Genomic DNA, 230,686 nt, shown 5'->3' on the forward strand with positions numbered 1-230,686 from the left:
TGCTGAATTAGGATTGAACGTGAAATTAGCTAAAAGAGCAGGTCTATTGCACGATATTGGTAAAGTTCCTGAGCAGGAGTCTGAACTTCCTCACGCTCTATTAGGAATGCAGTGGGCTGAAAAATATGGTGAAAATGCAGAAGTTGTTAATGCAATCGGAGCGCACCATGACGAAATTGAAATGAAGTCATTATTATCACCGATCATCCAGGTTGCCGATGCGATCTCAGGAGCAAGACCGGGAGCAAGAAGACAGGTACTTGAATCTTATATTCAGAGACTGAAAGATCTTGAATCTGCTGCATTAAGTTTCGATGGCGTATCAAGCGCTTATGCGATCCAGGCAGGTAGAGAACTGAGAGTAATGGTAGAAAGTGGAAAAGTGAATGACGAAGTTGCTAATCAGCTTTCTTACGATATCTCTGAAAAAATTCAGAATGAACTGACCTATCCGGGACAGGTAAAAGTAACAGTAATCAGAGAGACGAGAGCTGTGAATATTGCCAGATAATAACAGAATAAAGATATTTTATAAAAACCTTTCAAGAAATTGAAAGGTTTTTTATTTTTATCAAAACTTAAAAATGCAAGAACTGTCTTTGTCTTCAAAACTCAAGTACATCTTTTCGATCCCTGTTATTATTTCAGCTCTGGGCTATTTTGTAGATATCTATGACCTCCTTTTATTCGGAATCGTCAGAATTCCCAGTTTAAAAGCGTTAGGTTTGAATCCTGATGCTGACGGAACCTTTATCCTCAACTGTCAGATGGTTGGACTTCTGATTGGTGGAGTGTTCTGGGGAATCTTTGGAGACAAAAAAGGAAGACTTTCCGTACTTTTTGGTTCCATCTTAGTCTATTCGTTAGCCAATATCGCCTGTGGATTTTTACCTTATTTTCCCAAAGAGCATTTGGTGTATCAATATGCCGGTTTAAGGTTTATCGCAGGAATAGGACTCGCCGGAGAGCTTGGAGCAGGAATTACCCTCGTTTCTGAAAGTCTGCCGAAGAATTTAAGAGCTATCGGAACTTCTGTTGTAGCCGGATTTGGGCTGATGGGTGCTGTTGTAGCTCAGCTTACTGTGGAACTCGCCGGTGGCTGGAATATTTCTTACATCATCGGAGGAATCATGGGAATTATGCTGCTGTTACTGAGAATCAGTGTTTCAGAATCCGGTATTTATAAGAATATTGTTCATAAAAGTGTTTCCAAAGGAAATTTTCTCTCCTTCTTTACCAATAAAGACCGTTTGACCAGATATCTTAAATGTATTGCGGTAGGATTACCTACCTGGTACTGTATAGGGATTCTTGCCGTTTTAGCCAATCAGTTTGCCCCTGAATTAGGAATAAAGGATCTTAATCCGGGAAAAGCCATTATGTGGGCTTATGTGGGGATTTCTGTCGGTGACCTCATGAGCGGCTTTATTTCCCATGCATTGAAATCCCGGAAAATGGCTATTTTTTATATGTTACTGTTCACAATATTAGGAGTTGCGGTCATGTTGTTCGGGAATACCAATACAGAAACAAAATACTATATGTTCTGTGTTTGGCTGGGCTTGGGCACAGGCTATTGGGCGATGTTTGTCACTCTGGCAGCAGAACAGTTTGGAACTAACATCAGAAATACGGCAACAACAACCGTCCCCAATATGGTAAGAGGCCTGGTACCTTTGATGATTCTTGCCTTTGATCTCTTGAAAAATAATTTTACGGTCATCATTAGTGCAGCCATTGTAGGTATTGTTGTGTTTGGACTTGCTTTCTATTCATCCCTCACCATTTCGGAAACCCACAACAAAGACCTGGAATTTACCGAGTAATATAGCTGTTTGGCTGTAATGGGTGGACTTATAAGTGTAAGAAAATGAATAAATTAACATTTTGTTATGTCTTAAATAATCAGTAATTGTTTACTTTTGAAAGTAAAGGAACTTAATTCTATTGTTTAATTAAAATCAAAACATCATGTCACAGGAAATTTTAAAAAGAGCAAAAAAGTTGAAAAAGGATGACCTTAAAAACATTATTGGGGGAGTCGGAGGAGCAATCATCCCGGATCTTTCAAAATGTGGCTGCAGCTGTACAGGAGCAGTGACAGGCCCGTCATATTGTGTGAAATATAAAAAATGCCTGCAGGTAATGACCTGTTAATAAAAAGAATCAGTAAAACCTTTCAAGTAATTGAAAGGTTTTTTTAGCAGGGCTTAAGAGTCTTTGGAACAAATCACAACTTCTTTCAAAAAAACCTGTTGCCATTCTTCTGGACAGTTGGACATCAAAGCTGTTTGAAATAGCAGAATCACATAACTGTTTAAGAAATGTTAACGATCATGATTTCGTTTATAATGTAATAAAGACAATGGTATCAGGGAATTATTTAAATTTTATTTAAATTATGTTGCGAATAATTAATATTTGTTTAACTTTGAAAAGTAACAAAACTATAATTTTTAATCTCAAACCAAATCATTTATCACTATGAAAAACGCTAAGAAATTAAGAAAAGCAGATCTTAAGAACATTATCGGAGGAATCAGCGGAAAGCCTGATTTATCACTTTGCGGATGCAGTTGTTCAGGTTCTGTAACCGGACCTTGGTACTGTGTACAGCATATTGCTTGTCCACAAGTGTATACTTGTGACCAATCAGCAATTTAAGAAAGTATCTCAGTCAGAAAAATAAACATTTCCACATTTAATACGCAAAAGCCCTTTGGACCTTCCAAAGGGTTTTTGTCTTTTAGCTGATGATATAAAGAAGACTCCCAACGCTTATGGTAATCCATAAAATCACAGCCACCGCAAGCGGTTTGATACCAATCGTTTTTAAAGTCTGGATCGAAAGAGTAGAACCAATAAAAAATAAAGTAAGATTAAGTCCTGATTTGGCGATACTGGTCACAGATGTACTGAAATAGTCAAAGACCGGGAAATAGGTATTTAGAAGAATAGCCAGAATAAACCATCCTATAAACCAAGGTATCCTGATCTTAGATTGCTTATTTTTAAAAATAAACATAGTGATCACCGAAACCGGAATGATCCATAAAGCACGGGCCAGTTTTACTGTTGTTGCTATTTTTAAAGCTTCGTTTCCATATTTTCCCGCTGCACCTACCACAGAACTGGTATCATGAATCCCCACAGCACACCATAACCCAAACTGCTCCTGAGAAAGATGCAAAAGATGCCCAATAGCAGGATAAATAAACAGTGCCACGGAATTTAGCGTGAAAATAATAGCCAGTCCTAAAGAAATTTCTTTTGTACTGGGTTTTATAATAGGAGAGACTGCTGCAATGGCACTTCCCCCACAGATAGCTGTTCCCGCAGAGATCAGATAAGACAGCTTTTTGTCAAGCTTAAATACCTTTCCTAAAATATAGCCCAGGATCATTACTGTAAAAATACTGACAACCGTTAATAGGAAGCCTGTTTTTCCCGCATCAAGCGCTTCATTCAGTTTAAGTCCGAAGCCTAATCCTACAATAGAGATCTGAAGTAACAGGTGAATGTATTTGTGAAGGTGTTTTTCAAAAGGATTGCCGATGAGTACTGCCAAGCCAAAACCCAGAGCCAGTGCAATCGGTGAGGAAACCAATGGAGTCAGGCATACAAGAGCCAATATAATAAAAATAGTTTTTCGCGTCGTTTCATTTTGGAAGAAGTCTTTCATACGATAAGTTTAGACTCCAAAATTCCGAAATATAGTATTACAAAGTAAATTGTATTTTGTTATGTTGGATAACTTTTGGTTATGGACTTCAGCTTTTGAGATCGGGGAGTTGCCAGTTGCTTGTTAACAGTAATTAAGTGAATCAGTGATCCGTTCATATCTGGCATTTGTTTTCTGAAATTTTGATGTCTACTCAAAAAATGTACTATTCATTTGCGAAGCAAAATTCAGTATGGACATTTATTCCGTTTAAAATCCAAACGGATAGCCTTAGTTTTAAATTGCTACTAATCCCTTTCCTTTATACTTAATTCCTGAGAAATCTCAGAAAAAGCTTAATCATTTCAGACTGTTCCCCTTTCGGAAGAATAAAATGAAAATTTCGTTCGATACTGAAGTTTTTGATATCTATGATGGTAAGGGTATTGTTCTTTAATTCATTTAAAATGGTGCTGATAGAAAGAAAGGCCATACAATCAGAGTGTAAAAGATAGTTTTTAATGCTTTCACTGCTTCCCAGCTGCATGACCGTGTGGAGTTCTGAGGTGTCAATTCCCTTCTCCTTTAGGCGGTTTTGAATAAACTCCAAAGTACCGGAGCCCTGCTCCCGGAAGATCAGATTTAATTCATAAAGATCTTTTAAGCTTAAAGTTTTATGAGCCAATGGATGATTGGCCTTGGCTGTCAGAACAATTTCATCCGCTTTAAAAATTTTATAATCAAAAAAAGAAGACTGTGATTCTCCTTCAATAATCCCCAGATCGATCTTCCCTTCCTTTAAAAGTTCGGAAATAATTTCTGTATTATGTGCAATCAGCTCAATCTTAATATCTTTATAATAGGTATTAAATTTTGCAAGTATTTCAGGTAAAACATATTGGGCAACACTGGTACTGGCCCCGATGATCAGTTTTCCTTTATGCTGTTCATTGACCTGACTGATCTCAAATTCAAGATCACGGTACAGATTGCGTATTTTTTCTGCGTATTCATATAAAATTCTTCCACTTTGGGTAAGATATACCGAAGTTCCTTTACGGTCAAAAAGTTTCGTACCCAGCTGGCTTTCAATTTCTTTAATGTGCTTGGTCACTGCCGGCTGTGAAATATGGAGTTCCTCGGAAGCTTTCGTAAAACTGAGTCTTGAGGCAGCGGCATGAAAAACTTTTAATCTGTAATCGAACATGATAGGGGCTTAAAGATTAACAAATTTAATGAAATAATACGGATAGACCCTTCTGGTTGTCTAATCGGTCTGCGGCAAAATAGTTATACATCTATTTTAAACGTTCAACCAGACATCACTTCATTCGTAACCCATCACAAATCGGAAATAGATCTATCCCGGTCATTGTCATACCTCCTGTTTTTTGCTTCACCAATCTTTTGTTTTGTGTAAATACTGTTATGCCCTGAAAGTAGATAGGATATCACACAGGCAATAGCAATATAAACGCCAGATTCTACTCCAAAGAGTTCGATACCCATAAGCATACAGGCAAGCGGGGTATTGGTAGCTCCGGCAAATACAGCTACAAAGCCCATTCCCGCAAGCAGCCCAAACGGTAGAGGAATAAATAAAGATAATGCACTTCCGAGTGTAGCTCCGATAAAAAATAAAGGAGTGACTTCTCCACCTTTAAATCCTGCAGAAAGTGTCACTAAGGTAAAGATCATTTTCAACGCAAAATCATACATTGGAAGTGGCCTTTCAAAGGATTCCAAAATAACAGGAATTCCTAATCCTATATACCTTGTAGTTCCCATCGCAAAAACTGCCAGAGCCACCATAATCCCGCCGATCACAGGACGAAATGGAGGGTATTTAATTTTAGATTTAAAAACCGAACCCATCCAGTGAATGCTCCTGCTGAATCCTGCAGCACAGATCCCAAAAGCAATTCCAGCCAAGACACTGTATAAAACAGGTAGAAATTCAAGCTTAGGAATATAATCTATATGGTAGTGTGTATGTTTGACGTTCCATAAATCGGTAACCCAGTCTGCAAGAATTGCTGAGGCAAAAGCAGGGAAAAGGGCATTATAGCGTATTCTTCCGATCAGAAAAACTTCAAGCCCAAAAACAGCACCGGCTAAAGGTGTTCCGAAAACAGATCCAAAACCTGCAGCAATTGCTGCAATAAGAAGGATTCTTCTCTCATTTCTGTCAAGTTTAAAAGGTTTGCTAAGCTGATCCGCAATAGCTCCCGCCATCTGAAGGGCTGTCCCTTCACGACCGGCAGAACCTCCAAAAAAATGCGTAGCCATAGTTCCAAGATAAACGAAAGGTGCCATTTTAAAAGGGATGATCTCTTTTGGATCATGAATACTGTCAATGAGCAAATTATTTCCTGCCTCTGCTTCCTTTCCGTAATAATTGTATAAGAGCCCAATGATAAAACCAGCTACAGGAAGCAGTGCAATCATCCAGATATGATTTTCCCTGAAATCAGTTGCCCAATTCAAAGACTGTAGAAACCCTGCAGAAGCCGTTCCTACCAAAGTGCCAATGATCATACTGATACAAAGCCATTTTAAAATATAGGGAAGGGCAGGAAAATTTCTGAAAAATAATTGAATTCGAAAAATTAACTTTCTGTGTAGCGTTCGCTGTTTTTTTGACATAATAATCCTGATTAGTTATCGGTTAATAATCTATTAATCAGGCGTCATCAGCTTCTGTAAAGCGGTTGGGTAAGGAAGAGCACCATTTCCTTTTGTTATGCAAATATAGAAATAAGAATTTATTTTCAAAAATACTTATTCTTTGTAATGAATAGCTTTGTTTATTTCTATTGGATTGTTGTATTTCCTGATCACCTCCTGCATATTTTTCGTCTGGGTATTCAGTTCATCAACGGTATGGATCTCTTTTCCATTGATATTGATCTTTAAGTCATGGTTCGCTTTACTGAAATTGTTTCGTTCAAATGCAAAAGGATCATTGTAAAAATCCATCATCAGTTTATTTTTCTGCGACTCATTAATGGGGATTGCTTTATTTCCAAAATTGGATTCTAAAAAATCATCAGTAGGATAAGTAGCAGACAGTTTCTGGCTTTTTACAAGATGGTAAACAAAATTTTTCTTTGAATCCATTAGCTCGAAAATGATTCCCGGAAGTCCACGAAATTTGTAAGGACCTTCATTAAAAGGGATATCTTTACAGAACCATGCAATCCAATCTCTTCCTCCAAATCTGGTAGAGGCCTTTTGAAGGCTGTAATTTTCAACCTTTTTTGTCTCATCAGAAATAACCCAGCCGATCTTGTCTGTAGTTTTAAAAGAATAATAACCCTCTTTAATGGAAATGAAATTCTCATTATCAAAAGTATTAATTTTTCTCTTCACAACCTGTCCCGACATATCAGTATGACTATTATCTGTGCCAAATTTTTTATTCAGAGAATCGGTTACTGCTAAATTCTGTCCATAAAATTTTACCTCTTTCGGATTGATGTCCAGAAGCATATTCAGTTTTTCATAACCAGTTTCTGTCGAATCTATCTTATATTGCAAAAGATAAGTGAATTGATGGGTCTGTGATTGAATCGATACAATAAAAAGCAGGGTAGATAGTACATAAATTCTTTTCATGGATACAGGTTTATAAAAAGAGAAGAACAGTTGGTTTTGATCTATAAGAACGGTTTCATCTCGTCCTCAATCTGCGTTCTCAGATCCATAAGACGTTTTGCATACCGTTCCTGTTGCTTTTCTTCTTCAGTTTCAGGGACCCAGGCAGGAACAGGAAGTTTTTTACCATTCTCATCTACAGCTACAAAAACAATGATACAATGGGTCTTTTTGTCAAAAGTTGGCTGCTTTAGATTTCGTGAAAAAACGTTGATCGAAATATGCATACTTGATTTTCCTGTATAAATCACCTGAGCATCTACTCTTACCACTTCCCCGATTTTGATCGGTTCATAGAATCGGATACCTCCTACATAAACTGTTACAGAATAATTCCCGCTCCATGTGGTCGCACATGCATAACCAGCCTGGTCAATCCATTTCATGACACTTCCTCCATGTACATTTCCTCCGTAATTCACATCTGAAGGCTCCGAAATAAACTGAAAAGTGATTGGTTTGTTCTCCATCTTTATAAAATTTTAATAAAGTTATTTAATAATTTCCAGAATTTTGGATTAAATCCTACTTTTGAAAGACCAAACTTCAATGAAGAAGGAAATTTAACCCATAACAGATTTAAAATAACAATGAAGAAAGTATTCTATCTTAATACATGCGATACATGCAGAAAAATTTTAGCACAGTTTGATCTTACAGACTGGGAACTTCGTGAGATCAAAAAGGAGCCCATGACAAAAGAAGAGCTGGAAGCGATGTATGAAAAAACAAAATCTTATGAAGCTCTGTTCAGTAAAAAATCTACGCAGATCAAGTTAAGAGGCCTGGATGTAAAATCTTTGAAAGAAAAAGATTTTAAAGACCTGCTTCTGGATCATTATACTTTTTTGAAACGTCCTGTTTTTATGACCGATAAGGAAATATTTGTCGGAAATGACAAAAATAATGTAGAAGCTTTGAGAGAGTTCTTCGGAGTCAGTGAATGATATACCTGATTTCCATACTGCTCTTTACTTCAGTCAGTCTCTTTGGACAGACGGTCTACAGAACACCGTCAGGTGCAAAATATCATGTGTCATCATGCAGAATGGTGAAAAATGTATCTTCCGGTCTTGAGGTAAATAAAGCTGTGGAAATTGGCCTTCTACCATGTAAAATATGCAATCCACCCCAATCTTCAGGGTATAGAATTGCTTCCAGCCCAAAAAAGGTAAATGGGGTAAATAAAGGAAACCAGTGCCTGGGAAGAACAAAAGCAGGAACAAGATGTAAACACTACACCCGGATTGGGAATGACTATTGTTTTCAACATGTTCCTAAATAATAATTGTTTTTGTCAATATTTTGTGATTTATTTTTAATGAGTTCATTATTATATACTTATATTTATAATAACTAAAAAATATAATCATGACTAAAAACTTTTTAAAATCAAAAAATCTTAACAGATCAGCTTTGAAACAGATTAGCGGAGGAGGGAAGGTTCCTGTTGTAAACTGTAACTCGCTTTGCGGACCGGGTGGTGGAGTAATTTCCAACAGACCGGGAGTAGGTGATGCGTGTAATCCGGACAGATCGATCTGCTGTATTTGTTATTAACCACAAAAAAGAGACTGTAATTTTTTACAGTCTCTTTTTATATATGTTCAGAACGGTTATACGAAAGGAGCTTTCACAACTTTTGCAGGAATGTTCTTGTTTCTAACCTGAATAAAGATCTCAGAACCCAGCTTAAAGTGAGGTTTGTCTACGTAAGCAAGACCTAAACCAATTTTCTTCATTGGAGATTGCGTTCCAGAGGTTACCTTTCCAATTACATTTCCTTCTGCATCTACTACCGGATAATCATGTCTTGGAACACCCTTGTCCTGAAGTTCAAAAGCTACAAGTTTTCTGGTAACACTTTCTTCTTTCTGCTTTGCAAAAGTATCTTTAGAAACAAAATCTTTATCAAATTTTGTAATCCATCCTAATCCTGCTTCAATAGGAGAAGTGGTATCGTCGATATCATTTCCGTAAAGACAGAACCCTTTTTCCAGTCTTAAAGTATCTCTTGCAGCAAGTCCAGCCGGAACAATTCCTTCTGTTTCACCAGCATTGATAATCGCATCCCAAAGTTGTTCAGCATTATCATTGTTGAAATAGATCTCAAATCCACCGCTTCCAGTATATCCGGTGTTTGAAATAATGACATTATTGACTCCCGCAACACTTCCTACTGCAAAATGATAATAAGGAATGTCTGAAAGAGCAGTTTCTGTAAGCTTCTGAAGAATCTCAGTAGCTCTGGGACCCTGGATTGCCAGTAGAGACATATCATCAGATGCGTTGATCATGGTAGCACCGAATGTGTTATATTTTGAGATATGATTCCAGTCTTTTTCGATATTTGACGCGTTCACTACGACGAAATATTTGTCGTCTTCCATCTTGTAAACAATAAGGTCATCCACGATTCCTCCGTTCTCATTTGGAAGGCAAGAATATTGAGCTTTTCCGTTTTCCAGTGCATCTACATTGTTTGTCGTAACAAACTGTAAAAGATCTTTAGATCCCGGTCCTTCAATAAAAAACTGTCCCATGTGTGATACATCGAACAAACCTGCTTTTTCTCTTACTGCAAAATGCTCCTCCGTTACACCAGAATACTGTACAGGCATTTCAAAACCTGCAAAAGGTACGATTTTAGCGCCCAAAGAAACGTGTTTATCGTATAAGGCTGTTTTCTTCATATTTAATTTTTATTTCTTTATTTTAAAGCTGTTGAAAGTTTCGTTAAATAGGCTCATATAGTTTCCGTTCCAGAACTTCTGCCCGCAATTGATAGAAACAAGATAAAGATCTTTATCTTTCTGAAAGGCCTTGGTGATCCAGAACAGTTTTTCCTTCTCATCAAAATACTCGTAAAAATATTCCGAATATCCTTTTTTGCCTCTGTTTTCTTTTATTTTACTCTCGGGCTCTTCTGATTTGTAAAGGGCCAGAATAAACTTTTTCATCTCTCCCCTGGGAAGATCCAGATCGTGATATTCTGAAATAGTAATAGCTCCGATCTCATTGGCCGGAAAAATGTTGACGATATCATTGTCATTGGTTGACCGCCAGCCTTCAGGTACATTGATGGAGTAGCCTGGACTGTCATACACTTTTGCTTTTTGGGCAAAAAATAAACTTGCCGATAAAAAAGCAGATATAAGCAGTATTCTTTTCATCAATTAAAAATTGTCTTTATATTCTTGAAGGATAATTTTAAACCACTCGGTAAAATTTTCGGGATTTTGAGCAATTTCATGATCAAGGTTTTCCATTGAAACAAATCTGACTTCCTGTACTTCCTCCTTATTCAAATTGAAATCTGATTCGTAATTTCCTACAAAAACATAATCGAGTTCGTGCTCCCAAAGGCCGCCTCCAACGTCTGCTTTATAGATAAAATTAAATTTTTCAGAAAGTTCAGCTTCAATTCCAAGCTCTTCGTTGAGCCTGCGTTTTGCGCCATCAAGATAAGTTTCCCCTTCTTTTGGATGAGAGCATACTGCATTGGTCCATTGATTGGGAGAATGGTATTTTCCGGATGCCCTTTTCTGAAGAAGCATCTCACCTTTACTGTTAAACAAAAACACGGAAAATGCACGGTGGAGAACACCATTGATGTGAGCCTGCTGCTTTTCCATAAGGCCTAAAACATCATCTTCAGGATTTACTAAAACTACAAATTCTTCCATTTCTACAAATGTAAGCCTAATAAATGTATTTTGAAAATTTTTGGAGAAACATCATATAGTGAAATTATGAATGCACAAAAGGAACACAATAAGCCACCCCGATATTTACGGCATCTTCAGAATATAGGAAAGACTAAGGAATGATCAGTTGGATTAGACCATACGTTATAGGATGATTTTTTTTAATCAACTGTGAAAATGAAATTATAAAAGAGAAAAATTTTAACCAGAATGATTATAAAAGCGAATAAAATATTTAAATTATTCATTAAATAGTAGTTTTTGTAGTATAATTTTAACTTAAACTAAGTTTAATGCTTCCTTTACCTATAAAAGCCTTAACTTTACATCTTAATAATTACTGATGGAATTAGAATATAAAGAGCATATAAGTCCAATTCTTAAGGACGGGGTGAAAAATTATTTAATAGACATTGATGGAACCATTACCGATGACGTTCCCAATGAAGAACCGGAAAGAATGGTTACCTGTGAGCCTTACCCTGATGCACTTGAAACAGTGAACAAATGGTATGACGAAGGACATCAGATCTGTTTCTTCACTTCAAGAACAGAAAATCTGAAACAGATTACCATCGACTGGCTGGATAAACACGGCTTCAAATATCACAGTGTACTCTGCGGAAAACCAAGGGGAGGTAATTATCACTGGATAGACAATCACCTGGTAAGAGCTACAAGATACAAAGGCAGATTTACAGACCTTGTAGAAAAGCAGGTTACCATTGAAGTTTTCAAAGAAGATTAAGAAAACATATACAAAGATTTAAAAATTGAATGACGAAAGTGTACGCACTGAAAATTATTTAATTTTTAAATCTTTTCACTTTTTAATATCAATTGTATTTATGAAAGTTTTAGCAAATGACGGTCTGGATCAATCTGGAATTGATGCACTGACTGAGAAAGGTTTTGAAGTGATCACGAAAAAAGTTCCGCAGGAGCTTTTGGTAGATTACATCAACGAGCACAAGATCCGTACCCTTTTGGTAAGGAGTGCTACGCAGGTAAGGAAAGATATTATTGATGGATGTCCATCGCTCGGTATCATTGGACGGGGTGGTGTAGGAATGGATAATATTGATGTAGACTATGCCAGAGAAAAAGGAATCCATGTGATCAATACTCCCTCTGCTTCTTCAGAATCGGTTGCTGAGCTTGTTTTCGCACACTTATTTTCTGGAGCAAGATTTCTCCAGGATTCAAATAGAAAAATGCCTTTGGTAGGAGATACAGAATTTGCAGGTCTCAAAAAAGCGTATACTGCAGGGATTGAATTAAGAGGAAAGACCATCGGAATCGTTGGGATGGGAAGAATAGGACAGGAGGTTGCAAGAATAGCGTTGGGACTGGGGATGAGAGTGATCGCTGCGGATAATAACGTAGGAAAAGCAAGCATCAAAGTGAAGTTCTATAACAACCAGTTTATTAACGTTGATATAGAAACTGAGCCGCTTCAGGATGTGTTGAAGCATTCAGATTTTATTACCCTACATGTTCCGGCTCAGAAAGACGGATATATGATCGGGAAAAATGAGTTTGATATAATGAAAGACGGTGTGGCAGTTGTGAATTGCTCAAGAGGCGGTGTTATCGACGAATCTGCTTTGATTGCAGCATTAGATTCAGGAAAAGTAAAATTTGCAGGATTAGATGTTTTCATCAATGAACCTACACCTTCCAAAGAAATACTGAATCATTCAAAAATCTCTCTGACTCCTCACACCGGCGCTTCTACTTTGGAAGCTCAGGACAGAATAGGACTTTCTCTGGCAGAACAGATCTCAAGCATTTTACAGATCCAGTAATAACTGATTTAAAATTTTGTTCAGAACAAAAAAAATCGACTGCCCTTTGAGGCAGTCGATTCTGTTTTATATGTTATTCTTACTTTTAAGAAGATCTCTGATTTCTGTCAACAGTTGTTGGTCTGCAGTAGGTCCTGCAGCAGCTGGTTCATCCTTTTTAATAATCTTGTTGGCACTCTTTATGATCCAGAAAAGTACCATGGCAATACATAGAAAGCTAATGACAGCAGACAGGAAATTACCGTAAGTAACTCCGTTCCATGAAAGTTTTGAAATGTTTTCTGCACCTGCAGCTTTTAATGCCGGATTCAGTAAAAGTGGAGTGATTACATCTTCTACCAGTGAGGAAACGATTTTTCCGAACGCTCCACCGATGATGACACCGACAGCAAGGTCAAGTACATTGCCCTTAAAAGCAAACGATTTAAATTCTGTAACAAATCCCATAATTTATATTTTTTTAATTAGTATACACACAAAAATATAATTAAAAAATGTAAAAATCATTACTTTTTAAAGTTTTTTTATTCCATAATTATTGAATTATGCACTGCATTCAAAGGCTTTTTTCCTCATAAATAATAGTGTTCAGCTAAATTTTTACAGGATAATATTCTAACCGTATTTTTATTGTTTTCCTCAACCGTAAAGGAAAACTTTCGTAATTTGGTTAAAAATTTGACAGAATATTATGAAAGTTTTTACAGCAGAACAAATACGGAAATGGGATCGGTTTACCATTTCGCAAGAACCGGTTTCCTCCATACAGCTTATGGAAAGAGCTTCAGAGGCATTGGCAGGATGGATCTCAGAAAACTGTAAAAATCACAAAAAAATAGCTGTATTCTGTGGTACCGGAAATAATGGTGGTGACGGATTAGCTGTTGCAAGAATCCTTTACATGAAGGGGTTTGATGTAGATATTTTCATGAAGAACATAAAAGGAAAAGTGTCAGACCAAGCTTCAGTAAATTTAAAAAGACTGCGGGATCTGTCGGGAATTTCTGTCAGGGAGTTCAAAGAGGCCGATCAGTATAATTTTGACAGTAAAACGATTATTGTTGATGCCCTGTTCGGGACCGGCTTGTCGAGACCTTTGGAGGGGATCTATGAAGAGTTGGTAGAGGTGTTGAATGAGAAAAACGCTCTCAGGATTTCTGTAGATATTCCTTCGGGTTTACCTGCTGATACTATGTTTGAAGAAAATGCAGTTATTTTTAAAGCCGATTACACCCTAAGCTTTCAATGTTGGAAGAAAAGCTTTCTCCATCCGGAAACAGGTCAATACGCAGGGAAAGTAATCATTCTTGATATTGGACTGCATGCCGAATATTTGGAATCAGAAAACAGTGACTATTTTACGGTAGATGAAAAAATTATTGACCGCATTTTTAAACCCAGAAAGGATTTTTCACATAAAGGTACCTACGGTAAAGTGATTATTGCCGGTGGAAGTTATGGTAAAATAGGAGCAGTAGTACTGGCGACTAGATCGAGCTTAAAGACCGGAGCTGGCCTTACCTTCACATTGGCACCAAGATGTGGATATGAAGTTTTACAGATCTCATGTCCTGAAGCAATGTTTATAGAAGGTGGTGCCGAATATATAGAACATTTTAAAGCGGAAGACAATACGGTTTATGGCATTGGACCAGGTCTTGGCACTCATGCAGAAACAGAGAAAGGGTTACTTGAGTTTTTAAAAGAATATGACGCTCCTTTGGTTTTAGATGCTGATGCACTTAATATAATATCAAAAAACCATAACAATCTGAAACTAATTCCTGAGAGATCTGTGATTACCCCGCATCCCAAAGAATTTGAACGCTTATTCGGGAGTACAGAAAATTCATTTGACAGACTGAATCTTGCCCGTGAAAAAGCTTCAGAGCTAAATATTTATATTGTATTAAAAGATCATCATACTCAGATTATTACCCCCGAAGGAATTGTATTTTATAATATAACAGGAAATGCAGGGCTTGCTAAAGGAGGGAGTGGAGATATTCTTACCGGTATTCTGACTTCACTGCTTGCTCAGGAATATTCTGAAGAAGAGGCTGGTATTTTGGGCGTATGGCTTCATGGCAGAGCAGCTGACCTTGCCTCAGAAAAATACTCTAAAGAATCAATGCTTCCTACAGGCGTGATTAATACATTCGGAAGTGTTTTCGAAGAATTAAACAGAAGGGGCGGAGTCAAACTATGATAATAGTATAAAACGAGCTGAACTTTGGTTGTAAATTTTAAATAAATTAGATCTGTTTAAAAAGGAAAAGGGCAAATTCGCTTATATGCAAATTTGCCCTTTTCCTTTTTATTGTATCACCTCTTATTATTCAGGTTTTTCATTTTCTGCCTGAGTGATTTTGAATTTTTTAGAAATAATCATGATAACAACACCGGCGATCATAAAAGGTATCGATAGTACCTGCCCGGTATTCAGTCCACCAATCTGGATGAACTCGTCTCCTTGAGGTTCCTTCAGGAATTCAACAAAGAATCTGACAGCCCAAAGAATAATAAAAAACAGTCCGAATAACCACCCTTGCTGATATTTTTTGTCTGTCTTTCTGTATAAGAACCATAGTAAAATAAACAGAGCTACGTAGCCTGCAGCTTCAAAAAGCTGGCTCGGATATCGTGGAACTGTAAGGCCGTATTCGCTGCTCTGTTGAGGAAAAAGAATAGCAAAAGGAGAATCAGGAGAAACCGGTTTCCCAACAATCTCCGAATTGAAAAAATTACCTATTCTTACAAATGCACCTCCTAAAGCAACCACAATTCCAATTCTGTCATATACCCAGAATGGATTTTTCTTAATAATCTTAAATGAATAATATAAGGTTGTAAAGATAAGAGCTATCGTAGCACCGTGACTTGCCAGTCCTGAAAATCCTGTAAATTGAAATCCATTTTTAGTGCTTATCGGTAAAAATACACTCCAAAAATCTTCCTTAAAAAGTTCCGGCTGGTAGAAGATCACATGGCCTAGTCTTGCTCCTAAAATAGTTCCGATCAACGTCCACGTGAAAAGAGGTTCAAGATATTTTTGGTTTACATTGTCAATTTTGAAAATTCTTAGCATTAAGATATAACCCAGACCAAATGCAAGAACAAACATTAAACTGTAGAAATGTAACGTAACAGGTCCCAGTTTGATGCCTTTTGAAGGATCCCAGATTTTGAAAGAGGTCTCAAGTGTTACATTGTCTGATTCTGTAATAGGTTTTGCAGCCTTTACAGCATATTTGAAATGAGTGATATTGTCTTTTGTTGCAGGAGTATCGATCAGTTTAAAGTTTTTATCAAAAAATTGATAGTGTGAACTCTTGTATTTTTCCAGAATCAAATTGCCCGAATCAAAATGAGCGGGCTCTAAATTTGAATCGTTCAGGATGACCAGAACATTTTTATCTGTAGTATTTCCGGGAAAAGCATTAAGAGCAATGATCTCTGTCGTAGAATAGATTTTTACAGGGATATTGCTTTCATTTACTTTTAGAGTTCCTTCGGATAATCCTCCAGGATATTCCTGAGCAAATGCAAACTGTGTGATAAATGCAAACAAGACGATATAAATTCTGAAAAATAGGTTACTCATTTCTATTGATTTAATAGTTTGTTACTGACTTAATAATTGGTTACAGATTTATTTTTTGGGTGGAACAGGATCATAGCCGCTGCCTCCCCATGGATGACATTTTGAAATTCTTTTTACACCCATCCACAATCCTTTGAATATGCCATGTACCTGAAGTGCTTCTACCATATAATGAGAACAGGTAGGTTCATAACGGCAGTTTTTTGGAAGTAAAGGCGAAATAAACCACTGGTAAAATTTGATCAAAATTACCAAAGGAAAACTAATGATTTTATTGAATGTAAGTTTCAAAACAATGCAAAAATAGGGTAAAAAAATTAAAATTAGTTTAATTTTGTTAGAAGTTTAAGGGAGGTAAACCTTAATCCGCTGATCAAAAAAAATAAATTATCTTGAGTCAAAATATTCCATTAGCTGAAAAACTAAGACCCAAAACCCTGGATGAAGTACTTGGGCAGGAACATCTTACAGGCGAAAAAGGGACGGTCAGGAAGATGATCGAAAATAATGCACTGAATTCATTGATTCTTTGGGGGCCTCCGGGAACAGGGAAAACGACACTGGCCGAAATCATTTCTGAAAAATCAGGGAGGAAGTTCTATAAACTTTCCGCAGTTTCTTCGGGAGTAAAAGACGTACGTGACGTTATCGACGATGCCAAAAAACAAAACCTGTTTTCAGGAAAACCACCTATTTTATTCATTGATGAGATCCACCGGTTCAATAAATCCCAACAGGATTCGCTTTTGCATGCTGTTGAAAAAGGATGGATCGTTTTAATTGGTGCTACTACCGAAAACCCCAGCTTTGAAGTTGTGTCCGCACTTTTATCGAGAAGTCAGGTCTATATTTTGAAGGCGCTGAGTTACGAAAAGCTTGAAGAATTAATTGATACAGCATCACAGAGTTATAATAAAAATGAAGGGACCCACTTTAAAATTGCAGAGAAGGAAGCTTTCATTCAGTATTCCGGGGGAGATGCCAGAAAATTGATCAATTCTGTAGAACTTGTCTTTAATCAGTACAGGAATTCAGATAAAGAGGAGATCAGTAACGCAGATGTTCTCGAGATCCTTCAGGAAACAATGGCGCTTTATGACAAAAACGGGGAGCAGCATTACGATATTATTTCCGCTTTTATAAAATCTATGCGGGGAGGTGACCCGAACGGTGCTGTGTATTGGTTGGCCAGAATGATTGCAGGGGGAGAAGATATTAAATTTATTGCACGGAGAATGCTTATTCTTGCCGCTGAGGATATTGGGTTAGCCAATCCTAACGCTTTAGTTATCGCAAATAACTGTTTTCAGGCCGTCAATGTCATTGGAAATCCGGAGTCACGAATCATTTTAAGTGAAACAGCTGTATATCTTGCTGTTTCTCCTAAAAGCAACTCTACCTATATGGCAATCAATGATGCGCTGGCTCTTGTAAAAAAGACTGGAAATTTACCTGTACCGCTGCATCTGAGAAATGCACCCACCAAACTGATGAAAGACCTGGATTATGGTAAGGAATATAAATATGCCCATTCATATGAAGGTAATTTTGTAGATCAGGAATTTCTACCGGAGGAAATTAAAGATGTAAAACTTTACCAACCCGGTAACAATGCTACAGAAAAGAAAATTTACGAAGAGCTTAAGAAGAAATGGAATAACAGATACTAAATAAAAAAGGATACTTTCAAGGTATCCTTTTACTGTTATAAAGTTATGGGTGATTTATTTTGTAGTACCTGTACTAAGAAATAATGTTTTTTTACCATTATGATCTTTAACTTCTGTAGATCCAATGACTTCAGCATAAATCTTAGTAGTGCTGTCTGAAAACTCATATCCTTCGAAAAAAACAGGATTGTTTTCTGGCAGTCCATTTTGTGCATTCAGTTGAGCAAGAGAAAATCTGTCCAGTGCCTCATAACCGTTTTTAATTTTGAATTCCGTAATCCCTTTTTCTGCAAGGAAGCTATATTTTTTTAAGGCTTGTGGTAATCCTGCAGGGCTTTTATAGATGTTTGAACTCTGAACGATTGCTTTTTTTGCATTGAACATGCCTACCGTTCCAACAATATCATTGGCGACAGCAAACTTTACAGAAGGATTCTTCTGGGCAGATAGGACTGCAGATGATAATATTAAAAAAGAATAGAGTATTTTTTTCATAACCGGAATATGTAACTGTTAAAAACTGGATAAATATAATTATTTTTTATAAAATGTGAATGAAATTTTGCAATATTTTAAATATTGCTTAGAAATAAAAGCATTTATTAAGAATTTTTGAGTTTGAAGTATAAGACATTTAATAATTGGTTTTAAAATTAACACTGCAGGGAAAGCTATATTGGATGGCACAATAAAATTCAGATTTAAATGCTTTTTAATCTTTATTATTTCTTGAGCTTTCTTTATTCCTCTTTTTTATCTACTATATTTTTAATAAGATTTTTTATTCTCTGGAAAGTAAATGAACTCAGTAATAAAATGATTCCCAGAATAATAAAGGCTGTAATTCTCGAAATGTTATCCATTTGCCATACATCATAGCTGTAAAGTTTAAGGACCATAATTCCGATAAGAACAAAACCTATCCTGCTGTATTCCGGAATTGTTTTTTTTAGACTTATATAAATAAAAATACTCGCCAAAACGGTCCAGATAATAGGGAGGTATAGAATTGTAAAATGTTCTTTTACTTTATAGATAGGTGATAGCTCATTTACAGAGCCTAAAACATAGGTATTGTAAAATCCACAGCTTATTGAAATGACAAGTGTTATTGAAATAGCCCAGTACGAGATGTTTGTTTTATAAAAATGCGATATTGAAGAAGGTTTCCATAATATATAGATGAAAGGAACCCAATACAGAAGATGAATCATATAAAAACCAAACGTAAGTTCCTTCTGTAAAACAGAAGTGACTACTTCTGACGCAGCAAACGAAGCATTGAATGCAGCCAGAATAAGGAACAGGTAAATAAGTCCCGTATGAATAAATCCGTCAATATCGAGCTTTTTCCTGAGCAGTAGTAAGATAAAGATGTAATAGATGCTAAAAAGAAGCCCAATGCTCATTATCGCCGGACCTGGCATATCTGAAATATGATAGATGATCTCCAGAAGGAAGGCCAGATATATTACTCCATAGCTTACAACAGCGAAAGTATTTTCGAAAAAACGATCTTCCGTCTTCTGGGTATTGTTAATTCTTTTTAATAAAAATAGATTAAAGATAGTGGTTGCAATAGTAACAAGACTCGTTAAGAATACCGGATTAAATACAATGTTCATATTCTTGGCATTGAAATATTCTGCCCATGTGATGATCTGTGCAATAATGACGAGTGGAAAGAGAACATAAAAGCATTTTTTGAAAATATGGTGTCCGCTTTTTTTCCATATATAAAGTAGAAGTGTTGATTCCACGGCCCAGACGCTTGTAATGAGATGAGCTTTAAACTGAAGGGCTACTGCTACAGTAAAAAGGCTAATGGTCAATGCTGCGAAAATTGAATAACTGAAGCCAAAATTTTTCTTTCCATATTCTCTTACCAGAAGCAGCCCATTAGCAACGGCAAAAAGAAGGGGGAAGATAATTACAGGTTCGTAGTTTAATGTTTTAAACGTATAAATCAAACCGATTATGCTTGAAAAATTGATCAACACAAGCATTAAAGTATTCCATTGGGAGAGTGTGTTTTTTTTAACATAATCCTGAAGGGCAAATACATAGAAAATAAAGTAGCTGATCATATAAAAAACAATACTGAGAAGTTCAGTCTTTTCCGAGGTCCAGTAGAAAAGATAAATACTTGTAAAAGTATACGCAGTCCATCCTACGCTTTTCCAGTTTTTGAGGAATGCGGCGGCGAGCATACCAATATTCAGTAGGGTGAGATAAGTGAAAAGGAAAAGATAGTTGCTCTGTCCGGTACTGATCATCAATGGAGCAGAGAATCCGCCCAGCATGGCGAAAATAATTAATATCTCACTTTTATAATAATAAGCAAGGGCGATGGACACGATAGTGATTAAAGTAGTGATCACAAAAGCGGTGTTCTGAGTAAACAAATGATATTCCCTGAAAGCAATAGTCGTTGTAAAATACAAAACAGCAATGCCGCCGCCGGTAATAATAGATGCGAAAACAGCGTAGTTTTTTCGTAGGAAATGACCAGCCAGCATAATTCCTGCCCCGGCAGCCAAACCTATTCCGGCTCTTGCTGTTTCCCCGATCCAGTTTTTGTCTATAGCATATTTTACAAAATAGCCGATTCCAAGAACAAGAGTGAAAATTCCGATGATTGTCAAAACGTTTTGTTTTAAAAAATCAAAAACAGGTGCCAGCCAGTCTTTTTCAGGTACAGAAGGAATTGTTTCACGATGGCTGTCTTGGTGAATACTGATTGACTCTGTCGGATTTGAAGTGCTTACATGATCGGGTAATTCCTCTTTCGGTTCTTCTTGTATCGATGTATTTTGTTGAGGTTGAGTTATTTTTAAATTTAAATCAGAAATTTGTTTCTCCAGTCTTCGAATCTTACTGTTAAGATTGTTGAAGATAAGAAAAAGAACGACTATGATTAATATGACCAGAAGAAACTCACTCATACTTTAGTTTTTATCAAATATAAAGTAAATGTTTTTAACGTTATAAAATTAATCCATCACATATTCTGTGATGGATTAACTGTGCAGAGTGATTAAATTGTGTTATTGATTAATTTGAAACTTTGTAGATGTAGAATGATGTAAGACTGGTTGATAACAGCCCCAGGTTAATTCCCGGGTCTAGAAATCCAAAAGCAATTCTATCACCGGCCTGGAAAGAATATAATGCATTGATATTCGTGTCCGCTATAGTTAAACTGGCCACTACAAGATTGATACCACTGAAGGTGCGGGTGTCTATTAGTGTGGTAGTTCCAGCTCCTGCTCCTGTTGTTTTGGTAATTCCAATACCCGTACCACTGCTTAATAAAGAAGCTTGTATTCCCGTTCCAAAGCGGAAGGAATATGATATAGCATACACACCATCAGATGGTACTGTATAAGATGAAGTAGCGTCATTAAATAAAGCAGCATTCCCTATCGTTCTTTCTGCTGATAAAAAATTGACAGGTTTGAAATTTCCGAAAATACCCACCGAAAGAAGGCTTATGCCTGTGGCTTTTTTTGCAGCAAATACACTGCTGTTCACGGAAGAATTTAAAAGCAGCTGAGGGTCAACTTTAGAAACCTGTGCTGTTGTATTGTTCAGTGCTAAAATTTCATAGCCTGGGAGGGTTGCAGAAAGGGGGATATCCCTAACTTTCATAGTTCCATTGACGTCCAATGTGGCACTAGGCGCAGATGTATTAATTCCAACTTGGGAAAAAACGGGAATCGCCGATAAAGCTAAAAGTAAGCTGTAGATTTTGGTTTTCATGAGTAAGTTTTTTAATTAGTTTTCAGTTTAAACAATGCAAAAATTATGCCTTTTTGCGATATGTTTATTTATATAACAAATATAGTACAAAAAATTTAAACAAATGTTTGTTTTTACTGATATGTCGCTTCGTAATCAAGTTATGTATCATTATTTTTAAAAGGTATAATAGGGTAAAATTAAATAATTTATTTTAATAAATCACTATATTTTGATTTAACAAAAATGTCAAAATGATTAATTCTGTCACATAAAGTGACAAAATTGAATGGTCTTTTTGTCAGTAATTTTCAATATATAAGGGTGTTACATAAAAAAACACTGCTCGTAAGGGCAGTGTTAATTTTTTAATAAGTTTGTTTTTTTTAACTTTCCAAAAGGAATTCTTTGTAGTTTCCTAAGAAATCAACTTCGGCATTGATGGACTGAAGTTCCAAAAGGGCATTACCGTGCAGAATATCTTCCCAGGGTCCTTCCACATTAATAAAGAAGAAATAATTGCCAAGACCTGTTTTCAACGTTCTTGATTCAATTTTGCTGAGGTTCATTTTTCTCCATGCAAACACCGAAAGAACCTGATGAAGACCTCCTGGGTGATCCTCAGGAAGGTTAATAAGCATGCCTGACTTTTCTCCCAGTATTTCGAGACGGTCATTAGAATAGATACTCTTCTTTTTTGAAATCACAATAAAACGGGTATGGTTCTGTTCGAAATCCTGAATGTTTCTGTGAACAATATTTAATCCATAAAGATTGGCTGCAAACTGATTGGCTACTGCCGCTATTTTCAAATCCCTGTTTTCAGAAACATATTTTGCAGCAGCAGCAGTCGATGAAAAATCCTGTCTCATAATTTCTTTGTAACGGGTATCAAGAAAATGGAAGCTTTGTGCTAAAGCCTGCGGATGTGAATATATTCTTTCAATATCCTCCATCTTATGGTCGGGGTGAATCATCAGGTGATGGGCAATTGGCATGACTCCTTCTGCTTCTATTTTAATTGACGGTGTTTTATATAAATAATCCAGTGTCATAGAAACCGTTCCCTCAATCGAATTTTCCAGAGGGACCACCGCTTTTTCAGCCTCTCCACTTTCAACGGCATTAAAACAGTCTAAAATATTAGCCTGAGGTACAAGTTCATCATTCGGAAACAGCTGGGTGGCCGCGAGTTGTGTAAAACTCGCATGAGGTCCCAAAAATGCAATCTTCATAGTGTATATATATAAATGTAAATTAGAATGGTATTTTAATGCAAAGATGCAAATTAGTTTAAAACCAACCATCTTTCATTGATTATATCATGCCTCTTTTAGATAATCTGCTACCTGTTCCAGTTCTCTTCAATAAGCTTCATCAAAAAATCCGGACACCTGATAATCTTATTGGTTTTTGCATCTAAAAAGAAAAGAGTAGTGGATGCTTCGGTGATTTTAACCTTCTCTTCATTGAAAATTTCGTACTCAAATTCAATTCTAACTCCCGGAATCTTTTTAACATAGGTATGAATTTCTAATTTTTGGTCATAGAGCGCCGGACGGATATACTTAATTTTATAGTCCGAAACAGGGAGCCAAATTCCTTGGTTTTCAATTTCATCGTATGAGATTCCTATGTTTCTGAAGAGCTCAACTCTACCAATTTCGAAGTACTGCGCATAGTTCCCGTAGTACACATATTTCATAGGGTCTGTTTCTGCGTAACGTACTCGTATTGAGTGTGTTGTATGTATCATTTTTAGTCTGTATTTATGCATACAAATATATTTTTAAATAATCAATACCCGCAATATTTTTTTTTGAAAAGAAAAAATTGGACCTTTGTCTTCCTTCTAAAAAAAGTACTAACAAAGAATTAATCGGGGCATAAATATGGATGAAAATTTAATGATGATATGGCAGAAGTGCCTTCAGTTCATGCGTGATAATTTGAACGCAGCTGAAGACAATTCTGATCTTAAGAAGCTTGAAAAATCCTTCGACATGCTATTCGATAAGGTACAGCCACTTTCGTTGGTTGCCAATAACCTTACGCTTATAGTGCCGAGCGATTTTTACAAGGAATATATTGAGGATAACTACCTATCCCTGCTTTCTGCTGCCCTGAAGAAAAATCTTGGAAAAGGAGTGAAATTATGGTACTCAGTAATGGAAAACAGGCCTACCGGAGAGGAAAAGCCAGTGACAATGAATATGAAGGGGAAAAGCGTTCCTACACCAAAAATGCAGGAAACAATGCCGCAGGGATTCTCTGCTAATATCGTAAACCCTTTTGTAGTTCCGGGAATTAGAAAAGTAAATATAGATTCTAACCTGAAATCAGACTACTCTTTTGATAATTATATCGAAGGAGAGAGTAATAAATTTGCTGCCACAGTAGCGCGTTCAATTGCTAAAAGACCAGGTGCAACCGCTTTCAACCCATTGTTTCTTCACGGAGGATATGGAGTAGGAAAAACCCACTTGGGACAGGCTGTAGGTCTTGAAGTAAAAAGTCAGTTTCCGGATAAAGTAGTTCTTTATCTGTCTTCTGAAAAATTCATCCAGCAGTTTATTTCTGCAGCGAAAGCACACAAACAGACAGAGTTTGCCAACTTCTATCAGATGGTAGATGTTTTGATCATCGATGATATTCAGTTCCTGTCCGGTAAATCTGCAACACAAGATAGTTTCTTCCATATTTTTGATCATCTTCACCAGAATGGAAAGCAGATCATCCTTACTTCGGATAAGGCTCCTGCAGATATTATGGATATTCAGGAAAGAATTGTTTCCCGTTTCAAATGGGGACTTTCTGCTGAGATCAAATCTCCGGATCTTTCTACCAGAAGACAGATTATTGTCGATAAATTAAGCAGAGACGGAATTGTACTTCCAGGGGATATGCTGGATTTCCTTGCTGCCGAAGCTAAGACCAATGTAAGAGAGCTTATTGGTGTAATCAACTCTGTAATCGCTTATTCTACGGTGTATAAGACAGATTTAAGCCTTGAATTGCTGAAAGATACAATCAATAAGATTGCTGCTAATCAGAAAAAGGTCATCAATATTCCTTACATCCAGGAAGTGGTATGCGATTATTTCGGAATCAAGAAAGAACAGCTTCTTTCTAAAACCAGAAAAAGAGAAATTGCACTTCCGAGACAGTTGGCTATGTATTTTTCAAAAGAACTAACGAATGCTACCTTTAGTAAAATTGGTGAAGAAATGGGAGGAAAAGACCATTCAACAGTAATGTACGCTTGTGACACCATTAAAGATGTATCCAAAATTGACAAAGAGGTAAAGAAATACGTAAAAGATCTTGCTGAGAAAATCAAGAAATAAAAGATAATTTAATCTGAATAAATTAAAATGGAGAATAGTTTTATTCTTCATTTTTTATTTAGTTTTGTTGATGAAAGGAAATAAAAATACTTAATCCTTCAATTAGAAAAAGTATATGAAAATATTGATGGTCTGTCTTGGTAATATTTGCAGAAGTCCTTTAGCAGAAGGAATTATGAAGACAAAAGTCCCTGAAAGTTTTTTAGTGGATTCCGCTGGAACAATCTCTATGCATGAAGGAAAACATCCGGATAAAAGAGCAGTAAAAACAGCAGCAAATCACAGTGTCGATATTTCAAAACAGAAGTCAAGACCGATTACAAAGGCTGATTTTGAGATGTTTGACAAGATCTACTGTATGGATATTGATATCTACGAGGATGTGATCTCAAAGTCAGCTAACGAAGATCAACGCCGGAAAGTATCATTGTTTCTTGAGACTTTAGGTGATCATAAAAACGCCGAAGTTCCGGATCCTTACTGGGGTGATATGACAGATTTTGAAGAGGTATTTCAGTTGATTGACCGAGGTTGTGAGGCTATTAAGAAACATATCCTTGATTAAATAAATTTACTCAGGTAAGTGGTATTTTTACACGGAAAAAGAAATTCTTACCTTTGTTAAAATAAACGAAGAATGGAAAATTTCATGCATTACATTCTCAGTTGAACCAGCTCATCATTTCAAACAATCTTCTTTACAAGAAAGAACTAAAAATCAATAAAATGCTTTTTTTACTCCCAGCCTATTTATCTGAAAATACTTCTATCACTCATTTTTCACCTGTTCTGAAAGATTACATCATGCAGACCGATTACTTCTTTGTAGAAAATGAAAAAACAGCCAGAAAGGTGGTCAAATTCTTTGCTCCTGAAAAGAAGCAGTCTGATCTCAAACTGTTTTTATTAGACAAATACACGGAAAATGCTGATATCAAAGAAGCGCAGAATCTGATGCTTCAGGGACAGGATTTTGGACTTCTTTCTGAGGCCGGTCTTCCATGTATTGCGGATCCTGGAAACTTAATTGTAAAATGGTGTCATGAGAAAAATATCAGAGTAATTCCTGTTTCCGGACCTTCATCAATTATTCTTGCTTTGATCTCCAGTGGATTTAATGGGCAGGAATTTACCTTTCATGGTTATCTTCCTATAGACAAAGCCGAAAAGAAAAAACAGATCCAGCGTTTAGAAAGCATGGTTCAGCAAACGGGATATTCTCAGATCTTTATGGAGACTCCTTACAGGAATAATCCACTTTTTGAAGACCTTACCAAATTCCTTTCTCCTAACACAAAGCTCTGTATTGCTGCCAATATCAACGATCCGGAGCATGAATTTATTCAGACAAAAACCATCAGTGACTGGAAGAAAGCGAAACCTGAACTTCATAAGATTCCAGCTGTATTTGTGCTGGGAAAGTAAATAGATAATTTACATCCCTCTTTACACTTTAATCTAAAACTCTTTCCGAAGATTTTATCTTGAGAGCTAATAGTCAAATTTGCGAATAAGCGGATTTGACTTTATGTTTTTCGCTTTTTTGTTGGATTTATAGGAATAATGACAGGGTAATCGCGTACAAAACGACAGAGCATTTGCATTTTATTACGAAAAATATTCTCACAAAAACAATCTATTATTGATATTTTAATGTTTTGTATTTATGTTAGTTAATATTAAACATAATTTTATTTATTTTATAGAATTTTTTATTTAAATCATAATATTTAAGTTGTTTTTTTAAATTTAGGTACTGCTTTTACGAGTCCCGTTTGCCATACTTAAATCATTAATCTCACGAATCCGGGGTTTTTGATTTGGAAAACTTCAGCTGTAAATTCGTTAAGATATTCACTGGGATTATTTGATCATGCATAGATTTATATAGATGAAAATAGGGAATGGAGCCATTATTTCTTTAGTAACTCTGGTCATGGGAAAAGAAAGTGAATATCGGATGAGCAGACCAACACCAGACACCTTAAATAATTAAATATGATTAAACTTAGAATTCTTTTCTCAGCAGTACTCGTTTTATGTACTCTGATATTTTCTTCAACACACCTGTCAGCGCATGGATATGTAATGAGTCCGGCCTCTAGGGGCTATCAGGGAAGTCTGGATAAAACGTCACTCGGTTATAACACTGCATTGAGCTTATATGGCAGCGTTATTAATGAGCCGGGATCTCTGGAAGCCAAAAAAGGATTTCCGGCACTTGGCCCGGCTGATGGAATGATTGCTTCTGCCAATGGAAGTATAGGAGGCAATACTGTTCTGGATCTTCAAACTGCCGACCGATGGAAGAAAACCAATATCACAACCGGTGTGAATACTTTCATCTGGAAGTATCTGGCTTATCACGCCACTGCAAAATGGCATTATTATATGACGAAACCAGGATGGAATCCTAATCAGCCGCTTTCACGTCAGAGCCTGGAGCTTATCGGTGAAGTGATTCATAATGGAACACCACCACAGGATAATACACCGCATCATATTACGATTCCCGCTAATCGTCAGGGGTATCATATTATTCTGGCAGTTTGGGATGTTGCAGATACCGCCAATGCATTTTATAATGTAATCGATGTCAACGTACAGTCAACAGTAACGCCTACAACTCCAGCTGTACCAACTGGATTAACTAAGATTGGAGTAACAGGTTCTTCTGCTAAAATCAGCTGGACATCACAGACAGATGCTGCATCTTACACGGTTTTCCGCAATGGACAGGAAGTGCAGAGTGTAAATGTTCCTGAATTTGAAGATCAGGGTTTATCTCCAAGTACCAATTATACTTACGAAGTGCAGGCGAAAGGTTCTACAGGATTGACTTCACAGAAAAGTGCACCGCTCATTGTAAAGACCAATGACCAAAATGCTCCTGAGAAACCTGTAGCACCATCAAATCTCCACTCGATGGGAGTCACTGAAAATTCTGTTTCACTGATGTGGACTGCTTCAAGTCATACACAGGGCATTAAAAATTATCAGGTTTTTGAAAATGGGACTAAAGTGGCAGAAACGGTTCAAACCAGTTTCTTACGGACAGGTTTATCGCAAGATACCGAATACCGCTACACCGTGAAAGCTGTTGCACAGAACGACCAAATATCTGATGCAAGTAATGAATTAAAGATCAGAACGAAGAAAATGGAAGGAGGAAATGGGCAAATATACTGCGGAGCTGAGCAGTATATTCCTGCCAATGCGTATCCAACAGCTCAGACCGCAGTATTCTATAATTGCAAAATCTGGAAAAACAAATGGTATGCTAATCCTAACGAACTTCCCGGAACCAATATGGTTTGGGAGGAGATAAGTGCATATACCGAAGGTCCAGATTGTCAGTCAGGTGGTCCGGTTACTTATTGTGGATCACAGGCCTATAATTCTGCAAAGGCTTATTCGGCTGCTGGTACAAAAGTATTTTATGCCTGCAAAATTTGGGAAAACAAATGGTACGCAAATCCAGGGGAAGTACCCGGAAGCAATTCGGTATGGAAAGTAGTAAGTGACTGCAGCGAAAGCCAGGAATGCACTGGTTCAGCGCTTAAAGGTCAGGAAGATGGACTTTCAGTAATTGTATCAGATAACCAACTGAATTTTGCGCCGGAAAGTTACTATGGAAAAATCAGTGAAGTGAATGTATTTAATACCCAGGGGCTTCAAATGGTTTCTTCAAGAAATCCTGTAAAGAACAGTATTAATATCAGTGCCCTTCAACCGGGAATCTATTTTGTGAAGATTCTTTATAAAGGTGGGGGAAGTGTAACCAAAACAATCAAAAAATAGTCTGGTGTAGAAACTCGACAAAAGAAAAATTTAACAAAAGCCGTCCTTGTATTAAGGGCGGCTTTACGGTGTTAATAGCTTTAAATAAAATAGCCGTTAAATTTGCTTTTTCGTTACTTTTCAACATTTAACAACCCTTAACAACCCCTTTGCACCATTATTGTTTTATAGAGTATATAACACCAAAAAAAATAAATTATGTCAGAAAAGAAATTAGCCGGACTTTGGATTGATACAGAAAAAGCAGTAGTTGTAAAGAATCATGATGCACAGAATGCATTTAAATTTTTCCTTTGCAGCCCCGTGAAAGCAGAAATTCAACATGGAAACTCAAGTGAAAATGCAGCGAATAATGCTGAACGTACCAATAGAGTAAAGTTCTTTAAAGAAGTAGAACATCTTCTGACCAATTCACAGGAAGTGTATATTACAGGCCCCGGAACGATTCAGGAAGAGCTTAAAAATTACCTTCACGACACGGCTCAGTTTAAAAATCTTACCATAACATTAGATACAGCACAGAAAATGTCGGACGAGCAGGTGCTGGAGACGGTTAAAGATTATTTCAATGCTTAAATCATTGATTATGCAGTAAAAATCCGGATATCATAGATATCCGGATTTTTATTTTAAATGAAAATATCTTTTGTTACTTTACTTTTCCTGACTTCCATTTTCTCCACAGAAAAACAAGAAGTGGAATCAGTAAAAAGAATGGCCAAAATGAAATGATTCCCAATAGAAAACTTACAAAACTGTTCCAACCCTCTGTTACAGAATCACCGAAACGGCTTCCGAAACCTATTTTTGAAGTGGCTGAGCTTCTTACTTTTTCTTTATATAAACCCAGATTAAGCGTACTGTAATTTACCCGGTCATCTATGAATCTGAGCCTGCCCTCTGCCACGTCTATTTCATCTTCCAGTTCGCGGATGGTTTCCTGAATCTCAAGCATGTCCTTTGTCGTAGAAGCACTTCTTAGCATATCCCGATACTTTTCCAGATAGATCTTTTTATTGGCTAGCTTGATGGAAACATCAGTATATTCTTCAGTAACATCATCAGATGAAATATTTTTGGACAAAACAGATCCAATTCCATTAGAGAATGAGTTGACTAATGCATCAAAGTTTTTATGAGGTACACGGATAACAAGATCAAGATTGTCGTCTATATCTGTATTTTGGAACTGTTCATTTTGAATATACGCGTTGTTTTTCTTCAAAATATCTTCAACCTGGTTCTGAGTTTTTTTAATATCTCCCACCTGGAGTTTCATGGTACCGTTTTTAATAATCTTTTTGGCGATGGTATCCATCTTTTTAGGTGCTGCAGAAGGTTGAATAGATTTATTTTCGTCCGGCAGAAGTTTCTCACTAATAGTATTTGGAGGAGCAACCTCATATTCAGCAACAGCGATTGGCGGGGAGGCATTTGCAGGAGCCTGCTCGGATTTCTTGCATCCGGTTATTGCGAGGATTATGAATAAAGGTAAAAAAAGTTTTATCATGAATATTTTTATTGAAACTTATCAAAAATTATGCTTAAGTGTTTGTTTTGTTTAAAATCCATATTTATTTTAAAAATTATTTGTGATTTGTTTATTTAATCTGATTTAAAAGATAATTTGAAATCTAAATTATTTTCTATTTTTAATGAATGAAAAAAAGTCTTTTAGCATTCGTATTTTCTCCATTCTTGCTGTATGCCCAGGAAGTTCCCAAACTTACCGATGAAATGGCAGGTAAATTATTAGAAAAACCCCTTCATTGCATCAATCAGGAATATCCAAATAAAACAGCCCATATCATCAATAATGCCGGCGAAGTTAGTCTGACTCCAAAAGACCTTCATCCGAGTTTTTACGGCTGTTTCGACTGGCACAGCTCCGTTCACGGACACTGGATGCTTGTGAGATTGCTGAAGACAAAACCTAATCTGGCCAATGCCAAAGACATTGAAAAAATTCTTGACCATTCATTAAATAGAGAAAACCTACAGGCCGAAGCCGAGTATTTCACAAAATATCAATTGACCACCACGTTTGAAAGAACATATGGCTGGGCCTGGCTGTTGAAACTGGATGAAGAACTGACAACCTGGAACCATCCTAAAGCTAAGATCTGGCATGAGAATTTAAAACCACTGACAGATCAGATCTTAAAGTCCTGGAAAGCCTATCTTCCTAAGCAAACCTATCCAAACAGAACGGGTGTTCATCCTAATACTGCATTTGGTCTGGCTTTCGCGATCGACTGGGCGGTTGCCAATAAGGATAAAGAGTTCGAAAATCAATTGAAAGAAAAAGCAAAGTATTTTTACGGAAAAGATCAGAAAACACCGGCTTATCTCGAACCGGACGGATCAGACTTCTTTTCGCCAAGCCTTGAAATTGCAGATTTGATGAGAAGAGTACTGCCACAAAAAGAATTCGTGCAGTGGCTGAACAGTTTCTATGATAAAAAAAGCCTTGAAAATATTGAAAAAATACCAGTTGTAAGCGATCTGAGTGATTATCAGACTGTACATCTTGTTGGACTTTCTTTTTCTAAAGCATGGTGTATGAAGGGGATATCGAAAGCGCTTCCTGAAGAACACCCTTTGAAAAAAGATTTTAAGAAAACTGCTGATGTGTTTTTAGCGAATGGACTTCCGTTATTATTTCAGGGAAATTATGGTGGAGATCACTGGCTGGCGAGCTTTGCGGTTTATTCCCTGGAAGATTAAATGGTTGTAAGCACCGAATATATTGGCTACATTTGTCTTATGTCAGCCTTAGAAAAATTCGGTGTTGAAATATTTACTCAACATAATATTTTCGAGAGAATTTCTGCGGATAAGCCTTTCCGTCCGGAAAACCCTGCCTTTATTTTTATCAAATCGGGTACTATAAAGCTCCGTCAGCATTTCAGTGATTTGGAGCTCTCTGCCAATATGTTTATGGTAACTGACCCTCAGACCATTTATGAAATGGTTTCTGTAAGCGGTGATTTCCAGTCTAGAATGGTTTCGTACAAAAGAGATTTTATTTCAGCGTTGTCATTGAAATTCAATAGATTGATTACCTACCGTTATTTCAGGCAGCAGATGAACAGGGGAGTTCCCTTTGCGGAAAATGAAATGGATGTGGTCTGGAAAAGTGTTAATTTCCTAAAGTATATCCTTGATTCAGAAACAGAAATGCTGTATAAAAAGGAAATGGTAGAACATCTTTTCTCCGTTTTCTGTTATCAGATGGCAGGAATTATTTCTAAGGAAGATAATAATTCTATGAACCAGATGTCCAGACAGGAGGAAATTGTTTTTGTATTTCTCACTGATCTTGCAGAACATCATCTCACAGAGAGAACCGTTGAGTTTTATGCCGAACGGCAGTCGATTACAACCAGACATCTTTCTTCGGTAGTAAAATCCATTACAGGAAAGTCCGCCAGCCAGATTATTGCTCTGATAGTTATGAATGAGGCAAAAGTGCTTTTGAACTCCTCCAATAAACCTGTTTCAGAGGTTTCTTCAATCCTTGGTTTCAGTGATCAATATTCGTTTTCCCACTTTTTTAAAAAACATCTTGAAGTAAGCCCCAGTCAGTACAGACATCAGTTTGAAAATTGAAAATATTACATTTGAACATCTTTTTCCAAAATTCAAACATTTGATTGAATTTGCTGCTGCCGTAACTTTGCCTTCGTAAAACAAGGTAAAATGACAAATAATATAAAAACAGCACTATCACTCGTGATAGCTCTATTTCCTGCGCTGTTTTTTTCTCAACAGATGAAACAGATGACCGCAGGTGAAGCTGCCGATATGGCTGTGAAAAATCACCAGCAGTTAAAAGTAGCTGCTCAGAATATCGATATCGCAAAACAAAATACAAACATTGTAAAACTTCAAAAGCTCCCTAATATCACGGCCTCTACAAGTCAGTTTTATTTAGGCGATGCGGTAGCAATCGATAAAGATTTTTCCAATTCAACCAATATCCCGATGCCTCACTATGGAAGCTCATATGCAGTGCAGGCAACCCAGTTGATTTTTAAAGGAGGTTTAGTGACCAAATCTATTGAAATGGCTGGTCTACGTGAGCAGCTTTCCGAGTTGGATCTGGAAAAAAATAAGCTTGATGTGAAATTTTTGGTGATTTCCAATTATCTGGATGTGTATAAAATGGTGAATCAGGAATCTGTTTTTCAGAATAACAAAAAACTGGCTCAGGAACGTCTGAAAAATATCCAGAAATTTTATCAGCAGGGAATGGTGACCCGTAATGAGGTGATCCGTGGAGAGCTTGCTATCAAAAATCTGGATCAGGGAATTCTGACTCTGACCAATAATAAAAAGATCCTTAATTATAATTTGATTATCGCCTTAGGACTGCCTTCCGAAACGGAGATTGTTCCGGTTGAAAGTTTAACGGATAAAGAATCGGTGATCGGCATGGATTATTATATGGATCTTGCCCATGACAGCAATCCTCAACTTAGATCTGCAAAGAAAAATATTGATGTTGCTGATAAGAACATCGAAATCATCAAAACAGATCAGCTACCGACGCTTTCCGGGTTTGGCGGCTATACACTGCAGCGTCCCGTTACCACAAGGAATCCTGTTCTGGATATGTATTCAGGAGGATGGCAGGCAGGTGTTTCATTGAGTTATAATATTGATAATTTATACAGAACAAAAGAAAAAGTGAAGCTTGGTGAACTGCAGAAAACACAGGCAGGTGATGCAGTAACGCTGGTTCAGCAGAATGTTGATATGGCTGTCAATGCAGCTTACGTAAAATACCAGGAGTCGATTCAGCAGGCTGATATTTTAAATGATTCAAAAAGACTGGCAGAAGAAAACTACAAGATCACGGAAGCTAAATATTTAAACCAACTGGCAGTACAGGCTGAAATGATTGATGCGCAGAATCAGAAACTCCAATCGGAACTGGATTATGCAAATGCTGAGATCAATGTACTGTATCAATATTACAACCTGCTGAAGGCTGCAGGAACGCTTTAATTTAAAACTGAAAATCAAGGACAATGGAAAACAAGGAACAAACTACTCAAAATACTCAGGCAGCTCCGGCACAGTCAGGGGCAGCAGTTAAAAAGAAACAGAACAAAAATAATAAGATCAGAGCTATAATTTCTAACGTTATTGTATTTCTGATAATCGGATTCGGGCTTTTCTGGCTGGTCCGGGAATATTTTCATATCGGAGACAAGACATATACAGAAGCTGCTCAGGTTGAAGAATTCATCAACCCCATCAATACAAGGGTTTCTGCTTATATTAAAGACATAAAATTTATTGAGCATCAGAAAGTTAAAAAAGGAGATACTCTCGTAATTCTGGACAAAAATGAATTACTCACTCAGGTAGGCCAGGCAGAAGCTGCTTATCAGAACGCAATGGCGCAGAGATCTGCAACAAGTTCATCTGTAAATACAGTTTCCAACAATGTAAGTGTGATGGAATCCAATATTGCAGGAGCAAAAGCAAGACTATGGAATGCCGAACAGAATTTAAACCGATATAAAAATCTTCTTGCAGCAGAAGCGGTAACCAGACAACAATATGATCAGATCAAAACGGAATATGATGCACAAAAAGCAGCGTATGAAACATTGGTGAATCAGAAACAGTCTGCTAATCTTACCACAACTGAAGTGAAAAGCAAGTTAGGGATCAATGATGCAGAGATCAAAAGAACAAAATCCGCATTGGACATGGCAAAGATCAATCTTTCTTATACTGTGATCACGGCACCTTATGACGGAATCATGGGACGGAGAATAATCTCTGAAGGGCAGCTGATCCAGCCGGGACAACAAGTGGCTACTATCGTTCTGAATGGTCAGAAATGGGTGACAGCTAACTTCTTAGAAAGCCAGATGCCGAATATTAAGATCGGCGAAAAGATGACAATGACGGCTGATGCATTGGGCGGAAAGAAATTTGAAGGGGTTGTAACTGCTGTTTCAGCGGCAACTGGTTCAAGATATTCCAGTGTTCCTACAGATAACTCTACCGGTAACTTTATCAAAGTACAACAGAGAATTCCCGTGAGAATAGAATTTACCTCTTCCAATAAAAAAGAAGACCTGGAAAAGCTGAGCGCGGGAATGAATATGAATGTCAATATTAATTAAGACTGAAAGACATCAGACATCAGATTTCAGACCTTGAATGCTGAAGATTATAGACAAAATAACAAGGTCTGTTGTCTGTAATCTGTCAAAGCCATTATTTGCTGAGGACACGAATAAATATTAATTAAGACTGAAAGACATCACATATCAGATTTCAGACTTTAAATGCTGATTTGTAAAGAATTAATGTATTTCATATGTCATCTGAACAAAAAGGAACTTAAAATAAGTTTTGCAAAATTAAGAATAAAAGATATCAGGTTTCAGGCTTTTTAGTGAAGGAGAAATTAAAGATGGAATAGTAAAGTCTGTTATCTGAAATCTGACATCTAGTATCTAAAAAACATGTACAACAAAGGACTATATAACGACTGGGTGCCAAAACCCGTACAGCTGCTGCTCATCGTACTGCTATTGGCCGTAGTAATGCCACTTGGCGGGGTATATACCGGAAATATCAGTTATCTGGTAAGCGGTACCGGAGCGATGACAGAATATTTTATGTGGGCAAACTATGCGACCACAATCGGAATGGGGGCTTGTATGCCGGTCGTTCTCAGAATGAAAATGAGATTCAAGGTCAGAGATAAAATGACCGTATTGCTTGTTCTTTTAGGACTGCTGAGCTATATTAACGGAACCACGATGCAGCCGATGGTCTTTGTATTTACAGCCCTGTTTATAGGATTTTTAAAAATGATGGTGACCATAGAACTGTTTCTTCCGTTAATGATGATGATTGGAAACAGAGGTATGTTTTACGGACTGTTTTACACCTTTGTGTTGGTAATGAATCAGGTGGCGGCTTATTATGCAGTGGTTGTTTCCATTAATTATAACTGGCAGCATTTTTATCTTATTGCGGCTGTATTGTGTTTTATGCTTGCACTGATACACTGGATCTTTATGCACAATAAATATTTTGCCCTGAAAGTTCCACTTCATTATATCGACTGGATGAGTATCATGTTGTTCGCATCAACATTTATGTTTTCAGCCTATGTTTTTTCTTTCGGGAAACAGCAGGACTGGTGGAATTCCAGAAATATCATCAATGCAAGTATGGCTGCATTTATAAGTTTTGCTTTGCTGGTCATTCGTCAGTTCACCTTGAAAAGACCTTATCTATCATTCAAAATATTTACGAAAAATAATGTACAGCATGGGCTCTTTATGCTTTTGTGGTTGGGAATGTTTTTAGGAACTACTTCACTTCAGAATACCTTTGCAGTAGGAGTTTTGGGATACGATCAGCGTACCAATGCAGGACTTAGCATGCTTATGATTCCAGGGATTATTCTGGCTGGCGTTATTGCTGTATTCTGGTTTAAAAAAGAAATACCATTGAAAATGTATATCTTCTCGGGGTTTTCGGCGATGATGGGATATGCATTGATCATGTACTTTTCGATGGTTTTAGAATTCAATTATGAGAACTGGTATCTTCCAATGTTTCTGAAAGGCTATGGAATGTGTTCCCTGTTTATTTCTGTGTGGTTCTATACGCTGGATAAACTTGAAATAGATGATATGCTGGCAGCCATAGGACTGGTATTGGTATGGAGAACTTTCCTTGCAGTAGGATTCTTTTCGGCATTGTATTCATGGTTTCAGTACCGTTTTCAGATTATGGCGGTAGGTGATCTGGCTGTATATATCGATGGGATGACGGTTACTCCTCAGACTTTAGCGGGGAATATGAAAACCCTTCAGCTCAATGCAGTCATTGTGTCCGGTAAGAAGATTTTCGGATATATTATTTTGACCGGTTTTGGGGTGTTGCTTTACGTGATGACGCATCATTTCGGAAGAGAAAGATTTCAGTATTTAAGATTCATCAGAGTTTTGGGTGGTAAATCTGTGATTGCCAGAAGAAGGCTCCGTGAAAGAAAGAAATTATTAGAAGAAATAAAAGACGCGGCAGGGCCTGCGGTTTAAAGATACCTTGTTTTTCATGAGTAGGATCCTGGGCTTTGCGAAGTCTGGGATCCTGCGTTTTTATAAGTGAAAAATAGTACGCTCTTTTTGATAAAATATGAAAAATTTCATATCCTGTTGTTTTTATTTAGAAGCAATAAAAATTAAATTTGACAGATTATAAAAACTTGAGTAGAAAGAATGAAAAAGCAGTATGCATTCATAGGTCTATTGGCGTCGGGAATCGTATTTTCTCAGACAGCTAATGATTCTGTAGCCTCTAAAGGTATTGATGATGTAGTGATCGTAGCATCCAGAAAACCCACTAAAATCTCCGACATTCCGGGGACGGTTTGGGTGGTTCAGAAAGAAAAAATTCAGGAGCAGGCAAAAAGCGGTGTTCCTCTTAAAGAAATGCTTTCTATTCTGATTCCAGGTATGGATATCGGGCCGCAGGGAAGAACCAATTACGGACAGAATATGAGAGGACGCTCCGCGTTGGTAATGATAGACGGAGTTTCGCTGAACAGTATCCGTACTATCAGCCGTCAGCTCGACGCTATTGATCCTTTTAATATCGAAAGAATTGAAGTGCTTTCAGGTGCCAGTTCTATTTACGGAGGAAATGCAACCGGAGGTATCATTAATATCATCACTAAAACTCCTTCCAGGAAAGGGATTAGTGGAGAAACTGAATTAGGGGTAAGAACCGGATTTATGGGAAAAGATGACCACGATTTCCGTGCTGCCCAGGCCATTGCTGTAAAAGGCGAAAAGGTTTTCGGGAGATTAGGTGTTGCTTATCAGCAGAATGGAGGAGTTTACGGTGCCGATGAAAATCAGGTTTTAACAGATATTACACAAACAGACCTTCAGTACAACCAGTCGATTGATATCCTGGCAACAGGAGGTTATAAATTTAATAATAAACATAAGATTACCGCATCTCTTCAGTATTACAATTCTAAATTCAATGGAGACAGAAGCCTTTATTTAGGGCAGAATCTAAGTGCTTTTACAACGAAGAATGCAGGGTTGCTGGAAATGCGTGACGGTTTTTCATCCGATAAAAATGTAGGGACGGAACGTTTTATGGGGACAGTTGCGTACAACGGAAACAATATTTTAGGAGGTCAGGATCTGTATGTACAGTTTGCAGCGAGAGGAGAGAAGTTAGGATTTTATCCTTTCCCCGGAAATGTTAATTTAAATAGCGTAAACACGGCTTATATGTCTTCTTCACAGCAGGACACCTATTATTCCGGGGTAAAAGCACTACTGTCCAAATCATGGAGAGGTCTGAACGTAACTTACGGAGTAGACGTCGACCTGGAGAAATTTGAAGGGGCCCAATCCGTTTATGATATCGCCAAAACGATGTCAAGCGGAGGCTTAGTCAATGAGACACAATATAGCCTTGGAAGATACCCAACGAACCATTCTCAGAGTTATGCAGGATATGCTCAGGTTAAATATGACATCTTTCCCAAACTTCAGATCAATGGAGGTATCCGTTATCAGAGTATGAATGTAAAAGTAGATGATTTCGTAGGTTCTGTACAACAGACACAGGTTGCCATGGGGTGGGGAAGTTCAGCTTCTGCTATTCCAGGCAGAAAAAGCTCATACAATGTAACATTAGCCAATGCCGGAGTATTGTATAAATTCAACGAACAGCATCAGGCTTGGGGGACATTCTCGCAGGGAGTAAGCTTGGCTGACCCCTCAAAATATTACGGAATCGGCGTCTATAGTCTGAAAGGAGGAAACTGGGATGTCATTTCCAGCATCAATGTCAAAGAACAGCCATTACAGGCTGTCAAAACCAACCAGTTTGAAGTAGGTTACCGTATCAATAAGGGAGGATTGAGAGGACAGATTGCAGGTTTCTTAAGTAATTCGGATAAGAATATTACTGTAGATAAAAAAACATTACAGATCCTTGTCAATGACTTGAAGCTGAGAAATATGGGAATTGAAGCTGAGATTTCATACTCTATGAACAATGGAGTTTATTTCGGTGCCAGCGGACTTTTGATCAAATCAGAGGTTGAGAATAATGACGAATGGAAAAAGCAGGAAATCTACAATGCTTCCCCTTCAAAATTGGTGACCTATATCGGGTATAATGTTAAAAACTGGTCTTTCAGATTCCAGTCACTACAGAATTTCAAGCTGACGGATGATCTTAAAAATGAGATAGACGGTTATAATACTTCGGATGTTATGGTAGGATACCGTTTCGACTGGGGTAAATTTAATTTAGGAATTCAGAATGTTTTCAATACAGATTATCAAACGATCTGGAGCAAGCGTTCTCAGGTTTTATATTCAAGTTACGGTCTTCCTGAGCTGTTCAGTTATAAAGGAAGAGGACGAACATTTAACCTGTCTTATACCTTTGACTTTTAGAAATTTAAATGAAAGCATTTAGCCTTGATTTAAATTCAATATTATAATAACATATCCGGCTTCTGTCAATCCATTGAGGCCGGATTTTAATTAAAAAAATTCAGTTATGGCTAAAATTCAAACAGGCCGCATTGTTGCGGAAATGACGAGAAAAGAGTATATCACTGATCATTATATCAGAGTATATCTGTATTCTCCGGAAGCACATTTTTTTAAAAATACCACCATCGGTGATAACAATAAAATTGCCGTACCTCCGGCAGGTTTGGATGAAATCCATTTTCCAACGCTGGATGAAAACCGCCAATGGGTGTATCCGCCAAAAGAAGTGGCTCCAGCTGTGAGAACATATACCCACAGAGGGATTGATCTGGAAAACAATGAGCTGATCATCGATTTTGTAGACCATGGAGACGGAGGACCTGCATCACAATGGGCGAGAGAATCTGGACCCGGAGCGAAATTGGGAATCATGATGCGAACTGAAGCAAAAGAGATGTATCCGGAAGTTGAATTTTATCTGTTCGTGGGAGATGCCACAGCAATTCCTGTTTTGAGTGCTATGCTGGAAACCCTGCCGGAAAAAGCAAAAGGAGTCTGTATCATTGAAGTTCACGGAAAAGAAGATGAACAGAACCTTGAAACAAAAGCTGATATTGAATTTAAATGGCTTCATAATGCAACCCCGCATATCAGCAGTGAAATGGCTGATACCGTAAAAAGCATCACTATTCCTGAAACCTCCAGATTCGGATATGTTGCTGCAGAATTTTCAAGCGTTAAAGAAATCCGTACCTATCTCAGAAAGGAAAAAAACTGGACTTCACAAGAGCTTAATGCCTATTCGTATTGGAAAGCAGGTGTAGCAGAAAACGAATCGGAGAAAGACAGACATAAGGAAAAGGATTCAATGGGGTAGGTGTTCTGGGGTTTCGGGATATGATTTTCTGAGTTTGATCGCAGTTGTAATGGTTGTTCGTTATTTTGGCTTCAAGTCGGAGTAGTAAGGTTAATAGTGCATTTTGCTTCGCAAGTGAATGATGGATTACTAACCACGCTGCCTGTAGCAACAGGAAAGCCAGCAACCGCAGCTAAAAACTCTCTGACCTCAAACCCACATCCCGAAACTTGCAATCAGAAACCGAAACCCCTATCTTTGCACTTTAAAGACAGCAATGAAAGATTTAATGGGTAAGGCAATCTGGGATTATTTTCACAACGAAAACCCTGAAGATTTGCAGACAGAAACTTCAATTTCGGAATTGGATGAACTTCCGGTAGACTACCTTTTCAGGGAATTTGAGGAGATGAATGATATTGAGCAGAAAGCTTTGGAGCTTGCTCAGGGAAAAGTATTGGATATCGGTTCTGCTGCAGGTTCTCATGCTTTATATCTTCAGAATGAAAGGAACCTTGATGTTTCAGCTCTGGATATTTCACCAAAATCTATTGAAGTCTGCAAGCTGAGAGGAATAAGGAAAGCAATAGTTGAAAATATGCTGGATTTTTCAGGAGAAACTTTTGATACTGTTCTGCTTCTGATGAATGGAACCGGAATTTTTGAAAGCCTGAAGAAAATTGATACTTACCTCCAGAAACTGCATACTTTGGTAAGTGATAACGGTCAAATTTTGATTGACAGTACAGATATATTATATATGTTTGACCGCGATGAAGATGGCGGTGTTTATATTCCGGCTGGTGGATATTATGGCGAACTGGATTATATCGTTCATTACAAAGGAGAATCTGAAAATCCGATCAAATGGCTTTATCTTGATTTTGAAACGTTGAAAAACGCAGCAGAAAATAATGGATTTACTATAGAAAAAATAATGAAGGATGAAGATTCCTACCTGGCAAGACTGACTAAGAAATGACTTGAAAATAAATTTTGATTTGTATAGATTATCATGATCATTACAAGTGAAATAAGAATTGGAAAAATATAGGAAGCTGCTCTGTAGGGCAGCTTTTTGGGTATATAGGATGCCCATAGCAAAAGCAGAAAGAGCATTCCTAATGCGGCTGCAAAAACTTCGGGGCTCTTTCTAAAAGAAGAAACGTTTTGAGAATTTATTTTGTGCATGAAAGCGACCAGAAAATACTGAACAGGCAGATAAATAAATCCAAAAATAAAAGTGAAAACAGCAGGAGTGTATTTTTTTAATTTAATAAAATTTATTCCCAATAATATGGACCCCGGAACGGTTCCCACAATAAAACTGATCAGTAAAATGATATTCCTTGGAAATAGTTTTATAGCCTGTGGATCTTCAGTGATATTATCTTCCCACATTTCCTGTTCTTCCTGAAGCTTTAATTCTTCCTGATTTTTTTTATACTGAATGAGCTGACAAATCTGTGTTTTTTCCTCTTCACTGAAAGTTCGTCCTCTTTCTTTAAGTATTTCAAAAGCCATTAGAACAGCTTCCGGAGTAAAGCGGTTTCCTGCCTTTAGATAGCTTTCCAGTTCCGTAGAGGATAATTTTCCCAGAACACTCTTTTTAACCATAGCGATAAAATAAAATGGGCATAAAAAATGCCCATTTTGTATAATTGTTAGTTAGAAATTATCCTATCTCAATACCATTTTCTACATTGCTGTCATCCGGTGTTACGAAAGACAGTTTTCCGTCTGGTTTTGTCGTTAATAAGAACATTCCCTGAGACTCAATTCCTCTGATCTTTCTTGGAGCAAGATTTAATAAAATCATCACTTGTTTGCCGATCAGTTCTTCCGGTGTGAAGCTTTCTGCAACACCTGAAACTACAGTTCTGATATCAACACCTGTATCCACTTTAAACTTCAGTAATTTATCAGCTTTTTCAACCTTTTCAGCTTCTAAAATGGTTGCTGTTCTAAGGTCTATTTTAGTAAAATCATCAAAGGTGATCTCTTCTTTCATAGGGTTGGCGTTAGGGTTTGTTTTTTTATTGTTTTGTTTGGTCTGTTCCAGTTTTTCAATCTGAGCTTCGATGACACTGTCTTCAATTTTTGAGAAAAGAAGAGAGGCTTCATTGATCTTGTGGCCAGTTTCTATTAAAACAGATTTGTTTTCAACATCGTTCCATTTCACTTGTTCGGCATTAAACATATTCAGTAATTTTTCAGAACTGAAAGGCATGAATGGTTCACATAACTGAGCTAATGCAACAGCCAGTTGAGCTCCCACAAATAGAGATTGAGCTGCTTTTTCAGGACTGTCTTTGATGGTCTTCCATGGTTCTTCAGCCTGAAGATACTGATTTCCAAAACGGGCAAGATTCATTAATGCAGTCAATGCATTTCTGAATTCATAGTTTTCCAGAAATCCTGAAATTTCTTTAGCTGCTTTGTTGATTTCTTCTAATTCAGGACTGTTTACATCTCCCTGAGGAACAATACCGTCATAATATTTATGGATCAGAACAGCAACTCTATTGATAAAGTTCCCGAAAATCCCAACCAATTCAGAATTATTTTTAGTCTGAAAATCTTTCCAGGTAAAATTATTATCCTTGGTTTCCGGAGCAGATGAAAGAAGAGCGTATCTTAAAACATCCTGCTGTCCGGGGAATTCTTCTACATATTCATGAGCCCATACCGCCCAGTTTCTGGATGTGGAAATTTTGTCGTTCTCAAGGTTCAGGAATTCGAAAGCAGGAACATTTGTCGGCATGATATAATCACCGTGAGCCTTCATCATAGCAGGGAAAATAATACAGTGGAATACAATATTATCCTTTCCGATGAAATGAACAAGGTCGCTGTTTTCACTCTGCCAGTAGTCTTTCCAGTCTTTCCCGTTTTTCTCCGCCCATTCCTGAGTGAAAGAAATATATCCGATAGGTGCATCAAACCAAACGTAAAGTACTTTCCCCTCCGCATTCGGAAGAGGAACAGGAACTCCCCAGTTCAGGTCTCTGGTCATGGCACGAGGTTTAAGACCGTCGTTTAACCATGATTTTACCTGACCGTAAACATTCGGTTTCCAGTCGTCTTTATGACCTTCAATGATCCACTCATTTAAGAAATTTTCATATTCATTTAATGGGAGGTACCAGTTTTTGGTTTCCTTAAGAATCGGAACATTTCCGCTCAGCATCGACTTCGGATTGATCAGCTCTGAAGGGGATAGCGTAGAGCCACACTTTTCACACTGATCTCCGTAAGCATTTTCGTTGCCACAGTTTGGACAGGTCCCTACAATATAACGGTCGGCCAGAAATTCTCCGGCCTGTTCATCAAAATACTGCTCAGAAACCTCTTCTGTGAATTTCCCTTTTTCATAAAGAACTTTAAAGAAATCCTGACTGGTTTCGTGATGCTTTTTAGATGTTGTTCTGGAATATTCATCAAATGAAATTCCCAGATCCGAAAAAGATTTTTTGATGATCTCGTGGTACTTATCCACGATATCCTGAGGGGTTACCCCTTCTTTTTTTGCTCTTATGGTAATAGGAATTCCATGCTCATCCGATCCGCAGATAAACGCTACATCTTTTCCTAGTCTTCTTTGGAATCTTGCGTAGACATCCGCAGGAATATATACACCTGCCAAATGTCCTATATGAACCGGTCCGTTTGCATAAGGCAAAGCTGCCGTAATCATCTTTCTGTTTGACATTTTATAGTAAAATTTTATCTGCAAAGATAAGGATTATCTCCCTAAAATCATGTAATCTTCCCTCATAATAAGTTTTTGCTCATCCGGAAAAGCGTAATGTCTGTTTTAATTAAAAAAGAATAGCTAAAAATTGATGTCCATAGATTAATATTCCAAAGATAAATAAACAGATTTCATGCGGTTGTTCTAATCAGTTTACTGGATGGTAAATTTGAATATATAATTGGTAATTATAAAATTTCTGTTGATCATAATTGATGAATGCAAAATTCGGACATTATAATAATTCAATGAATTATCCTGTAAAATGTTGTTTTACCGCAGTACTTTATCTATTTTTAGGGTTATAAATAGTCATTATGAAGAAAATTACAGTTGGAGCCATGTTGCTCTCAATGATGTTCATGGAAGTGAAGGCGCAGTCTTTGAAATCACCGGATGGTAAGTTTGAAATGAACTTCCAGCTGAAACAGGGGGTGCCTTATTACAACCTGAAGTATAATGGGGCAGTGGTCGTGGAAGATTCTAGATTGGGATTAAGATTATTTAAAGATTCAGCCATTAAATTTGCATCTGAAATTGCCAAAGCTGACGATGCAAAATTTGACCTTAATAATGGGTTTACAAAAACAGATGAAAAACGGGATTCTAAAAATGAAACCTGGCAGCCGGTTCTGGGAGAAAAGAAAGACTACATCAACCATTACAACGAACTTGCAGTTACTTTGGATCAGACCTCTACAAGCAGGAGTATGGTCGTGAAATTCAGATTGTTTAATGACGGTCTGGGATTCAGATATGAATTTCCACAGCAGAAAAACCTGAACTATTTCGTGATCAGAGAAGAAGATTCCGAAATCGATTTTCCAACCGATATGAAAGCATGGTGGATGGTGGCTGATTACGATTCACAGGAATATCAGTATCAGGAAACAAAGATTTCCGAAATTCCAGGACAGTGGGATAAGGCATTCGATGCCAACGCTTCACAAATGTTGGTGAAAAATGCAGTTCAGTCCCCATTAATGCTTAAAAAAGAAGGTAAAGACCCTTTGTACGTGAATGTTGCAGAAGCAGCCGTTTTAGATTATCCAGCTTCCCATCTGGAAGTGGATGCTCAAAATTTTAAATTCAAAACTCATCTTACCGCGGACAGACAAGGTGCAAAAGGCTATATCCAGACCCCTTCTGTAACCCCATGGAGAACGATTATTGTTTCCCCGAAAGCAGAAGAAGTAATGGATTCCAAATTGATCTTCAATCTCAATGAACCTACAAAATATACCGATACATCCTATATTCACCCTACAAAATATATGGGCGTTTGGTGGGAAATGATCATCGGAAAATCACAGTGGGCTTATTCTACCGAAGAGAATGTACATCTGGATAAGACCGATTTTTCAAAACTTACACCGAATGGAAAACATGCTGCAAACAATACTAAAGTTAAAGAATATATTGATTTTGCTGCTGAAAACGGATTCCAGGGTCTTTTAATTGAAGGCTGGAATATTGGTTGGGAAGACTGGTTCGGCCATTCCAAAGAATTTGTTTTCGATTTCATTACCCCATATCCGGATTTTGACATCAAAATGCTGAACGATTATGCTCATTCAAAGGGCATTAAGCTAATTATGCATCACGAAACTTCAGGTTCTGCCACCAACTATGAAAGATGGTCAGACAAAGCCTTCCAATTGATGAACAAATATGGCTATGATGCAGTTAAAACAGGATATGTAGGAGATATTATTCCCAGAGGAGAACATCATTATTCCCAGTGGACCATCAATCACTTTTATAGGATTGCCGAAAAAGCAAACCAATATAAAATCATGATCAATTCCCATGAATCTGTACGTCCTACAGGAGAAAGCCGTACCTACCCGAATTATATTTCCGCGGAAGCAGCCAGAGGAACTGAATATGAAGCATTCGGAGGAAACAAACCAGATCACCAGACTGTGCTTCCTTTCACAAGATGGATGGGAGGATCTATGGATTATACGCCCGGGATTTTCCAGACCAAACTGGATTATTATTTCCCAGGTGATAAACGTTTCGTTAAAACCACACTGGCTAAGCAGCTGGCCTTATACGTAACCATGTATATGCCTCTCCAAATGGCGGCTGATCTCCCGGAGAACTATAAAAAACATATGGATGCCTTCCAGTTTATCAAAGACGTTGCAGCAGACTGGGATGATACCAAAATCCTTTCTGCGGAACCAGGAGATTACGTAATCACTGCCAGAAAAGCAAAAGGAACAGAAAATTGGTTTATAGGTGGAATTACCGATGAAAATAAACGGGAGTATACCGTCGATTTTTCTTTTCTGGATAAAGGAAAAAAATATGAGGTAACCGTTTATGAAGATGGAAAAGATGCCGATTATATAGATAATCCTCAAAGCTATAACATCTACAAAAAACAGATTACCAGCAAATCTAAATTAAATTTCAAAATGGCAAGAAGCGGTGGTTTCGCAGTTTCTGTTAAACCTGTGAATTAAAATTCATATGTTTGTTATGTTCTGGCTCGTTATATAGTAGTAAATGGACCGGGACATCAATTTTTTATCTCATAACCACCATGAAAAACTTTAGTATACTGATCTGTCTGTTTTCGGTTTGTATCATCAACGCACAGAAAAAACTTCCGGTTATAAAGGCAAATTCCGGTCAAATGACCATTCGCGAAGAAGATAATGGATTTACAACAGATTGGAATGCCGATCCAAAAATTAAACTTGATGTCTACACCACATCCAAACTTGATACCCGAAAAAAGACCATTACAATAAAAACCGATATAGATTCTGCAAGTTTCACCATTAAAAAAGGAGAAAATAAAGACTTTATAGTTCTGTTGAAAGGAAAAGATTCCTGCATGACCAGAATTGAAAGTCTTCCTCCGAAAAATTTCAGCAATATCAGACCTGTTTTTCATGATACAATAAAGCTTTCTATCAATGAACAGAATACCATGTCTGTAAAAGCAATATTAAATAAAACAGATACTTTAATCCTTAATTTTGATACCGGTTCAAGCGACCTGACGCTGACAAGAGAAACGTTAAAAAATAAAATTAAAAGTTCCCTGAAGCCGGGTCCCAATAATCTGCAGATTGGAAACAAAACCTATCAGGATTTTAGGATTTATCCGGCTGATCTTTCAGGACACGGTACGGAAGGTCGTTTCGGATGGGATCTTTTTGACGGGATGGTCGTAGAACTTGATTATGATAAAGGAGTCATGGTTGTCCATTCACAGCTTCCAAAAAAAGTAAAAAAAGATAAAAGCTATTCAAAACTGGCAATAAAATATTTCAATAACGTTTTCTTCGTGGAAAGCCAGATAAAACAAGGAAATAATACCAATACGGACTGGTACCTTTTTGATACAGGATACCAGAGAACAGTAATGCTGGATGGACCCATGCTGAAAGAAAAGGAATTCCCTGTTGATGACCTGAAAGAGATAAAAAGGGTAATAATGAAAGGTGCCCAGGGAAATGAAGTGCCTGTAATCACATCAGGACTCGAAGCATTCACTTTAGGAAAATACACCCTTAAAAACATTCCTGTTCAGGTAATGTCTCAAAGCAGGTTGGTAAGCAGATCAAGAATGCATATTCTGGGAAATGAAATTTTAAAAAGATTCAACGTTTTTTTTGATTTTCAAAACAATCTGATCTACTTAAAGCCCAATAAACTGATCAATGAAAAATATATAGAACAGAGTTGATCCTCTTGGAAAGAAGTATTCATAACGAAAAAACTAAAAATCACGTTCTTCAGAATGGAGTTTTTGCGTATTTTAGATCCGGCAATATGGGATATGTATCAATAAGTATGATAATTCCCGCAGTACCTCCAATAATTGTCCGGATCGAAAATTAAATTAATTATACAATGAAAAAAATAGCAATGATCTGCACCATGGTGCTTTTTATGTTGGGTTTCACAGGAATCAATGCACAGTCAAAAAGTGCAAAATTTGAAAAAGACAAAACAGAAATAGGAAACATGCTTGATGGTTTCAATGCCGCAGCGGCAAAGGCAGATTTCAATGCTTATTTCAACTATTTCGCAGATGAATCTACATTTATCGGAACAGATGCTACCGAAGTTTGGGACAAAAAAGCATTTATGGTTTGGGCAAAACCTCATTTCGATAAAAAGAAAACCTGGAATTTTACATCCCTTAAAAGAAACATCTATTTCAGTAAAGATGGAAAATTAGCATGGTTTGATGAATTGCTCGATACACAAATGAAAATTTGTAGAGGTTCAGGTGTTGTCGAAAAAATAAACGGAAGCTGGAAAGTAAAACAGTATGTACTTTCTGTAACCGTTCCTAATGACGTTGTAGACAAAGTGGTTGCAGAAAAAACAGCCATTGAAGATGTACTGATACAACAATTAAAAAAATAATAAAGACGTGATAATTACTAGTAACAACTAATAGTTCACAATGGATATTCAATAGAAGCGGGCGTTAGCCCGCTTTTAAATTTAACGGCATCAACAAAGGCTTTAGACAAAACTTAGTGATCCCGGTGATTTTAAAATAAGCGGCCAATGATAAATTCTAAAAATTCACTATTGACAATTCATTTATGCCAGAGCAGTCTCAATTTCTGCAACGGTCCTGGAGAGATTCTCATCTTTTAATTGGGGAACCATCAGGCCCTGAGATTTAAAAACTTCTATATCAGTAATTCCTATGAAACCAAATAAAGTGCGAAGATAATGTTCCATATTCTCAATAAGTCCGTTTTCATAGACACCGCCAATTGCAAAATTTAAATATAGCTTTTTGTTGTTTAAAAGCCCTTTTGGAGTTCCGTCAGCATAAGAGAATGTCTTTCCTGCGACCGCAATACTGTCTATCCATGATTTTAAAGTCGAAGGAAAAGTGAAGTTATAGAACGGAACACCAATAACAATAACATCTGCTTCCTGAATTTCTTTAAGTGCTTCTTCAGAATGTTTTGAGGCTTCCCTCTGCTCATCATTCTTCTCTTCATCAGGAATTCTTGACGCACTGAAATGCTGAATTTCCAAATGAGGAATCGGATGCAAAGCCAGGTTACGCACAATAACCCTGCTGTCAGGATTTTTGTCTGTTAACCGAGCAATCACAATCTCAGAAAGTTTGTTGCTTACAGAATCCTCACCACTGATGCTGGTTTGGATATTTAAAATATTTGCCATTTTGTTATGAATTTTTTTGTTTTTATTAATGACAAAATTATTGTAAATTTACTTTCCAAAGTATAGCAGTTACCTAAAGGAAAGTGAAAAAAATGGAAAAACAACATAATCACAAAGATTGTATGCAGGCATTAAAACCTGTAAGAGATACCTTAGATGTCATTAACGGTAAATGGAAGTTGCAGATTATTATTTCTTTAAACGCTGGAAATAAACGTTTTACAGAAATCGAAAGAAGTATTCCGAAACTGACATCAAAAGTGTTGGCTAAAGAACTGAAAGAGCTCGAACAAAATGGTTTGGTCGAAAGAATCGTTAAAGATACCTACCCTGTAAGTATAGAATACTGTCCGACCGAATACACAAACACATTACACCCCGTTGTAGAATCTTTAAAAGACTGGGGAGAAAATCATCGAAAACATATTTTTGGTACTGCCGTAGAAACTGGTAAGGAGTAAAATAGTATTCACCATCGGGTAATGATCGTGTTTTTGAAGCTGTTTCCCGCTTTTCGTTGCAATCTTTTTTTTCAAAAAAGGATTTCCACTGCAATCGGGGCTAGGGATTTCCCGCAATATAAACCTGTTGCAGGGCGATTAAAAAAAACGGTTAATCCAACCTTAATTCGTAGGATTACATTCCCCTCCTGCGGAGGGGTGTCAAAAATTCAAAGAATTTTTGACGGGGTGGTTTAAAAACATCAAGTACAGCGCTCTAACATTCTAGGAAACAAAAAACCTTTCGCCGTCTTACATTTTCGCCCTTATCAAAGCTCAAATTCCTTTCTTAACCTACATCAACATTTTCAAACACCCATATCCCCTACATTTGTACCATAAAATAATCACATAATGAAAACAGTATATCATAAAGCAGATTCAAGAGGCCACGCAGATCACGGCTGGCTAAACAGCTACCACACATTCAGTTTTGCCAACTATCAAAACAAAGACAGAATGAATTTTGGAGCACTGAGAGTATTGAACGACGATACCGTTTCACAGGGTATGGGATTCGGGACGCATCCGCACAGAGACATGGAAATTATTTCAATTCCTCTGGAAGGTGACCTGGAACATAAGGATTCAATGGGGACTACCGCTGTTATCAAAAAAGGAGAAATCCAGGTATTGAGCGCAGGAACCGGAATAATGCACAGCGAATACAATAAAAATAAAGATGAAGCGGTGAAATTTCTTCAGATCTGGGTTTTCCCCAAAGAAGTCAACGTGGAACCTAGATATGACCAGAAAAGCATCAAAGAAGGTGAAAAAATCAATGGATTTCAGCAGATTTTATCTCCCAATAAAAATGATGACGGAGTTTGGATCCATCAGGATGCATGGTTTAATATAGCTAATTTCAAAGCGGGAAACGGCAAAAACTATATGCTTAATAAAAAAGGAAACGGAGTTTATGCCTTTGTATTAAAAGGAAGTGCTAAAGTAGGAGACAGAGTTTTGAATGAGAGAGATGGTTTGGGAATCTGGGATACCCAGAGCTTTAATATTGAAGCAGTAGAAGACGCAGAGATCCTTTTAATGGAAGTACCAATGGAACTGCCTTCTTATTTAAAATAATAAATAAAGTGCCGCATCAATGATCTTTTGATGAGAATGAAGAAATGCGGGAATCATTAAAAAAAACTTCGCGATATTTGCGATAAGAATAATACAAAACATTAAAAAAAGACAATAATGAAAGTTTTAGCAATAGCAGGAAGCAATTCAGAGGTTTCAATGAACAGACAGTTAGTAGCGTATGCGTCATCGCTGTTTGACAATGCGGAAGTAGAAGTAATAGATCTTAATCCTTTTGAAATGCCCATCTATAAACATGAAAGAGAATTAGCAGGTGGAGTTCCTCAGGAAGCGCGCGATTTTGCTTCAAAAATTGACGGGGCAAATCTTCTTTTGGTATCATTGGGCGAGCACAACGGAACATACTCTACAGCATTCAAAAATGTATTCGACTGGGTATCGAGAATCAAAGACAGAACGGTATGGAATGAAGTGCCTATGTTGTTGATGTCTGCATCTCCTGGAGGAAGAGGCGGGGCTGGTGTTTTAGAAGCTGCATCCAACCGTTTCCCTTTCCATGGTGGAAATATTGTAGAAACTTTCTCACTTCCTTTCTTTAATGACAACTTTGATAAAGCTGCACAGAAAATTTCCAATGAAGAGAAAGACAGCGAATTAAAAGAGAAAATCAAGAAGATTGCAGCCATTGAAATTATACTTGAAAAATAGAATTTGAATATTAATTTAAAATTACTATTTTTGCAAAAAGAAATAAGATGAAAATTCAGACCACTTTTAAAGAATGTTTCTCAGAGAAAGGGAAAACTGTGGGCTCTGAAATTCTGAGATAAAATAACGGCCGATAATCTACCAAGATTGTCGGCTTTTTTATTTTCCAAATCTGAATAAAAAGTAATTATAAAAATAAAAATGTACCAATATACCGATGTATCAATATCTCAATTTTTTGTTTCCCCAAACAAGATGATTGTAACATCGTTAAACTGATACATGGCTACATTAATAAATTATTAAACATGAGCAACACTTACAAATCAGCAGGCGTAGACAAAGAAGAAGGGTACAAAACAGTTGACAAGATCAAAAAAGCAGTTGGAGAAACCCACAACTCAAATGTATTGAATCATTTGGGAAGTTTTGGAGCTTTCTATGAGATCGGAGGATATAAAAATCCTGTGCTGGTTTCAGGGACAGACGGTGTAGGAACAAAGCTTAAAGTAGCTTTGGATACCAAACAATACGATTCCATCGGTATCGACTGTTTCGCAATGTGTGCCAATGACATCCTTTGCCACGGTGCAAAACCATTATTCTTCTTAGATTATCTGGCTTGCGGAAAGCTTGATTCAGAGGTAGCTGCTGAGATCGTTCTTGGAATGGTGAAAGCATGTAAGGACAACAACTGTGCATTGATCGGTGGAGAAACTGCTGAAATGCCTGGAATGTATAAGCCCGGAGATTATGATGTTGCAGGATTCTGTGTTGGAATCGTTGAAAAAGATCAAATCATTGACGGTTCTACCATCAAAGCAGGAAATAAAATCATCGCTCTTCCAAGCTCTGGATTCCACTCCAACGGATTTTCACTGGTAAGAAAAGTATTTCCAAACTTCGAAGAAGAATTCGAAGGAAAACCTTTATTTGAGACCCTTTTAGTACCTACAAGACTATATTATAAAGACATCCACAAAGTATTGGAAGAAGTAAAAGTTTCCGGTATTGCTCATATTACAGGAGGTGGTCTTTATGAAAATGTTCCAAGAATCATTCCTGAAGGACTATGTGCTTCTATTGATGCTGCGAAAGTAAAAATTCCTAGCATTATGCTTGAATTGGAGAAAAGAGGAGGAGTATCTCGTGAAGAAATGTACGGAACCTTCAATATGGGAGTTGGAATGATCATCGTTGCAGACGCTGACCACGCAGAGAAAGTATTGCACCTTTTAGATGATGCTTACGAAATCGGTGAGATCACGGAGGGAAGCGAGAAAATTGATTTGAAATTTTAAATGACATCAGATCTCAGACATCAGACATCTGAAATCTAACATCTGAATTAATGAAAAACATCGTTATACTCGTTTCAGGTTCCGGCACCAATCTGCAGAGAATCATAGATACCATTGCCAATGGAGAGATCCAGAATGCACAAGTATCTTTGGTAGTGGCAGACAGAGAATGCTACGGACTTGAAAGAGCAAAAAATCATCATATAGAAAGCATTCTGATTCCGAGAGGAAAGAATTTCAGCAGTGAATTGGCCAATGTGATTCCGAAAGATACCGATTTGATCGTATTGGCAGGGTTCTTATCCATCCTGAAACCTGAGTTCTGTGAAACCTGGAACGGGAAGATTATCAATATCCATCCCGCATTGCTTCCAAAATTCGGAGGAAAAGGAATGTGGGGAATGAACGTCCATAATGCGGTTATTGAAGCCAAAGAAAAAGAAAGCGGAGCTACCGTACATTTTGTGACTTCCGGAATTGATGAAGGAGAAGCAATCCTGCAGAAATCATTTGAAGTGACAGCAGACGATACCCCCGAAACGATAGCAGGTAAAGTACATCATATTGAATATGAAATATTTCCAAAAGCGATCAGTAAAGTTTTGGAAAATCAATAGAACCAATTTAACAATGTACCAATTATAACCATTATTATATTGCTGGACTGTTACATTGATTCATGGTTACATTAAAAAAAATCTAAGTAAATAAAAAGTAAGACCGGGGGTGAAAGACCGGGCTACAGTTTGAAATAGCTGTGAAAAGTAAAAAATTGAAAGTAAAATGAGTAAAAAGAGAGTTTTAATCAGTGTTTCTGACAAAAGCGGATTGATCGAATTCGCCCAGTTCTTGGAAGCCCAGAATTATGAGTTGATTTCTACGGGAGGAACGTTCAAACACTTGAAAGACGCTGGCTTAAATCCGATTCAAATCGATGAGGTGACCAATTTCCCTGAAATGCTGGACGGAAGAGTGAAAACCCTTCACCCGAAAGTACATGGAGGTCTTTTAGCAGTTCGTTCCAATGAAGAACACATGAAAACCGTTCAGGAACATGGAATTGATCTGATAGACATGGTTATCGTAAACCTTTATCCTTTCTTTGAAAATGTAAACAAAGACATTTCTTTACATGAGAAAGTAGAATTTATCGATATCGGAGGTCCTTCAATGCTGCGTTCTGCAGCCAAGAACTTCGATTCTGTTACTGTAATTACCGATGTGGAAGATTACGCAACGGTAAGACTTGAAATGGAACAGAACGGCGATACATATATCGAAACACGTAAAAAGCTTGCCGGTAAAGTATTCAACCTTACTTCAGCTTATGACGGTGCTATTTCAAGAATGCTTTTAGATGAAGAATATCCTACATATCTTAATGCTTCATACAAAAAAGCATCTGACTTAAGATATGGAGAAAACCCTCACCAGACTGCCGCTTACTACGTTTCTACTTTTGAGAACGGCGCGATGAAAGATTTCGAACAGCTTGGTGGTAAAGAACTTTCTTTCAACAACCTTCGTGATATGGACCTTTGCTGGAAAGTAGTAACGGAATTTAAAGAAGAAATGGCATGCTGCGCAGTGAAACACTCTACGCCTTGTGGGGTAGCAATCGGAACTTCAGCACTGGAAACGTATCAAAAAACTTTCGAATGTGATCCGGTTTCTATTTTTGGCGGAATTGTTGCAATGAACTACAAGATTGATGCGGCAACAGCTGAAGAATTAAACAAAACGTTCCTTGAGATCGTAATGGCTCCGGACTTTGATGATGCAGCTCTTGAAGTTTTAAGAAAAAAGAAAAACCTGAGAATTATAAAAATCGTTAACCCGGTTTCTGACAAACAGACTTGGGTGAAGATCGATGGAGGCATCCTGGTTCAGGACAATGATACTCACTTCTCGGACGATATCAAAGTAGTAACTGATGTGCAGCCTTCAGACGAACAGAAAAAAGCACTTCTTTTCTCTCAGAGAGTCGTGAAGTATGTAAAATCAAATGCTATCGTTGTTTCCAATGGTATTCAGGCTTTCGGAATAGGTGGCGGACAGGTCAACAGAATCTGGGCTACTCAGCAGGCTATTGAAAGAGCAAAAGAAAAATTCTCAGGAGATCTTGTACTGGCTTCAGACGCATTTTTCCCTTTCCGTGATGTCGTAGATTTCTGTGCTGCGGAAGGTATTAAAGCAATCATCCAGCCGGGTGGAAGTGTAAAAGATCAGGACAGTATTGAAGCTGCCAATGAGCACGGTATTCCAATGATGTTTACTGGTGTTAGACATTTTTTACACTAATTAAAATAGAATTAAAAAATAATTTGGGATTGTATTTATAGCATTCAAAATTATATATTTGTAAAATAGACTAGATAATAAATAAAGTATGAGAATATTAATCATAGGTGAAGGCGGTAGAGAATCTGCTTTAGCGGCAAAGCTTCAGAATGACTCAAGAATTTCTAAAATGTTTTTTGCTAACGGTAATGCTACCACCGATGTAATAGGGAAAAATGTTCATTTATCAGAGATCAAAGAACTGAGAGATTTCGCCATTAAAGAAAAGGTAGATCTTACGATTGTTGGTCCCGAAGCCCCTCTTGTAGCCGGGTTGAAGGATGAATTCAAAAAACACGATCTTAAAGTTTTCGGTCCGAACCAAAAAGTAGCAAGTCTGGAAGGAAGTAAAGCTTTCTCTAAGAAATTTATGCAGACCTATGATATCAAAACGGCTAAAGCTGTTGTATTTGATTCATATAATGATGCTAAAGAATATGTGCAGACGCAGCAGTATCCTTTAGTGGTAAAGGCAAGTGGTCTGGCTGGCGGAAAAGGTGTTGTCATCTGCGACAACCTTGAAGAAGCTGAGGCGACAATCCATGACTTCATGATCAGAAGAATTTATGGTGATGCAGGAATCCGTCTGGTTATTGAAGAATATTTAGAAGGTTTTGAAGCTTCAATCATTGCATTCTCAAACGGTGAAAAACTTTTCCCTTGTGTAGCTGCAAAAGATTACAAAAAAGCTGGAAACGGTGATACGGGACCTAATACCGGAGGTATGGGATCGGTAGCTCCAAGCCCTGAGTTTACTCAGGAGCACTACGCTGATTTTGAGAAAAATATCCTGGAACCTACGATCAATGGTCTTAAAGGAGAAGGATTCAGCTTTAAAGGAATCATTTTCTTTGGATTGATGGTAACTAAAAACGGAACTTACCTTCTTGAGTACAATATGAGATTCGGAGATCCTGAAACTCAGGTGCTGATGGCATTAATGGAAAACAATCTTCTGGATGTGATCCAGGACTGTATGGAAGGAAAAGATATCGAACTTAAATTCAAGGACGAAAAAGCAGTATGTCTTGTAATGTGTTCAGGAGGTTACCCTAGAAATATCGAAACAGGTTTCGAAATTGTAGGTGAAGACAAACTGAAACATTCTAAACTTCTTTATGCAGGAGCAATAAAAAAAGCCGACAAAGTAGTTTCAAACGGTGGAAGAGTACTGAATATCGTTGCTACTGGCGCTACTTACGATGATGCCCGCAAAAAGGTGTACGAAGATGCAAGCCACATTCATTTCGATTACGGATTCTACAGAGAAGACATCGGAAAGTTTTAAAATAAATCACGAAAAAAGATTTGGAACGTTTCCAAGTCTTTTTTTGTAAAGCAGTCAATATTTAGATACCAGACACAAGATCTAAGATACCAGACACTCAAGTCTGAAATCTGATGTCTGAAATCTGATATCACTTAAAACAAATCAATCAGTTATAAAGTAAAATGAACAACGGTATTATCATATTAGATTTCGGATCACAGTACAATCAGCTTATCGGAAGAAGAATCCGTGAGATGGGTGTATACTCTGAAATTCTTCCTTTCAATACACCTTTACAGGATATCTTAGCAAAACAGCCAAAAGGAATTATTCTTTCCGGAGGACCAAGTTCTGTAAATGCAGAAAATGCTCACCTGGTAGAAAAAGAACTTTACGAACAGGGAATTCCTGTTTTGGGAATCTGCTACGGAATGCAGCTTACAGCTCATCTTTTGGGAGGAAAAGTAAACAAAGGTGAAAAAGGAGAATACGGAAAAGCGCATTTGGATATCATCAAAGAAAATGCTTTACTGAAAGGAGTTACTCAGAATTCAATTGTTTGGATGAGTCACTTTGACGAAGTAGGGGAATTACCTTCAGGTTTTGAGTTAAACGCAAAATCAGGAGTAATTGCTTCCATTTCCAATGAAGATAAAAAGATCTACTGTGTGCAGTTTCACCCTGAAGTTTCCCATACAGAAGAAGGCGGTAAAATGCTTGAAAACTTTGTTTTCGCGATCTGTGATGCTGAGAAAAACTGGAAACTGACCAATTATATTGAAAAAACAGTTGAGGAAATCCGTGAAAAAGTAGGAGACAGCAGAGTTATTCTTGGACTTTCAGGGGGTGTTGATTCTTCTGTAGCAGCGGTTTTAATTCACAAGGCAATCGGTGATCAGTTGACGTGTATCTTTGTTGATACGGGGCTGTTGAGAAAAGATGAAGGCCAAAAAGTAATGGACAACTATGGAGAACATTTCCATATGAACATTAAAATGGTTGATGCCAGAGAAAGATTCCTGACAAAACTGGCAGGAGTAGATGATCCGGAACAGAAAAGAAAAATCATCGGAAACGAATTTATTCATGTTTTTGATGAGGAATCCCATAAAATTGAAGGCGCTAAATTCTTGGCACAGGGTACTATTTATCCTGACGTTATCGAAAGCCAGTCTGTTAATGGACCATCTGCAGTGATCAAGTCTCACCACAATGTAGGTGGACTTCCTGAAGATATGGAATTCAAATTATTGGAACCATTGAGAGAACTTTTCAAAGATGAGGTTAGAAAAGTAGGTGAGGAATTAGGTATTCCACATCACCTGGTACACAGACATCCTTTTCCCGGTCCTGGATTAGGGATCAGAATATTGGGTGCTGTAGATGCTGAAAAAGTAAAGATCCTTCAGGAAGCGGATGATATTTTCATCGAAGAATTATACAAAAACGACCTTTACGAAAAAGTATCTCAGGCTTTCGTAGTACTTCTTCCTGTGAAATCAGTAGGAGTAATGGGAGATGAGAGAACTTACGAATACACCGCTGTAGTTCGTTCTGCCAACACCATCGACTTTATGACGGCAACGTGGAGCAGGCTTCCTTATGAGTTCTTAGATACTGTATCCAGCAGAATTATCAACGAAGTAAGAGGAATCAACAGGGTAGCTTATGATATTTCAAGCAAACCACCTGCAACCATTGAGTGGGAATAATCTTACACAACGTGTTTACAATAAAAAAATCCTGTTTATATCTTTATAAACGGGATTTTTTGTTTTAATCTGTATAAAATCTCAGTTTCCAGACTTTTATACGATATTGTTTGTTTTCATTATTTAAAGCAAAAATAGATCAGGGTTGTTTATTTTTAAAATTATCATACATTTAACAATGTAATTCTGTTAAAAATTAATTTTAAAGTTAGTATTCCGTAAAATGAAAATAAAACATTTGCTAATCATGATCGGTCTAGGGTCAATACTCACCGGCTGTATGGCTTCACATAAAAACACTTCTTCTTCTGAAAACTATCCCTGGTTTCCTTTTTCATGGTATTCAGCGAAAATTTCAGGAAAGAACTTTGATAAAGTAGCCATGCTGGTTCCTGTAAAAGTAAATGATTTGAATGCCGATTTTACTTTGCAATTTGATCTGGGAAGCGATGCAACTCTGGTGTACGGAAATACAATAAGCAGCTATTATACGGAAAGCGAAATAAAAAGTTTCCTGATAGAAAACTCCAGATCTACAGATAACGGAGGAAAGTTAGTATACAAAACCAAAGGGCTTATTTATCATTTAGGAAAGCTGTCCAAAGATAACCTCGTATACAAAGAGAATTATGGAGATAAAATCGCCAAAGATTCATTATTTACAAGGAAACCCAAGCATATCGGAACGTTAGGGGCTGATGTTTTTAATGATAAAATCCTGATTATTGATTATCCTAACAAAAGAATGTGTGTTCTTGATTCACTGGACGAATATTGGAGAAATGCGACCACTTTTGTTGATGCCAGATCTAATAATGGCAGATTACAGATTCCATTAACGATTGCAAATAAAACCCATTGGTTCCTGTTTGATACCGGAGCCAGCTTGTTTCCTATTAATACCAATAAAGAACTTTGGACTTCATTAGTAGATCAAACGATTAAAACAGATACGATTATTGCCAATTCTTGGGGAGAGAAAGTTAAATTTTATGGAAGACCGATCAAAGAAAAAGTATATCTGGGAAAAAGAAAATTAGAAAATGATTATGCCTGGTATAACGATAACAAAAGGCTTCAGGAGTTCAATACAACCGAAAAGATTGACGGTCTTACCGGGAATGCTTTTTTTGTCAATAACATCATTATACTGGATTTTAAAAATAAAAAATTCGGGGTAGTAAACTAATAATGCGTCCACTTATTCAAATAACAGAATATTTTACTGATCAATAAAAAACTCCTTTATGAATCATTCATAAAGGAGTTTCTCGTATGACTATTCTATCCTTAGATTGATGAAAGCATGGGGCTAAAAGAATGGTAATAGGTATTGTCTTTCCAGGAAAATTTCATCCTTACTTCGTCAAGATCAAGGAAATCTCTCAGCGAATAATCATCATCCTGAAAATAAACTTCTTTGATAGAATCGTCCTGCCCATATTTAAATTGAATATTAGGAATTGTTTCATTTTGGAATTCATAATCAAATACAGATGGATCACCATAAAAATTTTTAAATTTATCGGTTTGAAGTCCTGTTATTAAATCTATGACGCATCCGGTTAATTTTCTGTTTCTATCATCCAATACGAGAATACCTTTCCCAAAGAGACTGCCATTACGATAGAATATGTATTCCCACTGAGTCTCTCCCTTATTGTTTTCTTCCTTATTATAATAAAATGTCCAGGGCTTGCCAAATGATCCGATATCTACGTGATTAATAATTGCTTCTGATAATTGTTTTTCCGAAGAAAGATAAATTTCACCTCCTGACTGTTCAATTTGCTGTGTTTTATAATTTTTTAAAAATCTTTCTATTTTTTTCAGATCGTTAGTGTGATCATCATACATTAAACAGTTAAATTCTGAAAGCTTATGAAGTTGTTCCTGTAGTATTTCAATATTGTTTTCATCAGTGTATTTTATGTAAGTACCCACGTATATTATATTTTCTAAATTAATTTTTCTTAAATTTAAGTAAAATTACTTCAAATGCAAATAGAAACAAGAGCCCTGAGCCTTCAGGATTATGATGAATTGGTTATAACGATGAAACGTGCATATCCGCAGATGTCCGAATCTATTTGGTCTAAAAAAAGTATCGAAAAACTTACAAGAATATTCCCTAAAGGTCAGATCTGCATCACGGTAGATGGAAAACTGGCTGCTGTAGCACTTTCCATTATTGTGAATTATGACGAATTTGGAGACGATCATACCTATGTGGATATTACAGGAAATTATACCTTTAATACCCATCTTTCTACAGGAAACGTATTGTATGGAATCGAGGTTTTTGTAGACCCTGAGTTTCGTGAGCTGCGTTTGGGGAGAAGATTGTATGACGCCAGAAAAGAATTGTGTGAACTGCTTAATCTGAAATCAATCATTCTGGGAGGAAGAATCCCGAACTATCATAAATACAGTGACGAACTTTCTCCAAGAGAATATATCCGCAGAGTTAGAGACAAGGAAATTTACGATCCTGTGTTGTCTTTTCAGCTTTCCAATAACTTCCTTCCCATAAAGATTCTCAAAAAATACCTTCCTGAGGATGAATCATCACTGGAAAATGCTGTTTTGCTGCAGTGGAACAACATCTATTACAGCAAAAAGCCGAATACCATGCAGGACAGCATCATACGATTGGGACTGGTACAGTGGCAGATGAGGCATTTTAAAAATATCGATGCTTTTTACGAGCAGGTAGAATTTTTTGTTAATGTAATGGGCGACTACAAATCAGACTTCGTTCTTTTCCCGGAGCTTTTCAATACGCCGCTGCTGGCACCGTTCAACAAGCTTTCTGAAAGGGACAGTATGATAGAATTGGCTAAATTGAGTGAGGAAATAAAAAATAAAATTTCTGAACTGGCCATCAGTTATAACGTCAATATCATTTCAGGAAGTATGCCTGTTTTTGATAATGAAAGTAATGATCTCTACAATGTAAGCTACCTGCTGCATCGTGACGGTCGTATTGATGAATACCGTAAAGTTCACATCACACCAAATGAAAGAAAATATTACGGAATGAAAGGCGGAAATGAGATCAGAGTTTTTGATACCGACTGTGGAAAAATTGGTCTTGTCATCTGCTATGACGTAGAATTTCCCGAATTGCCGAGAATTCTTGCAGATCAGGGAATGAAAATTCTTTTTGTACCTTATCTTACCGACACCCAGAATGCCTATATCAGAGTACGTCATTGCGCGGCAGCAAGAGCTATAGAAAATGAATGTTATGTAGCAATAGCAGGCTGTGTAGGTAACCTTCCGGGAGTTAATAATATGGATATCCAGTTTGGACAGGCAGCTGTATTTACCCCTTCAGATTTTGCATTTCCATCCAATGCCGTGAAAGGGGAAGCAACGCCAAATACAGAAATGACTCTTATCGTGGATGTGGACCTTAATCTGTTAAAAGATCTTCATCACAATGGCTCTGTTCAGGTAATGAATGACCGTAGAAAAGATCTGTACGAAACGTACCTTAAATAAAATAGAATTCAAATTTCATATCAAATCCTGCTCTTGTTAAGAGGCAGGATTTTTTAATTTAAAAAACTTATATCTTTATTGGTAAAGAATATACCCAAACCTGCTCCCGATCCCGGTTGCTTTCAAAGTTTTGTAGCATAAACTTCCGGTCATATTTTACTTTTTCGTTGAAATACAGTTTTCCATTGATAAAGACTTTAACTTTTTTGCTAATATCCACCATTTCCGGAGAAATATTGATTGAAAAAGACTGGATTCGGGACGTTTCAATTTTAAAGACATTCTTAGAATATTCAGCCTTAATTTTTCCAGATTTTCTTGGGAAGTCAAATGCATTCTTATTCACGTGTTCAACGGTCAGGCTATCATTCTTATCATATTTCAGCCATTTTGTTATTTTAAAATTTAAGACCCTGTGCCACGGAGCTTTGGGTTGTAGAGTGTCAAGTTTCATATCCGAAATCCAGGCCATATTCCCATACTTTTCGTCATCATATTCCCAGGAAATCTCTTTTGGAAAGGGATTTCTTTTTCGGGTTTTTATATCATTGAAAATAATTGGATAGGCAGGTTCAGACGCATCAAACTGAGGAAACCAATGGGGAAATCCATTGTAACGATGCTCATGATAATCAGCTTTTATTCCGGCCGTCAGCTGAGTGAAACGATCATTGGCGTTAGGTGGATAATAGTAATCCTGATCTGTAGAAAAGTTAATGAAAGAACGGTTTTTTATATTTTCAATAAAAGTGCCGCCTGTAAAAACTTTAGGGTAAGTATTAAACCCGTAAAAACCGGCAAATGGGGTAGGCTGTTTCATAAGATATGAAAACGACCCTGTTGCTCCATTGGAATGCCCGGAGATAAAGACTTTATTATCATCAACGTTGATAGCCTTTTTGATTTGTTTCAGCATCTCGGGAATCATAAAAAATCCATCATCTGGTGTCATCCAGTTATATTTCCGGCCACCCTTCGGGAAAACCAGAATAACGTTATTTAAATCTGCATACTTCGTGTAGAATCTGTTCCACCCACCAAGATTTTCAGCTACCATCTGATAATCTGAAAGAACGTTATGGCGTACCGCACCATGCAGAAAAAAGAGAACCGGATATTGAGTTTCGGGGTGATAGTTTTTGGGAAGATGAACAAGATAGGAGGTGGTAATGGAATCGTTCACATTGAATAAAACCGAATAATTCTGCTGCTTTTTTGCTAAGTAAGGGGCATCATTCTTTATTTTGGAATACAGCACATCCGTATTTTCCTTTTCATCAAAAGAATTGTTCTTTACCGCGAAAAATTCATCCTGGATTTCCTTCAGTTTTTTATAAAACTGTTCCTTGTCAAGTAGGGCATTTTGTTTCAGAGCATTCCATCTAGGATCATCCAGTAAATTTTTATATTCGCTTTTTGAAGATTCTCCAATAACATAGGTCCAGCCGGGATAGCCGTCTTCATCTGCTTTCATTTTTACAAGTGGTGTAAGGTATTGGAAAGCTTTGTCATAGTTTTTCAGTTCTGAAGCCAGAACGGAAGCTTTATACAATCCTGTTCCGTCTATGCTGTCCGGATAAATCCTAAAAGCCTCTTCATACATATTCAATGCCTTTTGATAACCTGTATCATCTTTGGCTTTCCACATCGTTTCCAATGCCTTTTTTGTTTGTGTTGAATAATTTTCCTGTCCGCTGACAAGAAAACAGATCAGGGCTAAAGCCAATGCTAAATAATATCTCATATAATTTAAAACTCAATGAGACAAACCTACGAATAGAACACCGTAAAAAATTGTAAAAATGGAACATTGGAAACTAGGGCTCCAATCGCCAGAATGTATCTTCTGTACCTAATACCGTACCCTTATCAAAAAAGCTTTTAGGTGAATTGTCAGTGAAATTTTTATAGGTTTTATTAAAATGAGACTGGTCATTATAATTGAATTCATATGCCAGTTCCGTGAAATTTCTGTTTGGGTTTTCGAACAGCTTTTCATTTACGGTCTTTCTAAAAAGAACAATTTCATGAAATTTTTTAATAGAAACTCCCAGATGAGATTGAAAATTCCTGTTCAGGTGTTGTCTGCTTATTCCTATAATGGCAGCAAGTTCTGTAACCGTAAAATGGTCACAATGATCAAATATATATTGAATTGATTTTTCCACAGTAGAATGTTCAAAACTAGTGAATCTCGTTTCTAAAAAAGCATCCAGAAGGGTGGTGAAGGTTTCCGTATCATCCGCTGAAAAAATTCTGCTCAATTCTTTTTGACTGAAGAATTCAAAATCTGTAATATAATCTGAAAAGTTCAGATGTCTGTAAAACTGCTGTACTCCCAAAGGGTTAAATACAATCACTATTCTATGTACTTTTCCTGATTGTACTATATGCAGTACTTTTTCGCGGATTGGAGTGAAAATCTGTAAAGCCTGTGCCTCTTTATCAAATTTTACGTGCCCTTTTTCCACCTGGATATGGGATTTGTAAAGAGAAATAGTATTGTTGAAATGAGGAAAACACCGGAATTCATTGATCTCATTATCAGGTTTTATATCCAGATAATAATAATCAATGTACTTTCTGATCAATGAATTTTTAGGTTTAAAAGTTTCAAATCTTTCCCACATATCATTCTTTTGGTGTCTGTACTCTGAAGGGTATGCAATGTACAGAAATTTTCTCCTCTTGTATAAATAAAAAGAGCAGATAAATTTCTGCTCTCTACTTCAATATCTGGTCAAATTTTTATGCTAGCTGAGGACATACCACGGCCGGGCAGATCAGTCTTGGACATCTTGGTCTTCCATCATCCGGGCAGCATTTGTTTGAGCAGTTGCCGATAATGATACCACTTCCTGAAATTCCTTTTAATTGTTCTCTTGAAAGTTTGCTGTTGCGTAAATTTTTCATTTTCTAAAATTTTATAGGTTAGCTTGTAATTTGTTAAGGATAAAGATAAAAAAAACCTTTTAATTATAGCATTGGTAATTTTTTTTCAATTTTATTTGTTTTATTTTGTGGACATTACGAAAAAAAATCGAAGAAGAATGGTATTTTTTTTTCAAGATATTCATGAAATTACTATCTTCACTGATCAATTTAAATATAATATAATGACAGGAACAGTAAAATGGTTTAACGAAACAAAAGGTTTTGGTTTTATTACACCAGACGGAGGCGGAAACGATATTTTTTGCCATCATTCAGCCATTCAGTCTTCAGGCCTTAGAACTTTGAAAGAAGGACAGGCAGTAGAATTTGATATTAAAGAAGGTAAAAAAGGACCTGAAGCAGACAATGTTAAAGTAGTAGGATAATAACTTATTAAGATATTGTTTAAAAAAAGCTGCCATATTATGGTGGCTTTTTTTGTGAGTGTATTCAGGGATGATTCGTCGGCTTTCTTCCTTTGTATTCAAATAAAAATTACAATAGGAACAATTTTTGGAGTAATTTGCGCCAACTATCTACAAATATATGTTTGACAAGCAGCAACGAAAACTGAAAAGATCAGCCAGACTTATTTCCGTACTCAGCAAGTATGGATTTAAAGATATGCTGGCGAGAATGAATACCGGAAATAAACAGGAACAAATTTCAGATGATCCTGACGAAGTGATTTCTAAAGGTACGGTTTATGAAAGAATCAGGTTGGTTTTAGAAGAGCTCGGTCCTACATTTGTGAAACTCGGCCAGACATTCAGCAACAGGGAAGACCTTCTTCCTCCCGAACTGATCCAGGAGTTACAAAGACTTCAGGATAAGGTTGATACGGTGGATATGGATGTGGAAGAAATTCTGGAAAATGAATTCAATATATCTGTCAAAGATCATTTTCTGGAGATCCATAAAGAACCTTTGGCCACTGCATCCATTGCGCAGGTGTATAAAGCGGTTTTGTTGGATGGAAGCCCGGTGATTCTAAAACTTAAAAAATCCGATGTACAGACCGTTATTGAAGATGATCTGCTTCTCATCAAAGATCTGGAAAAACTAGTCTCTGCTTATTCTGAAATAGGAGAAAAGCTGAACCTTAAACAGGCGATTTCTACTTTTGAAAAATCATTATTAGAAGAGGTTTCGCTGATCAACGAAAAAGAAAATATTCTTCATTTTGCCAGAAACTTCAAGAACAACAAGGAAACCTATGTTCCGAAAATTTATGAAGAATTTTCGAATAACAATATTCTCTGTATGGAGTTCATCGACGGGATCAAGGTGACCGATAAAGCAGCACTTTTAGCCCATAATATTGATCCTGTAAAAGTATCCGAAGTAGGACTGAGACTCTTTGTATCACAGATTCTGGACTACGGATTTTTTCACGCAGACCCGCATGCAGGAAATATCCTGGTGAAAAAGAATGGAAAAATTGTTTTCATTGATTTTGGTGCCGTAGGAAAAATTCAGCCAAACGATAAGGAAATCCTGGAAAATCTGATCGTGAGCTTTGTGGCGAAAAATCCACATAAAATTGTTCGCTATCTCAAAAAAATGGCTGTCAGCTATGAGATTCCTGACGAGAGACGGTTTGAGAGCGATGTAGAAGATATTCTGAATTTCGTTCACAGCTCCTCACTGCAGGATATCAACGTTCAGGTCATCATCAATAAAATGAAGGATATTCTGAAAGATAACAGGCTGTATATGCCGGATTATTTTTATCTTTTGTTTAAAGGAATCAGCCTGATAGAAGGAGTAGGGAGAACAATCAATCCGGATCTTGATATTGTAAAAAGCCTTCATCCGTATACCAGAAAAATATTAACAAAAAAAATAAGTCCAAAAAACCTTTTAAAAACAGGAATGGACAGAATGCTGAATTTCACCGATAATGTAGATGAAATTCCTAAAGAGCTCAGATCTGTTCTCCAGAAATTGGACGATAATAAATTCACGGTATCCAGCGAGATTAAAAATATCGAAAAAACCAACCAGCTAATTAAGTCCAGCATTGTCAATTTAATTTTGGCGATGATTTTAGGCGCAAATATTATTGCTACTGCTATTGTTTTTGTTTCAGAATCCGGACCAAGAATAGGAGAGTTGTCTTTGGTAGCAGTTTTAGGCTTTGCCTTTTCTGTTATATTGGTTTTGGTCCTTTTGCTTAGAGTAACCAGAAAATAAATGATAAGTTAGAAGAGAGGACAGAAGTTAGTTTTATATTGTACAAATCTTCGTCTTCAAAAAGAATAGACCTGCTTGAATCTTTTCATACGCAAAAAAAGAAAAAACCATGAAAAAACTAATAGTAATGACGGTGATGTTCTGCAGTTCACTGTTTATCGCTCAACAAACTTCTGAAGAGGGTGTTTTGGGTGATTTTGATGGAAATGGAACCAAAGAATATGCCTATACCAAAGTCAGTGACTGTACTGATGAATGTGATGGGAAATGTGAAACAACAATTTATTTCAGTGATAAAAAAATAAAACCTTTCATGATTTCTCCTGCGCATAATGGAACAATTTACAATTTGGGAGATCTTAATGAAGACGGTAAAGATGATATCGGTTTTTATCCCGGCTGGTGTACAAGCTGCTGGCATGGTTTCCTCGTATATACCTTAAATAATGCTGGTTGGAAAACCTTAGTTCCTTCAATTTCCACGCATTGTTCTCAATGGGAAGAGGAAAAGTTTCCCATCAGAAAAGATCCTAAAAAGAAAGGATATGTCATCATTACATCAAGTATATGGGAAGACGATGATATCAAAATTAAAAGTACAAGTGTAAAGGTGAATTGATTTTCTGGTTTTGGGTATAAGAGTGTGAAGTTAATAATTTGCTGTTTAAGAATAATTGAAAAAGGCGGCATCTGAAATAGAATATCTTAAACACTGATTCTTAAAAAATTGACCATTCACCTGCGAAGTAAAGTGACAGATGATATGATTGCAGCTTGTTTTAAGTTTCGAAGTTTGATTAATGATGTCTCATATCTTGTATCTCATCATCTAATATCTACCATCTAATTTCTAACCTCTAAATTTAAATACCTATCTTTGCACCATGGAAAAACTCACTTTTGCGGATTTTGACCTGCCGGTTAAAATCCTTGATGTTTTAGCGGATCTGGAATTATTCGAACCAACACCTATTCAGGAAAAGAGCATAGGCCCTATACTTTCCGGAAGAGATGTAATGGGGATCGCACAGACCGGAACCGGGAAAACATTAGCTTATCTTCTGCCAGTTCTTAAAACATGGAAATACAACAAAGCAGGAAATCCTACTGTTTTGATCCTTGTACCTACAAGAGAATTGGTTGTGCAGGTAGCCGAAATTGTTGAGAAACTGACAGAAAATATTACCGCAAGGGTAATCGGAATATACGGAGGAAAGAATATCAATACACAGAAGCTTTTGTTTAATAACGGATGTGATATATTGGTTGGAACTCCGGGAAGGGTTATGGATCTTGCTATAGATAATGCAATTTCACTGAGAGAAGTTCAGAAGCTCATCATTGATGAATTTGATGAAATGCTTAATTTAGGTTTCAGACCACAGCTTACCCATATTTTCGAAATGATGAAGCCGAAAAGGCAAAACATTCTTTTCTCAGCAACGATGACAGAAGCTGTAGATGAAATGCTATATCAGTACTTTGCTAGTCCAATAGAAATCTCATTGGCAAAATCCGGGACACCTCTTGAGAAAATCGAACAGACAGGGTATAAAGTTGAAAACTTTAATACCAAGATCAATCTTCTTGAACATTTGTTGAAGAATACTGAAGATATGTCTAAAGTATTGATTTTTACTAATAATAAGAAGAATTCTGATCTCCTTTTCGCTAAAATCGATGAGCTTTTCCCTGAAGAGTTTGATGTGATTCACTCAAACAAATCTCAAAATTACAGGCTTAAAGCCATGAAGAGTTTTGAAAATGAAGAAGTGAGAGGTTTGATTACCACCGATGTAATGGCCAGAGGTCTTGATATTTCAAATATCACCCATGTTATCAATTTTGAAACACCTGAAATTCCTGAGCAGTATATTCATAGAATAGGACGAACAGGTAGAGCAGACAAGGACGGTAAAGCAATTACTTTTGTAACTAAAAAAGAGGAAGCTTCCATTCTGGATATTGAACTTTTAATGGATAAAGACCTTAAGTTTAATGACTTCCCTGCGGAAGTTAAAATTAATCCTAAAAAGATTGCTTCTGAAGAAGATGTGATCATCATGAAAAATCCGGCACAGGTAAAACTGTATGAAGGAGGAGGAGCATTTCATGAGAAAAAGGATAAAAATAAAAAAGAAAACTGGGGTGGACCTTCCAAAAGAAAAGCGCCGAAAAAATTCGGAGCTAACAGAGCCCAGCAGAAATCAATATCTGTATCGAAATCTAAGAAAAAGAAATAAAAAAAATCCCGTTAAGGGATTTTTTTGTTAGATTTAGTGGGTAAATAATAGGTAAAAATGATGAAGAATCTATTTTTGATTATTTCTCTACTTGTATCGGGTTGTACAGTTTTTGGGCAGGATGACAAACTGAAACTGAATCATATTTACTTTGTTCTGGATTCAACTTCTTTTGAACAAATCAAAGCCAGTCAGTCACTTAAGGATTGGGCAAATATGGATAAAGGTTTGCCAAACTTCGATCCTGTTGATAAGAAGAGCACAACGGTCTATTTACGCGGAAGGACTACCTATCTTGAAATAATGGGCCCACAGAATAAATTTGGTGAAAAGGAGGGTTCCATAGGAATTGGTTTTTCCTGGGATGTCAATGGTGTGTTTTCTGATAATATTGATGCTAAGCTGAAGAAAAAAGGATTGAAATTTGAAAGATCAGAATCTAAATGGGATTTCGGGAATGAAAAAATACTTTGGTATTCTTCATATTATGCCACAGGGAAGGGCAGTATTGGAACCTGGTATGCCTTTTATAATCCGGTATTTCTGACCCACTTGTATCAGAGGCCCTATACCTCCTTCAGAAGAGAAGATTTTTTGGAGAGTAAAATAGATACAAGTAAAGAAATTAAAGACCTTGGAGCCATTACCCTTGATTGTAGTATTGAGGATTACAGGAAAATCTCTGAAGAACTGACATCTTTCGGGGTAAAGGTAAAGGCTTCTGATAAACATTTCATAATATTCGATGTAGATTCTGTTGAAATAAAACTCAACCTGACAAGGAGAAAGATAAGTGTGATCAAAGAGCTGAGGTTAAAAACCCAAAGTAAGCTGACAGAAAATCTAAAAATAGGAAAGCTAGAACTTGAAAGCAGTGCTAAGGAGCTTTTGATTAAATTGAATTAAATAAAGTTGGGGACCTAACCAGGTCCCTCAATATTTTATACAGGCAAGGGTCTCACAGTTTGGTGTATACAATACCTGACCTTTCTGGACACATAAAAATAATAAAAGCTCTCAATTGAGAGCTTTTATACTATTTCATATAAGGTTTCATCACTTTCGTCCATACCTCATATCCTTCCGGAGTCAGGTGGAGCATATCTTCCACGAAAAGATCTCTTCTTACATTTCCATTGGAATCCTCCATAGCTTTTGTAATGTCGATGAACTCAGCGTTAGGTTCTTTTTTCATGAAAGCAGCAATCTTCTTATTTGTTTCTTTCATCTGTGGCCATAGAATTTCGCGGCTCGGAGAATATTTGATGGAGATAAAATCTACTTCAATATTGGGAAACTTTTCACGGATCTTTTTATAAAAAGTTTTAAACCTGTTGACAACCACCTTGGCTTTAAGATCATGATGGTCTGCAAAATCGTTATCACCACAGTAGATAATAATCTGCTTAGGTTGATAAGGGCTTAAAAGGTCCTCCGCAAAATCATTAAGGTCCGTCATTCTAGAACCGCCAAAACCTCTGTTGATAATCGTCTTATCAGGGAAGTAGCTGGAAACATCTGTCCATTTTGTAAAAGAGGAGCTTCCTATCAGAAGAATGGCATCTTTGGGTGGCGCATTTTCCAGATCAGCTTTTTTGAAATTTTGAATGTCCTGCCAGAACATTGGCTTTTTTTCCTGAGAAAAGGCAACGGTAAAATACAGCAATAGAAATGCTGAAAGAATCTTCTTCATTGTAATCAATTTTAAAATGTCTGATAAAAATAATAAAAAACTCCCGATAAAATCGAGAGTCTGTGTTTATCTTTTATAGGTAATGTAGATCAGATCGTCGGTACCGTCACTGTTGGCGTCGTATGCCCCGAAGAGTTGTGCCACTTTCAGATCCTGGCTTGTCAGAATTTCAATCCTGTACAATTTCTCTGAATCGTTGGTGTTTTTGATGCTTAACAGCTTAGATTCTTCGTTATACGTAAACTTACCTTCATTTTTTCCGCTCACCTGGCAATCAAGACCAGTTCCGGTGTAATAGGTATAGCTGGTATAATAATCACTTCTGAAGTGCAGTATATTTTTAGCATCACAGTCTGAAGGTATTTCAGTTGAAATTACTGTTTTATTGTCTTTTCCCGAAATAGTTTCTCTTTTGCTCACTTTCCAGTCTCCGCTCATCATCTCTAAATCATAAGCTTCGAGATTGTCATCTTTACAGGAAGTTAGTGCCAGAGCTGAAAAGGCAAATAAAAGTAGCTGTTTTTTCATTATCACAAATTTTAGAATATGCTAAAATATAAATAAATTTGAAATATTTGTAATGAAATAATGCTTTTTTAAACGAATGTTTATAAATAACTGAATTTTGTATGATGAAGCTGGGAAAGAAATGTAAAAATTGAAAATTTTTGGTTGCAGATAATAAATAGGGGATATGATCATTGAGTTGCAGCCTGTAGGATTGAATTGGATACCAGCATTGACTGATGAATACAGAAAACAAGAAATGAGTTGTCAGTTTCTGAATTATTGACTCAATTGTTATGAATTAATAATGTTAAGCTAAAAACTGACAACTCATTTTTTGAATTGTTAAATGCCAATGGTGACTTTAACTTTCCTAGTAGCTCATCTCTACAATCTTGTAAGCATCCTGAGGAGTCAGTTTTTTGTACTCACCCAGGCCAGACCAGTTTCTGTCTGTAAAGGCTTTTTCAACTCTTTCTGCAGTACCTTTGTAGTCTTCTGTATATTCTGAAAGTTTGGTTTTGATATTCAGGCTATGGAAGAATTCCTCCATTTTTTTGATTCCCAGTTCCGCTTTTTCTTCCAGCGTTCCTTCTTTGATTCCCCATACTCTTTCAGCATACTGAGCCAGTTTACCTTTTTTGGTTTCAAAATTATAACGGTAATGAGAAGGAGCAATAACTGCTAAAGTTCTTGCATGATCAATTCCGAAATAGGCAGTCAGTTCGTGACCCATCGCATGTACAGCCCAGTCTGTGATCACCCCTTTCTGTATAAGTCCGTTCAGAGCCATTGTACAGCACCACATAAAGTTTCCGGCAGCGTTATAATCAAAATCATCAGCTAAAACTTTAGGAGCTGTTTCCTGAAGACTGATCAGAATACTTTCAGCAATTCTTTCCTGAAGGTCAGCAGAAGATGGAGCGGTCATATATTGCTCTAATACATGCGTGTAAGCATCTGTAATTCCGTTGACAATCTGATTTTTAGGAATTGTTCTGATGACTTCAGGATCTAAAACAGAAAATTGCGGGAAAAGTCCGGGGCCTCCCGATGATAATTTTTCATTGGTTTCTCTTCTCGAGATTACATACCCTGAATTCATTTCAGAACCTGTTGCAGGTAAGGTCAAAATACTTCCGAAAGGCATTCCTTCCCCTTCAAAAGTTCTTACTGAATTTCTAAGGATATCCCATGGTTCCCCGTCATAATTAGCCGCTGCAGAAAGAAACTTTGTACCGTCAATGACAGATCCTCCGCCTACTGCCAACAGATAATTAATATTTTTTTCTTTGATAAAGCTTAAGGCATTGATCAGTACTTCATATTCAGGATTTGCAGGAACACCTCCGAATTCGTACAGATCATGATCTTTAAGAGCTTCTTTTACCTGATCGTAAACACCGTTGTTCTTGATGCTTCCGCCTCCGTAGATCATTAATATTTTGGCGTCTTTTGGAACCTCACGGGAAATCCTGGCGATTTCACCTTTTCCGAAAAGTATTTTTGTTGGATTTTTAAATTCGAAATTAAGCATTGTTCTAAATTTATTTGATTCAAATTTACGGAAAGCATCACGAAAACTCAGTTAAGGAAATTTTAAAATTACTATCGCAGAGTTTTATAATAACGATTTTGATTGAGAGACAATAGGCAAGATGTTAGACATCAGATTTCAAATTTCAGACATCAGACTTTTATGTAGCTCACATACTTTCAAACTTCCAGCCTTCTAATCACTCTCAGAAAGATAGACCTTAGCCTCCCGGATAAACTTTTCCTTGTCTTTCTTGATCTTTTCAACCAGCTTTTTCCTTTCCTCCGGAATGCTTAGATATTTTTCGCCCCACAGATTAATTTCTACAATCAGCGGGATTAGATCGATACCCTTTTCTGTAAGATGATAAAGAGCCTTTAATTTGCTGTCCGGATGATCTTTTTTAGCAATAATTCCGGTTTTTACCAAGTGCTGAAGTCTGGAAGCGAGAATGTTAGTTGCAATTTTTTCATCTGCCTTCAGAAAATCTCCGTAGGTACATTCTCTCTTTAACATCAGATCGCGTATAATCAACAGCGACCATTTATCACCCCATATTTCAAGGGATGAACTGATCGGGCAGTCTGATCTTTTTCTGCTCATAACAATAGATTTTAAAATAATACTTGCAAAATGAAAGTATTTGTTTTAATTTTACTTTTATTTTGCAAGTAAATTTAAACATAAAAATCATAAATCAAATGGAAAATTTTGATGTTGCCGTGATTGGATCCGGCCCCGGCGGGTATGTTGCCGCTATCAGAAGTGCACAGCTGGGCTATAAAACAGTGATTATAGAAAAATATGATACTCTGGGAGGTACCTGTACCAATGTGGGATGTATTCCTACGAAGGCTCTATTGGACAGCAGTCATCACTATGCAGAAGCTTATCATCAGTTAAAAGAACATGGGATACAATTGGAAAATCTAAAGCTTGATTTTAATCAGATGTACAAAAGGAAATCTGAAGTTATATCAAAAAACACGGCTGGTCTTGATTTTTTGATGAGTAAAAATAAGATCACCCGATTAAAAGGAACCGCCGGATTCATCAGTGATTCTGTGATCAAAGTTTCAGAAGGGGATCAAAGTGTTGAGATGACAGCTAAAAATTACATTATTGCTACAGGTTCAAAACCTTCCTCACTACCGGGAGTAAAGATTGACAAGCAAAGAATCATTACTTCGACTGAAGCTTTGTCTTTGAAAGAACTTCCAAAATCGATGGTAATCATAGGAGGAGGAGTTATAGGTGTGGAAATGGCATCGATATTTAACCGACTGGGGACACAGGTAACCATTCTTGAATATGCAGAGCATCTGATCGCCGGAATGGATCATGAGTTGGGAAAAAGCCTTCAAAGGATTCTTAAAAAAGAAGGTATTGATATCCGTTTGGGCCAATCTGTTTACAAAGCAGAAAATACAGGTTCTTCTGCTAAAGTCTTTTTCAGAGATAAAAATAATACAGATAACGAACTCGAAACAGAATATGTTTTGGTAGCCGTTGGCCGGAGTCCTTATACAAAAGGACTGGGATTGGAGAATACAGGTGTACATATTGATGACCGGGGATTTATAAAGGTCAATGAAAACGGCAGAACTTCAGTTGCCCATATTTATGCGATTGGTGATGTGGTTGGAGGGGCAATGCTTGCTCATAAAGCTGAGGAAGAGGGAGTGCTTGTTGCAGAAACAATGAATGGACAAAAGCGGAATATCCATTACAACCGCATTCCGTCCGTTGTATATACCTGGCCTGAAGTCGCTTCTGTGGGATTTTCTGAGGAGTATTTAAAGAAAAATAATATTCATTATCAGGCAGGGAAATTTCCGTTTTCCGCCAGTGCACGGGCACGGGCTTCAATGGATACAGAAGGTTTCGCAAAAGTTCTGGTAGATCCGAAATACGGTGAAGTACTGGGTGTTCATATCATTGGAGCCAGAGCTGCAGATTTAATTGCTCAGGCAGTCATTGCTCAGGAATTTGAGGTGACCGCAGAAGATATGTTCCGTATATCCTATGCGCATCCTACTTATTCTGAAGCATTGAAAGAAGCTTACCTCATAGCTTCCGGGCAGGGGGCAATTAATATTTAAAAGGGTCTGTTTTGAAATGAAGAAACTTTTTTAAACGACTAAATAAAAATCTTCCCATGGAATTTGGGTGAAAAAAAGGCAGAGCTGTCTACTGAATCTGTGGGAGTTTTTTATTGCAATGATGAATAGGTTTTTATCTTCAGGGTGATACATTTGATGAGGAATGATCACAATTTTCACTTTTGAAATAAACCCCGTTATTTTTTGATTCCAGTCTTCCTGTTTTTCTATTGATCTTTACAAAATAGGATTCCTTAATTTCCGGACAACCTTTAGATTTTGAAATGTACAGAGATATATTTTTGTCTTCAAATTTATAAGAAGCACCTAGTTTGTGGCTGGTATCTACTGAAAAGCCATAAGTTTGAGCGATTAAAATAGCTTCCGGAAGGTTATCCACCGTTCCAATAAAATCTCGCAGCTGCTGTTCACTGGAAAAATAAACAGATCTTTCTTTTTTACAGGCAAGAATGTATGAAAAACATCGGTTACCGATACATTTCTGAAAGAAGCCTTTTTCAGGAATAGGCTCATTAATAGTCATGAACTCCGGCATCTGACTATCATAGATCACCGCTTTTTCAGGATCAGTGTCATTGGTAAGCACTCTCCAGTAGCCATATTCTTTATCCGGAACAATAAACGGATACAAATATTCCGTAGTATCCAGAATATCCGGAATCTTCCTGTAATCATCGGGAACCGTGGTCTGTGCAAAAAACAGATTCGATAAGATCAGGGAAACGAAGAAGATGATTTTCATAGAGGAAGTGCTTTGAGGCAAATTTACGAAAATGGATGAAGATTTATTTTTTATCCTTTAAATAATTAGCAGCATTGGTATTATCTGGGTTGAGCAATAGTGATTTTTTATAATTCGAAATGGCTTCTTCTTTACGTCCCAATACATCTAATATTTCACCATAACTGTCAAAAACATTGGAGCTGTTGGGAAATAATTCAGTATTCAATTTGAAAACAGCTAATGCTTCATTTTTAAGATGGCGCCCCACCATGTGATAGCCCCATGAATTGATTTCATCCTCAGACACTTTGAAGCTTTTGTTTTTCTTTTTGATTTTCTGATAAACCGAACCTACATTTTGATAACCGTCTGCATTGGTTTGTAAGTACAGCATTCTCATATCAGGGCTGAGTCCAAAACCATTTTCAGCTTTCATATCAGGAATGTAGTATCCTGCAATTTCATCAATGAACCATTCAGGATTTGAACCTTGCAGATTGGTTAAAACAATAATAGACAAATGATCCTGAGGATACACAAATAGGGCGGAACGCATACCACCCACAGGAGCAGCGGCAGGATGTTCCGCTCTTACAACGGTAGGCCATCCGAGGGCATAACCATTAGTGAGCTTATTGAAACCACCAACAGTGCCGTTATTGAGTTTTATGGTCGAGAAAAGTTCTGTGATGCTTTTTTTATCTTTAAGGAGTTTTCCTTCCTGTAAAGCAAGGAGCCATTGACTTAAATCCTCAGCTGAAGATAGAATTCCTGTAGCCGTTCGGAAAAAGAGTGGGAAAGTGGCAAAAGCATTGTGAAGCTTTCCGTCGTTGATCCATTGCCCGTTATTGTTGATAATCGTAGAATAGGCTCCTGCACTATTCTCAATGATATCGTTGGAATCCCCAAATTGAGTGGCAGGCATTTTTGAGGGCTTGAATTGATGGTCTTCAATGAATTTTGTGAAATGCACTCCGCTCAGTTGAGTAATTATTTTTCCTAAGATGAAGTATCCGGTTTGGTTATAACTGAATTTTTCACCAGGTGAAAATTCCATGGGAAGTGTTGTAACAATTTCCCAGTTTTTACTTTCAATGCCTTCTCCCAAAACCTGCTCCTTTTGATCGATATTATTGGGAAGACCCGATGTGTTGCTTAAAAGCTGTCTGAAGGTTATGTTCTTCCAACTATCTGGAATATCAGTGAGGTATTTGGAAATAGCATCCTCTGTCTTTAATTTTCCCTGTTCCTGCAACTGCATAATGGCAACGCCCACAAATGCTTTTGTCATTGAATTGATTGAAAATACAGTATTGTTTTTTGTGGAAACCTGATGTTCAATATTAGCGAGCCCATAACTGCTGAGCTTATCAATTTTGTCATTTCTGATGATGGCTAATTGAAGTCCCGGGATTTTCAGCTCCTTCATTTTACGGCTGATGAAAGTATCGATGCTGTCGGAACGCTTTTGCGCTGTATAGTCTTTGGGGAAAATAACAACGGCAATAAGTAGAAATGATTTGAATAAGATTTTCATGGGACTGTTTGTGATAAGACATGGAAAGATAGTTTTTTATTACATGCATTACTCAGTCTTTTCTTATTTTAGCTGATGTTTGAAAGATTGATGAGTTTTAAATGATGAGTTATTAGTTTCGTAATTCGGGGTGAGAGAGTGAGAGCAAATGTATTGAAGGATTGTCAGTTACTGGTTGATTGTTTGGAGTTATTGTCTGACATCTGATGTCTTACATCTTGTTTCTTGTTTCTTGTTTCTTTCAATCTCATCCTTGACCCAAAAGTCTCATATCTTGTGTCTGACATCTGATATCTAAATCTTTATTAACTATTGCAGTACAATTTTATAATATCCTTTTTCGTCCGTGACATCAATATTTACCCCTGTAAATGTTAATTTATTGATCTGATAACCATCGCAGCCTCCTTTAAATTCTGAGGACTGTATCGAAAAATTAAAAACTTTAATATTGGAAGAGAAAGAATAATTTTTGGTACCATTATAAGCACCCACATTTTCTAAAATGATCATGTCGTCGGAGGTTTTTGTTAATTGTATCCCCACCTGATTTTCATCTTTAATTGAATACGCAGTAAGAGTTCCGTTTGTTATCAGATTTTCATCATCCGCATTAACGAATTTAAAGGCTACTGTTTGAGGAGCATTATAACAATCTTCACCACAGGCTGTTAAAATAAAAGCCATTAAAAGAAATATGAATATGTTTTTCATTGGATTAATTTCTGTGAAAAGTAAAATTAATCATTAAAAGGCTGTATTCAAAATTATAATAAACCTGAATTGTTATGACGCGTCCTAAATATTTTTAGAACTTGTGCCAGCTGATAATCCGTAATATCAAAATCATCGATGTTAATTTCTATTTTTTCGTTGTTATGGAAAAAATATAAATAATTAACTTCAGGTTTGTAATCATGTTTGGATTCACGGCTTACTAAACGTTTTACAATAATCTTTTCAAGCTGAATGTCATTCCACACATATATTGGGTTATCTTTTATTTGAATTCCTTTTCCATTGATGGAAATCATGGCTTTAGATATTTTCTTAATTTCTAAAATAACTTTGACAATGAGATACATAGTAAGCGCTGCTAACAAGGTCACTATAAGCATTGTTATAAAGTTGAACTTTATAATGATGCAAGAAAGAAAAAATAGCCCCAGAATTATAAAGATGCTATAGACAGAAATGACAATGATTCTTCCTGAACGAGAATACTTAATAACAACTTCATCTAAAAGCATATTTTCATCATACTCAATTTTATCATTTTTGTGAATATTATATTCTTTATAAATAAAAACTCCATTGATAAATGAGCCGATAAAAAATATAATGGAAAGGATGAAAAAATATTGAAGTAAATATACTCCTACTGATAAAGCTAAAATTCCTAAAATTGAATAGAAGATAATTCCAAATTTCATTTGTATTATAAGTTTTTTTTGCAAAGATATAGTTTAAACTCATTTTACATCAAGCTCATGAGAAATATTGATTTTTATTCAGGGTTGCTCCGTTTTTTTGTCATTTGTCAATTAATTTAATACCAAAATCCATTACATTTGTTATATGATACACGACCAACGAGCAGAAAAATTCAGGCAGATCGTGGAGAATAAATTCCAGATCTACAATTCATTATTTATGAGCCTGCCTTATGATAAAATGACCAATATCGGAATGCTTCTTCCATTTCTCTATGAGGAAAGCCGAAACGGATATGAAGCAGGGAAAACTCCTGAGGAAATTGTCGAAGAATTTTTTAAAAACCATACCGATCTTCAAACAGAAGAGCAGAAACTGGAACTGCTTTTTAAAATCATACAATACATCGAAAGACAGGTGGTCTTATTCGACAGTATTGAAGATGCCGCATTTCCGAATCTTCACTCTGAAAGTGACAGCGGAACGGTGACCAATCTTTTTGAACGTTCATATCAGGATCATAAGCTTGAAAAAGTAAGAGAAAAGCTTGAAGATTTTACAGTGAAAGTTGTGTTTACAGCTCACCCCACTCAGTTTTATCCAAGTTCGGTACAGAGAATTATTCAGGACTTAAGAGGTGCTATTACCAGTGATTCAGTTACGCAGATCGATATGCTTCTGCAGCAGCTGGGTAAAACTCCTTTCGTGAATAAAGAAAAACCAACTCCAATTGATGAAGCATTGAGCATTATCTCCTATCTGAGATATGTATACTACGACACGATAGGAGAACTGTTTACGAAGATCAGAAAGACTTTTGGAAACGGGCATTTCCACCTGCATGAAGATATTATTCAGCTTGGTTTCTGGCCGGGCGGAGATAGAGACGGAAATCCTTTTGTGACGGCTGATGTAACGAAAAGAGTAGCTGAAGAGCTGCGTTCTGCAATTCTGAAATCCTATTACAGCCATTTAAAATTTATCAGAAGAAGACTAAGTTTCAGAGGTGTTTCCGAAGTACTGACCCAATTGAGTGATGAACTTTACGGAGCTATCTTTAACGGAAATGTGATCACTGCAGAAGATATTCTTAAAAAAACCGATGAAGCCGAAAAAATACTGATAAGTGAGCACAACTCTCTGTTTTTAGATCTTCTGGCTAACTTCAGAGACCGGGTGAAAATTTTCGGAACTCACTTTGCCACGCTGGATATACGCCAGGATAGCAGAGTCCATCAGAAAGTTATTGATGAGGTTTTTGCAAAAATAAATGGAAATACTGAAGCTTCTGAAGAAGAAAAATTCAATAAACTGATTCAGTTTGGTGATAAGGTAGATGCAAACCAGTTTGAAGATATTGTTAAAGATACTTTATTGACCGTTTCACAGGTTTCCGAAATTCAGCATTTGAATGGGCAGAGAGGAATGAACCGATACATTATCTCAAATTCCGATGCTGTAAAAGATGTGATGAATGTATACGCTTTTTTCAAGATCTGTGGCTATCAGGATCAGGAAATCAACATGGATATCGTTCCGCTTTTTGAAACGATGGAGGGACTTGCCAATTCTGAAAATGTAATGAACGAGCTTTATCAGAATCCGGTATATAAAAAGCATCTTGAAAGAAGAGGAAACCAACAGACCATTATGCTCGGCTTTTCAGACGGCACGAAAGATGGTGGATATTTGAAAGCCAACTGGGAGATTTATAAAGCGAAAGAACTCCTGACTAAACTTTCCGTTCAGAATGGAATCAAAGTGGTATTTTTTGATGGCAGAGGCGGTCCACCCGCAAGAGGAGGAGGGAAAACTCACGATTTCTATGCTTCACAGGGAAATACAATTGCCAATAATAAAATTGAGTTGACCATTCAGGGACAAACGATCACCAGTATTTTTGGAAATAAAGAACAGGCCAAATACAATTTTGAACAGCTTCTGACTGCCGGAGTTGAAAATGATGTCTTTAAAAATTCAAAAAAAGACCTGACCGACAAAGAAAGAAAACTGATCACCGAACTGGCAGATATCAGTTATAAAAAATATTCAGATCTGAAAGCTCACCCTATGTTTGTGCCTTATCTTCAGGAAATGAGCACGCTGGAATATTATGGTAAAACCAATATCGGAAGTCGACCGTCCAAAAGAGGAAATGGCAGCGAACTGAAATTTGAAGATCTTAGAGCGATCCCTTTTGTAGGATCATGGTCACAGCTAAAGCAGAATGTTCCGGGATTCTTCGGATTCGGATTTGCAATGCAGCAGATGAAAGAACAGGGAAGACTGGAAGAGGTAAGAGAACTGTATAAAGGTTCCGATTTCTTTAAAACATTGGTGCTGAATTCGATGATGAGCATGAACAAATCTTATTTTCCACTAACATATTACATTAAAAAGAATCCAAAATTCGGAGAATTCTGGAATGTACTTTTTGACGAATATACGCTGTCAAGAGATATTATGTTGGAACTTACGGGTTTCAAAATGCTGCAGGAAGAAGATCCTCTTTCCAGGAAATCGGTGAAAATCCGTGAGAAGATTGTACTTCCGCTGTTGAGTATCCAGCAGTATGCGTTGATGAAAATTCAGAAAGGAGAGGGAAATAAGGATGCTTACGAAAAGCTGGTCACCAGATCATTATTCGGAAATATTAATGCAAGCAGAAACTCAGCTTAATAATAAATACTACGCCTCTCCATTGAGAGGCGTTTTCTTTTGTTGGATTTAGATTGGACAAAAACCTGTTTCTATCGAATAGATTTGACAGACTTACTGAAAAAGTCCTTATTATTCCTTCAGGAACTTCTCATAAAAAGTTTGGTTTTTCGCCTGAATTTTCAGATAGTAAGTTCCTTTAGGGAAATCTTCCACTTGTATGGATTTCTGACCGTAGCTGTTTCTGATTAGTTTTCCTAAGTTATCATATACTTCCAATGAGATAATTTCAATTTCAGAGGCTACATTCAGAATACTTTTGACAGGATTCGGGAAGATTGCAAATTTTTGTTTTTTTACCATTTCAGAGGTATTCAGTACCTGATTATAAACGTTTCCGAAATTCAGAATGCCATATCCCATCTGGTCCGTATGACCCGGATACAGTGAAGCGGTTTGTCTCAGTTTCGTTCTCATCAGTTCTCTGTTCATTGATGGAAAGGCCTGCATGAAACAGGCGACACCACCGGCAGCGATAGGTGTTGCAATAGATGTCCCGTTTACAGATGTTAAAGTGCTGTTTGTAACTGTTGCAGAAGCGGTTCCTCTCGAACTTCCATCAGGTTTTACCACCCCAAGGGAATTGGGGCCGTACGAAGAAAATCCTGAAGAATTCCCTGCCGAATCTACAGAACCTATGCTGAATACCTTGGGATTATCTGCCGGGGTCATAATATAATGCCAGGTCTGCAATCCTGCATTTCCGGCGGCGGCGAGCACAAAAATTCCTTTGTCAGCTGCTATTCCGGCAGCTTTTGTAATGAAAGAAGTATTTCCGTTCATATCTGCATAGGTATAACTATATCTTGGGTCATCAAAAACGTTATATCCGAGAGATGCAGTAATTATATCGACTCCTTTTCTGTCTGCTTCTTCTGCGGCTTCTATCCAGTACAGTTCTTCTTCAGGAACTTCTCCTACAGAATTTTCGCTTCGGTAGAGATAAAAATCAGCATCCGGAGCAGACCCTACAAAAATATCTTTGATATAGCCTCCGATGGCCCCTAATACCGCAGATCCGTGATTGCTGATAGAAGTACTGTAAACATTATTGGTTTTGGTGACAAAATCATAGACACCTTTGATCTGGTTGTTGGTTCTGAGCCTTTCAAAAGCTGTTCCGGTATCTACGTAAGGAAAACCGGCATCAATGACCGCAATGGATATTCCGGTGCCTGTATATCCGGCAAGATGCAATGGTCTTATATTGATCTGGTCGATCTGTGCTGAACCTGAACCGTAGTCAAAAACAGTTAGGGTCTTTTGAGTATCAGATGAGGTGTTCCATTTGTTTGAAGCCGCTGCTTTAGGAACAGATGGATTATTCTTAGCAAAACGCCCTACCGATAATACGTAGGGTTGCGACTGAAGAGTAGTTATTTGTACTGGAGTGGCATTTACAGCTGCTCCATTGAGCCATTTTGAATAATCTGTAACGGTAAAACCAAGATTCTGAAGATTCTGAATGTATGATTGTTCAATAGGAGCATCCTGATCGTTCAGAGGAATGCCTAGTGAAGTACGTCTGTTGAGGGATTTTTGAGTTAATTCCGAAAGTGGATTAGCGTAAAAAGCTGCTTTGTTCGGTTTGTCTGTAAAATAGACAAAAACAAGCTCTGTCTGTGCATTTACGGTAAAGTAACCCGCTAGAAAACAAAAGAGTAAAAGTTTTTTCATGAAGTTATTTTTTATAAAGATAAAACAAAATGAATAAAATTTTTGAAAGGATTTTAAATTCCTTATTTTTACACAAATATTTATTTATGAAAAAAATTCAGATGGTTGACTTGCAAAGTCAGTATTACAAAATAAAGAATGATGTAGATAATGCAGTTTTAAATGTAATGGATTCTGCGGCTTTTATTAACGGCCCTGAGGTAAAGTCTTTCCAGAATGAATTGGAATCTTATTTAGATGTAAAGCATGTGATCCCGTGTGCTAACGGAACGGATGCTTTACAGATCGCGCTGATGGCTTTGGACCTGAAAGAGGGAGACGAAGTGATCACTGCTGATTTTACTTTTGCTGCTACAGTAGAAGTGATTCATCTGCTTAAACTGAAATCAGTATTGGTAGATGTAGATTACGATACATTCACAATCTCTACAGAAGAGATCAGAAAAGCAATCACACCAAAAACAAAAGCAATTATTCCGGTTCATATTTTCGGACAGTGTGCCAATATGGAAGAGATTCTTAAAATTGCAGAAGAACACAATCTTTTTGTAATTGAAGATAATGCTCAGGCGATAGGAGCAGAGTATACATTTTCGGATGGAACTCAGAAATATGCAGGAACAATGGCAACGGTAGGAACTACTTCATTTTTTCCTTCTAAAAACTTAGGTTGCTATGGTGACGGGGGTGCAATTACGACCAACAATGATGAACTGGCACACCGTTTAAGAGGAATCGTAAACCACGGAATGTACGAAAGATACTATCATGATGAGGTAGGAGTAAATTCAAGACTTGACAGTATTCAGGCTGCCGTGTTAAGAAAAAAACTTCCTCACCTGGATTCTTACAATGAAGCGAGAAGAAAAGCAGCAGATTATTATGACGAAGCATTTGCAGATCTTAAAGATATCCTTACGCCGGAAAGAGCTGAGAATTCTACCCACGTATTCCACCAGTATACATTGAGAGTTTTGAACGGAAAACGTAATGAACTTCAAAAATTCCTTACAGAAAAAGAAATTCCTGCAATGATTTATTATCCTGTGGCATTAAGAAAGCAGAAAGCATATTATCAGGAAAGCAATGATGCTGATTTTGTAAATACAGATAAACTTCTTGATCAGGTGATTTCCCTGCCGATGCATACGGAATTAGACGAAGAGCAGCTGAAGTATATTACAGATGCGGTGATTGAGTTTATGAAATAGAATGAAAAATAAGATATTTAAGTATAGGCTGGTTTATTATTTAGCTATAATGACTAGCCTTGTATTCTTTTTAATATCATCATATAGAATTTTTGGATTATTCGAAAATTTTAATTTAATAAGCTTTGCAATCATTATAACTTCCGTTATTATTAATTTATTTGCATTTATTAATTTAATTGAAAAATATGCTAAAGCTATTTTATTTCTAAACCTTAGTTTGTTTTTGTTTATAGGAGTTACTTTACTATATCTTCATTTTAAATTTTTAATTTTATTAATACTAATTTTAATTATTGTAAATGTTTTTAAAGTGGATAAGCATACAAAGGTTGAGGAAATAGACAACATAGGAAAACACGAAGATTAAATAATTTATTACAAAAAAATGGCAGTACTTGTTACAGGCGGACTTGGATACATCGGTTCACACACAGTGGTAGAACTTCTTAATGACGGTTTTGAAGTGGTTATTGTAGACGATTTATCAAACTCGGAGAGGTTTATTTTAAAGAATATTGAAGAAATTACAGGTAAAAAACCATTTTTTTACCCTTTTGATTTAAGACGCAGAGAACTCCTTACTCAGGTTTTTGATGCCCATAAGATTGAAGGATGTATTAATTTTGCAGCTTCCAAGGCAGTGGGAGAGAGCCAGCTAAAACCAGTGGATTATTATGAAAACAATTTATTCACGCTGATCAATATCCTTCAGGAATTCAAGGAAAGAGGTATTTCTAATTTTATATTCAGTTCTTCCTGTACGGTGTATGGACAGGCTGAAAAAATGCCGATTGATGAAAACGCACCACTGAAAATTCCGGAAAGTGTGTATGGTAAGACCAAACAGATGGGAGAGGAAATTATAACTGACTTTGCAAAAGCTTATGGTAGAAAAATTTCTTTGCTTAGATATTTTAACCCGATTGGTGCTCATCCATCTGGGAAATTAGGTGAACTTCCAATGGGCATTCCTAATAATTTGGTTCCTTACGTGATGCAGACCGCAGCAGGAATCCGTGAGAGACTTAACATTTGGGGTGATGACTATGATACCGAAGATGGAACACCAGTACGTGATTATATCTACGTAGTTGATCTTGCCAAAGCTCACGTAAGTGCCTTGAAAAAGCTGATGCAAATTGGTGATGAAACAATAATTGATATCTTTAATCTGGGAACAGGAAAAGGAGTATCGGTACTTGAAGTGGTGAAAGCTTTTGAAATCGCTAATGATGTCAAGGTTCCTTACCAGATCTGTGCAAGAAGAGAAGGGGATATTACTGTGGCTTACGCGAATGTAGATAAGGCCGAAAAAGAACTTCACTGGAAATCAGAAACATCATTGGAAGAATCATTGAAAACAGTCTGGAAATGGCAGCTTTATCTGGATTCTCAGACCGTTTAAAATAAGAGAACTTAAAAAACAAATTACAAAATCATTTTCTTCAGTCTTCACTTTTTTATTAAAGTAAAGAAATGCTGACTGTCACGAAATATTAATTGAAATAGTATGAAAACACAGAAAATAGGTATTACATTTTCCTCATTTGACCTGCTTCATGCGGGACACATCAAAATGCTTGAAGAAGCTAAAACAGTGTGCGATTATTTAATTGTAGGGCTTCAGATCGATCCGTCTCATGACCGTCCGAATAAAAATAGACCGAGCCAGACTATTGTAGAAAGATATATCCAGTTAAAGGCTGTGAATGCCGTTGATGAGATTATCCCTTATTATACAGAAGAAGATCTGCAGGATATTTTAAAGTCCTTTGTGATCGACGTAAGAATCATAGGTGATGATTATATGGACAGAGATTTTACAGGAAAGAGGTATTGCGAAGAAAAAGGAATTGAGATCTTTTACAACAAAAGAGATCACAGGTTTTCCACGAGCGACCTGAGAAGAAGGATATATGAAGCAGAAAAAGAAAAATTTGAACAGACAGAGACTGTAAAATAAAAAAAATCCCGAAAAATATTTTTCGGGATTTTTTGTGTATTCATATTACATTGGAACTTGTTGGTCGTCGCCAGTTGCATTAGAGTTAATATCTTTTTTCCTTTTAGGCTGTTCTACCTTCTCACCTTGTTTGAATCTATAGGTCAGAGAAACTGAAAACTGTCTCGGTTGCCATTGCATATAAGAATCTCTTACACTGTTCGCTGTATATGTCGTAGATCTCATGGATCTGGTATTGAAAATATCCTGAACATTAAATGCTAAAGTTCCATCGCCTTTCCAAATTGTTTTGGAGGCACCGAAGTTGATCGCATACATATCTTTTCTATCCTGATAAGCCGTGTTCTGGGCCCCTCTGTAGAATCCCTGTACCTGGAAACTGAATGTTTTATCAACTTTAATTGTTGAAGAAAGTCTTGCTCTTGTTGAAAAACCTTTACCATTAAAATCAGCAACAGCCTGAATGGGTTTACCATCTTTATCAAAGGTGTCATATAGAGTGCTTCCTTTTGTATTGTAACCAAAAAGATCTACATTTCCTAAGAATTTCAACCAACTTGTTGCATCCCAGTTGAAATTTAAATCTAAACCGAAACGGTCATCGGTACCGAGATTAATTGGTTTTGTATGAGATACAATACGCTCGCGTTCAACCAGATTAGCATCAAGATATGTTTCTTTCAGATTGAATACCAGCATTTTTGTGTCATCAGTCTGATGTCTGTAGTACAAGGTCGGGTTGATTGTAAATTTCTTTTTTGAAATGCTATACCCAAATTCGAAGGAGTCTACGTACGATGGATTAAGATTAATATTTCCATCAAAAATATTTTGATTATCATTATAGTTCGGGTTAGGAATCATAAAGAATGATCTTGGGCGGTCAATTCTTCTTGTATAGTTCACCAACAACTGATTATCCTTTGCAAATTCATAACTTAAATAAACGCTTGGAAATAAATTATTATAGTTTTTGGTTGTAGCAAGGAGCGGCTTCGTAGGATCAAGGTTTTGGTAATTAATATCTACTCTGGATAATTCATCCCTTACGCCTAACTGATATCCTAATTTACCTATTTTGCTTTTGAACTGTAAATAAAAAGCATTGAAAGTCTCCTTATAGGTGGCATCATAAGTATATGGCTTAAGGAAGCTTAAGGTTGGAGCCTGAACGGTACTCTGAAAAACTTCATTACTATAATCATTCGTATTGATGTCTATTCTGTAACCTGCCTCTAACTTTGAATTGTCACCAATCGGCAATTCATAATCAGCTTTACCTATAACCGATTTGTTAATTGTGTTTTGGTTAACAATATTGTTTAGTAAAAATGCGCCATTTTGAGTTTCATTAATGTTTGTATCATTGTATGATCTGCTCCTTTGTAAGCTTAATGATAACGATAGATTCTGACCTTTGTCATCAAATTTATGATCTAAACCAAAATCTCCCTGGAAGGCTAAATTATTATTGGTTCCAAAAGTTGATCTGTTAGAAACACTATTCGGATCTGTGAAATAAGAATATTTATAATCAATGTTTCCAATATTCTCACTGTCAAAAGTTCTTACAGTTCCTGAAGCATTTACCGATGTCTTTTCAGAAATATCATAAACTATACCTGCAGAAGCATTATAGTTATTGTTTTTACTCTTCGTTTCAGAATCCTGATTTCTGGTAACTAAATCACTGCTTTTCGCTGCATTCGTGAAAAAATCATCTGTCCTGGTTGTATTTTTAGACTCTCTGTAGCCTCCACCGCCATTTAGAAACCATGTAAAGTTTCCTTTTCTCCAGTTTAGGTTAGCATTCAGATTGGTTTGAGGAAGATATCCTAAAGTTCCGATCACACTTCCATTGAACCCCGTCTTCTTACTTTTCTTTAAAATAATATTTAGAATACCTGCTGTTCCGCTTGCTTCAAATTTAGAAGAAGGATTGGTGATCACTTCAATTCTATCGATCTGATCTGCAGGAATACTTTGAAGAGCATTGGCACCATCATCTATTCCCAGTAAAGCAGACGGTTTTCCGTTAATCAGGAATCTTACATTGGAGCTACCTCTCATCGAAACGGTGCCGTCCGTATCCACAGAAACAGAAGGGACATTAGAAAGGACATCCTGAAGATTTCCCCCTTTACTTACAATATCCTGAGAAGGGTCGTAAGTTCTTTTATCAAGTTCTACTTTATAAGGTTTCGTGGCTGCCGCTGTGATAACGACACCCTGTATTTCCTGTGTTTTACCGTCTATACTGGTTGTTGCTTCGGGTTGTATAGATAAAGCTCCGATATTTCCTGCTCCGGCAATATTTTTGTTAACGATGCTCTTCTTGTAGTCAATAGCTTCTACTGTAATGTCGTAATTTCCGGGAGCTAATTCCAGTTTATACTGTCCTTTTTCGTCGGTGAGCACAGCATCGCTTAATGACTTGTTCGCTTTATTGCTAAACGTCACAGAAGCATAGGGAACCGGTTGGTTTTGTTTGTTGACAATCATTCCCGTAATGCCTGCTTTCTCCTGAGCAAATGCCATAGCAGCTGCAGAAAGTACAAAAGTAAGCGCCAGCGTTTTTTTTGTGAAAATGTTGACAATTTCCGTCTGATTCATAAGGTATTTTTTGTGTAAAATCGTAAGATTATAACCCGAAATATTGTGAAATCATTAATTGGGTTGATTTTCAAAATATTGCGATTTATGTATTATTTATAGATGTATAAGTCGTGCTTAAGTGTTAAAAGTTAATTGTAGTATTGTTAAAAAAAAGTTAAATTAGTTTTTTATTTTATATTTTTTGAATTCAGCCAGTCCTGATAGGCTTTTGCATTGATTGCATGCTCTTCTGCGCTGGCGGTAAACTTGTGAAAACCAAATCTTGCCGGGTCAGCACACATAAATATATAGTTATTGCTTTCTGCATTTAAAACAGCATCCACTGAGTTCTTATCAACTACACAGATCGGTCCAGGAGGGATTCCTGCATTGGCGTAGGTGTTATAAGGTGAAGGTGTGGACAGATGTTTATATAGAACCCTTTTTATAGGTTCCTTAAAATTAGTTTGCTTGTTGATCGCATAAATTACTGTTGGATCAGATTGGAGCTTCATTCCTTTTCTGAAACGGTTCAGGTATAATCCTGCAATGGTCTTCATTTCATCTTTTTTACCTCCCGATTCCTTATAAACGATAGATGCCAATGCGTAGATCTGATCCCTGGTAAGACCGGACTGCTGTTCCTGATTCTTTCTTTCGCTGGTCCAGAAAGCAGTGTACTGTTCGTCAAATTTTTTGAAAAACTCTCTTGGGCTTACGGTCCAGAAAAAATTATAGGTATCAATAAAAAAGTATTTTTTTAAATCTTCTGCATTTTTATATCCCTTTTCTACTGCTACCTGATTAAGGTCATTGACAAAATGTAAAGAATCAAGCTCTGTTTTTTTTGTCACTTTGCTTATCATCTGATACATATCTCCGAAATCTCCTATTCTGAAGCTGTTCTCCGACTGGTTTCCGGCCTTGATCATATTCACAAGGTTGGTGTTTCCAGCTCCCGATTGAAAATGGTAACGGCCGGGTTTAAAATATTGTTGCAGGTCTTTATCTCTGGCCACAGCTTCAAAAGCTTCCTTATCTTTTACATATGGACCTACGGAGTCAAGGATTTGCTTGAAATCCGCCTTGTGAGGAATCAGGACATAGCCATCCTTTTCCACATTATTGCCATAATATTTGTTATAAAATCTCAAACCAAAAAATCCTGCCGCTCCAAAAATTACAAGAGCGATGACGAGAACAGTTTTTTTCATTCTTAAAAAATTGATTAAAAGTTTGTTTTTAAATAAGATCTATTTTGCCTCTAAAAACTTGCTTTGCAGGACCTTCCAGCCAAATGTTTTGAAAAGAATTTCCATTTTTCTCAGCATGAACCTTAAGATTACCTCCCAGGGTTTTAACTTTTACAGAGATTAGATTATGTTTTTGCAGAAAAGTTAAAGCAGAAGCTGTAACTCCTGTTCCACAACTAAAAGTTTCGTCCTCAACGCCTCGTTCATAGGTTCTTACAAAAATTTCATCATCTGTAATTTTTTCAACAAAATTGATATTGATCCCATTTTCTTTGTAATTTTCTGAATTTCTGATCCCATGTCCTTCTGCAAAAACATTATAATTGACCAGATCTTCCACGTATTTTACATAATGCGGCGATCCGGTATTCATTACGGAATCTTCTCCGTCGCCTGAAATAGTTTCTACATCAATCATCTTTAATTTGATAACTCCATTATGAATCTCAGCTTCATGTTCACCGTCTGTGGCAATGAATTTACATTTGTCCTCAAAAATATCCAGAAAGAATGCAAATGCTACCAGGCATCTGCCGCCATTTCCGCACATGGTACTTTCTCCACCGTCAGAATTATAATAAACCATTTTGAAATCATAAGCATCATCATTTTCCAGAAGGATAAGTCCATCGGCACCAATTCCGAAACGTCTGTCGCAAAGTTTTTCAATAAGATCCTTCTCCTTTGAGAACTGGAGATCACGATTGTCTATCATCACAAAATCATTTCCAGTCCCTTGATATTTATAAAATTCCATATTTTTTTAGTCTAAAATTAACGAGCAAAATTAACATATTTAAAATGAAAAACGAACAGTGTTAGCTGTTCGTTTTCTTATTTATAATCGTTTTATCTAAATCCTCCTCCGCTGGACTGCTGTCTTGTAGAACCGCTGTTTTGCTGAGTGTTGTTTTGTGAGCTTGTACTTCCTCTGAATCCGCCGCTGGATGTTTCAGTTCTGGTACTGTTTTGATTTTGAGGGGCTGGCTGCGTATTTCTAAAACCACCGTTGCTCTGATTGCTCTGATTGTTCTGATATGTGCTGCCTGAATTCCTGAAGCCTCCCGTATTTTGGTTGCTCTGTGGCTGGCGCTGGTTGTTATTATTGGAACTGCTGTTGTTATTTCTGAATCCATTATTCGTACTTGTTCCTCTGTTGTTATTTAACCCGCTATTGTTACTATTGTATCTGCCTCCGTTATTATTGCTTCTGGTATTCTGGAATCCGTTACTAGGTCTTTGCGATGTTACAGTCGTTTTTCTTTCTACATATACTTTTCTTCGGCTGTTTCCTGAATTGTAATAATAATAAGGAGCTCCATTATCATAGTAATAATTGACATCATTTCTGTAATAGTAACCGTCATTTCCGTAATAACCACCGTTTCCGTAATAACCGGAAGGAGCATAATATGATCCGTTGTTATAATAAGGATCTCCATAGCCATTGTTTGAATATCCGTCAGCATAGGCTAAACATGAGGTCAAACTACTCATAGCAATGATGCTAAATGCTATTTTAAATAAATTTTTCATGACTTTATTGTATATTTTTCTTTTTTAAACTTTTTTGCCAATTGACGTATCCTAAGATCGCCATTATAGTAAATACCAAATATTGAACCGAAGTGATTCCAAGCTCCTTAAAAATCATCATGGGGATGCATATGAAATCTCCAATAATCCAGAAAATCCAGTTATCAATGCGCTGTTTAGCCATAAACCACATTCCTACTAAAAATATTGAAGTGGTGATCACATCCAGCCAATTCGCCCAATCAAGATGATACAATCCTAAGCTTGCCCCATCCATAGAAAACTGATTATCAATATAAGGTTTGAAATAATAAATAATGGTGACCAGAGCTAAACTTAAGAAAAAAAGAACCCCGGCAAACATTCTTTCTTTTTTTGTAGCCCAGCTTACCTCTACATGAATATGGTCTTCTGAATTTTTGGACCATAGAATCCATCCATAAATACTCATCGCTGTATAATACACATTGATCATACAGTCGCCAAGAAGACCGAAATTAAACAGAATATACACGTAGATCAACGTTGAGATGATACCGGTGGGGTAAACCCAGATATTCTTTTTAATTGAAAAATAGACGCTCAAAATTCCGAAAAACGTACCGGCAGCTTCAAGGATAATTTGTACAGCACTGTAGCTTTCATACGGCTTCAGAAAAAGATCATATAAATTCATGCGATCAAAAATAAGCAAAAATTAACACTTTTGAAAATAAATTAAATAATGTGTAAATCAGTTTTTTAAAGCTTTTAATATAAAATAAATCACGAAAGTTTGTCAATAAACGTTAAGGTTTGTAAAATTTTTATATTTTCGTAAATCTTTAATTAAATAAAAAAACATGTCTAAAATTTGGGTTAAGAAACCAATGAGCGCCTATGAAGCTGATATCAAAAAAAGCCAGCTGAAGCGCGTTCTGGGGAAATGGAGCCTTACTGCTATCGGAATCGGAGCAATCATTGGAGGAGGAATTTTTGTGCTTACGGGAACGGGTGCTTATTATAATGCAGGTCCTGCATTGGCACTTTCATTCGTAATTGCGGGGATCGCCTGTGTATTTGCTGCACTTTGTTATGCAGAGTTTGCTTCCATTCTTCCGGTTGAAGGATCAGCATATGCTTACGCTTATGGAACAGTAGGAGAAATCTTTGCCTGGATAATAGGATGGGGGCTGATACTGGAATACGCTATGGGATCTATGACCGTCGCCGTGTCCTGGTCAGGATATTTTACAAAACTCCTCAAAATGTTCGGACTGCATCTGCCTGCTTATCTTACAACAGATCCGCAGACCTATATTGCAGCTGGAAACTCCGGTTTCTCAATGAACTTACCCGCATTTTTAATCGTTTTCTTTGTAATTTCTATCCTTGTAAGAGGAACAAAAGGAGCTGCCAAAGCGAATAATTTTATTGTAGTATTAAAGGTTTCTGCTATTATTTTTGTGATTATAGCAGGAGCGTATATCATATTAAACTCTGCAGATCCATTTAAAAACTGGATTCCTTTTATTCCTGAGCCAACAACCATTACGGAAAATGGGGTGTCGCATTCTGCTTACGGCGTAGCCGGAGTAGTGGCTGGTGCATCTGCTATCTTCTTTGCTTATGTAGGTTTTGATGCCGTCTCAACACAGGCTGGAGAAGCTATTAACCCTAAAAAAGATGTGCCGTTTGCCATTATCGCTTCGTTGATTATCTGTACACTTTTATATATTCTTGTTTCTTTGGTATTAACTGGAATGATGCATTATACAGACTTTAATCCGCTTGGAAAATATCCTGATGCGATCAAAGCTCCTGTAGCATATGCATTTGATATTGCAGGATATGCATGGGCCGGATATATTATTACGATTGCAGCTACGGTAGGATTGATCTCCGTATTGATGGTAATGATCATGGGACAGTCGAGAATTTTCCTGGGAATGTCTAAAGACGGATTAATTCCTGCCACTTTTTCTAAAGTAAATCCTAAAACAGGGGTGCCTACTAAGAACCTTCTTATCCTGGGAGTAGTCATTGCTATTGTTGCATCTCTTACACCAATCAACGATCTTGCTCACATGACCAGTTTCGGAACTTTATTTGCGTTTACAATGGTATGTGTGGCAGTTTGGGTATTAAGAGTAAAAGAACCGGGACTTCAGAGAAACTTTAGAGTTCCTGCTTTACCTCTTATTGCATGTTTAGGTATTGCCATCAACGTTTATCTGATCTTTAACCTGAGCAGGGAAGCACAAATGTATTCTTTTGCATGGCTGATCATTGGATTCTTCGTTTACTTCCTGTACAGTAAAAAACATTCTAAGCTTCAGAACGGAGGCTATGGAGAAACTTTCAAAGCAGAACAGGAACCATTAGAAAAACCTGATTTAGATTAAAAAAACATACCCTTAAAATCCGCAGATTACTGCGGATTTTTTTATTTTTGTTAACTATGAAAAAAACTTTTTCCATTTTATTTTTATGTCTGGGAGTGTGGGTGTTTTCTCAGCAAGTAGAAAGTTTTACCACGATATTCAATGACAAGATAAGCATAAGAGCCCTTGAAATTTACGGTAATAAGGTTTGGTACAGCGGAACAGATTCAAAATTTGGTTTTGTAGACCTTAAGAATAAGGAAAATCAAAAGCAGTTAATTCTTTCGGTTCAGAAACTTCAGTTCAGAACTTTGGCTCAGGATAAGAATTCATTTTATGCGATTAATATAGAAAGTCCCGCATACTTTTTTAAAATCAACAAGAAGGATCTGAGATCAGAAATTGTTTTTACAGATACTGTTAAAACAGCTTTTTATGATGCATTACATTTTGTGAACGATCAGCTGGCTTATACTTTCAGTGATGCAGATAAAAGCAATATGCTGAAATTGGCTGTTTACAGAAAGGGAACATGGGGAATGTTGAAAAATAATGTACCATTGAACGGTGGTGAAGCCGCATTTGCAGCCAGCAATACTAACATTGCTTCAACGAAAAAATATCTGTGGATTGCCACAGGAGGAAAATCTTCGCGAATATTAAGATTAAATTTTAAAACTGAAGAAATAGAAATGTTTAACACGCCTTTTATTCAGGGAGAATCTTCTCAGGGAATGTATTCCATAGATTTTTATGGTGATCAATTCGGAATTGCAGTAGGTGGAGATTATACTAAGCAGGAAGAAAATATCAACAATATTGCGACCTCGAATGATGCTGGAAGAACATGGCAGATACAGGCTTCTGGTAAGAACGCAGGATATACAACCTGTGTGAAGATTAAGCCGGGATCCAACGGTAAAGAAATCATTTCAGTAGGAGACAGGCATATCAGTTATTCTTCTGATTTCGGAAAAACCTGGACGAAAATTTCCGATGAAAAAGGATTCTTTGTTTGCAGTTGGGTAGATATGAATACTGTAGTTTTTGCAGGAAAAGACAGAATTTCAGTGATGAAACTGAAATTTTAATTTATTTATCACTGGACAGTAAAATAAATTTTAAAACAGATTTAATGATGAATGGTAATTTATTGAAAGAACTGCATCAGAATTTCAAATCTTAGGTATAGAATTTATCATTGTAATAGAAATTCCAGCATCTGCCGTATTTAGACTCATTATAAAATACAGCCTAATATATTTCATGGTTTAAAATTCATTCGTAATGGTTAATTTTGCAGGATGAAATTTCTTTTAGGTTAAATTTCATGATTCGATAATATTTTAAATTTTGAAATGAATTCTTTAATAGATAAGTATAATATTCCCGGACCTCGTTACACGTCTTATCCCACTGTTCCCTATTGGGACGAAACTACCTTTTCACCGGAAAAGTGGAAAGAGACTGTGATCAGGTCTTTTCATGAGAGTAATGCAGAGGAGGGGATTTCTATTTACATTCACCTGCCTTTCTGCGAGGCATTGTGTACATTTTGTGCGTGCCACAAGCGTATTACAAAACAGCATAGCGTTGAAATTCCTTATCTGGAAAGTGTTTTAAAGGAGTGGAAACTTTATGTTGAGCTTTTTGAAGAGAAACCGAAACTGAAAGAGTTACATCTTGGTGGCGGAACTCCTACGTTCTTTTCTCCTCAGAATTTGAAAACTTTGTTGGAAGGAATCTTTGAGACCGTTGATATTGCAGAACATCAGGAGTTTTCTTTTGAAGGACACCCGAATAATACCACCAAGGATCATCTTCAGACTTTATATGATCTGGGTTTCAGAAGGGTGAGTTTTGGAGTGCAGGATTATGATCCTAAAGTTCAGAAGGCTATCAATAGAATTCAGCCTTTTGAAAACGTGAAAAACGTAACAGAATGGGCTAAGGAAATTGGGTACAGAGGAATTAGTCATGACCTTGTTTTTGGTCTTCCGCATCAAAGCTGGGAGGCTATGGAATATACAATCAGGAAAACAATGGAACTGAAGCCGGACAGGCTTGCGTTTTATTCTTATGCACACGTTCCATGGGTGAAAGGAGTAGGGCAGAGAGGCTTTGATGAAAATGACCTGCCAAGCGGTGAAGAAAAACGCCGTTTATATGAAGATGGGAAAAAGCTTTTGGAAGACTTAGGATATATCGAAGTCGGCATGGACCACTTTTCGCTGGAACATGATGACCTTTACCAATCCCTGATTCAGAAAAAACTTCACCGGAATTTTATGGGATATACATCGAGCAATACTCAATTGATGGTAGGTTTGGGCATGTCTGCAATTTCAGATTCCTGGTATGCATTTGCCCAAAACGTAAAAACGGTAGAAGAATATCAGAAGATTGTTGAAGAAGGTGAGATTCCTGTGGTGAAAGGACATATTCTGGATGACGAGGATTTGACGGTAAGAAGACATATTCTGAATCTGATGTGTCAGCTGGAAACAACTTTCACTGATAAAAACTCTTTCCCTGAACTGGACAATGCATTTGAAATGCTGAAGGAAATGGAGAAGGATGATCTGGTGGAGATTTACGATAATCAAATCAAAATTACCGAAAAAGGAAGAGCTTTTACCAGAAACGTTGCTATGGTTTTTGACCTTAGAATGATGAGAAATAAGCCGGAAACAAGAATTTTCTCTATGACGATATAAGAAAATATGAACCGGAAGTTTCTTGTTACCTTTTTATATGTATATGCTTTGGCTTTCAGTTTTGTAAAGACTGTAAGGCTTCCCAATCAATGGTCTGAGGCTCATTGGCTCATGGATTACCGGTTTGGATTTATCAAAAGAGGTTTGGCAGGAGAAATTTTCGGATTCTTTTTTGAAAAAAATGTACTCAATATCCAGATACTTTCAGCAGTCATTCTTTTGCTTTTATATGCTGCTATTCTAACAATCTCATTAAGGACGACTTTTGAGAATTACAGCATCCGGAAGGTTTTATTTTATCTGGTCTTTTTTCTTTCGCAATATGTTGTGCTTTCAGCGCACCTCATAGGTTATCTGGATCATGTGATTTTTCTGCTGACCATACTGGCGGTCTATCTTATCAGAAATAAAAAAATATTTCTGGCTTCGTTGCTTGCCGTATTTTCGGTGGTCATACATGAAATATCTTTTTTTCTTATGGTTCCTGTTTGTCTTTTTGCATTGTTGATCTACGAAATGCCGGGTAAAAGCATCGTTTTTTCAAAGGATCTATTTAAAAAAGTTGGAATTTTTCTATTCTTTCCATTAGCAGCAACTGTTTTAATCTCAGTTTATCAGGAAATCTGGGGAAAAGAAAATGATCAGCTGATCTTTCATTATTTAGAAGGTACAGGCTTTATCAGCAAAAAAGTGGCGCTTATGATCTCATCTGCCTATACGGAAAGCTTTGGAACATATCTTAGGCAGCAGAGTGTCTATTTCGTAGACAGGCTTTTTCTAAGTAAAAACACTTTAAAGTTTGGACTTCCCATTCTGTTTATGATGTATTTGGTATATAGGGAATTCAAAAAAATCAATAGGTATGTTATTTCCCTTTTGGTTACGGTTTCACTATTTCCATTACTACTTCATGCAGTGGCATGGGATGAGTTCAGAATTTGGGCATTTCCTTTTATGATTCTTTTTCTGGGGTTCTGGGTGATAAGCAGCAGATATAAAGCTGACGAGATTTCTGACGCTCGATTATCGTGGTTTGAAATTGTACTTTTTATTATTTCCGTCATTCTTGTTGCAATCTTTCAGAATAATCTTTTTGAAAATGAAATTGAAAGACTGTCTAAAATTCAGAGGTGCATGCTGCTGGTTCCTATGGGTGTCTTAACAGGCTATCTTTATTTAAAAAAAAGCCCCAATAAACAAATATTGAGGCCTTAGATTTTTATTTAATGATAAGTTTCTGACTGTAAGATTTTATCTCACCTGATTTTATAATCAGATAATAAACTCCCGGCGGTATTCCTGTAATGTCAAGGCTTCCGTCATTTTCTATTTTTGCTTTATCGAGTGCTATTTTACCTTCGGTACTGATAAGATCTGCAGTACTTCTCAGGTCCGTAAGGCCCTCAATGAAAACTTTTTCAGAAGCGGGATTGGGATGGATGTAAATAGAATTTGAGGCTGTTGTTTCCTCTGTTCCCAGTGTTCCTGTCGTAATTTTAAATATCTTCCCACTCGTCACTGCGGCTACAAACAATTCTTTCTGGGAATTCTGTCCGAAAGTCGAAAAATTATTACCTGTACTTGCAGGTCCCCAAACAATGGAATTATCTGCATTCAAAACTCCGATTTGTGTAGAACAGTAATCAGCAAATATGTATTTGCCCTGAAGAGACGGGTATTGAGCGCCTCTATAGACGTATCCGCCCGTGATCGAACATCTTCCTCCTGAATGATTATAAACTGCGACAGGGAAAGTCATGGAAGCCATAGTTCCGCATCCTGCCGTATTGTAAGCGTTATTACCTTCATAACAACGCCATCCGTAATTTATTCCTGCCTGTGTAATAGGCATTCTGTTGATCTCTTCAATCGCTCCCTGACCCACATCAGCGATCATAACATTTCCTGTAGTTGTATCAAATGAAAATTTCCATGCGTTTCTAAGTCCATAAGACCAGATTTCATCAAGTCCATCAACTGATGTGCCTGCAAAAGGATTTCCTGGTGGAATGTTATAAGGGCCTGTAGCATTCACATCGATTCTCAGCATTTTTCCCAAGAGTGAATTTTTATTTTGAGAATTATTTTGAGGATCTCCGCTGCTTCCTCCATCCCCTGTAACTACCCATAGATTTCCATCAGGAGCAAAGTGAATGCTTCCTCCATTATGGTTGTCAAATGGTTTGGGAATATTAAGGAGAATCTTTTCAGAATTAGGATCAGCTACATCCGGATTGGTAGAACTCACAGAATATCTGGCTACGATGATATTTCCTGCTGTATTATTATAATACACAAAGAAATATCCGTTGGTTGTATACTGGGGATGGAAGGCCAAACCCAGGAGACCCCTTTCTCCACCGTATAGAACTTTAGAACTGATATTGATAAAATCAGCGCTGTTAATCGTTCCATTGGGTTGAATAATCTTGATGATTCCGTCCTGTTGGACGACGAAAAGCCGGGTGTCATTAGCGTTCGTAATTTCAACGGGACTGGTTAGTCCGGACGCAAATTCTACTAAATTAATGCTTTGACAATTAGCAATTAAAGAAGAAAAGATGCCTAAAGTAAAAAGTAGTTTTTTCATAATATTTTGATATTTAGTGTATTGATATGTGAATGAAAATTTTATACCAATCGGAATTTGAAAATTTCATTACGATAAGGAAGAAAAATTATTAAATCTTAAATAGAAATTAAAACCCCGATATATCTGAAAATAAACCATTTCTGCTGTTAAAAAATTCATAAAATAATAATAAAATCATTATATTTGCCGACTTAATTTAACGTAGTTATAACAAAATGCAAGGAAAAGGACTTATTACAATTGTTGCTATTGTACTAGGGTTAATTTGCTTAAATGAGCTATTACCAACTTGGTACGCCAGCAAAATTGAAAGGCAGGCGACTGCTGTTGCAGGAGACAATCCAGAGAAGTATCAGAAAGAAATTACAAGACTTTCTAAAGATACTTTGAACTTAGGATTCACAAAACTTTATTACACTAAAGCCAAAGACAAGGAAATGAAACTTGGTCTTGACTTGAAAGGTGGGATTAACGTTCTTTTGGAAATTAACCAAAGAGACTTAGTGAATGATTTAACAAATTATTCTACGAATCCTATTCTTATTGAGGCTTTAAACAAGACTGATGAAGTTCAGAAGAATTCTACAAAATCTTATATTGATAATTTCTTTGATCAGTTTGAAGCGATCAACAAAGTGAAAGGAACCAACCTTAAGCTTGCTGATCCTGAACTTTTCGGAAATACCAATTTGTCAGAGATCAAGTACAATACTTCTGATGATCAGGTAAAAAGTATCATCAAAAGAAGAATTGATCTTTCTGTAGGAACAGCTTTCGAAGTAATCAGAACCAGAATCGATAAAATGGGTGCTGTGCAGCCAAACGTTCAGAGAGTACCTGGTACAGCAAGAATTTCTGTTGAAATGCCTGGTATGAAAGATATCGATAAGGTGAAGAAAATGCTTCAGACTTCAGCAAAACTTCAGTTTTGGGAAGTACAGCAGGTTCCTGAAATTGCTCCATATTTCCAGACATTGGCTACAATGGTGGCAATCAAGGGTGATTCTATGGGAGTTGCGAAGAATACCAACTTCATGAATCTTTTAAACCTTGACAAATTAAGATCAAATGGTGTTGCCAGCGTAAAACTTTCAGACACTGCTGCTATTAACAAAATTTTGAGCAGTAAAGTAGGTCAGTCATTACGTCCGGCTAACATTAAATATACTCAGTTCATGTGGGGTTACAAACCTGAAGGTACAGATACTGAAAGTTTAGTATTGTATGCGATCAGAGGTAACATCAACCAAAAAGCTCCTGTAGACGGTGCTGTTGAAACTGCAAGTATTGGCTACGATGAGCTAAGCAGAGTGGTAGTAGACATGCAGATGGATTCTAAAGGTGCTAAAGAATGGAAAACATTAACAGAGAAAAACGTAGGTAAGCCTGTAGCGGTAACGTTAGATGGCAGAGTGTATACTGCGCCAAACGTTGTGGGTGCTATTCCTAACGGTAGAACTCAGATCTCGGGTAACTTCTCTCAGGAAGAAGCTAAAGAACTGGTAGACGTTTTAGGAGCGGGTAAATTACCTGCAGGAGCAAAAGTAGTTCAGGCTACTGTAGTAGGACCGTCATTAGGACAGGAGTCTATTAATGCAGGGGTGATCTCATTTGCTATCGCATTTTTAATTATCATTGTGTATATCATTTTCTATTACGGTGGTGCAGGGGTGTACGCGGTAATTGCAATGATTATCAACTTATTCTATATTTTCGGAATTATGGATTCCGGAGACTTTACCCTAACGCTTCCTGGTATCGCGGGTATTGTACTGACGATGGCCATGGCGGTGGATACGAACGTAATTATTTACGAAAGAACAAAAGAAGAACTATTTGCAGGCAAGAGCATCTTAGAAGCTTATAAAGATGGTTTCAAACATGCACTAAGTGCAATTGTCGATGGTCACTTAACGACGTTATTGACAGCTGGTGTGCTTTTCTTATTCGGAACAGGACCTATTAAAGGATTTGCTCTGACATTAGGAATTGGTATTTTAATGACATTCTTTACTTCTGTATTGCTTTCAAGAGTAATGATCTTCTCAAGACTGAACAAAGGAAAACATCTTTCTGTTTGGACAGCTCCTACGAAGAACCTATTCAGAAATACATGGATCGATTTCATCGGAAAGAGAAAATATGCATACATTGTTTCTGGTATCTTAACAGTAATTTGTGTAGCATCTATTGCGATCCACGGATTCAAATACGGGATCGACTTTACAGGAGGTAGAAACTATGTTGTAAGATTTGATAAAGCTGTAAATGCTGAAGATATTGAACAGAACTTAGTGAAAGTATTCAAAACTGAAGACGGTAAAAACTCTTCTGTTGAAGCTAAAACTTTTGGAAATGACAGACAGCTGAAAATTTCTACAGATTACCTTATTGAGGATGAATCTTTAAAAGCTGACCAAACTGTAGAGCAGAAATTATACGAAGGTTTAAAAACAAGCTTACCTGCTAATACTACATTGCATGATTTCAAATCTGCAGATAAAGAACATGCTGGAATTATTTCTTCTGAAAAAGTAGGACCTACAGTAGCAGACGATATCAAAACTCATGGTATTCTTGCGGTAGTAGCTGCATTAGCTGGTATCTTTATCTATATCTTATTGAGATTTAGAAAATGGCAATTCTCATTGGGAGCTGTTGCGGCTCTATTCCATGATGCAGTAATTATTTTGGGAGCGTATTCATTGCTTCATAAATATATGCCGTTCAATATGGAGATCAATCAGGATTTCGTTGCAGCGATCCTTACGGTACTGGGATACTCAATTAATGATACCGTTATTATCTTCGATAGAATTAGAGAGTATTTAAGAGAGAAGAAAGCTTTAACATTGGCTGGATTATTTGATGACTCTATTTCCAGTACACTAGGTAGAACATTCAACACTTCATTTACAACAATCCTTGTTATTCTGGCAATCTTCATTTTCGGTGGAGATAACCTTAGAGGATTTATGTTTGCCATGTTGATCGGTATTGGATTCGGTACCTATTCATCTATCTTTATTGCATCGGCTATCGCGTACGATTTCCTTAAAACAGGGAAAGAAGACGAGGTACACGGCAAGACAACAAGTACCAAAGAAGTACTTGCTTCAAAGTAATTTAAACTACAATAAATAAGTAAAGGCCGTTTCGAAAGAAGCGGCCTTTTTTTGCTTTGAGTTTCGGGCTTTGAATTAAAGGATTTGAAATACCGAACCCGGAGTAATAAATTATTAGGCCCTGAATTCAAAAATTTAATATATAAAATCCAAGGTTTAAATTTACATTTACAAACCTGATATCTCGAATGTGATGTTAGGTATCTCAAAACTCGGGATCCTAAATCCGTACCACGAAATTTTTCTCAGAAACCACAATTTAGAATCATTATATTTTGGATTTGATTAATTTTGCAGCATTATGAAAAACTCAAATAAGAAAGCGGCCATCAGCTTTATATTTATCACCTTACTGATTGACATCACTGGATGGGGAATCATTATTCCTGTAGTTCCTAAGTTAATTGAAGACCTTATTCATGCCGATATCAGTGAAGCAGCGAAATATGGTGGATGGCTTGGTTTTGCATATGCATTTACGCAATTTATATTTTCTCCCGTTGTAGGTAACCTGAGTGACAAATACGGAAGAAGACCTATTATTTTGATTTCCCTTTTTGGATTTGCAGTAGACTATATTTTTCTTGCCCTGGCACCTACCATCTGGTGGCTGTTTTTGGGAAGGATTATTGCCGGGATCACAGGTGCCAGTGTAACAACAGCCAGTGCCTATATTGCGGATATTTCAACTGATGAAGACAGAGCTAAGAACTTTGGGCTTATTGGGGCAGCTTTTGGCCTTGGATTCATTATTGGACCTGTACTGGGTGGACTTTTGGGGCATTATGGTGCCAGAGTACCTTTCTACGCAGCGGCAGGTTTATGTCTTTTAAATTTCCTTTACGGATACTTTGTGCTTCCTGAAAGTTTGGATAAAGATAAAAGAAGAGAATTTGACTGGAAACGCGCCAATCCGGTTGGTTCATTTAAATTTCTGGGTAAACACCCTGAAATTTCGGGACTGATCTTTGCCTTGATTTTAATCTATATTGCAGGACATGCAGTACAGAGCAACTGGAGTTTTTTCACCATGTACAAATTTAGCTGGACGGAAAGAATGGTCGGTATTTCGCTGGGAGTCGTTGGTCTTCTAGTGGGTTTGGTTCAGGGAGTTCTGATCCGCTGGACAACTCCAAAACTGGGCGAGCAGAAAAGTATTTATTATGGGCTTGCGTTGTATGCATTGGGAATGCTTTTATTTGCTTTTGCCAGCGAAGGCTGGATGATGTTTGTATTTCTTATTCCTTATTGCCTGGGAGGAATCTGCGGACCTGCGCTACAGTCGGTGATTACGAAAAGTGTTCCGTCTAATGAGCAGGGAGAACTTCAGGGCGCATTGACGAGTTTAATGAGTGCAACTTCCATCGTGGGACCGCCATTGATGACCAATCTGTTTTATTTCTTTACCCATGACGAAGCACCTTTTGAATTTTCGGGAGCACCGTTCTTTCTGGCATTTATTTTAATGGCAATAAGTGTCGTGATGACGTATTATGCTTTTAAGAAAAGCAATAAGAAATTGGTTTAAATACAACCTTAATAAAGGAATAATTTAGAAGTTTGATGGGGTTATAAATTTTATAAACAGTACTGAACTTCTTTTATGCCATATTTAAGAATATAAAAATAAAGTGGGGAAGCTACCGAAAGCTTCCCCACTTTTTATTGAAAATATAATAATGTGTTCCGTGTTTATGGATAAAGTGATTTTGTTCCGTTACTTACGATATTGCTTCCCAAACCGGAAAAGGATACAGAGAAGTTGCTTGTATTAAAGCTTAAAGAACCGGTAGGAGTACATAATCCAAGTGCATATCTGCATTGTCCGTAGGCACCTGTTTTCTTAGTTACCTTACTTTCACTCTTGGCTTTTCCTAAGCTGATATTTCCCCAATCACTTACATCTACATTAGAAACAGTAGAACCGGAATAGTAGATGGTGATCTGGTATCCGATTTCTCCTCTTTTGGAACCCCAAAGCCATTTGGCAGTCCACCATTCTTTAAACCATTTTGAAGATACTTTAGCCTGAGCATCGATAGGAGAGACCTCCGAATTCCCTCTACTGTCCATCATAACAAGTCCGGCAAATACATTGTCCCATAGTATTCCTGATTCATTGTAAAAACATAGAGAAGTGAATGCTTCTCCTTTGTAATTCCACGAAATTTCAAGAAGATCTGTACCTGTTTTGATCTGATCAGCAGCTGCTTCTCTAAGTCCTTTTTGTGCTTCCGCCAATTGGTCTCCCGAGAACAGTGTACCGGTTTTTCCCACTTTTACAGTTTCAGGAGCAAGAATATTTCCTTCTGCAATAAACTGTTCTTTATCAGAAATCAAATCCTGAGATATTTGAATGCCTTTCTGTGTGGAAAGTTTCCCTAAAACAGTAATTCCTGTGATTTGCAGATCATTCTTTAAATACTTTTCGAGGTTTTGTTTAGAATCATTGATCTGAATCTGAACATTTTCCGGTACAGTCTTTAATCCAGGTGTAATTTCTTTTTTCAGATCAGCTGCGGATACTTTGTTGACAGGAGTTTCCTGTGTCATGTCGCTGTTGTCATCCTGACAGGCTGTAAGCATTAATACCGATATAACGGCAAAAAGCTTGAAGGTATTAGCAAGTTTCTTCATAGTAATATGTAATGATTTTATGTATACTAAATATAATGAAATTAAATATAAATCCCGTTTATTTGAATTAAATATTTGTTAACTGAAAGTTTTGAAAAGATTATGGGAGAGGGAAGAACCGAAAATAAGAATGCAGGATCTCGGATATTAAGACACCGAATTTCTCGTAAGAACCAGGCAGTTGTGAATTTTATTTTGTAGGGGAGTTATGAATTTTATGCTGTAAGAAACAAGATACCAAATATCAGTAGATCATTAACTCAAATACCACTTCCCAAACCCATTTATTCTAAACCAACATATACTCAAACCCAGAAACACTCTTAAAATATTAAAATTTGTTTAAAATTTTAGTTTACTGTCAATAAATGTCTAAACTTTCGTAATTTTACCACATGGAATTAAGCATTGGAGAAATGGCATTGATCGCGGTGGCGATTGTTGTATTATTCGGTCCGGATAAACTTCCTCAGATAGCGCGTGACTTAGGGGCAGGCGTTAGAAAAATGCGTGGTGCCGTGGAAGACATTAAAACTGAGATCATGAAGGAAACCGATAATCCGGTTTCTGAGATCAAGCGCGAGATTGAGAAGGTAAAAGATGCAGCAAAAGATTTCAATCCTATGAAGGATATTGAAAAAGATATAGTCACTGAACCTTCGGCGACTAATGAACCTCCAAAAATCAAGCCCGCAGACGATGAAACGTACGAAGGGCCTGTAAGCAGATAATTCATGGAGGAGATCATTCAGGAAGATAAAAAGGTTTTTCTATACCTTAATAATTTGGGCGATACTTCTTTCGACCAGTTTTGGATGCTCATTTCCAGTACATGGATCTGGGTACCGCTTTACATTATATTTCTATACTTTTTATATAAAAATTTTAAACTAAAATCTTTAGTTTTTATCCTCATTTTCATTGGGCTGGGAGTTACCGTTTCAGACCAGCTGGCTGGGGTTTTCAAATATGGAGTGGCCAGGCTGAGGCCTTGTCATGATCCCAGTTTGGAACATTATATGAGAATTGTGAAATGCGGTGGACAGTATGGGTTTTATTCTGCTCATGCGTCCAATACTTTCTTTTTGGCCGCTTATTTAAGTATTTTATTAAAAAAGAAGCTCAATTGGTTTCCATATGCTATATTTGTATGGGCTATAGTAGTTTCTTATAGCCGAATATATTTAGGAGTGCATTTCCCGATAGATATTTTGGTGGGGGCGTTTGTTGGATCTTTATTGGGAGTGATATTTGGAGTACTCGCCAAAAAAGTCATCAACAAACAAACTATAACTTCATGAAAAAATCTTTATTACTTACAGCATTTGTATGCTCCTCATTCAGTCTCTCTGCACAGGATAAAAAAATCGCCGAAGAATGCTTTAAGAAGGCAGACTACAAATGTGCGGAAGAGCAATATACCAAACTTGTAGAAAAAGAACAGATCCAGAAGTATCAGTCTGAATATTACAATATTCTTGGAACTGCCCAAAGAAGATTAGGGAAAACGGCTCTTGCTTTGAAATCTTATGAATCTGCTTTGAAATCCAACCCTTTGTCTGCTCCGGTATATGCCAACTTAGCATCGTTGAACAGTCAGAAAGGGAATAAAACAAAAGCTCTGGAATACATTTCCAGCGGACTTTCACTAGACGCAGAAAATCCTGAATTCTATCTTACCCGTTCCAAGATTTATGACGGCCAGGGAAAGAAAGATCTTGCTCTGAATGATCTCAAACAGATCCTTACTTTTGCTCCGGATAATATTTATGCTAAAACCGGACTGGCTAATCTGAAAAAAAATAACGGTGATTTGGAGGGAGCGTTAAAAGATTACAATCAGCTGATTGCCGAAAAGCCGGAATCACTTCTTTACAATGGAAGGGCAGATGTCTATTTCAAAATGAAAAAGTCAAAAGAAGCCCTCACAGATGCTAATAAAGCGATTTCCGTTGACCCAAAATTTGCCCATTCTTACGTTACCAAAGCTTTAATTTTATTTGACACGTCAAAGCCTAAAGAAGCTTGTGAAAATTTGGATAAAGCAGTGAGTTTAGGCTATGAAAAAGCTATTTTAGCAGATTATTATGCGAAGTGCGTGAAAAAATAAATTCTGCTACAGATATACCATTACGGCTCGGCATGAAATGCCGAGCCGTAATGGTATCAAAAAAGTAATCATACTATTTTCTGGCTAAAAGTGGATGGCACCAAGTGAAAACGGTTATGATTAGTTTTAATTATTTTGAAATCAATAAAGATATATAGATGTTGAATATCGTTCTTGTAGAGCCCGAAATACCTAATAATACAGGTAATATCGGACGACTATGTGTGGGTACAGAAAGTAGGTTGCACTTAATTCATCCTTTTGGATTTGTGATCAATGATAAAAACCTGAAACGTTCCGGTTTGGATTATTGGGTACATCTTGATGTCTCTGAATATGCCAATGTTGAAGAATGGATAAAAACTATTCCGGATCCTTCGCGTGTTTTTTTGATGAGCTCACATGCTGAAAAGTCCTATTTGGAAAATGAATTCAAGGATGGTGACTGGCTTGTTTTTGGAAAAGAAAGTGTGGGATTGAGCCAGGAGGTTCTGGGACATTTTGAAAATCACTTAACAATTCCTATGTCAAAACTGATCCGAAGCTTTAATATTGCCAATTCTGTCGCATTTGTCATTGGAGAAGCAAAGAGGCAGATCGGCTTAAAAGATTAGGATAAAAAGATAGCACATAAAAGATGCATATTACTTTAATCGTTATGATAGGGTTTTCCCTGTAAAATCTGATCAGCCCGGTAAAGCTGTTCTACAATAAACAGACGGATCATCTGATGCGTAAATGTCATTTTAGATAATGACATTTTTTCGTTTGATCTGCTGTATATTTCCTCTGAAAAACCATAAGCACCTCCGATCAGGATATGGACCTTTTTGACCGATGAATTCATCCAGGTATCAATTTTCTGGGCAAATTCCCGGCTGGTAAACTGCCTGCCTTTTTCATCAAGGATAATAACGAGATCATTTTTGTCAATATAATTCTGAAACAGCTTAGCCTCTTCCTTCTTCAAAAGATCCGGGGAGAGGTTTTTAGCATTTTTTACATCGGGAATTTCAGTGATCTCAAAGTTCCAGTGTTTGGGAAGTCTGGTAAGATAATAACTGATCAGAGAAGTGATCTCTCTGTCATCTGTTTTACCGATACAAAGTAAGCTGATTCGCATGTATAAAGGGTTTCAAAAGGCAAAGATACCATTTTTTAGTCCGAATAAATAGGGGATCGAACTTAAAAGCTTCTGAATGTATTTTGAGAATCGTCACTAAGTGATTCAGTCCTTGAAGTGTTTTTCAGTCATATTTCATGACCTTTAAACTTATTTCTATAGTCTGCAGGAGTTAATCCCGTGATTCTTTTAAAGACAGTTCTGAAGGTTTTTAAATCATTATAACCCATACTGTAGGTAACATCTGCAATATTTTTTTCTCCGGTTTCAAATGCTTTTTTAGCTGCTTCTACTTTTACACGTTGTATGTATTCTATGGGGTTCAGGTGGGTGGCATTTTTAAACCTGCGTATAAAATTTCGTCTGCTCATATTAACCTCGTCTGCAATTTGCTCGACCCTGATATCCGTTTTGAATTTTGTTTCAATATAGCGCTGTGCTTTATGGATTTCATCGTCATCGTGAAGCCGCTGCCCTGAAAAAACAGTAAAAACTCTCTGAGAGGTCCGTCCGTAATCCAATGCATAAAATTTACTCAACTCAATGGAGATTTCTTTGCCTGTGTTCTGCTCTATAAAGTAAAGCATTGCATTTAATGAAGAAAATCCACCGCCACCTGTGATGATTGCATTGGATTGGGTCACCACATGATCAGGTTTGAAATCGATCTTCGGATATCTTTTTTGAAGATCTTCGATGGCACCCCAATGCGAAGTGGCAGGTATATGATGCAGTAAACCGGATTCTGCCAGAAAATAAGCTCCTGTACAAAGACTGATCAATTGTACTTTTTCTAAGTACCTTTCCTTAATCCAATGGATCAGGACATTATTTTGTTTAAGAAGTATATCTATATGTTCCGGATCTGTATTCATAGGTGGAATTATAACGACATCAGTTTTAAACTTTTCAGAGATCGTTTTGTGGCAGATGAATTGTAAAGGAAGATTGGATTGTACTGTTTTGTGTTGGACACCGATCAGTTCTATGTTGAACGGAATAGGAAGTCCTTTCTTCAGGGCAGATTCATTGGTACTCATCAGAAGAGATACTGTATTGGATACCGCAGTGGAAAGTACACCATCATACACTATGATTGAAATATGCTTCATTGTTATGGGTATATAATTATAAAGTTATAAAAATTTGGCACAAAACACACTGTTGAATGTCATTTTTACGGATTGAGACTTTGATGAAACCCTGTTACTTTTACAAAAAGATATATTATGAAAACAATATTTGATCATGAGGTGAGAGAAGAGCTGATCTCCAGAATCAATTCTCTTGGCCAAAGTAATACTGCCCAATGGGGAAAGATGAATCTTTTCCAAATGATGAGACACTGTACGGTATGGAATGACTGGGTCCTGGGGAACAGTAGATACATCTATAAACAGGAATTTATGGGATGGCTTTTTGGGAAAATGGCATTGAAAGACATGGTGAAAAAAGATAAACCGATCGGTAAGAATGTACCGGCAGGAAGCTTTGCTATAAAAGAAACACAGGGTGATACCGAACATGAGAAACAGAGGTGGCTGAACCAAATCTCTGCATATAAAAATTTTTCGAATCCGGATTTTATTCATAATTTTTTTGGAAAGATGAATAGGGAAGAGATCGGGATTTTTGTGTATAAACATATGGATCATCATCTGCGGCAGTTCAATGCTTAAAATTTTCAATACTCTTTCCATTGAACAGATGAAAACCTTTCGGGACTTCCATTATTTTTCAAATAACATATCCCTTCCCTGAATGACAGGAACATGGACATTCTATACAATTGATGCACATTGATAAATTTCAGTTGTATAGTAAGGATAGGGAAAATGTTTATATTTGTACAAAGACTTTTTAAAAACAGCAGATGTTTCTCCCGGTAAAGAGGTAGCTCAGTTGTTTTTTAGTGAAATACACCAAATAGATGAGTATAAAAGTTCCTAGATTTATCTTGAAAATTCAAGAGTTTTTTGACGGTATACATATTCCCGTTTTGGGGATATCCCTCTGGCAGATGTTTCAGATCTATATTTCCGGAATTTTTAAAGGTAATATCGGGCGAAAAGCAGCCGCCATTTCCTGGAGCTTTACCATAAGTCTGTTTCCTTTTCTTCTGTTTCTTCTTTCTGTTTTGCCTTATATGCCGCATTATGATAAGCTTCAGTTTTATATTTTTGAAGTCCTGATGCACAACGTTTTTCCATCCAATATGGAAAATGATGTAAGAGGGTATATTGAAACCAATATTATCCCTAATATGAAAGGGATCAGTAATCTGACCATTGTTTTGGCATTGATTTTTGCAACCAACGGAACCTTTTCACTCATTAATGGATTTAATGAAAATTCAGATGAAAAGCTTACTGACGTAAAAGAGTTTATTCTTTCCTTTTTTATAACAATAGGTTTTATAACGATTGTCTTTCTGTCTCTTTTCGGGGTGTATTACGTAGAGGTTGTTATGAAACTTTTTACGCCGGCTTATGATATCTCATGGCTGGTAAAAAACCTTTCCAAGATCATTGGATTTGTTTCCTTTCCACTTTTCTATTTCATTCTCCTTACCCTTTTCTACTGGCTGGGAACGGTTAAAATTGCAAGATTCCGACAAGCTGTACCGGGGGCTATTTTAACGACAGTCCTGTTTGTTCTTACTACTTTTATTTTTGCGATTTACGTGAAAGATATTGCAAGATACAACGTCCTTTACGGATCTATTGGAAGTATGATTCTGCTGATGGTATGGGTCAATGTCAATGTATATCTTCTCCTGTTCGGAAACGAGCTGAACATGGCGCTCAGAAAACTGAGGATTGAAAAGCTGCTGTCCGATGAAATTAAAAGAGAAGCTGTTCATTATCATTCACCGGTTAGAGAACCCAATCTCGAAAGCGATGAAGAGCACAGAAGAAAACATGAGCAGAAGAAAGAGGATTAATTTTCTACAGCATTCATATCTTTTTTGGAACTCATACTGAGTATTACAAATCCTAAAACTGCCGCTAAGAAAGAAGCAATCAGAATGGCAAACTTGGCCTCATCCTGAATAGGAATATCGTCTTTAAAGGATAGGAGAGCAATGAAAATTGACATCGTAAAACCTATTCCTGCCAATAATCCAACCCCGGCCATTTGCGTCCATGTACTGTTTTGGGGAAGCGAACTGAGCTTTAATTTAATTGCAATAAAGGAAAAAAGGTTGATCCCGATCAGTTTTCCTAATACCAGTCCGCAGATTATTCCCAAACCTAACGTACTTGTCACTCCCGCTACCATTTCGCTGGTGAAAGCAATATTCGTGTTCGTTAGAGCAAAAATAGGCATAATCAGAAAACTTACCGGAAAATGAAGAGTATGCTCCAGTTTTTCAAGAGGGGAAATATTTACATTCGATGCATTGGTAGGAATCGAAAAGGCAAGTAAAACTCCCGCTATGGTAGCATGAATTCCTGAGTGGTGAAGGAAATACCATAAAAACAATCCCGGAATAATATAAAAAACCAGGCGTGTGACCTTTAGAAAGTTAAGTAAAAACAATAGTGCTGCAGTTCCAAAAGACAACAACAGGTAAGCCCAGTGGATCTGTTCCGTGTAAAAAACAGCAATAACCAGAATCGCTCCAAGGTCATCTACAATGGCAAGTGCTGCCAGAAATATTTTGATTGAATTCGGAATCTTTTTTCCCAGCATGGAAATAATGGCGAGTGAAAACGCTATATCTGTAGCCATTGGAATTCCCCAGCCGCTGCCATATTCAGTTCCGGAATTGAAAAAGGTGTAGATCGCTGCGGGAACAAGCATTCCGCCAACCGCTGCAAATATGGGCAATGAAGCATTCTTAAAGGAAGACAGTTCGCCTTCCACCATTTCCCTTTTGATCTCAAGCCCGACCAGCAGGAAGAAAACAGCCATGAGGCCGTCATTGATCCAGATACTGACAGGGTAGGTAAGACCAAACAGATGAGTTCCCACTTCTTTGTCTAAAAAGTGCTGGAAACCTTCACCTGCAGAAGAATTGGCAATTAATAATGATACAAGCACACAGAAAATAAGTATAATTCCTGATGACTGATTGCTGCTGAAAAATTTTTTGAAATATAGAGTTAAATCCATGTTTATGATTGTAATCGTCTCACTCTTGAAACGCCGTCAATATTTTTAAGTTTTTTAAATGTCTCTTCCAGTTGGCCTTTATTCTTGACTTCAAGATTGATGTTGCCGGTAAAAACACCGTTGTTGGATTCTATGGACATACTTTTCATATCCATTCCCATGCTTCCGCTGATCACAGTTGTAATATCATTGATCATTCCCATTCTGTCAAGACCTTCAATTTCGATCTTAACTCTGTTTTTAAAGCTCTCTGCGTTTACCCATTTGGCAGGAATGACGCGGTAGTCGTATTGTGCTCTCAGGTTGATGGCATTTGGGCAGTTGTCGCTGTGAACTTTGATTCCATCAGAAATTGTAATAAATCCGAAAATTTTATCTCCCGGAATTACCGTACAGCATTTGGCATAGCTGTAATTTAGTTTTTCTTCATCTTTCCCGAAGATGATCATGTCCAGATTCTGTTCCTTATGTTCTTCAAAATGAACATTTTTTGGTGGTGATTTTCGGAATCTGGATAGTAAATTATTGAATACGTTTTTACTTTCAATGTATTTTCTCAGGCTGCTCACGTCCAGTTCATTGCTTTGGAATTTTAGGAAGAGTTCCTGAGAAGTTTTTAAATTAAAGAATTTTTGAAGTTTATTGATCTCTTCGTCATTAAAGTTGATCTTAGCATGACGCAGTTTTCTCTGCAGAATTTCTTTGCCTTCTTCTACCAGTTGGTTTTTTTGAGAATTCAGGTAGCTTTTAATCTTGGATTTGGCTTTTGATGTTACCACAAATTCCAGCCAGTCAGATTTTGGCTTCTGATTCTGCGATGACAAGATATCGATCTGGTCACCATTCTGAAGAACATAAGAAATAGGAACCAGCTTTCCGTTGATCTTTGCTCCAAGACATTTCATTCCAAGGTCGGAGTGAACGGCAAATGCAAAGTCCAAAGCGGTAGCGTTCGTTGGAAGGATTTTAATTTCCCCTTTAGGAGTAAATACAAATACCTCTTTGGAGTATAGATTGAGTTTAATATTATCGAGAAGTTCAGAGGTAGAAAGGTTTTGTTGCTGTTCCAGAACTTCACGGATTTCAGTAACCCATTTTTCAAAATTCCTGTCATCCGAACTCTGTTTGTAACCCTCTTTATATTTATAGTGTGCTGCGACCCCTTTTTCGGCAATCTCATTCATCCTTTCAGAACGGATTTGTACTTCAATCCATTTTCTGTCAGGTCCAAGAACGGTTAAGTGAAGACTTTCATAACCTGTAGAACGGGGCTGTGTAATCCAGTCTCTCATTCTCGAAGGATTACTGTGGTAAACGTCAGTAACAATAGAGTAGATCTTCCAGGCCAGGAATTTTTCATTTTTCGCATCAGATTTATAAATGATCCTGATCGCATAATTATCAAAAACTTCCTCAAAAGAAACTCCCTGTTTTAGCATTTTTCTATAAATAGAAGAAATAGCTTTTGCCCGGCCTTTGATGGTGAAGTTTAAACCTTCTTCTTTTAACCTTTCGGAAACTTCTGTTTTAAATTCCTCGATATATCTTTCACGGTTTTCTTTAGCAGATTCCAATTTCTCCGTGATCTCGCTATAAACTTCCGGATTATTATATTTTAATGAAAGATCCTCCAGTTCAGATTTGATATTATACAATCCCAGACGGTGAGCCATGGGAGCATAAATATAAACGGTTTCTGAAGCGATTTTCTTCTGTTTGTCGGGAGCCATACTCTCCAAAGTCCGCATATTGTGAAGACGGTCGGCAATTTTGATCAGAATAACCCTGAAATCTTCCGACAGGGTTAGTAACAGTTTTCTGTAGTTTTCAGACTGTACAGAAATATTCTGATGATTCATGATGGAGATCTTTGTGAGCCCGTTCACAATATTGGCGATCTTTTCTCCAAAGATCTTTTTCAGATCTTCATAGGTATAATCAGAATCCTCTATTACGTCGTGCAACAGAGCGCAGGCAATAGAAGTTGCCCCAAGGCCGATTTCAGTAGCTACAATCTTGGCTACGGCAATGGGGTGGTAGATATAAGGTTCTCCGGATTTCCTTCTTTGATCCTTATGGGCATCCAATGCAATATCGAATGCCTTCCGGATGAGCTTGTTATTTTCCTCGTCCAGAGTCCTGTATGTGTTCGAAATCAGATCCTTATATCGGGCAAGGATCTCTTTGTTTTCCTGTTCTAAATCGTAACTCATTTGTGCTAATGCCTATATTTAAACGAAAATACGAAATTTTTTAAACTTTTCAAACATAAAAAATCCGCAGAACGCTCTGCGGATTTCCGGTTATTAGATTTTATGTTTTTGTCAGAATTTCACTTCTGAATCCATACCGCTGCTTGATGCCTTTATTTTCACATCAGGGCTGTTATGGATTTCGGCTCTGTTTCTGGCATCGATAAATCTTTTGATATTATCATAATTAGCCTCTCCAATACCCATATTCTCGAATAAATAGGTTTTCAGTACTGAATTTTGGCTAAAAATACTTCTGGCGCCATCAGTTTGGTTATTATCTTTTACCGCTACGCTCGCCAGGTACTGAGAGGTTTCAGAGCCGTTATTAAGATATACTATGTAATCTGAATTTTCAAATCCTGAATTTTCCAGATCAGCTTCAAGCTTTTTGTAATCGCTGTGATGTGCAAATAATCCAGCTAATATATTTGACATAAGCAATGGTTTTAAATTATACTTAAAGATAATAAATATTTTCAAATATCGTTAATAAAAGTTTAACAAATTTTACATTTTAATGATTTGTCTATAATTAAATGTTAAAATGTATGAGAATATCTATTAAACTGTTGTTTGAAATTAGTAAGAATATAAATGAGTATAATACTAATCATTCATGTATTCAATCTCTGTCCATCCAAACTGATACAGGTAAATCAGAATCTGGTCATAAAAATTGATAGTCCGTAATCCTCCGTTTTTGCCATAATTAAAGATTTCTTTGTTTTGATCCGAATCGTAATTGATATCCAGCAGATAATCGCCCATACTTTTGATAGGAGTGTTTTCTGAATTATCAATATGAGTAAAGTCCATGTCATTCAGGAGCATTTGAATCTGTTCTTCATCTTATTTTGATATTTTCTTAAAATAGGTTTTATCAGCATCGAGATCATTAATCCATGTATCATCCAGGTACATTTTTTTATCTTTAAAATCTAATGTCATGACAAATTTCCCTTCGAATTCTATTCTGACGTTGTTGATTTTATGTTTGATGGGAGCTTTTATGTATTCTGTAGCAACATTGTTTTTAATAGTTAACACATCAGTATCACAAAAATTTACAGGATCATAATTTTTTGATGAATCATATTTTGGTTTTAGAACATGAATGAATTTTCCATCCGGAGAAAGCTTTATGGCAATAGGAACTTGATGTAAATCTTTGTATGGATTGAATATTTTGTATTGGCCTGATTTTTGGCTCAGAACGATTGCAATATTTCCCATCTCATCACATAAATTGAGGGGAAAAACATCAAGAATAGTCTGTCTTCCCTTGTAGTCTTTTTTGGGTTTGATATTGACAACATAATCATCCTGACCGTCATTATTCAGATCAGAAATATAAAACGGACGTAAATTTTCCTTTTTTATTTTTGCTATGAAGGCTGTATGGTTCGGAAAAGACATTGTTGGAGGTAAGCTGTCGTTTACGATAAAGTTTTCATAGCAGGGATGGGGGTCAAAAATCTTTAAAATTTTTCTTTCGGCTTTATCTTCCTTGTTACAGGAAAAAATAAGTGTCATAGTGGCTATTAACAGCAGGTACCTCATGGTAGCCAAAAATAATATTTTTAATCTATTGTTTTGTTTTTATTTTAACTCAAAAAAACAATCTGTACGAAATAAAAAAAACGGACCGAAGCCCGTTTCTATTGAATGATATTTTAAATTCTTTCGTTTTTGATTTCCTCAACAATTTCAGGATTCAATAATGTAGAAATATCTCCGAAATTGCTGAAATCTCCTTCTGCAATTTTTCTTAAAATCCTACGCATAATTTTACCGGAACGTGTTTTTGGAAGACCGGAAACAAACTGTATTTTATCAAGTTTCGCAATTGGGCCAATCTGATCTGCAATAAGCTGGTTGATCTCTTTTTTCAGGTTTTCTTTATCACGGCCTTCTCCGCTTTCTTTTAAGATCACAAAACCGTATAAAGCATTTCCTTTGATATCATGAGGATACCCAACGATAGCAGATTCAGCAACTGCAGGGTGCTCATTGATGCTGTCTTCTATCGGCGCAGTTCCCAGATTGTGTCCGGAAACAATGATCACATCGTCTACACGTCCTGTAATTCTATAATATCCTACTTCATCTCTTAAAGCTCCGTCACCCGTGAAGTATTTCCCTGGAAAAGCACTGAAATAAGTTTCTTTATATCTTTGATGGTCGCCCCAGATCGTTCTTGCGATTCCCGGCCATGGAAAACGGATACAGAGATTTCCTGTTACCTGGTTTCCTGTGATTTCATTACGCTTATCATCCATCAGGACAGGCTGGATTCCCGGTAACGGAAGGGTCGCATAAGTAGGTTTGGTTGGGGTAACAAAAGGAAGGGGAGAGATCATGATTCCTCCGGTTTCTGTCTGCCACCAGGTATCAACCACCGGACATTTTTTCTTTCCTACATGATCATTAAACCAGTGCCATGCTTCTTCGTTGATGGGTTCACCTACCGAGCCAATCACTTTCAATGTACTTAAATCGTGCTTGTCTACCCACTCCGAACTTTCTTTAGCTAACGAGCGGATTGCAGTAGGAGCAGTATAAAATTGTGTGACTTTATGTTTTTCGATCACTTCCCAGAAGCGGTCCGGTTCAGGATAGGTAGGCACACCCTCGAAAATTACCGTAGTTGCTCCGTTAAGAAGCGGTCCGTATAAAATGTAAGAGTGTCCCGTGATCCATCCGATATCCGCTGTACACCAGTAAATATCATTTTCTTTGTAATTAAATACATTTTTAAAAGTATAAGCGGTATACACCATATAACCCGCAGACGTGTGCAGCATTCCTTTTGGTTTTCCCGTAGAACCTGAAGTATAGAGGATGAAAAGCGGATCTTCAGCATCCATAATCACAGTCACGAAATCAGCAGAAGCTTTTTCATAGAGATCAGCCAGCCAGTGATCTCTGCCTTCTTTCATTTTTACCTCGTTGTTGGTTCTTTTAACCACCAGAACAGATTCCACACTTGGTGTTTTTTCCAGCGCTTCGTCTACTATGCTTTTAAGGTCCAACACTTTATTTCCTCTGTAGCTGCCATCAGAAGTGATGATCATTTTGGCATTACAGTCGTTGACTCTTGATGCTACAGCTGAAGCAGAGAATCCTGCAAAGATCACAGAGTGTACAGCACCTAATTTGGCACAGGCAAGCATCGTAATGGCCAGTTCCGGGATCATCGGAAGGTAGATACAGACCCTGTCTCCCTTTTCAATTCCCATTTCCCGTAAAACATTGGCTGTTTTATTGACGCGGGTGTACAATTCGTTATAGGAAATATGTTGCGCCTGCTCTTTTGGGTCGTTGGGTTCCCAAATGATTGCGGTCTTTTCTCCCCTTACTGCAAGATGTCTGTCGATGCAGTTTTTAGTGATATTTAATTTAGCATTTTTAAACCATGTGATTTTGGCTTCGTTCATATCATACTTAACCACCTTGCTCCATCTCTGGTACCACACAAAATTTTGATCAGCTATCTTGTCCCAGAATTTTTTGGGATTTTTAATAGACTTTTTGTACTCTTCAAAATAATGTGGCAGATCTTCAATTAAGTAATTTCTCATATCCCTTCGTTTTTTGAAATTTGAATTTTATTAATATTAAATATATGTTTAATTTGTGGCTTAAGCCCTATAGTCATTGATTTTTTCCTGAATTTCTTCAATGATTTTTTCGTCATATATCGTGGATGGAATCTGAAAATCTTTCCCATCCAACAGGGTTCTTATCAGCTTTCTTAAAGTCTTACCGGAACGTGTTTTTGGTAATCGTTTGACAACCATTGCGTTTTTTAAAAAAGCTACCGCACCGATTTTTTCCCTGACCATTCTGATAATGTCTTTTTCAACTTCTTGTTCAGTAATGGCTGAGCCGTTTTTCAAAACAACGGCAGCAAATGGAATCTGCCCTTTGAGTTCGTCATCGATTCCCACTACAGCGCATTCTGCCACATCGGGATGGGAAGAAACAATCTCCTCCATTTCTGAAGTGGAAAGTCTGTGTCCTGCCACATTGATGACGTCATCCACTCTTCCTGTAATAAAAATATAACCGTCCTCATCCTGAATGGCACCATCTCCAGAGAAATAGTAGCCTTTGTATTGAGACAGGTAGCTGCTGTGAAAGCGTTCGTTGTCATTCCAGATGCCTAAAAGTGCTCCGGGAGGAAGGGGGAGTTTGATGATTAGGTAACCTTCCTGATGAGCATCAAGTTCATATCCATTTTCATCAAAGATCTTAATGTCATATCCGGGGATAGGTTTTCCGGCAGAAGCTCTTTTTATTTTATAATTAGAATCAGAAGTCATCAAACCCAGCATTGGCCATCCCGATTCAGTCTGCCACCAATGATCGATAGCTGGAACTCCGATGTGTTCTTCAAACCAGTCTAACGTTGCGACATCACATCTTTCGCCCGCCAGAAACTGTTTTTTGAAATGAGACAGATCGTATTTTTTGACCAGTTCACCGTTGGGGTCTTCTTTTTTGATTGCTCGTATGGCAGTGGGAGCGGTAAACATTGTGGAAACCTTATATTCCGAGATGATTCTCCAGAAGGTTCCTGCATCGGGTGTCATGATCGGTTTTCCCTCAAAAATGATGGTTGTATTCCGGTTGATAAGAGGTCCGTAAACGCTGAAACTGTGGCCTACCGCCCAGCCGAAGTCAGAGGCAGCCCAGTAGGTTTCTCCCTGTTCAATACCGTAAATATATTTCATCGAGAATTTCAGTGCTGTTGCGTATCCGCCCGTATCACGCACAATTCCTTTTGGTTTTCCGGTTGTTCCTGAGGTGTAGAGCAGGTACAAAGGGTGTGTGGATTTCACAGAAACGCAATCGGCAGGTTCAGAACTCTGAACTAATTCTTCATAATCAATCAGTCCTTCGAACATTTCGTTCCGGTTGTCAACCAGTTTTCTATTATAAACAATGATATGATCGACTTTGTCCTGTGCCAGTTCAATGGCTTTTTCTACAAGTGGTAAATAAGGAATTCTTCTGGCAATCTCTATACCTGCCGTAGCCGTGATCAAAGCCTTGGGTTTACAGTCATCAATTCTTACGACGAGTTCGTGGGGTGCAAAACCTCCAAAAACTACATTGTGAATCACCCCTATTCGTGCACAGGCCAGCATGGCAAAAAGTGTCTGCGGAATCATGGGCATATAAATAACGGCTGTATCACCCTTTTTTAAGCCTAGTGAAACAAGCCCTCCGGCAAATTTTGAGATCTCTTCTTTGGCTTGATCAAAAGTATAAGTTCTCTTCTGATTTGTAACAGGAGAATCATAAATAATAGCGGTCTGATCTCCGAAACCGTCTTCAATATGTTTGTCAATACACAGATAACACATATTGAGCTGCCCATCAGAAAACCACTGCGGATATTCGTTTTTATCATGAGAGATAATCTGCTGAGGAAACGTAAACCACTGAATTTCTTTGGCTTGTTTCTCCCAGAAATTTTCTTTGTCTTCTATGCTTTGTTTAAATAATATATCAGTATCCATAGTAAGCTTTGTGTTATTGAATTTTAGTCTGTCCCAAACATTTCCTCAATCTGCTGCATCAGTTTTTTAATGGAATAAGGTTTCGTGACATAAGCATCAGCGCCCATTTCCAGGCCTTTTTCAATATCTTTGGGATTGTTTTTTGCGCTCAGAAAAATGACTTTTGTGTCTTTTAGTTTTTCCTGTTCTTTAATGATTTCCAAAGTGCTGTATCCGTCCAGGTTCGGCATCATAATGTCCAGAAGAATCACATCGGGAGTCATGGTTTTGAGAAAATCCAAAACTTCTTTTCCGTCTCTTGCGATATAAACGTCATAGCCGTTTTTCTTAAAGCTGTATTCCAGCGACATTAATATTTTATGTTCGTCATCGGCAATAATGATCTTTCTCATAGATGGTTATTGGTTTTGTTCAACTTCATTTTTATCTTTTTAGTCTTTTAGAAAGGTATAAGGAATGTTTATCGTAAATGTTACACCCAAACCGCTGTTTTCAGCTTTTATATTTCCGTGGTGTGCCTGAACGATTTTCTTTGAAATAGCAAGTCCGAGACCGCTTCCGGTAGGTTTTAAAATATTCTGATTTTTTGACTGGTAAAATTTATCAAAAATCATCTCCAGATCCTCTTCGGGGATATGTCTTCCGGTATTGAAGATGCTGATGATCAGATGATTTTCTTTTTCAGACAGTTTGGTTTGTATAGTTCCCTGTTCATCAGTAAATTTTAAGGCGTTTCCCAGGATATTCTGAAAAAGCTGGATCATTCTTGCTTCGTCATGCTCAAATACAGTTCGATCCAGAAGGTTAACTTCACTTAAATGAATGTTTTTCTGCTGTATCAGGTGGAGTAGAGGGTTTAACGCTTTTTTATAAGTTTCAAGAATATTGTTCTGCTGAATGTTTAAAGCGATTTCTCCATGTTCCAGTTTGTCCAGGTAAAGGATATCATTGATGATTTCACTTAACCTGTCGGATTCTGTGATGATATTGTTTAAAAACTCCTGTTTAATATCTGATGGAATATCATCATCGTCTGCCAGAATTTCCCCTGCAGAACGGATCGCAGTGATAGGGGTTCTCAGCTCATGGGCTACAGAATCCAGAAAGTCATCTTTCTGACGGTCTTTGACAATTAAGTTTTCATTAGCGGTTCTCAGGTCATCAGAAAGTTTTTGCAATTCCTCAGACTGTTCCGTCAGTTTCTTGTTAAGGGTAATATTTTCTTTGGACTCTTCTAATATATTTAAAACTTCTTTTAATGATATTTTATCTTCTTTGGTGACGCCTTCGATCAGGATTTTTGCCGATGCGGTTCCGATTCTTCCTGCTAACAAATTTTCAGAGAATTTGATAAAGCGTGAATCAGCTGTTTCAGTTTTGGAATCGATGTTATATTTTAGATTAAAAATCCTTAATGCCTGTTCTGTTTTATTTTTGCCTAAAAACCTTTCCAGAATATTCTTGATATCTGAAACATAGGCGGTTCCACGCCAGATAAAAGCATTTTCATGATTCTGAATATGTTTATCGATGTCTACATATAATTCTGCAAAATTTCTTTCGCGGTAATTTCCTTTAACGCTCACAGAAATGCTCGTAAACAATGCGGTATTAACGAAAATAGACCAGAAAAAAATCTCCGGAATTCTGCTTAAAAAAGAAATATTGAAAAATCCAAAAACATCATATATCTCCCGGATAATCCCTTTGAATTCCTGATTGTAGGAAAAATAATACTGAGGGATAATCAAACCGAAGTAGCAAATGGCCAATCCTGCAAGAAGCCCTGCTACGGCACCTTTGTAACTTCCTCTTCTCCAGAATATAGCTCCGAAAAAAGAGGGGGCAAGCTGAGCGATGACTACAAACGAAATCAGTCCTACTGAATCCAGAGATGTTTTTAAAATAAAATATTTATAAAAACCGAAAGCCATGATAATCAGGGCAAATATGCTGAATTTTCTGATGTTCGTAATGTTTCTGGTGTTCTGAATTTCATTATCCGATTTGAATTTCCCCAATAAACCATAGGGAATGATGAGGTTGTTGGAAAGCATGATAGACAGCGTAATGGCTGAAATAATGATCATCGATATACAGGAACTCAATCCACCCAGAAATACAAAAACGGTAATTAAAGTATTGTCAAAATGTTGTGGAATCAGAATAGAGTAGAACTCGGGATTTACCTTTTGTCCGTCAAAAATAAGTCTTCCACCCCATGCAATAGGAAAGATAAAGATGGTAAAGATCAATAAATAAAGCGGGAAAAACCAGATCGCTGTTTTGATATGCTTTTCCTGCCTGTTTTCTATGATTGCTGTGTGAAATTGCCTTGGAAGAATACAGATCGCTGTAGCGGAAATCATGCATAAGACCATCCAGTTCATGGCGCCTTCAATGCCATTAAATGTATTTTTTTCTTTGAAATCTTTAAACCTGCTGGCCTTCTCATAAATATCTGAAAAACCGTCGAATACAAAGTAGATAACAAATATGCCCAGAATAATAATAAAGAAAAGCTTTAAAAAGCTTTCCAAAGCGATGGCTGAAATAATACCTAAACGCTTTTCTGAAGCGTCCACATACCTGGTTCCGTAATACGAAGAGAACAGAGCGATCAGAACAACCACAAATGTGGCGTTATCTGTGAGTATATTGCTGGACATTGAAGTTTCTGTCACCAAATGGAAGGTTTCGGAAATCGCTTTGATCTGAAGTCCGATATAAGGAACAATTGCAAGAAGGCAGACAATCGTAATAATAGCACTGAAGCTTCTGCTGTTTCCGTATCTTAAAGAAATAAAATCTGCAAGACTGCTGATTTTGTTGATTCTTGAGATTCTTACGATCTTTGTATTGATGTAGATCCAGGCAGGAATAATCATGATCGGGCCAATGTAAATCGGTAAATAGTTCAGACCACTGGTTGCAGCAACGCCGATACTTCCGTAATAAGTCCATGCCGTACAGTATACAGCAAGTGACAGTGCGTAAATGTAAGGATTGTTGATCCAACGTTTACTCTTCTTCTTCTCTGCAAGATGGGCAACTAAGAACAAAAGGGCGAGATAAATCAGAACAACGACAAATAACGCAAAACTACTCATCATACTTTTTTACGATTACAAAAGAGATAATGATAGAGATCATCCAGACCGCGAACAGGTAGATAAGGATCATCGGGTAGCCGAAAATACTCTTCTCACTGTTAAAAAGCAATGAAATAGGAATACTGAAAGCCATCATCAGTCCGATGCTCAGGATAACCAGTTTTTGTTCGTGTCTTTTCTTCATACATGATGATTAATAAATGATAATTGATGAATGACCTGAAGTGTATTCATCAATTATCATTTGATATATTTTAGATCTTATCGTCTGAATATTCTCCTATCAGCGAATAGTATCCGAAAATAGCCATTCCGCCGGAGATGATGGGCATCAACACAAATAAGATGATGATCCCGAATACCAGATCTTCCTGTTTTCCTGAAGTGATCTTTGGAATTCCCAAAACCGTAGTTCCGAAATATCCCACCACCAGAGCAACTGCAATCCAGAGTATGCCTAATATTTTTTTTAGTCCGTTCATTTTAGTAGTTTTAAAATTAGTGAAAAAATTAAGTCATTCAGTGTTTAATCGTGAATATTATTGTTCTTATTTTTAAGATAAAATAATCCGATGACTAAACATACTGCCGCGACTCCAATCGGATACCAGAGTCCTTCAAGATACCAGGTAGGATGTCCTGCATCCTTCCCCTGGGTTACCAGATAGGTTGCCACTGCAGGAAGAAGTCCCCCGAATACCCCATTACCAATATGATAAGGTAAGGACATTGAGGTGTAACGGATTCTAACAGGGAACATTTCAACTAAAAATGCCGCAATAGGACCGTAAACCATTGTTACAAAGATCACCTGAATAAAAACCAAAAATACCAGATACCATCTTGTGTCATTGTTGAGTGTGATTGATTTTGTAACTTTTGGTTCTTCCGCTTTTCCATCTTTCATGACAGGACCGGCAGCAGACCAATGTACAATGCTGTCTTTTTTAATGAAAGTCCCATCTGTAAACGTTGTTTCTTTGTGAAATGTAATTAAACTGTCCGATGCAATACTTTTGTGAATGGTGGCACTTCGTGTCTCTTTGATCCCGTCATTTGCGATCGTTTTAGCTTCAATATTTACACTTTTATACATGCTGTCGTAAATAGGTCTGTAGGCTAGAATCGCAACCAGCATACCTGCCATCATAATTGCTTTACGTCCTATTTTATCTGAGAGCCAGCCGAAAAACACGAAGAAAGGTGTTCCCATCAATAGAGCAGTAGCCATTAAATAATCGACCTGCATTGAATCTATATTCATTACTTTCTGAAGAAAACTCATGGCGTAAAACTGTCCGGTATACCAGATAACACCCTGTCCCATGGCAGCGCCGAAAAGAGCAAGTAAAACAAATTTGAAATTAAATTTATTCCCGAAGCTTTCTTTTAAAGGATTCTTGGATGTTTTTCCTTCACTCTTAGCCTTTGCAAAAAGTGGAGATTCTTTCATGTTTTTTCTGATGAAATAAGAGACCCCCACCATTAAAATTGAAATCCAGAAAGGAACCCTCCATCCCCAGGAATCAAATTCTTCTGCAGAAAGAGTGTTTTTAGTAATTAAAATTACGATTAATGAGATGAAAAGTCCTGCAGTGGCTGTAGTCTGAATCCAGGAAGTCCAGTAGCCTCGTCTGTGAGGCTGTGCGTATTCTGCAACATACGTTGCGGCACCTCCGTATTCCCCTCCCAGTGCTAAGCCTTGTAGCAGTCTTAAAATAAGTACCAGAACCGGTGCCATGAATCCGATTGTTTCGTATCCGGGAATACATCCGATCAGGAAAGTAGAGAATCCCATAATCAGGAGGGTAACCAGAAAAGTGTATTTTCTTCCGATAATGTCGCCTAGTCTTCCAAAGAATAATGCTCCGAAGGGCCTTACCACAAATCCGGCTGCAAAAGTAGCCAGTGTAGATAAAAATGCGGCAGTGGGATTATCTGCAGGGAAAAATTTAGTGGCTAAAACGATCGCTAAACTTCCAAAAATATAAAAGTCATACCATTCTATCAGAGTGCCGAGTGATGAGGCGGTGATCACGCTCCAGATGGTGCGGTTCTTCTGCCGTTCGGTCATATTCTCGTAGTTTTCGTGGTGATTTTCGCTCATGTTGATTGGTTTTGATGTTAAAAAATTAGAATATTGAGTTCATCCGGAGTTTAAAGGTAGATTTGAAACTGTACAATGAATTCTCCTTTTGAAGAAGGGCTTTCCGTAGGGCTTGTGTAAACAGGTCTTGTGGAGTATTGAGTAGTGATCTTTGCGTGATGTCCATCTATGAACCAGTTAGCACCTACATCAAACTGTGAAGAAGATTTGTCAAATGCTTCGAAACTTTTATGGGTATATGCTGCAAAAGGCTGAATTCTTATTTTGGGTTTCTCGGCCTGATTGGGAAGAAGTAAGCCTGCCTGAGCATAGACTACATTTCCTGTTCCGATCATCGGCTGTAGATTTCCGGGACCTGCAATTGCTTTGTTTCCTGCGAAATTAGGATCGGAAGCTGCAATATTCATCGTTCCGAGATTTCTTATGTAATTGGGCCCGAAATTATAGTTGTAATATCCGGCATAGGCCGAAACAGCCATTTTATGTTTGGCATTGCCTAAGGGAATATCTGCAAAAGCATCCACTGCCACGAGAGTAATGTCGTGTTTTTCAATATTGGAATTGATGGAAGTTCTTGTGCCGTCAGCCTGGTGGTAAAAACCAGCACCTACATTGAAAACTTTTTTCGTTCCCAAATATGAACCTACCTTGAACGGGAGTGTATTGGATTCTTCATCAAGAAACTGGTATTCAACATATCCGGCTTTGGAAAAGCTTGGATTTCCGTTATTGTCTAAGGCTGAAGCTTTTGAGGGGTCTGTTACGTTGACGGGAACAAGGTCTGTTGCAAAAGGCTTATTTAAACTGAAGCGGTATTCCAGCTTTCCGTATTTTCCTTTGGCAAACATTCCAAGCTGTCTGGCAAACTGATCAGAGTTGTCTATGAGCGGCCACGAGAAAATAGGGGAGTCAACCGTAAGAAAGTTTAATGTCGACGCCATCGTCATACGGGAAAGTCCCATGTAATAATGGAGGCCTGCTCCTAAAGATAAACTGAATTTTCCCGCTTCTCCAGGTAAAATAACTGCGTATTCATTCCATGCATCATGAAAAAATAACTGCGGCTTCTTACCGTTTCCGTAACCTCCTGTTCCTGTGGTACCTGTAGCCCCACCGTTGATGAAAGTCTGGTTGTTGATTCCGAAATGGGCTAAGATCATATATCTTTTAGAGATCTGCGCATAGACTAAAGCGCGTAATCTTCTGTTTCCCAGGCTCCACGAGTTGTCGGTTGCTTCACCGGCAACCATGCTTCCCGGATTCATCTGGGTGTTTCTCAGCCAGAATTGGTCCCATAATATAAATCTGACGTACTTATCGCCTTCCGGATTGAGGTTTAATTTTAATCCGCTGCCGTAATCAGGAGAACCCTGTGAATATAAAGAACTGCTTATTAGGGTTAATCCAATAAATAAAAGTAATTTCCTCATAAATTATCAATTTTTGGCGTTGTTTTTTGTGAAAGCCAAATTGGAATTAATAATTTGTTTACGAAAATTTAATATATATTAGTGCTAAGTGTATAGTTTTGTTGTAACCAGTTGATTTTTAGTTGCAAGGCTTGGGTTCCAGAGTAGGTGGTTCTTAGCGTTTTTGAGTTTGAGAGTTGTTGGTTAAAATGCCATTGCTCGTTGTTTGTTACTACTCATTAAGTTAATAATTAATCAGGTCATCTCTTAAATCTAAAATCTTGACTCTTGACTCTTGGCTCTTGATTCTTGTTTCTTCAATCTAAAGTCTCCCACTTTACTTCTTGAATCTCTCCCATTTAATCAGCATGTATTTGTCGGCAAACTGAGTAATAATGATTCCTGAATTTTTTATATTCTCTTCCTGAGCGATATATTCGATCAATTCATTCTGTTTTAGTATTTTATATACAGGATGGAACCCGGAATGGGGAGGTCTTGTGATATTGTATTTCTTAATCCATGAGCTGATGGTCACATGGGAAACACCGATAATTCTTTCTATTTCCCGGAAGCTTAAGCCTTCAAGATAAAGTTGCAGAGCTTTGGTTACATAATAATCATCGATCTGCTTTCCCATTTTCTTTACAGTAAAGTAATAGTTGCAATCCTTGCAAAGGAAGCGTTGTTTTTCATTGATGATCCCGCTTTTTACAATAGTGCTTCCATTGCATTTCGGACACTTATTTTCCATAACTATAGCTTTTTAGCAAATATATAATAATTTAGCAAAATTATATTTATTGATAAAGATAAAATTACCTGTGTATTTCGTTTAAACAAAAATAATATCTTTTTAATTTGGTTTTTAAAGTTATTATGTTTTAAATTTGCAGGAAAATTCAGATAAATAAATGGAAATAGAAATTTCCTCATGCGAACATCTAATGTATGTGAGTGAAATACAGCAGGAAATGTATGATTCTGCACAGCGCAGAGGAACGGGGATCGCAAAACGTTCCATCGAATACTTGACGAAAAAGATTTCAGATGGCAACGCTGTAGTTGCTACTGAAAATGGCGAATGGGTGGGGTTCTGTTATATTGAGACCTGGTCACATGGTCAGTTTGTAGCGAACTCAGGACTTATTGTATCTCCTAATTACAGGAACAGGGGAGTCGCTACTTTGATCAAGAATAAGGTTTTCCGCTTATCCAGAGAAAAATATCCCAATGCAAAGGTGTTTGGATTAACCACAGGACTGGCTGTCATGAAGATCAATAGTGATCTTGGCTATAAGCCGGTGATTTACTCTGAGCTTACACAGGATGAGGAATTTTGGAGCGGTTGTAAGAACTGTGTGAATTATGAAATTTTAATGAAAAAGGAACGTAAAAACTGTCTGTGTACAGCTATGCTTTTCGTTCCTGAAAATAATAATAAAGTGAACGGGACTGAAATTCAGCAGTCCGAAATTGATTATTGCAATGGAGAAAAAGAAAGTCGTCTTAGCGTTTAGCGGAGGTTTGGATACCTCTTACTGTGCTAAATATCTTAGTGAAACACTGGGGTATGAAGTGTATGCAGTTACTGTAAATACCGGAGGTTTTTCTAAAGAAGAAGAAAAAGAACTGGAGAAAAAAGCCTTCAATCTTGGGGTAAAAGAATACAGGTGCGTTGATGCTCAGGAGGATTATTATAATTCTTGTGTAAAGTATTTGATCTTCGGAAATGTGCTGAAAAATAATACCTATCCGCTGTCTGTAAGTGCTGAACGTACAGTTCAGGCGCAGGAAATTGCAAAATATGCCCTTGAAAAGGGTGCTGATGCTATTGCTCACGGAAGTACGGGGGCTGGTAATGATCAGGTTCGTTTTGATTTGATTTTTCAGGTGATGTGTCCTGAAGTAGAAATCATCACACCGATACGTGATATGAGTTTATCCCGTGAAGAGGAAATTGAATTCCTGAAGGGTCACGGTTACGAAATGGAATTTCATAAAGCACAGTATTCTGTGAATAAAGGTCTCTGGGGAACTTCAGTAGGAGGAAAAGAAACTTTGACCTCAAGAAATTATCTTCCTGAAGAAGCTTTTCCATCACAAATTAAAGAAACTCAGCCTTCAGAACTTGAAATTGAGTTTAAAAATGGAGAAGTGACAGGGGTGAACGGAGAAAGTTTTGAACATTCTGTTTATGCGATTCAAAAAATCGAAGAACTGGCTTCTGTTTACGGAATCGGACGTGATATTCATGTGGGAGACACAATCGTAGGAATCAAAGGAAGAGTTGGGTTTGAAGCAGCAGCAGCAGCAGTGATCATAAAAGCACACCATTTGTTGGAGAAACATACCCTTTCAAAATATCAGCAAATGATGAAATCGCAGCTTTCCGACTGGTATGGAAACTGGCTTCATGAAGCACTTTTCCTCGATCCGGTGATGAGAAATATTGAATCGTTTTTAACCGATTCTCAGGAAACAGTAAGTGGGAAAGTGTTTATAACCCTTCATCCTTACAGATTTGTTTTAAATGGAATTGAATCAGATCATGATCTGATGTCCGATAAATTCGGAAGTTACGGTGAAGCCAACAGGGCCTGGACAGGAGAAGATGTAAAAGGATATACAAAAATTGTAAGCAATTCTTTAAATATATACCACCAGATCAATTCAAAATAAAAAGTTCCTGGAGAACGATTTAACACTTGGCAGGATATCATTCTGTCAGTCAAACAAAGCATATGAAAAAAGTAGGAATTGTAGGCGCTAACGGCTACACAGGAAGTGAATTGATCCGTGTGCTGGCTTTTCATCCCAATGTGACATTGAGTTTTTTATATAGCCGTTCCAATTCGGGGACAAAAATTTCAGATTTGTACCCGGATTTAACGGCGGTTTGCGAACAGGTTTTAACGGATAAACCGGAAGAGGTAGATATTCTCTTCCTGTGCCTTCCTCACAAAGAAAGTCAGAATTGGCTGAGTCAAAATCCTGTTACAGATGAAACCTTAGTCATTGATCTGGGTAATGACTTCAGATTGGATGGGAGTTTTCAGAACAGAAGTTTTATCTATGGACTTCCTGAAATCAATAAAAAAAATCTGGTAGGAGCAAAAAGTATAGCCAATCCCGGATGTTTTGCAACGGCGATTCAATTGGCACTTCTTCCACTGGCGGAAAAAGGACTGTTGAACGAGGTTTATACAACAGGAATTACGGGCTCAACAGGTGCTGGTCAGTCTTTACAGCCTACCACCCATTTCACCTGGAGAAATGATAATATTTCAGCCTATAAGACTCTTACGCATCAGCATGTGGATGAAATTTTACAACAGTTGGTTTCATTTAATCATAAAGATATAAGCTTGAATTTTGTTCCATGGAGAGGAGATTTTGCCAGAGGGATTTTTGCAAGTTCAACAGTGAAAACAGATTTAGTACTTTCAGATATCGTTCAGTTGTATCAGGATTTTTATGAAGGAGAGCCTTTTGTAAAGGTAAGCGAAGATGCAATTGACTTAAAACAGGTTGTCAATACCAATCGCTGTGTGATTCAGATAGAAAAGAGTGGAAATGCAGCAGTTATTCACTCAGCGATTGACAATTTGTTGAAAGGTGCCTCAGGACAGGCGGTGCAGAACATGAATATAGCCATGAGCTGGGAAGAAAACTTAGGGTTGAATTTAAAACCTGTAGCATTTTAAAAAATGATCAATAAAGTCAATGGTCAATAAGTAAGTCTCCGGGCCTTGAACTTTTGTTCTTTTGTTTCAGGACAAAAGAAATTAATTAAAAACAAAAAAAATGAATTTATTCAACGTATATCCATTATTCAACATAAACCCGGTAAAAGCTCAGGGATCATTTCTTTGGGATGATAAAGGCGAAAAATACCTTGATTTCTATGGCGGTCATGCAGTGATTTCTATCGGACACAATCATCCTCATTATCAAAACAAATTAAAAGACCAGCTGGAGAAAATTTCTTTTTATTCCAACTCGGTTCAGAATGAATTGCAGACCGAGCTGGCTGATAAATTAGGCAAGCTTTCCGGCTATGAAGATTACCATCTTTTTCTGTGTAATTCAGGAGCCGAAGCTAATGAAAATGCATTGAAGCTGGCGTCTTTTCATAACGGAAAAAGTAAAGTACTTTATTTCTCAGGAGCTTTCCATGGAAGAACTTCTGCAGCAGTGTCTGTGACAGATAATCCAAAGATTGTAGCTCCCGTCAATTTCTCTGAAAGATTCATCAAATCTGAATGGAATGATATCAAGCAGCTTGAAGATATTTTTGAAACTCAGGGAAATGAAATTTCATCTGTTATCATTGAAGGCATTCAGGGGGTAGGCGGAATTATGATTCCAACAGCGGAATTTTTATCCAAAATTAAGGAGCTGTGCGGGAAATATAATGCATCCCTGATCCTGGATGAAGTACAGTCCGGATACGGAAGAAGCGGATATTTCTTTGCTCATCAGGAATTTGAAATTCAACCTGATATGATTACAGTTGCAAAAGGAATGGGAAATGGTTTCCCGATTGGCGGAGTTTTGATTCATCCTAAATTTGAGGCAAGCAACGGTTTGCTGGGTACAACTTTCGGAGGAAATCATTTGGCCTGTGCTGCGGCAATTGCGGTTCTGGATGTGATGAAAGATGAAAATCTTATCGAAAATACTCAGCAAATGGGTGATTATATTGAAAACGAAATTAAAGATTTCCCACATATTAAATCGATCCGAAGGAAAGGGCTAATGATTGGAGTAGAGCTGGATCAGGACTGTTCGGAAGTGAGGAAAAGTCTCTTGTATGATCATCATATTTTTACAGGAAACTCCAACGATAAAAATGTCCTGAGGATCCTTCCGGCTCTCAATATCGGCAAACAAGAAACAGATCTTTTTGTCGGTGCCTTAAAAGTAGTTTTAGATAAAATTTAAACCGCAAAAGATATCAACACCTGAGTTTTTTGAAAACCTTTGATTTTCATCTTATGCGAACTTCACTATACATAATCATTTTACACTCATTTATGTATTCTAAAGTGTTTAAATAAAAAAACTTTTGTGCCTTTTGTGGTTGGGATTATCACATTTAATTTTAAAAATCATCAAATGAAAAAATTCACCTCTGTAAGTGATGTAGAAAACTTACAGGAAATCATAAAAAAAGCTTTACAAATAAAAGAAAATCCTCATTCCGAAACAGAAAAAGGAAAGGGTAAAAGCATAGGTCTTGTATTTTTAAATTCAAGTTTAAGAACCCGTCTAAGCAGCCAGATCGCCGCACAGAATTTAGGATTAAATGTACTGACATTAAATGCCGCACAGGAAGCCTGGAATCTTGAATTTGCAGACGGAGCGGTAATGAACGGCGATACAGTGGAACATATTAAAGACGCGATTGAAGTACTGAATCAATACTGTGATATCATTGCGGTTCGTTGTTTTGCAGGGATGAAGTCAAAGGAAGATGACGTTAATGAAAGCATCTTAAGTCAGTTTGAGCAGCATGCAAAAGTGCCTGTAGTTTCTTTGGAATCTGCAACCCGTCACCCACTGCAAAGCCTTGCAGACTGTATAACCATTACAGAGAACTGGAAAGAAAAGCGCAAGCCAAAAGTGGTTCTTACGTGGGCTCCGCACATCAAGCCAATTGCTCAGGCTGTTGGAAATTCTTTTGCGGAGTGGATGCAGAAAATGGATGTTGATTTTGTAATTGCGAATCCTGAGGGCTATGATCTGGATAAAAATTTCACAAAAGATATACAGGTAATTCATAATCAGGATGAAGCATTAAAAGATGCGGATTTTATCTATGTGAAAAACTGGTCGTCTTTCGATGATTATGCAGCAATGCCGGAAGTGAAAGAAAACTGGATGCTGACCGGAGAAAAGCTGGAAAATACAAACAGCGCAAAAGTAATGCACTGTCTTCCTGTACGTCGGAATGTAGAATTAAGTGATGAGGTTATGGACGGAGAAAACTCCATCATCTATCAACAGGCTAAAAACAGAATTTTCTCTGCTCAGGCAGTTTTTTCAGAAATTTTAGATCAACTGTAATTCTGTCAAGGGTTGCGGACATCGGGAATCTCAAAAAAGCTTAGAATGAAAGAAAAATTATACATCATAAAAATCGGAGGTAACCTAATTGATGATGAAAAATTATTAAACGAATTTTTAGAACAGTTTTCTGAAATTAAAGAAAGGAAAATTTTGGTTCACGGAGGTGGAAAATTAGCAACTACTTTGGCGGATAAATTAGGCGTTGAACAAAAAATGATCAACGGCCGGAGAATCACGGATAAAGATACACTGGATATTGTGGCAATGGTTTATGCGGGAGGTATTAATAAAAATATCGTGGCAAAACTTCAGCAGAAAAAGTGTCAGGCAATAGGTTTTTCCGGAGCTGATGCAAATTTAATTAAAGCCAAAAAAAGAGAACATGCAGAGATAGATTTCGGATTTGTAGGTGATATTGAGAAAAAAAGCGTGAACAGAAAATTGATTTCAAAATTGATTAAACTTAAGCTGGTACCTGTCTTTTCAGCGATTACCCATGACAAAAAAGGAAATCTTTTTAATACTAATGCAGATACAATTGCTTCGGTAGTTGCACAGGCTTTGTCTTCAAAATATGATGTAGAATTGTTGTTTTGTTTTGATAAAGAAGGGGTTTTGGAGAATGTGGAAGATCCGGGATCGGTTTTAAAGACCGTATCTCAAAAAGAATTTTCTCTATTAAAAGAAGCAGGAAAACTACATAAAGGGATTTTACCCAAACTTGAAAATGCTCTTGGAGCTGTAAAAAATAAAGTAAACAAGGTATTCTTAATTAAGGAAACCGAATTAAAAAACCATATAGAAAATCATCATGCAGGAACTGAAATCTGTTTATAGTAAAGAAGAGCTACTGACTCAAGCGGTGGAATTGCTTAAGAAACTGATTGCAATTCCTTCATTCAGCAAAGATGAATACAATACGTCCGTAGAAATTGAACACTTTTTTAAGAAACACCAAATTCCTACAAAACGTTTTAAAAATAACATCTGGGCGGTCAATAAAAACTTTGATGTATTTAAACCGTCTATTTTATTGAATACGCATCACGATACGGTAAAACCCAACAAAGCCTACACGCTGGATCCATTTCTTCCGGTAGAACAGGAAGGGAAACTTTACGGATTGGGGAGTAACGATGCAGGAGCCTCTCTGGTTTCTATGGCTCAGGTTTTTTTACATTTTTATGAGAAAGAAGATTTAAAATATAATTTAGTTATTGCTTTGACAGCTGAGGAGGAGATTTCAGGATTTGATGGAATTGAGGCCTTATTTCCACAACTTCCGAATATAGAATTCGCCATTGTAGGAGAACCCACGCAGATGAATCTGGCGATAGCGGAGAAAGGACTTTTGGTTATTGACGGGGAAATGAAAGGGACTCCTTCTCATGCTGCTCATCCTAACGATGATAACTCCATTGTAAAATGTATGGAAGATCTTCAGAATATTCTCCATTTTAGATTTCCGAAGGTTTCCGATTACTTAGGAGAAGTTAAAGTTACCCTTTCAGGCATTCATGCGGGTGTTCAGCATAATGTAGTTCCCGAAGCCTGTACTTTTACTTTGGATGTAAGGGTTACCGATGAGTATTCCAATAAGGAAGCATTTGAAATCATTCAGTCGCACATGAAATCTTCATTAACTGCCAGGTCTTTCAGGCTTAACTCCTCTAAAATTGAAATGGATCACCCATTTGTGCAGGCCGGTCTGGAGATAGGAAGGACAACATACGGTTCACCAACGTCGTCCGATCAGGCAATTATTCCATGTACGTCGGTGAAAATAGGTCCCGGCGACAGCAGGCGCTCCCATACTGCAGATGAATACATCTGTATTAAAGAGATTGAAGAGGGAATTGACATCTATATAAGGATTTTAGAAAAAGTGTTGCAATGAGGGATTAGATGATAGAAATTAGAAATTAGAAGTTAGAAGTGGGAAGATGTTGTACGCGCTGGAATTAGCATTCAGTTTCTAATATTTAACCTCTCCTCTAAAAATAATGTTTTAACCAGGCTCAGCAGGCAGATCAAAGTTCAGTTTTTAATAAGGATTTATGCAAAAAGAAAAATTAAAGACGAAAACTTTTCAGTGCGGAGATGTTTTTTTATAGTTAAAGATGCTCTGCTGAGCAGGTTGAAACGAATTGAAAATTGTAAAGGATAATATTAGATAATCACTGTAGATTAAATATTCTGTTACATAAAAACAAATGAAGGGTGTGATTGCATCGGCCCCTGAAAAAATAAATAATTAGATATGAAAAAGATATGGCAAAAGGATGACCTGGCCACCAATATATTAGTCAACAAATTTACTGTCGGGAAAGATCTTGACTTTGATGAACGTTTAGCAAAATACGATGTTAAAGGTTCCATGGCGCACTGTCAGATGTTGGCAGAAACCGGAATTGTCTCCGGTGAAGAATCAAAACAGATGCTTTCTGTTTTGGCAGATATTTTAAAAGATATCGAAAACGGAAGCTTTGAGATCGATAAAGAAGCGGAAGATATCCATTCTCAGATTGAAGCGATACTCATTGAAAAATTAGGCGATACCGGAAAAAAAATACATACTGCAAGATCCCGGAATGATCAGGTTTTATTGGATATAAAACTCTATCTGCTTGATGAAATCCGTGAGATTACAGCTTTAACCGATGAGTTTTTTCAGAATTTAATCACGCTTGCTGATCAACATAAAAACATACTGCTTCCAGGTTATACCCACCTTCAGATAGCGATGCCGTCTTCGTTTGGGTTGTGGTTTGGAGCTTATGCCGAAGCATTGCTGGATGATGTTGAACTGTTGTTTTCGGTAAAGAATATGATCAATAAAAATCCGCTTGGTTCTGCAGCAGGATATGGTTCTTCTTTCCCGATTGACCGTGAAAGTACAACCTATCACCTGGGTTTTCAGTCCATGAATTACAATTCTGTATATGCACAGATGACACGTGGGAAATCTGAAAAAATGTTGTCCATGGCTATGGCTACTTTGGCGGGAACGCTTGGGAAGTTTGCGTATGATGTCTGCTTATATTTAAGCCAGAACTTTGATTTTATCAGTTTTCCTAAAGAATTTACCACCGGAAGCAGCATTATGCCGCATAAAAAGAATCCGGATATTTTCGAACTGGTTCGTGCGCGATGCAATAGAATTCAGTCATTACCGAATGAGCTTATTTTACTGACCAATAATTTACCGTCAGGCTACCACAGAGATGTCCAGCTGACCAAGGAAATTCTTTTCCCGGCAATTGATTCCCTGAAAGAATGTCTGGAGATTTTAAGTTATACCCTTCCGAATATTCAGGTAAAAGACGGCATTTTGGAAGATGAAAAATATAAATACTTATTCAGTGTAGAGAAGATCAATCAAGAAGTAAAACAGGGAAGCTCATTCCGTGATGCTTATGTAAAAGTAGGGCAGGCGATCGAGAATAATGAATTTGAGTTTGAAGTGGGAAATCTTGACCATACCCATCAGGGGAGTATAGGAAATCTTTGCCTGGACAAAATAGAATACCAGTTCAACAAGCTTAAGAATAAATTATTGGGTTAGCGTGTAAACCATTAAGAATATAAAAACTTTAGCGGGAGTTAAGAAAAATCAAAACAGATGGTAAGCCTGTAATCTTACATTTGCCTTGAGATCTCTATTTTTATCGTAACTTCTGAATCTAAGGCTTCTTAATGGTTTGCTTTACCCAAACGGATGAGTCATCAATGGGATTAAAAAATAATATTTTAATAGATTGAAACTAAAGGATATTATTCCAGATCAATTTTAAATTTTGTGGATTTTTTTACTTCGTGAAGTACGATAGAACTGTGGTACTGGCCAATATTAGGTATATTTGAAATGACATTGACGGCGAAATCATTATAAGAGTTAATATCTTTTGCAATGATCTTAAGCATATAGTCATATTCGCCGGAAAGACTGATGATTTCCTGAACTTCATCATGTTTCATAATGTTTTTCTCAAAGGTTTCCAGTACTTTCTGAGACTGTTCCTTAAGACGGACATTGCAGTAGACTACAATATTCAGACCCAGTTTTTCACGGTTTAAAAGACCTACATATTTCTCAATGATTCCATGTTTCTCCAGCTGCTTGATTCGTTCATAAGTAGGAGTAAAGGTAAGACCTATTCTCTCTGCAATTTCTTTCACCGATAGCGTAGAGTCCTCCTGAATAATGCTGAGAATCATTTTGTCCTTTAAATCCATATAGTAGCTTTGAGTTTTAACAAAAATATCAATTAAAAATGAAAATAAGGAAAGATTACAGGTTTTAATTTTTTTGGAACTTTGGTTTTGTAGATTCGTAAAATTTTTATATCTTTGCACCTAATGAATAAAAAAGTGTTTATATCATTAGATTTACCGGGCGAAAGCGCCCTTTACGATATTTATTGTTATTAAGCGAAGATCCTGTCTTCGCTTTTTTTATGCACAAAAATTAAGAATTATGTTTACGATCACAGAACTAAGTACCGAGAGAATCAACAGTATACTGACCGAAGCACTGGCTTTTGCCAACGGGAAAACTGCAAAAATTGAAGGAGAAATTTTCTGCTCAAATCTTTTTTTTGAAGACAGCACAAGAACAAAGACGAGCTTTGATATGGCAGAAAGAAAACTGGGCCTGCAGGTAGTGCCTTTTGATGCTTCGCACAGTTCTGTAAACAAAGGGGAGAGTCTTTATGACACTGTAAAAACAATTGAGAGCATTGGCGTGAATCTGGTGGTTATCAGAGATAAAAAAGACCGGTATTTTGAAGATTTAACCAACATCAGAATTCCGGTGATCAACGGAGGAGACGGAACAGGAAATCACCCATCTCAATGCATGCTGGATCTGATGACAATCTATCAGGAATTCGGAAAATTCGAAGGATTGAAAATAGGAATTGTAGGAGATGTAAAACACAGCCGTGTAGCCAATTCAAATGCTGAAGCATTAAGAAGATTAGGGGCTAAAGTGTATTTCTCGGGACCGGAGCATTGGTTTGACGAAGGAGCTTTGATTAACGGAACGTACTTGCCTGTGGATCAGCTGATATCTGAAGTAGATGTTCTGATGCTGTTAAGAATCCAGCACGAAAGACACGATGCTCAAATGAGCTTCTCTGCTTTCGAATACCACAGAAAATATGGTCTGACGAAAGAAAGAGAGAAAGTAATGAAAAAAGGCGCCATTATCATGCATCCTGCGCCGATCAACAGAGGGGTCGAAATTGATACCGACCTTGTAGAATGTGAACGTTCAAGAGTGTTCAAACAAATGCAGAACGGAGTCTTCGCAAGAATGGCCATTCTGAAAGAAGCACTGGAAAAAGAAGGCTATACTTTTAAATAAGTAAACGAGTTTTGAGATCCGGGTTCAGGGTCTCGGACAGACAAAAATTCCCCTCCTCTGGAGGGATGTCGGAAAAATAGAATATTTTTTTGACGGGGTAGTTAAAAAGAAAAAAAATAATACAGAACGAGGAAGTCTAACTTCTAACTTCTTAAATCTAATATCTAATTTTTAAAAATGAAGAAAAAATTAATACTGGAGTCCGGTGAAGTGTTTCATGGAGAAGGTTTCGGAGCAGAATTGGAAACTGCCGGAGAAGTAGTTTTCAATACCGGAATGACAGGATATCAGGAGTTGATCTCCGATCCGTCATACTGCGGTCAGATTGTTTGCATGACCTATCCGCTTATCGGAAATTATGGTATTAACCGTGATGATTATGAAAGTATCGAGCCGGCAATCAAAGGACTTATCGTAAAAGAACTTTGCGATCTTCCTTCCAATTTCCGTACTCAGATGACTTTAGAAGAATTATTTAAAAAGAAAAACCTTTCGGGGATTTCAGGAATCGATACCAGAAGACTGACGAGAATTCTACGTAATTACGGAGTGGTAAAAGGTAAGATTGTGAATGCTGACACAGATGAAAATGAAGTAGTTGAAGAATTGAAATCTACAACTTTCCCAACCAATCAGGTGGAAATGGTTTCAACAAAAACTTCTTATGCCAATCCGGGAAGAGGGTTCAAAGTTGTGTTGGTTGATTTTGGTTCCAAATTAGGAATTATCAGAGAATTATCTCAGAGAAACTGTGATATCACTGTAGTTTCGCAGGATACAACAGCAGAAGAAATCTTACTGATGGATCCGGACGGAATTATGCTTTCAAACGGTCCTGGTGACCCGGAAGACAATCCTCAGGCATTAGAAATGATCCGTGGATTATTAGGAAAAGTTCCCATTTTCGGAATCTGCCTGGGACACCAATTAATTGGTCTGGCTTGTGGAGCAAAAACGTTCAAGTTAAAATTCGGTCACAGAGGAGGAAACCATCCTGTACTGGATCTTGAAAAAAACAAAGTGTCTATTACTTCTCAGAACCACGGATACGCAGTAGATCAGGAAAGCCTTAAAGGAACAGATCTTATTGAAACTCATATTGCATTAAATGACAGAACCAATGAAGGTCTGAAACACAAGATCCACCCTTGCTTCTCTGTCCAGTATCACCCGGAAGCAAGTCCTGGTCCTGAAGATGCAAATTATTTGTTTGATGAGTTCATTGATTTAATGGAGGAATTTAAGAAGTAAGAAAGACTTCAGATAGTAGACATCAGATAACAGACTTTTATCATGCACAATTTTGAAAAGTTACTTTTCTGGCAGAAATCAATAGAACTTGCGAAAGAGGTCTATATAGTTTGTGCAGAATTACCAAAAGATGAGAAGTTTGGTTTGATCTCTCAAATTAAAAGATCTGCAGTTTCCATCCCTTCAAATATAGCTGAAGGAGCAGGAAGAAATAATGACAGTGAATTTTATCACTTTCTGGGTATCGCCAATGCGTCTTCCTTTGAATTGCAGACACAGTTAATTTTAACAAGAGAGTTGAACTTGCTGAGTGCTCAAAAAGTTAACAGCCTGATATCAAATATAAATGAAATCCAAAGAATGATTTATACATTCAAATCTAATTTAAAAAAGTAAAACACAACACTGGAAGTCTGAGATCTGAAATCTGACATCTGGTATCTAAAAAAATAGAAATGGCAAAACGTACAGATATAAAAACAATTTTAGTAATCGGTTCAGGACCTATCATCATTGGTCAGGCAGCTGAATTTGATTACGCAGGAACGCAGGCGTGTCTGTCTTTGAGAGAAGAAGGCTACAAGGTGATTTTGATCAACTCAAACCCTGCAACGATTATGACGGATGTTGAAATTGCTGATAAAGTTTACATCGAGCCGATTTCACTTCAGTTTGTAAGTCACATCATCAGAAAAGAGCGCCCGGATGCACTTTTACCTACTCTTGGTGGACAGACAGGATTGAACATGGCGGTGGAACTGGAAAAATCAGGAATTCTTGAAGAATGTAAAGTTGAAGTTCTTGGAACGACACTTTCTGCGATCAACAGAGCGGAAGACAGAGATCTTTTCCGTGAATTGATGAGAGAATTAAACGAGCCGGTTCCTGAGTCAGATATCGTGACTACAGTAGAAGGAGCGATCCGTTTTGCTGAAGAAATCGGATATCCTGTGATTGTTCGTCCTGCCTTTACGATGGGAGGAACAGGAGGAGGTATTGCCTCTACGGAAGCTGAACTGAAAGAGATTGCAGAATTAGGATTAAAATACAGTCCGGTGACGCAATGTCTTATCGAGAGATCCATTGCAGGTTTCAAAGAAATTGAATATGAAGTAATGCGTGATGCAAACGACAATGCTATTGTAGTTTGTAACATGGAAAATATAGATCCGGTAGGAGTACATACAGGAGACTCTATCGTAGTGGCACCTTCTCAGACACTTTCAGACAGAGAGTATCAGTTACTGAGAAATGCTTCCTTAAAGATCATCAGAGCCTTAGGAATTGAAGGGGGATGTAACGTACAGCTGGCACTTGACCCGCATTCATTCAACTACTATATCATCGAGGTAAACCCTAGGGTTTCCCGTTCATCAGCATTGGCCAGTAAAGCGACAGGATATCCGATTGCTAAAATTGCTGCTAAAATTGCTGTAGGATTAACACTGGACGAAATTATGAACCCGGTGACAGGTAAAACATACGCATGTTTTGAACCTGCTCTTGACTATGTGGTAACGAAATTCCCAAGATTCCCGTTCGATAAATTCGAAACTGCGGACAGAAGATTGTCTACCCAGATGAAAGCGACAGGAGAGGTAATGGCTATCGGAAGAAATTTCGAGGAATCATTACAGAAAGCGGTTCGTTCTTTAGAAACTGGATTAAGACATTTAGGATTAAAAACAAAACAGGCTGCAGCGCTAACAGATGAAGATATTGAAAGAAGGATCAGAGTTTGTGACGACGAAAGACTGTTTATCATCTGCGATGCTTTAAGAAGAGGGTACGACTGGGAACAAATTGTAGAATGGAGTAAAATTGATAAATTCTTCATCTGGAAATTAAAGAAGCTTGTTGATTTTGAAAAAGTAATTGCAGCAAATAAATTCGACAAAGAAATTTTAATTCAGTCTAAAAAATTAGGGTTCTCAGATCAGAATATCGCTCATTTATGGGAATCTAAGCAAAGAGAAGTTTACAATTTCAGAAAAGAACACGGAATAGTCCCTGTTTACAAAATGGTGGATACCTGCGCAGCAGAATTTGAAAGTGAAACTCCATATTTCTACGGAACATACGAAGAAGAAAATGAAAGCGTAGTTTCGGATAAACAAAAAGTAATTGTTTTAGGTTCAGGGCCAATCAGAATCGGACAGGGAGTTGAGTTTGATTATGCAACAGTGCACTCGGTTTGGGCCATCAAAGAAATGGGTTACGAAGCGATTATCATCAACAACAACCCTGAAACAGTTTCTACAGACTTCTCAATTTCAGATAAATTATATTTCGAGCCTCTTACGGAAGAAGATGTGATGAGTATCATCGATCTTGAAAAACCAATGGGAGTTGTTGTGCAGTTCGGAGGTCAGACAGCGATCAATTTAGCTGATAAACTGGCTGCTTATGGAGTGAAAATTCTTGGAACTTCACTGGAAGATCTTGACAGAGCTGAAAACAGAGACAAGTTTGAAAAAGCCCTTCAGGAAATGGGAATTCCTCAGCCTCTGGGTAAAACATCAACTTCAAAAGAAGAAGCGATAAAAATTGCCAATGAAATCGGATATCCGGTTTTGGTTCGTCCAAGTTATGTTTTGGGAGGTAGAGCAATGGAAATTGTCTATGAGGAAAAGGAATTGGCTCATTATATGGAATTTGCGGTAGAAGCAAGCCCTGACCAACCCGTATTAATTGACCGTTATATTACCGGTAGAGAAGTTGAAGTAGATGCTATCTGCGACGGTGAAACAGTTATCATTCCCGGAATCATGGAACATATCGAAAGAGCAGGAGTTCACTCCGGAGATTCCATTGCAGTGTACCCGCCTCAAAATGTTTCACAGGAGGAAATAGATATCCTGGTAGATTATACAGAGAGACTTGCCAAAGGATTGAATGTAATCGGATTAATGAACATCCAGTACGTTCTTTTCGAAGGAAATGTATATGTGATCGAAGTGAATCCAAGGTCTTCGAGAACAGTTCCTTTCTTATCTAAAATCACTGAAGTTCCGATGGCGAATTTAGCGACAAAAGCTATCTTGGGTCAGAAACTGAAAGATTTAGGGTACAAAAACGGATTAGTTCCGAATAAAGAAGGAGTCTTTGTAAAAGTTCCTGTGTTCTCTTTCTCAAAACTAACGAAGGTAGATATCTCTTTAGGACCTGAAATGAAGTCTACAGGAGAAGTAATGGGGAAAGACACGACTTTGGAAAAAGCACTTTATAAAGGATTAATTGCAGCAGGAAGAAAAGTTCCGATGCACGGATCGATTTTGTTTACGGTAGCTGATAAGCATAAGCAGGAAGCAGCAGATCTGGCAGAAAGATTCCATGAAGTTGGTTTCAGAATCTGGGCTACAGAAGGAACGGCTAAATTCTTTGAAGAAAAAGGCATTCCATGTAAGATTGGATATAAAATCGGAGAAGATGATGTCAACCTGATCGACCTGATCCAGAAAGGAAAAGTACAGTATGTAGTGAATACCATGACCAAAGGTAAACAGGTTGAAAGAGACGGATTCCAGATCAGAAGAATGAGTGTGGAGAACGGCGTACCTTGTTTAACATCCATGGACACAGTAGAAGCTATTCTGAAAGTAATTGAAAGCATGAGTTTCAAGATGGAGACGATGTAATGATCGGAAACCAGATGATATATTTCAAACCCCGCGAGTTTTCTTGCGGGGTTTTTTCATAAAGACATAAAAAATACTTGTCCGTTTTTCGGTTGTATAAAAACAGCATCTGTATTACTTTTATAAAAAATTAAAATGACAGCAATTCAGAGATTCAGAGAACTGCATCAGCAGGATGAACCGTTATTAATAGGAAATGTTTGGAATGTGCAAAGCGCCAGGGCATATGAAAAACTGGGCTATCAGGCAGTAGCAACTTCAAGTTCTGCTGTAGCATTTAGTCTGGGATACGAGGACGGCGAAAACATGAGCTTTGATGAGTATATGTATATCGTCGAAAGAATTTTGAAATCCATCACAATTCCTCTGTCTGTAGATCTGGAAGGAGGTTATGGGAAAACTGTGGAAGAGATTGTTTCAAACATCTCCAGACTTGTAGAGGCAGGTGTCGTGGGAATCAATATTGAAGACAGTGTTATCATTGATGGCACCAGAAAACTATTGGGTACACAGGATTTCTATGAAAAATTAAATGCAGTTATTCTCAAACTTAAAGAGCGGGATATTGATATTTTTATCAATGTCAGAATAGATCCGTTTCTTTTGGGAGTAGACCATGTCATAGAAGAAACGATCAATCGGATGAAAATCATTGAGGAAGTAGGGGCGGATGGAATTTTTGTTCCATGCATTACCGAAGTGCGTGATATTGAAAATGTTATTGAAACTTCAAATCTTCCGTTCAGCGTCATGTGTATGCCCGGACTTCCGGATTTTAAAACCCTTAAAAGCTTGGGCGTTAAAAGAATTTCGTCAGGAAATTTCTTAAATGGTTATATTTATGGGCAATTGGAAACTGCATTAAAAGCCATCGGAGAGGCCGGAAGCTTTTCTCCTGTTTTTTAGAGATAATGAAACTTACAGAAGAAAGAATGTATCAGGCATCTTTAGAAAAAGATTCCTCATTTGAAGGCATTTATTGGATGGCTGTAAAAACGACGGGTATATTCTGCCGTCCAACCTGTACAGCCAGAAAGCCAAAAAGAGAAAATGTCGAGTTTTTTATCAATACAGAAAAAGCGATAGAAAATGGTTACAGACCCTGTAAAATATGCCGACCCCTTGAAAAACTGAATGAGACACCGGCCTATATTCAGGGGCTATTGGATGAGCTTCAGCAAAATGAATCATTAAAGATCAAAGATGCAGACCTTCTGAAAAGAAATATAGAACCGGTAACCATCAGGCGCTGGTTCCTGAAAAACCATGGAATGACCTTTCAGGCTTTTCAAAGAGAATTCAGAATGAATAAAGCATTCAAAAAAATAAAAAACGGTGAAAGTATCATGGAGGTAGCCCTGGAATCAGGCTATGAAAGTTTAAGCGGCTTTAATGAACGCTTCAAAGAAGTGATAGGTGCTACACCTAAAAACACGGGAAACCGGAAAATTATTGATCTGAAAAGGCTTGAGACACCATTGGGGCCAATGTTCGCCTGCGCTTGTGAAGAGGGAATCTGTCTGCTGGAATTTACGGACCGGAAAAATATAGACCGGCAGTTTGCCCATTTGTCAAAAGTGATGAAGGCAGAAATCGTTCAGGGTGAAAATAAACATTTCGAACAGCTGGAAAACGAACTCAGAGAGTATTTTGAGGGAAACAGGAAAACGTTTGGTGTAACGGTTTATACCACCGGAACGGATTTTCAGAAAAAAGTATGGCAGCTTTTAACAGAAATACCAACAGGAGAAACCCGCACCTATAAGCAGCAGTCTGAATTTCTGGGCAATCCTAAAGCGGTACGTGCTGTAGGAACAGCTAATGGAATTAACAAAATTGCAATCATTATTCCCTGTCACAGAGTTATAGGTTCCAATGGCGAACTGGTAGGCTATGCCGGAGGAATATGGAGAAAACAAAAACTGCTTGAGTTGGAAGGGGCTATTCTGTTTTAGAGTACAGCCACTTTGTTATTTTTCATGGAAATTAAATTTTTGCAGATTGATTGGAATTTGTATACTTTAGAAAATTGATAAATGTAATAGCAGTTTGCATCAGACAGCGTGCTGGCTGTTATTTTAAAACTAAACATGAAAAATGAATAAGGAGAATAATTACCTGGAAATTAACCGGCAATCCTGGAACAACAGAACCGATACCCACTTGAAATCAGAATTTTATGATCTTGATAATTTTATAAAAGGAAAGAATTCGTTGAATAGTATTGAACTCGATTTACTTGGGGATATCAAAGGAAAATCGATTTTGCATCTGCAGTGTCATTTCGGGCAGGATACTATTTCTTTGAGCAGACTTGGAGCAGAAGTTACAGGAGTAGATTTATCCGACAAAGCCATTGAAAGTGCCAGACAGATTGCGAAAGATCTAAAGGCAAATACTAATTTTATCTGTTGTGATATTTACGATTTACCCAACCACTTAGATCAGCAGTTTGATATTGTTTTTACAAGCTATGGAACGATAGGCTGGTTACCCGATCTTGATAAATGGGCAAAAGTGGTATCCAAATTTTTAAAACCAAACGGACAGTTTGTGTTTGTTGAATTCCATCCGGTAGTCTGGATGTTTGATGATAATTTTGAAAAAATTGGGTACAGATACTTTAATTCAGGAGCGATTATAGAGACAGAAAATGGAACTTATGCCAATAAAAAAGCAGACATAAGTCAGGAATATATCATGTGGAACCACAGTTTAAGCGAGGTAGTTAATAGTCTTATTAAAAACGGACTGGAAATAAATACCCTTGAAGAATTTGATTATTCACCTTACAACTGCTTCAGCCGGACCATTGAATTTCAAACCGGAAAGTACAGAATAGAACATTTAGACGACAAAATCCCAATGGTCTATTCGATCGTTGCAACAAAGAAAGACAATAAATAAAAGGAAGATTGGTGTCGTGGTCAGTTTGATCACTACACACCACATACTCCCATTCAGTGCGTTTTATGGGAAGTCTTCCAATAAACCAATTAAAAACTAACAGCTGGGAAAAACCATCACAACCAATCTATGAACAAAATATGGTCAGTGCTATTTATAGCCATCTTATTTACTTCCTGTAAAGGGCAGGAATACGAAGCAGGTATTTTTGATTTATCAAAACTTGACTTTCACCTTAATGCAGATCAATTCTATTCAAAATCTATGAATAGAGAAAATATCAAAATGACAAGTGGTAAACAGTATGTGGTAAAAGACACGATCAGGGAATATGATTTAGGTGGAGAAGGAGACAGAAATAAAATATTTGGGATCCAGTTTAATGTGAAAAGTTATTCTCCCGAGGATACTGTTGCCATTTACAAAAACTTTGCTTTTTCAAGACTGGAAGCAATGACCACGGAAAAAGGAGACCTCATGTTGATTTCGGCAACCGCAAAATGTCAAGATAAGGATTTTAAGGAAGTTATTCAAAAAATGACAAATGATTACCAACCCCCTGTCATCGAAGAAAAAGAATTTGCATTTTTCAAAAGCTATCACTATACCTGGACCTTAAAAGATAGAATCATACAGTTGGTAAGCGGTTCAAAATTAGATTTTACACAGACTCCGCACGATATCATTGATGATAAAGAGAAAAAAATGATTAGTGAAGTCAGTAAAAACAAACTGGAAGAAATACATGTATTTATCTGTAAGAAAGAATTTGAAAAGAAACTGAAAGGAAAAATGAGCAGTGGAGAATGGTCGGATTTTAAATAATACAAATTGATATCAACAAGATTTTTGGCAACCGTTCAATAAACTCCGAAATACTAAGGTTTTAATTTGTAAAACGACCGATGCATGACAAATATAAATGCATTCCACATCATTTTAAACATACAAGATTATTCTGAAAAGGGTTTCCAATAGATTGGAAACCCTTTATTCATCATGTATTTTGATAAGTTAATTTTATGATATGTGTCATATTTTTATTTAGAATTAATAAAAATAAGATATTTTTGCTGAACTAACTTACTTATACAATGAAAAGAACAATTATTTCTGCTGCCCTATTGGCGGTATCGCTGCTGAGTGCTCAGGAAACTGATACTATCAGAGTTTCTGAAATCCAGTCTGTATCACTTCAGGGAACCAACAATTACAGAACAAAAAAAACAGAATCTGTAGCGAGACTTCCTCTCGAAAACCTCGAAAATCCAACTGTTTACAACATTGTCCCCAAAGAAATCATCAGTGAGATGAACGCTGTGGATTTCAATACAGCCATGGCATCGGCTCCCGGTGTGGTAGTGAGCAACAGTGTGAATGACAGTGGAAACGATGTATTTATGAGAGGCTTCAGTTCGTCTGCGAGTTTCAGAAATGGTCTTATTCAGAATCCCAGAGTACAGTCCGAGATTGCCAATGTAGAAAGAGTAGAGGTGATTAAAGGACCTTCCGGAACCCTGTTTGGAGGTACCCTTGCCAATTATGGAGGAGTAGTGAATATCGTGACCAAGAAACCACAGGAAAATTTCGGGGGTATCATCGGATATACCACAGGAAGCTGGGGAATGAACAGAATTACCGCAGATGTAAACACCCCTTTGAATAAGGAAAAAACAGCGCTGGCGAGATTCAACGTAGCAGCTTATTCCCAGGATTCTTTCCAGGATGCAGGATACAATAAAGGTTTATTCTTCTCAGGAAGTATTCTGTACAAGGTAAGCGACAAAACGACCGTGACCCTGGACACGGAATTCCATGCCCCGGAAAAAACACTTAATGCATTTGTAAGACAGTCTGAAAAGCTGACGATCGGCTCTATGAAGGATCTTGCCGGAGCTCACGACAGGTCATTCACCAGTAACGACATAGGATCCAAAAGAACCAATTTCGTGACCATGGCTGAGGTCACCCATAAATTCAATGATCAATGGACTTCCAGAACCTCTTATCAGAGAGGAATGGCCAATGAAAATGAATCTATATTCTTAGTTTTAAGCTATATGGATAATAATACAGTGAGCCGGGGGATACGTCCTTTCGACAGCTACAAGGTCACTACAGATAATATTCAGCAAAATTTTATCGGAGATTTTAAAATCGGAAATTTAAGAAACAGATTGGTTGTAGGTTTGGATTATTACCAACAAAGTACCAAAAACCAGTACGGAATGTTTAAAAGAACCGAGACTGATAAAACAGGGTCAGTTTTTGCACCCTATGATGTCATTAAACTGGATGAAACCTTTCCCTGGCAGCCTATCTCCAGAAGCTTAGTGCAAAACCTGGAAAGAATTCCTAACGATCCCAACAGTAAAGTAAAGCCTACGAATTATGAAGTAAGCCGTTTCAGTACATTCAGTGCCTATGCATCCAATGTTCTGAATATTACCGATAATTTTTTGGTGATGGCCAGTCTGAGGATGGATAATTATAAAAATGATGACATTAAGACCAATGGAGTAAGCGGAACAGGAGGCTACAGTCAGACCCAGTTCTCACCCAAGTTTGGTCTTGTCTATGAAATTGTAAAAAATGAGATTTCATTCTTTGCCAACTACGTGAATGGATTTAAGAATTTTGCGCCATCACTCAATCAGGACGGAGTTCTTACCAAATGGGACCCTGAACAGGGAAACCAGCTCGAAGGAGGTTTTAAACTGGATCTTTTCGGCAAGAAATTACTTTCAACAATGACGTACTATCATATGAATGTAAAAAACAGACTGATTGCTGATCCGGGAGGAATGGGAAGCAGACAGGATGGGAATATCAAAAACCAGGGATTTGAAATCGATGTTATAGCCAATCCTTTTAAAGGCTGGAACATCATTGCCGGCTACGGATATAATGACAATAAAAACGATGACAGAAGTAAAGATAACGGAAAGAGAATTGCCTGGACGCCTAAACACGTTGCCAATCTCTGGACAAGCTACAAGATCATGGACGGAGCCTATGAAGGACTTGGGTTTGGGGCAGGATTTAATTTCGTAGACAAAACCTATATCAATATCACCAATCATTTTCTGTCGCCAGCTTATACAACGGTAGGGGCTACAGTTTTCTATGACAAAAAGAGATACAGAATAGGTGTGAAGATGAATAATGCATTGAATGAAATGTACTGGAATTTCTACGGTCAGCCTCAAAAGCCCCGGGAAATCCTTGCCAATTTTGCCTTTAAATTCTAAATCTTAATTAAACAAAAACAAGAGCGGTAATCCGTTGCCGCTCTACTGTATGGATCGATATGGAAAAGAAAACAACAGATAAAAAGAAAAAACAGGGAAAATCCCTCACCAAAAAAATCACAGGATGGCTTCATCTTTGGCTGGGACTCGTTTCAGGAATCATTGTACTTGTGGTAACGCTTTCAGGAACCATGTTCGTCTTTTGCGATGAGATTATTGATCTCTGCGGAGGAGACGCCAAATATGTCCAGGTTCCGGCCAATGCTACAAAAATGCCACCGGAAGAATTGCTTGCTAAATTCCATCAGCAGGTTCCGGATAGAAAAGCATTTTATTTCGATACCTATAAAGAAGCGGACAGATCTTTCAGAGTTGCTTCGGCCACCAAACCTCCGAAAGATAAAAATGCTCCAAAGGCAGGAAAACCAAAAGGACGCGGACCGAGAGGAGTGTTTGCTTATCATTACCTCGATCCCTACACCGGAAAAATTATGGGATCCACAAAAAGCTACGAATTCTTCTATGTCGTAGCCCATATTCATGCCCAGCTTTTGGCCGGAAAGTTTGGAAAAACAGTGGTGGGAGTGGCTTCCATCATATTCTTTGCCCAGCTGATTGGCGGATTGATTCTTTGGTGGCCAAAAAAGTGGAACAAGACCACAAGAACTGCTGCATTTAAAATAAAATCAGGAACAAAATGGCGCAGAAAGAACTACGATTTTCACAATGTTTTCGGATTCTATTCATTGTTGCCAGCAGTATTTATTACCATCACGGGACTTATTATGGCTTATAAGATTTTGACAGATCTTACGCAGGAAGCTTTTGGAGGAGTGGCAGACGCCCATACCATCGCTGAAAAATATGAACCGAAATTTGACCCTGAGAAAAAGGCACTGTCTTACACCGATTTTGTAAATAAAAGTTTTAAAGATTTTCCGGAAGCCAAACAGTTCAGAATGAGTATTCCGAGAAATGATTCTGCAACCGTTTATAATGTGGTCGCTGCAAAATTTATTGGTTTAAAAAGCCTTGTCCATGGTAAAAGTATGGAAACTGATAAATATACCGGACAGGAAATTCAATATCCAAAAGAAGTTCAGATGCACGAAGTCATTGAGCATATGAATTTTGACCTGCATGTAGGATATTGGGGTGGAATGTTCGGTAAGATCTTCACCTTTGCAGTAGGAATTGTCTGTACCAGTCTTCCTGTGACAGGATTCCTTATCTGGTGGGGCAGACGCAAAAAATCACCAAAAAAATCAACAGAAGTTAAAAATATTCATCAACATAGAAAAGAACATCATGAACAGCCGATTTAAATTTTTATACCTGAACCTGCTTCTGCTTTTCAGCCTTTCGGGTAAAGCTCAGGAGAAAATCACGATAGGAGAGAAACAAATTATTTCTTCAACCATTCTTAATGAAAAAAGAGAGATCTGGATTCATCTGCCTAAAACCTATAATGACCCGGGCATTAATCCTGCGAAATATCCTGTAATTTATCTCCTTGACGGGGAAATCAATTTCGACTATTATACCGGAATGAGTGATTTTCTGGCCAAACCTCCCTATGCTGATATGCCTGAATGTATCGTGGTCGGAATCAAAAATACGGAAAGAACCAGAGATCTTACCCCAACAAAATCACAGAAGAAAAGTCCTGTGAACCCTGGTGTCGTTCTGTTCAATGACAGTGGCGGAAGCGAAAACTTTGTCAGATTCCTGCAGGAAGAACTGAAACCTTTCATCAGTAAAAATTACAGGACCCAGAATTATTCTGTTCTGGCAGGACATTCCTTCGGAGGACTTTTTGCGGTGAATGTACTGCTGACGCATCCGGAGTATTTCAATGCTTATGTAGCCAATGATCCCAGTTTGTGGTGGGATCAAAAAGTTCTCATTTCCAAAACAAAGGAATATCTGGAAAAGAATAAAAAGTTTCCGATGCATAAAACGCTCTATGTTTCTCAGGCTAATAATGAAGAGCAGAATAAGAACTGGAATTCCGATATGACACAGGCCATTGAAGAATTTAAAGAAATTATAGAGAAAAGCGGATCTCTGAACTATAAACACCACTTCTTTGAAGACGAAGTTCATGGAACTGTTTCATATCCGGGAAATTATGATGCCGTGAAGTTTATTTTTAAAGGGTTCAGGACCGACATTAAAAAGCTGTCCGAAAATCCAAAACTGCTTGAAGAAGATTATGCCAGATTTTCGGAGAAAGCAGGAACTGTTTTTAGCCCTTCCGAAACCTATCTGAATACGATCCTGAAATTCATGAATAACAATGGTTTTAAAGAATCAGAGGATTATTTTTTAAACTTAAAGAACAGACTTTATCCTAAGATTAAATAATTGATTGATCTTATAAAAACTCATTAAGTTTGGGGCAGATTGAGAATGTATTCAATCTGCATTTTTTTGTCCCATGCTTCAAAAACAACAGTGAAATATAATCTCTTTTTAAATGGACATTTTCTGAGTTTAATTAATTTTTGGTTTTATAAACATAAGACAGATAAAATTGAACAATGCTGAAACCACCCAGAAAGGAGAGGCAAAAATGACCGCAAATACAAAGAGAGGAATGATTCCCTTTAATCCGGCAATGATGATTCCGTCCATGGCCATACGGGTACCTACTGAAGTGAGAATACAGGCAAGCAGAAGCACTGAAAGACTTACACCGGTCGCAGTACCGGCCAGTTTCCATTTTCCTAATATTCCTGGATGTATATGTATTCTGTAAAATACAGCACCGCATATTAAAAAGATACCCAATGATATAAGGACAGGATAGATAAGAGATAGATCTGTAGCCATGATAATTAATGCTAAATTGGCGATCAGTACATTAATGAAAGTACAGAGTATAAAAAGAAAAACATTTTGTTTCATGGTCAGTTGTTAATCAGAGATTTAAATTACAACAATTTTTCAGACTCTATCCTGAAAAATAAATTGGAAATCCGTAATAAACTGAAAGAGCAAATCTGAATATTCACAGATTTGCTCTTTAATTGATATAGAAGAATTAGGCTCAGTTGTCTGATGCTTCTAATGCCTGTTGTCGCAGTTGATGGTAATATCTTTATGCCTTTTATCTAAAAATGTAATAGAAGGACATCCAAAAGACTGGGAAACAAATCCAAATACTACAGGAGGTTTTCCTTTGAAGAGATCGCCGGTCCATTGGAATTTATTGGGTCCATCAGTTTCTATTCCATTCAGTGGAGTGAATTCTGCACCATCACCACCGGTGGTAATCGTTTTTTCAAAGATTTTTTCCTGACGGTTATTAATCACGGCCAGTTTACGTTCCTGAACTATATCGTCTTCAAGAAAATCCTGAAGATAATAGGTGAGATCGTTATATTTAAACTGGTAGGTCTTTCCATACTTCAACTTGGAACCGGAGAAATATTTTTTTGAAACATCTGTGACTGATTTTTCCCATTGCATAGGCTTTATCTTATTTTGGACAAAGGGATCTTTATTTCCAAAATAGGCAACAGCGTTTGAATAACGGTCAAAAATATCCATCCCTTTTTGAGTTTCAATCTGGAAACCTATCATGTAAGAACCAGCGTCAACCTCTTCTCCTTCCGGGGCATAAGGTGTAAGATAAGCCACCGTTTTCAACTTGCTTAGAGGAGTTTTCTGCAGTTTGTTGAATTCATAATTGAAAAGATACAGAGAATCGTTTTCAGTAAGATGCATGCCGCTGAGCATTTTCTTTCTGTGCTCACCGTCAAGTTCTAAATACTGAAGCTGTTCAAAAGGAATATTTTTCTGATTTTTGATGAAGTCTGAGGGGATAGAAAGAGAATCTGTATAGATATCCGATACAGAAATAAAAACATCCATCAGCTCATTACGCTGTACAAGAGAGACATTGTAAATATTGAAATTATTATAGTCTATGTCATCGGTGGTCTTCGTTGTTTTTACAGAATCATTAGAGCTGCCTGTGGAATTGGAAACCTGTTTACGGTCATCTTTTTTACAGCCAATGATCATCAGTTGTAAGAACAAAAGGAGTAGGGCTGTGCTGAATTTCATCATATTTCTTGTGTTAAAAAAGGGATAGTGTTTAGAATGTTGCACGGTTTAATTATTTTATAATATAATAAGGTTCTGAAAAATATTTACTGGGTTTGATATAGGCTGTTTTTCTGTCTGCATCGAAGATCCAGTTGAATCTTCTCAGCATATCTGCTCCAAAATAATTGACGGTTTGTTTTTTTAGATCACCGATAAAGAATCCAGCGGAAACATCTTTTAAAACATTGTTTCCCACTTTCAGAAAAGGAAGTATGCCCTGTTTCGTAACGACACTTTTACCACTGGAGTTTTTTAATGTTTTTTCTCCCGTTATTTTCAGTTTTTTATCAAGTTCTTTTTCAGCAGCAAAATCATTGCTGTACAATAACCCTCCTGAATATCCGGATTGAAGCACGAAATAAGCTTCCTGTTGTTTTTTTCCGTCAATAACATTGTCAGCTACGATGTAAAAACCTTCATGATCATACAGTGTGTTAATAGGTTCATACCCCTTCAGGTCAGGTTTTTGATCATAAATAATAAACTGATTGTGATCATAATCGATTTTAAAAGCTTTTCCTCCAAACAGAACGGTTCCAATCTTTCCGTCGGCTTCGTGGCCAGCCATTTGATTATCAGAAAAACGGACCTTATTCAGCGTTAATTTTCCAATCTGTACTGTATTATCCTCACTGATTTCTTCTTTATCGAAAACGATATGATCTGCTTTGCGCTGCCTTTCCGGAGAAATGGAAGCATCTTCCATAGCGATCTGAAACATCAGATCCAGAGAATCTTTTTTATTGACAAGGGTTTTTACAATGATATTATTATGTTTGGTTATCCTGAAAGGAATGGTCTGCTGTGCGTTTATACAGGCAAAACCCGTAGAAAGCAGGATAATAAAACTTGTTTTTTTGAACATTATGGAGTGTGATTAATGGTTAAAATCCGAAATTTTAAAATTACCTATTATCTTTGGAACAGCAAACAGTAAATGCATATGATTCAAAAACTGCTTGACAGCGGACTTCATTGGGGAAAAAAAGAATTCAGACGCAATGAGTTTCTGAAGATTTCAGGAAGTACGGATACGGATATTTATTTTGTAGAAAAGGGGAGTGTCCGGCTCTTTATGATCGACGAAAATGAAGAACGGATTATCCGCTTTGGATATACCGGAAATATTATAGTCTCTCTTGATTCTTTTTTATCAGGCAAACCCTCTGATTTTTATATTCAGGCGATTAAAAAATCAAGTATAAGAATAGCTTCCAAAAAGGATTTTTACGAATTCATTCAGTCGGATGAAGAGAATCTGAAATTCTGGAACAGTATTTTAGAGGATCTGGTACTGCAGCAGATTGAAAGGGAAAAGGATCTGTTGATCAGTTCTCCCCGGGAACGGTTTGAAAGAGTGTTGAAAAGAAGCCCAAAGCTGTTTCAGGAAGTTCCCAATAAGTATATTGCCAACTACCTCAGAATGTCTCCCGAAACTTTGTCCAGACTTAAAAAATCTTGAGTTCAGTCAAGATTTAAGAAAAAAGAGATCCCGAAATTTGCATAAAAATCATCAATGGAAATGCCTGCTTTACAATTACTGAACGATCTGAAAACAATGACTCAGCAACATCTACAATATGCGGAGCACCTTATGCAGCAATCTGAGGCGAAACTCAACTCCAGAGTTTCAGAAGACAGTTGGAGCGTTCTTGAATGTCTTGAACATCTCAACCGTTATGGCAATTTCTATATTCCAGAGATCAATCGCCGAATGACTTCTTCAAAAACATCATCTGCAACCGATTTCAAACCTGGAATCTTAGGGAACTATTTTGCCGAATCCATGCTTCCCAAAGAAAAATTAAACGCAATGAAAACCTTTAAAAACATGAACCCAATCCACAGCCAGCTGGATAAAAATGTAGTGCAAGAATTTATCAGGCAGCAGAAGGAATGGATTGAATTACTGGAAAAAGCAAAAAACGTTAATCTCAATAAAGTTAAAACCAATATTAGTATTTCAAAACTGATCAAGCTGAAGCTAGGAGATACTTTTCGTTTTGTGATTTATCATAATCACAGACATATTCTTCAGTCACAAAATGTTTTGAAAAAGTCATCTCATTAAATCTCAGGAATTTACTTGTTGTTCAGGGTATTTGTTATTAATTAATGATTTTGAAAGTGAAAAATTTTGTACTTTCAAATTTTCATAGAAAAAAATATACTTATATAGTGTGTTGAGTTACACTTTAATTACAATTTTACAATTAAAATATCTTTTTATGTATCCTAATAAAAAACTCTTTCAGCTAATAGTTTTATTTTATAGTGTTTTATCTTTTGCTCAAACAGACAAAAAAGATATACTGCAGGGAGATTTTACATACCTGCTAAAAGCCAGGCTCAATACACAAACACCGGATTATATACATCAGGAATTTTTCTCATTACAGATAGGAGATAAACGTGCATTTTTTGCCAGCAGTCAATCTATTAAAAGGGATTCAACGTTTGAAAAATCTTTAATAAGAGAAGATAACAGGGACGGAAGCATAAGCCTTAGTCTCAAGAAAGGGGTGTCTATGCCAAAAACAAAATTTTCATATACCATTATACAATCAACTGAAAATACACAGTATTTTGAGTTAGCCGGTATGGCAAAACTCACCTATAAGGAACCGGTAATAAGCAACTGGAAGCTTATGAATGAAACCAAAGTCATCAACACCATTTCCTGTAAAAAAGCAGAAGTAAACTTTAAAGGAAGAAACTGGACCGCATGGTATTCTACGGAAATTCCTTTTCCTTATGGCCCGTATAAATTCAGCGGATTACCTGGACTGATCGTGAAAATAACAGACGAAAAAGGGGATTATGATTTCGAACTTGTAAAATCGGTATCTAATTCTGAATTAAAAGGCAGATCAGTTAATATCAGTGAAAGAAGATACAGCGAAGCTATCGAAACGACACAGCCAAAATTACAACAGGCATTAAAAAATGCAGCTGCCAATACGGCTGCCATACTGGCAAGTCAGGGAACTACTGTAATTGGCGGACAGGAAATTATGAGAGAAAGAGAAAAACAAAGAGAAGAAAACAGAAAGTATGAGAATCCCATAGAATTATAATAAGTAATGAGGGAATATCATTAGCATCATCAATGGAAATCATCTATAAAAAAACAATACAGACTCCGTTGGGAGAGATGGCAGCCTGTGCAATAGAGCAGGGGATCTGCCTGCTTGAATTTACAGACCGGAAGAATTTTGAAAAACAGTTTGTCTCCTTATCAAAGGCACTAAAAGCTGAAATTGAAGAAGGGAACCACAGGCATTTTATTCAGCTTGAAGAAGAACTGAAAGAATATTTTGATGGAAAAAGAGAAACGTTTGATGTACCTCTTTATATCACCGGAACACCATTTCAGGAGAGGGTTTGGCAGTTGTTGCGGGAAATTCCAATGGGAGAAACAAGAACGTATAAACAGCAATCTGAATTTTTAGGAAATCCAAAGGCAATACGTGCCGTAGGAACTGCAAATGGGATCAATAAAATTGCAATTTTGATTCCCTGTCATCGCGTAATCGGTTCAAACGGTGAACTGGTAGGCTATGCGGGAGGAATCTGGAGAAAGCAAAAATTATTGGAACTAGAAAAGGCTATTTTGTTTTGATTTTTGTAAATTTAGCCAAAAATTTACACGTGAAAAAGTTACTATTTGCACTTTGCATATCGGCTTCGGCCCTAAGTTTTGCTCAGGATTACTCAGTACCGGCTGCAAGTCCGCGTCAGAAGGTGGAACAACAGTTTTCTATGTCTAAGATCAGCATCGATTACGGAAGACCGGGAGTGAAAGGACGTAAGATCTTTGGAGAACTCGTTCCTTACGGACAGGTTTGGAGAGCGGGTGCTAACTCATCTACAAAAATTACATTCGGACAGTCTGTTAACTTTGGTGGAAAGATGGTTCCTGCAGGAACATACGGTCTTTTCATCGTTCCTACAGAAAAAGACTGGAAAGTAATACTGAATAAAGACTTCCAGCAATGGGGAGCTTATACCTATGATCCGAAACAGGATGTAGTAGATATTACAGTACCTGTTAATAAACTTGCAGATAAGCAGGAATGGTTTGAAATTACCCTGAATCCTACCGATGAAAATTCCGGAAACTTAGTGATTAAGTGGGATATGGTTCAGGCAGAAGTGGCATTAAAGCCTGCTAAACCTGATGCTGTAATTAAAATTTCAGATAAACTGAAAGAAATCAAGAAAATAGAATCTGACGCTGCCAAAACAAAAAGTTAAGCAATGAAATTTTCAATTCAGCCTGTTTTAGAAAATCAGGAATATCAATTAATCCCCTTACAGCAAGGGGATTTTGAGTGTGTGTATGAAGTGGCCTCCGATCCAAGAGTTTGGGAACAGCATCCCAATAAAGACCGGTATAAAAGAGAAGTTTTTGAAAACTTTTTTAAAGGAGCAATGGAAAGTGGTGGTGCTTTTAAAATCATCGAGAAATCTTCAGGCGATGTTTTGGGCAGTACCCGTTTTTATAATTTTGATGAAGCTGAAAACCGTATTTTCATAGGCTATACTTTCTATGGGACCAAATCCTGGGGGAAAGGGATTAATCCGCAAGTGAAAAAACTGATGCTCGACTACATCTTTCAGTTTGTAGATAAAGTACATTTCCATATTGGTAAAGAGAACTTCCGTTCCCAGACTGCTTTGGAAAGAATTGGCGGAAAGAAGATCGCAGAAGAGGAAGTCGCTTATTTTGCCGAACCTACCAGAACCAATTTTGTATATGAAATAAAGAAAGAAAACAGATCATGAAAAAATATAAGATCCAAAAATCACCGTTTGTAGTACCTACCACAGACGGAAAACTGATCGAAGAACACTGGGGGAATTCGACAGGAAACACTAATGTTTCCATTGCCCACATGGTCGCGCCACCGGGCTGGAGTGAGCCGCATCAAACTCCGGAATTTGATGAGTTTACCCTTATTGTCTCCGGAAAAAAGCAGTTTGAGATCGATGGTGAAATTATTATTCTGGAAAAAGGGCAAAGCATCCTGATCGAAAAAGGAGCCAGAGTACGTTACAGTAATCCATTCTCAGAACCCTGTGATTATATAGCGATCTGCCTTCCTGCATTTTCTATGGATCTGGTGAACAGGGAAGAGTAAATAGGATAATATATCAATGTACCAATATACAAATGTAGCAATGTACCAGTCGATTTGTTGGCGAAATCATTGCTACACGGGTATATTATTAGATTCTTACTTCAAAATAAATTTCCTTTATTTCAAAATTTCTTTCAGAAACATCAGTGTATGATTCCATGCTCTTTTTGCCATTACTTCATTGTAATCCGGTGATTTAGGATCGGTAAAAGTATGTTTTGAATGAGCATAGGTGATAATCTGCCAGTCGGCGTTTCCTTCATTCATTTCCTTCATCAGATTATTGTAATCCTCCGGGGTTACGCCCTGATCATCAGCAGGATTTTCAACTAAAATTTTCGTGGCAATAGGTCCGTTTTTTCTCGTCTGATCCTTTCCTATACTTCCATGTATAGAAACGACTCCAGCAACGGGAAGACTTCCTCTTGCAGATTCCAAAGCGCCTGTTCCCCCGAAACAGTATCCGATCACCGCAATTTTATTGGAGACGGCTCCGTTTTTCTTCAATTGCTCAAGTGCCAGCGAAATCCTTTTCTGATAGGCCTCATAATTTTGTTTGTAGTATCCAGCAGTTTTGCCTGCAGAAGCATTATCTGCCGGAATATTTCCTTCTCCGTAAATATCTGCAATAAAAACAATATAGCCTTGCTTCTCGAGTTCAGCGGCAGCAGTTTTGGCTTCATCATCAATGCCTTTCCAGGCTGGAAGGATAAGAACGCCGGGAAGTTTTTTTCCTGCATTGGAGGTGATCAGACCATTCAGTTTCTGAGAACCGTCCTGATAAGAAACGGTTTTAAGTTTCTGGCCGAAAACGGTGCCTGTGGTCATCATGCATACGGCCACTAAGGCAGAGCGGAAGGGCAGATTATTTTTTCTGAAGCTCCCATTGATTATTCCTGTATTCATAGACTTTGGTATTTTTGGTGTGAGATAATTCTATTTTGTATGGTGTTATAAAATTCACGACAATAGGGATTGCATTCATCAGTGTGCTTCTTTCTTTTGCAGGTACAGTAACTTTCCTTGTTTTTGGATCAATATACTGTATGAGGTAATCAAATAAATCTGATCCCATCATTGTGCGGTATTCATGATCGAGATCAGGAAGGAATACAGTAGAAATAACGATGTCTTTTTGATATTTCTTTAAAATATATTCGATAGCTGTTCTGTTCCAGAACTTTGAGATCAGGAAATTGTAGCTGTCTTCTGAAAACGTATCATAACAGGTATTGCCGGTTCCACAGTAGATGGGAGTTTTAATGAATTTTAGATAAATATAATTTTGACTGCCGGCCAGTTCTTTTTTAGAAAGAGAATTAATGACATCATGGATAACCTGTATATTGATCAGACTGTAAATATTATCAATATGTTCATAGTCTGTTTTAAACTGTTCAAATCTGATCCTGTTTCTTTCAGCGATTTTCGTACAATCCTTTTTATTGGAAGGACATCCATTAAGTTCAGGAAGTCCGGCAAGGGTAGGACAGGCATCTTCTTTATCCAAAACACCATCTCCATCGGAATCAGGCCATGGACAACCGTTGTTGTCTTGTGAACCATATACTTCGGGACAGTGGTCGAGATAGAATGCAGTTCCGTCCTGATCATTGTCTGACAGGCAAATTTTTGAATCAAATTCTTTACTGCATTTTTGCAACAGTTCATTATTCTCAGCATTTTGAGCCTGAAAATAAGTGACTGAAAACAAAAGAACAACAAATACTTTTCTCATATCTATAAAAAATCCTCAACTAAAGTAAGGAAAATAACTTATTGTGAGGATGAATAAAATGTTAAATGAGGGTTCTAAACAAGGCTAATTGTAATAACTTTATAGTAGAGCATCAACTGCTATCGGTTATTTGTTAAAAAATTGCACAAGTCTGTTTGTGTACCACACCGGATTATCTTCACCCAGAGCGTGCCCGCTGTTCGGAACAATACCGTATTCAACGTTGGAAGCTACTTTGGCTACACAGTCAAATGTTTGCTTAGACGGAATTCCTTTTTCCCCGTTAAGGACTAACACAGGAATTGTTAATTGGGTTTTGAAATTGGATCTGTTGTCCTTTCCATCCTGTATCAGCGTAGCATAATGCTGGAAACCTCCTTTCATCGCACCAGGCTTACTGTATTGACGAATGTATTCTGCTCTTACTGCTGGGTCGATATGCTTGTCCGGCGACATTAGATCATACATTGGGTTCAGATATGCGGCTTCTTTACCTGCTGTAAGCATGGCTGCCAGATCTGCCTGTGCATGAAACCCAAAATGCCAGTAGCCTCCTGTAGCCGGATTCATTAATTCTTCTAAACCGAACCCGGGGATCAAAGATTCACCCAAAACAAGTTGCTTAACTTCATCCTGATGCTTCACAGTATAGGCATAAGCCACCATCATTCCAATATCAATACCCACAAGGTGAATATCTTTCAGGTTCAGCTGCTGTACAAGCTGATGAATGTCTTCTGCGATATTGATCTTGCTATAGCCGCTATCACTAATTTCAGAATCACCCATTCCACGGAGATCGGGAGCAATAGCAGTATAGCCGGCTTTTGCCAATTGGATCATTACCGGCTTCCATTCCATCCACGTAAATGGCCAGCCGTGTAAAAGAATTACTGCAGGTCCGTTCCCACAGGTTACATAATGAAGCTTAATACCGTTAACGTTGGTGAAATGGCTGGTAGGAACTGGATCCGCTGATTTATTTGTTGGAGATGAGACTGGCTTTACTGTTTGGCCAGAGGAAAACTGAAAAAATAGAAAACAGATTAGTGAAATTATTATTTTTTTCATTGGAAAAAATGATTGATTAGAGAGTTATAGTTAGTTGAATTAAATTTGATGTAGAAATGGATAATCGGTGTATCCCTTCTCATCACCGCCACCATACATTGTGGCTCGATCAGGTACATTAAGCTCAGTGTTTAAATGAAACCGTTCCGGAAGATCCGGGTTTGCAAGGAAAAGTGCCCCAAACGAAACCAGTTGAGCTTTTTCTGCTTTGATAACTTCTTCAGCGGTTTCTCTGGTATATCCAGCATTAATGATCAGCGGCTTTTGAATGATCTTACCATATCCTTCGATGACATCCTTTGGGTATTGAGGATATTCATCTATTGGAAACATCGGTTGCATAAGATGAATGTAAGCAATGTCCAATTTATTGAGTTCTGTGATTAAATAGGTGTACAGGCTTACCGGATCCGAATCTAATATACCATGATAGATAATGCTTGGTGATAGTTTTATACCCACTTTTCCGGGTCCGATAGCTTCTATTAAAGCTTTCATAACATCCAATGTGAAACGGCTGCGATTCTCTATGCTTCCTCCGAATTCGTCTGTTCTGGTATTGGATGATTCCGATAAAAACTGATTGGGTAAATACCCAAAGCCGCCATGAAGTTCAACACCATCAAAACCTGCTTCTATGGCATTGATTGCAGCTTGTTTGTAATCCTGTATCGTTTGTTTGATTTCTTGATTGATCAGTTCTCTGGGGGTCTCAAAAGGTCTCTGTCCTATTTCGGTAAAAATAGTTTGTGTAGGGATCGCAATAGCAGATGGTGCAACGGGGATTTCTCCATTTTTATTTTGAGAATGTGCAGCGCGGCCCATGTGCCATAATTGTGCGAATATTTTACCACCGGCCTGATGAACGGCATCGGTTACATTTTTCCATGATGCGATGTGATCCGGAGTATAAATACCTGGTATAAAAGGCATACCAATAGCCTGCTTAGAAATAGTAAGTCCTTCCGATATGATCAACCCTGCGCTTGCCCGTTGTTGATAATACAGGGTAGTGAGTGGGCCGACAAGTCCGTTTGCATCAGCACGGCTTCTGGTCATGGGAGCCATGACCATATGATTTGTCAATTGAATGCTGCCAAGATAGGTAGGTTGTAAAAGGTTCATTGTAATATTTTTATTGTTAAATATTGTTTTCAAATAAAGTAGCGGATTATTTTTACCCTGTATTTATTTGATTTCTTACAAAAGATTTGCAAAATTATATCAATTGCTTTATATTTGCAAGTAGGTACACTTATGTACATCAATGACAAAATGTAAAGTATTACCGTAAAACCTAGATATAAGTGAGTGAAATTGATAAAAAAATAACGTGCGACATGCAAAGTGCGTTGGAGGTATTGGGAGGAAAATGGACTTTTCTTATTATTTACACTTTGCTGGATGGCAAGAAAAGATTTAAAGAGTTAGAAAGGGCAGTGATTGGAATAAATACCAGAATGTTGGTCAAAGATTTAAAAACACTGGAAGAGCATCGAATTGTAAAGAGGGAGGCTTTTGCAACGATTCCGCCAACAGTTGAATATTCCTTAACTGAAAAAGGAAGAGAGTTGGAGGCGACGATGAGGGCACTCAATAATTGGACTATTGAATGGTTTTATAAAAAAGACTAATAATGTATGTAATTATCCAATTTTTATCCCCAGTTTGATGAGTTCCTGCTCCAAATTTGTTTCAGGATCTACCTGAATGGTATGAAAATTTAATGACTTTGCCATTTCAATATTCTTCGTATTATCATCAATGAAAACCGATTCCTCAGCCTTAATATCATATCTTTCCAAAAGGATATGCCAGATTTTAGGATCAGGTTTGATCAGTTTTTCTGTTCCGGAAACTACAATTTTACCCTCAAATATCTGGAAGAAATCATAGTTTTCCAATGCATAAGGAAAGGTTTCTTCCGACCAGTTGGTCAGTCCGAATAGGTTATAGTCTGTATTTTTAAGCTTTCTGAGAACTTCTACATTTTGTGGAATATCGCTTTTCAGCATGACCGTCCAGTTGTCGTAGAAAGCGCGGATCTCTTTTTCCCATTCAGGGAATTTTTTCACCTGTATTTCTGTTCCTTCAGCAAGACTTCGTCCTCTGTCCTGTTCTATATTCCATTCATCCTGGGCGATATTTTTCAGGAAATATTCCATTCTTTCGTTATCGTTAAAATAATTTTTGAAGAAATATCTTGGATCCCAGTCCATTAAAACACCACCAAAATCGAAGATAATATTTTTAATTTCCATATCTGTTCGTAACCTTTTTTAATTTGTTATTCTTTTTCAACTGCAAAAGTCGCAAAAGTTTTTTACGCTTATACATATTTTAGATGTAAAAGTTAATTATGTTGGAAACAATAATATGGGATAAGCAGAAAATCAAAGATTTTCCGGAGCTTATAATAGCTAAAGTGTTTAAAGGCTTGTTCAACCACCCCGTCAAAAATTCTTTGAATTTTCGTCACCCCTCCGGAGGAAGGGAATTTAATTCTACGAATTGCAGTTGTCTTAACAGATTTTTTTTTTGCGTATTGCAAAGAGGAAGTTCCTTTTATGGGATACGTTTTAAGTCACAATTATTTTACGCTGCAAATCGGTAACTATAAAAATCTTTGAATTTTCTTAAAACTTAAGTGTACTTCTTGTGCGTGTGAAGTACCTTATAATAACTTAAGTGTTTAGAAGCTTTTGTGATTTTTTTGGTTGAAGTATGCTTCGCCAGTTATACAGATGGATTATTCCGGTTTATAGAATTTATACTGTTCATTTTCGTAGTACGCATTAATATGGTGCAGGCCATTGGTCAGGATGATTTCTTTGGCTCCGATAATGGAGTTATATCTGGCGGTCTGCTCAAAGGTTTTTTCCGTCAGCTTGATTTGTGGGGCTTTGCATTCGATCAGAATAATGGGTTCTGTTTTTTCGGTGATCAGAAGGTCTATTCTTTTGGTAAGGCCGTTCAGAAGGATCTTTTTTTCAGTAATCAATGCCGATGCAGAATAGCCTTTCACCGTGAGGTAATAGTGGATCCAGTGTTGGCGTACCCATTCTTCAGGAGTGAGCAGAAGGTAAGTTTTGCGGACCAAGTCATAAATAAAAAACTTATCTTTGTCTTTCTTGAATTTAAAATCAAAAGTGTCCTGAAAATTCAGTTTTGGAAGTTCCATTAATAAGATGAAAGAATTAGATTTAATCCTCAAAAATATTAAAAATAAAGAAGTTTTACCTATTTATTTTTTCCACGGAGAAGAACCTTACTTTATTGATGCTGCTGTAAAAGTCCTTGAACACGACTTTCTGGAGGAAGATGAAAAAGCCTTTAACCAGACGGTCGTCTATGGAAAAGATACTACCTATCAGGAGATCCTTTCTCTGGCGAGACAGTTTCCGATGATGGGGGATAAGCAGGTGATCATTGTAAAGGAAGCTCAGGATCTGAGGTTTAACGAAGAGGAAAACCGTGTTCTGGAAATGTACGTGGAAAATCCTGTACCTTCAACCGTATTGGTTTTTGCCCACAAGCATAAAAAGCTGGACAGCCGGAAAAAGGCTGCAAAAGCTTTAGACAAATCCAAAGCCCTGTTTTTGAGTGAGTCTGTGAGAGACAGTAATCTTGCCAAATGGATTGCTGACGAATGTGTGCAGCTGAAAATAAAAACAGCCCCGAATATTTCCCAGCTTCTGGCAGAATATCTGGGAAATGACCTTTCAAGAATTGCCAACGAACTGAATAAACTGAAGATCATCCTGAAAGAAGGCGAAATACTGGATGGAACGATTGTAGAAAACCACATCGGGATCAGTAAAGAATATAATGTTTTTGAACTTCAGAAAGCTTTAGGGACCAAAAATGCAGATTCCGCTTTCAGGATAGCACATTTTATGGGTAAAAATCCCAAGAACAATCCTTTTGTGATGATGCTGGCCAATCTGTACAGCTACTTCTCCAATGTGATCATTTATCATACCATGGCCGGACAGCCGCCACAGGCTATTGCTTCGCAGATGGGAGTAAACCCTTATTTCATCAAAGATTATGCGGAAAGCGCAAGGCTGTATCCGCTGAAACACGCAACGAGAGTCATTTCTATCCTCAGAGAATTCGATATGAAGGGAAAGGGCCTCGGAGCAGTCAATATGGGGGAGGCAGAGCTGATCAAGGAGCTGGTGTACAAGATCATTAATGTGGATAAAATCAAGATGAAAGTGTAGGATGTTTTTGAGTGGGAGAGTTTTAGACTAAGAAAGTTTTTAAGCTGCAGTTGTTTTAGGGAATATTTTTATACCATATGAGTAGAACTGTTTTTGGATTTGTTTTGTCTGTATTTTTAATGGGTTTATTGGCTCAGAAGGCTTTTGGGCAAACGGTAAAAGGGAGTCATTATGAAGCTCGTATAGCACCTGAACAGAAAGCTGTGCTTGTTTTATTTCCCTGCTTTCCCTGTAATATAGAACATACAAAAACTGAAGCTGGCTTTTTAAAAGATATTGAGAAGAAGGGAATTACGACCATTCTTTTAGACTATAATCAGAAGTTATTCTTAACTGAATCTGAAAAAAAAGAATACGCAAAAACACTGCAAAAGATATTTAAACGTAACAAAATTTCCGGGGAGAATGTTTACCTCGGAGGTTTCTCCGGTGGAGGAAATGTGGCACTTCTTATGTCATCATTCTTAATTAAAAATCAGTATCCTCTGCAGCCCAAAGGCCTCCTGGTGGTTGATTCACCTATTGATCTGGAAAGGCTATACACTGGTGCTAAAAAGGAAGTCGCAAAAAAAGCTGATGCAGATGCCGTGGAGGAAGGGCAATATTTGATTGCGCTTTTTGAAAAGGAAATAGGTAAACCAGCAACAAACCGAGATAAATATAAAGCTTTGTCACCTTTTGTCATGTCCACAGATCCTAAAGAAAGTAATATCCAATACCTGAAAGATATCAAAATAAGGTTTTACTGTGAACCGGACCTGAAATGGCAGTTTGAAAAGAAAAAGAGAACCTACGAAGACCTTAACGCCTATATTCTGGAGAAAGCGAATCAGGCACTCCTGAAATTAGGAAGCCGGCATACCGAATTTATTGAGACCAAAGACCGCGGTATCAGGGCAGACGGAACAAAGCATCCGCACTCGTGGAATATTGTAGAGCAGGGGGATCTGTTGAAGTGGATGATCGAGTAGTTTTGGATTTGAGAGTAAGAGAGTAGGAGAATTGGTGTTTTAGAGGAAGGAAACTAAGAAAGTAAAACGCATGCCGAAACCCTGAATCCTATAATCACCTTCCGTCTTTACCTTTATCCCGTATTGTATTTCTTTAGCTGAAAACCTGTAACCTGCACCCCGAGAAGCTGTTCTCTATGCCTTCAATCCCTTCATTGACAGCTCACATATCTCATATTGACAAGTATCATTAAAAATACTTTAATAAAACATTAAAAATTACGAAATTAGCGGTCTTAATTTAAATCTTTTTGAACAAGTAGATTATGGAGCAAAACATTTTAGATTGTGTGATCGTTGGGTCCGGGCCTTCTGGCTTTACAGCAGCAATATATGCGGCAAGAGCAGACCTGAAACCTGAACTGTATACAGGTTTGGAGCCGGGCGGACAATTAACAACAACTACGGAGGTTGATAACTTTCCAGGATATCCGGCTGGGATTACAGGGCCTGAAATGATGATGGATCTGCAAAAGCAGGCAGAAAGATTCGAAACCAAAGTTCATTACGAAATGATCACCAAAGCTGAATTCTCTAAAGAAGAAGGCGGTGTTCACAAATTATATGCAGGAAACAAAGAAATCCTTGCCAAAACAGTGATTATCTCTACAGGAGCTACTGCAAAATATCTGGGTCTTGATGACGAGAAAAAATATGCAGGAGGTGGTGTTTCGGCATGTGCTACGTGCGACGGATTCTTCTACAGAGGAAAAGACGTTGTAGTAGTAGGAGCTGGAGATACAGCAGCTGAAGAAGCTACTTATCTTGCAAAGCTTACAAAAAAAGTAACCATGTTGGTGAGAAAAGATGTGTTCAGAGCTTCTAAAGCCATGATCCACAGAGTAGAAAACACACCAAACATCGAAGTGAAATTCAACCACGAGTTAATTGGGATTGAAGGGGAGAACAGCCTTGTAGAAAGAGCTATGATCATCAACAACCAGACTCAGGAAAAATCTTCAGTAGATGTAGACGGTATCTTCATCGCCATCGGTCACAAACCGAATACTGATATCTTCGTTGGACAGATCGATCTTGACGAAAACGGATATATCCTTACTGAAAAAGGATCTACAAGAACCAATCTTCCGGGGGTATTTGCTGCAGGAGATGTTCAGGATCATATCTACAGACAGGCTATTACCGCTGCAGGAAGCGGATGTATGGCTGCTATGGATGCAGAGAAATATCTTGCTGAATTACATTAATATTCAGTTTTTTATAATACAGAGCGTGCCCAATGGGTGCGCTTTTTTTATTTCAAGTTATCCGTAGTGCCCGTAAACAACAAAACTGCTTCCCCGGAAACAGTTTTGTTATTTGTTTTTATAAATTTAATGTATAGATTTTAACCAGATTTGATTATAAAATGGATCTATTTTTTGATGATCTTAAAGGTTTTGTTTTTACCATTTTGAAAATTAATTTTCAGAACATAAACTCCACTTGTTAAATTGGAAACATCGGAAGATTCAGCAATGAGTTTTTTTACCAATATTCCGTTGGAAGAATAAATTTCAATAGTGCTGATCTTTTCTTTTGATGTAACGACTAATTTGTCTTTTACAGGATTTTCTATTTGTATTGCTCTATTTTGGATAAATTCTTTAGTGGATAAAACTGGGCTGTTAAGTAAATATTTAACAATCTCAAAAGCTCCATTATACATACCTTGTCCGCCATATACAATAATGTGATTATCAAAAACCTTAATTGCATCGGCAGTATGATTTTGCAAAGCAGCATCATTTTCCACAAAGTTTCCCACTGCAGGATCTACAGTTCCATTTTGATCAAGCTTGGAGATGTAATAACTATATCCACCACTGTTACTTTTATTTCCGGCAACATAATAGTAGCCGTTTTTTTCATAAAGGTCTAAAAGCATCGTTTCGGTCGGTGGATTATAATTGAATGCAGTATCTATGGTTCCATCTGAATTTATCCTTTTTACTGTGCCGTAACCGGATCCGGTGCCTTGCATGTCTAAGCATGCTATTTTATTGTTGCTGTCTATTAAAGCCTTACTTATAGCTAATGGAGGATCGACTGTCGCTTCTCCATTGTTGCCGAAGCTGGTCATGATTTGGCCATTTAAATTATACTTTTTTATAGTATAGGCATAGAAACAAATAATACTGGATTGCTGATCCTGTAAAATATAACCGGGAATATTGGGAATTACAAGTTCTCCGTTATTTCCAAAGCTGCTGTCCTCAGTTCCATCAGAATTTAATCTAAACATATGGAGTTGGGAATCCATCGCACCAGTAGGATAATATCCCTCTCCAGCGATAAGTATGATATTACCCTGTTCATATAAATCGGTAAATAATACAGAATGTGCTAAAATTTTTGTTCCTCCGTTACCAAATGAGGTATCCGGTTGTCCGTTTGGAAGGAATCTAATGACATCAAAATGAGAAACGTTGTGTGTGACAGGATCCACTTTTTTGCAAAGCAATGTTAATTTATCATCGGAATGTCTTAAAAAGCCAATAATATCATCCAATTGATAATCCAATGAAATTTTTCCACCGGTTCCAAAAGTATTGTCTAGGGGGCCTGTGTAACTTATCGCTTTAGAAATCACCAATTGATTTGTACTGGAATCGAATGACCGATAGAAGACACTACTGTTGGTATCGGTCACATTTCCTAAGAGGAAAGTTCCTGTGGGCAAGTGATGTATTCCATTTGAAGCAAATAAAATATCCTTAGAAAGTTGGGAATAGAAAACATTAACTGTAAATAATGTTAATAGTAAAATTATTTTTCTCATTTTGTTTTTTTGCAAAAATAGATAAAAAAGAGGTCTGTCATTTGTTTTTTTTAGGTATTAAAGTACTCATTATTACTATTTTGTGTTTTTTTTAAATAGTAATATTTAACTAATAATCAACTATAAATATTTAAAATTCAAGAAAAATTTTCTTTCTTCTGTCTGAAATAATTTTAATGCTGAATATGTTATAAATAACTAATTCGTGAAAAAAATGATAATTAATTTAATGGTGTTTATTTAAAATCCTTTTTCTTTAAAAAGTGTTGTATAAAAAGAACTTGCGTCGTTGCGATGTCCCGAAAACAATCTGTTAAGCCAACTGCAATTCGTAGGATTAAATTCCCCTCTTTCGGAGGGGTGGCGAAAATTCAAAGAATTTTTGACGGGGTGGTTTAAAAAGAACTACCACCACAAAAGTCACAAAAGCTTCTAAACACTTAAATTTCCTGACAAATCTCTAGTTTTCTTCTTATGTGATCTGCTTTGAAATCGATGCAGTGGTATTTTGGACATGAAAAAACTGCTTTGGGAGGAAGCAGTTTTGTTTATAGATGGTCTGTTGTACAGATTTATCTTCTGGATTTTAATTTCTTATTTTCTGTTTTCAGCATTTCAATCTGTTCCTTTAAAAGGTTGATATAGTCCTGCTGGTTTTCTAAGATATACTCCGGGATACTGTAATAATTATTAAGGAATCCGCCTGAATTGGTTGAAGAGTCATTAAAATTGACTATACTGCCAGGCTTGTTTTCTTTAATATCTTCTACGGGAACGTCTAAAGCTTTGGCCAGTTTTACCCATTCTTCATCAAAGATCCTTACTTCACCGCTTTCTTTACGGCTGTAGTTGGATACATCTGTAGCGAGAATGTTGGACATGTATTCTTGCGTGAAGCCTCTTAGCTTTCTTAGATTTCTTAGCTTTTCCATAGTGGTGGGTGTGTTTTTTACAAATATAGAAAAATGTTTGGTTAAGATCAAGCAGTAAAGTATTTCTGAAAAGCTTTTCGATATTTTTAGAAGTATTAATCGTTCAGTGTGAATACTCTTTGAATATCTGTTAGTTGGTCGAAAACAGGTATTTTACGCTGATACTTCAAATTCATCTCCCAGTATTTTAGATCGTTTTTAGAAATTACTATATTTGCGGATGCACCAATCTCATATCAATAGTCTAAGGGGAATTGCCATTCTAATGGTAGTCTTGGTCCACGTTTCCTCATTATTTACCTTTACAACCAGATTTGAAACAACTCTTTTTTATTATGGAAAGATGGGTGTTCAGCTGTTCTTTATAGCATCGGCTTATACCTTATGCCTTTCGGCAGAAAATCGCAGAGAGGAATCCAATCCCACTCTTAATTTTTATATAAGACGGTACTTTAGAATATTTCCTATTTACTATTTTGGAATTGTACTGTACTACATTCTTCACTTATCGCAAGGCTCTGCAGGGGCCTATACTTTAAAGAATATATTTTTAAATGTATTATTGATCCATGGCTTTGTACCTGCAGCCAATGAAAGTATCGTTCATGGAGGATGGTCTATAGGAGCGGAAATGATTTTTTATATGATATTTCCTTTTCTTTTCAAGTTTATGAAATCGGGAAGACCTGTTTTAAAGGGATTGTTTGTTATCGCTCTGGGGCAGCTATTATTAGTACTGATTTCGAAAAGGATGTTTATTCCGTTTGAATATAGATATACGAGCATCTTTAACCAAATTTCTGTATTTGTTATTGGAATTATATTTTACCTCAAAAAGAAACATTTTTTAAGCTTTAATGGTGCTTTAATAGGGTTTGTCCTATTTACTGCTGCTTCTTTTTCACTGATGTATTTTGAAGTGGAATATCAGCATATTTTAATTCCTATTTTATCGGGTATTGCTTTTTGCTGTTTGTTTCTAATTGCTGAAAAATCCAAAATAGTAAATAATAGAATCTTTCAGGAAATAGGTGAAAAATCTTATTCTATTTATATCATTCACTTTGTATTTACTTTATATATTTTACCTAAGATGAATGGATATTTCTTGTTAACTATAGCCTATTTATCTGTTGTGGTATTATCCTATCTGATGTCTGTTGTCCTCAATAAGTGGGTAGAAAAACCATTTATAAAGCTAGGACATAAGGTGATTAATCTTTTAAGTAATAAAGAACCAAAGGCAGTATCGTGATCATCTGTTTTTCTAAGTGAACTTATCCGTAGTACATGCATTTGACCTTAATGAAAAACATCTTTACACTTCAAAGAAAATACCTAAATTTAAACGCCAGTCAAAAAAAATAATATGGACAGAAAGATTATAAAAATCAAACACGTTACAGGGACGTATACTATCAATATTCAGGAGGGAAGACTTAATGAAATGCAAAGCCAGCTGGACAAGTGCCTGAATGATGAACAGGGCGCCATTGTGGTGAAGGGAGAAAATGGAGATCAGTTTGTATATCCGTCGGATCTTCTAAAAAACAGTTTCATTTCCATTGTAGACAGGGAAGAGGTTAAAGGATCTTAAGCAAAACAAAAGGTGCGGAGGCTTTTAAAGACTACATTTTTAGTTTTGAAGGATGGGAATAGAGATCCTGTCGGAATAATGACTGAAAATAATTCGCCTGATTTTAAGCTTCTTATTAAGTTTCGTTAAAATTTATCCTCCAAAAGTTTTGCAGAAATATAAAATCGTTTTATATTTGCACCACTGAAAACAACGGTATAGCCGTTATTCAGGAGAGATGGCAGAGTGGTCGATTGCGATAGTCTTGAAAACTATTGACTGTAACAGGTCCGGGGGTTCGAATCCCTCTCTCTCCGCAAGAGAAAGCCTTAGAATATTTTATTCTAAGGTTTTTTTTATCTCAAAATATAAATTTAGATGCAACGGATCATGGCAAAATCCGGGGGGCTAAGCAACATGATTTGCTACTCTGAATAAGAAAAAAGAACGATCCTTCACTCCCCTAAGCTGTAATCTAAAATTTTTTATTTTGGCATTAAAAGATTCAGCGGCTGCATTGGTACTTCTTGTCTCGAAGTAATTCAATGTATCTCTGTAATGATTGGTTATAGTCCTGTTTAAAGTAATAAATGACTTCTTTTCTATTTTAGATAAAGGCAATTTTATTCGAGTTTTTGATTGCCCGTTAATTCGTATATTTTTTATCGCTCCTACTAATGATCTTTGTATTCATGAAAGTTTTTTTTAAGTATCTAATTCATAAATAAATAATTATATTAGCGAACAATTTCACGGAGTGTAGATATAATTGTCTTTTCATGAAATTCTTATGTTTTTGTTTCGAGAAAAAATAATGTTTGTATAAGCAGAAACCGCAAATTTTAATTAAAAAAATCTATGAATTCAGCCGAAGTAATGCATAATACAACATGGTTTTCGAAATTTTCATTATCCTTTTTAGCAATTGTTGGTGCCGCAAATACTGTTCTTTTTATAATTTTACCTCTTTTACCTTATAAAATATCACAGTTTATATTGCCAGCAGGATTTTTCACATTAGGATTGGCAATACTGTTCTCAATTGGTTTTTCTTTTTATTGGCACAAAAAAGAAAACAACGGAACTTTTAACTCTATACAATATATTTCTTGGCTTTCAACGTTGTTACGGTATTGGATTGCATTTCTACTATTGGATTTTGGTTTTCAAAAAATATTTGAAGTTAATTTTAATTATTCATATCATATCAATGATTCTTTATCAAGTGCATTAACAGGGCCGGAATTAACCTGGAAATATTATGGATTTTCTTACGGACTGGCTGTGATTTTGGCATTTTTTCAAATAATTGGTGGTGTTCTTTTGTTATTCAAACGTACCACTTTATTAGGCATTGCAATACTTTTACCTGTAATGCTGAATATTGTTTTGATTAATGTTTTTTATAGTATCGGGCCCATTACATTATTTACATCTATCTTAATAACATTAGGGTTAGTACATCTGTTTTTACAACAAAAAGTTAATATAATAAACTTCTTTAACCAACACAAAAGTATACTGCCATCAATTGGTAATAATTTTTCACGCTCAATAGCTCGTGTGCTATGTATTCTAATTCCTTTATTGTTTGTTATTTACTATAATTATGACGTTCACCTTTCAAAAAAATATTTTGGAAAATGGAAAGTCACATCGATGATCCGTAATGGAAAATTGGTTACAGAAAATCAATGGAAACAAGATACTTTGGCCTGGAAAACAATTTATATTGAAGAAAGAGGAAAAATGTATTATTGTCCGAATCCATATATGTATGTGGATAGTACTTCACTGTTTATGAAGTATCATCACGATGATAAAGAACAGAATTTTAAAGTTATATCTTATGAAAAAAACCGGAATAAGCCAGATACGATTCCTGTTCAGATTAACAATTTTAGAAATAACTCAATGCAATGGAAAATGATTTTATACAAGGACACTATTCAAATGGAATTAAAGAGAGAAAATCACTAACAAAAAACGATGCCTAACAGCCGTTTATCGAGATTGCGATAGTCTTGAAAACTATTGACTGTAACAGGTCCGGGGGCCGAATCCCTCTCTCTCCGCAAATGCTAAATAAAACCTACTGATAATCAGTGGGTTTTTGTTTTTATTAGATTCTTTTGTCCCACATCTTCCCCACATTTGTTATTCTACAAAGTTAGTGATTTTTGGATTCTCTACCATATTTGGAAAATAGTTGGAGTTGAAAACAAAACTTTTGCCTTTCGTAAAATCCCCAAACTAAAAATATTTTATCTTTTTTCAAATAAATAGCAATAAGTCTGATTTCAAAAAGAGGGGGCACTACCAAAATCAAAACAATGGGAGGGGGTTGTTGTTCATATAGGTATGTTGGAAACATATAAAAAGTAGTTTTAGATTTAAAGATTGTTTCTATATTTATGAGATATACAACAGCTAATAATTATGAATAACTATGAGTTTAAAATAATATCAAAAGATATTGAATCTGCAAACGAAGAATTGATGAAGATATGGTCTTCAATTTTAGAGAAAACTAAAATGGGTTGGCAGTACTCTCCATTTAAAACAGATAATTTAATTAATGTGGGTAGTGTGTCTATTCATGGGTTTGGTGATTATAATGTTTCTTTTGTAAGAAAAACAAAGAGTCAAATTACTTCCGTTATCTTTACAACTCAAAAGGAAAGTATCACAAAAGAACAATCTGATTTCTTTGAAGAAATCAATAAAAGAAGAAGTATAATTTTAAAACAAGAATTTATAATTGCTTTAGAATTTGATATTAGGTCTCTCTTTGGAGTTTCCTATCTCCATCCTTATCAATCTAAAAATATTTCTATGTACTGTATTAATGATAAACAATATGTAGAAATTGTACATAATGCTTATTCCAAAGAACAGCTACAAGAAGAGATACTTTTAATTGTGGATAAAATTATATCATTACTGTCTACACAAACTAATTCTAGATTTGAACATAAAAAGACAAGCTTATTAAAAGAAAGAACAAGTATAACAGTTGCTAACAAATTTCAAAATGATTTAGATTGGATTGATGAGTATCCAATTGAAAATAATCATTTTTTATTACCTGAATATGTATTTGAAGCACTTGAAAAAATTCCTCAATCAAAAAATGATTCAATTTTAAAACTATTAAGAGCAAGCCATCACTACGTTAATGGTTTGAAGTTACAAAATGCAAAAATGCCTGAAGAAATCACTATTACTTATTTCATGTCCTGTATTGAAGTTCTTACGGAAATTGAATTTGTAATGGGTGATAAGTGTGAGTGTTGTAATCAAGCAATTTATTCAATTAGAAAAAGAGTTTTAAACCTTGTTAAACATCATTTAAATGATGTTCTAAGAAAGATTTTTGATGAATATTACATTGATAGAAGTAAATATCTTCATAGTGGTGTAAGAAATGAAAGATACTATGCTGGAATCTCATTACCACAAATTTCTGATAGTGATAAAAATGGTTGTAAATTATATCCTTTACCATTCAATATAAATCTTATAGAGTGGACTGGTTATATAGTTAGAAAAGTTAGTCAAGAAGTATTTGAAAATTAAATTTAAATATAATTATAAAAACATTTAAAATTGAAAAAGAATATAACGAGGTCATTGAATTCATAACCGAAGCAGAATAGGTTTATTACATTCATAAAATTCTCATAATATTAATTTAGTAACACGACAAGTTTTGTCGTTTCCCTCATATACTTTTGTCTAAATATATATGTTTATGAGTGGCTGTAATTTTCACAACTCAATGAATTTTCGTAAAATTGCAAACCCTTAATAAGCACAAGAAAAAAGAGTATTTATGATGAAAAGACTACAAGTTTTTCCTTTGTTGTGTATCAGTATATGTGGATTTGGACAGATTCCTAATTTTCCAACTGCCTCTACACCAAGTGCAAGTAGTATTCAAAATTACTCTAATCAAAACTATAGTAACCCAGCAAGGTCAAATTTTCCCTCAGTTCCTCATGGTGGTTTATACAATCAAAAAAGTTCACAGATAGACCAGCAGAATATGAGAATGGTTCAAGAGGATTTTAAGAGAGTAGCGCAGGAGCAGGAAGCCAGAAGTAAACAGGAAGAATACAACAGGCAACAAGCCACAGAAGATTCTTATTACAATTTACCCTCTTTATCAGGAAAAGAAGGCACACAAGCCTATTACGATGCTTACACTCAATTAGCATTACTCAATACTGACAACTACACAGTAAGTCAAGCCAATTTCATTGTGGAAAATGCTTACTACGGGGGCAAACAAAATTTTAATCAATTTAAATCTGGAATTCAGAAAACTGCAAAGCAACTTTTGCAGAAGATGAAAGAAAGAAAAGAGGACACGGAAAGCAACACAGATAAAAATCTGATGATATTTGAATACTTCTCTAAAGACATGAAGCTGGGAGGAGTTCAACATAAAGCCTATAAATATGATTTTGAGGATTATATGGGGCAAAAAGACCATTCTAAGATGTTTGTTTCCAAACTACTCAAAACAGGCTCAGGACAATGTCATTCAATGCCTTTATTGTACCTGATGCTGGCAGAGGAAATGAACACAGAAGCCTCTTTAGCTTATGCTCCTAATCATACTTACATTAAGTTTCTGGATGAAGAGGGAGAGTGGCAAAATGCAGAACTTACCAATGGTATTTTTACAGCCAATTCATTAATTCTGGAATCAGGTTATATAAAATCAGAAGCTTTACAGAATGACATTTACATGAAAAGCCTGAGTAAAAAAGAATTGTTAGCCCAGTTCTATGCAGATTTAGCCAATGGGTATGCTCATAAGTATGGTATGGATGAGTTTGTGGGAAAAACTTTGGATAAAGCACTTGAATACTCACCCAATAACATTTATGCCAATCAGCTTAAATCCATGTATCAACAGGCAAGATTGACTTATGTAGCCAGTCAATTAGGAATTAAAGACCTTGAAAATCCAGAGGAACTTCAAAACATTAGATTTTATCCTAAAGCATTGGCTTTACTACAAGAGACCAAAGCCCAGTTTAACAACATTGATAACTTAGGATTTGTAATGATGCCAGAGGGAGCTTACGAGCAGTGGCTGGGTAATATGAAAGGTGAAGCTAACAGACAGAAAAGTGAAGAACTTGCTGAAAGAATGAGACAGGTTAATGCTGAAAAACAAAAGCAAAAACTACAGGAAGCCCAGAAACAAAAGAAAAAAGAATCTGACCAGTCTAAGGAGAAAGCCCAGTATTTCCCAATAGACCCAAAACATTTATAATGAAAAGACATTTACCATATAGAACTTTATTCCTAACTCTACTATTTTTATGGCTGAGTGCTGGAACAGCTAAGGCACAAAACAATCAGTTTTATAACGAAGCCTACCAGACATTAGACAACATGCTGAATGATAAACAGCAATACAGCTTCAAAGAGGCTGTTTTTAGTGTGGAAAATGCTTACTATCAAGGTAAGTTAGATACAGATAAGTTGAATCGAGAAATAACCTTTTTAAAGGGCTTTGCTAATGCTATTGTTCAGAGCAGGGATTTAACCTATAAATTGTCAGACAAGGACAAGGTAAGCAAGTATGCAGCAGTGTATTCCATCATGTGCCAGACCTTGCCCATTGCTATAAAAGATACAGTAATCCAGTACAAACCTTTCAACTATGATTTTGAAGATGTATTTGGGCATAAAGACATTACTAATTTGTTTGTATCTAAACTTCTGGCTACCAAAAAAGGGAACTGTAATTCTATGCCTTATCTGTACAAGATTTTAGCTGAGGAATTGGGAGTAGAAGCTAATCTGGCACTAGCACCCAACCACGTTTACATCAAACATCAAATCAAATCTGATGGCTGGTATAACACAGAGCTTACAAGTGGTATATTCCCACAGGATTCGTGGTTAATGGCTTCGGGATTCATTCATTTGGATGCCATAAAAAATGGAGTGTTTATGAAAGCCCTGAGCAACAAAGAAAGTCTTGCTTTATGTCTTTTTGATTTAGCACAGGCATACAATAGAAATTTTCCTGACAATGATGGTGAGTTTGTACTAAAGACTGTAAACAGAGCCTTAGAAGTTTACCCAAACTTTGCTAAAGCCTTAATTCTGAAAGCTGAAACACACAAAGCACAGTTTGAAAAGTTGATGGATAAACAAAATCTGAGTTCCACTAATCCTGAAAATATAAAAAAGGCTCAACAAGACCCAAAAGCTAAAGAACTCATGGAGCTAATGACTAAAGAATATACTCACATCTATGAGCTTGGTTACAGACAAATGCCAGAGGAAATGTATCTGGATTGGTTAGTTTCCTTAAAAACAGAAAGAGAAAAATACGAGAATAAAAAATTATTAAATAACTTTACGAAATAACCAAATGACTATGAAAAGAATTGTATTGACTGCTTTTATACTTGTTGCAGGATTTACACAGGCACAAGTGAAAAGTAAGCCACAGGCTAAACCAAAGGCAGAGAAACCTTTTATAAACCCTGTAAAGCTAACTAAAGAAGAAAGAAACAAACCTTATATGGATGAGGTTTTGAAATCCAAAGACCCATTAACTCCAGAGGAAGCAGAAAGGAGAAGAAAGAACATTGAGGCTGGAAACCCTTTTAAAAAGTATGGATATTATCCTAAAGTAGCTACTTTAAGCAAAGGAAAGTATTTAGAGTTCCATGACAAGGATTCTATTGTAAGTATTGGCTCTGTAAGATTCAACAAAAAGACCAAAGAGATTGTTGAATTCAGAGAAATTGATTTAAGTGACCCAGATGCACAACCTTATTTGGATACCTCAGGGAGGTGGTTTTCACCTGACCCTTTGAGTGAAGAGTTTAGTAGTTGGTCACCATATCATTATGCTTATAATAATCCAATCAATGCAATTGACCCTGATGGAAGAGAATCTAAATGGATTCCTACAATAGAATTTGATAAAAATAAAAATGGGCAGCTTACAGGCGGGCATTTAGCTTTAAAAATGGAAAAAGGAGATACTGCCGAAACACTAGCTAAAACACTAAATATAGACCAAAAACAGGCAGATAAATTATTTGCAGGTATGCAAGATTCTGGAGGAACGAGTATTGCTGTTCCTGAAAGTATTGCAGCACCTATTAATGATGCTATTACAGATGCTATTGTTAATTCAGGAGACTATAATGGTAGCTGGTTATCAGATAAAAACTATAATTGTTTTGCCTGTGCTTTTAGAGCTGGTAGTGGGGAAAGTTTAAAATCAGATTATTTTTCTTACGAGTTATCCCCAGGTGAGTTTCAGAGTTTCATTAAGTCAGGCTTTGAAAAGGCTGATAAAAAGCTATTTGGAAAAACAATAGTTGCTTTTAAAGGTGATAATAACGATGGGAGCACTGATTTGAACCATGCTGCCACATATCTTGGTACTTCTAAAAATGGAACAGAATATACATTTTCTAAGAATGGACTATTTGTAAGCCCTAAAATTGAGACTACAGGAGCCTTGAAAAAACAATACGGAAATAAAGTTGGATATTGGAATAAAACTAAGTAAAATTAACTCTATGAAAATCGTTTATATTTTAAGATTTATATTTATTGGATTGCTTTTTTTAGACTTCATAGCTCATTGCTATGTAAATATTTCCATTAATAAATTTTTTATTGATTCCACTAACTTGATAATTATTCTATTAATTGTTTCTTTATTAATAGAAAAATCTCTCTTTTCTGTAATCTTATTTCTATATGCTGTAGTTGTATGTTTATTAAATTTTTCTCCAATGTTTATGTCAGAAAAAGCCGTTGAGAAAATTTATTATAATATGTTTTTAGGATTGGAACTGTCGTCATATATTCGTATTAATATTAGTAATAAATATTGGTTAGTCAATCCAATAATGAATCTTTCTTTTTATTTGGCTGGTTATATTGTTTTTTTGGAAATTCCATTTAGACAATATAAAAAGCATCTTTTTCCATTTAATAGAAAATCATAAGCAAAAACCTCTTAATTATGTAGTTTGAGTTTAAAATTAGATGAAAATCCAATTTGCTATTTGTTTTTAATAAAATACTGATAATTAAATTGTTAATGTGTGAAATATCGAATATATTGTCTTACAAGATAAAAAAAACAAAAACTTCTCTCAAAAAATGGGAGAAGTTTTTGTTTTCTAGAATATAGTAAAATGCTTACACCTTGATTTTTGTTTATTGTTTCAACATTAAAAAGTGATGAAGAATAGGTAAAATTTCAATCTGCCTTTTGTAATGAGAAATGTGATGAATATCAGTAACTTAAATGAAAAACAAAGCCTCTAAGTCGTTACAATGCATATAGTGATATTAAAAATTTCCTCTAAAAATGAGGAAATTATTTTTTTCAAAAATACCGTAGACAAGCTACGTCTGTTTTTTGTTTTATTTAAGAAATTGTTTTTTCTGTAATTGTAACCATATAATTCGGTTTCGTTTCAGCAATCGTCAATGATTCATTGAAGTATCTCTCATATATACAATTTAATTGATTGGCATTTATAAATCCTTTCATTTCATTATCAGTGACTAATTCATAAATTCTGGCTTCCAAAATATTACCGTAATTATCACCTATAATCTCTAATAGATTTGGGTTAAGGAAATATGTAATATTATATCTACCTCTTTTATCATTGTTCAATGAGATTTTACAAAACGGTGTTATGAAATGATAAAGTTTACCTTCATGATTAAGTCCATTATTAGTAAAATTACCTTCAATTCTGATTCTCAATTTTTCATTTTCTAAAAAGCCTTGAATTTGAATTAATAACCGTCTAGTGTTCCAGAATGTTCTATTCAAATTATTGTTTGATTCTTGAGCCTCTCTTGGGTAAGATTTAAGCACTTTAGGAAATAACCAACTTTTCACTTTATCATAAACTCTATTTGAAGACTTTCCCTTTTTCAAACAGTTGATAAATATAAAATACACTCTAATAGACTAAAACTTCTTTAGCATATAGCCAAGGACTAAGTCCATTTAACGATTTATGCGGATGGTTACTGTTATAATCGATCTGCCACTCATAAGCAATTGTATTTACTTCTATTAAAGATCCGAACAGATATGCATCTAAAACATCTTCTCTGAATGTGCGGTTTAAGCGTTCAATATATGCATTTTGTGCGGGCTTTCCCGGTTGTATATATTGTAATTCAATGTCATTATCTTTACAGAAGTCCACAAAAACCTTGGATAAAAACTCAGGACCGTTGTCGGATCTTATGCGCTTGGGCTTAGGTCTGTATGTGATTAATTCTTTTAATCTTTGTACCAATCTGACACCTGGAATTGAATAAAATGCTTCATTAACCAATGACTCTCTATTATAATCATCAATGACATTCAGAACCCTAAACCTTCGTCCATTAGACAAAGCATCACTCATGAAGTCAATTGACCATGTCTCATTGACTGCGCCTGGGACAATCAGCTTCTCTTTAATCCGACACGGAATACGACGTTTGCGCTTAACTCTTAGTTTTAAATTAATATTTCGATAAACACGAAGGACTCTTTTCTGTTCCAAAGCTGACCTTTCAAACGTATCTTGAATCTATTAAAACGTTGATTTTTAAGGCTTATCATGCTGTAGTTTACATATAAAAGCCGTCATATTAGAACCTCTCTCTCCGCAAGAGAAAACCTTAGGATATTTTATTCTAAGGTTTTTTTTATCTCAAAAATAAATTTAGATACAACTCTGGTATGAAAGTATGAAGTTGGGACAAATTACGACGCCAATTGATCTGAATTGATCACAATATCAATTCAGATAACAGCTTTTGAAATGATATGATTGGTTATTAAAGTTCATATTTTTTAAATTATGGCTCAGATCTCGGAGTATTGTCGAGGATCATAGTGGCTAACTTGTTGTTTTTAAAATACATGGTAATGAATTGCTTCTTTTCATCTATCAGTAATAGATTTTTTTCAGGGACATTTTTTTGGGTAATTTGTGCACCTGCGGGATTCCAGTAGTATTTCTCAAAACCTTCTGCTGTTTTTATGCTGTCGGGCTTACCATACTTGGCAATGGCTTTCTCTTTTGCATCACCTATTTGAAATCCCATGTTTGAGATAAAATATTTTTTGTCAATTTTTTTGGCACTTTTAAAAAACTCCTTATAGTAAAGCAGGCGGTCTTCTTCGCTTGAAGGATAGTTATTATTGTCGCTGAAATCCATTTTTGAAAATACTTCACCGGGAATATTGTTGTTGTCAAAACAGGCTGTAACGAGTCTTGAATTATCAGAAAACAAAATAAACAGTAATGACTGCTGTAGGCTGTCATTGGTAAACCAGGCAGTATTTTCAGAACGTAAATGAGCTGTAATGACGGGTCGGTTCGAGGTTGCTTTTCCAAACATATTTTCTGTAACAGGATAGTTATCAGCAAAAAATGGTTTTATCAATTCTTCGGGACTCTTGATGTCTTCATCCTTTACGGCAATATCTTCTTCCTTTTTTTGCTGTTGGCAGGAAAAAAAGAATAGAGAAAGTAATAGTAGTGTGATTGATGTTTTTCTCATAATATTTATGATCATTATGGATTTAAAGTTAGTAAATATTGAATCATTAATTGTATACAGATATTATATCATTCTTTCCTGCCTGTCCATATACGATAGAATGACTGACTGTAAGAGCTGTTATGGTCATATTTTCCTTTAAGAATTTAAAAACAAGGTTCAGTATTATAAACCGGAACCGTATTTTGCATTTAAAATACTTGTTTTCAAATAGTTAAATTAGATTTGTGAAATGGGTTCGAATTTATCCTGTGGAACATTATAAGCTTTTCCAGGGGCTAGTTTTGCATCATACTATTTTATTATGAATTAACTGAAACCGATATCAGTTCTGTACATCCGACATTCAATATACACCCATAGAAAACCTTATAAAAAGAAGTCATTATTACTTAAAAAATAGAAACAATGAAAGCACTCCTGATTTTTTCTATAATGTTGTACCATTATGTTAAGCCAAATATTGCAACACCCATTACTAAAGAATATCTGAATTATTCTATTATAAAAGACGACAAAACCATTGGTAATATACGTGTGGAACGTTCTTTGAAAGACGATATCACCGAATATCTTTTTGAATCCAGGGCTAAAGTGAAAATCCTTTACAGTATTGAAATTTACGATAAAATGGGTGTCACTTTTAAACAGAATATGCTGCAGCAGGCTAAACTTTACCGGACAATGAACGGGAAACTGAAAGTGAATAATACCGCTACCTGGAACGGGAGTTTTTATAATCTTTCGGATAAAGATGGGGCGAATGGTTCTCTGAAACAGTCCATTTTCAGCTCTACGGCAAGTCTTTATTTTAATGAGCCCGGAAATCGAAAATCTGTTTTTTCGGAAAAATTCCAAAAAATGATTCCTATTCAGAAGATTAATTCCAATAAATACAGAATCGACCTGCCCAATGGAAACACGACTACTTACACCTACAGCAAGGGAGTCTGCACTTTAGTTGAAGCCAATACAGATTTTGCGAACCTAAAGTTTGTTCTCAATACCAATAAAATACATTAAAGGCTTGTCGAAACTAGTTTAAAATCAGCTGCTTTGAGCGAAAAAAGCCACATGAAAGTCGGAGGTTAAACAGAATACTCTTTTTTCAGATTTTTATCCAGTATAAAAGGGATGAATGGCAGTACAGATGCTATTAAATACCATATAATTCTTTTAAAATTCCATTTGTATTGTATGGAGGCTGACAGGAGTGCTATCAGAAATATGAGAAACAAAACTCCATGAATCCATCCAAAGTATTTTACGGCTTCGGGGATCTTAAAAAAGTATTTTAAAGGCATTGCAATGAAGAGCAGAATCAGATAAGAAAGACCTTCAATGAGAGCTGTTTTACGGTATATATTGATCATCCTGATACGTATATTATCGAAAGATTATTTTTTTAGGCAATAATAACTTATTCCATTGGAATAGACAACAGTAGAATGTTGATGACTGTCATATATAGTTATTTTTATATTTCTGCATGTTTTCAATGATACTAAACGTTCATTTGAAATCGCGGTGAATCGATAGTCCTTTAAGTTTTATTCAATGAAACGGCATCAGTAGAGTATGCTGCCATGGATGTTAAAGTCCCAATATCTATAAAAAAAACCTTAGAATAAAACATTCTAAGGTTTTCTTTATTTGCGGACGGTATGCATTGTTTGCGGCATACACAGAAGGTTTTAGCTTAATATATCACACGGTACAATACAAAGTACCCAGGGACATCTTTTTATTCCCGGAGGTGGGCAGCATGCTTCGGAGCAGCTTAATGCACCTCCGTTAATAGTCTTCAACTGATCTCTTGAAATTTTTTTAGAATTTTTCATAATAAAGTAATTGGGTTAAACTTGGAATTTTAAGGCTGATTTCCACCGCCGCATCCATCGTATGGCATGCATTGCCACTTTCCGCCGATTAAGCAGATCTGACCACCAGGGCAGTAGATCCCCCCTTTAATTGATTTCAATTCCTGTCTTTCGATTTTTTTTAAATTTTTCATATGATTTAGGTTTAGTTCTTTCGAAATTAATCAATTTTCATTAAATGAGTGATATTATTCTTAAAATGTTTATCATTAATGAATTTGTTTATGATACTTTACTTTAAGCATTCTCAATCAGGTAAAAACATAATCTGCAGGAATATACCCGGGGAATACTTGTTTAAAAGCAATCTTCAAACAGTTGATTTTCACATAGCTAAAATCTTGTCGTATGGCAAGCAGGCATTCGGGATGATTTTTTAATTTTGGTTAAAAGTTTTAATAAACCCAAATCCAGATAACATTATGAAAAATTTATTTGAATCCAATAGATTTCTTAGGTCATTCCTGATGATGGTCATCATTATATTGACCCCGTCATGGGTATACGGACAAAAACTAAAACCCTCTCAGAGTGGATATGCGCCTGTAAATGGCATCAAGATGTACTATGAAGTATATGGCGAGGGTAAACCTGTCGTTTTGCTGCATGGTGCTTTTATGACTATTGATATGAACTGGGGACCATTGATTCCCGAACTCTCAAAAACCAGAAAAGTAATTGCTGTTGAAATGCAGGGGCATGGGCATACCGCATTTTCAGACAGAAAATTAACGCATACCACTTTGGCAAGTGATGTGGAAGGAGTACTGGATTATCTGAAGATTGACAATGCCGATGTAGTAGGGTATAGCTTTGGAGGTGCTGTGGCATACCAGTTTGCTGTTCAGAGTCCCAAACGGTTAAAGAATCTCGTAATCATTTCTGCGACCTATAAAAGTAATGGATGGCTGCCGGAAGTGAAAAATGCTTTTAAAGCAATGAAACCTGACCTCTTCACAGACAGCCCCATGCATACGGCTTACAATGCGGTAGCACCTGATAAGACCAAATGGACTCCATTTTTGGAGCAGATGATAGCTTCGGCTGCAGTACCTTTCGACTTAGGAGATTCCAATATATCCAAAATATCTGCACCCGTATTAATCATAGCCGGAGACAACGACGGACTTGATAAAATGGAGCTGATCAGGACCTATCAACTGTTGGGAGGTGGTGTTTCGGCAGATCTTCTGGGCAGTATGCCAAAATCTCAACTGGCCATTCTTCCCGGACAGGGACATGTAACTCTCATGATGCAGACAGCTGCGATTTCAGCGTATCTGAACAATTTTCTAAAATAGCCCAATCCTGTTTATTCCAAGAACCGCAGATAATCTATTTTTACTTTAATTACAAATACTGAATATAATGAGAAAAATAAAGGTTATAACAATGATGACACTGGATGGTGTTATGCAGGCACCCGGAGGACCCGGAGAGGACGATTCGGGAGGATTCAAATATGGAGGCTGGACGGTTTCTTATGGGGATGAACTTTTTGGACAGCTCATGGAGGAAGAAATGAAATCCTCAGATTACCTTCTGGGAAGGAAAACATTTGAAATTTTTGAATCATACTGGCCTCAGCATGCTGATTTTTGGCCTGCCGTTAATGAGGGAACAAAATATGTGTTATCCGAAACTGTAAAAACATCAGATTGGGAACATACCGTTTTTCTTAAAAGTCTTGCGGATATTGAAACACTTAAAAATTCGGAAGGCCCTGACCTCCAGGTTTGGGGAAGCAGTAAGCTGGCTCAGCTGCTTCTTAACAATGATCTGGTAGACGAACTGCGTCTCAAAATATATCCGCTGATCCTTGGTGAAGGAAAAAAACTGTTTGAGAACAATGCAGTTTCAGCAGCATTTTCACTGACAGAGAGCCATGTGACTTCAAAAGGAGTCATTATAGCGAACTATAGGCGTAACGGTGAAATCATAACAGGAGAGGTAGAGGTCTAGAAATTATTTTAAACAGATCAAGATTAACAACTTAAAAAATAAAATATGGCTGCAAAATTTGAAGCAGGAATTAATATTGCGATAAAAATTCCAAAAAGTAAATATGAAAAAACGGTTGTTTTTTACCGGGATATTTTAAAGCTTGGTGTCGAAGAAAAGTCCATTACCCATCCTACGGTTTCCAGAACACACGAAGTGAAATTCGGGAACAATATTATATGGCTGGATTGTGTGGACAGCTACACTCATTCCGAAACCTGGTTACAGCTTACCGTTCCCAATGTAGAAGAAGCCACGGAATATCTTCAGTTAAACGGAGTCGAGACCTGTGACGAAATCGAGGAACTCCCTGAACATATGCATTGGATTACTGATCCGGCAGGGACGGTTTTCAATTTGCAGAAAACACCATACAGATAGTAAATTATCAATAGGGTATTTGTTTTTTCTGTAGTATTGCAAGCCAGATGATACTTTGTGTAGCGCCTGAATAGATTTTAATGACAAACATACCTGAATATTCATGATTATAATCGAAAGAAACGAAGCCAATTTTAAACGTTATGGTTCAACAATAGATGAGTATGATGTACTATATCTTTTAAACAAGAAGGTAGAGCCCATTTACAGTGTGGTTTACGGAGATGAGTATTGTGCATCTGTTACCCTGAATGACGGAACGTTTATACCCTGTGTCGTATTCAGACATATCGGGAAAGCTGTGCGGCTGAACTATGAAGCACTGCACCAAATACATTATGGAATTAAAGATAAAAAGCCTTATGACCAGGAATTTGTTCAGAAAGGAATCATTGAACGTGAGTTGACTGCAGAGAATATATTGAAGTTTGACTCTGAAGTAGTCAAAATAGAAAAGTGTATATACGCAATGCCTGGAAAAATTGTCAAGGGAATGAGTAATGAACCTACGCATTATTTTCTGGTAAGATTTAAAGATGGAAGCTATGAAAATTTCCGCCGTGGTGAAGGACTGTTTTATGAAGTGCCGGTCAATAAAAATTTAGACAATATTGTGGAAATATTTAATTCAGCATTAATGCTTCAAAACAATGAAATTATTAAATTAAAAAATTTGTCGGATTGGAAAAATAATGAAGAGAATTTAAAAAAGATACATATTGCCAAGCCTTATTTTGTATGTTATATTGGTCATTCTGATTACAACGATTTTCCTGAACATATAGCGCGTATCATCAGCAGCAGGAAATAAAATATTGCTTTCTATCTTCTTTTTTACCTAATCTGCAAATCACAGCGAATAAGATACGACCGATTATAGCTAAATTTGTGTTTTATTATTTCTTTGTGTAGAGCAAACTGAGTTTTGCTCAATGCTAAAGTTTACCTTTTTACTAAAATTAATGATATACAATCAGCAGGAGTTTGAGATCAGAATGGAGTGGGGCCTGAAAGGTGCAGAGATGCTTGCACCGGTTTCAGATGTGATGATTATAGTGGATGTTCTTTCCTTTTCTACCTGTGTTGACATTGCGACACAAAGGGAGCGGTGATCTATCCTTACCGTTGGAAGGATGAATCAGCAATAGACTGTAGGTGCAGAGTTGGCTGATTTTAAAAGAAAATTTACAGACGGCTTTTCTCTTTCTCCTACCTCTCTGTGTACAATTCAGTCCGGGACAAAATTAGTATTGTCTTCTCCCAATGGCGCAACACTTAGTTTGTCGACAGGAAACATACCTACTTTATGCGGAAGTTTGAGAAATGCAAAAGCAGTAGCAGCCTGTGCAAAAACTTTTGGGAAGAGAATTTCGATCATTGCTGCCGGAGAGCAGTGGCCGGATAAGTCATTGAGGGTTTCCTTTGAGGATGCCGTAGGTGCAGGTGCTGTTATTTCTTATGTAGAGGGAAAATTATCTCCCGAAAGCAAAGCCAGTTTAGCTGTTTTTGAAAGTTCCAAAGAATCCTTATTGTCGGATATTAAAAAATGCAGTTCGGGCAAGGAGCTGATTGATAGAGGATTTGAAAAAGATATCATATTGGCCTGTGACTTTAATGCAAGTGAGAATGTTCCTGTGCTGGAAGGTGGTTGTTTTTATAAAAGGTTCTTAGATAAAACCGCCATCAGTTGAAATCCTATAGCCCAGTAAACTCAAAAGATAATAGCAATTGGGTGTAAGCTCCCGTGCCTACACCTGAATGATATGAAATCTGCTCTTGAATTTAAAATATCGAAAGCTAAACCGGTATTGAATTGTCTGCAGCAAGCCTTTTGATGGTAGCCCATTGTTTTAGGGTAGTACGTGCTTCCGCAGCAGGGTAGCCAAGATAAGTCTTTCCTGCAGGTACATCACCCACAACACCGGATCCTGCACCAATAGTAGCGCCATTACCGATAGTAGTGTGGTCTTTAATAGAGGCACTTCCGCCAATGATAACACCATTACCCAGTGTAACACTGCCTGCAAGACCGCTATTACCAGCCATAATACAAAATTTACCCAATACGCTGTTATGGCCTATTTGCACAAGGTTATCAATCTTACAGCCATCACCAATAATCGTAGAACTGAATTTACCACGGTCTACACAGGCTCCAGCACCAATTTCTACCCAGTCGCCAATAACTACATTACCGATTTGCGGAATTTTTGCCAGTCCTCTTTCAGGGCAAGGCCTAAATCCAAAACCATCAGCGCCGATCGTTGCGTTGGGGTGCAATATGGTATGTTTACCAATGTGGCAGTTTTCTCTGATCACAACACCGCTCCATACCGTACTGTTTTTACCTATGGTACTGGCGTCTAAAACGGTAGCATTAGGGTAAATGGTAACATTGTCGCCCAGTTCTGCTTTAGGACCTATGTAACAGCCTGCACCAATGCGGACACCTGCACCAATAATAGCGGTAGGGTGTACCCATGCAGTAGGGTGAATGTCTGTATCAAATTGGGGGTGATGGGGTGCAAACAATTCCAGTATCTGAGACATGGCAAGGTCTGCATTATTAACTTTTATAAATGCTCTGTTTTCACCGGGTTGAATAGAGATATCATGATTAACAACAGCCACTGAAGCTTTGCTGTCTGCCCAAAATTTCTCGTATTTTTTATTGCCTATAAAAGTAATTTGGTGATTGCCGGCAAGTTCTATTTGTTCCGGTGAGGAAACAGAATGAGATGTGCTGCCTACTATATAACCCTTTAATAAAGTGTTGATTTCTATTACTGAAAATAATTTCATAAGTACTTATTTTTTTATGATCCGTTCAGTAACCAAGTGTTTATGTAGGGGAATTACCGTAAACTAACCAGGAAAGTGATGAGATTTAATTGTTGGTCTGTAAGAGCAGTACTCTAACAGAACGCAAAAAAAAGAAAAATATTTTAATAACTAGGTATTTTAATTATTAAATTTTCAAACTACCTGGTTCTTGGTATGTTTTTTTTTTGATGTTACTTGTTTTTTAACAAAATATTAGCAATTTTTTTACTTTATAAATGGGATTGTTAACAACACAGGTTAAAAAGATGGTCTCCCTATTTTCAAACAAATTAAAATTATTAAAGCCGGTTATTAAACATTTTGATCAAAAGTAACTTATCAATGTGTAGGGTAGTAAGATTTCAAAATCTTTTTTGCTTTTTCCCCAAATTCAGTGATAGAAAAGAGCTGCGTGGTTCTGTCCCTGTTTTTGGTGAGAGAGCAAAGGGCAATTTTATATCCTTCTATGCATTCCAACATTTCAAAATAAGCCTGAACAGGTTTTTCATTTTTTTCTATACCGATAATTCCATTATCCATTGATATTTTTAACGTATTTAAACCTTCCGATAAGCCTTTTCCTGTAGCTTTCACATAGCTTTCTTTTAGGGTCCACAATTCAAAAAAATGGGCATTCCTTTCGCTTTCATGAAGCCGCATGAGCTTTTGGTTTTCTTCATCCGTAAATGCCAATGAAGAGAAATCGGTTTTTACATCCGTTATTTTTTCAATATCAATTCCTACTAAATCTTTTGACACCACGCCAATCACCCAATCGCCGGAATGCGAAATGTTAAAGTGAAAATCTGGGTTTAGTGGAAGATAGGGTTTGCCGAATTCCTGATAGTCGTAGCTTATTTCATTATTGCTAAAACCATGATGTTTACACAGAATGAAACGTATCATTAAATCGCCATATAATGACCGTGTTGCATCGATTGGTTTCCGGAACCGCTGAATCCTTTCCTGTTTTTCAGCAGAAACATACTGAATCATTTCCTGAAATAAGGTTTTCTCTAAAATCTGATCAATATGTATGCAGTATATATTCATTTTAAGACCAAATTAAAGAATTCCAGTTGTTTTTTTTAGCAAATGCCATCAACCTTTTGTCAGGATTAATGGCCACAGGGTATTTCACCGAACAAAGCATTTCGATATCATCAGCCGAATCTCCGAAAGAAGCACAATGCTCCAGATTGAGTTGATTTTTATGGGCATGTTCACGGATCAGTATAGCCTTCTGTTTTCCGGAAACAACATTGCCTGCAACCTCCCCTGTATAGATGCCGTCTTTTATTTCCAGACGTGATGAAATCAGTTCCGCACCTAATTCCTCAGCTAAAGGCTGTAAAAAAAAATCTAAAGATCCCGAAACTAAAATAGTCTGAACCCCTTGCTTGTTTAATGAAGTGATCATTTCAATCGCATTTGGAAAGAGTTTTCGTTTGTATTTTTCCTGATAGCATTCGGTTCGTAATATGCTCATTTTCTCAACAGAAATGCCCTTGTACTGTCGGTAGATAGAAGCCGTTGACAGTTCACGGCTGATTTTATCAAGAATCGTCCAGTACATAAAGCGGACAGGAAGAACTGTCTTCCAAAGAATGTACTTAAGTGGGGACAGTATCCGTTTTTTAATATACAGTAACGGCTCAACAATGTTACTTTTGGTTAATGTTCCGTCTACATCAAAATAGGCAGCATGTAAGTTTTTTGGTAAATTCATCATATTTTACATTGTTTTAATGGTACTTTTAGATATTAGTGTTCATCTGAAATGATTTAAGTAACTCTATCAAATCAAATCAAATCAAAAACTATATAAAGCCCCATTCATTACTATTACAATAATGATGGGGCAGGACATACTCTGTAAGTTGCCACTCAGAATTTTGTCTTAATTTTTTATAAGGTTAGAGAATTATTGATCTGAAATTTTGCCTAAATGGACTGCCAGATCAGGAGCATATTCTTCTCCTACACAGCCCAAATGATCTCCCTCAATAACTGTGATGTGCAGCTTTCCAATACTTATCTCGGACCATAATTCAACGATGTCATCATTGATTCCGGTAGCTGTTGTCGTACGTTGATCCTTTGCTTTGAAATAACGGATATCTCCAAAATAAGGCGGTGAAACAAATCTGGACGCTTTAAAGTTTTGTGCAAAAGTGCTGTACGTACGCTCAAGCATTTCTTTTGGCATTTCACGGCCTGATAAGTTTTTCATAGCATTGAGATAAGCATCAAATCTATCTGATTGGCTGACTGCTTTCATGTGGTTGAAAACAGAACTCGCCTGAATCAATTCTTTGCTTCCCTGCATCGTAAAAATCGATTCTTCTGGAAGTTCATTCCTGTTTTCCTGTAGCGTACGGGTTACCCATTCCATGAATATATTTCCATTCATTTCACCAAATCCGGCATCAGCAGGAGTAATTCCAAGATTCGGCAGGAAGCGGAACTCAATAAATAAATCATCATATACCTTAAATGGAACACGGATCGCATCGATAATGCACAGATCGATCACCTCAATTCCTTTTTCGCTCAATCTTCTGGCCATTTCTACAGCAATCATACTTCCAATGGAATAACCGATGAGTTGTATTTTTTTTGCACCATTTTCAATAATAGAAGTACAGTAATCATCGGCAATACGTTCGACCAGTTCATCACTTTCTATCGAGCAATAGGCGTCAAAATCTCCGACGGAAATTCCGTACACGGCCCCTGATTGCTGGTTGACCATTTCACGGATTAAATGCTTATATCTTTCCAATGTACCACCCCCTGCATGCAGAATGATGCGGTGTATTCCTGATGGGTCACCGCCAAAATGAGTAAGTGTTCCGATACGGGTTGCTTTTTTGGATTCTTCATTTTTTTTCTGAGTACCTGCGTTGTGCTCATGGTCCCTAAAAAAGTCAGCTAAATCAGCAATAGTAGGGGAGGTCAGAATTTGTCTCAGAATAAGGTCAAAAGTGAGATTGCTGCTTCCCTTACCTGTAAAAATATCACGTAATTTTCCCGCCATTTGGGCTGATATCAGTGAGTCTGCCCCAAAGTCGTTGAGGTTCTGGTGCTTTCCAATGTTGTCTGTACCAAGCGAACTACACCATAAATCATGGATGGTTTTCTCAAGCTCATCCTTAAAATCCTGATTTCCGGCAGCGTTTTTCTCGGTTTCAAAGACACAAAGGTCCTCCAGTTTTTTCACATCCACTTTACCGTTCACTGTTACAGGGATCTTATCAACCAACTGGATATGAGAAGGTACCATATAGGAAGGTACTTTTTTACCTAAAAATTGCAGCAATTCAGAAGTAAAATAACCCTCAGATTGATCTGTTGCGGGAACAATAAAGCCAAATAAGGTTTTGATTTTACTGTTTTCTGTATTGGTTTTTGCAATGACCACGGCGTTGGATACTTCAGGATGGTCTGTTAAGGCTGATTCAATTTCACCTAATTCAATACGGTGCCCTCTTATTTTTACCTGCTTATCTCTTCTTCCTAAAAATTCAATTTCACCTCCTGGAGTATATCTGCCTAAGTCTCCTGTTTTATACATTCTTTCAGCATCTGCAGGATGCGGGAAAAAGCGTTCGTTGGTAAGATCTGGATCATTGAAGTATTCCAGTGCCAGTCCGGAACCTGTGATGAAAAGGTCTCCTGATTTCCATTCCGGACAATCTCTCATCTGCTCGTCCAGAATACGGAAACCCTGATTGGAAAGCGGTCTTCCATAGGGTATGCTGTTCCAGTCAGGTTGTAAGCCTTTGTAAATGTGAAAATTAGACCATATAGATGCTTCGGTAGCTCCACCAAGACTGATGAGCTGTACGGAAGGAACCATCTGTTTTAATGTGTCAGGAAGATTTAACGGAATCCAGTCTCCCGACAATAGAGCCAATCTGAAATGGCTGAGAGATGTGCTGACCTCTTGCTTTTCTGTTTCCAGAAAATTGACAAACATCTGCATTAGAGCAGGAGCGGTGTTCCATACCGTTATCTTTTGGTTTTGCATGAGCTCCAACCAATGCGATGGATCACGCTGACGATCCGGTTGAGGGTAGATGATGGTGCCGCCAAGTCCCAGTATTCCGAAAATATCGTATACAGATAAATCAAAACCAAGTTGTGATAACGCAAGGACACTGTGTTTTTCATCAATGTTGAAACGTCTGTTGATATCTTCAATCGTATTCATAGCTCCTAAATGAGAGATGACCACTCCTTTAGGTTCACCTGTAGATCCTGAAGTGTAAATCACATAAGCCGGAGCACTGGGGTTCTGTTTTGTCTTTGATGAAATATCTTCAAGATCAGTTTCTGTATGATTCTGCAAAGTATCTACAGCGATAATATGCACATCATCTTCAGCTCCATATCCCTGTTGACTGATTTCATCGGACGTAAGCACATAACGGATTCCGGCATTTTTGATAATCTTTGTCCGTCTTTCAGCAGGTTGGTTCAGGTCTATGGGTACATAAACGCCACCTAATGCAAGTGCCGCTAACACAGAAGTAACCTGATGATGTGATTTTGGAAGGGTGATGGCTACTTTATCCTGTTCACGGCAGCCCAGTTGTTTCAATTGCAGAGCGATGGCAGCTGCTTTTTGTTCAATGTCTTTATAAGTGAATGAACCGTATTGGTCAACAACAGCTGTTTTTTCGGGTAAAGTTTTGAAATGAATCATAACAGGTTCATGAAGTAACGCTTCTGGTAATGTTGCGAATTCATGGTTCAGCTGATTTCTTTCCAGCTGTTGTCGGTCGGATAATGAGACCAATTCTTTTTTACTCCAGAATTCGGGGGTCTCTGCAAGCTGATTGAGAAGCATTTCAAACGTTGAAAACATATCGTCAATCATGTTTTCGGGGAAAATACCATCACGCGTATCCCAATTAACCGATAGTCCCTGTGCAGTATCTACAACCTGGCAGTCAATAAATACCTGGGGAGTCTGGCTGATGTTGTAATCTCCGATCTTTCCTTTTAATCCGGTATCGTCACCGGTATCCAGCAGTCCGATAGCGCTGGTTAATACCACCGGTAAGATGACCCTTCCGTTCTGCTGCTTTTTGGTCATTTCGCGAAGTACCTCAACTCCCGTAAATAAAGTATGATCCAGATCGTCAAACAGCTGGATATTCATATCTTTTGCCATTTCACTGAATGCCTTTTGTTCCCTGCAATCCACTTCAAGCAAACTTACAGAAGTAAAATCACCCACAATCTGATGCACTTCCGGATGAAGAGGCATACGGTTCAGTACGGTAAGATTGAGGCAAAAATGAGCAGTCTCACTCCAGCGTTCCAATACGGAAGCATATACTGCCGCTACCGCTGAAGTAGGCGTAATGCCGTATGAATTGGCGGTGGTTTTAAAGTTTTCCCATTTCTGTTTCCCGATAAGAGTACTGTTTCGGGTAAAGTGATTGGATGAAGTGTTTTCACGACGGGAAGTCGGTAGATTAGGCCCCACTGGCAATGTTTCTACACGGTTGAGCCAATAATTCCGGTCTCTGGCGTAGGCTGCTGTTTCACGGACACCTCTTTCCGCGATAGCATAATCCCTGAAACTCAGGCTTAATGGTGAAAGCTGCGTTTCGGGATTAAAATATAGTTTTTCAAATTCTGCCATCAGCATCCACATGCTGATCCAGTCTGCAATGAGGAATTCCATCGAAAAATGCAGGACAGATTCTTTTTTATCCGACTGCGTTGTCGTTACGGCAATATCGAATAACGGCCACTGTTCCGTATTATATACACGGTGGCTCATCTTTTCGCGTACATTCGTAAGGCTATTAGTCTGTTCCGGAATCGCTAACATGGAAACATCCTGATAACTTACCTTAAAACGGGGCGTTTCTTTCTGAATAGTCTGAAACCCCTGATTGCTCACCGTAGCTCGTAGCATTTCGTGTCTTTGAACCAAGGTGTTCCAGGTGTTTTCAACAAGCCCGTGGTCCAAAGGGTTATATTTTAATTCCATATAAAGATGGCAGGCTACACCACCATATCTGAAGCCCGGATTTCTTCCCAGAAGGTAGGCCGACTGTACGTCGGTAAGAGGAAACGGTTTATAACGGTTTGGCAGGTCATCATTTATGGTAATGGCTTTCTTCTCTGCTTCCAGATAGTCAAGGATTTGAGTCTTATTTTCCTTGAGCAGTTCAATATCATGGGTTTCGATTACTCCTTTCGGAGCTTTAAATTTTAATTTTCCATCTTCTGTCCAAAGCTGAATTTTCTTTTTTCGCATGCTGTTCATCAGCTCCTGAACATCAACCGATTCTATATATGTCGTCATATAAAAATACTAGGGTTATTACTATTATTTGATTTTCAACCGGATTAGTTTACACTTACTTCTTCCGGCTCGGCTGGAATTTTTCCGGCAAGTTCCATCAGTGTACTTGCTTCTATCTGCTCATATGATGCATCAGGTTTTAATGTCGGAGATCCTAAAGCGTGGGTCAGATCATGCCATAAACGGGTACATAATAATTCCAGATGAGCTCGCTGTTCCGGTTTTTTTTCGCCTCTGATGAAACTTTTCATCATTTGCAGGTCTTTTCCAATGGCTCTTGGCCACTGTTTCTGAAGGATTTCCTGATAAGTTGGGGGGAATTCAGGCCCCAAAATCAGGGTACTTTTCTCATTCAGATGATTCTCGGAAGAAACATTTTTCAACAATTCATTATGTGGAATGTGGAGTTGGGTTTTCCATACCACCGGGCCGTGCGTATCTGTCAGAGACAAGGTGCCTCCAGAAGAACCGATCGAAATGGTGTGTAATAAATGCTGATGGTTATCAGGGTCATTAGGATTCACTTCATTATGGGCACGAAGGGTAAGAGGCATTCCTCCCCATTCACCTACAAGAATTTGAAAAGGGCCTGAATCTTTTACAACATGATGGATGTTCAGCGGTCTCGGGTTGGGAAGAAGATCAATCATCATCTGCACCATCGGAAACGATACCTGAGTAGCCAATGCTATATCAAGATAGACTGCTTTTTTTGTTTCAAAAAGATGCTTTGCTACTTCAGCAAACCTTTTAAAGGCGGGTACATGGACGTATAAGTTCCCTGTAATGAAATGTACATTATTCGATTTTGCTGTCCGTAGACAGGTTGCCAGGTCGTTGTGGTGAATAGGGTGCTCCTGTATCACATGGATTCCCTTTTCCATACAGTAAAGGGCAAATTCGGTTCCCTTACCACCCATTACTCCTGAACGAAGAATGATGCAGGCCAGATCAACTTCATTAGGGTCAATTTCACTGATGTCATTTAAAAGAGGTATATTGTAAGCCTCAGCACATTTTTTTGACCTTTCGCTGCCACCTGCTATCAGAGCTGTGATTTCAAATTCATCAGATAGTCTGCTGAGTGCCTCCAGATAAAACTGCCCGAAAGTAGATCCAAAAATAACCGTTTTTATTTTTCCTGATGTATAGTTTTCTTTGTTATTGTTCATGTTTTTAATCTTTATAATGTCCCTTCCTCTTCAAATGAAAGTTCTTCGATAGAATGGTCAATGATTTGAATACTGTGTGTGGAATCTGTTTTTTCAAGGTGATCCATGACGTAACCGACATCCTCAATGGAAGCGGTGTGATGGAGCCCGGGTTTTACTTTACCTTCCAGAACAGCCTTTACAATAATCGCTGCTATTTTTCCACAGAAAGGAATGATTTGTCCGATTTCGTAAACGGCAGTTTTTACCTTTTCTTCCCCCTCTGATTCCCCGGTCAGCTGAACCATGATGATGAAATAAGGACTTCTCCCAAGGGTATCCATTTCTACCGCAAAGCATAGTTTTTCAATCATGGCTTTGGGATTCGTTTTGTATTCAAAGCTGGCACTGTCGAGTGCTGCAATTGATTTTTCTCCCTCCACGGCAGCATACCATTCTCCGTTGTCGAGTTCAAGTCTTTGAGCTACCAGATGGGTTTCATCGTCAAAGAGGGGAAATAAGGTAATCTCTCCCGGGAAAAAGGGAAGTGTAATCCCGCTTTTTCGTGGCAATACATTGGGGACGATTCCATTTCTCCAGGCAGCACGCGGTGCATGATTTGGATGCAGTGCCCCTTCCAGATAATCTTCTGCCCCGGCAGTTGAAATTTGCCCGGAAGTACCGTAATAACTAAGCAATGAATGAACTTTATGAAACTGCCTGCCCAACCATATGGGGAAAAGTCCGGAAAACCCTGGTGTTGCTCCCGCCGCAAATACGATTGTATGGTCTCCGGTATCAAGCGGATCACTTTCATAATTGTTGTCTATTCCCGCATCCACCATATTGACATGATGCTGTAAACATATTTTGGCAATGCGTCTTGAATAGCGATGCGATGGTGCAGCACAATTCAGGATCAAATCACATCCGGCAATAAAACCGGCAAGACTTTCGTCATCTTCTACATCTACTTTTTCCCAGATGGCTCCAGGTAATAAATCAGACTGTTTTGCCTTTCCTTTCTCTGGATTTCTCCCTCCGATTTTCAGTGGACCAATACCGTATTGCTGCAGGGTAAGGCAGGCATGATGGCCTACTTCTCCGTAACCTCCTATTATTCCTATCATATTAAATTTCTCCTATTTCCATGGTTTCTAATTCCTGCTGCCATTTCAGGTGTTCTGTTTCTACCTTAGCGGCAACATCCTTTAACGTAGCTCCAAATAGCTCTCTCAATGACAAATTCACTTCAAACTGTTTCTTTACTTCTGAGAGAAAGCGGGTTGCTGACAGGCTGTCACCTCCAATTTCAAAGAAAACATCATTTCTTCCTACTGCTTCCAATGCCAGCAGTTCTTTCCAGATGGCTGCGATGCCTTCCTCCGTTTTGCCGGTTGGATTTTCAAAATCATCGGTACCTTTCCGGACATCTTCTTCTACCATAGTTTTTACAAGTTCTGCAAACGACTTTCGGTCTACTTTTCCATTGGCACTCAAAGGCATCCAGGGAAGGATAGTCAGTTTTTCAGGCATCATATGGGGTGGTAACAGTGTCTGAATGTGAGAAAGGATTTGAGTTTCCTTTAATTGATGACGCTCTTTGGGGCAGCTGGTGTCATACAAAATGGACGAGGAATCCTGGATATCTTTTGTCTGTACCTTTGAAAAACCAATTTTAAGAAAATAATTTTTCCATGATTCTTTATTTAACATAGGGCTAAAAGTTTCTCTGCGCTGAAGATCGAAGTGTTGGAATCCACGATCAATAACCCCCGAACTTACCAATGCTATGGGCATCAACTGTTCAGCTTCAATAGCTAAAAGCCTTCCTCCCTTATTTAATAGCAGACTGCTTATAAACAATCCCTGATCAGGGCTAGGAAAGCGGTGTAATGTGTTAATAGCAACTACAAAATCAAAATGATACCAGTAGTCTTCAGGGACCTGATTGTTTTTTAATTCAATGCCGTTTATCTGATAGCCAGCTTTTGACAGTCGCTCCGTAAAACTGCGAACCATCGCACGGCCTTCATCAATCACTGAGTATTCAATCTGGGTGACGTTAATTGCCCGAAGCATTTTTTCTGTTAAAACCCCCGTACGACCACCCAGGATGGCTACCTTGACTGGTGTTTCAGATGAAGTTGCGGTCTGACTGATCTTTTCGGCAACGGATTCAATTCCTTTCAGGATACCCTTATCGTGTGTGCTTAGTATTTCCGGAGATAAGAGATCATCATCCAGTAAAGAAACAGAGGGAATAGCATTGGACAGAATCTGACGAAGCATTTGTTTACGTTCATGCAGTTTCTCTCTGAATGTGTTCAGGAAAGGATCATCATTCTCAATAGGATTAAACTCAGCAGAAAAAAGGAGCTGGCCATCTCTTTCCGTTAAAATATTTTCTTCATGAAGCCAATTTAACCACATGTCTAATATGGCAGTGTGCTCAGGGCCAATGCCTGTTTCTGCAATTAATTGTGTTTGTAATTGTTTTATTTGAATCGGTAATGGATGTTTTAAAGAAGCATTTTTGGATTTATTGTAAGCACATTTTATGGTATGTTCTGATAAATCTAGTAATTCATACAGGAAAGTAGCTACCATCTGTTTTTGAATTTCGTATTCCTCTTTGAAAACTGATGAATTGGGAGTTGTCAACAGGTCATCAATGCGATCAGCTGACAGAATTTTTTCTGCCACTACGCCTGCCACCAAATGGGCAGAGTGATTGATAGATAGTACTGTTGCTGTAGCCTGGGCTACTCCGGGAAACGTTTTCAGTGCAGACTCTATTTCTCCGAGCTCAATTCTGAATCCATTCACTTTTACCTGATGATCGATGCGTCCTAAAAACTCCAGATTGCCATCCTGCCCGTAACGTCCAAGATCACCTGTGCGGTACCATCTTTCTCCATTAGCGGTAACGAAACGGCTATTGGTAAGTTCCTCGTTGTTCGTGTAACCTGAAGCGACTCCTTGTCCGCCAATCCATAATTCACCGGTAATTCCATCAGGACAATCCATACCCAGATGATTCACCACTCTGTATTTTTGGTTGGCAAGAGGTTTTCCGTAAGGAATTGATTTCCAGTTTTGGCTGACTTCATTGACAGGAAAGAAATTAGACCAGATCGATGCTTCCGTTGCTCCTCCGAGGGCGATAAGCTGACAGTTCTCAGCTCTTTCTTTCATCCTGTCTTTCAAATCCAATCCTACCCAATCCCCCGATACTAAAACCAAACGAAGGCTGGACAGATCATTTTCTTCCGAGGAACTGAGAAGCAGCATGTCAAATAGGGCAGGAACTGAATTCCAAACAGTCACTTTATATTTTTCTACCAATCGAAGCCATAACGAAGCCTCTTTTCGTTCTTCCTCTTGAATAAGTACCAACGATCCGCCTACCGCCAGCAATCCGAAAATATCATAAACTGACAGGTCAAAATCCAGGGCAGATATAGCTAAGGCACAATCTGAAGAGTTTACCTCAAACTTTGTATTGATATCCTGAATCGTATTCCAGGCAGCGGAATGGGTGATTTCCACTCCTTTGGGTTCCCCCGTAGATCCTGAAGTGAAAATGATATAGGCTAATTGATCTACATTCACCTGTATAGGTGCATCTAAAGCTTGTACCTGAGATATTTTATCCAGATTAATAATGGTAATATGCAGTTCCTCTGCTAAAACTTTAAGGTGAGGAAAATCAGAAAGAGTTGAAGAATCGGTAACTATAAATTGTACTCCGGCTTTTTTTAATATTTTCTCCTGACGGCCTGACGGTTGTTCCACTCCTATTGGAATATAAAGCGATCCGCTTCCTAAAATTCCCATGACGGCAATAATTTGCGATGAACCTTTAGGTAGTACAACAGCCGCACGGGTATTCTTTTTCGAACCTTTGTTTACCAAAGCGCCTGATAGCTTTAACGCCTTGTTGGCCAGTTCTCCGTAACTCATTTGGCCAGGTTGATCTTTGTCCCAATAAAGAGCTGCGTTATGAGGATGTTGTAAGGCATACTGGAAAAAGGCCTGATGAATCAATTGTGGCTTAATTTCTGCTGAGGTCTGATTGACTTCATTTCTGACTATTCTTTCCTGCTCGCTTAAAAGATCCGGTAAAGGGTGTCTCCAGTCATTTTGCGATGACCAGTTCAGCAAATGGGTTTGTGTTTCAGCCAACGATTTTATCCTTTCTTCACTTAAAAAATCAGGATTAATATACCAGTTGATTTGCACATCTTCAGCAACTGTGATCGTGATAAGAACAGAAGGTGTGACCGTTGGAATTTTAAAATCAGATGAGCCGTTGTGAACAATCACTGCAAATTTACTGGTCAACGATTCTGTTGCTTTGTTACTGTCGGAAGCCCCAGAATGATGCAGCTCATTGTAGTGTGTCAGAAAGCTGTGATTCGATCCTATATTTTCAGTAACTGAACCTAGCGGGATGGATGCAAAATCATTTTTGCTGATGATATTTATGTATTCGCCTCCTTCCTGATCCGGCAGATCAAGCCAGGTTTTTAATGAAAGTACGGCAGAAATAACCAATACACTTTCCGGCTGCAGGTTTTGTTCGGTCGAATGATCCCGAAGATTGTTCCAGGTTTCCGGGGAGATATGGATTTTTTCCATATACCACGTACCATCATGGATGATCTGGGATGTTGTTTTATAATGAATTGAATCTGTTGTCATTAGTCATGAATTAAGATAGTGATTTTCTTGTTTGGGCAATGGTGTCTATCAGAGAATTCAGGTAGGTGGTACCCAGAGCCTGAATAAAAAAGTGATGGCCTTCAAATTCCTTCACCTGAAATTTTTCAACAGTCACATCCTTCCAGTATTCCATGATCTCTTTATTGGCATCATCATGTGTAGCACAATGCGCTTCAATAGGAATTTGAAGCTTTTGTCCTGTATACTTTAAAGATTCATGCGTACGTAAATCTCCGCGTAATTGGGAAAGTGTCCACTGTAACATTTCCGGATGGTTTAATATAGCTTGCGGAGTGCCACCCATCTTTTTTATTTCCTCAATAATTTCTTCATCAGTACTGGTACTGCTCATAGGATTTGGATCCTTCATATGAGGAGCGTGGCGCCCGGCTACAATGAGTTTTTCAGGGAATTGAAATCCTCTTTCCTGAAGGGTATGAGCTGCCTGAAAAGCTACTGCTGCACCAAAACTATGTCCGTAAATAATGTAAGGTGAGCGTACAACCTTTGGAAATACGGATAAAAACCCCTCTACCAGTTCGTCGATGGAGGCTGCAGCGGGAGAAGTGATATGGTTGCCACGTCCTGGAATTTCAACCGGAATGAAATCTATGTCACCGGTATTTTTTGCAGCATCGCACCAGGTTCTGTACAAACTGGCGCCACTACCGGCTGAAGGAAAACAAAATACCTGAATACGCTCTTCTGCATGACTGAATGAGGTTCTGTTTTCATTTTCCTCACGTATTTTTCTATGGTTAAAAGGAAACCATTTTTGTAGAATGTTCATATAGTTTTAATTTGTATAGTTTTAATTTGTTTTTTGTAAATCTACACTGAGTTTGAATTCCCAGTTTTCTGCCTCTACAATTTGATGGACCCATGATTCATAAAGAACCATTATTGTTTCAAGATGCTGCAGATCGAAAGCTTCTTCCACGACATCCCAGTTAATCAGGTATTCATCTCCTCTGCGGTAGATCTGATGGTCTATGACTACCTGTGGAGTCTGGCTTACTGCATACACTTCTTTGACTCCTTCCGGAAAGAAGTTATTTTCCGTATCTGCAGATTCACTGCTTAAGAGACTTGTAAATACGACGGGCATGACTGCTTTTCCCGGATTGTTTTTGTTTAAAGCACGTAGTACTTCCAATCCGTTTTTAGCCCTGTGTTCCACAGCCTGCCATATTTGTTCCTGAATAGCAACCGCTTCCTGTAAGATGGTTGCTCCGTTTTCAGGGAAATAGGAGATTAAAGCAACATTGGTAAAGTCACCCATTACCTCATTAACATCAGGATGAAGTCCTAGACGGTTGAAAAGGGTCATGTTTAAGGTAAGTGCTTTTCCGCCACTCCAGTGAGAAAGTAATTTTGAAAAAATCGCAGCAAATACTGCTGTAACACTCAGGTTGTACTGTCCGGCTTTTTTAGTCAGCAGTTCAATCGCTTGGTCTGATACAGCGAAATTGTACCGTTTGAACCGTGGGCTTTCAATTTCAGAAAGGGATTTTATGAAGGGTAATGCAGGTCCGGAAGGGATGTCTTTTAGTTTGGATTCCCAGTAATTTTCTGCCTTTTGTATAAATTGCTGATGCTCCAGATGCCAGGCTTTTTCATCTTCAATGTATTGCTTAATGGTATATCCAGGTTTTTTTATCTCCTGCCCCTGATAAGCTTTAATGATTTCCCGCATCAGAAGATCGGCGCTCCAGGCATCCAGTAAAAGTAAATCGACACTCAGGTGTAAAATGGTGTCTGCAGTATTGGCCTTGCTCACTTCAAAATGGAACATAGGCCACTGACCAAGAGGATATTTATGATGGGATCGTTCTGATCTGATACCTTCAGGCAATTCATTGGATATTTTAATGTGATAATAAGGCTGGTGTGGCAAAACGGCCTGAGTTCCGTCTTCATAAATGACTGTTCTCAATGCATCATGCAATCCGATAACTTGATTGACTACTTTTTCTAATTTTTCTACATCAAGTTCTGGCCATTTCAGCTCACTGTAATAGTGTGATCCTACATTTCCCAGTTCAAAAGTATTATCTCTGCCCATTAAAAAGGCAGCTTGTATCGGGGTCAGATCAAACCGCTCATAACGTTTCTGATGTATTTTACAGGTTTCAGATTGTAAATAAGCAATCAGAAAAGTTTTGTTTATTTTTAATCTTTCAAGCAGTTCCTGGGTAAGTGCCCCTTCCGGGGCTTTGAATTTGAGTTTATCTTCCTCCACCCAAAGTTTTACCTCTTTTTGTTCACATAATCTGACCAAAGATTGGAGGGTATCTGTATGTTTTTGCCATTCAAAAGATTCTCGCTGTGCCTGCATAGCTTCTTTTTCTGATGGGAAATCTATAGCACCGGCTATGAGTGTATTCAGGTAAAAGTGTTGTACAGAAAGTTTAAGATTAGCCCTGATCTGTTCGAAATCATAACCTCCTAACTGGCATGATCCTACATTATAATGGACGCCTTCTGCTTCCAGCAATTGCGAAATAAAACCGGCTTCCAACATACAAAATCGTAGAGATTCCTTATTGTAAACAGGATAAACAGCTTTCATATCTGCGACCAGATGTACTGCAAAAGCACCCTGATCCAGCCAGTCATGGTTAAAATTAAGCTGAGTGGGTGAAATTATATTTTCATTGGAAATCAATACCAGTTCCTGGCTGTATGGATCAAAATAGTAATAACCTTCTTTTACTTTTTCTACCTTATTGTTAAAAACGGTTACATAGATCTGTACAGGATATATTCCTCCTGAAGAAGCATAGTTGAAACGGATATTCTGATCCATAATCTGAGCGGAACAGAGATTTAAATAACCTTTAAATTCTTCAAATGAAACGGGTTTGTCGATAAAACTACGGTAGCTTTTTCTCCATTCACTGTATACATTTGGTGTTTTTATTTCAGCCAGTGAAATCCTGTTATTGGAACTGAGATCTTTACGTTTTGCGGTGCGGCTTTTTTTATAAGACTGTCTTTCTTCAAGCTTATCAATGAAGGTTAACCCATTCAGGTAATTCATTTGATCTGGTGTATAAAACAGAAACTGTGGTGGAATAGACCCAGTATTGATGTCATCAAATTCTTCGAACGTTATGTTTTTTTCTTCATAATAATCGATGAGCTCAGCTACTGAACCTAATCTTACCATATCACCTACGGTAGGACGATCCAGAAAGTTTGTTTCCAGTTGGTTGGCAAGACGTATGATGTCCATGGAAGATACTCCCAGTTCGCTGAATTGGTCCTGTTCACTCAAATCCGGCAGGTTAAATACTTCCCGAACAACTTTCAGGACAGGATGTATAGATCCATACTGGCTTTTAGCAGGCTTTGTTTCTTTTTTTGCATCAGATTTTTCCGATGAGGTGTGTTCATTTGCCTCCTGGATCAGTTGGTTTCGGTCAATTTTTCCATTACCTGTTACCGGATAATTGGCCATAGGAATAATCCTGTCAGGAATAAAGTAGGGTGGTAGGTAGTTTGCCAGCTGTTTCTTCAGTTCAGATTCTGAAAAATGATCTGCTTCCCCTTTTACATAAGCAATGAGTTTTTTGTTGGCAGCTTTTTCCCCAATAGGCAGGATAACAGGATCTAACCCAGGATTACATTGTTGAAATGCCATCTGAATCTCAGCAATTTCGATGCGGTATCCATTGATTTTGAGTTGATCATCCTTTCGTCCCAGGAATTCAATCATTCCATTTTCAATGTATTGTCCGTAATCCCCTGTATCGTACAATCTGATATTGAGTGTAGGGTGGATATAAAATGCTTTTTTAGTCAAATCTTCACGGCCCCAATATTCTAACGCAAGGCCTTTTCCGGCAATATGTAATTTCCCTTTTACAAATGTCGGGCATGGACGTCCGGATTCATCTAAAACATAAAACTCCTGGTTGGACAGGGGATATCCGTAAGGGATGGAGGTCCAGTCATCTTTAATTGCTTTAACTTCATAATAATTCGACCAGATCGATGCTTCTGTAGCTCCTCCCATACTTACCAGACTGGCTTTAGGCAAAAGTTTTTTCATACGGTCAAAAGTGGAAAGAGAGATCCAGTCTCCGGATAAAAAGACTTTCTCTAACGTGATGTCATTCTGTTCTGAAATACAATCCAGCAATATATTGAACAAGGCCGGAACAGAATTCCACAGGGTGATCTGATGTGTAGAAATAAGTGATTTCCATGCTATCGGATCGATTCGTTCTTCTTCTGTAGGGATGACAAGTTTTCCGCCTGCACCCAGTACTCCAAAGATATCGTATACAGATAAATCAAAGCTATAGGATGACAATCCCAATACAGCATCATTTTCGGTAACTCCAAAGCGTCTGTTCACATCTAAAATAGTGTTCACTGCTGCTTCGTGAGTAATGACAACCCCTTTAGGTTTTCCTGTTGAACCCGATGTAAAAATGATGTATGCAATATCTTCGGGAAGAATAGATGATTTTTCAAATTCAATCTTCTCCCAGGTAATATCAGAATGTTTAAGGTGAAGGAAATTTTCGGTTGATATTTCTTTTATTTCAAATTCCTGATCCGTGATCAAACCGTGTGCCTCAGCCTGCTTTATAATTTCAAGCGTTCGGGCTTCGGGATTGTTATGCGACATGGGAATATAGGATGCACCATATTGAACGATTCCGAGAATGACAGCAATGGATTCAAAAGATTTTTGCATTTGAATCACAATTCTGGCTCCTTTTTGAATGTTGCTGCGCTGTAGTAAAGCTGAAATATGATTGGCTTTTTCTGCTAACTGCTTAAAAGAGTAGCTTTCTTCTTTAAACACAATTGCTTCCCTATTGGGATCTTTTTTTGCGTATTCAATAATGTGCTCATGGAGCAAAAGTTCCGGATAAGTGTAGCAAGTTTGATTGACCAATCCCTGGATATCACGTTGATCATTCGGTCTAAGATCATCCAGTGTTGATTCCCAAAAAGAAATTTCCTGAACAGCATGTTCAATCAATTGGGTGTAAGTTTCAAACATTGCAGTGATTAATCCATCCGGGAATATGCTATTTAAAGCATCCCAGGCTACCACCGTATTTCCGTTTTTGGTCATTACCTGAGAATCCAGCCATACTTGCGGTGTTTGTGAAGACGAATAGCCGACTTTACCAAATACAGAAGCATCCCCTAAATCATTTTCGTCTCTGCTTAAGCCCAGAGCACTGGTAAATACAACAGGGTAAAAGAGGTCAACAGAAGGATTGATGCGGTTGAGTTCCCTTACCACTTCTATAGCAGAATAAGTTTTGTGTTCAAGGTCTTCCTGCATTTGCCACTGAAGAGCCAATGCATTTTCTTCTACACTCCGCTTTTCGCAGTTGATACTTAAAAGTGACAGATGGGTAAAATCACCAATCACTTTATCGATATCCGGGTGAACGGGATCCCGTTCAAAAACAGTCAGCATCAGTCCAAATTGCTGTCCCGATCCCCAGGCAGAGAGTACTTCTGAAAAAATACCCATCAAAGCTGCTGTAGGCGTTAATTTATTCTGTGCTGCGTGTTTACAGAATTTTTCCCACTGTTCTTTTTCAAAAGTTCTTTCAAAATGAGTAAATTCTTTTGATGTATGACCATACGCACTGATCTGTTTTTTTAACGGCAGCTGTGGAGGAGGAGATAAGCTGTCCATTCTATTCATCCAATACGCTTTGTCAGCTTCGTATCGGACCGATTTTTTCCTGAGTTCGATATACTGAAGGTAGTCACGGAACGAAGCTTTAATTTCCGGCAGATTTGCTCTGTATGAAGAATTTTCTGTTCGCAGCGAATATAAAAGCGATAAATCTCTCCAAAACAGACGAAGGCTCAATGCATCGCTGGCAATGAAATCCATCCCAAAGTGGATGCGCCATGCTCCCGTTGCCATTTCACTTACTCTAAGGTCAAACAGGGGTTGGTCCAGATGAATAATCTGACTTTCCATCTGTGCACGGATATCTGTAAGATGTTCCTGTAAATCCTGGGTTTCATTGATTCTGTAGACAGGAACGGAATAGTCCATTTCCGGAAGAATTTTTTGGAATCCGTTTTCATCGACTCTTACCCGAAGCATCTCGTGTCTCTTTATAAGATCATTCACGGCAAGCTGCAAAGCGTTTGTGTCCAGATCTTTGGTATTCATTTCAAAATAGCCGTAGCAGCTGATGCCGCCCCAGGGGATTTCTGAATTTCTGCCTACTACATAAGCATTCTGTATATCACCCAGTTTGAAACTTTCATATCGGGAAGCTTCGTTGTTGGTATACAAATTCAATGTAACATTTTCAGAAGATGTTAAATTGCCTTGTTCATTTATTTTTTCAAAAATAAATTCTGCCCAGCTTTGCAAAGTGGGTTCTCTCAAAAAGTCTGTGCTTGTGACTTCGATTCCCAATTCTTTTTTCCAGCGGCCCGTAAGGTCAGCCATGGTAATAGAGTCTAACCCGATCGTAAACAGGTTTTCATCATTTTCAAGTTCTTCCAGCTCTTCTTCATCGAGCTTTAATTCTTCCATCAGGTTCTTTTGAAGATATTCAAAAGCTTCTGACACACTTTTAAGTGTTACGATTGGAGATTCTTGTTCTATAGTTATCACAAAATAGTTTTAAATGTTATCTTATTGTACAAATACTGTTGCTGAGCATCAGGTTGTTTTCAACCCAAATACTTTTTCTCTGAACTGATAATTCGGAACATCAGTTTTCCGCAGGTTACACCCGCGGTAATAGGATTTCCAGTCTGTTTTTTTTCCTTTTATCCAGTCTGCAAAAACACTTTGCTCCAGGTCAGGATTCGTTTGAACCTCTGAAAAGGAAATCTCCTGCAGTCTTTTTTCTGTTTGGTTGATGGATTCAGGGAGATCATCGCTATTTCTCCACAGACCTTTAACAGGGATACCATCGGTTTCGTCCGCAAGGGCTGTTTCTAAAATGAAAAGGGCTTCCTGTCTGTTCGCTGCCCAGATCACCTGTTTTTCTTTGAAATCGGCTCTGGATATATTGTGGCTGTAGGATAAATCATTCATATTCAGGTTTTTGTTTTCATGTAAGAAATAGACAAAGGCACTCCATTGATCTCTCATGCAGGTCTGGCTTCGTGCACTGAAACGAAACGGCCACTTTCGCGTTGCAGATTCTGATTTTTCATCTGAATGTTTGGTGGAATTTTCATACTCTTCCAATACGATATGGGCATTGGTCCCGCTTAAGCCGAAGGAACTGATAGCCGCTATACGTGGTCTTTGTGATGAATTCCATTGTATGGTTTTCGTTGGAATTTCAATGCATGATTCTATCCAGTTGATATGAGCGGAAGGAGTCTTAAAATGAAGATTACCAGGAATTTTTTTATTTTCCAAAGCCAAAACGGTCTTAATAAATCCTGCTACTCCCGCAGCGGCTTCAAGGTGTCCCAGGTTTGATTTAACAGTACCTACATACACAGGGGGTTGTCTTTCTTTAGGAAGTAAATGGATGATGGAATTCATTTCAATAGGGTCGCCGATTTCGGTACCCGTACCGTGTGCTTCAATATAATCGGGGCCGTTTTCGCTGATACCGGCTTTTCTCCAGACTTCCTTTAAAAGTATTTCCTGTGATGGACCATGAGGAACGGTAGGACCGGAAGACAAGCCACCCTGATTGACTCCCGAAGCTTTGATGACTGCGTGGATATAATCACCATCTTTTAAGGCATCAGATAATTTTTTAAGAACTACGATACCACATCCTTCTCCACGAACTGTTCCATTGGCTTCTGCATCAAATGATTTACTGCGGCATTCCGGTGAAAGGATATTCAGGGAAGAAAACAAAGCGGTAGATTCCCGGGATAAGAGCAGATTTACTCCACCGGCAAGCGCCATGTTGCAGTCACCCATCCACAGACCTTTACAGGCTTGGTCAATACTTACCAGAGAGGATGAGCAGGCGGTATCAGTTGTAATTCCCGGCCCCTGAAAACCAAAGAAATAACTAGCTCTGCCTGACATGAATGAAAACCCGTTACCCGATACATCATAGGGTTCGAATTGCGCAGTAAGTTTTCTCTCTGTGGCGAGTTGCTGCATGTACTCCATGAGCATCACTCCTGCATAAACCCCTGTTTTAGTCCCCCGTAATGAATCAGGTGCATAACCTGCATTTTCCAAAGCTTCCCAACACACCTTCAGAAAGAGTCTTTGCTGAGGATCCGTACGTTCTGCCTCTCTTGGAGAGAACCGGAATAAACGATGGTCAAAACCTTCAACATCTTCTTCCAGATAACCGGCTTCTTTCAAAAAAGGACTTTCTTCCCATGCTCCGGCTAAAACATAATCTGCTCTCTTTTCCGGGATAGGACCTATAAGGTCTTTCTGTGTCCGCAAGGCTTTCCAGAATTTGGCAGGTGTGCTGGCTCCTTTGGGAAACCGGCAGGCCATACCTATAATCGCAATAGGTTCAAAATGAGAGTCTTGGTTCTGTTCTATTTTTCTTTTTAATCTTTTGATTTCTTCGAGGGCTTTTCGAAGAATATCTGAACGATCTGTTGTATTGTTTTCCATTGAATGCTGTTTTGTATTTATTTCAGTTCCTGCAGCAGAAGCTGTAAAAGCTCATCTTCACTTTCTTCTGTTTTATTTTCAGCATTGTGATTTGAAGCTTGTTGAGTTAATTCTTCAAGGTGTTGACTCAGAAGATCCACGGTATTGAAATCGTAAATAAGACTTACAGATAATTTAATGTTCAGCAGTTCTTCCAAATCTGTCCGTATACCCAAGGAGTGAATAGAATCCAGCCCCAGTTCAAAAAGGGGTATAGAAGAATCTATCTCATCGATATCAATTTCCAGTTCCCCAGCTACCATCTCTCTTATAATTTCCCGTAGCGGCTTATCTATGCTGTGAGTCAGGTTTTGTCCACGACTATTCTCAGAAATACTGTTTTGATGATCAAGTGATGATAAAAGTTGATTGTGATTTAGCAATTGATAAAGCGGGGTAAAGCGTTTCCAATCGATATTCATAATCCCTGGAGTGGTGAGGGCGGATGTTGTAGCCAGTTCTAAAGCTTTGTCAACTGCAATCTTCATTGGGAGTGTCAAAATACCTGATGCTTGCAGTTCCTGTGCTTCGTATTCTTTCATCAGGCCCTTTTCGGAGAACCTTCCGAAACGAACTGAAAGGGTTCTTTTACCTGTCAGATTTCTATTGACAGCAAGTCCGTCGAGCAGTAAGTTGGCACTTGAATATCCGGCGACACCATCTCCTGACCAAAGTGAGGCAATGGAAGAGGTGTATAAGGTGAATCCTACATTAAAGGTTTCGAAGTGTTTATCTAATTGAATGGCACCCTCATATTTGGCGCTCCATTCCTGTTCCAGTTCTTCAGGATTGGCTTTGGTCACTTTGTTTCTTGTAACAGCTCCCGCAGCGTGAATAAGATTAATTTTGTCGATCTCTTGTTCTTTTAGCATCAAGGCAACAGCAGCCATATCTTCAGTGCAATCTATTTTTCCGGCTATGGCTGAAATTGAAATTCCATCTGATTTGCATTGCTCAACGTAGGTGCGGAAATCAAGCTGTGATGTGCTCAGGGTGAACTTGCCAATCTCGTTGTCTTCTGCCTGCAGCCAAGCGGGATTACGGGAAAGGAGATAGATTTTTTTACAGCCGAGCTTAACCAACTGTTCCGTAAATACACGACCCATTTGTCCCAATCCACCTGTAATTAGTACGGGATCAGTCCAGTCACCTTTTGGCTTTATGTTTTCAGGATACGATTCAATTTCGCGGGTAAGGACAGGAGTATAGAAAGTTTTATCCCTTAGCACTAGCTGATCGTATGTAATGAAGAGGTTTTTTATGTTTGAGTTTAAAAGAATAGTTGCTTCGTTAGTGGATGAGATATCAATAACTCCTTTCCATCTTTGTTTCGCTTCTATAGGCATTGTTCGTGCGAGCCCCCAAAGTGCAGAATGAAAAGAGTTAACTTGCTCTTCAGAATGAACAGCGATTCCATGAGTGGTACATAATCTAAAGCTCAGTTTTTTTTGTAAATTCAGCAGGAGATCTTTAAATAAGGTGAACACCACGGATAATCCTCGAATGTCTTCAATGGGTGGTGCAAAGAGCACTAATTCTAAGTGGTCTTCCTTGTGGCTTTTTATAAGTCCTTCAATATCTTTAAATACCGGTATGTTGTGATCCAAAATGGCCTCATATTCTTTTTCCAGTAACGTTATTTGTGGAGTTTCAGAGATTTCAGCTATATTTGAAAATGCCTGTTGAGCCTGTTGTGCATTTAAGAACACCCATATTTCTTTCGAAAGAGGCTCCTGATCGACGTTTATTTTTTGTTGACTTTTCTCTGAGATGGTCTCAATTTTTTCCCATTTCTCTACATAAACAATGTCACTTTCTTTTCCGGTTTCCAAAAACTGGCTCAAAATTTTACGGATCTCCATGGATGTAATTTCCATTACGGGATTACCTTGCGAATTACAAAAACTGAATTGAGCTTTCATAGAATTATGATCCGTATGTAATAGTATTCCTGAAGCATGAACAGGACCATGGAGTGGTTGATGAAAATTGATCTCATCGTAACGGGACGGGACAAAAGGCTCAGAAAACTGATTAAATATTTTTGCTGAAAATAAGGCATGCATACAAGCATCCAACAGTTCCGGAGAAGCCATTAAATCTGTAGCAGTTTCATCCTGTTTGACCACAGCTTTCATGCTGTGTTCATCAGATTTAAGCTGATTGACCAGACGGAATTCCGTGCCATATTCTATTCCCCAATGGTCCAGTTGGTCGTAAAATACCAGAGGATCGACAGGCGTTAAAGCCACCTCATCAATTCTTAATACTGATCCTTTACTTTCAGGCGGAACGTTTTCGTTACGGATTTTAAAGGTGCCTTTGATGTGTGCTGTCCATTCTTCATAACCTTTGCGGCTCTTAATTTCCCACGAACCATTGTCTGTAGATAGCCCTTCACCGGAATCATAAGTTAAGTCCAGCTGTACTTCTCTTTTTTCCTGCAATGAACTGAAGCTCATCGGTTGGAAAATCTGCACATTTTTTAGTGTGATCAGGTGGCTCTTTTTAAGATAAAACAAAGCCTCAATAATCATGGAAAGATAACCTGAGCCGGGGAAAATAAAGATTCCGTTAACTATATGATCTTTAATGAATATGTTGTGTTCAGGGCTGAATAATGAAATAAAACGTTTTCTGTTATCTTGTTCAGTATCCAACTGCTGATGTAAAATGGAAGCGATTGTATCATCTTTTCCTGCTCCTTCCAGGTTTCCGGAAGTACCCGGAGCTTTCCTGCTGTTGGTTTTATAGGATTCTGAGATATAGGTTGTCATGGCAAGTGGAGGTGGAGGAAGAGGAACTTTTTTTAAAAGTCTGCTCCCTAAAAGAAAGGTCCAGTTTATTTCAACACCTTTAGCATAGCTGTATAGTAGAAAACCAGATAATTGATCTGTGTCTGAAATGGAAACATAAGATTCATCATTGACTATGTTCATCATGATTTCCTGTGGTGAGGAATCTTCTTTTTTATCAAACCAGAATTCTTTATTAGTAGCTTTTTCCGATTGATCCCAATGATCATTCCCTGATCCGAATTTAATTTTGTCAAGCAAATGCATCCGTTTTGATTCATTTTCCAAAATAAAGAGCAATAGTGACTCTTCAATGGTTAATATTCCACTGAAAACAGCTCCCAGATAATCGCCTTCACCTGATGTTTTTAATAGTACATCAGTCTTTAGCGTGGAAATCATACTATCGGTCCATATGAACGCCTGAGAAAAGCGAAGGATCTTTTGTTCTGCTTCAGTTATGGGATTTGTTGCAAGATCATCGAGAGATTTGCCCAACAGTTTCGTCAGGATACGATCGGTCTTTGTGATAGAAGGGGCAAATAGTGCCGGTTTTTTCCAGTTTTGAAGATATTCCGGATTGAAATCAATAAAGTTGCCGATGTTTAAAACCGCCTGAATACTTTTCCTCTTTCCTTTGAGTAAAACTTTGTCAAAAACATTTTGAACCCCATTTTGATATTTTTCCAGCTCCAGAATGAATTCTCTAGTGGTTTTGAAATAAGCATAAATGGATACTTCAAACATTTCACGTCCATTCATGAACGTATTTGACAATGCAGCAATTGAGGTGTTTTCCTTTATATTAAATAGGATACAAGAAATATAGCGGTTTAAAGTAGTTTCATTTTGTGCGGAGATAAGCATAGGCCATTCTTTAACAGATGGGTCTGTGGGCTCATCTGCGTTTTGATGGGGAGCCTTACCCAGTATGGCATGAACATTTGCTCCGGTCATGCTAAAAGCACTGATGCCAATGTGTTTTTCACCACTTTCCCAAGCTCTGTTTTCTTTTACAGGGACTATGGGTTTTTCACTCCAATTAAAACCGGGATTCAGTTCTTCCAAATGAAGTCCAGCAGGAATAATATTATTTTTAAGGATCAACAGCGACTTGATTAATGAAGCGGCTCCCGCTGCCGGTTCAAGATGTCCTATATTAGATTTGACAGATCCTACAAAAAGTGGGTCCAATGATGATTTAGAGTTTCCGAATACCTGATAAAGACTTTCCAATTCTACCGGATCACCTAAATAGGTACCTGTGCCATGTGCTTCCACATAGCCGATAGCTTCGGGAGAAAGCGCTGCCTTCTGTAAGCAGGATTCTATGAGTTTTATCTGTGCTTTGCCATTGGGTGCGGTTAGTCCATTGCTGCGTCCGTCATGGTTGGTCGCTGTACTTTCGACGATACCGTAAATATAATCTCCGTCACGCTCAGCATCTTCCAGTCGTTTGAGCAGCACAACTCCCACACCTTCACCCCGGATATAACCGTCGGCATGTTTAGAGAAAGCCTGGCATTGAGCCGTTTTCGACAGTGCTCCCATCTGGGCCAATGCCACTAAAGCATGAGGTGAAAGAATACAGTTTACCCCTCCCGAAAGGGCATAATCACATTCTTCATTTTGAAGACTCTGACAGGCGAGGTGCAGGGTCATAAGAGAAGATGAGCAAATCGTATCAAGCTGAATGGCAGGGCCATTCAGTCCCAGTAAATAAGCAACTCTTCCTGCAGCAATTGCATTGACTGTTCCCAATGGATTAGAAGCTGTATAGCCTTTTACCCCATTCGGAGCAATATCGAAATCATAATAGTCACGGTAACTCAGGCCGAAGAATACTCCTGTTTTTTCTTTGATGGCATCAATTTTATATCCTGCATTTTGTATACTGTTCCAGGATGACTGAATGAGTAAACGCTGCTGCGGATCGATGTCAGCGGCTTCTTTTTCGGAGATGCCAAAGCTGGAAGGAGAGAAATCAAATACGTCGGAAATAAAACCGGCACGATCGACAAAGGTTTTTCCTTTCCCACCTTCTGCATCATAATAAAAGGAGTGGTCCCAACGGTCCGGAGGAATAGGGATTATTCCGTTTTTTTTATTCAATAGCGATTCCCAAAATTGATCAGGACCATTGGATTGTCCGGGGAATTTACAATCTAAACCAATGACAGCTATCTTATGTTTTTTGATGGTGTTCATATGCTATGTTTGAGATTATTGTTGTATATCGTCTTCTAACAGTCCTTTCAGAAAGTCATCGTCCACACCATTGTTTTTGAAATCAATCTGCGCTGAGGATTTGATTTCAAATTCACACAGATATAAAGCCAGTTCATGTACCGTTGAATAGCTCCAGATGATGGATGGCTCTACATGGATGGAATACCTGCTATTGATGTCGCTTACAAAGCGTATGGAAAGTGAAGAATCCAGACCATATTCTGAGAAAGAGGTGGAAGGGATGAACTGATTACGATCAATTCCAGCCTCTTTTTCAAGCCAGTTATAGATCCAGGTTTCAAGTTCAGACCCGTTTTTATTGTTTGATTTTTGACTGATGGAAGATGAATAACCGATGTCTGTTCCTGTATCACGAAATGTGACCTTTTCAGCAATATTTTGTTGCTCTGCTTTTTTTGAGGTATTTTGCGTTTCTATCTCTCGTAAGTCCCGGAAAGGAGAGCGGATAGAAGTTTCAGGAAGTACAGGTTGTGTATAAATGGTTTGGTGGTCTTTCAGAACGTGGTTGAATTGTGCTTCCAGCCGTTGCCTGGTAAGCAGGCTTGTATCAAATTCAAGAGTGTCAGCGATGATGGTTGTGATTTTTTTCTCTAGCCAGTTTTTTGCATGGGAGGAAATGTCGTCCTGACAAATCCATGCAATCAGTTGGCAGGTCAGCACCTCTCCAAAAGCGTAGCGGGCAAACTTCCTTTGCTGAATGTCAGACTCCGTTGTATTCTGTTCAAACTGCTCTTTGATAAGCTGTATTTTTTCCTTTTGAATGGTAGTGTTAATGGCTACATGCTGATAGGTTAAGAAATTTAAGGCTTCCATGATGTTTTCATCGGTACGCCCTCCCAGGTCAGCAATCAGTGATTCTGAAGGCCCTTCAAATATTCTTAATACACGCGTATCGCGGAAAAGTTGAGCAATACCGTTATGTTCCGAATATCCTCTGGCAGCAGTTAGCTGCATCAGAAAATCGACACCTTTCCAGGTCTCTTCTGTTGAAAATATTTTTCCGGCACTTACCAGCATATCGGGAATCAGCAGTCCTTCATCTTTCCACTGTACCAGTTTGGATTGATAGTTTTCAATGATTTCCAGAAGCCAAAGCTGCTCATTAATGTGTTTAAGAACTGTAGGCTGGTCGATGAGGTACCCTGAGTTGACTTTTCGGTTTTCAGCCCATTGTTTAGATCGGGATAAAACGGTTTTCAGGATACCAATGCACATGGAATTGATTCCGATACGGCCCATAGAAACGACATCATGCAGAACTTCTGCACCTTTGCCAATTTCACCCAGGACCTGTGAATCCGGAATACGCACATCGTTCAGGATAAAATGTCCCTGTACGGAACCGCGCATTCCCATGGTCATGCATTCTTCGATATGACTCATTCCCGGAGTTTCCTGTGGCACTAAAAAGGCAGATTGTCCCAGGTATTTACCATTCTCATCGTGAGTATGGGCGATGACAGTCAGATAACTTGCCCATGAAGAAGAGCCCACCCAGCATTTTTCTCCATTTAGAATCCATTGCCCGTTATATCTATGTGCAGAAGTTTTACCTGCATTAGGGTTGCTTCCTGCATCGGGCTCACTTAACGCAAAGCTGGCGGTTCCTTTGCCTGTTGCAAGTTCAGACACCACTTTTTCTCTGATTTCTTCTTTGGCAAACTTGGCGATCGGGTGCAGCCCCAGCAAGTTGTGGAGGCTCACAAATAATCCTAATGTAAGATCTGCAGAAGAAATAGTTTCGATTAAAATTCTGGCCTGGCTGAGATTACAGCCTAAACCACCAGCTTCCGGTGAGATCAGAAGCCCCATCAGTCCCATTCGGGAAAATTCAGTCATGATGTAGGGTGGGATAGAACGTCTTTCATCAATGGTATAGCTGTCAACTCTGGTTTGGAGAAACTGCCGCAATTCTTTGATGGTATTTTTGAATGCATGTTCCTGAAGAGAAGATGAGAAAGAAAAGGTTTCTTTTTTAGAGGCTGTTATACTTAGATGAGAGGTATGCAGGATATTTTCCCACTCGTTAAATTCTGTATTTCGTTTTGCCAACCGTCTTTGAATTTTGCCGCTAGTCGTCCGGGGAACGTGCATGGGTGCTACAAAAAGTATAGTATCTACCGCTATTCCGTGTTCCTGTAAAACGGCATTTCGTATGGCCTTCGTATACTCATCAAACTTAGGGGAAAGAACAGCGCTGCGGGTCAGTTCCTGTATCATGTAGCAGCATTCGTTTCCATCTTTATTCATTGCAAAAGCGGCAGCTCCATCAATTCTCAGATCGGGGTGCGAATAGCAAGATGTGCGTTCAATGTCCTGAGGGTAATAGTTTAGGCCTCTTATAATAATGAGGTCCTTGATTCTGCCGACAATGTAAATCTGTCCGTCCTCATCTTTAAATGCTAAATCACCTGTTCGTAAATAGACCATATTATTGGAACGGGAATGGAAATAACTTTCGGAAGTGGCTGATTTGTTTTCATAATAACCATTCGTTACAGAAGGTCCTGAGTACCATAATTCTCCGATGGAGTAGGGCTCCAGTATGTTGAGCTCTGAAATGGAATCAGGTAATTCTTTTTCAGGATCGGAAAGTGCAATAATATCAATGCCATGGCTGTCGATCACTTGCCCATTGCCTACCAAATAAACATTTTCTTCATTTTCTTCGAAATCCCTACCTGTATCAAGGAAGCCGCTTTCCTGAACAATAACGGTGTTTTTCTTTAATGCTTCTTTATCAACTTTTAGCCATTTTACTTTTTCTCCTTCTTTATTTAAAGCAACAGTCAAAGTGGCTTCTGCCAAACCATAACCGGGAGAAATGACGTGATCATTGGCCCCAAAGAGAGAAATGGCATTTTGAAAATCACAAATCGTCTTAAAGCGAATAGGTTCAGCACCTGAAGCACACATTTTCAGAGTTTCCAGTGAAATGTCTGTTTTTTTATTGGTGTTTTTAAGCTCATGGTAAAGCTGTACCAATTTATCAGCAACCATCTGATAGGCAAAATTGGGACCTCCCGTGTGTGTACCTTTCCATTTACTTAAAGCATATACCCAGTTCAGGGGTCTGCTCATGAAATCTTCAGGTTTCATCAAATAGAGCGAGTTCCCATTATAAATGGTCTGAACAATAAATAATATAAGTCCCATGTCATGATAGAAAGGAAGCCAGCTCACAAAGACACTGTCAGGAGTGGCATTCATATTCTTTTTAGATCCTTTAGAATTTTTTATCAGAGAATCCTGTGTTACAACAACCCCTTTAGGGTTTCCTGTTGAACCGGAAGTATATTGTAAAAATGCGGTAGGATGAATATCAGGCTGATCAGTAAAATGGCTTATAAGATTTTCTGAACTGATAATTTCCACGTTGAGGAGTGGTATTTTGCTAAGCAGTTCAGATTTACCTAAAGACTGGACCAGCCTCGAAGCACTTTTTTTACCAGTAATAATTACATTTGGAAGACATTCTCGGGCGATATTTTCCCATTTGTCCAAAGGTTTCGATCGTCCTGGTATATTGAGCGGAACAGGAATCGCTCCAATCCATTGGCAGGCTAAAAAAGCAATAATAAACTCTATACCCTGATTAAAGATCAACAGGCACCGGTCACCTTTTTTTAATTCTTCGTTTTTTAAATTCTGCGCATATTCCTTTACCTGGAATAAAACCTCCGAATAGGTAAGCGGGTTTTCATTAAGATCAATATCTACATCGCTGAATAATGTTTTGCTGGGATATTGCAGGCTTCTGTTAGTCAGAAAATCGATCAGACATGTAGGGTCGTCTGTAGATAATCGATGATCTGACGGATGAGGCATAACTTGAACATCATTTTTCTCCATGTTAGTTTTATTTGTTTAGTGGTGGTTATTTTTATTGACAAAAAGTATAGGCAGATTCATCTACCGTTTTTGTCAGCTTTTGATATTCTTTGGCTTTACCGGGCCAATTATTGATGATAACATCTCCGTCCTTGTACCAGCTTTCTTTTACCTGAACCCAGGCGGTCTTTTTCATTCTCTTGTTGACCTGAAGGGTAAATTTCTTTTGAAAGTCCGGTTTTACATCCATTGATTTTAATCTGTTTCTTGAAAGATGAGTTAGGCATTCGGTAATATAATGGGCCTGACTTTCTATCATGAGCAGGACTGAACTATGGGCCAGATTCGTGTTGGGACCAAACATCATAAAGAAATTCGGGAAACCTGCCGTGGTCATCCCAAGATAGGTTTCAGTTGACTGCTTCCATGCATTTTTTATAGAAATCCCATTTAATCCACAGATATCCAGATCTTTCAAAAATGGATTGCTTTCAAAACCTGTTGCATAAATGACTACATCCAGCAGAATTTTATTTCCTGAACGTGTAATGATACCGTCCTCTGCAAAATGAGAGATTCCTTCCATATTTACTTCTGCATTTTCTTTTGCCAGAGCGGGATAATATTCATCGGACAAAAGGACACGGACTGCTCCCATTGGGTAATCGGGCGTCAGTTTTTTCAGAAGTTCCGGATCTTTGATGGTCTTTTTAAGATGGCTCATGCTGACACTCTGCCAAAACTTTTTCCAGAATTTATTCTGTCCCATCAGATGGTAAAACACACCATTGAAGGCATTATTTGAATGACGGGACCAATAGAGCATAAAGGGATATTTTCTATGCAAATGCCTGTCTTTATCGTTGTATAGGGTGTTTTTCTTTGGCAATAACCATTTTGCACTCCGCTGAAAAACAGTCAGAAATTCTACCTGCGAAACAATCTTGGGAATAAACTGGATGGCGCTGGCTGCATTTCCAATGACGCCTACGTGTTTTCCTTTTAAATCAATATTATGATTCCATTTTGCGGAATGCCATATATTTCCTTTGAAAACTTCTTTGCCTTTAAAGGTTGGAATTTTCGGATGGTGTAACTGACCGACTGCCATGATTAAAGATCTGGCAGTAAAAGTGTCTCCCTGTTTGGTTTTCACTTCCCAATAGCCTTCCTTTTCAATAAACAGAGAAGACAGAAATTCTTTTTCGTACAGAATATAGTCTTTTAATCCATTCTTTTCTACATTAAATCTCAGGTATTCGAGGATTTGAGGCTGATCCGACCATTTTTTCTTCCAGCCGGGAAAGGGTTCAAAAGAATAACTGTACAGAGCAGAGGGTACATCACATTGAGCACCAGGGTAGGTATTATCCCTCCATGTTCCTCCAATATCTTCTTCCTTTTCCAGGATAACAAAAGAATGAATCCCCCGCTTTTTTAGGCTTATAGCCATGGAAATTCCGGAGAATCCTGATCCTACAATTAATGCCTGGTAAACTTTGTGATTGGTGGTCATTTTTTACTCGGTTTTGGGGTTGACGACCAATTGCTTTAAGCGGTCTTTCTCGTAAAATACCAGAATAAAATTCATGATAGATACAATCATTCCCGAAGCGAAAAATCCCGGATGTGCAGGTGGCAGATCATGAACAATATGAATTAAAAAAATATTGACAGCAAAGGGTAGATAGAACAGCAAGCCGATCCACCAGTATCTTTTGGTTAAAAGAAGAATACCTGCAAACAATTGTGCTAAACGGACAAAAACGCCCAAATAGCTCATCATGATGGCATCGTGCAGCTGATGAAAGGTTTTTCCGAACAGCATAATCCCTTCGCTTTGTGCATTATAGCCTTCTGTGATCATGGCATAGGTTCCTATCGCACCGAAAAGTAAAAGGATAACAGCAAAAACATACCTTAACAGGGTCATGGTTTTTCTCATAATATTTGATTTTTTTGAATACGAAATTTTAAAATGACGAATAGTAGGGTATGAGCATCTGAGTTAACCCGCATACGCATACCATTACAATGTTCTAGTTCAATTTCAGGATATGAGACATCCCTGTAGTGGTGACCGTTTTGCTCTTGCTTAAATTGCTTAAGTTGATTTTATTGATGTAATTGCTGGTTTTATTGGCAAATGGAACGTAGGCAAAACCATTTGCAAAATAACATCTCGCTGCTTTTCCGCCAATGGTATAATCATCGTCTACTTTCGTTGCCGTTTTAGTATTTAAGTCAAAACTCCACCAACGGAAGATGGCATCTGTATTGTAAGAATAGGGATTGGCAGGATCAAGTTTTGCAGGATCCATTACAGTGGCCAGGAATTTACCGTTTCCGTAATATTCAAAATTGGTAACCGGGTTTCCGTTTCCTTGTGATGCTGCTTCTAAATTAAAATAATAGTCCTGATCGAAAGTGGTTGCTCCATTTTTTATTCGTAACATACATGCAGGCTTTCCTATGACAGATCTGGCTCCGCCAAATACATTGTGGCACAATACATAAATATCTCCGTTTTCTGTTTTATTCATGTAGTAAACACCACCTCCGGTATTCCAGGCACCTGTAAAGGAACCTCGGGTATCGGAAATAATTTTAACCAAAGCATCGGAATTGGTACTGGATGAATTATTAACTTTGGTGAGGTCTATTACCAGTATATCACACGTAGCGGTAGCTGGAGTAAATGTGTTAAAATCATTCATGTAATACAATGCCGCATACATGTAATTTCCATTGATAATAATCTCGGTAACTCCGTCCGCCTGAATTTTCGCTCCTGCAGTCGGGAAATTGGTTACCTGTCCAACCCTTGACATTGATGTCCAATCGATAACACCGGTTTTTGTCATAGTAGTAGGATTAAAAATAACAATCTTTCCTGACCCTCCTATATAGGCAGTATTTTCATCTTTGAAAGCAATATTTCCCTGAAATCCAAGTTCAGGAACTGCAATAGATCCTTTTTTCTCTCCGGTATTTCCGTTTGACAGGGTCCATCTTGTGATTGATTTGTTTTGATAATCATTTACATAGATCGATTTTTTGAACTCATAAACTCCTCCGGAATGAGAGGCCGATATTTCATGTGCCTTTGCATTGTCCAGTATTCCTGTAAAATCCGGAGATTCTATTTTCTGCATGTAAGCAGAGAAAGAGGTTCCATTGGAATTTTGAGGCCTGGTAATTAGTGCAAAACTGGCCGACTCATTAGTATTGGGCTGATCTCCTGTTTCATCGTCTTTATCATTACATGACACGGTGGCCAGAAGCATAAAAAGTAAAGCAGTTAGTTTGTTTTTCATTTTTTTTGATTTTTTTTATGATTTTTGTTTAGTTAAGCAGGTACGTGATTTTTGCATAAACACTCCGCCCCGGTTTTTGCACAGAGAAATTATCGTACACCTTGGCATTGGTGAGATTTTTACAGTCAACCGCAAAACTCCATTTCTCATTTTTAGAATGAACTGAGGCTGAAATATCATTAACAAATTGCGATGGAATGGTTGTCTTGGAAGATTTGATTCCGTTAATAGCCCAGGTAAGAAAATAATCATGGACATAGGATCCTGTATATAAAAATCTGAAATAGTAATTTCGCTTATTTCCGGGGTCCAGTGTATAGGAAACCTGGGCATTACCGAATAAATATGGAGTATTTGGAATTCTTGCTCCGATATACTGATCATTGAAAACTCCCGAATCATCCACTCCCCTTAACCTGGTATCCAGATAGGTTGCATTCAGATTAAAGCCAACCTTATTGTTAAGTTTGTATTCCATAAACCATTCACCACCAATCGTAGAAGTTTTTAATAAATTGGTGTAAGCTGCCAGCGCATTAGAAAACGAGGTGAGAAGGATACGGTCTTTAGAGTTTCTGTAAAAACCTCCGATCCCTGTGAATATTGTTCCACCTGCTGATGTATACAGTACCTTGAAGTTAACGTTATGACTTTTGGCTGATTTTAGATTCGGATTTGGACTGATGGTTATATAATCTCCAAAAATCTCTTTGCTGTCGGGTTGGCGAACAGTATATTCATAACCGGGAAGAATGGAAACTTTTGGAGTAATCATCCATTTGAATACCTGGCCAAAGCCTATATCAGAAGAAGAGGAAGAGTTAATCTTATCAAATTCATTGTTAATCTTAAAATTAACGCCCCGCACTTTGTTGTAATAGTGTTTGAAAGAAGTATTGGAAATTAAGCGCCCCTGTAAAAATTTGGATTCAAGAGATGTACCGAAAAAGTTGTTGAAAAGTGTTTGGGGTGTTTTGAAAGGATCTTCTTTGTAAGTAGCTGTACCAGCTTTGTCTTCTCCAGTTAATTCCATTTTTGTCGTGAGTAGGTTCACATTGATTTTATAATGATCTCCTATTCTGAAAAAGGCATTTTCTCTTGCATAGAGTACATTCTGATTAATTTTGGGTGTACGTCCCTCACTGTATAAGCCGCTTTCTCCCTTATTCTGCCCTTCAACATAACTGCCATCCCAGAAATAAACGCGTGAAGAAATATCTTCAAAATAGGTCTGTTCAAAATTATATCCGGCGGTTACATCAATTTGCCACCTGTTTTTTTGTGCACTTGATTTTTTCCAGTTGAAAGCAGCGCCTCCCGTATATTCTTTTGAAAAAGGTTCTCCCCAGGGTCTTAAAGCGGTAATCCCATGCTGCCATTCCTTATAAGTACGGGTGAAAGAAGAAATGAATTTTAGGTTATCAGCCCAACTTAGGTCTTTAAACCCTACCTGTACTTTAGCTAATGCAAAGTCATATTGATCATTAAATCTTCGTGCGCGACCTTTTTTCATATTATATAAATCATCAACGACAACATCTACATCATCCATCCAGTAATCATTATCAGAATGACGGTATACCGCATCAAAACCTGCATAGAATTTTTTGTTTTTGAAAGGATGTCTGGAGGTACTGAGTGTAGCTTCATGGGAATTCCAGGAACCATAGGTATAACCCAATCCCAAAAAATCTTTTTCACTTTGCCTTGTAACAATATTGATAACCCCTCCTAAAGCGTCAGAGCCAAACTGTACAGGAATCAGCCCTTTATAAATTTCAACACGGTCAATCATATTAGCCGTAAGATTTTGTAATTCAAAACCACGACCTAAAAGATAAACAGGAATTTCATCCAGAAAGACCCGTACATCCTTACCATCAATGCCATTAAGAATGATATTCAGGTCGCTTCCCATACCGCCTTGCTGCTGAATACGCAAACCGGATGCTAAGTTTAAGGCTTCCACGACTGTTTTTGATGTTGTTTTGAATTCTGTAAAATCAATAACTTCAGGAGTATAGAGTGATTCCCGGATTTTTTGCGACGCAGTAAGTTTTGTTCCTTCTATAATCACTTCTTCAAGCTCGTAAGCTGATTTCATAAGGGTCACATCCAAAGTCTCCTGTTCTCCGCTTATCTGAATTTTGAAGTCTTTTTTTCTAAATAACGAATTTTCTATAGAAATCATATAACTCCCTTTTTTTTCGTAAATAGTTGCCTGGCCGTTTCGATCGGTCGTCTGTTGTGAATGTGATCCATTTCCTTCAACAGTGATTTTTGATCCTGGAATCGCTTCCCTGAATTCATTTTTAACACTTATAATTAGTTGAGCATTAGTATAAATACCTGAAAAGGCAGATAGAAAAAAAACAGCTATAAAAGTATTATAGTTTAAACGCTCAAAAATTAGTCTCATGTGTTATTTATAATTAGTCCAAATATAAATAATTATTTTATATATGATTGAAAAACAAACATGATTTATGTTTTTTTAGATAATGACGTTGTTGATATGCATTTATTTTTGTTGAAAACAATATTTAATTTATTGTTTGTGAGTTAGTTATGTTTTTTAAATAAGTCCTTAAAAGATAAGTCTGCTTCCTGTTATGATTGTTTAAATCTGAGATATGCGAAATACAGGGCGTAGGTTTTTGAAAGTGGAATTCCAATATTATAGAAGAAGTAGTTGTATCACTAAGCGATGGCACAAACTATAAGTAGATGTATACACTAGCGTTTGGGTGGAAATGTATGTGTTTCGGGTTGTGAAGACTGGAAAAAATAATGGAAAGGGATTTGGTATTTCTTGATACAGAAAATGAATCTCCTATATACACTGAGGTTTTCTATGATAAAGTTTGGTCTCCATCAAAGATAAAGTATCTCTGAAAGAATAAAATGATATAAATAAAAAAGATGAAACAAAAAATGTCTCATCTTTCAATACTTATGGTAAGCTGATCTTTTTACCCTGTTCAGGAAAAATGTAGCGGACTTTAAGAGGATTGTTTTTCAGTAATTCCCTTTTTATCATCTCGGGGTTATCTTTCGTAGGCTTTCTGTGGGTAACCACAATGTTGAGGTTTTCCAGATTGCTTTTTCCTGTTTTTTCTTTCAGCTTTTCCAATTCTTCCAGCAGGAGATTAGGAGTGAGATGACCAAACAGGAGATTTTCCGGCTGGCTGTTTGGGAAAGAAACTTCGATCAATATGGTATTTAACTGCCCTTTTTTAATAAGAGGTGCAATGCGGTCCCACAGCGTATTGAGACGGTCGGATTTTTCGATTCGGTCTGCGCCGGTATCTCCTAAGTAGAGTAGATAATGATCATCTTTTCGGACAAGTACAGCACTGCTTTTATAAGGATTTACATGACTAAGCTCGTATCCCGTTAAGAAGAAAGATGTATTGGGTGCAGGGATTTCTTTTCCTTCATTAAGTTCATTATAATGGTATTTTCCGAGCATAGGTTTTTGGCCCTGATCGGCGAAATTAATCCAGGTATCTGTAATGAAATAGTGGTTTTGCAGAATTTGAAGCACGGGTTCTATAGCGAAAATATCCTTTTTAGAGTCAGCCGGAGAATTGATAATAAGCCCGGAAACATGGTCCAGGTGACCGTGTGAAATAAAATACCCTTTGATCTGATCCTTTAAAATAGTTTCTTCTGTTCCTTCAAGACTTTTCAGTTGAATAGCTTTCCGTATTCCGGTGTTGATCGTGCCTGCATCAAGACAGATAAAGGTATTGTCTTTTGGTGCTCCCACTAAATAGGCTGATAAGTTATCTTCCTGCTCTCCGCCATAGATGCCTAACGGGATAACATCAAAATTCTGTGCCTGACAGACTATATTCACAAAGATAGCAAGTAAGGAAAGTGCTGTTTTTTTCATTATTTTTTAGCTAAAAATTGATCCTTTGCGGTAGGATAAGGCAAATTTACAATATTTTTTGACGACGAAATCTCTTTGTTTGTATGCCTCACAATGGTTCTGTGCGAATCAGGTATCAAAGTGTTTGGTATTGTTGAACGGAGAGTTTGTGTCAGAAAACAGGTTTCTCATTTTATTCGGAATTTTGGGCTGAAATCCGCTTTAACCTGTGTAGTTCAGTTAGTGCAGGCCTATTGAAAGCATCCGCTAAAAATGCATTATGGGTTTCCGTAATATTTTGTAATATAGATTGTTATGTTTTTGTGTGATCGGATCGTAGAACTACTACAATTTATTAAATAATCACTAATTCATTTGGCTGTGAATTTAAGAGGTGATATCTTTCCTAGTGAAAATCATGAAATAATCTAATAAAAAAATATGAAAACCGACCTGCTGAAAATGGGCAGTTAAGCACTTAAAGAAAAGGAACTTCTTTCATAAGAAATTCCAACCGAGCCGATATCAGATCAATTCTATAGTAATTTTGCCCTGGAGACCGCTGCAATTACTGATTGTCCTCTGAACTGAATGGTCTCACCTCCAGAAGGTGGAAATCCAGATTAAATCACAAAACTGAAAATAATTATGTCATGTTTAAAGAGCAGCAGGATCTTCCCAAGCCGGGATTAGATTCAAACAAGACAGATTTTGTAAGCAAAATCCAGAAACAAGTCAAGATCCCCGAAACCCAAAAAATAGTTTCGCAGGTGAAGAATGTGGTCAGTACAGGACAGCAATTCCTCAATCAACCCTTAATCCCAAATGAACCAACGGTCATTCAGGAAAAAATCTGGGCAAAACAGCCCACTTCCAAAATATTTAATGCAGAAGGAATTCCGGAAAATGCACTGGCAGGAATCAACAGGGTAGTACGACTGGATATTCATGTGGAAGGAAAATCCATCAAATACTTCAAGCACTTTAAGCTATCGCAAAGTGCTGTCAAACATCATACGTTTGATCTTATCCTTGCCCACGATACGCTGGGAAATGCAGAAAATCATAATCTTGAGGAAGCGCAGAATTTTCTGGGGAAAAGAATTACGGTAGTCTTCAGGTACAAAGATGTGGAAGAGAGCCCGGAACGAAATTTTGTAGGCGTTATTACGGAAGTAGGTTTCAGTCAGGAAAAAGGAAGTTTGGGTGATCTCGTATTATCAGGCTTCAGTCCTACTGTACTGCTGGATGCTGCTCCTCATATTCAGAGTTTTGGCGGTGCACAGCCTATGAGCCTCAACAGTATTGCCACCGAAGTCATTAAAGAAGGACTGGGACAGGGGAAATACGATTTCAGAGCAGATGCCCGTCATGGAAATGTACCCTACAGTTCGCAATACGAAGAAACCCATTATAATTATCTTGCCAGAATCGCTGAAGCTTATGGCGAACAATTCTTTTATGATGGAGAAGTGCTTCATTTCGGACAGCTTCCGCCACAGGAAAAACCAGTGGTGCTTACCTATGGCAGTAATTTGACTGATGTGAAAATTAAAATGAAGGCACAGCATGTCAATCCCTCTTTTTATGGCTACAACAGCAGCAAAAATGAAAAATTTAAAGGAGGGAATACCAAAATTAATCATACATCTGATATCGCCAAACGTGCGTATGAGATTTCAGAAAGAACTTTTCAGACCCCTTCGTTACGGGTAGCACCCATCAAAGCGTCATCTTTTATGGATATTGATGCCTCCCAAAAAGGAACAGCAGGAAGTAAAGCTGCGGAGGTCTTTATCACTTCCGGAAATACAACCGTACCATTTCTTTACCCTGGATGTATCGCAGATATTGAAATGCGTAAGACAGACAGTAATGACACTTCCTATTTTACAAAGCTGATGCTGATTGAAGTAACCCATGAGGTGGATGCGCGGGGATATTACGAAGGTTCTTTTCAGGCGATTGCTTCTGATACGGGATTTATTCCAAGACCGGAATTTGTCGTTCCGGCAGCAGAACCACAGTTTGGAAAAGTAATATCCAATACCGATCCCCTTAATCAGGGACGTGTGCAGGTTCAGTTCGACTGGCAAAGCGGTAAGGATACGACAGAGTTTATCCGTGTGATGTCACCTGATGCCGGAAGCAGTGATAAGGTAGGTAAAAACCGGGGATTCATGTCGATTCCTGAAGTTGGAGATCAGGTCATTGTCAATTTCGTCCATCTTCATCCGGACCGTCCTTTTGTGATGGGAGGAATGTACCACGGAGCAATTGGATCTGGCGGTGGAACCGGAAATAATATCATGAGTTTTAGCGGCAGAAGCGGTGCCGAGTTGAAATATGACAATGGAGCAGGCTCAATGAATCTGAAGGATCAGGGCGGAGCCAATATGAATTTTGACGGAACCGGAAATGCGACCACGAATGCCAATACCAATCATACCGTCAATGCAGGAAGTACCAATGTGATCAACGTTGGCGGCAAGAAAGACGCACCTCCGCAATCACTGTTGAAAATGGATGCCGGAGGAAATATAACATTGGATGGAAAGACCAGCATTACCTTTCAGGTAGGCGGCAATAAAATTGTGATCGATAAAAAAGGAATAACAGGAACCGTTGCAGAAGGCAACATCAGTTTTGATGCTACCGCGGGAACATTTACGATCCACAGCAAAGGAATAATGGATATCAAGACTGATGAAGATCTCACAATCGACAGTAAATCGTCTAAAATAAACTCCAGCGGACCAACAAATATTACAGGAGCAGATGTTGAAATTAATAAAGGGTAACAATGGAATTTGATATTCAGGATATTGGGAAGAAAAGAACCTATACTTTTCTAAGAGAGGAACGCTATCAGTTTCAGGGATTGCGGAATGAGAACCATGTGGAGATGGGAATGGAGGTAGATCTGCTTTCTGTTAGTAAAGGCGTGCCTACCTTTAAGATCAGCATGCTTCGGTACAAACAAAGCAATTCTGAAGGGATGTACCGATGGGTTGGGGATATTCATGAAATCAGAAAAGAACTGATTTTTACCCTTGATGAAAATGGGAGATTAGGAACGGTATTAAATATAGAAGATATAAAAAAGAAGTGGGAAAAGATGAAGCCCCAGTTGATAAAAAGTCATCAAACGGAAGAGCATAAAGCCATTTTTATGAATGGTATTTCTGAACTTTTGGAAGACCCGGAACAGTTTTCTGCTGCTCTGAGGTTTGCACAGCCCTATCTTCTTTTATTTCCGGGAATCCATCATAAAGAACTGAAGAAAGGCGAAACTTTTAAAGGCTACCGTGAACTGCCCAACTTTCTGGCAGCGAAAAATGTACCCATTATTACAGAAGAAACTTTAACAGAACTTGAAGATGGAACCTATCAGATAGAAGTTTCAGGATCTATTGATGAAGATCAATTTGAGCAGGATAAAGTGACGGCAATGATCAGAATTCTGAAAAACCGTCCGCGGGTACCCACACAACTCCAGCTAGGGTATATCGAGAGATATCGGCTGGATCAGTGGCCGTGGTCGGAACAGAGTATGTGCATGAGCATTGCTGAAATACCGGGCACACTGTACCGTGAAGAAAGAAATATCCTTAAAGCAATATGATTTTTAGAATCGAAGATATTGTCTTTCAGAATGACCGGTACTATCTCCTTTTTACCGAAATGGAGGCTGAAAAGATGGCCGATATGACCTGTCTGGACATTTACGCGGATCATGTCAAGATCAAACAGCTAAGCAGCTGCAGCCTGTCAGAAATCCTGAAGATTCCCGGCCATGTGGTTCTGGAAACGAAGGAAAATCTAAGTGAACTGGAGCGGATCTTTCGGAAATCAAAAGTAGTGGAGATCTGCACCTGCATTAAGAACGTTAATCATAAATAAAGTGGATCATGGCCAAAAAATATGTGCCTGAGGGAGCATTTCTTGCTTGCGATAAAGGAACAAGCCCATCGACACTGAGAGTGAGCTTTAATAAAAAAACGACCATATACGCGGTGCCGATGGCAACAGAAGCGGATAAATTTCCATTCTTTCATCTGAAGCCGATGGGACTTTGTACCTGCCCTGCAAAATGGGCAACCGGAGTGACCTGTCTTCCCACCACAATGCAGTGGGATAATCCCAAAGATGGAGTGAAAATTAATGGGAACCGGATGCTCTTGGAAGATTCTACCTGTAATTGTATATTTGGTGGAAAGATCAGTATCTTTTTTGACCGGGCATCAGCCGTAAGCTATGGAGTTGGTG

200 protein-coding genes, 1 tRNA gene, 1 pseudogene and 1 riboswitch (2 of these 203 cut by a window edge) are annotated in these 230,686 nt (G+C 37.5%); of the genes and pseudogenes, 110 read left to right on the plus strand and 92 right to left on the minus strand.

Features of this window, described 5'->3' with window-relative positions; all coding sequences use genetic code 11:
• The 4 genes from rny to IW16_RS10325 all read left to right on the plus strand — a co-directional run.
• Positions 1 to 511, plus strand: partial view of a ribonuclease Y gene (gene rny / locus IW16_RS10310; protein WP_034743392.1) — the end only. The gene continues 1,058 nt to the left of window position 1, outside the view; the window shows 511 of its 1,569 coding nt (coding positions 1,059-1,569); the start codon falls outside the window, past its left edge; its stop codon occupies positions 509 to 511.
• 73 nt (positions 512 to 584) lie between these two features.
• A complete protein-coding gene (locus tag IW16_RS10315) occupies positions 585 to 1,826 on the plus strand; it encodes an MFS transporter (RefSeq protein WP_034743395.1) in 1,242 nt (413 codons plus the stop codon).
• Between the two features lie 145 nt (positions 1,827 to 1,971).
• Positions 1,972 to 2,157, plus strand: a complete 186-nt coding sequence (locus IW16_RS10320; protein WP_034743398.1) for a hypothetical protein — start codon at positions 1,972 to 1,974, stop codon at positions 2,155 to 2,157.
• A 327-nt stretch (positions 2,158 to 2,484) separates the two neighbouring features.
• On the plus strand, positions 2,485 to 2,664 hold the full coding sequence (locus IW16_RS10325; protein ID WP_034743402.1) for a hypothetical protein: 180 nt from the start codon (positions 2,485 to 2,487) through the stop codon (positions 2,662 to 2,664).
• Between the two features lie 82 nt (positions 2,665 to 2,746).
• Here the strand turns inward: IW16_RS10325 and IW16_RS10330 are convergent, their stop codons facing one another.
• The 5 genes from IW16_RS10330 to IW16_RS10350 form a co-directional block, all read right to left on the minus strand.
• Positions 2,747 to 3,682, minus strand: coding sequence for a YeiH family protein (locus IW16_RS10330; protein ID WP_034743405.1), 936 nt, complete (start codon positions 3,680 to 3,682; stop codon positions 2,747 to 2,749).
• 307 nt (positions 3,683 to 3,989) lie between these two features.
• The gene (locus IW16_RS10335; RefSeq protein ID WP_034743408.1) at positions 3,990 to 4,868 is read right to left on the minus strand and encodes a LysR family transcriptional regulator; all 879 of its coding nucleotides are present in this window, start codon (positions 4,866 to 4,868) and stop codon (positions 3,990 to 3,992) included.
• A gap of 134 nt (positions 4,869 to 5,002) precedes the next feature.
• The gene (locus tag IW16_RS10340; RefSeq protein WP_084694526.1) at positions 5,003 to 6,307 is read right to left on the minus strand and encodes a voltage-gated chloride channel family protein; all 1,305 of its coding nucleotides are present in this window, start codon (positions 6,305 to 6,307) and stop codon (positions 5,003 to 5,005) included.
• 31 nt (positions 6,308 to 6,338) lie between these two features.
• A riboswitch (Fluoride riboswitch) is annotated at positions 6,339 to 6,406 on the minus strand.
• Positions 6,407 to 6,442: 36 nt separating this feature from the next.
• Positions 6,443 to 7,279 (minus strand): GLPGLI family protein, encoded by an 837-nt coding sequence (locus IW16_RS10345; RefSeq protein WP_084694527.1) that lies wholly within the window; start codon positions 7,277 to 7,279, stop codon positions 6,443 to 6,445.
• Positions 7,280 to 7,320: 41 nt separating this feature from the next.
• Entirely contained in the window at positions 7,321 to 7,788 is a 468-nt protein-coding gene (locus IW16_RS10350; protein ID WP_034743414.1) for an acyl-CoA thioesterase, read from the minus strand.
• Positions 7,789 to 7,908: 120 nt separating this feature from the next.
• Here IW16_RS10350 and IW16_RS10355 point away from each other — a divergent pair, with 120 nt between their 5' ends.
• From IW16_RS10355 to IW16_RS10365, 3 genes are all read left to right on the plus strand, one after another.
• Complete coding sequence (locus IW16_RS10355) at positions 7,909 to 8,265, plus strand: arsenate reductase family protein (protein WP_034743416.1); 357 nt, start codon at positions 7,909 to 7,911, stop codon at positions 8,263 to 8,265.
• Positions 8,262 to 8,603, plus strand: a complete 342-nt coding sequence (locus IW16_RS10360) for a hypothetical protein (protein ID WP_034743418.1) — start codon at positions 8,262 to 8,264, stop codon at positions 8,601 to 8,603. The genes IW16_RS10355 and IW16_RS10360 overlap by 4 nt, the downstream gene beginning before the upstream one ends.
• A gap of 86 nt (positions 8,604 to 8,689) precedes the next feature.
• The gene (locus IW16_RS10365) at positions 8,690 to 8,878 is read left to right on the plus strand and encodes a hypothetical protein (protein ID WP_034743421.1); all 189 of its coding nucleotides are present in this window, start codon (positions 8,690 to 8,692) and stop codon (positions 8,876 to 8,878) included.
• Positions 8,879 to 8,934: 56 nt separating this feature from the next.
• Here the strand turns inward: IW16_RS10365 and gcvT are convergent, their stop codons facing one another.
• The 3 genes from gcvT to idi are packed head-to-tail and all read right to left on the minus strand — an operon-like array spanning position 8,935 to position 11,004.
• On the minus strand, positions 8,935 to 10,011 hold the full coding sequence (gene gcvT, locus IW16_RS10370; RefSeq protein WP_034743422.1) for a glycine cleavage system aminomethyltransferase GcvT: 1,077 nt from the start codon (positions 10,009 to 10,011) through the stop codon (positions 8,935 to 8,937).
• A 9-nt stretch (positions 10,012 to 10,020) separates the two neighbouring features.
• Positions 10,021 to 10,491, minus strand: coding sequence for a hypothetical protein (locus IW16_RS10375; protein WP_228376922.1), 471 nt, complete (start codon positions 10,489 to 10,491; stop codon positions 10,021 to 10,023).
• A gap of 3 nt (positions 10,492 to 10,494) precedes the next feature.
• Complete coding sequence (gene idi / locus IW16_RS10380) at positions 10,495 to 11,004, minus strand: isopentenyl-diphosphate Delta-isomerase (RefSeq protein WP_034743427.1); 510 nt, start codon at positions 11,002 to 11,004, stop codon at positions 10,495 to 10,497.
• Positions 11,005 to 11,368: 364 nt separating this feature from the next.
• Between idi and IW16_RS10385 the strand changes: the two genes are divergently transcribed.
• On the plus strand, positions 11,369 to 11,773 hold the full coding sequence (locus IW16_RS10385; RefSeq protein WP_034743429.1) for an LNS2 domain-containing protein: 405 nt from the start codon (positions 11,369 to 11,371) through the stop codon (positions 11,771 to 11,773).
• Positions 11,774 to 11,873: 100 nt separating this feature from the next.
• A complete protein-coding gene (locus tag IW16_RS10390; RefSeq protein ID WP_034743432.1) occupies positions 11,874 to 12,833 on the plus strand; it encodes a D-2-hydroxyacid dehydrogenase in 960 nt (319 codons plus the stop codon).
• A gap of 66 nt (positions 12,834 to 12,899) precedes the next feature.
• On the opposite strand, the gene mscL is transcribed toward IW16_RS10390, so the two are convergent.
• Entirely contained in the window at positions 12,900 to 13,280 is a 381-nt protein-coding gene (mscL, locus tag IW16_RS10395) for a large conductance mechanosensitive channel protein MscL (RefSeq protein WP_034743435.1), read from the minus strand.
• Between the two features lie 244 nt (positions 13,281 to 13,524).
• Between mscL and IW16_RS10400 the strand changes: the two genes are divergently transcribed.
• On the plus strand, positions 13,525 to 15,042 hold the full coding sequence (locus IW16_RS10400) for a bifunctional ADP-dependent NAD(P)H-hydrate dehydratase/NAD(P)H-hydrate epimerase (protein ID WP_034743437.1): 1,518 nt from the start codon (positions 13,525 to 13,527) through the stop codon (positions 15,040 to 15,042).
• Positions 15,043 to 15,168: 126 nt separating this feature from the next.
• On the opposite strand, the gene lgt is transcribed toward IW16_RS10400, so the two are convergent.
• Both lgt and yidD read right to left on the minus strand, forming a co-directional pair.
• Positions 15,169 to 16,017 carry a prolipoprotein diacylglyceryl transferase gene (gene lgt, locus IW16_RS10405; RefSeq protein ID WP_034744213.1) on the minus strand — a complete coding sequence of 283 codons (849 nt, stop codon included), beginning with the start codon at positions 16,015 to 16,017 and terminating at the stop codon, positions 15,169 to 15,171.
• A gap of 468 nt (positions 16,018 to 16,485) precedes the next feature.
• Positions 16,486 to 16,728 carry a membrane protein insertion efficiency factor YidD gene (yidD, locus tag IW16_RS10410; protein ID WP_034743439.1) on the minus strand — a complete coding sequence of 81 codons (243 nt, stop codon included), beginning with the start codon at positions 16,726 to 16,728 and terminating at the stop codon, positions 16,486 to 16,488.
• A gap of 101 nt (positions 16,729 to 16,829) precedes the next feature.
• Here yidD and IW16_RS10415 point away from each other — a divergent pair, with 101 nt between their 5' ends.
• A complete protein-coding gene (locus tag IW16_RS10415) occupies positions 16,830 to 18,107 on the plus strand; it encodes a replication-associated recombination protein A (protein WP_034743442.1) in 1,278 nt (425 codons plus the stop codon).
• A 54-nt stretch (positions 18,108 to 18,161) separates the two neighbouring features.
• Here IW16_RS10415 and IW16_RS10420 read toward each other — a convergent pair whose 3' ends face one another.
• From IW16_RS10420 to IW16_RS10440, 5 genes are all read right to left on the minus strand, one after another.
• A complete protein-coding gene (locus IW16_RS10420) occupies positions 18,162 to 18,602 on the minus strand; it encodes a hypothetical protein (RefSeq protein WP_034743445.1) in 441 nt (146 codons plus the stop codon).
• Between the two features lie 245 nt (positions 18,603 to 18,847).
• Entirely contained in the window at positions 18,848 to 21,052 is a 2,205-nt protein-coding gene (locus tag IW16_RS10425) for a DUF2339 domain-containing protein (RefSeq protein WP_034743447.1), read from the minus strand.
• Between the two features lie 109 nt (positions 21,053 to 21,161).
• Positions 21,162 to 21,869: a hypothetical protein gene (locus IW16_RS10430; RefSeq protein WP_034743451.1), complete on the minus strand. Its 708-nt coding sequence runs from the start codon at positions 21,867 to 21,869 to the stop codon at positions 21,162 to 21,164.
• A gap of 365 nt (positions 21,870 to 22,234) precedes the next feature.
• Positions 22,235 to 23,083: a prephenate dehydratase gene (gene pheA / locus IW16_RS10435; protein WP_034743453.1), complete on the minus strand. Its 849-nt coding sequence runs from the start codon at positions 23,081 to 23,083 to the stop codon at positions 22,235 to 22,237.
• Positions 23,084 to 23,193: 110 nt separating this feature from the next.
• Positions 23,194 to 23,604, minus strand: coding sequence for an acyl-CoA thioesterase (locus IW16_RS10440; protein ID WP_034743455.1), 411 nt, complete (start codon positions 23,602 to 23,604; stop codon positions 23,194 to 23,196).
• A gap of 136 nt (positions 23,605 to 23,740) precedes the next feature.
• Between IW16_RS10440 and dnaA the strand changes: the two genes are divergently transcribed.
• The 5 genes from dnaA (at position 23,741) to IW16_RS10465 (ending at position 29,572) form a co-directional block, all read left to right on the plus strand.
• Entirely contained in the window at positions 23,741 to 25,195 is a 1,455-nt protein-coding gene (gene dnaA, locus IW16_RS10445) for a chromosomal replication initiator protein DnaA (RefSeq protein ID WP_034743458.1), read from the plus strand.
• A 115-nt stretch (positions 25,196 to 25,310) separates the two neighbouring features.
• The gene (locus tag IW16_RS10450; protein WP_034743460.1) at positions 25,311 to 25,760 is read left to right on the plus strand and encodes a low molecular weight protein-tyrosine-phosphatase; all 450 of its coding nucleotides are present in this window, start codon (positions 25,311 to 25,313) and stop codon (positions 25,758 to 25,760) included.
• Between the two features lie 161 nt (positions 25,761 to 25,921).
• Complete coding sequence (locus IW16_RS10455) at positions 25,922 to 26,620, plus strand: SAM-dependent methyltransferase (protein WP_034744216.1); 699 nt, start codon at positions 25,922 to 25,924, stop codon at positions 26,618 to 26,620.
• Between the two features lie 573 nt (positions 26,621 to 27,193).
• Positions 27,194 to 28,996 carry a lytic polysaccharide monooxygenase gene (locus tag IW16_RS25670; protein ID WP_084694528.1) on the plus strand — a complete coding sequence of 601 codons (1,803 nt, stop codon included), beginning with the start codon at positions 27,194 to 27,196 and terminating at the stop codon, positions 28,994 to 28,996.
• A gap of 198 nt (positions 28,997 to 29,194) precedes the next feature.
• Complete coding sequence (locus tag IW16_RS10465; RefSeq protein ID WP_034743462.1) at positions 29,195 to 29,572, plus strand: hypothetical protein; 378 nt, start codon at positions 29,195 to 29,197, stop codon at positions 29,570 to 29,572.
• 73 nt (positions 29,573 to 29,645) lie between these two features.
• Here IW16_RS10465 and IW16_RS10470 read toward each other — a convergent pair whose 3' ends face one another.
• Positions 29,646 to 30,506 carry a DUF4349 domain-containing protein gene (locus IW16_RS10470; protein WP_034743465.1) on the minus strand — a complete coding sequence of 287 codons (861 nt, stop codon included), beginning with the start codon at positions 30,504 to 30,506 and terminating at the stop codon, positions 29,646 to 29,648.
• 149 nt (positions 30,507 to 30,655) lie between these two features.
• On the opposite strand from IW16_RS10470, the gene IW16_RS10475 reads away from it, so the two are divergent.
• The 8 genes from IW16_RS10475 to IW16_RS10510 all read left to right on the plus strand — a co-directional run bounded on the left by IW16_RS10475 (position 30,656) and on the right by IW16_RS10510 (position 41,354).
• A complete protein-coding gene (locus tag IW16_RS10475) occupies positions 30,656 to 31,723 on the plus strand; it encodes a DUF2891 domain-containing protein (RefSeq protein WP_034743468.1) in 1,068 nt (355 codons plus the stop codon).
• 39 nt (positions 31,724 to 31,762) lie between these two features.
• On the plus strand, positions 31,763 to 32,608 hold the full coding sequence (locus IW16_RS10480; RefSeq protein ID WP_034744222.1) for a helix-turn-helix domain-containing protein: 846 nt from the start codon (positions 31,763 to 31,765) through the stop codon (positions 32,606 to 32,608).
• Between the two features lie 90 nt (positions 32,609 to 32,698).
• Positions 32,699 to 34,009, plus strand: coding sequence for a TolC family protein (locus IW16_RS10485; protein WP_034743471.1), 1,311 nt, complete (start codon positions 32,699 to 32,701; stop codon positions 34,007 to 34,009).
• 23 nt (positions 34,010 to 34,032) lie between these two features.
• The gene (locus IW16_RS10490) at positions 34,033 to 35,145 is read left to right on the plus strand and encodes an HlyD family secretion protein (RefSeq protein ID WP_034743474.1); all 1,113 of its coding nucleotides are present in this window, start codon (positions 34,033 to 34,035) and stop codon (positions 35,143 to 35,145) included.
• Positions 35,146 to 35,490: 345 nt separating this feature from the next.
• Positions 35,491 to 37,083 carry a transporter gene (locus IW16_RS10495; protein ID WP_034743478.1) on the plus strand — a complete coding sequence of 531 codons (1,593 nt, stop codon included), beginning with the start codon at positions 35,491 to 35,493 and terminating at the stop codon, positions 37,081 to 37,083.
• A gap of 180 nt (positions 37,084 to 37,263) precedes the next feature.
• The gene (locus IW16_RS10500) at positions 37,264 to 39,474 is read left to right on the plus strand and encodes a TonB-dependent receptor (RefSeq protein ID WP_034743481.1); all 2,211 of its coding nucleotides are present in this window, start codon (positions 37,264 to 37,266) and stop codon (positions 39,472 to 39,474) included.
• A gap of 106 nt (positions 39,475 to 39,580) precedes the next feature.
• A complete protein-coding gene (locus IW16_RS10505) occupies positions 39,581 to 40,393 on the plus strand; it encodes a siderophore-interacting protein (RefSeq protein WP_034743484.1) in 813 nt (270 codons plus the stop codon).
• A 256-nt stretch (positions 40,394 to 40,649) separates the two neighbouring features.
• Positions 40,650 to 41,354 carry a class I SAM-dependent methyltransferase gene (locus IW16_RS10510; RefSeq protein ID WP_034743487.1) on the plus strand — a complete coding sequence of 235 codons (705 nt, stop codon included), beginning with the start codon at positions 40,650 to 40,652 and terminating at the stop codon, positions 41,352 to 41,354.
• Here IW16_RS10510 and IW16_RS10515 read toward each other — a convergent pair.
• Both IW16_RS10515 and metG read right to left on the minus strand, forming a co-directional pair.
• Complete coding sequence (locus tag IW16_RS10515) at positions 41,327 to 41,989, minus strand: hypothetical protein (RefSeq protein WP_034743490.1); 663 nt, start codon at positions 41,987 to 41,989, stop codon at positions 41,327 to 41,329. The two genes, IW16_RS10510 and IW16_RS10515, sit on opposite strands and share 28 nt — an antisense overlap.
• Positions 41,990 to 42,047: 58 nt before the next feature.
• Positions 42,048 to 44,084, minus strand: a complete 2,037-nt coding sequence (metG, locus tag IW16_RS10520) for a methionine--tRNA ligase (protein WP_034743493.1) — start codon at positions 44,082 to 44,084, stop codon at positions 42,048 to 42,050.
• 359 nt (positions 44,085 to 44,443) lie between these two features.
• Here metG and IW16_RS10525 point away from each other — a divergent pair, with 359 nt between their 5' ends.
• The 3 genes from IW16_RS10525 (at position 44,444) to IW16_RS10535 (ending at position 48,524) form a co-directional block, all read left to right on the plus strand.
• A complete protein-coding gene (locus IW16_RS10525) occupies positions 44,444 to 46,600 on the plus strand; it encodes a glycoside hydrolase family 97 protein (RefSeq protein ID WP_034743496.1) in 2,157 nt (718 codons plus the stop codon).
• 80 nt (positions 46,601 to 46,680) lie between these two features.
• Complete coding sequence (locus IW16_RS10530) at positions 46,681 to 47,835, plus strand: hypothetical protein (RefSeq protein WP_117590636.1); 1,155 nt, start codon at positions 46,681 to 46,683, stop codon at positions 47,833 to 47,835.
• Positions 47,836 to 48,002: 167 nt separating this feature from the next.
• Entirely contained in the window at positions 48,003 to 48,524 is a 522-nt protein-coding gene (locus IW16_RS10535) for a nuclear transport factor 2 family protein (RefSeq protein ID WP_034743498.1), read from the plus strand.
• Positions 48,525 to 48,707: 183 nt separating this feature from the next.
• Here the strand turns inward: IW16_RS10535 and IW16_RS10540 are convergent, their stop codons facing one another.
• The gene (locus tag IW16_RS10540) at positions 48,708 to 49,307 is read right to left on the minus strand and encodes an FMN-dependent NADH-azoreductase (RefSeq protein WP_034743502.1); all 600 of its coding nucleotides are present in this window, start codon (positions 49,305 to 49,307) and stop codon (positions 48,708 to 48,710) included.
• 92 nt (positions 49,308 to 49,399) lie between these two features.
• Between IW16_RS10540 and IW16_RS10545 the strand changes: the two genes are divergently transcribed.
• From IW16_RS10545 to IW16_RS10585, 9 genes are all read left to right on the plus strand, one after another.
• Positions 49,400 to 49,768, plus strand: a complete 369-nt coding sequence (locus IW16_RS10545; RefSeq protein ID WP_034744228.1) for a winged helix-turn-helix transcriptional regulator — start codon at positions 49,400 to 49,402, stop codon at positions 49,766 to 49,768.
• A 393-nt stretch (positions 49,769 to 50,161) separates the two neighbouring features.
• Positions 50,162 to 50,890, plus strand: a complete 729-nt coding sequence (locus IW16_RS10550; RefSeq protein WP_034743505.1) for a pirin family protein — start codon at positions 50,162 to 50,164, stop codon at positions 50,888 to 50,890.
• Between the two features lie 117 nt (positions 50,891 to 51,007).
• Positions 51,008 to 51,559 (plus strand): NADPH-dependent FMN reductase, encoded by a 552-nt coding sequence (locus tag IW16_RS10555; protein ID WP_034743508.1) that lies wholly within the window; start codon positions 51,008 to 51,010, stop codon positions 51,557 to 51,559.
• A 308-nt stretch (positions 51,560 to 51,867) separates the two neighbouring features.
• Positions 51,868 to 52,860: a phosphoribosylformylglycinamidine cyclo-ligase gene (purM, locus tag IW16_RS10560; RefSeq protein ID WP_034743511.1), complete on the plus strand. Its 993-nt coding sequence runs from the start codon at positions 51,868 to 51,870 to the stop codon at positions 52,858 to 52,860.
• Positions 52,861 to 52,910: 50 nt separating this feature from the next.
• Positions 52,911 to 53,477 carry a phosphoribosylglycinamide formyltransferase gene (gene purN / locus IW16_RS10565; RefSeq protein WP_034743514.1) on the plus strand — a complete coding sequence of 189 codons (567 nt, stop codon included), beginning with the start codon at positions 52,911 to 52,913 and terminating at the stop codon, positions 53,475 to 53,477.
• A 166-nt stretch (positions 53,478 to 53,643) separates the two neighbouring features.
• Positions 53,644 to 55,161: a bifunctional phosphoribosylaminoimidazolecarboxamide formyltransferase/IMP cyclohydrolase gene (purH, locus tag IW16_RS10570; RefSeq protein WP_034743517.1), complete on the plus strand. Its 1,518-nt coding sequence runs from the start codon at positions 53,644 to 53,646 to the stop codon at positions 55,159 to 55,161.
• 88 nt (positions 55,162 to 55,249) lie between these two features.
• Positions 55,250 to 56,488 carry a phosphoribosylamine--glycine ligase gene (gene purD, locus IW16_RS10575; RefSeq protein ID WP_034743521.1) on the plus strand — a complete coding sequence of 413 codons (1,239 nt, stop codon included), beginning with the start codon at positions 55,250 to 55,252 and terminating at the stop codon, positions 56,486 to 56,488.
• 164 nt (positions 56,489 to 56,652) lie between these two features.
• On the plus strand, positions 56,653 to 58,182 hold the full coding sequence (guaA, locus tag IW16_RS10580; protein WP_034743524.1) for a glutamine-hydrolyzing GMP synthase: 1,530 nt from the start codon (positions 56,653 to 56,655) through the stop codon (positions 58,180 to 58,182).
• Between the two features lie 280 nt (positions 58,183 to 58,462).
• A complete protein-coding gene (locus IW16_RS10585; RefSeq protein WP_131327871.1) occupies positions 58,463 to 59,371 on the plus strand; it encodes a hypothetical protein in 909 nt (302 codons plus the stop codon).
• 101 nt (positions 59,372 to 59,472) lie between these two features.
• Here IW16_RS10585 and IW16_RS10590 read toward each other — a convergent pair whose 3' ends face one another.
• Positions 59,473 to 60,126: a hypothetical protein gene (locus IW16_RS10590; RefSeq protein WP_131327872.1), complete on the minus strand. Its 654-nt coding sequence runs from the start codon at positions 60,124 to 60,126 to the stop codon at positions 59,473 to 59,475.
• Between the two features lie 54 nt (positions 60,127 to 60,180).
• Between IW16_RS10590 and IW16_RS10595 the strand changes: the two genes are divergently transcribed.
• A complete protein-coding gene (locus IW16_RS10595) occupies positions 60,181 to 61,689 on the plus strand; it encodes a carbon-nitrogen hydrolase family protein (protein WP_034743533.1) in 1,509 nt (502 codons plus the stop codon).
• A gap of 67 nt (positions 61,690 to 61,756) precedes the next feature.
• Here IW16_RS10595 and IW16_RS10600 read toward each other — a convergent pair whose 3' ends face one another.
• From IW16_RS10600 to IW16_RS26620, 3 genes are all read right to left on the minus strand, one after another.
• On the minus strand, positions 61,757 to 63,433 hold the full coding sequence (locus IW16_RS10600) for an alpha/beta hydrolase-fold protein (RefSeq protein WP_034743536.1): 1,677 nt from the start codon (positions 63,431 to 63,433) through the stop codon (positions 61,757 to 61,759).
• A gap of 73 nt (positions 63,434 to 63,506) precedes the next feature.
• Positions 63,507 to 64,319 carry a helix-turn-helix domain-containing protein gene (locus IW16_RS10605; protein ID WP_034743539.1) on the minus strand — a complete coding sequence of 271 codons (813 nt, stop codon included), beginning with the start codon at positions 64,317 to 64,319 and terminating at the stop codon, positions 63,507 to 63,509.
• 118 nt (positions 64,320 to 64,437) lie between these two features.
• Complete coding sequence (locus IW16_RS26620) at positions 64,438 to 64,602, minus strand: hypothetical protein (RefSeq protein WP_165571976.1); 165 nt, start codon at positions 64,600 to 64,602, stop codon at positions 64,438 to 64,440.
• A 203-nt stretch (positions 64,603 to 64,805) separates the two neighbouring features.
• Here IW16_RS26620 and IW16_RS10610 point away from each other — a divergent pair, with 203 nt between their 5' ends.
• The 5 genes from IW16_RS10610 to IW16_RS10630 all read left to right on the plus strand — a co-directional run bounded on the left by IW16_RS10610 (position 64,806) and on the right by IW16_RS10630 (position 69,968).
• Positions 64,806 to 65,009, plus strand: a complete 204-nt coding sequence (locus IW16_RS10610; protein ID WP_131327873.1) for a cold-shock protein — start codon at positions 64,806 to 64,808, stop codon at positions 65,007 to 65,009.
• A gap of 160 nt (positions 65,010 to 65,169) precedes the next feature.
• Positions 65,170 to 66,819, plus strand: coding sequence for an ABC1 kinase family protein (locus IW16_RS10615; protein WP_034743542.1), 1,650 nt, complete (start codon positions 65,170 to 65,172; stop codon positions 66,817 to 66,819).
• Between the two features lie 109 nt (positions 66,820 to 66,928).
• Complete coding sequence (locus IW16_RS10620) at positions 66,929 to 67,438, plus strand: hypothetical protein (RefSeq protein WP_051890090.1); 510 nt, start codon at positions 66,929 to 66,931, stop codon at positions 67,436 to 67,438.
• Between the two features lie 265 nt (positions 67,439 to 67,703).
• On the plus strand, positions 67,704 to 69,062 hold the full coding sequence (locus tag IW16_RS10625) for a DEAD/DEAH box helicase (protein ID WP_034743545.1): 1,359 nt from the start codon (positions 67,704 to 67,706) through the stop codon (positions 69,060 to 69,062).
• Positions 69,063 to 69,119: 57 nt separating this feature from the next.
• Positions 69,120 to 69,968, plus strand: coding sequence for a DUF5829 family protein (locus IW16_RS10630; RefSeq protein WP_034743548.1), 849 nt, complete (start codon positions 69,120 to 69,122; stop codon positions 69,966 to 69,968).
• A 130-nt stretch (positions 69,969 to 70,098) separates the two neighbouring features.
• Here IW16_RS10630 and IW16_RS10635 read toward each other — a convergent pair whose 3' ends face one another.
• The 4 genes from IW16_RS10635 to IW16_RS10650 form a co-directional block, all read right to left on the minus strand.
• Positions 70,099 to 70,755 carry a GDSL-type esterase/lipase family protein gene (locus IW16_RS10635; protein WP_034743551.1) on the minus strand — a complete coding sequence of 219 codons (657 nt, stop codon included), beginning with the start codon at positions 70,753 to 70,755 and terminating at the stop codon, positions 70,099 to 70,101.
• A 66-nt stretch (positions 70,756 to 70,821) separates the two neighbouring features.
• Positions 70,822 to 71,283 (minus strand): lipocalin family protein, encoded by a 462-nt coding sequence (locus IW16_RS10640; RefSeq protein WP_034743554.1) that lies wholly within the window; start codon positions 71,281 to 71,283, stop codon positions 70,822 to 70,824.
• Positions 71,284 to 71,635: 352 nt separating this feature from the next.
• Positions 71,636 to 72,799, minus strand: coding sequence for an iron-containing alcohol dehydrogenase (locus IW16_RS10645; protein WP_034743557.1), 1,164 nt, complete (start codon positions 72,797 to 72,799; stop codon positions 71,636 to 71,638).
• A 195-nt stretch (positions 72,800 to 72,994) separates the two neighbouring features.
• Positions 72,995 to 73,402, minus strand: a complete 408-nt coding sequence (locus IW16_RS10650; protein ID WP_034743560.1) for a winged helix-turn-helix transcriptional regulator — start codon at positions 73,400 to 73,402, stop codon at positions 72,995 to 72,997.
• 98 nt (positions 73,403 to 73,500) lie between these two features.
• Here IW16_RS10650 and lpdA point away from each other — a divergent pair, with 98 nt between their 5' ends.
• A complete protein-coding gene (lpdA, locus tag IW16_RS10655) occupies positions 73,501 to 74,901 on the plus strand; it encodes a dihydrolipoyl dehydrogenase (protein WP_034743563.1) in 1,401 nt (466 codons plus the stop codon).
• Positions 74,902 to 75,040: 139 nt separating this feature from the next.
• On the opposite strand, the gene IW16_RS10660 is transcribed toward lpdA, so the two are convergent.
• The 4 genes from IW16_RS10660 to IW16_RS10675 form a co-directional block, all read right to left on the minus strand.
• Entirely contained in the window at positions 75,041 to 75,664 is a 624-nt protein-coding gene (locus tag IW16_RS10660) for a hypothetical protein (RefSeq protein WP_051890093.1), read from the minus strand.
• Positions 75,665 to 75,707: 43 nt separating this feature from the next.
• A complete protein-coding gene (locus IW16_RS10665; RefSeq protein ID WP_084694529.1) occupies positions 75,708 to 77,183 on the minus strand; it encodes a serine hydrolase in 1,476 nt (491 codons plus the stop codon).
• Positions 77,184 to 77,492: 309 nt separating this feature from the next.
• Positions 77,493 to 77,897 carry a hypothetical protein gene (locus tag IW16_RS10670; RefSeq protein ID WP_034743569.1) on the minus strand — a complete coding sequence of 135 codons (405 nt, stop codon included), beginning with the start codon at positions 77,895 to 77,897 and terminating at the stop codon, positions 77,493 to 77,495.
• 53 nt (positions 77,898 to 77,950) lie between these two features.
• Positions 77,951 to 78,616, minus strand: a complete 666-nt coding sequence (locus tag IW16_RS10675) for a hypothetical protein (RefSeq protein ID WP_034743571.1) — start codon at positions 78,614 to 78,616, stop codon at positions 77,951 to 77,953.
• Positions 78,617 to 78,761: 145 nt separating this feature from the next.
• On the opposite strand from IW16_RS10675, the gene IW16_RS10680 reads away from it, so the two are divergent.
• On the plus strand, positions 78,762 to 81,296 hold the full coding sequence (locus tag IW16_RS10680; RefSeq protein WP_034743574.1) for a phosphoenolpyruvate carboxylase: 2,535 nt from the start codon (positions 78,762 to 78,764) through the stop codon (positions 81,294 to 81,296).
• A gap of 111 nt (positions 81,297 to 81,407) precedes the next feature.
• Here the strand turns inward: IW16_RS10680 and IW16_RS10685 are convergent, their stop codons facing one another.
• Positions 81,408 to 83,012, minus strand: coding sequence for a S8/S53 family peptidase (locus IW16_RS10685; protein ID WP_034743579.1), 1,605 nt, complete (start codon positions 83,010 to 83,012; stop codon positions 81,408 to 81,410).
• An 86-nt stretch (positions 83,013 to 83,098) separates the two neighbouring features.
• On the opposite strand from IW16_RS10685, the gene IW16_RS10690 reads away from it, so the two are divergent.
• The 4 genes from IW16_RS10690 to IW16_RS10705 all read left to right on the plus strand — a co-directional run bounded on the left by IW16_RS10690 (position 83,099) and on the right by IW16_RS10705 (position 86,189).
• Complete coding sequence (locus IW16_RS10690; protein WP_034744239.1) at positions 83,099 to 84,223, plus strand: DegT/DnrJ/EryC1/StrS family aminotransferase; 1,125 nt, start codon at positions 83,099 to 83,101, stop codon at positions 84,221 to 84,223.
• A 1-nt stretch (position 84,224) separates the two neighbouring features.
• Positions 84,225 to 84,593: a hypothetical protein gene (locus IW16_RS10695; protein WP_034743583.1), complete on the plus strand. Its 369-nt coding sequence runs from the start codon at positions 84,225 to 84,227 to the stop codon at positions 84,591 to 84,593.
• Positions 84,594 to 84,611: 18 nt separating this feature from the next.
• Complete coding sequence (gene galE / locus IW16_RS10700) at positions 84,612 to 85,631, plus strand: UDP-glucose 4-epimerase GalE (RefSeq protein ID WP_034743586.1); 1,020 nt, start codon at positions 84,612 to 84,614, stop codon at positions 85,629 to 85,631.
• A gap of 105 nt (positions 85,632 to 85,736) precedes the next feature.
• Positions 85,737 to 86,189 (plus strand): adenylyltransferase/cytidyltransferase family protein, encoded by a 453-nt coding sequence (locus IW16_RS10705; RefSeq protein ID WP_034743588.1) that lies wholly within the window; start codon positions 85,737 to 85,739, stop codon positions 86,187 to 86,189.
• Positions 86,190 to 86,234: 45 nt separating this feature from the next.
• Here the strand turns inward: IW16_RS10705 and IW16_RS10710 are convergent, their stop codons facing one another.
• From IW16_RS10710 to pnuC, 5 genes are all read right to left on the minus strand, one after another.
• Positions 86,235 to 88,802 carry a TonB-dependent receptor domain-containing protein gene (locus tag IW16_RS10710; protein ID WP_034743592.1) on the minus strand — a complete coding sequence of 856 codons (2,568 nt, stop codon included), beginning with the start codon at positions 88,800 to 88,802 and terminating at the stop codon, positions 86,235 to 86,237.
• Between the two features lie 170 nt (positions 88,803 to 88,972).
• Entirely contained in the window at positions 88,973 to 89,998 is a 1,026-nt protein-coding gene (gene mltG, locus IW16_RS10715) for an endolytic transglycosylase MltG (protein ID WP_034743597.1), read from the minus strand.
• Between the two features lie 28 nt (positions 89,999 to 90,026).
• A complete protein-coding gene (gene dapF, locus IW16_RS10720; RefSeq protein ID WP_034743600.1) occupies positions 90,027 to 90,794 on the minus strand; it encodes a diaminopimelate epimerase in 768 nt (255 codons plus the stop codon).
• 92 nt (positions 90,795 to 90,886) lie between these two features.
• Positions 90,887 to 91,573 carry a hypothetical protein gene (locus IW16_RS10725; RefSeq protein ID WP_034743603.1) on the minus strand — a complete coding sequence of 229 codons (687 nt, stop codon included), beginning with the start codon at positions 91,571 to 91,573 and terminating at the stop codon, positions 90,887 to 90,889.
• Between the two features lie 4 nt (positions 91,574 to 91,577).
• Positions 91,578 to 92,249, minus strand: coding sequence for a nicotinamide riboside transporter PnuC (gene pnuC / locus IW16_RS10730; protein ID WP_034743605.1), 672 nt, complete (start codon positions 92,247 to 92,249; stop codon positions 91,578 to 91,580).
• Positions 92,250 to 92,415: 166 nt separating this feature from the next.
• Between pnuC and IW16_RS10735 the strand changes: the two genes are divergently transcribed.
• From IW16_RS10735 to IW16_RS10750, 4 genes are all read left to right on the plus strand, one after another.
• The gene (locus IW16_RS10735) at positions 92,416 to 93,957 is read left to right on the plus strand and encodes an APC family permease (protein ID WP_034743607.1); all 1,542 of its coding nucleotides are present in this window, start codon (positions 92,416 to 92,418) and stop codon (positions 93,955 to 93,957) included.
• A 56-nt stretch (positions 93,958 to 94,013) separates the two neighbouring features.
• Positions 94,014 to 95,027: a beta propeller repeat protein gene (locus IW16_RS10740; protein WP_034743609.1), complete on the plus strand. Its 1,014-nt coding sequence runs from the start codon at positions 94,014 to 94,016 to the stop codon at positions 95,025 to 95,027.
• A gap of 267 nt (positions 95,028 to 95,294) precedes the next feature.
• Entirely contained in the window at positions 95,295 to 96,653 is a 1,359-nt protein-coding gene (gene hemN, locus IW16_RS10745) for an oxygen-independent coproporphyrinogen III oxidase (protein ID WP_034743611.1), read from the plus strand.
• A gap of 6 nt (positions 96,654 to 96,659) precedes the next feature.
• Positions 96,660 to 97,868 (plus strand): hypothetical protein, encoded by a 1,209-nt coding sequence (locus IW16_RS10750; protein WP_034743614.1) that lies wholly within the window; start codon positions 96,660 to 96,662, stop codon positions 97,866 to 97,868.
• 4 nt (positions 97,869 to 97,872) lie between these two features.
• Here the strand turns inward: IW16_RS10750 and IW16_RS10755 are convergent, their stop codons facing one another.
• Positions 97,873 to 99,243, minus strand: a complete 1,371-nt coding sequence (locus IW16_RS10755) for a PQQ-dependent sugar dehydrogenase (protein WP_034743618.1) — start codon at positions 99,241 to 99,243, stop codon at positions 97,873 to 97,875.
• Between the two features lie 218 nt (positions 99,244 to 99,461).
• On the opposite strand from IW16_RS10755, the gene IW16_RS10760 reads away from it, so the two are divergent.
• Positions 99,462 to 102,371: a protein translocase subunit SecDF gene (locus tag IW16_RS10760; protein ID WP_034743621.1), complete on the plus strand. Its 2,910-nt coding sequence runs from the start codon at positions 99,462 to 99,464 to the stop codon at positions 102,369 to 102,371.
• Between the two features lie 301 nt (positions 102,372 to 102,672).
• A complete protein-coding gene (locus tag IW16_RS10765; RefSeq protein ID WP_034743623.1) occupies positions 102,673 to 103,899 on the plus strand; it encodes a TCR/Tet family MFS transporter in 1,227 nt (408 codons plus the stop codon).
• A 164-nt stretch (positions 103,900 to 104,063) separates the two neighbouring features.
• Here IW16_RS10765 and IW16_RS10770 read toward each other — a convergent pair whose 3' ends face one another.
• Positions 104,064 to 105,008: a hypothetical protein gene (locus tag IW16_RS10770; RefSeq protein ID WP_034743626.1), complete on the minus strand. Its 945-nt coding sequence runs from the start codon at positions 105,006 to 105,008 to the stop codon at positions 104,064 to 104,066.
• Positions 105,009 to 105,403: 395 nt separating this feature from the next.
• Between IW16_RS10770 and IW16_RS10775 the strand changes: the two genes are divergently transcribed.
• The 4 genes from IW16_RS10775 to IW16_RS10790 all read left to right on the plus strand — a co-directional run bounded on the left by IW16_RS10775 (position 105,404) and on the right by IW16_RS10790 (position 107,732).
• On the plus strand, positions 105,404 to 105,739 hold the full coding sequence (locus IW16_RS10775) for a Sec-independent protein translocase subunit TatA/TatB (RefSeq protein ID WP_034743631.1): 336 nt from the start codon (positions 105,404 to 105,406) through the stop codon (positions 105,737 to 105,739).
• Between the two features lie 3 nt (positions 105,740 to 105,742).
• Positions 105,743 to 106,309, plus strand: a complete 567-nt coding sequence (locus tag IW16_RS10780; protein WP_034743635.1) for a phosphatase PAP2 family protein — start codon at positions 105,743 to 105,745, stop codon at positions 106,307 to 106,309.
• The gene (locus IW16_RS10785) at positions 106,306 to 107,118 is read left to right on the plus strand and encodes a tetratricopeptide repeat protein (protein ID WP_034743638.1); all 813 of its coding nucleotides are present in this window, start codon (positions 106,306 to 106,308) and stop codon (positions 107,116 to 107,118) included. Before IW16_RS10780 ends, IW16_RS10785 begins: the two co-directional genes overlap by 4 nt.
• A 158-nt stretch (positions 107,119 to 107,276) precedes the next feature.
• Positions 107,277 to 107,732, plus strand: a complete 456-nt coding sequence (locus tag IW16_RS10790) for a tRNA (cytidine(34)-2'-O)-methyltransferase (protein WP_034743641.1) — start codon at positions 107,277 to 107,279, stop codon at positions 107,730 to 107,732.
• Between the two features lie 35 nt (positions 107,733 to 107,767).
• Here the strand turns inward: IW16_RS10790 and IW16_RS10795 are convergent, their stop codons facing one another.
• Complete coding sequence (locus IW16_RS10795) at positions 107,768 to 108,241, minus strand: 23S rRNA (pseudouridine(1915)-N(3))-methyltransferase RlmH (protein WP_034743644.1); 474 nt, start codon at positions 108,239 to 108,241, stop codon at positions 107,768 to 107,770.
• Positions 108,242 to 108,369: 128 nt separating this feature from the next.
• Positions 108,370 to 109,353: a GlxA family transcriptional regulator gene (locus IW16_RS10800; protein WP_051890095.1), complete on the minus strand. Its 984-nt coding sequence runs from the start codon at positions 109,351 to 109,353 to the stop codon at positions 108,370 to 108,372.
• Positions 109,354 to 109,470: 117 nt separating this feature from the next.
• On the opposite strand from IW16_RS10800, the gene IW16_RS10805 reads away from it, so the two are divergent.
• Entirely contained in the window at positions 109,471 to 109,920 is a 450-nt protein-coding gene (locus IW16_RS10805) for a DUF1569 domain-containing protein (RefSeq protein ID WP_034743650.1), read from the plus strand.
• Between the two features lie 251 nt (positions 109,921 to 110,171).
• A complete protein-coding gene (locus IW16_RS10810) occupies positions 110,172 to 111,185 on the plus strand; it encodes a YihY/virulence factor BrkB family protein (protein WP_034743653.1) in 1,014 nt (337 codons plus the stop codon).
• Here the strand turns inward: IW16_RS10810 and nhaA are convergent.
• The 14 genes and pseudogenes from nhaA to IW16_RS10880 all read right to left on the minus strand — a co-directional run bounded on the left by nhaA (position 111,182) and on the right by IW16_RS10880 (position 127,526).
• Entirely contained in the window at positions 111,182 to 112,360 is a 1,179-nt protein-coding gene (gene nhaA, locus IW16_RS10815; protein WP_034743656.1) for a Na+/H+ antiporter NhaA, read from the minus strand. The two genes, IW16_RS10810 and nhaA, sit on opposite strands and share 4 nt — an antisense overlap.
• Before the next feature lie 2 nt (positions 112,361 to 112,362).
• Positions 112,363 to 114,573 carry a RelA/SpoT family protein gene (locus IW16_RS10820; RefSeq protein WP_034743659.1) on the minus strand — a complete coding sequence of 737 codons (2,211 nt, stop codon included), beginning with the start codon at positions 114,571 to 114,573 and terminating at the stop codon, positions 112,363 to 112,365.
• A gap of 111 nt (positions 114,574 to 114,684) precedes the next feature.
• Positions 114,685 to 115,050 (minus strand): hypothetical protein, encoded by a 366-nt coding sequence (locus tag IW16_RS10825; protein ID WP_034743662.1) that lies wholly within the window; start codon positions 115,048 to 115,050, stop codon positions 114,685 to 114,687.
• Between the two features lie 171 nt (positions 115,051 to 115,221).
• Positions 115,222 to 115,446 carry a hypothetical protein gene (locus tag IW16_RS10830; RefSeq protein WP_034743665.1) on the minus strand — a complete coding sequence of 75 codons (225 nt, stop codon included), beginning with the start codon at positions 115,444 to 115,446 and terminating at the stop codon, positions 115,222 to 115,224.
• A gap of 18 nt (positions 115,447 to 115,464) precedes the next feature.
• A complete protein-coding gene (locus IW16_RS10835; protein WP_034743668.1) occupies positions 115,465 to 116,148 on the minus strand; it encodes a hypothetical protein in 684 nt (227 codons plus the stop codon).
• Positions 116,149 to 116,288: 140 nt separating this feature from the next.
• A pseudogene (gene acs, locus IW16_RS10840) lies at positions 116,289 to 118,199 on the minus strand (acetate--CoA ligase); the annotation flags it as partial.
• 57 nt (positions 118,200 to 118,256) lie between these two features.
• A complete protein-coding gene (locus IW16_RS10845; protein WP_034743673.1) occupies positions 118,257 to 120,143 on the minus strand; it encodes an AMP-binding protein in 1,887 nt (628 codons plus the stop codon).
• Between the two features lie 23 nt (positions 120,144 to 120,166).
• Entirely contained in the window at positions 120,167 to 120,535 is a 369-nt protein-coding gene (locus tag IW16_RS10850) for a response regulator transcription factor (protein ID WP_034743676.1), read from the minus strand.
• A 39-nt stretch (positions 120,536 to 120,574) separates the two neighbouring features.
• Positions 120,575 to 123,253, minus strand: a complete 2,679-nt coding sequence (locus IW16_RS10855) for an ATP-binding protein (protein WP_034743679.1) — start codon at positions 123,251 to 123,253, stop codon at positions 120,575 to 120,577.
• Entirely contained in the window at positions 123,246 to 123,440 is a 195-nt protein-coding gene (locus tag IW16_RS10860) for a hypothetical protein (protein ID WP_034743682.1), read from the minus strand. Before IW16_RS10860 ends, IW16_RS10855 begins: the two co-directional genes overlap by 8 nt.
• Positions 123,441 to 123,510: 70 nt before the next feature.
• Positions 123,511 to 123,738, minus strand: a complete 228-nt coding sequence (locus tag IW16_RS10865) for a DUF6814 family protein (protein ID WP_034743685.1) — start codon at positions 123,736 to 123,738, stop codon at positions 123,511 to 123,513.
• Positions 123,739 to 123,782: 44 nt separating this feature from the next.
• Positions 123,783 to 125,363: an MFS transporter gene (locus IW16_RS10870; protein ID WP_051890098.1), complete on the minus strand. Its 1,581-nt coding sequence runs from the start codon at positions 125,361 to 125,363 to the stop codon at positions 123,783 to 123,785.
• Between the two features lie 50 nt (positions 125,364 to 125,413).
• Complete coding sequence (locus IW16_RS10875; protein WP_034743688.1) at positions 125,414 to 126,793, minus strand: hypothetical protein; 1,380 nt, start codon at positions 126,791 to 126,793, stop codon at positions 125,414 to 125,416.
• Between the two features lie 316 nt (positions 126,794 to 127,109).
• The gene (locus tag IW16_RS10880; RefSeq protein ID WP_034743691.1) at positions 127,110 to 127,526 is read right to left on the minus strand and encodes a transposase-like zinc-binding domain-containing protein; all 417 of its coding nucleotides are present in this window, start codon (positions 127,524 to 127,526) and stop codon (positions 127,110 to 127,112) included.
• A gap of 160 nt (positions 127,527 to 127,686) precedes the next feature.
• Here IW16_RS10880 and IW16_RS10885 point away from each other — a divergent pair, with 160 nt between their 5' ends.
• The 8 genes from IW16_RS10885 to argH all read left to right on the plus strand — a co-directional run bounded on the left by IW16_RS10885 (position 127,687) and on the right by argH (position 136,412).
• Positions 127,687 to 128,292, plus strand: a complete 606-nt coding sequence (locus IW16_RS10885; protein WP_051890100.1) for a GNAT family N-acetyltransferase — start codon at positions 127,687 to 127,689, stop codon at positions 128,290 to 128,292.
• Positions 128,261 to 129,454 carry an argininosuccinate synthase gene (locus tag IW16_RS10890; RefSeq protein ID WP_034743694.1) on the plus strand — a complete coding sequence of 398 codons (1,194 nt, stop codon included), beginning with the start codon at positions 128,261 to 128,263 and terminating at the stop codon, positions 129,452 to 129,454. Before IW16_RS10885 ends, IW16_RS10890 begins: the two co-directional genes overlap by 32 nt.
• Positions 129,455 to 129,516: 62 nt before the next feature.
• Positions 129,517 to 130,479 (plus strand): N-acetyl-gamma-glutamyl-phosphate reductase, encoded by a 963-nt coding sequence (gene argC, locus IW16_RS10895; protein WP_034743697.1) that lies wholly within the window; start codon positions 129,517 to 129,519, stop codon positions 130,477 to 130,479.
• Positions 130,480 to 130,579: 100 nt separating this feature from the next.
• A complete protein-coding gene (locus IW16_RS10900; protein ID WP_034743700.1) occupies positions 130,580 to 131,719 on the plus strand; it encodes an aspartate aminotransferase family protein in 1,140 nt (379 codons plus the stop codon).
• 174 nt (positions 131,720 to 131,893) lie between these two features.
• Complete coding sequence (locus IW16_RS10905; RefSeq protein WP_034743704.1) at positions 131,894 to 132,844, plus strand: N-acetylornithine carbamoyltransferase; 951 nt, start codon at positions 131,894 to 131,896, stop codon at positions 132,842 to 132,844.
• Between the two features lie 45 nt (positions 132,845 to 132,889).
• Complete coding sequence (gene argB / locus IW16_RS10910; RefSeq protein ID WP_034743707.1) at positions 132,890 to 133,684, plus strand: acetylglutamate kinase; 795 nt, start codon at positions 132,890 to 132,892, stop codon at positions 133,682 to 133,684.
• Complete coding sequence (locus IW16_RS10915; RefSeq protein WP_034743710.1) at positions 133,659 to 134,744, plus strand: M20 family metallo-hydrolase; 1,086 nt, start codon at positions 133,659 to 133,661, stop codon at positions 134,742 to 134,744. The genes argB and IW16_RS10915 overlap by 26 nt, the downstream gene beginning before the upstream one ends.
• 363 nt (positions 134,745 to 135,107) lie before the next feature.
• Positions 135,108 to 136,412 carry an argininosuccinate lyase gene (argH, locus tag IW16_RS10920; protein WP_034743714.1) on the plus strand — a complete coding sequence of 435 codons (1,305 nt, stop codon included), beginning with the start codon at positions 135,108 to 135,110 and terminating at the stop codon, positions 136,410 to 136,412.
• A gap of 209 nt (positions 136,413 to 136,621) precedes the next feature.
• Here the strand turns inward: argH and IW16_RS10925 are convergent, their stop codons facing one another.
• Positions 136,622 to 137,083, minus strand: a complete 462-nt coding sequence (locus IW16_RS10925; protein ID WP_034743717.1) for an Lrp/AsnC family transcriptional regulator — start codon at positions 137,081 to 137,083, stop codon at positions 136,622 to 136,624.
• 241 nt (positions 137,084 to 137,324) lie between these two features.
• Here IW16_RS10925 and IW16_RS10930 point away from each other — a divergent pair, with 241 nt between their 5' ends.
• From IW16_RS10930 to IW16_RS10980, 11 genes are all read left to right on the plus strand, one after another.
• Positions 137,325 to 138,215: an aspartate carbamoyltransferase catalytic subunit gene (locus IW16_RS10930; protein WP_034743720.1), complete on the plus strand. Its 891-nt coding sequence runs from the start codon at positions 137,325 to 137,327 to the stop codon at positions 138,213 to 138,215.
• A gap of 177 nt (positions 138,216 to 138,392) precedes the next feature.
• Positions 138,393 to 139,466: a carbamoyl phosphate synthase small subunit gene (locus IW16_RS10935; protein WP_034743723.1), complete on the plus strand. Its 1,074-nt coding sequence runs from the start codon at positions 138,393 to 138,395 to the stop codon at positions 139,464 to 139,466.
• A 42-nt stretch (positions 139,467 to 139,508) separates the two neighbouring features.
• Complete coding sequence (locus IW16_RS10940) at positions 139,509 to 139,862, plus strand: four helix bundle protein (RefSeq protein WP_034743726.1); 354 nt, start codon at positions 139,509 to 139,511, stop codon at positions 139,860 to 139,862.
• Between the two features lie 59 nt (positions 139,863 to 139,921).
• Positions 139,922 to 143,104, plus strand: a complete 3,183-nt coding sequence (gene carB / locus IW16_RS10945) for a carbamoyl-phosphate synthase large subunit (RefSeq protein ID WP_034743729.1) — start codon at positions 139,922 to 139,924, stop codon at positions 143,102 to 143,104.
• Positions 143,105 to 143,239: 135 nt separating this feature from the next.
• Positions 143,240 to 144,010, plus strand: a complete 771-nt coding sequence (locus IW16_RS10950) for an isocitrate lyase/PEP mutase family protein (RefSeq protein WP_034743732.1) — start codon at positions 143,240 to 143,242, stop codon at positions 144,008 to 144,010.
• A 5-nt stretch (positions 144,011 to 144,015) separates the two neighbouring features.
• On the plus strand, positions 144,016 to 145,059 hold the full coding sequence (locus IW16_RS27140) for a bifunctional transcriptional activator/DNA repair enzyme AdaA (protein WP_034743733.1): 1,044 nt from the start codon (positions 144,016 to 144,018) through the stop codon (positions 145,057 to 145,059).
• Between the two features lie 142 nt (positions 145,060 to 145,201).
• On the plus strand, positions 145,202 to 146,011 hold the full coding sequence (locus IW16_RS10960) for a class I SAM-dependent methyltransferase (RefSeq protein WP_034743736.1): 810 nt from the start codon (positions 145,202 to 145,204) through the stop codon (positions 146,009 to 146,011).
• Between the two features lie 129 nt (positions 146,012 to 146,140).
• Positions 146,141 to 146,836, plus strand: coding sequence for a hypothetical protein (locus tag IW16_RS10965; protein ID WP_034743741.1), 696 nt, complete (start codon positions 146,141 to 146,143; stop codon positions 146,834 to 146,836).
• A gap of 269 nt (positions 146,837 to 147,105) precedes the next feature.
• Positions 147,106 to 149,262 (plus strand): TonB-dependent siderophore receptor, encoded by a 2,157-nt coding sequence (locus tag IW16_RS10970; RefSeq protein WP_051890102.1) that lies wholly within the window; start codon positions 147,106 to 147,108, stop codon positions 149,260 to 149,262.
• Positions 149,263 to 149,321: 59 nt separating this feature from the next.
• Positions 149,322 to 150,587 carry a PepSY-associated TM helix domain-containing protein gene (locus IW16_RS10975; RefSeq protein WP_034743744.1) on the plus strand — a complete coding sequence of 422 codons (1,266 nt, stop codon included), beginning with the start codon at positions 149,322 to 149,324 and terminating at the stop codon, positions 150,585 to 150,587.
• Entirely contained in the window at positions 150,571 to 151,629 is a 1,059-nt protein-coding gene (locus IW16_RS10980) for an alpha/beta hydrolase (protein WP_034743746.1), read from the plus strand. Before IW16_RS10975 ends, IW16_RS10980 begins: the two co-directional genes overlap by 17 nt.
• 129 nt (positions 151,630 to 151,758) lie before the next feature.
• Here IW16_RS10980 and IW16_RS10985 read toward each other — a convergent pair whose 3' ends face one another.
• The 3 genes from IW16_RS10985 to IW16_RS10995 form a co-directional block, all read right to left on the minus strand.
• Positions 151,759 to 152,172 carry a hypothetical protein gene (locus IW16_RS10985; protein WP_034743748.1) on the minus strand — a complete coding sequence of 138 codons (414 nt, stop codon included), beginning with the start codon at positions 152,170 to 152,172 and terminating at the stop codon, positions 151,759 to 151,761.
• A 159-nt stretch (positions 152,173 to 152,331) separates the two neighbouring features.
• Positions 152,332 to 153,339: a hypothetical protein gene (locus tag IW16_RS10990; RefSeq protein WP_131327874.1), complete on the minus strand. Its 1,008-nt coding sequence runs from the start codon at positions 153,337 to 153,339 to the stop codon at positions 152,332 to 152,334.
• Between the two features lie 49 nt (positions 153,340 to 153,388).
• Positions 153,389 to 154,243, minus strand: a complete 855-nt coding sequence (locus tag IW16_RS10995) for a hypothetical protein (RefSeq protein WP_034743754.1) — start codon at positions 154,241 to 154,243, stop codon at positions 153,389 to 153,391.
• A gap of 78 nt (positions 154,244 to 154,321) precedes the next feature.
• Here IW16_RS10995 and IW16_RS11000 point away from each other — a divergent pair, with 78 nt between their 5' ends.
• From IW16_RS11000 to IW16_RS11030, 7 genes are all read left to right on the plus strand, one after another.
• Positions 154,322 to 154,840: a Crp/Fnr family transcriptional regulator gene (locus IW16_RS11000; protein ID WP_084694539.1), complete on the plus strand. Its 519-nt coding sequence runs from the start codon at positions 154,322 to 154,324 to the stop codon at positions 154,838 to 154,840.
• Between the two features lie 60 nt (positions 154,841 to 154,900).
• Positions 154,901 to 155,449: a DinB family protein gene (locus tag IW16_RS11005; RefSeq protein WP_034744255.1), complete on the plus strand. Its 549-nt coding sequence runs from the start codon at positions 154,901 to 154,903 to the stop codon at positions 155,447 to 155,449.
• Between the two features lie 157 nt (positions 155,450 to 155,606).
• Positions 155,607 to 156,455, plus strand: a complete 849-nt coding sequence (locus IW16_RS11010) for a GLPGLI family protein (protein ID WP_034743761.1) — start codon at positions 155,607 to 155,609, stop codon at positions 156,453 to 156,455.
• A 32-nt stretch (positions 156,456 to 156,487) separates the two neighbouring features.
• Positions 156,488 to 157,000: a methylated-DNA--[protein]-cysteine S-methyltransferase gene (locus tag IW16_RS11015; protein WP_034743764.1), complete on the plus strand. Its 513-nt coding sequence runs from the start codon at positions 156,488 to 156,490 to the stop codon at positions 156,998 to 157,000.
• A gap of 29 nt (positions 157,001 to 157,029) precedes the next feature.
• Positions 157,030 to 157,635 carry a DUF2911 domain-containing protein gene (locus IW16_RS11020; protein WP_034744259.1) on the plus strand — a complete coding sequence of 202 codons (606 nt, stop codon included), beginning with the start codon at positions 157,030 to 157,032 and terminating at the stop codon, positions 157,633 to 157,635.
• 3 nt (positions 157,636 to 157,638) lie between these two features.
• Positions 157,639 to 158,166, plus strand: a complete 528-nt coding sequence (locus IW16_RS11025; protein WP_034743766.1) for a GNAT family N-acetyltransferase — start codon at positions 157,639 to 157,641, stop codon at positions 158,164 to 158,166.
• Entirely contained in the window at positions 158,163 to 158,522 is a 360-nt protein-coding gene (locus tag IW16_RS11030) for a cupin domain-containing protein (RefSeq protein WP_034743769.1), read from the plus strand. The genes IW16_RS11025 and IW16_RS11030 overlap by 4 nt, the downstream gene beginning before the upstream one ends.
• 117 nt (positions 158,523 to 158,639) lie before the next feature.
• Here IW16_RS11030 and IW16_RS11035 read toward each other — a convergent pair whose 3' ends face one another.
• From IW16_RS11035 to IW16_RS11050, 4 genes are all read right to left on the minus strand, one after another.
• Positions 158,640 to 159,353 carry a dienelactone hydrolase family protein gene (locus IW16_RS11035; RefSeq protein ID WP_034744262.1) on the minus strand — a complete coding sequence of 238 codons (714 nt, stop codon included), beginning with the start codon at positions 159,351 to 159,353 and terminating at the stop codon, positions 158,640 to 158,642.
• 34 nt (positions 159,354 to 159,387) lie between these two features.
• Positions 159,388 to 160,260: a hypothetical protein gene (locus IW16_RS27190; RefSeq protein WP_034743773.1), complete on the minus strand. Its 873-nt coding sequence runs from the start codon at positions 160,258 to 160,260 to the stop codon at positions 159,388 to 159,390.
• Between the two features lie 126 nt (positions 160,261 to 160,386).
• Positions 160,387 to 161,331 (minus strand): alpha/beta fold hydrolase, encoded by a 945-nt coding sequence (locus tag IW16_RS11045; protein ID WP_051890103.1) that lies wholly within the window; start codon positions 161,329 to 161,331, stop codon positions 160,387 to 160,389.
• A 39-nt stretch (positions 161,332 to 161,370) separates the two neighbouring features.
• Entirely contained in the window at positions 161,371 to 162,456 is a 1,086-nt protein-coding gene (locus tag IW16_RS11050) for an alkene reductase (protein WP_034743776.1), read from the minus strand.
• 182 nt (positions 162,457 to 162,638) lie between these two features.
• Here IW16_RS11050 and IW16_RS11055 point away from each other — a divergent pair, with 182 nt between their 5' ends.
• Positions 162,639 to 162,965: a winged helix-turn-helix transcriptional regulator gene (locus IW16_RS11055; protein WP_034743780.1), complete on the plus strand. Its 327-nt coding sequence runs from the start codon at positions 162,639 to 162,641 to the stop codon at positions 162,963 to 162,965.
• Between the two features lie 12 nt (positions 162,966 to 162,977).
• On the opposite strand, the gene IW16_RS11060 is transcribed toward IW16_RS11055, so the two are convergent.
• The gene (locus IW16_RS11060; RefSeq protein WP_034743783.1) at positions 162,978 to 163,592 is read right to left on the minus strand and encodes an HAD family hydrolase; all 615 of its coding nucleotides are present in this window, start codon (positions 163,590 to 163,592) and stop codon (positions 162,978 to 162,980) included.
• A 488-nt stretch (positions 163,593 to 164,080) separates the two neighbouring features.
• Positions 164,081 to 164,512, minus strand: coding sequence for a type I restriction enzyme HsdR N-terminal domain-containing protein (locus IW16_RS11065; protein WP_034743786.1), 432 nt, complete (start codon positions 164,510 to 164,512; stop codon positions 164,081 to 164,083).
• 7 nt (positions 164,513 to 164,519) lie between these two features.
• Here IW16_RS11065 and holA point away from each other — a divergent pair, with 7 nt between their 5' ends.
• The 3 genes from holA to trxB all read left to right on the plus strand — a co-directional run bounded on the left by holA (position 164,520) and on the right by trxB (position 167,775).
• Positions 164,520 to 165,557, plus strand: coding sequence for a DNA polymerase III subunit delta (holA, locus tag IW16_RS11070; RefSeq protein ID WP_034743788.1), 1,038 nt, complete (start codon positions 164,520 to 164,522; stop codon positions 165,555 to 165,557).
• A gap of 77 nt (positions 165,558 to 165,634) precedes the next feature.
• Entirely contained in the window at positions 165,635 to 166,528 is an 894-nt protein-coding gene (locus IW16_RS11075; protein WP_131327875.1) for a hypothetical protein, read from the plus strand.
• A gap of 305 nt (positions 166,529 to 166,833) precedes the next feature.
• Positions 166,834 to 167,775 (plus strand): thioredoxin-disulfide reductase, encoded by a 942-nt coding sequence (trxB, locus tag IW16_RS11080; protein ID WP_034731014.1) that lies wholly within the window; start codon positions 166,834 to 166,836, stop codon positions 167,773 to 167,775.
• A gap of 167 nt (positions 167,776 to 167,942) precedes the next feature.
• Here the strand turns inward: trxB and IW16_RS11085 are convergent, their stop codons facing one another.
• Positions 167,943 to 169,349, minus strand: a complete 1,407-nt coding sequence (locus IW16_RS11085; RefSeq protein WP_034743791.1) for a T9SS type A sorting domain-containing protein — start codon at positions 169,347 to 169,349, stop codon at positions 167,943 to 167,945.
• Positions 169,350 to 169,921: 572 nt separating this feature from the next.
• Positions 169,922 to 170,281, minus strand: coding sequence for a helix-turn-helix domain-containing protein (locus IW16_RS11090; protein WP_034743794.1), 360 nt, complete (start codon positions 170,279 to 170,281; stop codon positions 169,922 to 169,924).
• A 220-nt stretch (positions 170,282 to 170,501) separates the two neighbouring features.
• Between IW16_RS11090 and IW16_RS25675 the strand changes: the two genes are divergently transcribed.
• The 3 genes from IW16_RS25675 to IW16_RS11105 all read left to right on the plus strand — a co-directional run bounded on the left by IW16_RS25675 (position 170,502) and on the right by IW16_RS11105 (position 172,174).
• Entirely contained in the window at positions 170,502 to 171,536 is a 1,035-nt protein-coding gene (locus tag IW16_RS25675) for an acyltransferase family protein (RefSeq protein ID WP_084694531.1), read from the plus strand.
• 114 nt (positions 171,537 to 171,650) lie between these two features.
• Positions 171,651 to 171,878: a hypothetical protein gene (locus IW16_RS11100; protein WP_034743797.1), complete on the plus strand. Its 228-nt coding sequence runs from the start codon at positions 171,651 to 171,653 to the stop codon at positions 171,876 to 171,878.
• A 211-nt stretch (positions 171,879 to 172,089) separates the two neighbouring features.
• Positions 172,090 to 172,174 (plus strand) — tRNA-Ser (locus tag IW16_RS11105).
• A 91-nt stretch (positions 172,175 to 172,265) separates the two neighbouring features.
• Here the strand turns inward: IW16_RS11105 and IW16_RS26085 are convergent.
• Positions 172,266 to 172,478, minus strand: coding sequence for a transposase (locus IW16_RS26085; protein WP_165571977.1), 213 nt, complete (start codon positions 172,476 to 172,478; stop codon positions 172,266 to 172,268).
• Between the two features lie 237 nt (positions 172,479 to 172,715).
• On the opposite strand from IW16_RS26085, the gene IW16_RS11110 reads away from it, so the two are divergent.
• From IW16_RS11110 to IW16_RS11140, 6 genes are all read left to right on the plus strand, one after another.
• The gene (locus IW16_RS11110) at positions 172,716 to 173,837 is read left to right on the plus strand and encodes a hypothetical protein (protein ID WP_034743800.1); all 1,122 of its coding nucleotides are present in this window, start codon (positions 172,716 to 172,718) and stop codon (positions 173,835 to 173,837) included.
• Positions 173,838 to 174,296: 459 nt separating this feature from the next.
• Positions 174,297 to 175,436, plus strand: a complete 1,140-nt coding sequence (locus IW16_RS11120; RefSeq protein ID WP_034743806.1) for a hypothetical protein — start codon at positions 174,297 to 174,299, stop codon at positions 175,434 to 175,436.
• A gap of 256 nt (positions 175,437 to 175,692) precedes the next feature.
• Positions 175,693 to 177,147 carry a hypothetical protein gene (locus IW16_RS11125; RefSeq protein ID WP_131327876.1) on the plus strand — a complete coding sequence of 485 codons (1,455 nt, stop codon included), beginning with the start codon at positions 175,693 to 175,695 and terminating at the stop codon, positions 177,145 to 177,147.
• Positions 177,147 to 178,256 (plus strand): hypothetical protein, encoded by a 1,110-nt coding sequence (locus tag IW16_RS11130; RefSeq protein WP_034743812.1) that lies wholly within the window; start codon positions 177,147 to 177,149, stop codon positions 178,254 to 178,256. Before IW16_RS11125 ends, IW16_RS11130 begins: the two co-directional genes overlap by 1 nt.
• Before the next feature lie 10 nt (positions 178,257 to 178,266).
• Positions 178,267 to 179,418: an RHS repeat domain-containing protein gene (locus IW16_RS25680; protein ID WP_051890111.1), complete on the plus strand. Its 1,152-nt coding sequence runs from the start codon at positions 178,267 to 178,269 to the stop codon at positions 179,416 to 179,418.
• Positions 179,419 to 179,428: 10 nt separating this feature from the next.
• Positions 179,429 to 179,863 (plus strand): hypothetical protein, encoded by a 435-nt coding sequence (locus IW16_RS11140; RefSeq protein ID WP_073175750.1) that lies wholly within the window; start codon positions 179,429 to 179,431, stop codon positions 179,861 to 179,863.
• Positions 179,864 to 180,291: 428 nt separating this feature from the next.
• Here IW16_RS11140 and IW16_RS11145 read toward each other — a convergent pair whose 3' ends face one another.
• The 3 genes from IW16_RS11145 to IW16_RS11155 all read right to left on the minus strand — a co-directional run bounded on the left by IW16_RS11145 (position 180,292) and on the right by IW16_RS11155 (position 182,444).
• Positions 180,292 to 180,816: a hypothetical protein gene (locus IW16_RS11145; protein ID WP_034743819.1), complete on the minus strand. Its 525-nt coding sequence runs from the start codon at positions 180,814 to 180,816 to the stop codon at positions 180,292 to 180,294.
• A 25-nt stretch (positions 180,817 to 180,841) separates the two neighbouring features.
• A complete protein-coding gene (locus IW16_RS11150) occupies positions 180,842 to 181,438 on the minus strand; it encodes an integrase core domain-containing protein (protein ID WP_084694533.1) in 597 nt (198 codons plus the stop codon).
• A 298-nt stretch (positions 181,439 to 181,736) separates the two neighbouring features.
• Complete coding sequence (locus IW16_RS11155; RefSeq protein WP_034743822.1) at positions 181,737 to 182,444, minus strand: hypothetical protein; 708 nt, start codon at positions 182,442 to 182,444, stop codon at positions 181,737 to 181,739.
• 408 nt (positions 182,445 to 182,852) lie between these two features.
• On the opposite strand from IW16_RS11155, the gene IW16_RS11160 reads away from it, so the two are divergent.
• A complete protein-coding gene (locus IW16_RS11160; protein ID WP_131327877.1) occupies positions 182,853 to 183,467 on the plus strand; it encodes a DUF6134 family protein in 615 nt (204 codons plus the stop codon).
• 65 nt (positions 183,468 to 183,532) lie between these two features.
• On the opposite strand, the gene IW16_RS11165 is transcribed toward IW16_RS11160, so the two are convergent.
• The 3 genes from IW16_RS11165 to IW16_RS26630 form a co-directional block, all read right to left on the minus strand.
• Positions 183,533 to 183,817: a DUF3817 domain-containing protein gene (locus IW16_RS11165; protein WP_034743826.1), complete on the minus strand. Its 285-nt coding sequence runs from the start codon at positions 183,815 to 183,817 to the stop codon at positions 183,533 to 183,535.
• Positions 183,818 to 184,138: 321 nt separating this feature from the next.
• Positions 184,139 to 184,285, minus strand: a complete 147-nt coding sequence (locus IW16_RS26625; RefSeq protein WP_165571978.1) for a bacteriocin-like protein — start codon at positions 184,283 to 184,285, stop codon at positions 184,139 to 184,141.
• 29 nt (positions 184,286 to 184,314) lie between these two features.
• Positions 184,315 to 184,458, minus strand: a complete 144-nt coding sequence (locus tag IW16_RS26630) for a bacteriocin-like protein (protein WP_165571979.1) — start codon at positions 184,456 to 184,458, stop codon at positions 184,315 to 184,317.
• Between the two features lie 288 nt (positions 184,459 to 184,746).
• Here IW16_RS26630 and IW16_RS11170 point away from each other — a divergent pair, with 288 nt between their 5' ends.
• From IW16_RS11170 to IW16_RS11190, 6 genes are all read left to right on the plus strand, one after another.
• Positions 184,747 to 185,625 (plus strand): alpha/beta fold hydrolase, encoded by an 879-nt coding sequence (locus tag IW16_RS11170; protein ID WP_117590640.1) that lies wholly within the window; start codon positions 184,747 to 184,749, stop codon positions 185,623 to 185,625.
• A 67-nt stretch (positions 185,626 to 185,692) separates the two neighbouring features.
• Complete coding sequence (locus tag IW16_RS11175; protein ID WP_034743831.1) at positions 185,693 to 186,286, plus strand: dihydrofolate reductase family protein; 594 nt, start codon at positions 185,693 to 185,695, stop codon at positions 186,284 to 186,286.
• Positions 186,287 to 186,331: 45 nt separating this feature from the next.
• Positions 186,332 to 186,706 carry a VOC family protein gene (locus tag IW16_RS11180; RefSeq protein WP_034743834.1) on the plus strand — a complete coding sequence of 125 codons (375 nt, stop codon included), beginning with the start codon at positions 186,332 to 186,334 and terminating at the stop codon, positions 186,704 to 186,706.
• A gap of 103 nt (positions 186,707 to 186,809) precedes the next feature.
• Positions 186,810 to 187,517, plus strand: a complete 708-nt coding sequence (locus IW16_RS11185) for a hypothetical protein (RefSeq protein ID WP_034743836.1) — start codon at positions 186,810 to 186,812, stop codon at positions 187,515 to 187,517.
• Positions 187,518 to 187,638: 121 nt separating this feature from the next.
• Positions 187,639 to 187,818 carry a hypothetical protein gene (locus IW16_RS26935; RefSeq protein WP_228376923.1) on the plus strand — a complete coding sequence of 60 codons (180 nt, stop codon included), beginning with the start codon at positions 187,639 to 187,641 and terminating at the stop codon, positions 187,816 to 187,818.
• Positions 187,819 to 187,869: 51 nt separating this feature from the next.
• Positions 187,870 to 188,397 (plus strand): 2-phosphosulfolactate phosphatase, encoded by a 528-nt coding sequence (locus IW16_RS11190; RefSeq protein ID WP_228376924.1) that lies wholly within the window; start codon positions 187,870 to 187,872, stop codon positions 188,395 to 188,397.
• 106 nt (positions 188,398 to 188,503) lie between these two features.
• Here the strand turns inward: IW16_RS11190 and lpxD are convergent, their stop codons facing one another.
• The 17 genes from lpxD to IW16_RS11270 form a co-directional block, all read right to left on the minus strand.
• Positions 188,504 to 189,508 (minus strand): UDP-3-O-(3-hydroxymyristoyl)glucosamine N-acyltransferase, encoded by a 1,005-nt coding sequence (gene lpxD / locus IW16_RS11195; RefSeq protein WP_034743839.1) that lies wholly within the window; start codon positions 189,506 to 189,508, stop codon positions 188,504 to 188,506.
• 360 nt (positions 189,509 to 189,868) lie between these two features.
• A complete protein-coding gene (locus tag IW16_RS11200; RefSeq protein ID WP_051890112.1) occupies positions 189,869 to 190,582 on the minus strand; it encodes a 4'-phosphopantetheinyl transferase family protein in 714 nt (237 codons plus the stop codon).
• Between the two features lies 1 nt (position 190,583).
• Positions 190,584 to 191,261: an HAD family hydrolase gene (locus IW16_RS11205; RefSeq protein WP_034743842.1), complete on the minus strand. Its 678-nt coding sequence runs from the start codon at positions 191,259 to 191,261 to the stop codon at positions 190,584 to 190,586.
• 192 nt (positions 191,262 to 191,453) lie between these two features.
• A complete protein-coding gene (locus tag IW16_RS11210; protein ID WP_034743844.1) occupies positions 191,454 to 195,860 on the minus strand; it encodes a non-ribosomal peptide synthetase in 4,407 nt (1,468 codons plus the stop codon).
• Positions 195,861 to 195,904: 44 nt separating this feature from the next.
• Positions 195,905 to 197,032, minus strand: a complete 1,128-nt coding sequence (locus IW16_RS11215; protein WP_051890114.1) for a Gfo/Idh/MocA family oxidoreductase — start codon at positions 197,030 to 197,032, stop codon at positions 195,905 to 195,907.
• 11 nt (positions 197,033 to 197,043) lie between these two features.
• Positions 197,044 to 198,141: a saccharopine dehydrogenase NADP-binding domain-containing protein gene (locus tag IW16_RS11220; RefSeq protein ID WP_034743848.1), complete on the minus strand. Its 1,098-nt coding sequence runs from the start codon at positions 198,139 to 198,141 to the stop codon at positions 197,044 to 197,046.
• A gap of 1 nt (position 198,142) precedes the next feature.
• On the minus strand, positions 198,143 to 201,718 hold the full coding sequence (locus tag IW16_RS11225; RefSeq protein ID WP_051890115.1) for an amino acid adenylation domain-containing protein: 3,576 nt from the start codon (positions 201,716 to 201,718) through the stop codon (positions 198,143 to 198,145).
• A gap of 10 nt (positions 201,719 to 201,728) precedes the next feature.
• Positions 201,729 to 202,529: a thioesterase II family protein gene (locus tag IW16_RS11230; protein WP_034743850.1), complete on the minus strand. Its 801-nt coding sequence runs from the start codon at positions 202,527 to 202,529 to the stop codon at positions 201,729 to 201,731.
• A 21-nt stretch (positions 202,530 to 202,550) separates the two neighbouring features.
• Positions 202,551 to 208,361 carry a non-ribosomal peptide synthetase gene (locus IW16_RS11235; RefSeq protein WP_051890117.1) on the minus strand — a complete coding sequence of 1,937 codons (5,811 nt, stop codon included), beginning with the start codon at positions 208,359 to 208,361 and terminating at the stop codon, positions 202,551 to 202,553.
• 48 nt (positions 208,362 to 208,409) lie between these two features.
• Positions 208,410 to 210,308: a type I polyketide synthase gene (locus IW16_RS25685; protein ID WP_051890119.1), complete on the minus strand. Its 1,899-nt coding sequence runs from the start codon at positions 210,306 to 210,308 to the stop codon at positions 208,410 to 208,412.
• Positions 210,309 to 210,325: 17 nt separating this feature from the next.
• Positions 210,326 to 215,350: a beta-ketoacyl synthase N-terminal-like domain-containing protein gene (locus tag IW16_RS25690; RefSeq protein WP_051890127.1), complete on the minus strand. Its 5,025-nt coding sequence runs from the start codon at positions 215,348 to 215,350 to the stop codon at positions 210,326 to 210,328.
• A gap of 15 nt (positions 215,351 to 215,365) precedes the next feature.
• Positions 215,366 to 219,244: an AMP-binding protein gene (locus IW16_RS25695; RefSeq protein ID WP_051890129.1), complete on the minus strand. Its 3,879-nt coding sequence runs from the start codon at positions 219,242 to 219,244 to the stop codon at positions 215,366 to 215,368.
• Positions 219,245 to 219,275: 31 nt separating this feature from the next.
• A complete protein-coding gene (locus IW16_RS11250) occupies positions 219,276 to 220,739 on the minus strand; it encodes a flavin-containing monooxygenase (protein WP_034743852.1) in 1,464 nt (487 codons plus the stop codon).
• Positions 220,740 to 220,742: 3 nt separating this feature from the next.
• Entirely contained in the window at positions 220,743 to 221,168 is a 426-nt protein-coding gene (locus IW16_RS11255) for a hypothetical protein (RefSeq protein ID WP_034743855.1), read from the minus strand.
• Positions 221,169 to 221,262: 94 nt separating this feature from the next.
• On the minus strand, positions 221,263 to 222,540 hold the full coding sequence (locus IW16_RS11260; protein WP_084694534.1) for a DUF4374 domain-containing protein: 1,278 nt from the start codon (positions 222,538 to 222,540) through the stop codon (positions 221,263 to 221,265).
• A gap of 28 nt (positions 222,541 to 222,568) precedes the next feature.
• The gene (locus IW16_RS11265; protein WP_034743859.1) at positions 222,569 to 224,959 is read right to left on the minus strand and encodes a TonB-dependent receptor plug domain-containing protein; all 2,391 of its coding nucleotides are present in this window, start codon (positions 224,957 to 224,959) and stop codon (positions 222,569 to 222,571) included.
• A 534-nt stretch (positions 224,960 to 225,493) separates the two neighbouring features.
• Positions 225,494 to 226,438 (minus strand): MBL fold metallo-hydrolase, encoded by a 945-nt coding sequence (locus IW16_RS11270; protein ID WP_034743862.1) that lies wholly within the window; start codon positions 226,436 to 226,438, stop codon positions 225,494 to 225,496.
• A 632-nt stretch (positions 226,439 to 227,070) separates the two neighbouring features.
• Here IW16_RS11270 and IW16_RS11275 point away from each other — a divergent pair.
• The 4 genes in view from IW16_RS11275 to IW16_RS26090 are tightly spaced (at most 8 nt apart) and all read left to right on the plus strand, a layout consistent with a single transcriptional unit that may run on beyond the window.
• The gene (locus tag IW16_RS11275) at positions 227,071 to 229,218 is read left to right on the plus strand and encodes a type VI secretion system Vgr family protein (RefSeq protein ID WP_051890157.1); all 2,148 of its coding nucleotides are present in this window, start codon (positions 227,071 to 227,073) and stop codon (positions 229,216 to 229,218) included.
• A gap of 2 nt (positions 229,219 to 229,220) precedes the next feature.
• The gene (locus tag IW16_RS11280) at positions 229,221 to 230,042 is read left to right on the plus strand and encodes a hypothetical protein (RefSeq protein WP_034743865.1); all 822 of its coding nucleotides are present in this window, start codon (positions 229,221 to 229,223) and stop codon (positions 230,040 to 230,042) included.
• Entirely contained in the window at positions 230,039 to 230,320 is a 282-nt protein-coding gene (locus IW16_RS11285) for a hypothetical protein (protein WP_034743869.1), read from the plus strand. Before IW16_RS11280 ends, IW16_RS11285 begins: the two co-directional genes overlap by 4 nt.
• 8 nt (positions 230,321 to 230,328) lie before the next feature.
• On the plus strand, positions 230,329 to 230,686 hold the 5' end (the start) of the coding sequence (locus IW16_RS26090; protein ID WP_084694535.1) for a PAAR-like protein. 1,199 nt of this gene lie beyond the right edge of the window; the window shows 358 of its 1,557 coding nt (coding positions 1-358); its start codon is at positions 230,329 to 230,331; its stop codon lies off the right edge, out of view.

The sequence above is a fragment of the Chryseobacterium vrystaatense genome, from assembly GCF_000737765.1.
GTDB lineage: Bacteria > Bacteroidota > Bacteroidia > Flavobacteriales > Weeksellaceae > Chryseobacterium > Chryseobacterium vrystaatense.

Coding starts and splice junctions, on each gene's coding strand:
- IW16_RS10315 (WP_034743395.1), top strand. CDS start 585: ATGCAAGAACTGTCTTTGTCTTCAAAACTCAAGTACATCTTTTCGATC.
- IW16_RS10320 (WP_034743398.1), top strand. CDS start 1,972: ATGTCACAGGAAATTTTAAAAAGAGCAAAAAAGTTGAAAAAGGATGAC.
- IW16_RS10325 (WP_034743402.1), top strand. CDS start 2,485: ATGAAAAACGCTAAGAAATTAAGAAAAGCAGATCTTAAGAACATTATC.
- IW16_RS10330 (WP_034743405.1), bottom strand. CDS start 3,682: ATGAAAGACTTCTTCCAAAATGAAACGACGCGAAAAACTATTTTTATT.
- IW16_RS10335 (WP_034743408.1), bottom strand. CDS start 4,868: ATGTTCGATTACAGATTAAAAGTTTTTCATGCCGCTGCCTCAAGACTC.
- IW16_RS10340 (WP_084694526.1), bottom strand. CDS start 6,307: ATGTCAAAAAAACAGCGAACGCTACACAGAAAGTTAATTTTTCGAATT.
- IW16_RS10345 (WP_084694527.1), bottom strand. CDS start 7,279: ATGAAAAGAATTTATGTACTATCTACCCTGCTTTTTATTGTATCGATT.
- IW16_RS10350 (WP_034743414.1), bottom strand. CDS start 7,788: ATGGAGAACAAACCAATCACTTTTCAGTTTATTTCGGAGCCTTCAGAT.
- IW16_RS10355 (WP_034743416.1), top strand. CDS start 7,909: ATGAAGAAAGTATTCTATCTTAATACATGCGATACATGCAGAAAAATT.
- IW16_RS10360 (WP_034743418.1), top strand. CDS start 8,262: ATGATATACCTGATTTCCATACTGCTCTTTACTTCAGTCAGTCTCTTT.
- IW16_RS10365 (WP_034743421.1), top strand. CDS start 8,690: ATGACTAAAAACTTTTTAAAATCAAAAAATCTTAACAGATCAGCTTTG.
- gcvT (WP_034743422.1), bottom strand. CDS start 10,011: ATGAAGAAAACAGCCTTATACGATAAACACGTTTCTTTGGGCGCTAAA.
- IW16_RS10375 (WP_228376922.1), bottom strand. CDS start 10,491: ATGAAAAGAATACTGCTTATATCTGCTTTTTTATCGGCAAGTTTATTT.
- idi (WP_034743427.1), bottom strand. CDS start 11,004: ATGGAAGAATTTGTAGTTTTAGTAAATCCTGAAGATGATGTTTTAGGC.
- IW16_RS10385 (WP_034743429.1), top strand. CDS start 11,369: ATGGAATTAGAATATAAAGAGCATATAAGTCCAATTCTTAAGGACGGG.
- IW16_RS10390 (WP_034743432.1), top strand. CDS start 11,874: ATGAAAGTTTTAGCAAATGACGGTCTGGATCAATCTGGAATTGATGCA.
- mscL (WP_034743435.1), bottom strand. CDS start 13,280: ATGGGATTTGTTACAGAATTTAAATCGTTTGCTTTTAAGGGCAATGTA.
- IW16_RS10400 (WP_034743437.1), top strand. CDS start 13,525: ATGAAAGTTTTTACAGCAGAACAAATACGGAAATGGGATCGGTTTACC.
- IW16_RS10420 (WP_034743445.1), bottom strand. CDS start 18,602: ATGAAAAAAATACTCTATTCTTTTTTAATATTATCATCTGCAGTCCTA.
- IW16_RS10425 (WP_034743447.1), bottom strand. CDS start 21,052: ATGAGTGAGTTTCTTCTGGTCATATTAATCATAGTCGTTCTTTTTCTT.
- IW16_RS10430 (WP_034743451.1), bottom strand. CDS start 21,869: ATGAAAACCAAAATCTACAGCTTACTTTTAGCTTTATCGGCGATTCCC.
- pheA (WP_034743453.1), bottom strand. CDS start 23,083: ATGAAGATTGCATTTTTGGGACCTCATGCGAGTTTTACACAACTCGCG.
- IW16_RS10440 (WP_034743455.1), bottom strand. CDS start 23,604: ATGATACATACAACACACTCAATACGAGTACGTTACGCAGAAACAGAC.
- dnaA (WP_034743458.1), top strand. CDS start 23,741: ATGGATGAAAATTTAATGATGATATGGCAGAAGTGCCTTCAGTTCATG.
- IW16_RS10450 (WP_034743460.1), top strand. CDS start 25,311: ATGAAAATATTGATGGTCTGTCTTGGTAATATTTGCAGAAGTCCTTTA.
- IW16_RS10455 (WP_034744216.1), top strand. CDS start 25,922: ATGCTTTTTTTACTCCCAGCCTATTTATCTGAAAATACTTCTATCACT.
- IW16_RS25670 (WP_084694528.1), top strand. CDS start 27,194: ATGATTAAACTTAGAATTCTTTTCTCAGCAGTACTCGTTTTATGTACT.
- IW16_RS10465 (WP_034743462.1), top strand. CDS start 29,195: ATGTCAGAAAAGAAATTAGCCGGACTTTGGATTGATACAGAAAAAGCA.
- IW16_RS10470 (WP_034743465.1), bottom strand. CDS start 30,506: ATGATAAAACTTTTTTTACCTTTATTCATAATCCTCGCAATAACCGGA.
- IW16_RS10475 (WP_034743468.1), top strand. CDS start 30,656: ATGAAAAAAAGTCTTTTAGCATTCGTATTTTCTCCATTCTTGCTGTAT.
- IW16_RS10480 (WP_034744222.1), top strand. CDS start 31,763: ATGTCAGCCTTAGAAAAATTCGGTGTTGAAATATTTACTCAACATAAT.
- IW16_RS10485 (WP_034743471.1), top strand. CDS start 32,699: ATGACAAATAATATAAAAACAGCACTATCACTCGTGATAGCTCTATTT.
- IW16_RS10490 (WP_034743474.1), top strand. CDS start 34,033: ATGGAAAACAAGGAACAAACTACTCAAAATACTCAGGCAGCTCCGGCA.
- IW16_RS10495 (WP_034743478.1), top strand. CDS start 35,491: ATGTACAACAAAGGACTATATAACGACTGGGTGCCAAAACCCGTACAG.
- IW16_RS10500 (WP_034743481.1), top strand. CDS start 37,264: ATGAAAAAGCAGTATGCATTCATAGGTCTATTGGCGTCGGGAATCGTA.
- IW16_RS10505 (WP_034743484.1), top strand. CDS start 39,581: ATGGCTAAAATTCAAACAGGCCGCATTGTTGCGGAAATGACGAGAAAA.
- IW16_RS10510 (WP_034743487.1), top strand. CDS start 40,650: ATGAAAGATTTAATGGGTAAGGCAATCTGGGATTATTTTCACAACGAA.
- IW16_RS10515 (WP_034743490.1), bottom strand. CDS start 41,989: ATGGTTAAAAAGAGTGTTCTGGGAAAATTATCCTCTACGGAACTGGAA.
- metG (WP_034743493.1), bottom strand. CDS start 44,084: ATGTCAAACAGAAAGATGATTACGGCAGCTTTGCCTTATGCAAACGGA.
- IW16_RS10525 (WP_034743496.1), top strand. CDS start 44,444: ATGAAGAAAATTACAGTTGGAGCCATGTTGCTCTCAATGATGTTCATG.
- IW16_RS10530 (WP_117590636.1), top strand. CDS start 46,681: ATGAAAAACTTTAGTATACTGATCTGTCTGTTTTCGGTTTGTATCATC.
- IW16_RS10535 (WP_034743498.1), top strand. CDS start 48,003: ATGAAAAAAATAGCAATGATCTGCACCATGGTGCTTTTTATGTTGGGT.
- IW16_RS10540 (WP_034743502.1), bottom strand. CDS start 49,307: ATGGCAAATATTTTAAATATCCAAACCAGCATCAGTGGTGAGGATTCT.
- IW16_RS10545 (WP_034744228.1), top strand. CDS start 49,400: ATGGAAAAACAACATAATCACAAAGATTGTATGCAGGCATTAAAACCT.
- IW16_RS10550 (WP_034743505.1), top strand. CDS start 50,162: ATGAAAACAGTATATCATAAAGCAGATTCAAGAGGCCACGCAGATCAC.
- IW16_RS10555 (WP_034743508.1), top strand. CDS start 51,008: ATGAAAGTTTTAGCAATAGCAGGAAGCAATTCAGAGGTTTCAATGAAC.
- purM (WP_034743511.1), top strand. CDS start 51,868: ATGAGCAACACTTACAAATCAGCAGGCGTAGACAAAGAAGAAGGGTAC.
- purN (WP_034743514.1), top strand. CDS start 52,911: ATGAAAAACATCGTTATACTCGTTTCAGGTTCCGGCACCAATCTGCAG.
- purH (WP_034743517.1), top strand. CDS start 53,644: ATGAGTAAAAAGAGAGTTTTAATCAGTGTTTCTGACAAAAGCGGATTG.
- purD (WP_034743521.1), top strand. CDS start 55,250: ATGAGAATATTAATCATAGGTGAAGGCGGTAGAGAATCTGCTTTAGCG.
- guaA (WP_034743524.1), top strand. CDS start 56,653: ATGAACAACGGTATTATCATATTAGATTTCGGATCACAGTACAATCAG.
- IW16_RS10585 (WP_131327871.1), top strand. CDS start 58,463: ATGGCTTCACATAAAAACACTTCTTCTTCTGAAAACTATCCCTGGTTT.
- IW16_RS10595 (WP_034743533.1), top strand. CDS start 60,181: ATGCAAATAGAAACAAGAGCCCTGAGCCTTCAGGATTATGATGAATTG.
- IW16_RS10600 (WP_034743536.1), bottom strand. CDS start 63,433: ATGAGATATTATTTAGCATTGGCTTTAGCCCTGATCTGTTTTCTTGTC.
- IW16_RS10605 (WP_034743539.1), bottom strand. CDS start 64,319: ATGTGGGAAAGATTTGAAACTTTTAAACCTAAAAATTCATTGATCAGA.
- IW16_RS26620 (WP_165571976.1), bottom strand. CDS start 64,602: ATGAAAAATTTACGCAACAGCAAACTTTCAAGAGAACAATTAAAAGGA.
- IW16_RS10610 (WP_131327873.1), top strand. CDS start 64,806: ATGACAGGAACAGTAAAATGGTTTAACGAAACAAAAGGTTTTGGTTTT.
- IW16_RS10615 (WP_034743542.1), top strand. CDS start 65,170: ATGTTTGACAAGCAGCAACGAAAACTGAAAAGATCAGCCAGACTTATT.
- IW16_RS10620 (WP_051890090.1), top strand. CDS start 66,929: ATGAAAAAACTAATAGTAATGACGGTGATGTTCTGCAGTTCACTGTTT.
- IW16_RS10625 (WP_034743545.1), top strand. CDS start 67,704: ATGGAAAAACTCACTTTTGCGGATTTTGACCTGCCGGTTAAAATCCTT.
- IW16_RS10630 (WP_034743548.1), top strand. CDS start 69,120: ATGATGAAGAATCTATTTTTGATTATTTCTCTACTTGTATCGGGTTGT.
- IW16_RS10635 (WP_034743551.1), bottom strand. CDS start 70,755: ATGAAGAAGATTCTTTCAGCATTTCTATTGCTGTATTTTACCGTTGCC.
- IW16_RS10640 (WP_034743554.1), bottom strand. CDS start 71,283: ATGAAAAAACAGCTACTTTTATTTGCCTTTTCAGCTCTGGCACTAACT.
- IW16_RS10645 (WP_034743557.1), bottom strand. CDS start 72,799: ATGCTTAATTTCGAATTTAAAAATCCAACAAAAATACTTTTCGGAAAA.
- IW16_RS10650 (WP_034743560.1), bottom strand. CDS start 73,402: ATGAGCAGAAAAAGATCAGACTGCCCGATCAGTTCATCCCTTGAAATA.
- lpdA (WP_034743563.1), top strand. CDS start 73,501: ATGGAAAATTTTGATGTTGCCGTGATTGGATCCGGCCCCGGCGGGTAT.
- IW16_RS10660 (WP_051890093.1), bottom strand. CDS start 75,664: ATGAAAATCATCTTCTTCGTTTCCCTGATCTTATCGAATCTGTTTTTT.
- IW16_RS10665 (WP_084694529.1), bottom strand. CDS start 77,183: ATGAAAATCTTATTCAAATCATTTCTACTTATTGCCGTTGTTATTTTC.
- IW16_RS10670 (WP_034743569.1), bottom strand. CDS start 77,897: ATGAAAAACATATTCATATTTCTTTTAATGGCTTTTATTTTAACAGCC.
- IW16_RS10675 (WP_034743571.1), bottom strand. CDS start 78,616: ATGAAATTTGGAATTATCTTCTATTCAATTTTAGGAATTTTAGCTTTA.
- IW16_RS10680 (WP_034743574.1), top strand. CDS start 78,762: ATGATACACGACCAACGAGCAGAAAAATTCAGGCAGATCGTGGAGAAT.
- IW16_RS10685 (WP_034743579.1), bottom strand. CDS start 83,012: ATGAAAAAACTTTTACTCTTTTGTTTTCTAGCGGGTTACTTTACCGTA.
- IW16_RS10690 (WP_034744239.1), top strand. CDS start 83,099: ATGAAAAAAATTCAGATGGTTGACTTGCAAAGTCAGTATTACAAAATA.
- IW16_RS10695 (WP_034743583.1), top strand. CDS start 84,225: ATGAAAAATAAGATATTTAAGTATAGGCTGGTTTATTATTTAGCTATA.
- galE (WP_034743586.1), top strand. CDS start 84,612: ATGGCAGTACTTGTTACAGGCGGACTTGGATACATCGGTTCACACACA.
- IW16_RS10705 (WP_034743588.1), top strand. CDS start 85,737: ATGAAAACACAGAAAATAGGTATTACATTTTCCTCATTTGACCTGCTT.
- IW16_RS10710 (WP_034743592.1), bottom strand. CDS start 88,802: ATGAATCAGACGGAAATTGTCAACATTTTCACAAAAAAAACGCTGGCG.
- mltG (WP_034743597.1), bottom strand. CDS start 89,998: ATGAAAAAAACTGTTCTCGTCATCGCTCTTGTAATTTTTGGAGCGGCA.
- dapF (WP_034743600.1), bottom strand. CDS start 90,794: ATGGAATTTTATAAATATCAAGGGACTGGAAATGATTTTGTGATGATA.
- IW16_RS10725 (WP_034743603.1), bottom strand. CDS start 91,573: ATGAAAAATTTATTTAAAATAGCATTTAGCATCATTGCTATGAGTAGT.
- pnuC (WP_034743605.1), bottom strand. CDS start 92,249: ATGAATTTATATGATCTTTTTCTGAAGCCGTATGAAAGCTACAGTGCT.
- IW16_RS10735 (WP_034743607.1), top strand. CDS start 92,416: ATGTCTAAAATTTGGGTTAAGAAACCAATGAGCGCCTATGAAGCTGAT.
- IW16_RS10740 (WP_034743609.1), top strand. CDS start 94,014: ATGAAAAAAACTTTTTCCATTTTATTTTTATGTCTGGGAGTGTGGGTG.
- hemN (WP_034743611.1), top strand. CDS start 95,295: ATGAATTCTTTAATAGATAAGTATAATATTCCCGGACCTCGTTACACG.
- IW16_RS10750 (WP_034743614.1), top strand. CDS start 96,660: ATGAACCGGAAGTTTCTTGTTACCTTTTTATATGTATATGCTTTGGCT.
- IW16_RS10755 (WP_034743618.1), bottom strand. CDS start 99,243: ATGAAAAAACTACTTTTTACTTTAGGCATCTTTTCTTCTTTAATTGCT.
- IW16_RS10760 (WP_034743621.1), top strand. CDS start 99,462: ATGCAAGGAAAAGGACTTATTACAATTGTTGCTATTGTACTAGGGTTA.
- IW16_RS10765 (WP_034743623.1), top strand. CDS start 102,673: ATGAAAAACTCAAATAAGAAAGCGGCCATCAGCTTTATATTTATCACC.
- IW16_RS10770 (WP_034743626.1), bottom strand. CDS start 105,008: ATGAAGAAACTTGCTAATACCTTCAAGCTTTTTGCCGTTATATCGGTA.
- IW16_RS10775 (WP_034743631.1), top strand. CDS start 105,404: ATGGAATTAAGCATTGGAGAAATGGCATTGATCGCGGTGGCGATTGTT.
- IW16_RS10780 (WP_034743635.1), top strand. CDS start 105,743: ATGGAGGAGATCATTCAGGAAGATAAAAAGGTTTTTCTATACCTTAAT.
- IW16_RS10785 (WP_034743638.1), top strand. CDS start 106,306: ATGAAAAAATCTTTATTACTTACAGCATTTGTATGCTCCTCATTCAGT.
- IW16_RS10790 (WP_034743641.1), top strand. CDS start 107,277: ATGTTGAATATCGTTCTTGTAGAGCCCGAAATACCTAATAATACAGGT.
- IW16_RS10795 (WP_034743644.1), bottom strand. CDS start 108,241: ATGCGAATCAGCTTACTTTGTATCGGTAAAACAGATGACAGAGAGATC.
- IW16_RS10800 (WP_051890095.1), bottom strand. CDS start 109,353: ATGAAGCATATTTCAATCATAGTGTATGATGGTGTACTTTCCACTGCG.
- IW16_RS10805 (WP_034743650.1), top strand. CDS start 109,471: ATGAAAACAATATTTGATCATGAGGTGAGAGAAGAGCTGATCTCCAGA.
- IW16_RS10810 (WP_034743653.1), top strand. CDS start 110,172: ATGAGTATAAAAGTTCCTAGATTTATCTTGAAAATTCAAGAGTTTTTT.
- nhaA (WP_034743656.1), bottom strand. CDS start 112,360: ATGGATTTAACTCTATATTTCAAAAAATTTTTCAGCAGCAATCAGTCA.
- IW16_RS10820 (WP_034743659.1), bottom strand. CDS start 114,573: ATGAGTTACGATTTAGAACAGGAAAACAAAGAGATCCTTGCCCGATAT.
- IW16_RS10825 (WP_034743662.1), bottom strand. CDS start 115,050: ATGTCAAATATATTAGCTGGATTATTTGCACATCACAGCGATTACAAA.
- IW16_RS10830 (WP_034743665.1), bottom strand. CDS start 115,446: ATGCTCCTGAATGACATGGACTTTACTCATATTGATAATTCAGAAAAC.
- IW16_RS10835 (WP_034743668.1), bottom strand. CDS start 116,148: ATGACACTTATTTTTTCCTGTAACAAGGAAGATAAAGCCGAAAGAAAA.
- IW16_RS10845 (WP_034743673.1), bottom strand. CDS start 120,143: ATGGATACTGATATATTATTTAAACAAAGCATAGAAGACAAAGAAAAT.
- IW16_RS10850 (WP_034743676.1), bottom strand. CDS start 120,535: ATGAGAAAGATCATTATTGCCGATGACGAACATAAAATATTAATGTCG.
- IW16_RS10855 (WP_034743679.1), bottom strand. CDS start 123,253: ATGAGTAGTTTTGCGTTATTTGTCGTTGTTCTGATTTATCTCGCCCTT.
- IW16_RS10860 (WP_034743682.1), bottom strand. CDS start 123,440: ATGAAGAAAAGACACGAACAAAAACTGGTTATCCTGAGCATCGGACTG.
- IW16_RS10865 (WP_034743685.1), bottom strand. CDS start 123,738: ATGAACGGACTAAAAAAAATATTAGGCATACTCTGGATTGCAGTTGCT.
- IW16_RS10870 (WP_051890098.1), bottom strand. CDS start 125,363: ATGAGCGAAAATCACCACGAAAACTACGAGAATATGACCGAACGGCAG.
- IW16_RS10875 (WP_034743688.1), bottom strand. CDS start 126,793: ATGAGGAAATTACTTTTATTTATTGGATTAACCCTAATAAGCAGTTCT.
- IW16_RS10880 (WP_034743691.1), bottom strand. CDS start 127,526: ATGGAAAATAAGTGTCCGAAATGCAATGGAAGCACTATTGTAAAAAGC.
- IW16_RS10885 (WP_051890100.1), top strand. CDS start 127,687: ATGGAAATAGAAATTTCCTCATGCGAACATCTAATGTATGTGAGTGAA.
- IW16_RS10890 (WP_034743694.1), top strand. CDS start 128,261: ATGGAGAAAAAGAAAGTCGTCTTAGCGTTTAGCGGAGGTTTGGATACC.
- argC (WP_034743697.1), top strand. CDS start 129,517: ATGAAAAAAGTAGGAATTGTAGGCGCTAACGGCTACACAGGAAGTGAA.
- IW16_RS10900 (WP_034743700.1), top strand. CDS start 130,580: ATGAATTTATTCAACGTATATCCATTATTCAACATAAACCCGGTAAAA.
- IW16_RS10905 (WP_034743704.1), top strand. CDS start 131,894: ATGAAAAAATTCACCTCTGTAAGTGATGTAGAAAACTTACAGGAAATC.
- argB (WP_034743707.1), top strand. CDS start 132,890: ATGAAAGAAAAATTATACATCATAAAAATCGGAGGTAACCTAATTGAT.
- IW16_RS10915 (WP_034743710.1), top strand. CDS start 133,659: ATGCAGGAACTGAAATCTGTTTATAGTAAAGAAGAGCTACTGACTCAA.
- argH (WP_034743714.1), top strand. CDS start 135,108: ATGAAAAAGATATGGCAAAAGGATGACCTGGCCACCAATATATTAGTC.
- IW16_RS10925 (WP_034743717.1), bottom strand. CDS start 137,083: ATGGATTTAAAGGACAAAATGATTCTCAGCATTATTCAGGAGGACTCT.
- IW16_RS10930 (WP_034743720.1), top strand. CDS start 137,325: ATGTTTACGATCACAGAACTAAGTACCGAGAGAATCAACAGTATACTG.
- IW16_RS10935 (WP_034743723.1), top strand. CDS start 138,393: ATGAAGAAAAAATTAATACTGGAGTCCGGTGAAGTGTTTCATGGAGAA.
- IW16_RS10940 (WP_034743726.1), top strand. CDS start 139,509: ATGCACAATTTTGAAAAGTTACTTTTCTGGCAGAAATCAATAGAACTT.
- carB (WP_034743729.1), top strand. CDS start 139,922: ATGGCAAAACGTACAGATATAAAAACAATTTTAGTAATCGGTTCAGGA.
- IW16_RS10950 (WP_034743732.1), top strand. CDS start 143,240: ATGACAGCAATTCAGAGATTCAGAGAACTGCATCAGCAGGATGAACCG.
- IW16_RS27140 (WP_034743733.1), top strand. CDS start 144,016: ATGAAACTTACAGAAGAAAGAATGTATCAGGCATCTTTAGAAAAAGAT.
- IW16_RS10960 (WP_034743736.1), top strand. CDS start 145,202: ATGAATAAGGAGAATAATTACCTGGAAATTAACCGGCAATCCTGGAAC.
- IW16_RS10965 (WP_034743741.1), top strand. CDS start 146,141: ATGAACAAAATATGGTCAGTGCTATTTATAGCCATCTTATTTACTTCC.
- IW16_RS10970 (WP_051890102.1), top strand. CDS start 147,106: ATGAAAAGAACAATTATTTCTGCTGCCCTATTGGCGGTATCGCTGCTG.
- IW16_RS10975 (WP_034743744.1), top strand. CDS start 149,322: ATGGAAAAGAAAACAACAGATAAAAAGAAAAAACAGGGAAAATCCCTC.
- IW16_RS10980 (WP_034743746.1), top strand. CDS start 150,571: ATGAACAGCCGATTTAAATTTTTATACCTGAACCTGCTTCTGCTTTTC.
- IW16_RS10985 (WP_034743748.1), bottom strand. CDS start 152,172: ATGAAACAAAATGTTTTTCTTTTTATACTCTGTACTTTCATTAATGTA.
- IW16_RS10990 (WP_131327874.1), bottom strand. CDS start 153,339: ATGATGAAATTCAGCACAGCCCTACTCCTTTTGTTCTTACAACTGATG.
- IW16_RS10995 (WP_034743754.1), bottom strand. CDS start 154,243: ATGTTCAAAAAAACAAGTTTTATTATCCTGCTTTCTACGGGTTTTGCC.
- IW16_RS11000 (WP_084694539.1), top strand. CDS start 154,322: ATGATTCAAAAACTGCTTGACAGCGGACTTCATTGGGGAAAAAAAGAA.
- IW16_RS11005 (WP_034744255.1), top strand. CDS start 154,901: ATGCCTGCTTTACAATTACTGAACGATCTGAAAACAATGACTCAGCAA.
- IW16_RS11010 (WP_034743761.1), top strand. CDS start 155,607: ATGTATCCTAATAAAAAACTCTTTCAGCTAATAGTTTTATTTTATAGT.
- IW16_RS11015 (WP_034743764.1), top strand. CDS start 156,488: ATGGAAATCATCTATAAAAAAACAATACAGACTCCGTTGGGAGAGATG.
- IW16_RS11025 (WP_034743766.1), top strand. CDS start 157,639: ATGAAATTTTCAATTCAGCCTGTTTTAGAAAATCAGGAATATCAATTA.
- IW16_RS11030 (WP_034743769.1), top strand. CDS start 158,163: ATGAAAAAATATAAGATCCAAAAATCACCGTTTGTAGTACCTACCACA.
- IW16_RS11035 (WP_034744262.1), bottom strand. CDS start 159,353: ATGATGACCACAGGCACCGTTTTCGGCCAGAAACTTAAAACCGTTTCT.
- IW16_RS27190 (WP_034743773.1), bottom strand. CDS start 160,260: ATGAGAAAAGTATTTGTTGTTCTTTTGTTTTCAGTCACTTATTTTCAG.
- IW16_RS11045 (WP_051890103.1), bottom strand. CDS start 161,331: ATGAAAAAAATAATAATTTCACTAATCTGTTTTCTATTTTTTCAGTTT.
- IW16_RS11050 (WP_034743776.1), bottom strand. CDS start 162,456: ATGAACCTTTTACAACCTACCTATCTTGGCAGCATTCAATTGACAAAT.
- IW16_RS11060 (WP_034743783.1), bottom strand. CDS start 163,592: ATGGAAATTAAAAATATTATCTTCGATTTTGGTGGTGTTTTAATGGAC.
- IW16_RS11065 (WP_034743786.1), bottom strand. CDS start 164,512: ATGGAACTTCCAAAACTGAATTTTCAGGACACTTTTGATTTTAAATTC.
- holA (WP_034743788.1), top strand. CDS start 164,520: ATGAAAGAATTAGATTTAATCCTCAAAAATATTAAAAATAAAGAAGTT.
- IW16_RS11075 (WP_131327875.1), top strand. CDS start 165,635: ATGAGTAGAACTGTTTTTGGATTTGTTTTGTCTGTATTTTTAATGGGT.
- trxB (WP_034731014.1), top strand. CDS start 166,834: ATGGAGCAAAACATTTTAGATTGTGTGATCGTTGGGTCCGGGCCTTCT.
- IW16_RS11085 (WP_034743791.1), bottom strand. CDS start 169,349: ATGAGAAAAATAATTTTACTATTAACATTATTTACAGTTAATGTTTTC.
- IW16_RS11090 (WP_034743794.1), bottom strand. CDS start 170,281: ATGGAAAAGCTAAGAAATCTAAGAAAGCTAAGAGGCTTCACGCAAGAA.
- IW16_RS25675 (WP_084694531.1), top strand. CDS start 170,502: ATGCACCAATCTCATATCAATAGTCTAAGGGGAATTGCCATTCTAATG.
- IW16_RS11100 (WP_034743797.1), top strand. CDS start 171,651: ATGGACAGAAAGATTATAAAAATCAAACACGTTACAGGGACGTATACT.
- IW16_RS11110 (WP_034743800.1), top strand. CDS start 172,716: ATGAATTCAGCCGAAGTAATGCATAATACAACATGGTTTTCGAAATTT.
- IW16_RS11120 (WP_034743806.1), top strand. CDS start 174,297: ATGAATAACTATGAGTTTAAAATAATATCAAAAGATATTGAATCTGCA.
- IW16_RS11125 (WP_131327876.1), top strand. CDS start 175,693: ATGATGAAAAGACTACAAGTTTTTCCTTTGTTGTGTATCAGTATATGT.
- IW16_RS11130 (WP_034743812.1), top strand. CDS start 177,147: ATGAAAAGACATTTACCATATAGAACTTTATTCCTAACTCTACTATTT.
- IW16_RS25680 (WP_051890111.1), top strand. CDS start 178,267: ATGAAAAGAATTGTATTGACTGCTTTTATACTTGTTGCAGGATTTACA.
- IW16_RS11140 (WP_073175750.1), top strand. CDS start 179,429: ATGAAAATCGTTTATATTTTAAGATTTATATTTATTGGATTGCTTTTT.
- IW16_RS11155 (WP_034743822.1), bottom strand. CDS start 182,444: ATGAGAAAAACATCAATCACACTACTATTACTTTCTCTATTCTTTTTT.
- IW16_RS11160 (WP_131327877.1), top strand. CDS start 182,853: ATGAAAGCACTCCTGATTTTTTCTATAATGTTGTACCATTATGTTAAG.
- IW16_RS11165 (WP_034743826.1), bottom strand. CDS start 183,817: ATGATCAATATATACCGTAAAACAGCTCTCATTGAAGGTCTTTCTTAT.
- IW16_RS26625 (WP_165571978.1), bottom strand. CDS start 184,285: ATGAAAAATTCTAAAAAAATTTCAAGAGATCAGTTGAAGACTATTAAC.
- IW16_RS26630 (WP_165571979.1), bottom strand. CDS start 184,458: ATGAAAAATTTAAAAAAAATCGAAAGACAGGAATTGAAATCAATTAAA.
- IW16_RS11170 (WP_117590640.1), top strand. CDS start 184,747: ATGAAAAATTTATTTGAATCCAATAGATTTCTTAGGTCATTCCTGATG.
- IW16_RS11175 (WP_034743831.1), top strand. CDS start 185,693: ATGAGAAAAATAAAGGTTATAACAATGATGACACTGGATGGTGTTATG.
- IW16_RS11180 (WP_034743834.1), top strand. CDS start 186,332: ATGGCTGCAAAATTTGAAGCAGGAATTAATATTGCGATAAAAATTCCA.
- IW16_RS11185 (WP_034743836.1), top strand. CDS start 186,810: ATGATTATAATCGAAAGAAACGAAGCCAATTTTAAACGTTATGGTTCA.
- IW16_RS26935 (WP_228376923.1), top strand. CDS start 187,639: ATGCTAAAGTTTACCTTTTTACTAAAATTAATGATATACAATCAGCAG.
- lpxD (WP_034743839.1), bottom strand. CDS start 189,508: ATGAAATTATTTTCAGTAATAGAAATCAACACTTTATTAAAGGGTTAT.
- IW16_RS11200 (WP_051890112.1), bottom strand. CDS start 190,582: ATGAATATATACTGCATACATATTGATCAGATTTTAGAGAAAACCTTA.
- IW16_RS11205 (WP_034743842.1), bottom strand. CDS start 191,261: ATGATGAATTTACCAAAAAACTTACATGCTGCCTATTTTGATGTAGAC.
- IW16_RS11210 (WP_034743844.1), bottom strand. CDS start 195,860: ATGACGACATATATAGAATCGGTTGATGTTCAGGAGCTGATGAACAGC.
- IW16_RS11215 (WP_051890114.1), bottom strand. CDS start 197,032: ATGAACAATAACAAAGAAAACTATACATCAGGAAAAATAAAAACGGTT.
- IW16_RS11220 (WP_034743848.1), bottom strand. CDS start 198,141: ATGATAGGAATAATAGGAGGTTACGGAGAAGTAGGCCATCATGCCTGC.
- IW16_RS11225 (WP_051890115.1), bottom strand. CDS start 201,718: ATGACAACAGATTCAATTCATTATAAAACAACATCCCAGATCATCCAT.
- IW16_RS11230 (WP_034743850.1), bottom strand. CDS start 202,529: ATGAACATTCTACAAAAATGGTTTCCTTTTAACCATAGAAAAATACGT.
- IW16_RS25685 (WP_051890119.1), bottom strand. CDS start 210,308: ATGGAAAACAATACAACAGATCGTTCAGATATTCTTCGAAAAGCCCTC.
- IW16_RS25690 (WP_051890127.1), bottom strand. CDS start 215,350: ATGAACACCATCAAAAAACATAAGATAGCTGTCATTGGTTTAGATTGT.
- IW16_RS25695 (WP_051890129.1), bottom strand. CDS start 219,244: ATGGAGAAAAATGATGTTCAAGTTATGCCTCATCCGTCAGATCATCGA.
- IW16_RS11250 (WP_034743852.1), bottom strand. CDS start 220,739: ATGACCACCAATCACAAAGTTTACCAGGCATTAATTGTAGGATCAGGA.
- IW16_RS11255 (WP_034743855.1), bottom strand. CDS start 221,168: ATGAGAAAAACCATGACCCTGTTAAGGTATGTTTTTGCTGTTATCCTT.
- IW16_RS11260 (WP_084694534.1), bottom strand. CDS start 222,540: ATGAAAAACAAACTAACTGCTTTACTTTTTATGCTTCTGGCCACCGTG.
- IW16_RS11265 (WP_034743859.1), bottom strand. CDS start 224,959: ATGAGACTAATTTTTGAGCGTTTAAACTATAATACTTTTATAGCTGTT.
- IW16_RS11270 (WP_034743862.1), bottom strand. CDS start 226,438: ATGAAAAAAACAGCACTTTCCTTACTTGCTATCTTTGTGAATATAGTC.
- IW16_RS11275 (WP_051890157.1), top strand. CDS start 227,071: ATGTTTAAAGAGCAGCAGGATCTTCCCAAGCCGGGATTAGATTCAAAC.
- IW16_RS11280 (WP_034743865.1), top strand. CDS start 229,221: ATGGAATTTGATATTCAGGATATTGGGAAGAAAAGAACCTATACTTTT.
- IW16_RS11285 (WP_034743869.1), top strand. CDS start 230,039: ATGATTTTTAGAATCGAAGATATTGTCTTTCAGAATGACCGGTACTAT.